General features: G+C 38.4%; 246 protein-coding genes, 1 other RNA gene, 2 pseudogenes, 1 riboswitch and 4 other annotated features (2 of these 254 only partly in view). Of the genes and pseudogenes, 208 read left to right on the top strand and 41 right to left on the bottom strand.

The window, feature by feature from the left end; all coding sequences use genetic code 11:
* The 34 genes from FS608_RS03360 to pheA all read left to right on the top strand — a co-directional run.
* Nucleotides 1-2,221: the 3' portion of a valine--tRNA ligase gene (locus FS608_RS03360; RefSeq protein WP_144547837.1), read on the top strand. 422 nt of this gene lie to the left of the window's left edge; 2,221 of the gene's 2,643 nt are visible here — the last part of the coding sequence; the start codon falls outside the window, past its left edge; its stop codon occupies nt 2,219-2,221.
* A gap of 74 nt (nt 2,222-2,295) precedes the next feature.
* The gene (locus tag FS608_RS03355) at nt 2,296-3,618 is read left to right on the top strand and encodes a bifunctional folylpolyglutamate synthase/dihydrofolate synthase (protein WP_144547974.1); all 1,323 of its coding nucleotides are present in this window, start codon (nt 2,296-2,298) and stop codon (nt 3,616-3,618) included.
* 61 nt (nt 3,619-3,679) lie between these two features.
* Entirely contained in the window at nt 3,680-5,401 is a 1,722-nt protein-coding gene (locus FS608_RS03350) for a sensor domain-containing diguanylate cyclase (protein ID WP_144547836.1), read from the top strand.
* A 240-nt stretch (nt 5,402-5,641) separates the two neighbouring features.
* Nucleotides 5,642-6,127, top strand: coding sequence for a prepilin-type N-terminal cleavage/methylation domain-containing protein (locus FS608_RS03345; RefSeq protein ID WP_144547835.1), 486 nt, complete (start codon nt 5,642-5,644; stop codon nt 6,125-6,127).
* Nucleotides 6,128-6,141: 14 nt separating this feature from the next.
* Nucleotides 6,142-6,582, top strand: a complete 441-nt coding sequence (locus FS608_RS03340) for a prepilin-type N-terminal cleavage/methylation domain-containing protein (protein ID WP_144547834.1) — start codon at nt 6,142-6,144, stop codon at nt 6,580-6,582.
* Between the two features lie 8 nt (nt 6,583-6,590).
* Nucleotides 6,591-7,946, top strand: a complete 1,356-nt coding sequence (locus FS608_RS03335) for a pilus assembly PilX N-terminal domain-containing protein (protein ID WP_144547833.1) — start codon at nt 6,591-6,593, stop codon at nt 7,944-7,946.
* 240 nt (nt 7,947-8,186) lie between these two features.
* Nucleotides 8,187-8,969, top strand: coding sequence for a MerC domain-containing protein (locus FS608_RS03330; RefSeq protein WP_144547832.1), 783 nt, complete (start codon nt 8,187-8,189; stop codon nt 8,967-8,969).
* A gap of 75 nt (nt 8,970-9,044) precedes the next feature.
* Entirely contained in the window at nt 9,045-10,373 is a 1,329-nt protein-coding gene (locus tag FS608_RS03325) for a G5 domain-containing protein (RefSeq protein WP_144547831.1), read from the top strand.
* Between the two features lie 15 nt (nt 10,374-10,388).
* On the top strand, nt 10,389-12,050 hold the full coding sequence (locus tag FS608_RS03320) for a GspE/PulE family protein (RefSeq protein WP_144547830.1): 1,662 nt from the start codon (nt 10,389-10,391) through the stop codon (nt 12,048-12,050).
* 12 nt (nt 12,051-12,062) lie between these two features.
* On the top strand, nt 12,063-13,112 hold the full coding sequence (locus tag FS608_RS03315; RefSeq protein WP_144547829.1) for a type IV pilus twitching motility protein PilT: 1,050 nt from the start codon (nt 12,063-12,065) through the stop codon (nt 13,110-13,112).
* The gene (locus FS608_RS03310; protein ID WP_144547828.1) at nt 13,105-14,322 is read left to right on the top strand and encodes a type II secretion system F family protein; all 1,218 of its coding nucleotides are present in this window, start codon (nt 13,105-13,107) and stop codon (nt 14,320-14,322) included. The genes FS608_RS03315 and FS608_RS03310 overlap by 8 nt, the downstream gene beginning before the upstream one ends.
* 134 nt (nt 14,323-14,456) lie before the next feature.
* Nucleotides 14,457-14,924: a type II secretion system protein gene (locus FS608_RS03305; RefSeq protein WP_144547827.1), complete on the top strand. Its 468-nt coding sequence runs from the start codon at nt 14,457-14,459 to the stop codon at nt 14,922-14,924.
* A gap of 35 nt (nt 14,925-14,959) precedes the next feature.
* Complete coding sequence (locus FS608_RS03300; protein WP_144547826.1) at nt 14,960-15,721, top strand: prepilin peptidase; 762 nt, start codon at nt 14,960-14,962, stop codon at nt 15,719-15,721.
* Between the two features lie 16 nt (nt 15,722-15,737).
* Nucleotides 15,738-16,733 (top strand): type IV pilus biogenesis protein PilM, encoded by a 996-nt coding sequence (gene pilM / locus FS608_RS03295; protein ID WP_144547825.1) that lies wholly within the window; start codon nt 15,738-15,740, stop codon nt 16,731-16,733.
* Complete coding sequence (locus FS608_RS03290) at nt 16,733-17,608, top strand: PilN domain-containing protein (RefSeq protein WP_144547824.1); 876 nt, start codon at nt 16,733-16,735, stop codon at nt 17,606-17,608. Before pilM ends, FS608_RS03290 begins: the two co-directional genes overlap by 1 nt.
* On the top strand, nt 17,605-18,384 hold the full coding sequence (locus FS608_RS03285; RefSeq protein WP_144547823.1) for a pilus assembly protein PilO: 780 nt from the start codon (nt 17,605-17,607) through the stop codon (nt 18,382-18,384). Before FS608_RS03290 ends, FS608_RS03285 begins: the two co-directional genes overlap by 4 nt.
* A 102-nt stretch (nt 18,385-18,486) precedes the next feature.
* Entirely contained in the window at nt 18,487-19,602 is a 1,116-nt protein-coding gene (locus tag FS608_RS03280; RefSeq protein ID WP_144547822.1) for an SPOR domain-containing protein, read from the top strand.
* 207 nt (nt 19,603-19,809) lie between these two features.
* Entirely contained in the window at nt 19,810-20,382 is a 573-nt protein-coding gene (locus FS608_RS03275) for a Maf family protein (RefSeq protein WP_144547821.1), read from the top strand.
* A 42-nt stretch (nt 20,383-20,424) separates the two neighbouring features.
* Nucleotides 20,425-21,114, top strand: a complete 690-nt coding sequence (gene radC, locus FS608_RS03270; protein ID WP_144547820.1) for a RadC family protein — start codon at nt 20,425-20,427, stop codon at nt 21,112-21,114.
* A gap of 162 nt (nt 21,115-21,276) precedes the next feature.
* Nucleotides 21,277-22,299 (top strand): rod shape-determining protein, encoded by a 1,023-nt coding sequence (locus FS608_RS03265; RefSeq protein ID WP_144547819.1) that lies wholly within the window; start codon nt 21,277-21,279, stop codon nt 22,297-22,299.
* 85 nt (nt 22,300-22,384) lie between these two features.
* Nucleotides 22,385-23,266, top strand: coding sequence for a rod shape-determining protein MreC (gene mreC / locus FS608_RS03260; RefSeq protein WP_144547818.1), 882 nt, complete (start codon nt 22,385-22,387; stop codon nt 23,264-23,266).
* Complete coding sequence (gene mreD, locus FS608_RS03255; RefSeq protein WP_144547817.1) at nt 23,263-23,781, top strand: rod shape-determining protein MreD; 519 nt, start codon at nt 23,263-23,265, stop codon at nt 23,779-23,781. Before mreC ends, mreD begins: the two co-directional genes overlap by 4 nt.
* Before the next feature lie 153 nt (nt 23,782-23,934).
* Entirely contained in the window at nt 23,935-24,615 is a 681-nt protein-coding gene (minC, locus tag FS608_RS03250; RefSeq protein ID WP_144547816.1) for a septum site-determining protein MinC, read from the top strand.
* Nucleotide 24,616: 1 nt separating this feature from the next.
* Nucleotides 24,617-25,420: a septum site-determining protein MinD gene (gene minD, locus FS608_RS03245; protein WP_144547815.1), complete on the top strand. Its 804-nt coding sequence runs from the start codon at nt 24,617-24,619 to the stop codon at nt 25,418-25,420.
* Nucleotides 25,421-25,542: 122 nt separating this feature from the next.
* Complete coding sequence (locus FS608_RS03240) at nt 25,543-26,325, top strand: M23 family metallopeptidase (protein ID WP_144547814.1); 783 nt, start codon at nt 25,543-25,545, stop codon at nt 26,323-26,325.
* Nucleotides 26,318-27,187: a M50 family metallopeptidase gene (locus FS608_RS03235; protein WP_144547813.1), complete on the top strand. Its 870-nt coding sequence runs from the start codon at nt 26,318-26,320 to the stop codon at nt 27,185-27,187. The genes FS608_RS03240 and FS608_RS03235 overlap by 8 nt, the downstream gene beginning before the upstream one ends.
* 34 nt (nt 27,188-27,221) lie before the next feature.
* Nucleotides 27,222-28,685 (top strand): Rne/Rng family ribonuclease, encoded by a 1,464-nt coding sequence (locus tag FS608_RS03230; RefSeq protein WP_144547812.1) that lies wholly within the window; start codon nt 27,222-27,224, stop codon nt 28,683-28,685.
* Nucleotides 28,686-28,754: 69 nt separating this feature from the next.
* Nucleotides 28,755-28,837, top strand: a sequence feature (ribosomal protein L21 leader region).
* A gap of 13 nt (nt 28,838-28,850) precedes the next feature.
* Nucleotides 28,851-29,159, top strand: coding sequence for a 50S ribosomal protein L21 (gene rplU, locus FS608_RS03225; protein WP_026563440.1), 309 nt, complete (start codon nt 28,851-28,853; stop codon nt 29,157-29,159).
* Between the two features lie 15 nt (nt 29,160-29,174).
* Nucleotides 29,175-29,519: a ribosomal-processing cysteine protease Prp gene (locus FS608_RS03220; RefSeq protein WP_144547811.1), complete on the top strand. Its 345-nt coding sequence runs from the start codon at nt 29,175-29,177 to the stop codon at nt 29,517-29,519.
* A complete protein-coding gene (gene rpmA, locus FS608_RS03215) occupies nt 29,520-29,813 on the top strand; it encodes a 50S ribosomal protein L27 (protein ID WP_026563442.1) in 294 nt (97 codons plus the stop codon).
* Nucleotides 29,814-30,020: 207 nt separating this feature from the next.
* The gene (locus FS608_RS03210; protein WP_144547810.1) at nt 30,021-30,563 is read left to right on the top strand and encodes a Spo0B C-terminal domain-containing protein; all 543 of its coding nucleotides are present in this window, start codon (nt 30,021-30,023) and stop codon (nt 30,561-30,563) included.
* 60 nt (nt 30,564-30,623) lie between these two features.
* Nucleotides 30,624-31,919: a GTPase ObgE gene (gene obgE, locus FS608_RS03205; RefSeq protein ID WP_144547809.1), complete on the top strand. Its 1,296-nt coding sequence runs from the start codon at nt 30,624-30,626 to the stop codon at nt 31,917-31,919.
* 41 nt (nt 31,920-31,960) lie between these two features.
* Entirely contained in the window at nt 31,961-32,401 is a 441-nt protein-coding gene (locus tag FS608_RS03200) for an ACT domain-containing protein (RefSeq protein WP_144547808.1), read from the top strand.
* A 56-nt stretch (nt 32,402-32,457) separates the two neighbouring features.
* Nucleotides 32,458-33,312, top strand: coding sequence for a prephenate dehydratase (pheA, locus tag FS608_RS03195; protein ID WP_144547807.1), 855 nt, complete (start codon nt 32,458-32,460; stop codon nt 33,310-33,312).
* Nucleotides 33,313-33,355: 43 nt separating this feature from the next.
* Here the strand turns inward: pheA and FS608_RS03190 are convergent, their stop codons facing one another.
* Entirely contained in the window at nt 33,356-33,895 is a 540-nt protein-coding gene (locus FS608_RS03190; RefSeq protein ID WP_144547806.1) for a transcription repressor NadR, read from the bottom strand.
* Nucleotides 33,896-33,950: 55 nt separating this feature from the next.
* Nucleotides 33,951-35,102, bottom strand: a complete 1,152-nt coding sequence (locus FS608_RS03185) for an IscS subfamily cysteine desulfurase (protein ID WP_144547805.1) — start codon at nt 35,100-35,102, stop codon at nt 33,951-33,953.
* A gap of 124 nt (nt 35,103-35,226) precedes the next feature.
* Between FS608_RS03185 and nadB the strand changes: the two genes are divergently transcribed.
* The 4 genes and pseudogenes from nadB to safA all read left to right on the top strand — a co-directional run.
* The gene (gene nadB / locus FS608_RS03180) at nt 35,227-36,810 is read left to right on the top strand and encodes an L-aspartate oxidase (protein WP_144547804.1); all 1,584 of its coding nucleotides are present in this window, start codon (nt 35,227-35,229) and stop codon (nt 36,808-36,810) included.
* Nucleotides 36,779-37,627, top strand: a complete 849-nt coding sequence (gene nadC / locus FS608_RS03175; protein WP_144547803.1) for a carboxylating nicotinate-nucleotide diphosphorylase — start codon at nt 36,779-36,781, stop codon at nt 37,625-37,627. The genes nadB and nadC overlap by 32 nt, the downstream gene beginning before the upstream one ends.
* A gap of 1 nt (nt 37,628) precedes the next feature.
* Entirely contained in the window at nt 37,629-38,723 is a 1,095-nt protein-coding gene (gene nadA / locus FS608_RS03170) for a quinolinate synthase NadA (protein ID WP_144547802.1), read from the top strand.
* Nucleotides 38,724-38,885: 162 nt separating this feature from the next.
* A pseudogene (gene safA, locus FS608_RS31730) lies at nt 38,886-39,063 on the top strand (SafA/ExsA family spore coat assembly protein); the annotation flags it as partial.
* Nucleotides 39,064-39,205: 142 nt separating this feature from the next.
* Here safA and FS608_RS31725 read toward each other — a convergent pair.
* Nucleotides 39,206-39,259 (bottom strand): annotated as a pseudogene (locus FS608_RS31725) (hypothetical protein); the annotation flags it as partial.
* 1,814 nt (nt 39,260-41,073) lie between these two features.
* On the opposite strand from FS608_RS31725, the gene FS608_RS03155 reads away from it, so the two are divergent.
* From FS608_RS03155 to yajC, 8 genes are all read left to right on the top strand, one after another.
* Nucleotides 41,074-42,063 carry a phosphotransferase gene (locus tag FS608_RS03155; RefSeq protein ID WP_144547801.1) on the top strand — a complete coding sequence of 330 codons (990 nt, stop codon included), beginning with the start codon at nt 41,074-41,076 and terminating at the stop codon, nt 42,061-42,063.
* Between the two features lie 106 nt (nt 42,064-42,169).
* A complete protein-coding gene (locus tag FS608_RS03150; protein ID WP_144547800.1) occupies nt 42,170-42,865 on the top strand; it encodes a YhcN/YlaJ family sporulation lipoprotein in 696 nt (231 codons plus the stop codon).
* A gap of 130 nt (nt 42,866-42,995) precedes the next feature.
* The gene (locus tag FS608_RS03145) at nt 42,996-43,550 is read left to right on the top strand and encodes an intercompartmental signaling factor BofC (protein WP_144547799.1); all 555 of its coding nucleotides are present in this window, start codon (nt 42,996-42,998) and stop codon (nt 43,548-43,550) included.
* Nucleotides 43,551-43,837: 287 nt separating this feature from the next.
* A complete protein-coding gene (gene ruvA, locus FS608_RS03140) occupies nt 43,838-44,449 on the top strand; it encodes a Holliday junction branch migration protein RuvA (RefSeq protein WP_144547798.1) in 612 nt (203 codons plus the stop codon).
* A gap of 10 nt (nt 44,450-44,459) precedes the next feature.
* Nucleotides 44,460-45,464 carry a Holliday junction branch migration DNA helicase RuvB gene (gene ruvB / locus FS608_RS03135; RefSeq protein ID WP_144547797.1) on the top strand — a complete coding sequence of 335 codons (1,005 nt, stop codon included), beginning with the start codon at nt 44,460-44,462 and terminating at the stop codon, nt 45,462-45,464.
* 69 nt (nt 45,465-45,533) lie between these two features.
* Complete coding sequence (gene queA, locus FS608_RS03130; RefSeq protein WP_144547796.1) at nt 45,534-46,562, top strand: tRNA preQ1(34) S-adenosylmethionine ribosyltransferase-isomerase QueA; 1,029 nt, start codon at nt 45,534-45,536, stop codon at nt 46,560-46,562.
* A 27-nt stretch (nt 46,563-46,589) separates the two neighbouring features.
* Nucleotides 46,590-47,729 (top strand): tRNA guanosine(34) transglycosylase Tgt, encoded by a 1,140-nt coding sequence (gene tgt, locus FS608_RS03125; RefSeq protein ID WP_144547795.1) that lies wholly within the window; start codon nt 46,590-46,592, stop codon nt 47,727-47,729.
* Between the two features lie 29 nt (nt 47,730-47,758).
* A complete protein-coding gene (gene yajC / locus FS608_RS03120) occupies nt 47,759-48,049 on the top strand; it encodes a preprotein translocase subunit YajC (protein ID WP_144547794.1) in 291 nt (96 codons plus the stop codon).
* A 48-nt stretch (nt 48,050-48,097) separates the two neighbouring features.
* Here the strand turns inward: yajC and FS608_RS03110 are convergent, their stop codons facing one another.
* A complete protein-coding gene (locus FS608_RS03110) occupies nt 48,098-48,460 on the bottom strand; it encodes a TIGR04086 family membrane protein (RefSeq protein WP_144547972.1) in 363 nt (120 codons plus the stop codon).
* Between the two features lie 259 nt (nt 48,461-48,719).
* Between FS608_RS03110 and FS608_RS03105 the strand changes: the two genes are divergently transcribed.
* Entirely contained in the window at nt 48,720-49,379 is a 660-nt protein-coding gene (locus FS608_RS03105) for a DUF421 domain-containing protein (protein ID WP_144547971.1), read from the top strand.
* Between the two features lie 32 nt (nt 49,380-49,411).
* Here FS608_RS03105 and spoVB read toward each other — a convergent pair whose 3' ends face one another.
* The gene (gene spoVB, locus FS608_RS03100) at nt 49,412-50,959 is read right to left on the bottom strand and encodes a stage V sporulation protein B (RefSeq protein WP_144547792.1); all 1,548 of its coding nucleotides are present in this window, start codon (nt 50,957-50,959) and stop codon (nt 49,412-49,414) included.
* Nucleotides 50,960-51,097: 138 nt separating this feature from the next.
* On the opposite strand from spoVB, the gene FS608_RS03095 reads away from it, so the two are divergent.
* From FS608_RS03095 to dtd, 6 genes are all read left to right on the top strand, one after another.
* Entirely contained in the window at nt 51,098-51,394 is a 297-nt protein-coding gene (locus tag FS608_RS03095; protein ID WP_144547791.1) for a post-transcriptional regulator, read from the top strand.
* Between the two features lie 147 nt (nt 51,395-51,541).
* Nucleotides 51,542-53,806, top strand: a complete 2,265-nt coding sequence (secDF, locus tag FS608_RS03090; RefSeq protein ID WP_144547790.1) for a protein translocase subunit SecDF — start codon at nt 51,542-51,544, stop codon at nt 53,804-53,806.
* A gap of 99 nt (nt 53,807-53,905) precedes the next feature.
* Nucleotides 53,906-56,269 (top strand): single-stranded-DNA-specific exonuclease RecJ, encoded by a 2,364-nt coding sequence (gene recJ / locus FS608_RS03085; protein ID WP_144547789.1) that lies wholly within the window; start codon nt 53,906-53,908, stop codon nt 56,267-56,269.
* Nucleotides 56,260-56,772, top strand: coding sequence for an adenine phosphoribosyltransferase (locus tag FS608_RS03080; protein ID WP_026563464.1), 513 nt, complete (start codon nt 56,260-56,262; stop codon nt 56,770-56,772). The genes recJ and FS608_RS03080 overlap by 10 nt, the downstream gene beginning before the upstream one ends.
* A gap of 359 nt (nt 56,773-57,131) precedes the next feature.
* Nucleotides 57,132-59,330: a RelA/SpoT family protein gene (locus FS608_RS03070; RefSeq protein ID WP_144547788.1), complete on the top strand. Its 2,199-nt coding sequence runs from the start codon at nt 57,132-57,134 to the stop codon at nt 59,328-59,330.
* 11 nt (nt 59,331-59,341) lie between these two features.
* Complete coding sequence (gene dtd, locus FS608_RS03065; RefSeq protein WP_144547787.1) at nt 59,342-59,785, top strand: D-aminoacyl-tRNA deacylase; 444 nt, start codon at nt 59,342-59,344, stop codon at nt 59,783-59,785.
* A 40-nt stretch (nt 59,786-59,825) separates the two neighbouring features.
* On the opposite strand, the gene FS608_RS03060 is transcribed toward dtd, so the two are convergent.
* Complete coding sequence (locus FS608_RS03060; RefSeq protein ID WP_144547786.1) at nt 59,826-61,364, bottom strand: N-acetylmuramoyl-L-alanine amidase family protein; 1,539 nt, start codon at nt 61,362-61,364, stop codon at nt 59,826-59,828.
* A 167-nt stretch (nt 61,365-61,531) separates the two neighbouring features.
* On the opposite strand from FS608_RS03060, the gene FS608_RS30050 reads away from it, so the two are divergent.
* The 7 genes from FS608_RS30050 to FS608_RS03030 all read left to right on the top strand — a co-directional run bounded on the left by FS608_RS30050 (nt 61,532) and on the right by FS608_RS03030 (nt 68,342).
* On the top strand, nt 61,532-61,708 hold the full coding sequence (locus tag FS608_RS30050; RefSeq protein ID WP_186328577.1) for a hypothetical protein: 177 nt from the start codon (nt 61,532-61,534) through the stop codon (nt 61,706-61,708).
* Nucleotides 61,709-61,768: 60 nt separating this feature from the next.
* Nucleotides 61,769-62,009: a binding site (T-box leader), on the top strand.
* A 94-nt stretch (nt 62,010-62,103) separates the two neighbouring features.
* The gene (gene hisS, locus FS608_RS03055) at nt 62,104-63,375 is read left to right on the top strand and encodes a histidine--tRNA ligase (protein WP_144547785.1); all 1,272 of its coding nucleotides are present in this window, start codon (nt 62,104-62,106) and stop codon (nt 63,373-63,375) included.
* Nucleotides 63,376-63,388: 13 nt separating this feature from the next.
* Entirely contained in the window at nt 63,389-65,158 is a 1,770-nt protein-coding gene (gene aspS, locus FS608_RS03050) for an aspartate--tRNA ligase (protein WP_144547784.1), read from the top strand.
* Nucleotides 65,159-65,224: 66 nt separating this feature from the next.
* Nucleotides 65,225-65,423, top strand: a non-coding RNA gene (ssrS, locus tag FS608_RS03045) — 6S RNA.
* A gap of 161 nt (nt 65,424-65,584) precedes the next feature.
* Nucleotides 65,585-66,352, top strand: coding sequence for a tRNA threonylcarbamoyladenosine dehydratase (locus FS608_RS03040; protein WP_144547783.1), 768 nt, complete (start codon nt 65,585-65,587; stop codon nt 66,350-66,352).
* Nucleotides 66,353-66,475: 123 nt separating this feature from the next.
* Complete coding sequence (locus tag FS608_RS03035) at nt 66,476-67,405, top strand: ABC transporter ATP-binding protein (protein WP_144547782.1); 930 nt, start codon at nt 66,476-66,478, stop codon at nt 67,403-67,405.
* Nucleotides 67,398-68,342, top strand: coding sequence for an ABC transporter permease (locus FS608_RS03030; RefSeq protein WP_144547781.1), 945 nt, complete (start codon nt 67,398-67,400; stop codon nt 68,340-68,342). The genes FS608_RS03035 and FS608_RS03030 overlap by 8 nt, the downstream gene beginning before the upstream one ends.
* Before the next feature lie 53 nt (nt 68,343-68,395).
* On the opposite strand, the gene FS608_RS03025 is transcribed toward FS608_RS03030, so the two are convergent.
* Nucleotides 68,396-69,667, bottom strand: coding sequence for a replication-associated recombination protein A (locus tag FS608_RS03025; RefSeq protein ID WP_144547780.1), 1,272 nt, complete (start codon nt 69,665-69,667; stop codon nt 68,396-68,398).
* Between the two features lie 162 nt (nt 69,668-69,829).
* On the opposite strand from FS608_RS03025, the gene cymR reads away from it, so the two are divergent.
* From cymR to FS608_RS02920, 21 genes are all read left to right on the top strand, one after another.
* Nucleotides 69,830-70,249 (top strand): cysteine metabolism transcriptional regulator CymR, encoded by a 420-nt coding sequence (gene cymR, locus FS608_RS03020; protein ID WP_026563476.1) that lies wholly within the window; start codon nt 69,830-69,832, stop codon nt 70,247-70,249.
* 44 nt (nt 70,250-70,293) lie between these two features.
* A complete protein-coding gene (locus FS608_RS03015) occupies nt 70,294-71,436 on the top strand; it encodes a cysteine desulfurase family protein (RefSeq protein WP_144547779.1) in 1,143 nt (380 codons plus the stop codon).
* A 39-nt stretch (nt 71,437-71,475) separates the two neighbouring features.
* Nucleotides 71,476-72,594: a tRNA 2-thiouridine(34) synthase MnmA gene (gene mnmA, locus FS608_RS03010; protein WP_144547778.1), complete on the top strand. Its 1,119-nt coding sequence runs from the start codon at nt 71,476-71,478 to the stop codon at nt 72,592-72,594.
* A 266-nt stretch (nt 72,595-72,860) separates the two neighbouring features.
* On the top strand, nt 72,861-73,514 hold the full coding sequence (locus FS608_RS03005) for a tetratricopeptide repeat protein (protein ID WP_144547777.1): 654 nt from the start codon (nt 72,861-72,863) through the stop codon (nt 73,512-73,514).
* Nucleotides 73,515-73,547: 33 nt separating this feature from the next.
* Nucleotides 73,548-75,998, top strand: a complete 2,451-nt coding sequence (gene recD2, locus FS608_RS03000) for an SF1B family DNA helicase RecD2 (RefSeq protein WP_144547776.1) — start codon at nt 73,548-73,550, stop codon at nt 75,996-75,998.
* Between the two features lie 33 nt (nt 75,999-76,031).
* Nucleotides 76,032-76,505 (top strand): PRC-barrel domain-containing protein, encoded by a 474-nt coding sequence (locus tag FS608_RS02995; RefSeq protein ID WP_144547775.1) that lies wholly within the window; start codon nt 76,032-76,034, stop codon nt 76,503-76,505.
* An 11-nt stretch (nt 76,506-76,516) separates the two neighbouring features.
* Complete coding sequence (locus FS608_RS02990; RefSeq protein ID WP_026563482.1) at nt 76,517-76,708, top strand: hypothetical protein; 192 nt, start codon at nt 76,517-76,519, stop codon at nt 76,706-76,708.
* A gap of 84 nt (nt 76,709-76,792) precedes the next feature.
* Nucleotides 76,793-76,927, top strand: a complete 135-nt coding sequence (locus FS608_RS02985) for a YrzQ family protein (RefSeq protein ID WP_144547774.1) — start codon at nt 76,793-76,795, stop codon at nt 76,925-76,927.
* 86 nt (nt 76,928-77,013) lie between these two features.
* Nucleotides 77,014-78,093, top strand: coding sequence for an AI-2E family transporter (locus FS608_RS02980; protein ID WP_144547773.1), 1,080 nt, complete (start codon nt 77,014-77,016; stop codon nt 78,091-78,093).
* 63 nt (nt 78,094-78,156) lie between these two features.
* Nucleotides 78,157-78,385: a binding site (T-box leader), on the top strand.
* A gap of 53 nt (nt 78,386-78,438) precedes the next feature.
* Nucleotides 78,439-81,075 (top strand): alanine--tRNA ligase, encoded by a 2,637-nt coding sequence (gene alaS / locus FS608_RS02975; RefSeq protein ID WP_144547772.1) that lies wholly within the window; start codon nt 78,439-78,441, stop codon nt 81,073-81,075.
* Between the two features lie 73 nt (nt 81,076-81,148).
* A complete protein-coding gene (locus FS608_RS02970; protein WP_026563485.1) occupies nt 81,149-81,415 on the top strand; it encodes an IreB family regulatory phosphoprotein in 267 nt (88 codons plus the stop codon).
* A gap of 2 nt (nt 81,416-81,417) precedes the next feature.
* Entirely contained in the window at nt 81,418-81,834 is a 417-nt protein-coding gene (ruvX, locus tag FS608_RS02965) for a Holliday junction resolvase RuvX (protein WP_144547771.1), read from the top strand.
* A gap of 12 nt (nt 81,835-81,846) precedes the next feature.
* Nucleotides 81,847-82,158 carry a DUF1292 domain-containing protein gene (locus tag FS608_RS02960; protein WP_144547770.1) on the top strand — a complete coding sequence of 104 codons (312 nt, stop codon included), beginning with the start codon at nt 81,847-81,849 and terminating at the stop codon, nt 82,156-82,158.
* A 166-nt stretch (nt 82,159-82,324) separates the two neighbouring features.
* Nucleotides 82,325-83,461, top strand: a complete 1,137-nt coding sequence (gene mltG / locus FS608_RS02955) for an endolytic transglycosylase MltG (RefSeq protein ID WP_144547769.1) — start codon at nt 82,325-82,327, stop codon at nt 83,459-83,461.
* A gap of 303 nt (nt 83,462-83,764) precedes the next feature.
* Complete coding sequence (locus tag FS608_RS02950; protein WP_144547970.1) at nt 83,765-84,415, top strand: O-methyltransferase; 651 nt, start codon at nt 83,765-83,767, stop codon at nt 84,413-84,415.
* Nucleotides 84,412-85,341, top strand: coding sequence for a peptidase U32 family protein (locus FS608_RS02945; protein ID WP_144547768.1), 930 nt, complete (start codon nt 84,412-84,414; stop codon nt 85,339-85,341). The genes FS608_RS02950 and FS608_RS02945 overlap by 4 nt, the downstream gene beginning before the upstream one ends.
* Before the next feature lie 14 nt (nt 85,342-85,355).
* A complete protein-coding gene (locus tag FS608_RS02940) occupies nt 85,356-86,627 on the top strand; it encodes a peptidase U32 family protein (protein ID WP_144547767.1) in 1,272 nt (423 codons plus the stop codon).
* Between the two features lies 1 nt (nt 86,628).
* A complete protein-coding gene (gene udk, locus FS608_RS02935; protein WP_144547766.1) occupies nt 86,629-87,264 on the top strand; it encodes a uridine kinase in 636 nt (211 codons plus the stop codon).
* Between the two features lie 162 nt (nt 87,265-87,426).
* Nucleotides 87,427-87,903 (top strand): transcription elongation factor GreA, encoded by a 477-nt coding sequence (gene greA / locus FS608_RS02930; RefSeq protein WP_026563493.1) that lies wholly within the window; start codon nt 87,427-87,429, stop codon nt 87,901-87,903.
* Between the two features lie 87 nt (nt 87,904-87,990).
* Nucleotides 87,991-89,751: a peptidoglycan D,D-transpeptidase FtsI family protein gene (locus FS608_RS02925; RefSeq protein ID WP_144547765.1), complete on the top strand. Its 1,761-nt coding sequence runs from the start codon at nt 87,991-87,993 to the stop codon at nt 89,749-89,751.
* A gap of 115 nt (nt 89,752-89,866) precedes the next feature.
* Nucleotides 89,867-90,568, top strand: a complete 702-nt coding sequence (locus tag FS608_RS02920; protein WP_144547764.1) for a YrrS family protein — start codon at nt 89,867-89,869, stop codon at nt 90,566-90,568.
* 40 nt (nt 90,569-90,608) lie between these two features.
* Here the strand turns inward: FS608_RS02920 and FS608_RS02915 are convergent, their stop codons facing one another.
* Nucleotides 90,609-90,812 carry a DUF2536 family protein gene (locus tag FS608_RS02915; protein ID WP_144547763.1) on the bottom strand — a complete coding sequence of 68 codons (204 nt, stop codon included), beginning with the start codon at nt 90,810-90,812 and terminating at the stop codon, nt 90,609-90,611.
* A gap of 324 nt (nt 90,813-91,136) precedes the next feature.
* Between FS608_RS02915 and mtnN the strand changes: the two genes are divergently transcribed.
* The 5 genes from mtnN to FS608_RS02890 all read left to right on the top strand — a co-directional run bounded on the left by mtnN (nt 91,137) and on the right by FS608_RS02890 (nt 94,720).
* Nucleotides 91,137-91,832 carry a 5'-methylthioadenosine/S-adenosylhomocysteine nucleosidase gene (gene mtnN, locus FS608_RS02910; protein ID WP_144547762.1) on the top strand — a complete coding sequence of 232 codons (696 nt, stop codon included), beginning with the start codon at nt 91,137-91,139 and terminating at the stop codon, nt 91,830-91,832.
* 13 nt (nt 91,833-91,845) lie between these two features.
* Complete coding sequence (locus tag FS608_RS02905) at nt 91,846-92,769, top strand: PLP-dependent cysteine synthase family protein (RefSeq protein ID WP_144547761.1); 924 nt, start codon at nt 91,846-91,848, stop codon at nt 92,767-92,769.
* A gap of 1 nt (nt 92,770) precedes the next feature.
* Complete coding sequence (locus tag FS608_RS02900; RefSeq protein WP_144547760.1) at nt 92,771-93,907, top strand: bifunctional cystathionine gamma-lyase/homocysteine desulfhydrase; 1,137 nt, start codon at nt 92,771-92,773, stop codon at nt 93,905-93,907.
* Nucleotides 93,908-94,393: 486 nt separating this feature from the next.
* On the top strand, nt 94,394-94,534 hold the full coding sequence (locus tag FS608_RS02895; RefSeq protein ID WP_144547759.1) for a YrzI family small protein: 141 nt from the start codon (nt 94,394-94,396) through the stop codon (nt 94,532-94,534).
* 45 nt (nt 94,535-94,579) lie between these two features.
* Nucleotides 94,580-94,720 (top strand): YrzI family small protein, encoded by a 141-nt coding sequence (locus FS608_RS02890; protein ID WP_144547758.1) that lies wholly within the window; start codon nt 94,580-94,582, stop codon nt 94,718-94,720.
* A gap of 449 nt (nt 94,721-95,169) precedes the next feature.
* On the opposite strand, the gene FS608_RS02885 is transcribed toward FS608_RS02890, so the two are convergent.
* On the bottom strand, nt 95,170-96,966 hold the full coding sequence (locus tag FS608_RS02885; RefSeq protein WP_144547757.1) for a M3 family oligoendopeptidase: 1,797 nt from the start codon (nt 96,964-96,966) through the stop codon (nt 95,170-95,172).
* A gap of 181 nt (nt 96,967-97,147) precedes the next feature.
* Between FS608_RS02885 and FS608_RS02880 the strand changes: the two genes are divergently transcribed.
* Nucleotides 97,148-97,831 (top strand): response regulator transcription factor, encoded by a 684-nt coding sequence (locus FS608_RS02880; protein ID WP_144547756.1) that lies wholly within the window; start codon nt 97,148-97,150, stop codon nt 97,829-97,831.
* A 35-nt stretch (nt 97,832-97,866) separates the two neighbouring features.
* Nucleotides 97,867-98,844, top strand: coding sequence for a F510_1955 family glycosylhydrolase (locus FS608_RS02875; RefSeq protein ID WP_144547755.1), 978 nt, complete (start codon nt 97,867-97,869; stop codon nt 98,842-98,844).
* Between the two features lie 21 nt (nt 98,845-98,865).
* On the opposite strand, the gene sigK is transcribed toward FS608_RS02875, so the two are convergent.
* Nucleotides 98,866-99,579 carry an RNA polymerase sporulation sigma factor SigK gene (gene sigK, locus FS608_RS02870; RefSeq protein ID WP_026563502.1) on the bottom strand — a complete coding sequence of 238 codons (714 nt, stop codon included), beginning with the start codon at nt 99,577-99,579 and terminating at the stop codon, nt 98,866-98,868.
* A gap of 161 nt (nt 99,580-99,740) precedes the next feature.
* Nucleotides 99,741-100,280, bottom strand: coding sequence for a CDP-diacylglycerol--serine O-phosphatidyltransferase (gene pssA, locus FS608_RS02865; RefSeq protein ID WP_144547754.1), 540 nt, complete (start codon nt 100,278-100,280; stop codon nt 99,741-99,743).
* Between the two features lie 127 nt (nt 100,281-100,407).
* Here pssA and FS608_RS02860 point away from each other — a divergent pair, with 127 nt between their 5' ends.
* The gene (locus FS608_RS02860; RefSeq protein ID WP_144547753.1) at nt 100,408-101,187 is read left to right on the top strand and encodes a phosphatidylserine decarboxylase; all 780 of its coding nucleotides are present in this window, start codon (nt 100,408-100,410) and stop codon (nt 101,185-101,187) included.
* Between the two features lie 44 nt (nt 101,188-101,231).
* Here FS608_RS02860 and FS608_RS02855 read toward each other — a convergent pair whose 3' ends face one another.
* Nucleotides 101,232-101,372, bottom strand: a complete 141-nt coding sequence (locus FS608_RS02855) for a sporulation histidine kinase inhibitor Sda (protein WP_098259603.1) — start codon at nt 101,370-101,372, stop codon at nt 101,232-101,234.
* A gap of 473 nt (nt 101,373-101,845) precedes the next feature.
* Between FS608_RS02855 and FS608_RS02850 the strand changes: the two genes are divergently transcribed.
* From FS608_RS02850 to FS608_RS02815, 8 genes are read left to right on the top strand one after another with little or no spacing between them, the layout of a single operon-like run.
* Complete coding sequence (locus FS608_RS02850) at nt 101,846-102,361, top strand: YqeG family HAD IIIA-type phosphatase (RefSeq protein ID WP_144547752.1); 516 nt, start codon at nt 101,846-101,848, stop codon at nt 102,359-102,361.
* A 3-nt stretch (nt 102,362-102,364) separates the two neighbouring features.
* Nucleotides 102,365-103,471 carry a ribosome biogenesis GTPase YqeH gene (yqeH, locus tag FS608_RS02845; RefSeq protein ID WP_144547751.1) on the top strand — a complete coding sequence of 369 codons (1,107 nt, stop codon included), beginning with the start codon at nt 102,365-102,367 and terminating at the stop codon, nt 103,469-103,471.
* Nucleotides 103,472-103,503: 32 nt separating this feature from the next.
* Entirely contained in the window at nt 103,504-104,343 is an 840-nt protein-coding gene (gene aroE, locus FS608_RS02840) for a shikimate dehydrogenase (protein WP_144547750.1), read from the top strand.
* A complete protein-coding gene (yhbY, locus tag FS608_RS02835; protein WP_026563509.1) occupies nt 104,337-104,627 on the top strand; it encodes a ribosome assembly RNA-binding protein YhbY in 291 nt (96 codons plus the stop codon). The genes aroE and yhbY overlap by 7 nt, the downstream gene beginning before the upstream one ends.
* Before the next feature lie 24 nt (nt 104,628-104,651).
* Complete coding sequence (locus FS608_RS02830; protein ID WP_144547749.1) at nt 104,652-105,221, top strand: nicotinate-nucleotide adenylyltransferase; 570 nt, start codon at nt 104,652-104,654, stop codon at nt 105,219-105,221.
* Nucleotides 105,211-105,777, top strand: a complete 567-nt coding sequence (gene yqeK, locus FS608_RS02825; RefSeq protein ID WP_144547748.1) for a bis(5'-nucleosyl)-tetraphosphatase (symmetrical) YqeK — start codon at nt 105,211-105,213, stop codon at nt 105,775-105,777. The genes FS608_RS02830 and yqeK overlap by 11 nt, the downstream gene beginning before the upstream one ends.
* 3 nt (nt 105,778-105,780) lie before the next feature.
* Nucleotides 105,781-106,137 (top strand): ribosome silencing factor, encoded by a 357-nt coding sequence (rsfS, locus tag FS608_RS02820; RefSeq protein WP_144547747.1) that lies wholly within the window; start codon nt 105,781-105,783, stop codon nt 106,135-106,137.
* Nucleotides 106,134-106,895, top strand: a complete 762-nt coding sequence (locus FS608_RS02815) for a class I SAM-dependent DNA methyltransferase (RefSeq protein WP_144547746.1) — start codon at nt 106,134-106,136, stop codon at nt 106,893-106,895. The genes rsfS and FS608_RS02815 overlap by 4 nt, the downstream gene beginning before the upstream one ends.
* 56 nt (nt 106,896-106,951) lie before the next feature.
* Here FS608_RS02815 and comER read toward each other — a convergent pair whose 3' ends face one another.
* The gene (gene comER / locus FS608_RS02810; protein WP_144547745.1) at nt 106,952-107,776 is read right to left on the bottom strand and encodes a late competence protein ComER; all 825 of its coding nucleotides are present in this window, start codon (nt 107,774-107,776) and stop codon (nt 106,952-106,954) included.
* An 87-nt stretch (nt 107,777-107,863) separates the two neighbouring features.
* Here comER and FS608_RS02805 point away from each other — a divergent pair, with 87 nt between their 5' ends.
* From FS608_RS02805 to FS608_RS02795, 3 genes are all read left to right on the top strand, one after another.
* Nucleotides 107,864-108,505, top strand: coding sequence for a helix-hairpin-helix domain-containing protein (locus tag FS608_RS02805; RefSeq protein ID WP_144547744.1), 642 nt, complete (start codon nt 107,864-107,866; stop codon nt 108,503-108,505).
* 74 nt (nt 108,506-108,579) lie between these two features.
* The gene (locus FS608_RS02800; protein ID WP_144547743.1) at nt 108,580-109,038 is read left to right on the top strand and encodes a ComE operon protein 2; all 459 of its coding nucleotides are present in this window, start codon (nt 108,580-108,582) and stop codon (nt 109,036-109,038) included.
* 80 nt (nt 109,039-109,118) lie between these two features.
* Entirely contained in the window at nt 109,119-111,446 is a 2,328-nt protein-coding gene (locus tag FS608_RS02795) for a DNA internalization-related competence protein ComEC/Rec2 (protein ID WP_144547742.1), read from the top strand.
* 72 nt (nt 111,447-111,518) lie between these two features.
* On the opposite strand, the gene FS608_RS02790 is transcribed toward FS608_RS02795, so the two are convergent.
* Nucleotides 111,519-111,653, bottom strand: a complete 135-nt coding sequence (locus FS608_RS02790; protein ID WP_026563518.1) for a YqzM family protein — start codon at nt 111,651-111,653, stop codon at nt 111,519-111,521.
* 304 nt (nt 111,654-111,957) lie between these two features.
* Here FS608_RS02790 and holA point away from each other — a divergent pair, with 304 nt between their 5' ends.
* The gene (gene holA, locus FS608_RS02785) at nt 111,958-112,974 is read left to right on the top strand and encodes a DNA polymerase III subunit delta (RefSeq protein ID WP_144547741.1); all 1,017 of its coding nucleotides are present in this window, start codon (nt 111,958-111,960) and stop codon (nt 112,972-112,974) included.
* Nucleotides 112,975-113,019: 45 nt separating this feature from the next.
* On the opposite strand, the gene rpsT is transcribed toward holA, so the two are convergent.
* Entirely contained in the window at nt 113,020-113,280 is a 261-nt protein-coding gene (gene rpsT / locus FS608_RS02780) for a 30S ribosomal protein S20 (RefSeq protein ID WP_144547740.1), read from the bottom strand.
* A gap of 214 nt (nt 113,281-113,494) precedes the next feature.
* Here rpsT and gpr point away from each other — a divergent pair, with 214 nt between their 5' ends.
* The 13 genes from gpr to deoC all read left to right on the top strand — a co-directional run bounded on the left by gpr (nt 113,495) and on the right by deoC (nt 128,559).
* A complete protein-coding gene (gene gpr, locus FS608_RS02775) occupies nt 113,495-114,619 on the top strand; it encodes a GPR endopeptidase (RefSeq protein WP_144547739.1) in 1,125 nt (374 codons plus the stop codon).
* A 126-nt stretch (nt 114,620-114,745) separates the two neighbouring features.
* Complete coding sequence (gene spoIIP, locus FS608_RS02770; protein WP_144547738.1) at nt 114,746-115,948, top strand: stage II sporulation protein P; 1,203 nt, start codon at nt 114,746-114,748, stop codon at nt 115,946-115,948.
* 19 nt (nt 115,949-115,967) lie between these two features.
* Entirely contained in the window at nt 115,968-116,294 is a 327-nt protein-coding gene (locus FS608_RS02765; protein WP_144547737.1) for a DUF3679 domain-containing protein, read from the top strand.
* 140 nt (nt 116,295-116,434) lie between these two features.
* Nucleotides 116,435-118,270 carry a translation elongation factor 4 gene (lepA, locus tag FS608_RS02760; protein WP_144547736.1) on the top strand — a complete coding sequence of 612 codons (1,836 nt, stop codon included), beginning with the start codon at nt 116,435-116,437 and terminating at the stop codon, nt 118,268-118,270.
* Nucleotides 118,271-118,348: 78 nt separating this feature from the next.
* Nucleotides 118,349-119,482: a radical SAM family heme chaperone HemW gene (gene hemW / locus FS608_RS02755; RefSeq protein ID WP_144547969.1), complete on the top strand. Its 1,134-nt coding sequence runs from the start codon at nt 118,349-118,351 to the stop codon at nt 119,480-119,482.
* Between the two features lie 132 nt (nt 119,483-119,614).
* Nucleotides 119,615-120,646 carry a heat-inducible transcriptional repressor HrcA gene (gene hrcA, locus FS608_RS02750; protein ID WP_144547735.1) on the top strand — a complete coding sequence of 344 codons (1,032 nt, stop codon included), beginning with the start codon at nt 119,615-119,617 and terminating at the stop codon, nt 120,644-120,646.
* A 104-nt stretch (nt 120,647-120,750) separates the two neighbouring features.
* A complete protein-coding gene (gene grpE / locus FS608_RS02745) occupies nt 120,751-121,350 on the top strand; it encodes a nucleotide exchange factor GrpE (RefSeq protein ID WP_313958691.1) in 600 nt (199 codons plus the stop codon).
* A gap of 32 nt (nt 121,351-121,382) precedes the next feature.
* On the top strand, nt 121,383-123,218 hold the full coding sequence (dnaK, locus tag FS608_RS02740) for a molecular chaperone DnaK (protein ID WP_144547734.1): 1,836 nt from the start codon (nt 121,383-121,385) through the stop codon (nt 123,216-123,218).
* Between the two features lie 249 nt (nt 123,219-123,467).
* Nucleotides 123,468-124,595 (top strand): molecular chaperone DnaJ, encoded by a 1,128-nt coding sequence (dnaJ, locus tag FS608_RS02735; protein WP_144547733.1) that lies wholly within the window; start codon nt 123,468-123,470, stop codon nt 124,593-124,595.
* Between the two features lie 18 nt (nt 124,596-124,613).
* Nucleotides 124,614-125,555 (top strand): 50S ribosomal protein L11 methyltransferase, encoded by a 942-nt coding sequence (gene prmA, locus FS608_RS02730; protein WP_144547732.1) that lies wholly within the window; start codon nt 124,614-124,616, stop codon nt 125,553-125,555.
* Nucleotides 125,556-125,661: 106 nt separating this feature from the next.
* Entirely contained in the window at nt 125,662-126,411 is a 750-nt protein-coding gene (locus tag FS608_RS02725; protein ID WP_144547731.1) for a 16S rRNA (uracil(1498)-N(3))-methyltransferase, read from the top strand.
* Between the two features lie 6 nt (nt 126,412-126,417).
* Complete coding sequence (gene mtaB, locus FS608_RS02720; RefSeq protein WP_144547730.1) at nt 126,418-127,785, top strand: tRNA (N(6)-L-threonylcarbamoyladenosine(37)-C(2))-methylthiotransferase MtaB; 1,368 nt, start codon at nt 126,418-126,420, stop codon at nt 127,783-127,785.
* Between the two features lie 99 nt (nt 127,786-127,884).
* Entirely contained in the window at nt 127,885-128,559 is a 675-nt protein-coding gene (deoC, locus tag FS608_RS02715; RefSeq protein ID WP_144547729.1) for a deoxyribose-phosphate aldolase, read from the top strand.
* A gap of 24 nt (nt 128,560-128,583) precedes the next feature.
* Here deoC and FS608_RS02710 read toward each other — a convergent pair whose 3' ends face one another.
* Nucleotides 128,584-129,519, bottom strand: coding sequence for a Na/Pi symporter (locus FS608_RS02710; RefSeq protein WP_144547728.1), 936 nt, complete (start codon nt 129,517-129,519; stop codon nt 128,584-128,586).
* Between the two features lie 215 nt (nt 129,520-129,734).
* On the opposite strand from FS608_RS02710, the gene rpsU reads away from it, so the two are divergent.
* From rpsU to FS608_RS02595, 23 genes are all read left to right on the top strand, one after another.
* Complete coding sequence (gene rpsU / locus FS608_RS02705; protein ID WP_007087607.1) at nt 129,735-129,908, top strand: 30S ribosomal protein S21; 174 nt, start codon at nt 129,735-129,737, stop codon at nt 129,906-129,908.
* 15 nt (nt 129,909-129,923) lie between these two features.
* Nucleotides 129,924-130,370, top strand: coding sequence for a GatB/YqeY domain-containing protein (locus FS608_RS02700; protein WP_144547727.1), 447 nt, complete (start codon nt 129,924-129,926; stop codon nt 130,368-130,370).
* 122 nt (nt 130,371-130,492) lie between these two features.
* On the top strand, nt 130,493-131,128 hold the full coding sequence (locus tag FS608_RS02695) for an NfeD family protein (RefSeq protein ID WP_144547726.1): 636 nt from the start codon (nt 130,493-130,495) through the stop codon (nt 131,126-131,128).
* Nucleotides 131,129-131,143: 15 nt separating this feature from the next.
* Nucleotides 131,144-132,136 carry a flotillin-like protein FloA gene (gene floA / locus FS608_RS02690; RefSeq protein ID WP_186328576.1) on the top strand — a complete coding sequence of 331 codons (993 nt, stop codon included), beginning with the start codon at nt 131,144-131,146 and terminating at the stop codon, nt 132,134-132,136.
* 32 nt (nt 132,137-132,168) lie between these two features.
* Complete coding sequence (locus FS608_RS02685; RefSeq protein ID WP_144547725.1) at nt 132,169-132,615, top strand: hypothetical protein; 447 nt, start codon at nt 132,169-132,171, stop codon at nt 132,613-132,615.
* Nucleotides 132,616-132,702: 87 nt separating this feature from the next.
* Nucleotides 132,703-133,005, top strand: coding sequence for a sporulation protein YqfC (gene yqfC / locus FS608_RS02680; protein WP_144547724.1), 303 nt, complete (start codon nt 132,703-132,705; stop codon nt 133,003-133,005).
* Nucleotides 133,002-134,195 carry a sporulation protein YqfD gene (gene yqfD, locus FS608_RS02675; RefSeq protein ID WP_144547723.1) on the top strand — a complete coding sequence of 398 codons (1,194 nt, stop codon included), beginning with the start codon at nt 133,002-133,004 and terminating at the stop codon, nt 134,193-134,195. The genes yqfC and yqfD overlap by 4 nt, the downstream gene beginning before the upstream one ends.
* Nucleotides 134,192-135,160: a PhoH family protein gene (locus tag FS608_RS02670; RefSeq protein ID WP_144547722.1), complete on the top strand. Its 969-nt coding sequence runs from the start codon at nt 134,192-134,194 to the stop codon at nt 135,158-135,160. Before yqfD ends, FS608_RS02670 begins: the two co-directional genes overlap by 4 nt.
* A gap of 205 nt (nt 135,161-135,365) precedes the next feature.
* A complete protein-coding gene (locus FS608_RS02665) occupies nt 135,366-137,537 on the top strand; it encodes an HD family phosphohydrolase (RefSeq protein ID WP_144547721.1) in 2,172 nt (723 codons plus the stop codon).
* Nucleotides 137,534-138,004, top strand: coding sequence for an rRNA maturation RNase YbeY (gene ybeY, locus FS608_RS02660; protein ID WP_144547720.1), 471 nt, complete (start codon nt 137,534-137,536; stop codon nt 138,002-138,004). Before FS608_RS02665 ends, ybeY begins: the two co-directional genes overlap by 4 nt.
* Nucleotides 137,988-138,368, top strand: coding sequence for a diacylglycerol kinase family protein (locus tag FS608_RS02655; RefSeq protein ID WP_144547719.1), 381 nt, complete (start codon nt 137,988-137,990; stop codon nt 138,366-138,368). The genes ybeY and FS608_RS02655 overlap by 17 nt, the downstream gene beginning before the upstream one ends.
* 265 nt (nt 138,369-138,633) lie before the next feature.
* The gene (era, locus tag FS608_RS02650) at nt 138,634-139,557 is read left to right on the top strand and encodes a GTPase Era (protein ID WP_144547718.1); all 924 of its coding nucleotides are present in this window, start codon (nt 138,634-138,636) and stop codon (nt 139,555-139,557) included.
* A 159-nt stretch (nt 139,558-139,716) separates the two neighbouring features.
* On the top strand, nt 139,717-139,860 hold the full coding sequence (locus FS608_RS02645) for a YqzL family protein (protein WP_066257674.1): 144 nt from the start codon (nt 139,717-139,719) through the stop codon (nt 139,858-139,860).
* A 34-nt stretch (nt 139,861-139,894) separates the two neighbouring features.
* Nucleotides 139,895-140,647 carry a DNA repair protein RecO gene (recO, locus tag FS608_RS02640; RefSeq protein ID WP_144547717.1) on the top strand — a complete coding sequence of 251 codons (753 nt, stop codon included), beginning with the start codon at nt 139,895-139,897 and terminating at the stop codon, nt 140,645-140,647.
* Between the two features lie 50 nt (nt 140,648-140,697).
* Nucleotides 140,698-140,883 (top strand) — a binding site (T-box leader).
* Nucleotides 140,884-140,951: 68 nt separating this feature from the next.
* Nucleotides 140,952-142,334, top strand: coding sequence for a glycine--tRNA ligase (locus FS608_RS02635; RefSeq protein ID WP_144547716.1), 1,383 nt, complete (start codon nt 140,952-140,954; stop codon nt 142,332-142,334).
* Nucleotides 142,335-142,451: 117 nt separating this feature from the next.
* Nucleotides 142,452-143,072, top strand: coding sequence for a transcriptional regulator CcpN (gene ccpN, locus FS608_RS02630; RefSeq protein WP_144547715.1), 621 nt, complete (start codon nt 142,452-142,454; stop codon nt 143,070-143,072).
* A gap of 33 nt (nt 143,073-143,105) precedes the next feature.
* Entirely contained in the window at nt 143,106-143,915 is an 810-nt protein-coding gene (locus FS608_RS02625; RefSeq protein WP_144547714.1) for a pyruvate, water dikinase regulatory protein, read from the top strand.
* A gap of 573 nt (nt 143,916-144,488) precedes the next feature.
* Nucleotides 144,489-146,297 carry a DNA primase gene (gene dnaG / locus FS608_RS02620; RefSeq protein ID WP_144547713.1) on the top strand — a complete coding sequence of 603 codons (1,809 nt, stop codon included), beginning with the start codon at nt 144,489-144,491 and terminating at the stop codon, nt 146,295-146,297.
* A gap of 42 nt (nt 146,298-146,339) precedes the next feature.
* Nucleotides 146,340-147,470: an RNA polymerase sigma factor RpoD gene (rpoD, locus tag FS608_RS02615; RefSeq protein ID WP_026563551.1), complete on the top strand. Its 1,131-nt coding sequence runs from the start codon at nt 146,340-146,342 to the stop codon at nt 147,468-147,470.
* A 390-nt stretch (nt 147,471-147,860) separates the two neighbouring features.
* Complete coding sequence (locus FS608_RS02610; RefSeq protein ID WP_144547712.1) at nt 147,861-149,000, top strand: acyl-CoA dehydrogenase family protein; 1,140 nt, start codon at nt 147,861-147,863, stop codon at nt 148,998-149,000.
* Between the two features lie 197 nt (nt 149,001-149,197).
* Nucleotides 149,198-149,563, top strand: a complete 366-nt coding sequence (gene cccA, locus FS608_RS02605; protein ID WP_144547711.1) for a cytochrome c550 — start codon at nt 149,198-149,200, stop codon at nt 149,561-149,563.
* A 74-nt stretch (nt 149,564-149,637) separates the two neighbouring features.
* Nucleotides 149,638-150,357, top strand: coding sequence for a tRNA (adenine(22)-N(1))-methyltransferase (locus FS608_RS02600; protein WP_144547710.1), 720 nt, complete (start codon nt 149,638-149,640; stop codon nt 150,355-150,357).
* Nucleotides 150,344-151,459, top strand: a complete 1,116-nt coding sequence (locus tag FS608_RS02595) for a Nif3-like dinuclear metal center hexameric protein (RefSeq protein ID WP_144547709.1) — start codon at nt 150,344-150,346, stop codon at nt 151,457-151,459. The genes FS608_RS02600 and FS608_RS02595 overlap by 14 nt, the downstream gene beginning before the upstream one ends.
* 48 nt (nt 151,460-151,507) lie before the next feature.
* On the opposite strand, the gene FS608_RS02590 is transcribed toward FS608_RS02595, so the two are convergent.
* Complete coding sequence (locus FS608_RS02590; RefSeq protein WP_144547708.1) at nt 151,508-152,449, bottom strand: 4-hydroxy-3-methylbut-2-enyl diphosphate reductase; 942 nt, start codon at nt 152,447-152,449, stop codon at nt 151,508-151,510.
* A 135-nt stretch (nt 152,450-152,584) separates the two neighbouring features.
* Nucleotides 152,585-153,244, bottom strand: coding sequence for a VrrA/YqfQ family protein (gene vrrA / locus FS608_RS02585; RefSeq protein ID WP_144547707.1), 660 nt, complete (start codon nt 153,242-153,244; stop codon nt 152,585-152,587).
* Nucleotides 153,245-153,494: 250 nt separating this feature from the next.
* Between vrrA and FS608_RS02580 the strand changes: the two genes are divergently transcribed.
* Both FS608_RS02580 and FS608_RS02575 read left to right on the top strand, forming a co-directional pair.
* Nucleotides 153,495-154,811 (top strand): DEAD/DEAH box helicase, encoded by a 1,317-nt coding sequence (locus FS608_RS02580; protein ID WP_144547706.1) that lies wholly within the window; start codon nt 153,495-153,497, stop codon nt 154,809-154,811.
* A gap of 22 nt (nt 154,812-154,833) precedes the next feature.
* A complete protein-coding gene (locus tag FS608_RS02575) occupies nt 154,834-155,727 on the top strand; it encodes a deoxyribonuclease IV (RefSeq protein ID WP_144547705.1) in 894 nt (297 codons plus the stop codon).
* Nucleotides 155,728-155,756: 29 nt separating this feature from the next.
* Here the strand turns inward: FS608_RS02575 and FS608_RS02570 are convergent, their stop codons facing one another.
* The gene (locus FS608_RS02570; protein WP_144547704.1) at nt 155,757-156,014 is read right to left on the bottom strand and encodes a DUF2624 domain-containing protein; all 258 of its coding nucleotides are present in this window, start codon (nt 156,012-156,014) and stop codon (nt 155,757-155,759) included.
* A gap of 169 nt (nt 156,015-156,183) precedes the next feature.
* Between FS608_RS02570 and FS608_RS02565 the strand changes: the two genes are divergently transcribed.
* The 3 genes from FS608_RS02565 to zur are packed head-to-tail and all read left to right on the top strand — an operon-like array spanning nt 156,184 to nt 158,211.
* Nucleotides 156,184-156,957, top strand: coding sequence for a metal ABC transporter ATP-binding protein (locus tag FS608_RS02565; protein WP_144547703.1), 774 nt, complete (start codon nt 156,184-156,186; stop codon nt 156,955-156,957).
* Nucleotides 156,954-157,811 (top strand): metal ABC transporter permease, encoded by an 858-nt coding sequence (locus FS608_RS02560; RefSeq protein ID WP_144547702.1) that lies wholly within the window; start codon nt 156,954-156,956, stop codon nt 157,809-157,811. Before FS608_RS02565 ends, FS608_RS02560 begins: the two co-directional genes overlap by 4 nt.
* Nucleotides 157,801-158,211, top strand: a complete 411-nt coding sequence (zur, locus tag FS608_RS02555; RefSeq protein WP_144547701.1) for a zinc uptake transcriptional repressor Zur — start codon at nt 157,801-157,803, stop codon at nt 158,209-158,211. The genes FS608_RS02560 and zur overlap by 11 nt, the downstream gene beginning before the upstream one ends.
* Before the next feature lie 44 nt (nt 158,212-158,255).
* Here the strand turns inward: zur and FS608_RS02550 are convergent, their stop codons facing one another.
* On the bottom strand, nt 158,256-158,849 hold the full coding sequence (locus FS608_RS02550) for a 5' nucleotidase, NT5C type (protein ID WP_144547700.1): 594 nt from the start codon (nt 158,847-158,849) through the stop codon (nt 158,256-158,258).
* 198 nt (nt 158,850-159,047) lie between these two features.
* Between FS608_RS02550 and FS608_RS31610 the strand changes: the two genes are divergently transcribed.
* On the top strand, nt 159,048-159,530 hold the full coding sequence (locus FS608_RS31610; protein ID WP_313958690.1) for a DUF4190 domain-containing protein: 483 nt from the start codon (nt 159,048-159,050) through the stop codon (nt 159,528-159,530).
* Nucleotides 159,531-159,589: 59 nt separating this feature from the next.
* Here FS608_RS31610 and ispG read toward each other — a convergent pair whose 3' ends face one another.
* The 3 genes from ispG to FS608_RS02530 all read right to left on the bottom strand — a co-directional run bounded on the left by ispG (nt 159,590) and on the right by FS608_RS02530 (nt 162,011).
* Entirely contained in the window at nt 159,590-160,690 is a 1,101-nt protein-coding gene (gene ispG, locus FS608_RS02540; protein ID WP_186328589.1) for a flavodoxin-dependent (E)-4-hydroxy-3-methylbut-2-enyl-diphosphate synthase, read from the bottom strand.
* Between the two features lie 117 nt (nt 160,691-160,807).
* Nucleotides 160,808-161,140, bottom strand: coding sequence for a hypothetical protein (locus FS608_RS02535; RefSeq protein WP_144547698.1), 333 nt, complete (start codon nt 161,138-161,140; stop codon nt 160,808-160,810).
* A gap of 97 nt (nt 161,141-161,237) precedes the next feature.
* On the bottom strand, nt 161,238-162,011 hold the full coding sequence (locus FS608_RS02530) for a DUF1189 domain-containing protein (RefSeq protein WP_144547697.1): 774 nt from the start codon (nt 162,009-162,011) through the stop codon (nt 161,238-161,240).
* 173 nt (nt 162,012-162,184) lie between these two features.
* Between FS608_RS02530 and FS608_RS02525 the strand changes: the two genes are divergently transcribed.
* A complete protein-coding gene (locus FS608_RS02525; protein ID WP_144547696.1) occupies nt 162,185-162,667 on the top strand; it encodes a DUF456 domain-containing protein in 483 nt (160 codons plus the stop codon).
* Nucleotides 162,668-162,699: 32 nt separating this feature from the next.
* Here FS608_RS02525 and FS608_RS02520 read toward each other — a convergent pair whose 3' ends face one another.
* A complete protein-coding gene (locus tag FS608_RS02520; RefSeq protein WP_144547695.1) occupies nt 162,700-163,395 on the bottom strand; it encodes a Crp/Fnr family transcriptional regulator in 696 nt (231 codons plus the stop codon).
* Nucleotides 163,396-163,728: 333 nt separating this feature from the next.
* On the opposite strand from FS608_RS02520, the gene FS608_RS02515 reads away from it, so the two are divergent.
* The 22 genes from FS608_RS02515 to FS608_RS02415 all read left to right on the top strand — a co-directional run bounded on the left by FS608_RS02515 (nt 163,729) and on the right by FS608_RS02415 (nt 182,498).
* Nucleotides 163,729-164,337, top strand: a complete 609-nt coding sequence (locus FS608_RS02515) for a superoxide dismutase (RefSeq protein ID WP_144547694.1) — start codon at nt 163,729-163,731, stop codon at nt 164,335-164,337.
* A 98-nt stretch (nt 164,338-164,435) separates the two neighbouring features.
* Nucleotides 164,436-165,665, top strand: a complete 1,230-nt coding sequence (locus FS608_RS02510; RefSeq protein ID WP_144547693.1) for an MFS transporter — start codon at nt 164,436-164,438, stop codon at nt 165,663-165,665.
* Nucleotides 165,666-165,855: 190 nt separating this feature from the next.
* Entirely contained in the window at nt 165,856-167,934 is a 2,079-nt protein-coding gene (locus tag FS608_RS02505; RefSeq protein ID WP_144547692.1) for a peptidoglycan D,D-transpeptidase FtsI family protein, read from the top strand.
* A 192-nt stretch (nt 167,935-168,126) separates the two neighbouring features.
* Nucleotides 168,127-169,044, top strand: a complete 918-nt coding sequence (locus tag FS608_RS02500) for a phosphate ABC transporter substrate-binding protein (RefSeq protein ID WP_144547691.1) — start codon at nt 168,127-168,129, stop codon at nt 169,042-169,044.
* 79 nt (nt 169,045-169,123) lie between these two features.
* A complete protein-coding gene (pstC, locus tag FS608_RS02495; RefSeq protein WP_144547690.1) occupies nt 169,124-170,044 on the top strand; it encodes a phosphate ABC transporter permease subunit PstC in 921 nt (306 codons plus the stop codon).
* Complete coding sequence (gene pstA, locus FS608_RS02490; protein WP_144547689.1) at nt 170,044-170,931, top strand: phosphate ABC transporter permease PstA; 888 nt, start codon at nt 170,044-170,046, stop codon at nt 170,929-170,931. The genes pstC and pstA overlap by 1 nt, the downstream gene beginning before the upstream one ends.
* Nucleotides 170,932-170,974: 43 nt before the next feature.
* Nucleotides 170,975-171,769 carry a phosphate ABC transporter ATP-binding protein PstB gene (pstB, locus tag FS608_RS02485; protein ID WP_144547966.1) on the top strand — a complete coding sequence of 265 codons (795 nt, stop codon included), beginning with the start codon at nt 170,975-170,977 and terminating at the stop codon, nt 171,767-171,769.
* Between the two features lie 12 nt (nt 171,770-171,781).
* Entirely contained in the window at nt 171,782-172,555 is a 774-nt protein-coding gene (pstB, locus tag FS608_RS02480) for a phosphate ABC transporter ATP-binding protein PstB (protein ID WP_260871560.1), read from the top strand.
* 13 nt (nt 172,556-172,568) lie between these two features.
* Nucleotides 172,569-173,228, top strand: a complete 660-nt coding sequence (phoU, locus tag FS608_RS02475; RefSeq protein WP_144547687.1) for a phosphate signaling complex protein PhoU — start codon at nt 172,569-172,571, stop codon at nt 173,226-173,228.
* 207 nt (nt 173,229-173,435) lie between these two features.
* Entirely contained in the window at nt 173,436-173,999 is a 564-nt protein-coding gene (locus tag FS608_RS02470; RefSeq protein WP_186328575.1) for a DUF4912 domain-containing protein, read from the top strand.
* A gap of 14 nt (nt 174,000-174,013) precedes the next feature.
* Complete coding sequence (locus FS608_RS02465) at nt 174,014-174,616, top strand: hypothetical protein (RefSeq protein ID WP_144547685.1); 603 nt, start codon at nt 174,014-174,016, stop codon at nt 174,614-174,616.
* A gap of 38 nt (nt 174,617-174,654) precedes the next feature.
* The gene (locus tag FS608_RS30045) at nt 174,655-174,795 is read left to right on the top strand and encodes a hypothetical protein (protein WP_186328574.1); all 141 of its coding nucleotides are present in this window, start codon (nt 174,655-174,657) and stop codon (nt 174,793-174,795) included.
* A 128-nt stretch (nt 174,796-174,923) separates the two neighbouring features.
* A complete protein-coding gene (gene rpmG, locus FS608_RS02460; protein ID WP_015594975.1) occupies nt 174,924-175,073 on the top strand; it encodes a 50S ribosomal protein L33 in 150 nt (49 codons plus the stop codon).
* A 60-nt stretch (nt 175,074-175,133) separates the two neighbouring features.
* Entirely contained in the window at nt 175,134-175,700 is a 567-nt protein-coding gene (locus tag FS608_RS02455) for a 5-formyltetrahydrofolate cyclo-ligase (protein ID WP_144547684.1), read from the top strand.
* Nucleotides 175,697-176,485, top strand: coding sequence for a DUF92 domain-containing protein (locus tag FS608_RS02450; RefSeq protein WP_144547683.1), 789 nt, complete (start codon nt 175,697-175,699; stop codon nt 176,483-176,485). The genes FS608_RS02455 and FS608_RS02450 overlap by 4 nt, the downstream gene beginning before the upstream one ends.
* Before the next feature lie 63 nt (nt 176,486-176,548).
* Nucleotides 176,549-177,505 carry an L-lactate dehydrogenase gene (locus FS608_RS02445; RefSeq protein WP_144547682.1) on the top strand — a complete coding sequence of 319 codons (957 nt, stop codon included), beginning with the start codon at nt 176,549-176,551 and terminating at the stop codon, nt 177,503-177,505.
* Nucleotides 177,506-177,575: 70 nt separating this feature from the next.
* Nucleotides 177,576-177,770, top strand: a complete 195-nt coding sequence (locus tag FS608_RS02440; protein WP_144547681.1) for a hypothetical protein — start codon at nt 177,576-177,578, stop codon at nt 177,768-177,770.
* 172 nt (nt 177,771-177,942) lie between these two features.
* On the top strand, nt 177,943-179,511 hold the full coding sequence (locus FS608_RS02435; protein WP_144547680.1) for a rhomboid family protein: 1,569 nt from the start codon (nt 177,943-177,945) through the stop codon (nt 179,509-179,511).
* A gap of 108 nt (nt 179,512-179,619) precedes the next feature.
* A complete protein-coding gene (locus FS608_RS02430) occupies nt 179,620-179,826 on the top strand; it encodes a YqgQ family protein (protein ID WP_144547679.1) in 207 nt (68 codons plus the stop codon).
* Between the two features lie 14 nt (nt 179,827-179,840).
* The gene (locus tag FS608_RS02425; RefSeq protein WP_144547678.1) at nt 179,841-180,812 is read left to right on the top strand and encodes an ROK family glucokinase; all 972 of its coding nucleotides are present in this window, start codon (nt 179,841-179,843) and stop codon (nt 180,810-180,812) included.
* Nucleotides 180,813-180,951: 139 nt separating this feature from the next.
* Nucleotides 180,952-182,088 (top strand): YqgU-like beta propeller domain-containing protein, encoded by a 1,137-nt coding sequence (locus FS608_RS02420; protein WP_395947422.1) that lies wholly within the window; start codon nt 180,952-180,954, stop codon nt 182,086-182,088.
* Nucleotides 182,089-182,180: 92 nt separating this feature from the next.
* Nucleotides 182,181-182,498: an MTH1187 family thiamine-binding protein gene (locus FS608_RS02415; RefSeq protein ID WP_144547676.1), complete on the top strand. Its 318-nt coding sequence runs from the start codon at nt 182,181-182,183 to the stop codon at nt 182,496-182,498.
* A 72-nt stretch (nt 182,499-182,570) separates the two neighbouring features.
* On the opposite strand, the gene FS608_RS02410 is transcribed toward FS608_RS02415, so the two are convergent.
* Nucleotides 182,571-182,747, bottom strand: a complete 177-nt coding sequence (locus tag FS608_RS02410; RefSeq protein ID WP_144547675.1) for a DUF2759 domain-containing protein — start codon at nt 182,745-182,747, stop codon at nt 182,571-182,573.
* 214 nt (nt 182,748-182,961) lie between these two features.
* Between FS608_RS02410 and FS608_RS02405 the strand changes: the two genes are divergently transcribed.
* A complete protein-coding gene (locus FS608_RS02405) occupies nt 182,962-183,597 on the top strand; it encodes an MBL fold metallo-hydrolase (protein WP_144547674.1) in 636 nt (211 codons plus the stop codon).
* A 163-nt stretch (nt 183,598-183,760) separates the two neighbouring features.
* A complete protein-coding gene (locus tag FS608_RS02400) occupies nt 183,761-184,852 on the top strand; it encodes a class I SAM-dependent methyltransferase (RefSeq protein ID WP_144547673.1) in 1,092 nt (363 codons plus the stop codon).
* Between the two features lie 44 nt (nt 184,853-184,896).
* On the opposite strand, the gene FS608_RS02395 is transcribed toward FS608_RS02400, so the two are convergent.
* The 12 genes from FS608_RS02395 to FS608_RS02340 form a co-directional block, all read right to left on the bottom strand.
* Nucleotides 184,897-185,139: a DUF2626 domain-containing protein gene (locus FS608_RS02395; RefSeq protein WP_144547672.1), complete on the bottom strand. Its 243-nt coding sequence runs from the start codon at nt 185,137-185,139 to the stop codon at nt 184,897-184,899.
* An 83-nt stretch (nt 185,140-185,222) separates the two neighbouring features.
* Entirely contained in the window at nt 185,223-185,921 is a 699-nt protein-coding gene (locus tag FS608_RS02390) for a helix-turn-helix transcriptional regulator (protein WP_144547671.1), read from the bottom strand.
* A gap of 219 nt (nt 185,922-186,140) precedes the next feature.
* Nucleotides 186,141-186,326 carry a YqzE family protein gene (locus tag FS608_RS02385; RefSeq protein ID WP_144547670.1) on the bottom strand — a complete coding sequence of 62 codons (186 nt, stop codon included), beginning with the start codon at nt 186,324-186,326 and terminating at the stop codon, nt 186,141-186,143.
* Between the two features lie 49 nt (nt 186,327-186,375).
* Nucleotides 186,376-186,762 (bottom strand): competence type IV pilus minor pilin ComGG, encoded by a 387-nt coding sequence (gene comGG, locus FS608_RS02380; protein ID WP_186328573.1) that lies wholly within the window; start codon nt 186,760-186,762, stop codon nt 186,376-186,378.
* Nucleotides 186,759-187,235, bottom strand: a complete 477-nt coding sequence (gene comGF, locus FS608_RS02375; protein WP_260871559.1) for a competence type IV pilus minor pilin ComGF — start codon at nt 187,233-187,235, stop codon at nt 186,759-186,761. The genes comGG and comGF overlap by 4 nt, the downstream gene beginning before the upstream one ends.
* Nucleotides 187,183-187,521 carry a hypothetical protein gene (locus FS608_RS02370; protein WP_144547668.1) on the bottom strand — a complete coding sequence of 113 codons (339 nt, stop codon included), beginning with the start codon at nt 187,519-187,521 and terminating at the stop codon, nt 187,183-187,185. Before FS608_RS02370 ends, comGF begins: the two co-directional genes overlap by 53 nt.
* Entirely contained in the window at nt 187,511-187,945 is a 435-nt protein-coding gene (gene comGD, locus FS608_RS02365) for a competence type IV pilus minor pilin ComGD (protein WP_144547667.1), read from the bottom strand. The genes FS608_RS02370 and comGD overlap by 11 nt, the downstream gene beginning before the upstream one ends.
* Nucleotides 187,945-188,262 carry a competence type IV pilus major pilin ComGC gene (gene comGC, locus FS608_RS02360; protein WP_144547964.1) on the bottom strand — a complete coding sequence of 106 codons (318 nt, stop codon included), beginning with the start codon at nt 188,260-188,262 and terminating at the stop codon, nt 187,945-187,947. The genes comGD and comGC overlap by 1 nt, the downstream gene beginning before the upstream one ends.
* 22 nt (nt 188,263-188,284) lie before the next feature.
* Complete coding sequence (gene comGB, locus FS608_RS02355; protein WP_144547666.1) at nt 188,285-189,316, bottom strand: competence type IV pilus assembly protein ComGB; 1,032 nt, start codon at nt 189,314-189,316, stop codon at nt 188,285-188,287.
* Entirely contained in the window at nt 189,303-190,385 is a 1,083-nt protein-coding gene (comGA, locus tag FS608_RS02350) for a competence type IV pilus ATPase ComGA (protein WP_144547665.1), read from the bottom strand. The genes comGB and comGA overlap by 14 nt, the downstream gene beginning before the upstream one ends.
* Nucleotides 190,386-190,535: 150 nt before the next feature.
* Nucleotides 190,536-191,327: a YqhG family protein gene (locus FS608_RS02345; RefSeq protein ID WP_144547664.1), complete on the bottom strand. Its 792-nt coding sequence runs from the start codon at nt 191,325-191,327 to the stop codon at nt 190,536-190,538.
* 120 nt (nt 191,328-191,447) lie between these two features.
* Nucleotides 191,448-193,118 carry a DEAD/DEAH box helicase gene (locus FS608_RS02340; RefSeq protein ID WP_144547663.1) on the bottom strand — a complete coding sequence of 557 codons (1,671 nt, stop codon included), beginning with the start codon at nt 193,116-193,118 and terminating at the stop codon, nt 191,448-191,450.
* Between the two features lie 176 nt (nt 193,119-193,294).
* Nucleotides 193,295-193,382, top strand: a riboswitch (glycine riboswitch).
* A 170-nt stretch (nt 193,383-193,552) separates the two neighbouring features.
* On the opposite strand from FS608_RS02340, the gene gcvT reads away from it, so the two are divergent.
* Genes gcvT through gcvPB form a run of 3 tightly spaced genes read left to right on the top strand, consistent with a single transcriptional unit; the run spans nt 193,553 to nt 197,477 of the window.
* A complete protein-coding gene (gene gcvT, locus FS608_RS02335; protein ID WP_144547662.1) occupies nt 193,553-194,659 on the top strand; it encodes a glycine cleavage system aminomethyltransferase GcvT in 1,107 nt (368 codons plus the stop codon).
* 18 nt (nt 194,660-194,677) lie between these two features.
* Nucleotides 194,678-196,024 (top strand): aminomethyl-transferring glycine dehydrogenase subunit GcvPA, encoded by a 1,347-nt coding sequence (gcvPA, locus tag FS608_RS02330; protein WP_144547661.1) that lies wholly within the window; start codon nt 194,678-194,680, stop codon nt 196,022-196,024.
* A complete protein-coding gene (gcvPB, locus tag FS608_RS02325) occupies nt 196,017-197,477 on the top strand; it encodes an aminomethyl-transferring glycine dehydrogenase subunit GcvPB (protein ID WP_144547660.1) in 1,461 nt (486 codons plus the stop codon). The genes gcvPA and gcvPB overlap by 8 nt, the downstream gene beginning before the upstream one ends.
* A gap of 98 nt (nt 197,478-197,575) precedes the next feature.
* On the opposite strand, the gene FS608_RS02320 is transcribed toward gcvPB, so the two are convergent.
* Nucleotides 197,576-197,959 (bottom strand): rhodanese-like domain-containing protein, encoded by a 384-nt coding sequence (locus tag FS608_RS02320; protein ID WP_098571143.1) that lies wholly within the window; start codon nt 197,957-197,959, stop codon nt 197,576-197,578.
* 193 nt (nt 197,960-198,152) lie between these two features.
* On the opposite strand from FS608_RS02320, the gene FS608_RS02315 reads away from it, so the two are divergent.
* The 4 genes from FS608_RS02315 (at nt 198,153) to FS608_RS02300 (ending at nt 203,588) form a co-directional block, all read left to right on the top strand.
* Nucleotides 198,153-198,989, top strand: coding sequence for a lipoate--protein ligase family protein (locus tag FS608_RS02315; RefSeq protein WP_144547659.1), 837 nt, complete (start codon nt 198,153-198,155; stop codon nt 198,987-198,989).
* 323 nt (nt 198,990-199,312) lie between these two features.
* A complete protein-coding gene (locus tag FS608_RS02310; protein WP_144547658.1) occupies nt 199,313-201,871 on the top strand; it encodes a vitamin B12-dependent ribonucleotide reductase in 2,559 nt (852 codons plus the stop codon).
* 224 nt (nt 201,872-202,095) lie between these two features.
* Nucleotides 202,096-202,545, top strand: a complete 450-nt coding sequence (locus FS608_RS02305) for a C40 family peptidase (RefSeq protein WP_144547657.1) — start codon at nt 202,096-202,098, stop codon at nt 202,543-202,545.
* A 158-nt stretch (nt 202,546-202,703) separates the two neighbouring features.
* Complete coding sequence (locus FS608_RS02300; RefSeq protein ID WP_144547963.1) at nt 202,704-203,588, top strand: patatin-like phospholipase family protein; 885 nt, start codon at nt 202,704-202,706, stop codon at nt 203,586-203,588.
* A gap of 48 nt (nt 203,589-203,636) precedes the next feature.
* Here the strand turns inward: FS608_RS02300 and FS608_RS02295 are convergent, their stop codons facing one another.
* Nucleotides 203,637-204,032 carry an SA1362 family protein gene (locus FS608_RS02295; RefSeq protein WP_306460572.1) on the bottom strand — a complete coding sequence of 132 codons (396 nt, stop codon included), beginning with the start codon at nt 204,030-204,032 and terminating at the stop codon, nt 203,637-203,639.
* A gap of 57 nt (nt 204,033-204,089) precedes the next feature.
* Complete coding sequence (locus FS608_RS02290) at nt 204,090-205,034, bottom strand: DUF1385 domain-containing protein (RefSeq protein ID WP_144547656.1); 945 nt, start codon at nt 205,032-205,034, stop codon at nt 204,090-204,092.
* Nucleotides 205,035-205,316: 282 nt separating this feature from the next.
* Here FS608_RS02290 and FS608_RS02285 point away from each other — a divergent pair, with 282 nt between their 5' ends.
* The 17 genes from FS608_RS02285 (at nt 205,317) to FS608_RS02200 (ending at nt 217,979) form a co-directional block, all read left to right on the top strand.
* Entirely contained in the window at nt 205,317-205,814 is a 498-nt protein-coding gene (locus tag FS608_RS02285; protein WP_144547655.1) for a YqhR family membrane protein, read from the top strand.
* A gap of 78 nt (nt 205,815-205,892) precedes the next feature.
* Entirely contained in the window at nt 205,893-206,954 is a 1,062-nt protein-coding gene (locus FS608_RS02280; RefSeq protein WP_144547654.1) for a M24 family metallopeptidase, read from the top strand.
* A gap of 21 nt (nt 206,955-206,975) precedes the next feature.
* Nucleotides 206,976-207,533, top strand: coding sequence for an elongation factor P (gene efp, locus FS608_RS02275; protein WP_144547653.1), 558 nt, complete (start codon nt 206,976-206,978; stop codon nt 207,531-207,533).
* A gap of 134 nt (nt 207,534-207,667) precedes the next feature.
* Nucleotides 207,668-208,165, top strand: coding sequence for a DUF6803 family protein (locus FS608_RS02270; protein WP_144547652.1), 498 nt, complete (start codon nt 207,668-207,670; stop codon nt 208,163-208,165).
* A gap of 150 nt (nt 208,166-208,315) precedes the next feature.
* The gene (locus FS608_RS02265) at nt 208,316-208,765 is read left to right on the top strand and encodes a PCYCGC motif-containing (lipo)protein (RefSeq protein WP_313958688.1); all 450 of its coding nucleotides are present in this window, start codon (nt 208,316-208,318) and stop codon (nt 208,763-208,765) included.
* 10 nt (nt 208,766-208,775) lie between these two features.
* Complete coding sequence (locus FS608_RS02255) at nt 208,776-209,426, top strand: c-type cytochrome (RefSeq protein WP_144547649.1); 651 nt, start codon at nt 208,776-208,778, stop codon at nt 209,424-209,426.
* 234 nt (nt 209,427-209,660) lie between these two features.
* A complete protein-coding gene (locus FS608_RS02250) occupies nt 209,661-210,713 on the top strand; it encodes a hypothetical protein (RefSeq protein ID WP_144547648.1) in 1,053 nt (350 codons plus the stop codon).
* Between the two features lie 16 nt (nt 210,714-210,729).
* On the top strand, nt 210,730-211,182 hold the full coding sequence (locus FS608_RS02245) for a cytochrome c maturation protein CcmE (protein ID WP_144547647.1): 453 nt from the start codon (nt 210,730-210,732) through the stop codon (nt 211,180-211,182).
* Nucleotides 211,183-211,207: 25 nt separating this feature from the next.
* Nucleotides 211,208-213,190: a heme lyase CcmF/NrfE family subunit gene (locus FS608_RS02240; RefSeq protein WP_144547646.1), complete on the top strand. Its 1,983-nt coding sequence runs from the start codon at nt 211,208-211,210 to the stop codon at nt 213,188-213,190.
* Between the two features lies 1 nt (nt 213,191).
* A complete protein-coding gene (locus FS608_RS02235; RefSeq protein ID WP_144547645.1) occupies nt 213,192-213,698 on the top strand; it encodes a cytochrome c-type biogenesis protein CcmH in 507 nt (168 codons plus the stop codon).
* A 12-nt stretch (nt 213,699-213,710) separates the two neighbouring features.
* Nucleotides 213,711-214,085 (top strand): hypothetical protein, encoded by a 375-nt coding sequence (locus FS608_RS02230; RefSeq protein ID WP_144547644.1) that lies wholly within the window; start codon nt 213,711-213,713, stop codon nt 214,083-214,085.
* Nucleotides 214,082-215,077 carry a hypothetical protein gene (locus FS608_RS02225; RefSeq protein ID WP_144547643.1) on the top strand — a complete coding sequence of 332 codons (996 nt, stop codon included), beginning with the start codon at nt 214,082-214,084 and terminating at the stop codon, nt 215,075-215,077. The genes FS608_RS02230 and FS608_RS02225 overlap by 4 nt, the downstream gene beginning before the upstream one ends.
* A 24-nt stretch (nt 215,078-215,101) precedes the next feature.
* A complete protein-coding gene (locus FS608_RS02220; protein ID WP_144547642.1) occupies nt 215,102-215,806 on the top strand; it encodes an ABC transporter ATP-binding protein in 705 nt (234 codons plus the stop codon).
* Nucleotides 215,803-216,483, top strand: coding sequence for a heme exporter protein CcmB (locus tag FS608_RS02215; RefSeq protein ID WP_144547641.1), 681 nt, complete (start codon nt 215,803-215,805; stop codon nt 216,481-216,483). The genes FS608_RS02220 and FS608_RS02215 overlap by 4 nt, the downstream gene beginning before the upstream one ends.
* Before the next feature lie 3 nt (nt 216,484-216,486).
* The gene (locus FS608_RS02210) at nt 216,487-217,248 is read left to right on the top strand and encodes a cytochrome c biogenesis protein (protein ID WP_144547640.1); all 762 of its coding nucleotides are present in this window, start codon (nt 216,487-216,489) and stop codon (nt 217,246-217,248) included.
* A 12-nt stretch (nt 217,249-217,260) separates the two neighbouring features.
* The gene (locus FS608_RS02205) at nt 217,261-217,392 is read left to right on the top strand and encodes a CcmD family protein (RefSeq protein WP_144547639.1); all 132 of its coding nucleotides are present in this window, start codon (nt 217,261-217,263) and stop codon (nt 217,390-217,392) included.
* A 77-nt stretch (nt 217,393-217,469) separates the two neighbouring features.
* Nucleotides 217,470-217,979, top strand: a complete 510-nt coding sequence (locus FS608_RS02200; protein ID WP_144547638.1) for a TlpA family protein disulfide reductase — start codon at nt 217,470-217,472, stop codon at nt 217,977-217,979.
* A gap of 43 nt (nt 217,980-218,022) precedes the next feature.
* Here FS608_RS02200 and FS608_RS02195 read toward each other — a convergent pair whose 3' ends face one another.
* A complete protein-coding gene (locus FS608_RS02195; RefSeq protein WP_144547637.1) occupies nt 218,023-218,700 on the bottom strand; it encodes an SIMPL domain-containing protein in 678 nt (225 codons plus the stop codon).
* Nucleotides 218,701-218,911: 211 nt separating this feature from the next.
* Between FS608_RS02195 and spoIIIAA the strand changes: the two genes are divergently transcribed.
* The 16 genes from spoIIIAA to FS608_RS02115 all read left to right on the top strand — a co-directional run.
* Entirely contained in the window at nt 218,912-219,835 is a 924-nt protein-coding gene (gene spoIIIAA / locus FS608_RS02190) for a stage III sporulation protein AA (protein WP_144547636.1), read from the top strand.
* Entirely contained in the window at nt 219,836-220,351 is a 516-nt protein-coding gene (gene spoIIIAB / locus FS608_RS02185; RefSeq protein ID WP_144547635.1) for a stage III sporulation protein SpoIIIAB, read from the top strand.
* Nucleotides 220,352-220,362: 11 nt separating this feature from the next.
* Nucleotides 220,363-220,566 carry a stage III sporulation protein AC gene (gene spoIIIAC, locus FS608_RS02180; protein ID WP_007084610.1) on the top strand — a complete coding sequence of 68 codons (204 nt, stop codon included), beginning with the start codon at nt 220,363-220,365 and terminating at the stop codon, nt 220,564-220,566.
* 25 nt (nt 220,567-220,591) lie between these two features.
* Nucleotides 220,592-220,972: a stage III sporulation protein AD gene (spoIIIAD, locus tag FS608_RS02175; RefSeq protein ID WP_144547634.1), complete on the top strand. Its 381-nt coding sequence runs from the start codon at nt 220,592-220,594 to the stop codon at nt 220,970-220,972.
* Nucleotides 220,973-221,003: 31 nt separating this feature from the next.
* Nucleotides 221,004-222,203, top strand: coding sequence for a stage III sporulation protein AE (gene spoIIIAE, locus FS608_RS02170; RefSeq protein WP_144547633.1), 1,200 nt, complete (start codon nt 221,004-221,006; stop codon nt 222,201-222,203).
* Nucleotides 222,204-222,214: 11 nt separating this feature from the next.
* On the top strand, nt 222,215-222,844 hold the full coding sequence (spoIIIAF, locus tag FS608_RS02165; RefSeq protein WP_144547632.1) for a stage III sporulation protein AF: 630 nt from the start codon (nt 222,215-222,217) through the stop codon (nt 222,842-222,844).
* Nucleotides 222,837-223,490: a stage III sporulation protein AG gene (gene spoIIIAG, locus FS608_RS02160; protein WP_144547631.1), complete on the top strand. Its 654-nt coding sequence runs from the start codon at nt 222,837-222,839 to the stop codon at nt 223,488-223,490. Before spoIIIAF ends, spoIIIAG begins: the two co-directional genes overlap by 8 nt.
* A 15-nt stretch (nt 223,491-223,505) precedes the next feature.
* The gene (locus tag FS608_RS02155; RefSeq protein ID WP_144547630.1) at nt 223,506-224,075 is read left to right on the top strand and encodes a SpoIIIAH-like family protein; all 570 of its coding nucleotides are present in this window, start codon (nt 223,506-223,508) and stop codon (nt 224,073-224,075) included.
* Between the two features lie 252 nt (nt 224,076-224,327).
* A complete protein-coding gene (gene accB, locus FS608_RS02150) occupies nt 224,328-224,840 on the top strand; it encodes an acetyl-CoA carboxylase biotin carboxyl carrier protein (RefSeq protein WP_144547629.1) in 513 nt (170 codons plus the stop codon).
* An 18-nt stretch (nt 224,841-224,858) separates the two neighbouring features.
* Nucleotides 224,859-226,214 (top strand): acetyl-CoA carboxylase biotin carboxylase subunit, encoded by a 1,356-nt coding sequence (gene accC, locus FS608_RS02145; RefSeq protein WP_144547628.1) that lies wholly within the window; start codon nt 224,859-224,861, stop codon nt 226,212-226,214.
* Between the two features lie 18 nt (nt 226,215-226,232).
* Complete coding sequence (locus tag FS608_RS02140) at nt 226,233-226,643, top strand: Asp23/Gls24 family envelope stress response protein (protein ID WP_144547627.1); 411 nt, start codon at nt 226,233-226,235, stop codon at nt 226,641-226,643.
* Between the two features lie 223 nt (nt 226,644-226,866).
* Nucleotides 226,867-227,265: a transcription antitermination factor NusB gene (gene nusB / locus FS608_RS02135; protein ID WP_144547626.1), complete on the top strand. Its 399-nt coding sequence runs from the start codon at nt 226,867-226,869 to the stop codon at nt 227,263-227,265.
* A 37-nt stretch (nt 227,266-227,302) separates the two neighbouring features.
* On the top strand, nt 227,303-228,160 hold the full coding sequence (folD, locus tag FS608_RS02130; protein ID WP_144547625.1) for a bifunctional methylenetetrahydrofolate dehydrogenase/methenyltetrahydrofolate cyclohydrolase FolD: 858 nt from the start codon (nt 227,303-227,305) through the stop codon (nt 228,158-228,160).
* A 93-nt stretch (nt 228,161-228,253) separates the two neighbouring features.
* The gene (gene xseA / locus FS608_RS02125) at nt 228,254-229,612 is read left to right on the top strand and encodes an exodeoxyribonuclease VII large subunit (RefSeq protein WP_144547624.1); all 1,359 of its coding nucleotides are present in this window, start codon (nt 228,254-228,256) and stop codon (nt 229,610-229,612) included.
* A complete protein-coding gene (locus tag FS608_RS02120; RefSeq protein WP_144547623.1) occupies nt 229,554-229,835 on the top strand; it encodes an exodeoxyribonuclease VII small subunit in 282 nt (93 codons plus the stop codon). The genes xseA and FS608_RS02120 overlap by 59 nt, the downstream gene beginning before the upstream one ends.
* A 3-nt stretch (nt 229,836-229,838) precedes the next feature.
* A protein-coding gene (locus FS608_RS02115) for a polyprenyl synthetase family protein (RefSeq protein WP_144547622.1) crosses the window boundary here: on the top strand, nt 229,839-230,686 show its 5' portion. The gene runs 46 nt beyond the window's last position; the window shows 848 of its 894 coding nt (coding positions 1-848); the start codon lies at nt 229,839-229,841; its stop codon lies off the right edge, out of view.

Below are 230,686 nucleotides of genomic sequence, written 5' to 3'. Positions count from 1 at the left end.
CTTAGATTACAGCCGTGAACGGTTCACACTTGATGAAGGCTTATCAGATGCCGTTAAAGAAGTGTTTGTTACTCTTTATAAAAAAGGTCTCATTTACCGCGGAGAATATATTATTAACTGGGATCCATCCACTAAAACAGCTCTATCAGATATCGAAGTTATTTATAAAGATGTTCAAGGTGCATTTTATCATATGAGCTATCCGCTTGCTGATGGTTCAGGACATATCGAGGTAGCGACAACCCGTCCAGAAACGATGCTTGGCGATACTGCTGTTGCCGTTCATCCTGAAGATGACCGTTACAAGCACCTTATTGGTAAAAACGTCATTCTGCCAATCGTTGGCCGCGAAATTCCAATTGTTGCTGATGATTATGTCGATATGGAATTCGGATCTGGAGCGGTTAAAATTACACCTGCCCATGACCCGAATGACTTTGAACTTGGTAATCGTCATAACTTAGAACGTATTCTTGTTATGAATGAAGATGGCTCGATGAATGATAAAGCCGGTAAATATAAAGGTTTAGATCGTTTCGAATGCCGCAAGCAAATCGTGAAAGACCTGCAGGAACAAGGTGTTCTTTTCAAAATTGAAGAGCATCCGCATTCCGTGGGTCACTCCGAGCGAAGCGGTGCTGTGGTTGAACCATATCTTTCTACACAATGGTTTGTTAAAATGCAGCCACTCGCAGATGAAGCGATTGCCCTGCAAGATAAAGAAGCGAAAGTAAACTTTGTTCCAGACCGCTTCGAAAAAACTTACCTGCGCTGGATGGAAAATATCCGTGACTGGTGTATTTCAAGACAGCTTTGGTGGGGTCACCGAATCCCGGCTTGGTACCATAAGCAAACAGGTGAAGTTTATGTTGGAACCGAAGCACCTGCAGATGCGGAGAACTGGGAACAGGATAAAGACGTTCTAGATACTTGGTTCAGTTCGGCATTATGGCCGTTCTCTACAATGGGCTGGCCGAATACTGAATCAGCCGATTTCAAGCGTTACTTCCCAACCGATGTGTTAGTGACTGGCTATGATATTATCTTCTTCTGGGTATCCCGAATGATTTTCCAAAGCATCGAGTTTACTGGGGAGCGTCCATTTAAAGATGTACTCATCCATGGTCTCGTTCGTGATGAGCAAGGTCGTAAAATGAGTAAATCACTTGGAAACGGCGTAGACCCAATGGATGTGATTGAAAAATACGGTGCTGATGCGCTAAGATATTTCCTTTCAACAGGAAGTTCTCCAGGGCAGGATTTACGCTTCAGCTTCGAAAAAGTAGAGTCCACTTGGAACTTTGCCAATAAAATTTGGAATGCTTCCCGCTTTGCGTTAATGAATATGGATGGCATGACCTATGATGAAATTGATTTCAGCGGCGAAAAATCTGTTGCCGACAAGTGGATCTTAACACGCTTAAATGAAACGATTGAACATGTGACACGACTTTCTGACCGCTATGAATTCGGGGAAGTTGGCCGTGCTCTATACAACTTCATTTGGGATGACTTCTGTGATTGGTATATTGAAATGGCGAAATTGCCATTATATGGTGAAGATGAAACGGCAAAGAAAACAACTCGTTCGATTCTAGCTCATGTATTGGATCAAACGATGCGTTTGTTACATCCATTCATGCCATTTATCACCGAGGAAATTTGGCAAAACCTTCCACATCAAGGAGAGTCAATTACGACAGCGAAGTGGCCTGAAGTAAATCCAGCTCTTTCTGATGACCAAGCAGCACAAGAAATGAAATTGCTCATGGAAATGATTCGTTCTGTACGGAATATTCGTGCTGAAGTTAACACGCCTATGAGTAAGAAAATCAAAATGCTTGTAAAAGCGAAGGATGAAACAGTTCTTAAATCGCTTGAGAATAACCGCAGTTATATTGAACGTTTCTGTAATCCTGAAGAATTGCAAATGGGTGTGGAGCTTGAAACACCAGAAAAAGCCATGACAGCTGTTATTACTGGCGTTGAAATCATCCTGCCACTGGCAGGCTTGATCAACATTGACGAAGAAATTGCTCGTCTCGAAAAAGAATACGACCGCTTAAATAAAGAAGTAGAACGAGTTCAGAAGAAACTAAGCAATGAAGGTTTCATGAAAAAAGCCCCTGAAAGTGTTGTAGCTGAAGAGAGGGCAAAAGAAAGTGATTATCGTGAGAAGAGAGCGATTGTGGAAGCTCGAATTAAAGAATTAAGAGGGTAAACTAAATGGTGAGGCGAGTCCAGCAATGGAGTCGTCTCATCTTATTACACATACAAAAAGATGGGGTGTCACGGATGTTTACTACATATAAAGAAGCCCTAGAATGGATCCATGCAAGGTTAAGACTGGGCATCAAACCAGGTTTAAAGCGGATGGAATGGATGATGGACAGACTTGGCCATCCGGAAACAAAAATGAAGACCATTCATATTGGCGGTACCAATGGAAAAGGGTCTACAGTTACCTATCTTCGTTCAATTCTTGAAGCAGGGGGATATACGGTCGGTACCTTTACCTCGCCCTATATTGAACAGTTTAACGAACGAATTAGTGTTAACGGCAAAGCAATTAGCGATGCGGAATTGCTTCAGCTAACAAATATCATCCGCCCGTTAGCGGACGAATTAGAAGCAACGGACCTAGGCGGCCCAACGGAGTTTGAAGTGATTACCGCCATGGCGTTTCATTATTTCGCAAGCTTGAACAAGGTTGACATCGTTATTTTTGAAGTGGGGTTAGGCGGTCGCTTTGATTCAACCAACATTATTCAACCGTTAGCTTCCATCATTACCAACATCGGTCTAGATCACACCAATATCCTTGGGTCTACATACGAGGAAATTGCTTTTGAAAAAGCGGGAATTATTAAAAATAATACAGCCCTTTTTACAGCTGTTAAACACTCCGGCGCGCTCAAGGTCATCGAGGAACAAGCTCAAAAGAAAGAAGCACCAGTTTATCGCCTAGATCAAGAATTTACGATTAACGGCCATAAATCCTTAGTTAAGGGAGAAGTCTTTAACGTTGTTACACCATTTCAAGCCCTCGATCAGCTGGAAATCAGTATGATGGGCCAGCATCAAACGGAAAATGCCGTACTTGCTGTGATAGCCGCCCAATTTTTACATCAAAAGGGCGAGTTTATCCTAACTGAACAAGCGATTCGAGGAGGATTAAAGAAGGCGTATTGGCCAGGCAGATTTGAAATGCTGTCAGAAAGTCCATTAGTCATCATTGACGGGGCCCATAATGAAGAAGGGATTACGGCTCTTACACACGAACTATCAACTCGATATCCAAATCGCAATATCCAGATTGTCTTTGCTGCGTTAACGGATAAAAAGCTGGACGAGATGATTGGGAAACTAGATAGCATTGCTACACAAATTACTTTTGTTAGCTTTGATTTTCCGCGTGCGGCGAAAGCAGAGGAATTACTGAAAATCAGCCATTCAGCCAACAAACTTGCCGTAGATGACTGGGGTTCGTATCTTTCAGAGGAAATAAAATCACCTGATAACAATAGCATATTAGTCATAACAGGATCACTTTATTTTATTTCAGAAGTAAAACCATTTTTATGTCAGTTTTTGAAAAATAAGAAAATTTCTTTATGACAAGAAATTTTTCCGATGGTAAAATAATTTTATCAATATAAAACAAGAGAGGAGGATAAGCATGAAGGTTAAACCATACATCAAGAATTCGATTTTTCTGACTTGGATTTTAATGGTCCCTGCTGGAACTTGGTTCACCTATCAGACTTATCCTCCACATATCTCCGGGCACTGGTTGGATGTCTTTGCCTTTTTGCTGTTAACCTGTGTGGTTGCAACGATGCCCATTGTCATAAATAATATGTTTATTTTCTTAATTCAATGGGTGGCGCTTGCTACCTTTTTAAGATTTGGCTTATTTGTTGAAATCATTTTTGCTCAAATAGCCGTTCTTGTTTTACTACTAAAGTTACGGATCCTCCGCAAAGGTGAATTATTCCGATTACCGCTTAACTTGAATATGTTTTTCCTCGTTTCCTTGACCAGCGGCCTGGTCTACCACTGGCTTGGTGGAGAGATAGGCCCGAATTTTACAGAAAACTCTAATTACTTATGGATAGCCATGTTATATGCGGTAGTAAGTTATGCTATGAATCAAATCATTGTCTCTTTCAATCTTTATTTTATTTACAAAAGCAAAGAATCCTATTTTGGAAAAGATTTCATTGTAGAGACTATAACTACTTTCATTACCTTCCCGATTGGGTTTGTGCTGTATATCCTTTATAATCAAGTCGGCAGTTTAGCTCTGTTGTTTGTGGGGATTCCTTTTGTCAGTTTATCTATGATTTTCAGACTTTATTATTCTAGTGAAAAAATCAATGAATATTTACAAAAGACTGCGGAGATTGGTCATCAGCTGGCCGAGCGTTTAAAGGTTGATGATGTGGTTGATTTGTTGATTCAAAAGGTTAGTGAAATGCTGCCCGTTGATTATGCCTATATCTTGGAAGTAACCAAGAATGATGAACTTCAAGTGGTTCGCGGGGTCAAAGAGGGCATGTCTAATCATTTCCCGCCTGTCAAGAAAAACCAAGGAATAATCGGAATGGTGTGGGCCGAGCAGAAAACATTCTTATTTAAAGCAAGGAAAGAATGGCGGAACTATTCGAACGGTCATCTACCCGATGATGCCGAAAGTGTTCTAGGTGTACCAATCGTTCGAAGCAAAAAAGTTCTTGGGGTTTTAGTACTTGCTTCCAAGCGAAAGCGGGCATTTGAAAAATTCCAGTTGATGATCATCGATATCCTTTGTTCCCACTTTGCGGTTGCCATTGAAAATGCTAAGCATTATGAGATGACAAAAATGCAAAGTGAACGCTGCTCGTTAACGAAATTGTATAATTATCGTTATTTTGAGAACCTTCTAACTGAAGAATTTGAAAAATTAACCCAGTTCGAACGTCGGAAATTATCGCTAATAATTCTTGATATTGACCATTTTAAACAAGTCAATGATACGTATGGCCACCAAAGCGGAAATGAAATTCTGTTTGAGCTTGCCAGCAGACTAACAAAGCTTATTGGGCATACACGTGGAACCGTCGCTCGTTATGGAGGAGAGGAATTTGTCGTCCTTTTACCTGATACATCAAAGGAAGAGGCCTACCTAATTGCAGAACAAATAAGGCAAATGATCGCCAATTGGCCATTTACACTCAAACAGTCCTTGGATTTAGACAAAATGCAGCAGAAGGTAATGATAACCGCCTCGATTGGAGTGGCAACAGCGCCAGAGGATGCGGAAGATTCTCTAGCGTTGATTCGGCATGCTGATCGAGCACTTTATGTTGGGGCGAAGCGGGCAGGGCGGAATCGGGTTGCGGAGTATTCGACGTGTTGATTTTGAATTTTGTAATAAGAATGAAGTGACCCTTGAGTTAATTTCTTGAAAAAGGGGGTCACTTTTTTATATTTAAATAATTTAATACTGGTCTTCATTTCTATTGAAAAGTAGATTTCTTACTGATAAACTAAAATTGCATTAAATTGTATTAAATTGTAAAACCTATACAAAAAATGTCGTTTATTGATAAATTAATAGAATTCTACATTCGGTAACATTTAAAGGGTGATTTAATACATGAAGAAAGTTTCTTCCTATTTCTCTTCTCAAAGAGGGATGACTCTGATAGAAATTTTAGTTTCAATTATAATTCTTTCCATTATTATAGTGACATTATTAACTATGCTTATTCAATCTTCTCGAACAAATAATACTTCAAAGAATATTGTAAATACAACGTATTTAGCTGAAAATAGTATGGAAGAAATCAGGAATTTTGTGGTTTCTACAACTTTTTCATCTTCCACAACTTTTATGAGCAATTTAACTATAAGTGGTTATGATAAATTAACAATAACTGATCTCGATAAAATAACTGATTACGATAAATCGTCTGGATACTTTTATAAAAAAATTAATAACACAAAGGGTCATTTTATTTTGGTAAAGTTAGTACCTAAAGAGGCTCCCCTGGTTAAAGTAACTGTAAAAGTATACAACAATGAGACTAGTTCAAAAAGACTAGAAGCCCAAATGGAAATGTTAATATCTTGGAAACAATAACAGGTGGATTATTAATGACTAAATATAATAAAGGTGTTACATTAATCGAATTATTGGCAGTCCTCTCACTATTATCAATTGTAATCTTACTTGTTGCATCAGTACAATTATTTGGGCAGAATCAATCAAGGAATCAAAAAATTGAGATTCAGAGCCAATCTGATATTAGACTTGCTCTCAATATGATTACAAAAGACATTAGAAGTGCAAAAAGTGGTCCTGAGAATGTAATTGTTACTATACCAAACACTGAATTTCAAATAAAAACAGAAAATAATACTACGATCGTTTACAAATTTGATGGCAATAAAACTCTGTTAAAAGATAGTCAACCCTTGGTAGCTAACATTAAAGAATTTATCTTAGATAAAAATGCGGAAAAAATATCATTGACACTCACTTCAAATGATGCAGGCCCAATATCTCTTTCAACAACAATTTATTTTAGAAAATAGGTGGGACGATGGAAGGCAACAAGGAAGGTCTTTTGAATACTATTAAAAATGAAAAAGGGATGGCGTTAATTTCAGTTTTAATAGTCTTTGTGGTAATCACCATACTAGGCGTTGGTATCATTACTCTTGCAGCATCTAATATGAAAATGAGTACTGGAGAAAGAGACAATCAATCAGCCTATTATATTGCTGAATCTGGAATAACCAATGAGATGAAAGTTATTAATAGTTTAATTCCTGATATGTATAAAAGTTCCACAATTTTGTCGGACTTTTTTTTGAAATTTGATAATGAATTTGTTTTGAAAGAAATACCAGTCTATGATAATTTTGAGGAATCTTTTGGACAAAAACCTTACGCAAAAATTAAAATTGAACCTGTTTCTAATATTAACGTATTAAATCCATTTACTAGAGATTATAAAATTACCTCTACGGGTACTATAAATAATCGTTCTAGGTCTGTTGTTAAAATAATTCATCTTACTTGGAACCCAAAAAGCAATATAAAAATTGCATCCGATACAGTTTTGTTTTTAGGAACGGATTTGGATTGGCATAATACTCCTGCTGAGATTATTGGGACAGTAGGATTGGGGAAAGATGCGTATACTAAATTTACAGGTAGTAAAACACCTCAAATAAAAGAGTATGCAGATGTAACAATAAATGAGCCTGAATTTCCTGTATATACAATACCGCCTAACTCAAGAATCTTTACAGATAGCAAATTAATAATGGATAATGATATGTATTTCAGTCGAATTACTGTTAATAGTAATAGCACCCTGGAAATAAATGTTGGTGATAAAAATAGAAGTATAATTGTCGACAGGCTTGAGTTTTTAACAAACGGTAAACTAAAAATAAGTGGAACAGGGAATCTAACAATCTATGTAAAGACTTTAAGTATGAGTAGTGGGACTATTATTAATACTGACGGCGAAGCTAGTATTAGTAAGCTTAATATATTCTTAGAGGGCTCAGGGTCTCAAATAAATAATGGTGTAATCTATGGGTCAATGTTTACAAAAAATACTCCTGAAATAAACACTAGTTTTTCTATAAATGATACTACTGGAGTACAAGGCAGTTTTATAACAGGTGGTAGAGGTACTATAACTTTAAATAGTAACAGAACCCTCGCAGAACAAAAGGCAAAAATGATATTCGCCCCGTTAGCAAATATTGATGCACAGTTAAATTTTAAAGGAACAATAGTAGCCAAGACTTTCACTTCTAATGGTAATAACCATGGTTTCGTTTTTACACAACCAGTTAATCCACCATTCTATATTGATAATGGGACAGTAAATATATCTGTTAATAATTTGATAACATCTGAACCAATAATGGAAAAATAATTTAGTCATTATTATATGGAATATTGAATGTTTAACCTTAGCACACTTAAAATCCCATTCTTTGGTATTTGATATTGGGAAACATCAGATGCCAAGAGAAGGGTTTTTTTTATTAAGAATAAAGTATTTTACAATATTTAGTATGGGAATCTTTTATTTTTTTTTGTGTAAATAGGCGAAAAGTAATATAAAATTAGAAAAGATGCTACCTAATGGAATAAATAGAAGGGGGTTGGATAGATGGTGCCAATAATATGGGCCTTTGGTTCTATGCTTATTGTAATGATCGTTTTATCCTTTATACCGATTGGATTCACAGTGAAAGGAAAGGTACTCATTGTTTTAGTAAGTTTTGTACTTGCTCTAGGAGGAATTGCTGCAGCTTTAGTTGTCCCGTTATGGGAAACTGCCTTAATGCTAATTGCACTCATTTTCTTTGCATCGTACATTATGGAGAAAAGAATTGGCGGCGCTTTGAGATTTAAAGAAGTTGTAGAAGATTTGAATGATGAATATGAAGCTCCAGTCTCCATTTCAACTGTTGAAATGGCAAATGATAAAGAGTCTTTGGAATTACAAGTCCTAGAAGTAGTTGATCCATTTACAATGAACTTATCTGAAACAAGTAAATTAGTGGAACAACCAATTTTGGAAATAGATAATCAAAACGAAAATAATATACTAGATTCTGAGATTTCGTTTTTATTAGAACGAAAACCAGAAGAAGAAGTGGACAAACCTACTAAAGAATCACATCAAGAAATTGGCTATTTATCCGATATTGAGAGTTTACTAGCTCTCGAGGCAGAAAAAAGGGTGGAAGATGTTGAGGATTTGCATGTGGAAATCAGAGATTTTTCAAAAAGTGACCAACAGAATCTAACTGATCAACTCAATGACGAGGCAGATCCTCTAGACGACTCATTATTTGATTTTCTGCTTGCGGAGAGAGAAGTAGCTTCTGAGAAAGAGGATATCTTAGAAGAAATTAAACCAAAAGAAAAACTCATTTTACAAAAGTAATTTTATTAATTTGAAAATATAATACCCATTTTTCAAACAGAACAAATAGAAAGAGTTTGAAGGGAGGCAAGAAAAGTGCACAAAAGTCAACAAATGGTCAAATTGTTTATTGTACTCTTCTTAAGTACTGCATTTATATTTAGTTTTTCCCATTATGGGGCGAAAGCATTTGAAAAAATTACAAGTGCAGATGGGAAGTTCTCCGATGGTACCACGATCGGTGCTTTAGATGTTTCAGGAAAGACAAAAGAGGAAGCTAAAAGTCTATTAGAGGCAAGATATGTTGAATGGGTTAAACAGACAGCGATCCAACTACAATATGGGGAAAAAACAGCTTCATTTGACCTAAATCAATTCCATTTAGATTCTCAGCAAACAATTAATTCAATTAAGGATGGGCAGAAAAATCCTGCTTTTATTACTGTCGATAAGTTACAAGTTGAAGAGCAATTAGAAATATTATTTTCACAAATAAAAACAAGTGATTTTGATATAGCTAAGCTCACAACGAGCTTAAATACAATAGCTTCATTATTCGAATCCGGTTCACAGACCTTAGACCTTCATAAAGAGTTCTTATTGGCTGGAAAAATTAAAAAGGATGCTATCATAAATTCTGCGGTAATTTCAATGGATGAAGTGCCGTTTGCCTTGCAAACGGTCATTGAGGCAAACCCTGAAATAGAAATATCTGAGGGCGCGACTTTCTCGTTGTTAGATTTTGCTAAAAAGCAAAAAATTGATGATGTTGATTCTCTAAACGTAATCGCCACTGGTATTTATCAAGCGATCTTACCTTCAAACTTTACAATTGTAGAAAGAAATATTGGCAGCACTTTACCTGCATACTCAAAGTTAGGTTACGAAGCGATGGTAATCCTAACGAAAAAGGCCGACTTGGTGATTGAAAATCCTAATGAATCAAAGTATAAACTAAAACTCATCTTAGAAAACAAGCAACTGAAGGTTACATTAACGGGTGAAGAGTTAGTGTACAAATATCAAATTAAAACGAAAGAGAATCAAAAGTTAGCATTCAAAACAATCATACAATATAGTCCGCTTCTTCTCCCAGGAAAATCAAAGATTCAAACAAAGGGGAAAAAGGGTCAAATTATTAAAGTTTATCGGGAAGTTTATCAAGGTGAAGAAATTCTTAAAAGTGAATTGATTTCAGAGGATTATTATCCTCCTTCATACCAGATTGAAGTTCATGGACTTGCTGGCAGTGTACAAGCAGGTACCCAAACGACTGATACAACTAATAATTCAGATGGCAGCAGTAACCAAACTACCGATGCATCAATTCCTGATGGAAATCAAACAACAACTACAACAGATAATACCCAACAAGATTCTAATAATGATAACCTATGGGGAAAGCCAAATGAACAACCAAAATAAAAGCAGGGATGTAAAATGAGGCAATCAAGAAAACGACTAGGAGATTTGTTAATTGAAGAAGGCTTAATTACTCCTGAGCAACTTCAAGCTACATTAGATGAAAAAGATGCTTCTCAAAAACTAGGAGATGCCCTTCTACAAAGAGGATATTTAACAGAACAGCAATTAGTTGAAGTACTTGAATATCAACTCGGAATTCCACATGTCAGTCTGTTTCAATATCCATTTGATACAAATCTTTTTTCACTAATTACAAAAGAAACGGCAAAAAGAAATCTAATCATCCCGTTAAAAAGGGATGGGAATAAGCTTTTTGTCGCAATGGCAAATCCAATGGATTTTATTGTTATTGATGATTTGCGTCTGTCGACCGGTTTTCATATTGAGCCGGCCATTTCGACGAAGGATGATATTCTCCGTACTATCAATAAATATTATGATGTCGATGATGGACTTGATGAATTACTTGATGAACTTCCATTAAACGATCGTGACAGAAATGAAGACGTAACCGATCAAAATTCTCCGATTGTTCGTTTAGTGAATCAGATTTTGACAAATGCAGTGATCAATCGAGCAAGTGATATTCATATCGATCCACAAGAAACAAAAGTGGTTGTCCGATACCGAGTTGATGGTGTTCTACGGAACGAACGCGTTCTCCCACGAAATATGCAAAGTGTATTAACAGCTAGAATAAAGATTATGTCTAACCTTGATATTACTGAGCATAGAGTACCGCAGGATGGTCGAATTAAGCTGAATCTCGACTTTCATCCTGTCGACCTTCGTGTCTCAACGTTGCCAACGGTTTATGGTGAGAAGATAGTAATGCGTCTGCTAGACATGGGTTCCACTTTAAATGATTTAAACAAGCTGGGTTTCAATTCCTTAAATTTGAAGAGATTCAGTGAAATGATTGAAAAGCCTACAGGCATTGTCCTTATTACCGGGCCAACAGGATCAGGAAAGTCCTCGACCCTTTATGCTGCACTTAATAAGCTTAACAGTGAAGCAGTTAACATTATTACCGTTGAGGATCCCGTTGAATACCAATTAGAAGGAATCAATCAAATACAAGTCAACCCGAATGTTGGCATGACCTTTGCCGCAGGACTTCGCTCGATTCTTCGACAAGACCCCAATATTATAATGGTCGGGGAAATTCGTGATAAAGAAACAGCAGAAGTGGCAATCCGTGCTTCGTTAACGGGACACTTAGTATTAAGTACCCTCCATACCAATGATTCCATCGGGACTGTTACCCGGCTGATTGACATGGGGGTAGAACCTTTTTTACTAGCCTCTTCATTAAGCGGAATTGTTGCTCAGCGCCTAGTTCGAAAAGTGTGCAGAGATTGTGCGGAAGTTCAAGAACCATCAAAGCGGGAGGTAGACATCTTTGCCAAGCGTGGAATGAAGATTGACAAAATCACTAGAGGAAAAGGATGTTCATCTTGTAGCATGACTGGCTATAAAGGCAGGTTAGCTCTTCATGAAGTGCTGGTCATAAATGATGAAATGACCCGGGCGATGATGAACGGCGAATCTTTTCAAAAGATGAAGGAATTGGCTAATAAAAATAGGACCATCTTTTTATTAGATGATGGATTATTAAAAATAAAACAAGGGTTAACGACAACTGAAGAAGTATTAAAGGTTGCAATTCTGGAGTAGGAGAGCATGAAAATGAAAGAAAAAATTGACGCGATTTTACGTGCAGCTATCGAATATAAAGCTTCGGATATTCATTTAACGGTTGGTGTTCCCCCGGTGATGCGAATAAATGGTGACTTAAGAAGATATGGAACAGAGAAAATTATGCCAGATGATACTGAAGGTATGGCTAAGGCGATAATTCCTGAAGGCTTGTGGGAAATATTTAAGGAAAAAGGTGAACTGGATTTTTCTTATGGTGTTCCTGGGATTTCACGATTTCGTGTCAATGCCTATCATCAGAGGAAAAGTGTTTCAATTGCCTTAAGAACAGTCGCCTCAAAAACACCAACAATTGAAGAATTAGATTTACCAGATATCATTTCTAAATTGGTTGAGAAGCCACAGGGGCTAATCCTCGTAACAGGACCAACAGGGAGTGGGAAATCAACTACACTAGCATCGATGATTGATTATATGAACCGTACGATGCGTAAGCATATTATTACCTTAGAAGATCCTATTGAATATCTACATCGACATGGGACTTCGATTATAGATCAGCGGGAAGTTGGCTTTGACACCAATAACTATGCGAGTGGTTTAAAGGCAGCACTCCGTCAAGATCCAGACGTTATTCTTGTTGGGGAGATGCGTGACATCGAGACCATGTCAATCGCGATAACAGCCGCTGAAACCGGTCACCTTGTTTTAGGGACGCTTCATACATCAAGCGCACCGACCACTATTAACCGGATCATTGATGTATTCCCATCGGGACAACAGCCACAAATACGAGTACAGTTAGCTTCTGTATTAGTTGGGGTTATTTCTCAGCGTTTATTTCCGACTACGGATAAAAAAGGGCGGAAAGCTGCTACTGAAATATTGGTAAATAATGCTGCAATCGCCAACCTTATTAGAAATGAAAAAATTCATCAAATCCAAAGTACGATGCAAACGTCCCGAGCTCTAGGAATGCATACACTTGAAATGAGTATAAGAGACCTTTTAGATCGAAACTTGATTCAAAAGGAAGCTGCATCCCAATACTTGCATGAAAAGATGATGATGAATGGCTAGATATAAATATACTGGACGTGACAGAAAAGGAAAACGGCAAGGCACTGTAAATGCAGGTTCTAAGCGGGAAGCGATGGAGAAGTTGAAAGAAGAGGGAATCAGGGTTATTGAAATCACCCAGGTACCTGAGACCCTTATGACTAAGGATTTAACGTTCGGGACCCCGGTGAAACTGCAGGATTTTGTCATTTATTTAAGACAATTCTCGACTTTAATAAAAGCAGGGGTAACCGTTGTCGAAGCAACGTCAATATTAGCCTACCAAACTGAAAGTAAAGCCTTAAAAAAGGCTTTACTAGATGTGGAACAAGAGATGCGGGAAGGTAATCCTCTTTCAGAAGCTGTTGCCAAACACAAGAAAATCTTTAATCAAATGTTTATTAACCTCGTTAAAGCTGGGGAAGTCAGTGGTAATTTAGATGAAACACTAGATCGCTTGGCTGAACATTTTGAAAAACAACATTACACTCGGCAAAAGATAGTTTCTGCTCTTTCTTACCCAATAGCGGTAGGAATTATCGCTATTATTGTTGTTATTTTCTTACTTGTTGCGGTTGTTCCAACATTTGTATCGATGTTTGATGATATGGGCGGGGAACTACCTGCAATCACAAAGTTTGTTCTTTCTGCAAGTGACTTTATGCAGTCATTTTGGTGGATTGTTGGACTTTTAATTTTTGCGATGGTCTTCTTGGTCGCCTATTTTAAGAAAAATAATAAAACTAAATACTATTTTGATTATTATTTGTTGAAAATTCCTGTTTTTGGGAATTTGTTGCAAAAAGCAGCACTTGCGCGGATGATGCGAACACTTAGCTCATTATTCTCAAGTTCAGTTCCCATTCTACAAGCGATGTCCATTGTAGAAAAAGTCGTTGAAAATGAAGTTCTAGCAAAGGTAATTCGAAAGTCGCGGGATTCACTAGAGAAGGGTCGTTCTATGACAGAACCCATGCAAAACCACTGGGCTTTTCCACCATTAGTTACTCAGATGATTGTAATTGGTGAGGAAACTGGGGCTTTAGATGCAATGCTATCAAAAATTGCTGAATTCTATGAAAAAGAAGTAGAAAATGGAACAGATCGGTTAAAATCATTAATTGAACCATTAATGATAGTCTTTTTGGCAGGTTTAGTAGGGACTATAGTCATGTCTATCATGGTTCCAATGTTTACTATGTTCGACCAATTTCAACAGATGAATCAATAATAGACAAAAAAACAATAAATTGTGAGGAAATGAGACAAAATACCAAAAATCTCTTTTCATTCCTTTGTCAATTAATGTATACTACAAGAGACAATATTACTAGGTTCATAGAACCATAAAGGGAGATGAAATTAATGCTTCAAAAGTTAAAAAATAAGCTAAAAGATCAAAAAGGTTTTACATTAATTGAATTACTTGCAGTAATTGTTATTTTAGGGATTATCGCGGCAATTGCAGTACCATCAATTCTTGGATTAATTGATAACTCTAAGAAAGATGCACATGTTGCTAATGCTCAACAAATGGTAAGTGCTGCGAAGATGGTAGTGGCTTCTAATAGTAGTTATCAAACTGGAGATGTATATTTGAGTTTGACAGACCTAGAGACAATGAAGTATCTTGATACTGTTGATAGCCCTGATACGGACTATACAAAGGATAAACCTAGCACTGGCACCAACTATTCTTATGTTAAACTTTCAGCAGGAAAAGTAGTAGAAGTAAAGTTAGTCGCAGGTGATAGAGTACTAAGTGAAACAGCTGCAGATGCTAACAAAGGACTTTCAACTAAAGAAATAGATAGACAAAGTTTAAACAAATAAGATTATTAGTAATATTGGGAGAATCTATTAATGGTATGAAGATATTATTGTTATTAATATTTGTATATGGTTGTATCTTCGGTTCATTCTTTAATGTAATTGGCTTACGCGTGCCATTAAAGAAATCAATTATTATACCCAGGTCTGCTTGTCCTGTATGTGGCCATCAGCTAAAAGTTTATGAACTTATTCCTGTGGTATCATATCTAGTTCAAAGAGGAAAATGCCGCGGCTGTCAGTCGCGGATTTCTCCTATCTATCCAACTTTTGAATTACTCACTGGATTACTTTTTATGACAGCACCACTTGTTATTGGCTGGTCTGGAGAATTAGTAGTTGCTCTAACACTAATTTCAATGTTTATGATTATCATTGTTTCAGATATTCACTATATGCTTATCCCTGATAAAATTCTAATCTGGTTTGCAGGGATTTTTTTATTGGAGCGGATATTTTGGCCGCTAAGCCCTTGGTGGGACAGTATTCTTGGTGCATTAACTGGTTTTGTCCTCCTTCTAATCATTGCCATTGTCAGCAAAGGTGGAATGGGCGGCGGGGATGTAAAACTTTATGCCTTAATTGGATTGGTATTAGGTTTTAAACTAGTACTTTTATCCTTCTTTTTTTCAACATTATACGGAGCAGTTATTGGCGGATTGGCATTACTTTTTAAAATTGTAAATCGACGTCAGCCAATTCCATTCGGACCCTTCATTGCAGCTGGAACCTTAACAGCTTATTATCGGGGAACGGATTTAATTAATTTGTATATACACTTCCTTGATCAAGGATTTTAACTAAGGGGTTTTTTATATGGCTTTTTCCCTTTTTACACCTAAAAACCGAATAATTAATTTAGTTTTGAATGATCATTCCATTCGTTTTCTTGAGCTAAAGCAGGTGAATCCTCCTTCTGCTCAAAGATGGTGTGAACGATTTCTCCCTCCAGGTATTATAAGAGATGGGAAAATTACCGATATTGATTCATTGTCAAACATTTTGGAAGAGTGTATTGAAGAATGGAAAATTCAAAGACGTCAAGTTCGCTTTATTGTCCCTGACCAGCTTGTAATTATTCGGAAAGTGTCGATTCCAGCTGAAATTCAGGATGATGAAATTCAGGGATATCTGTATTTAGAACTTGGTTCTAGTATCCACTTACCATTTGAAGAACCAGTCTTTGACTTTTATCCATTAAAAAATGATGGAAAAACAAGGGATTTACTTTTATTTGTGGCGCCGGAACAGCAGGTAATGGAATATGCAAACTTACTCTCTAAACTAAAGCTAAACCCGATTGCTGCAGATATATCTCCGCTTGCATTGTACCGTTTATATCATCAACTTGATGATTCAAGCGTTAATGAAGTAATATTCTCTGTCCAATTTGACTTGACCAGTGTTAATTTATGTATTTTTGAAGAAAATGTACCGCTGGTTATGCGTCAATTTCCTTTACCATTTAATGTAGATATTTGGGAGGTAAAGTCGGACATGGCGGGCAAATTGGTATTTAAGTATATCGGCGAGTCAGAGGAGTTAGTGATTCAGTTTGAAGATATTTTTAGAGAGATTAATAAATTAAGTGACTTCTACCGTTATACACTTAACAATGAAAAAAGTGATATTACGAAATTTTTACTGAACGGTGATCATCCGATGCTTCAAGCTATCTATGATGAAATGATTGAGAGATTGGATGTACCTGTTGAAATGATTTCTCTTGAATCTGACTCTAAAGGAAAAAAAGAAAATCTACCTCCTAGTCAATTACTGTCCTTAGGTTTGGCATTAAAAGGGGTGCAATAATGTTAGTAGAAATTAACCTGCTTCCCCAAAAGGAACCGAAAAAAATTGGCTTTATTATCACTTTGTCTAGTTTAGTTGTTTTATTGTTACTTATTGGTACATTTTACTACTTGCAAACCAATACTGCTAAAAACGAAATCGCATCATTAGATAGACAAATCACAATGACCAAAAAAATTGCTGATAATGAAAATAAAAGTACAGAAACTGCTGCAGCTACTAGCTCTGTTAGTCAATTAAAGAGTGCTATTGAATGGGCTAATGAATATCCAATTCAGACGCTTCCTGTCATGCGTCATCTGACCTCATTGTTGCCTGAGCGCGGCTTTATTCAGAGCTTTGCCTATACAGAAGCGGGGACTATTTCACTTACAGTTCAATTTGATAGTGCTAGAGAAGCTGCGTACTTTTTAGATAATCTTAATAATTCAAAATGGATCGAAGAATCAAGTTTGAGTTCATTATCGGCTGCAGCAACTGCAGATTCGACTACTGATAACTCTACTAATGCAACAACTAGTCAATCAAGCACAACGAATTCTTCAAATGATTCAACAACTCAAACAACAACCCAGACGAATCAAGCAGATTCAAGTCAAAGTGGGACAAACCAGGATTCAACTACTAATATTGGTAGTCAAACGAATTCAACATCAGGAACAACAAGTGAGCAAGCAAGTACCAATACCTCGACATCAAATACAAATTCGACCAATAACTCAATGACTGCATCCAGCAGTAAAACAAGTAAGAAAGAGAAGGATAATATCCTTCCACGCTATACCGGTCAATTTGAAATAAAGTTGAATAAAGAAGTTGTTAAGAAGAATATCAAAAAGAGCAAGGACAATGAGGAAGGAGTGACTGCTTCATGAAGCTCCGTTTCTCAAAAAAACAAGGACTAATCATTGCTGGTGTCGCTCTTTTAGTCGTATTATATATCGTTTATGCTCAATTCTTTAAACTGGCTCCTTTAAAATCAGATTTAGAAATGAAGCAGCAGTCACTTGAGTCTGAACAAAAGTTATTGGAAATCGTCAGTCAAAAAAACGCTGAGGAAACCCAAAAAACTTCCGAAGATACGAAGGAATTACAGAAAAAGTTACCTGTTAAGCCTTTACAGGAACAGTTAATTCTGGACTTAGAAAAAGCAGAAAATATCTCTGATAGTAAGATTAGTTCCATGAGTTTTTCAAAAGACGTGGATGTAACGACCACTGACCAAACAAATGCTGAAAATGCTAATGGTCAACAAACTACAACAAATCAAACTGAAACTGCTCAAACATCAGCTACTCAAGACCCGGCGGCACAACAAGCGGGTACCACCCAAACTACAGGCATGAAGAAACTGACCGTTTCATTGAGCGTAGAATCACCTAGCTATGAAAAGCTAGAAAAGTTCATTGAAACACTTGAATCTTTAAAACGGATTATCGTGGTTGAATCGATCAGTTATTCAGGCGGTCAAGAGATCACAAGTTTAGATCAAGAAGATCAGCCTTTAACCTACAGTCTGACAATTTCTGCATTTTATATGCCAACTCTAGATGACTTAGCGGGAGAGTTGCCAAAGATTGATGCACCTAAACCAGCTGGTAAAGACAACCCACTAAGCCAATTCTCTGCTACGACGGACACACAGCCATAATTATCACCATAACAAACTAGTAAATAATTTGGCGAAAGTCTACGATAACAAGACGACAAAAGTCTTGTTATTTTTTTTTGCCTTTGTGATAGGATGAAGCCAATGACCCATCGGAAGAGAGAGGAGTACGGTTTTGTGGACAAGCCTAACAAAGGCAATACAATTAAGATCAAATTAAATGCAGAAAACCCGCCCATTCAAGAAGTTCCTCCCAAAGAAGAGGTTGAAACTAATATCGATCCCGTTCCAAGAATAATAAAAATTAATACGGAACTTACAGAATCAGATGTTACTAGTGAAACGGCAGCAGCACAGGAATCAGTTGACGAAAGTTTTGACTGGATTATTCCTGAGTCCTCCGATAATGAAATTGAGGAGTTCAAAATTATACCGAGTCAAACGAGCAAAAAAACGTCTCTACCCAAAATAACAACATTCACATCGAATATCAAAAAGAAAAATAGCCGGCCCTTAGGTTCCATCTTAATTTCTGCTGCATTCGCTATTTTAATCGGAACAACAATTGGAATAGTGATGCTGAAGTTAGTCATCACATCTCCATCTGACAAAACGGTGACAACAGTACCAACTGAGGTCACGGACAAGCCTGCCAGCAGTACTGAAACGAAAACAGCAGAAGCCAAAAATACTTCAGCTGCTTCCATTTCCCAGTTAACGACCTATGTCATTCAAGGCGGGGTTTTTTCGTCAGATTCTGGAGCTAAGGAAACTTCGGATAATCTATCCGCGAAAAATGTTCCATCCGAAACAGTAGAAATGGATGGCAAGTATTATTTATTTCTAGGTGTGGCTGACTCCATTGAAGGTGCTAAAGCATTAGGAGCCCAATATAAAGAAAATGGTATTGAAGATGTATTTGCAAAACCCTTGTTATTAGAGGAAAAAAAGTTTTCTAATATTACAGATAAAGAAAAGACCTTCTTAAAAGCAGTACCGACTATCTATCAAACGCTCTCACTTACCACCTCAAATGCGGTCGTGACAAAGGATCTTTCGGAGGAAGCAAGTAAAGTACTTAAAGACATCGAATCACCATTAAAAACTAGTGTAAAAAATGAAAAGATTAAAGATCTAAAAGCAGAATTGGTCAGTGCAAACGAAAAAGTAAATGCATTTCAAGAATCAAAAGACGAGAAAAATCTTAGAGACGCCCAAGAGCATTTACTAAACTTTTTGTCGATATATTTCTCAAATTAATTTATATCGACACTCATCGATATTTTCCGGGAAATAAGGCCTATCAAATTCTTGGTAGGCTTTTCGTCTTTTCAAAAAATGAAAAACCTCTGCATAATTTTACAAATTCCATCAAAATTTAATTATATAAAAATTGTTTGCTACTGTAATTTCTGATAGGATTGAATTGTATCTCCCTAATACGTACCCTAAAGGTAAGGTGATCGAATGCAGAACCTCATTTTAGCCTCTTCTTCTCCACGGCGAAAAGAACTTCTAGAAACTCTCCGTTTAACATTCGCGATCTCAAGCAGTGAAGTTGATGAAAGTTTTGACCCAGCTCTCGCTCCTAAAGATGTAGTGATGGAGTTAGCCGACCGAAAGGCACAAACCGTTTTTAAAGAAAACCAGGATGCCTTTGTAATTGGCTCGGACACCATTGTTGTTGCGAATAATCAAATTTTAGGAAAGCCCGCAGATGAAGCAGAAGCGTTTACCATGTTAAAAAGCTTGTCAGGTCGTCAGCATGAAGTATTTACAGGTGTTTCAATTGTGTCGAAAGCAGGGACAACAAAGTTTTATGAAAGAACAGAAGTTTGGTTTTGGGAGTTAACGGACGACTCAATACGGGCGTATGTAAAAAGTGGTGAACCGCTTGATAAAGCAGGTGCATATGGCATTCAGCAGCTCGGAAGCATGCTTGTCAAAAAAATAAATGGAGACTATTTTGCGGTTGTCGGACTGCCTGTTTCACGTTTGGTTAGAGAATTGAAAAAGGCAGGCTACCAGTTGCCGTATTAAACTTTTTTGTTCATTAACTCCCTTAATAAGGGAGGAAAAAAAGTGTCCACCAATACATTAATGATCCGTGATTTCCCTCAAGATGAAAGACCCAGAGAACGGTTTGTTCAGCATGGCCCACAAAGCTTATCGAATCATGAACTGATCGCTATTTTGCTGCGAACCGGAACAAAAGACGAGTCGGTCCTGCAATTATCCAACCGGCTGTTAACTCATTTTGAAGGGTTACGTCTATTAAAAGCAGCGACATTAGAAGAGATGACCGAAATCAAAGGGATTGGTTCTGCCAAGGCCATCCAAATCCTCGCCGCAGTCGAAATTGGCAGAAGGATTACCAACCTCGACTATAAGGACCGCTATGTCATCCGCTCCCCGGAAGACGGAGCAAAGTATGTCATGAATGATATGCGCTTTTTATCACAAGAGCATTTTGTTTGTTTGTACCTAAACACAAAGAACCAAGTTATTCATAAACAAACCATTTTCATCGGAAGCTTAAACGCCTCGATCGTCCACCCAAGAGAGGTGTTTCGCGAGGCGTTAAAGCGGTCTGCCGCCTCAATTATTGCAGCCCATAACCATCCTAGTGGCGATCCGGCTCCAAGCCGCGAAGACATTGAGGTCACGAAGCGGCTTGTCGAATGCGGAAAGATTATTGGCATTGATCTCCTCGATCATTTAATCATCGGCGAGAATAAGTTTGTGAGTTTGAAGGAAAAAGGTTATTTATAAACTATGATTTTATTTGACGTTGAGTTATAATAATGGTTATGATTTTTTAGGACTTCTTAAAGATTAAACTAGATAAATATTAGGAAAAAAGACATGATAGTAAAGTGATTATCTATCTATTGGAGTTTTTGCATTACGGTTCAGAAAGGGAGATACAAAACTATGTTTGGAATTAGAGCAAGAGATCTTGGGATTGACTTGGGGACTGCAAATACCCTTGTATATGTAAAAGGAAAAGGAATTGTTCTGCGCGAGCCATCCGTTGTGGCAATGCAGACTGATACAAAAAACATTGTCGCCGTTGGTAATGACGCGAAAAATATGATTGGACGGACACCGGGGAATATTGTCGCAATGAGACCGATGAAGGATGGCGTCATCGCTGATTTTGAAACAACTGCTGCCATGATGAAGTACCATATTCGTCAAGCACAAAAAAGTAAAAACGTGTTTACTGGGAATCCTTATGTTATGGTTTGTGTGCCTTCTGGGATTACCGCAGTTGAAGAACGAGCAGTCATCGATGCAACGAAACAAGCTGGGGCTAAGGATGCGTATACGATTGAAGAGCCATTCGCAGCAGCAATTGGTGCAAATTTACCAGTCTGGGAACCAACCGGCAGCATGGTCGTTGATATTGGCGGTGGAACCACCGAAGTGGCGATCATTTCATTAGGTGGAATCGTTACAAGCATATCCATTCGAGTGGCTGGCGATGAAATGGACGATTCGATTATTACTTATATTAGAAAAAACTATAATTTGATGATCGGGGACCGTACGGCAGAAACGATTAAAATGGAAATTGGCTCGGCTGGGGACGCTGAAGGCGTCGACAATATGGAAATTCGCGGCCGAGATTTATTAACAGGCCTACCAAAGACGATTGAAATCACGGCCAAAGAAATTGCTGGTGCATTAAAAGATACCGTAACTGCGATTGTCGAAGCAGTCAAGAATACATTAGAAAAAACACCACCTGAACTTGCGGCAGATATTATGGACCGTGGGATTGTTCTAACCGGCGGCGGTGCACTGCTCCGAAATTTGGACAGGGTTATAAGTGAAGAAACGAAAATGCCGGTGCTGATTGCAGAGAATCCGCTTGATTGCGTGGCCATTGGGACAGGAAAAGCATTGGATCATATTCATTTATTTAAAAATAAATCAAGAGATTCGCGTTAGATTAGATTGTGCTATTCGGCACATAAGGCATATTTAAAATTAAAAAAACGATACTTTTTATCTAGAAAAATAGAGGTGTATAATCATGCCACAGTTCTTTCTGAATAAACGTCTGATTATTTTGCTTGTCAGCATCATTGTTCTCGTGGCATTGATTGGGTTTTCTTTAAGGGAGAGAAGTAAACTATCCTGGCCGGAGCAATTTCTAAAAGATACCACCGGCTGGGTTCAATCCCTGGTTTCAAAGCCTACTCATTTTGTGACAGGCTTTTTTGAAAATCTCCAGGATTTGCAAAATACATACGATGAGAATAAGGAATTAAAATCGCGGGTTGAAAAAATTGTCAATCTTGAAGCACAAGTACAAGAGCTGAAACAAGACAATGAAGAATTACGTGACATTCTCGGTGAAAAAAGAACCCTGAGAGACTTCAAACCATTACCAGCTACCGTAATTGGCAGAAACCCTGATCGTTGGCATGAAATGATTATTATCGACAAAGGCAAATTAAATGGCATCAAAAAAAATATGGCTGTTGTTACGGCAACCGGCTTGGTAGGTAAAGTCAAAAATGTAACACAATTTAGTTCAACCATTCAACTGTTAAGTGCTATGGATCCAAAAAATCGTATCTCAGCTGTTGTGCAGGGCAAGAAAGATGTATATGGATTTGTCCAAGGGTTTGATGACAAACGAAAACTACTTTTAGTTAAAGCCATACCATCCGGGGAAAAAATTGAAAAAGGGCAAAAAGTGATCACATCTGGCCTAGGCGGAGTTTTTCCGAAAGGACTGCTGATTGGGAAAGTGGTTGATGTAAAGCCCGATCAGTATGGATTAAATCAAACGGCTTTAGTGCAGCCTGGTGCAGACTTTTATGATATTGAAAATGTTATTGTTATTAAAAGGTTAATGACCCAGCCAGTAGATATGCAATCAACAGATGGGAAGGAGAAAGATTTGTGAGAAAATTCCTTCTTCCTCTTTTATTTTTGTTGCTTTTTATTGTAGAAAGTCTTTTTGTGGAGTATTTACCCGAGAAGGTTTTCGGGTTTGAACGAATATTTGTCCCTCACTTTCTTTTTATTGCTATTTTGTTTTTAACGATTTTTGTCGGAAGAAAACATGGAATTATTTATGCGGCCATTTTTGGACTTTTATTTGATGTCGTATATGTTGAAATTATCGGGATCTACTTTTTCTTATTTCCATTTATCTCTTATCTGATTTATAAGCTATTGCAGGTTTTACAATCTAATATTATTACGGCATTTCTTGCGGCCGTTCTTGGTGTTTCACTATTAGAGATTGGTGTTTATGAAATGAACTATTTAATTCATGTAACAGACCTTGATTTTATCAGTTATATGAACTTGCGTTTTTACCCAAGCCTTATCTTAAATGCAGTTGTTACGCTCATTGCTGCCTACCCATTAAAGTGGCTTTTTGAAAAACATTCGGAAGCAATAAGAGCCGAATGATTTTTCATTAAAAAAGAGGAGAATGGACGCATCGTGTCGAAATTTTATTAGGATAGTATGACTATTGATTCGAAATAGGCTAGAGGATCCATATTCCTCTCGAACTGGCTTGTTTTCGAAATTGCTTTCTTATTATGAGGTGAAAAATTCTCCATGAAAAAACGGCAAAATGTTACAATAAAGGGGACAAAGGAAGGACTTGTCCTTCATCTTGATGATAGTTGTTCCTACGAAGAACTAAAAAGGGAACTTGATCATAAACTTTCAGCCAACTCCAGTACACAGGATGAGCGTCATTTAACCTCTGTCAAAGTGGAAATTGGTAACCGCTATTTAACGGAACCGCAGCGGGAAGAACTAAAAGAATTGATTCGCCAAAAAAAGAATTTTGTTGTGGATGAAATTGAATCGAATGTAATCACGAAGGATGAAGCTGAGGAATTATTGGCCGAAACGGAGGTAATGACTGTTTCTAGAATTATTCGTTCGGGACAAGTCCTCGAAGTCCCAGGAGACCTGTTGTTAATTGGCGATGTCAATCCAGGTGGAACGGTCATTGCAGGTGGAAACATCTTTATCATGGGAACGTTAAAGGGGATAGCTCATGCAGGTTGCTATGGGAATGATGACGCAGTCATTGCCGCATCCAGCATGAAGCCATCTCAGCTTCGAATTAGTGATTGCTTAAATAGAGCACCAGACAGCTTTCAAAGCAATGAAAAACGGGAAATGGAATGTGCATACATCGATGAAAGCCGTCAAATCATTGTTGATAGATTACAAGTGTTAATCCAATTAAGACCAAATTTAACGAGATTAGAAGGGGGACATTAAAGTGGGAGAGGCAATCGTAATTACATCCGGTAAGGGTGGCGTAGGAAAAACAACAACTTCTGCTAATATCGGCACATCCTTAGCCCTTCAAGGTAAAAAAGTATGTTTAGTAGATACTGACATCGGTCTTCGTAACTTGGATGTAGTCATGGGACTTGAAAACAGAATTATTTATGATCTTGTCGATGTTGTTGAAAAAAGATGCAAAATCCATCAAGCCCTTGTGAAGGATAAACGTTTTGATGGGTTATTATACTTATTGCCAGCAGCACAAACCGTTGATAAATCAGCCGTGAAGCCAGAGCAAATGAAAGAATTAATCGTCGAACTAAAGCAGGACTACGATTATATTATTATTGATTGCCCAGCGGGTATTGAGCAAGGGTTCCAAAATGCGATTGCTGGGGCTGACAAGGCGATCGTCGTGACAACACCAGAGGCTTCTGCCGTCCGTGATGCGGACCGGATCATTGGTCTGCTTGAGAAACAACCGAATATGGAGTCGCCAAAATTAGTCATCAACCGGATCCGAAATCATATGGTCAAAAATGGGGATATGCTCGAGATTGATGAGGTTACACAGCATCTTTCCATCGAACTCATCGGCATTGTCGCTGATGATGATGAAGTGATTAAAGCTTCTAATCACGGGGAACCAATTGCCCTCAATCCGAATAACAAAGCATCAATTGCGTACCGAAATATTGCGAGAAGAATCCTTGGTGAATCAATCCCGCTGCAGTCACTTGAAAATGCAGACAAGGGAATGTTTACCAAAATTAAGAAATTTTTTGGTGTCCGTTAAAAAAGTGCCGCTATATGTCAGCCTGTCCACTCACTTGTGGACAGGTTGTTTTATTTTCAAGACATACTCTTTCATTCCTCTTCATAGACTTGTACAAATTAGTGTGAAAAGGGTGGATGGAAATGGCGCGGTCTACACCGGAAGAAATTCGGCGACGAATCGCAAAGCGAAAAAATGATAAAGGAACAACATCTGTAAAAAGTCCCGACCGCCAAATTGCTTGGCCAAGTGACGATGAAAAATATGGCTTTCATCAGTACACTCCTCCAGAGGGGAGTGATAGCGAGGATGGGCATCCATTATTTAAAAAGGAAGTTTTCTTTTTTAAAATATTGTCCTCTATCCTCCTATTTCTAGTGGTTGCGATATTATTTCGGAACCATTCCACTGCCTTTGACCCAGCGAGAGACATGGTGACTAAAACAATGGACCAGGATTTTAAGTTTGCGACCGTATCAAACTGGTACGAAAGCAAGTTTGGAAAACCTTTAGCCCTTTTACCTTTTTCGGATAAAGATCAAACGGAGAAAAAAGAGGTGGTTGAAACTGAGTTTTCCGTCCCAGCGATGGGGAAAATCCTCGAAAACTTCGAAAAGAACGGGCAGGGAATTATGATTGAAACGGGAAAAGGGGCATCCGTCCAAACGATTAATGAGGGCTTTGTTATGTCTGCAGGTGTAAAAGAAGGCCTTGGGAAAACAGTCGTCGTTCAACATGCCGATAAAACGGAAACATGGTATGGGAATTTAGATGAAATCGACGTTAAGTTATATGAGTATGTCGAAAAACGACAAGTAGTTGGCACCGTCTCTGGATCCACTGGTGATGATAAAGGTAAATATTACTTTGCTATAAAAAAAGACGATAAATTTATCGACCCAATTCAGGTGATACGCTTTGAATAAAGCTATTAATTTATTTCGATTGATCAGCATCCATCCATTACTATGGATTGTCATTGCACTTTCCGTTGCCACAGCTCATTTCCTCGAGGTTTGCTTACTACTAGGAATCATTTTCATCCATGAATTGGGGCATGCGGCTGCGGCTTCTTTTTTTTCATGGAGAATCAAAAAAATCACCCTGCTGCCGTTTGGCGGGGTTGCCGAAATGGATGAGCATGGCAATCGCCCGTTAAAAGAAGAGATGATTGTCGTTCTAGCCGGGCCGCTCCAGCATGTGTGGATGGTAGCTTTAGCCTATGGATTGGTTAGTATGGACCTGATATCTGTGGACCTTTTTCACCTGTTTTTTAGCTATAATATGATGATACTCATATTCAATCTCTTTCCTGTTTGGCCGCTTGATGGCGGGAAACTGGTATTCTTACTGCTTTCATTAAAAAGTTCCTTCCCCAGCGCCCATCGCTTAACGCTTATCCTTTCCTTGGTTAGTTTATCGATCTTTTCGCTGGTTATTGTTGTAGCAGCCCCAACACATATCAATGTCTGGGTCATCATCGCCTTCCTTTATTTTTCGCTATACCATGAGTGGAAGCAGCGCCGCTTTATCTTTATGAGATTTTTATTGGAGCGCTATTATGGCAAGAAATCAAGTCTGCAAACATTGAAACCAATTGAGGCCAATGAAGAAGATTTACTTATTCATGTCTTAGAAAAGTTCCAACGCGGCTGCAAACATCCAATCATCGTCGAGGCTGATGGCAAGGAAAAGGGAATGCTAGATGAAAACGAACTCTTACACGCCTACTTTACCGAAAAACGCCTGACCGACAAAATCAGCGACCTTCTCTTTTCTTATTACTGAGGTATAATAAAAAGAAAAAAGTGAGGTCGCTTGTTTGGAAACATTAATAGTTAACTACAACTCACGGGAAAAGCGATTGGCTTATATAAAAGATAACCGTGTGGAAAATATCGTATTTGACCGGCCAGAACATCGATCACTGGTCGGTAATATTTATTTTGGGACTGTGACGAAAGTATTACCCGGCATGAATGCCGTGTTTATTGATATAGGCGAGGATAAAAATGCGTATTTACACCGGGATGTGCTTCCTTCGTATCTCTTATCACAAGATAAACAAAAAAACGTCAGCTCGTTCGTCCATCAAGGAGAAAAAATGCTTGTTCAAGTTGACAAGGATGCGACCGGCACGAAAGGTGCCCGAGCAACGGGGATTATTGAAATCTCGGGGCCTAATCTGATTTACATGCCCAAGGGTCGTTATGTGGCCGTTTCAAAAAAAATTGCTGATGATAGGCAGCAAGCAGCACTACGCCGAATCGGCAGTCACTTAAAAACCGACGAAGAAGGGATGATTTTTCGAACTTCCTCCCCTACTAGTAGCGAAGAAGAAATACATTCTGAACTAACAAACCTGCGCGAGCAGTATCAACAACTGTTGCAGAAAACGGCAGGCCTTAAAAAGCCAGGGATTATTTTTCAAAAAGATACTTTCATCGAAATAATCTTGGACAATGTGGGGAGAATGAAAGACGGAGAAGTAATCGTCGATGACTTATCACTAAAAAAGCTGGCTGAAGAGCGAAATAATCAGGTTAAACATAGTTATTACAATGGAAAAGAGAATATTTTTTCAGTACATAATATCGAGCATGAAATTGATAAAGCCCTCAAACGGATTGTCTGGCTTGAACATGGTGCCTACCTAATTTTTGATGAAACGGAAGCGCTGACGATTATTGATGTGAACACAGGCAAATTTTCTGGGAAGACGGATTATCAGGAAACGGTGTTAAAAACAAACCAGTTGGCTGCGAAGGAAGTTGTGCGCCAGCTGCGTCTGCGTGATATTGGCGGAATCGTCCTCATCGATTTTATCGATATGAAGCGTGAAAAGGACAAGCAGGCTATTCATGCTCTTATCGAATCGGAATTAGCCAAGGATCAAAAAAGAACAAAGATTATTGGCTTTACCCCGTTAGGCATTCTGCAACTAACTCGAAAGAAAACAAAGGTTACTCTTTCAGAGGCACTCGAAGTGAAATGTCCTGTCTGTGATGGGACAGGCCGGATTCTCAGTCCAGAAACGGTTGGCTTTCGGCTTGAACGAGAGCTATTAGAGCACCGCTATACTGAATTTGAGGCTGTCCTGGTGGAAACGACCGCTGAGGTGAAAGAACAGCTACTAGGCCCAAATCAAGCCCACCGGGAAGCCTTAGAAGAGCTCTTACATCTTAAGTTGTTTTTTTCGATTCAGCCGTCTAACCGCCATTATTATGTGATAAAACAGTTTGGCAGTGCTGATGAGATTGCGCAAAAAAGTTTGAATGAAAAATGATCTTCCTAAAATTCTATTGACACTTTTGCCTAGAATATGTTAGGATTTTAATGTTATGTTTGTAGCGCACCCGTGCTACAACCGCACAGAACAGGTCCTAAGTCTTTAACGTAAGTTTAAAGCGCCTGTGTATGGCGAGTCTGAGTTTATAAGGAGGTGCAGTTCATGTACGCAATTATCGAAACTGGCGGTAAGCAATTGAAAGTTGAAGAAGGCCAAGCTATCTACATCGAAAAATTAGATGTTGAAGCTGGTGAAACAGTTACTTTTGACAAGGTTCTTTTCGTTGGCGGTGAAAACGTAAAAGTAGGTTCTCCTGTTGTTGCAGGTGCTACAGTTACAGCTAAAGTTGAAAAACAAGGCCGTCAAAAGAAAATCATTGTTTTCAAGTACAAGGCGAAGAAAAACAACCGTAAGAAGCAAGGTCATCGTCAACCTTACACTAAAGTAGTCATCGAAAAAATCAACGCGTAAGGTGTTGAATCATAGATGATAAACATTACGATTTATCGTAAACAGTCCGGAACGATTCAATCATTCGAAATGAGCGGACATGCATTGTTTGCAGATCGTGGGAAAGACATTGTTTGTGCAGGCGTATCAGCCGTATCTGTTGGTGCGATTAATGCGGTGCATGAACTAACCGGTGTCACTCCTGATCTTGAACATCGAGCAGATGGTTTTCTCCGCTGTGTGATTCCTGAAGATCTTCCAGAAAACACACAAGAGAAAGTGCAAATTCTTCTCGAAGGAATGGCTGTTTCATTACGGTCGATTGAAGAAGAATACGGAAAGCACATAAAGATTACCTTCAAAAAGCAGGAGGTGGAATAAATGTTATTAAAATTAGATCTTCAGTTGTTTGCATCTAAAAAGGGTGTAGGTTCTACAAAAAACGGACGTGACTCTATCGCAAAGCGCCTTGGTGCTAAGCGTGCAGACGGACAATTCGTAACTGGTGGTTCAATCCTTTACCGTCAACGCGGTACAAAGATTTACCCAGGTGAAAACGTTGGCCGTGGAGGCGACGATACACTTTTTGCAAAAGTTGACGGCGTTGTGAAATTTGAACGTGTCGGCCGTGATCGCAAAAAAGTGAGCGTTTATCCAGTAGCTCAAGAAGCTTAAGGATTCTTTGAAAACTCTAACCTGATTGGTTAGAGTTTTCTTTTTGCCAGCGAATTTTTCCTTCCATAATATACTTCGGGAAACGCTACGTAGATGCTTCTTTTTGCCTCTAACTAACTTTCATCACAAAATAAGCTTACTCATGGTTCATTTTTTGATATACTATCAGCAAACTAGTGTTGTGACACTTAATGTGGGAGTGTACGTATGGAGAAAGATTGGGATATTGTTGAAGTGCTGCGGCATGCTCGGCATGATTGGTTAAATAGGCTTCAACTAATAAAGGGGAACTTAGATTTAAACCGAATCGACCGGGCAAAAGCGGTCATCGATGAAATAATTATTGAAGCGCAGCATGAGTCAAAGCTTTCAAATTTGAAAATGCCTTTGTTTGCCTCACTATTGTTAAAATCAAATTGGGAGAATCCTTCTTTTAAACTTGAATATGAGGTCCTTCATGATACCAAAGTTGATCCAATCAATGAGAACCTGTTAACAAAGTGGACATCTCATTTATTTACCTGTTTAAATGAGACGATTGAAGCGTTTCAAGAAAATCATTTATCCGTAACAATTGACCCGGAATCAAAGGGGATTCGTTTCTTTTTTGATTTTAGCGGGATAATAATAAAAAGCGAAGTTATCAATGAATTCCTTTCAGAACCATATAGTCTACTCGACATCGTGGTCAAGGACTTCACAGAAAGCGAATTCGCATTAGAAGTGTATATACCTTATCAAAAAAAATAGGAAAAGCTAAGACTCTTTTCGTGACATTTTTTGATTTGAAATGCAGACTGGAGGAATAAGATGTTTGTTGATCAAACGAAGATTTATGTAAAAGGCGGAGACGGCGGTAATGGTATGGTCGCGTTCCGTAAAGAAAAATATATACCAAAAGGCGGTCCAGCAGGCGGGGATGGCGGGAAAGGTGCCAATGTTGTTTTTGAAGTAAATGAAGGCTTGCGCACATTAATGGATTTCCGTTATCAGCGTCATTTTAAAGCACCGCGCGGGGAGCATGGCATGTCCAAAAACCAGCATGGTGCCGGTGCAAAGGATATGATTGTCAAGGTACCGCCTGGAACAGTGGTGATTGATGCAGATACGAAAGAAGTAATTGCTGATTTAGTTGAAAATGGACAACAAGCAATCATCGCCAGAGGCGGCCGTGGCGGGCGCGGAAATTCACGATTTGCCACCCCTGCAAACCCTGCACCAGAGCTTTCTGAAAATGGGGAACCAGGTCAAGAGCGGGAAGTAATCCTTGAATTAAAACTGCTTGCTGATGTCGGCCTTGTTGGATTTCCAAGTGTCGGGAAGTCAACGCTTTTATCCGTTGTATCTTCGGCAAAACCGAAAATTGCTGAGTATCATTTTACAACGATTGTTCCGAATCTTGGGATGGTCGAAACGGAAGATGGGCGCAGCTTTGTTATGGCAGACCTTCCAGGTTTAATTGAAGGGGCAAGTGAAGGTGTGGGCTTAGGACATCAATTCCTGCGGCATATTGAACGGACAAGGGTGATTGTTCATGTGATAGATATGTCTGCGATGGAAGGCAGAGATCCATTTGAGGATTATCAGACCATCAATCGCGAATTAAGTGAATATAATTTGCGATTGACCGAGCGTCCGCAAATTATCGTTGCCAATAAGATGGATATGCCGGAAGCTGAGGAAAATTTGAAAAAGTTTAAAGAGCAGCTCGAAGAGGATTATCCAATCTTCCCGATTTCAGCCGTAACAAGAAAAGGTCTTCGTGAATTATTGTATGCTGTTGCAGATAAGATTGAGGAAACACCTGAATTTCCACTTGAGCACGAGGATGAAGAGGAAACAACGGGTGTGCACCGTGTTCTTTATAAGCACGAGGCAGAACCGGAAGCATTTAAAATTACAAGAGAACCGAATGGCACATTTGTCGTCTCTGGTGAAAAGACAGATAAACTCTTTAAAATGACAGACTTCTCGAGAGAAGAGTCCGTTCGCCGTTTTGCACGTCAACTTCGTGGTCTTGGTGTAGATGAAGCCTTGAGGGAAAGAGGAGCAAAAGACGGGGATATTGTGAAATTAATGGAGTTTGAATTTGAGTTTATTGAGTAGAAGGGAACGTGTCCAAAAGAGAGTAAGGTAGAGTGATAAAAATGGATAAAAAATTTTACTTAGTGCGTGAAGATGTTTTGCCGGAAGCAATGAAGAAAACGCTTGATGTAAAAGAGATGCTGGAAAGAGGTAAGGCAGAATCTGTTGCGGATGCTGTTCAAAAAGTAGATTTAAGCAGAAGCGCCTTTTATAAATACCGAGATACTGTTTTTCCTTTTTCAACCATAAAAAAAGAAAAGATTATCTCGCTTTTCTTTCATTTAGAAGATCGCTCTGGTACACTGTCCCACTTGCTCAGTGTCGTTGCAAACTCAGGCTGCAATATTGTTACCCTTCACCAAACGATTCCGTTGCAAAGCAGGGCAAATGTAACACTCTCATTAAACACTTCAAACATCACGATGGAAATAGATGAGTTACTTGAGGAACTTAGGAAGCTCGAGTTTGTAGAGAAGGTAGAAGTGCTGGGAACAGGTGTGTAGAACAAACTACACCTGTTCTCAGCTCTCTTTTTATAAAAATAAGGAGTGGGGAAACAGTGAAAGTTGGATACTTAGGACCAAAAGCTACATTCACAGAATTAGCCGTAAAAAAGGTATTTCAAGGATATGAACATGAGCCCTATCAAACAATTCCTGCAAGCATGGATGCCATAGTTGATAAAGAAGTTGAATTGGCTGTTGTTCCAATTGAAAATGCGCTAGAAGGATCTGTGAATATTACACTCGATTATTTAACACAGGAAGTCCAAATTCCAATAATTGGTGAAATAACCTTGCCGATCAAGCAGCACTTGATGGTACATCCCGATAATCAGGAAAATTGGCAGAACGTCAGTAAGGTGTACAGCCACTCCCATGCGATTGCCCAATGCCATAAATTTCTACATAACCATTTAAAAGGTGTCCCATTTCAAAGCGTCTCATCAACAGCGGCAGCCGCATTAATGGTAATGGAACACCCTGATTTGAAAATTGCAGCAATTGCCAATGAACTGGCTGCTCAGGAGTACGGGTTATCGATTGTCAAAAGAAATGTACATGATTTTGATTATAACCATACGCGGTTTGTTGTTCTCTCTAAGAAAGAACTTGATTTTCAGGCGATTAGCGGATCAACCAATTATAAGACAACACTGATGGTTACACTCCCATCGGATCGCGCTGGGACTCTTCATCAGGTGTTATCCGCCTTTGCTTGGAGAAAATTGAACTTATCTAAGATTGAATCAAGACCGATGAAAACCGGAATTGGCAATTACTTTTTCATTATTGATCTCGAAATGAAAGTGGATGAAGTGTTGATTCCCGGAGCAATAGCAGAAATAGAAGCATTAGGCTGCGGTGTTACAATACTAGGCAGTTATCCATCTGTTATGGTGAGTTTAGACTAAACTAAAAGGGACCCGATCGGGTCCTTTTTATGTGGGGTTTTACTTATGATTCAATTAAAAAGCCTTCTGCTTTTAAAGCTTTTTCAGCTTCATCTAAGACTTGGATGCTTGATGCTGAGATCGTATGAAGGTGGATTCCCTCGGTTAGTTCCGATAATAAAGAGGCTCTGGTCTTTTGCATGTTTGCCATGAATTGTTTCACCTCTTGGCGATTAGAAACCATAATTGATGCCGTCAAATCTCCATAAACCTTGTGTTCAATTTTGACATCCTTCACAAAAACTCCATGGTCAACGAGCAAATTCAGCTCTTTTTCGGTGTCATTAGGTGAATGCCTGCAGGCAATTGTCCTTTCAAAGGAATAAGTGCTGTTGTTTTGCTTTAAATAAATATAACCTTGGCTCGTTGCAATAATGGGTTCATTCTTTGCTTTAAGGAGCGTGATATCACCGACTATCACCTGCCTGCTTACATTGGTTCGATTGGCTAATTCACTTCCGGTCACTGGAACGGGACTGTCTTTTAGCAGTTGTAAAATGAAAGACCTCCTTTCTTCTCCCAATATTTTTTTTTGCTCTACCATATAATTCCTCCTATTTTCTATTGCTGTTTCCCTATTTTAGCATAGTTTAATTTTTTTATATAACCGTAGTTGCCTTGAAGGCATGAACGATATTCACGATCCTCTCACCCAGTTCGACTACATCTTCCAAGCGCGTCGATTGACCAAAAGAAATACGGATAAATTCTTTTGCTTCATCAGAGGTTAAACCTAGTGCATGGGCCACTTTTGCCGGGGATTGCATACCCACCTGACAGGCACTGCCGGTTGAAATGGCAAATCCTAGCCGATTGCATTCAAGCATCATCCATTGACCCTGAATACCAGAAATCCGGAGCCCGATGATATTTGCAAGCTGCTGAGAGGCATCGGCTGCTTGATATATTTTCACCTTATCTTTAATGGGCTCAAGTGTCTCAATAAAAGCTTTCCGCAGTAATCCATATCTATTTATATCCTCTGGCAATTTTCCGATTATTTTCTGTGCGGCAACTGTCAGCGCAGCAATGGCCGGAACATTGACTGTACCTGGACGAAATCCGCGTTCATGAGAACTTCCTGGAAAAAAAGGCTCCCATTTGAGTTGAGGATCGACATATACTCCGCCAATACCTTTTGGGCCATAGATTTTATGACCTGAAAAAGTAAAACTGCTGACAAGTTGAGCTAGTCTTTTTACATCTATTTTTCCAAACGACTGAACAAAATCACTGTGGAAATGGATTTCGTTGGCCTTGCAAATCTTTGCGATTTTATCGATTGGCTGGATGGTGCCAATTTCAGAATTCACATGCTGCAGGGTGAGTAGAATGGTTTCTTGCTTAATTGAATGGACCAGCTGCTCTTGATCAATCAGGCCGTTTTCATTAAGCGGGAGCAGGGTGATTTCATATCCAGCTTCCTTTAATCTCGAAAGGACTCCATGGATGGATGAATGCTCCGCAATGCCTGCGATTATATGCTTACCCTCTTTTTTAGTGGAGGACAATAAGGCTTCGATTGCTAAAAAATTCCCCTCTGTTCCGCCACTTGTAAAGAACAGCCCATTTTTATCTATACCCATTAGACTGGCCAATTCTTCTCGGCAATTTTCCAGTAAGGCAGCTGATTGTCCACCAATATCGTGGAGACTGCTGGAGTTACCAAAGTATTCTGTTGCCACTTTTAAATACACCTCAGCTGCTTCAGGGTCTAGTGGAGTGGTCGCTGCATAGTCAAAATATTTCATGATTCTTCTCCCATTCAATTTTTTTTAGGACGGGCGATTCTACTTTTCTATAAAAATACTTGTTTTTAGTTTAATTCTATGTAAATATATATGTCAAGACACCTGTTATGTCAGGAGGGTCAACATGGCAAATGATGATGTATTAATAATTGGAAGTGGAATAGCCGCTTTACAGCTGGCTGTTCAATTATCTAGCAATTTAAATGTGAGGATACTCACAAAGGAAAAATTAAGGACAGCCAATTCTTATCTAGCTCAAGGCGGGATCGCGGCAGCACTGGGGGAGAACGACCACCCCTCTAAGCATGTGGTCGATACACTTGAAGCGGGAAGATTTCACAACAATCAAGAGGTGGTTCAGGAAATTATTACTGCGGCGCCGGAACTTATCAAGAACCTGGCACGACAAGGCGAGATCTTTGATAAAAATCAACATGGCGAATTGTCTCTTGGGATGGAAGGGGCACACAGTGAGAAGAGAATTGTTCATGGCGGCGGTGATGCTACGGGTAAGAACGTAATGGAGTATCTGATCACTGAGCTCAAGCAAAAGCGAAATATCAATGTCGAAGAGAATGTCTTCGCTTATGAATTACTCCTTAATAGAGAACAGAACATTTGTATTGGTGTTAAAGCGAAAACAGCCACTGGGTCCATCCTAAGATTTTATGGACATCATGTAATTATTGCAACGGGGGGCTGTGGTCAGCTATATACTTACACTTCTAACGCCAAAACCGTCTCGGGTGATGGGATTGCAATGGCTTATTTAGCCGGCGCGGACATCGTCGATATGGAATTTAATCAATTTCATCCGACGCTCTTATATATAAACGGAGAAACAAACGGCTTAATTTCTGAAGCCGTAAGGGGAGAAGGTGCCATTCTCGTTACAGAAGATGGGACCCGAATCATGGAGGGGGTTCACCCGTTAAAGGATCTCGGACCGAGGCATGTCGTCTCCCAACGAATCTATGAATACTTGAAAAAAGGAAAACAGATCTATTTAGATATAAGCAACATTGAAGATTTTAGGGTGCGATTTCCTTCGATTACATTCCTATGTGAGGAGCAAGGGATCCAGATTGCGGATGGGAAAATCCCTGTAGCTCCAGGCAGCCACTTTTTAATGGGCGGAATTAAAACCGATTTAATCGGACGATCTTCCCTAAATGGACTATATGCGATCGGCGAATCCTCCTGTACAGGTTTACATGGTGCCAATCGCCTGGCAAGTAATTCCTTGTTAGAGGGATTATTTCAAGGGGAACAGTTATCGAAGTGGATAAATGAAGGATGGAAAAGTCCCCAAATAAAAACAAAACATCAGGATTGTCAACCTAAAGGGGAGAAACCAGTTCATTTACCGCGTGTCCAACAAATTAAGGATTCGATGATGGAACGGGTGGGAATTGTTCGTAATGAAGTGAATTTGAAAAAACAGCAAGCTTGGTTACAGCAATTCAAGGCCGAAACGATCCATTTAGATACGTGTACCACTCAACAGATAACAAAGATTTTTATGCTGGTCACAGCCAAGCTAATGACAGATGCAGCGTTAAAACGGACAGAAAGCAGGGGCGGGCATTTTCGAAGTGATTGCCCAAAAGAAGATGATCACCATTGGTTAAGGAAATCAATCATTCATAACTATAAGCAAGGAAGGGAAAAGTCCAATGAACACATTGAAACTGCGCTCGCAACTTGAGAAGTTTTTTATTGAAGATATTGGGGAACAGGATATGACCACTGATTTAATTTTTGCAGATGAAACAGAAGGCGAAATTGTTTTTCTTGCAAAAGACAAAGGGATTTTTTGTGGAGAAGAAATTATTAAGACAGGGTTCCAGTTGCTAAATAATGAGATTTCCACGCGTGTGTTTGTGAAGGATGGCCAAGCAATTAACTATGGTGACAAGTTAGCCCAAGTTTCTGGGAAAATAGCTGACTTATTAAAAGGGGAAAGAGTGATCCTGAACCTGATCCAACGAATGAGCGGGATTGCCACGCTCACACGAAAAACGGTCGAAACCCTTGATAGCGGCCATACGAAAATATGTGATACCCGGAAAACTACTCCAGGGCTTCGCATGCTTGAAAAGTATGCCGTTCGCTGTGGAGGCGGATTTAATCATCGCTTCGGTTTATATGATGGGGTCATGATTAAGGATAACCATATTTCATTTGCTGGTTCTATTACGAAAGCAGTGGAAGCGGTTCGGAAAAAGGCAGGTCATATGGTGAAAGTGGAAGTCGAAGTGGAATCGAAAGATCAGGTGTTAGAAGCGGTAAATGCAGGGGCAGATGTGATCATGTTTGATAACCGGACTCCGGATGAAATTAAAGAATTAATTCAAATGGTTCCAGCGACGATTGTTACTGAGGCATCCGGCGGAATCCAATTGGCTAATATAGCTGATTATCGCGACACGGGTGTCGATTATATTTCCCTTGGGTACTTAACTCATTCTTACAAAGCACTAGATATCAGTGTAAAAGTGCAGTGGAATAAAGGAGATGAGTAGCATGAATCTAATAGCCACGTTACAAAAAAATATGATTCCTGAAAAATACAAACAAATGTCGAGAGAAGAGCTCGAAAATCGGGTTATAGAGGTGAAAAAGGAACTTGGTCCTCGTCTGTATATTCCTTGCCATCATTATCAAAAAGACGAGGTTGTACAGTTTGCAGATGCCACCGGTGATTCCTTACAACTTGCACAATTATCAGCAAAAAATACAGACGCCGAATTTATTGTTTTCTGTGGTGTTCATTTTATGGCAGAGACAGCCGATATTTTAACGAATCAAAATCAAAAGGTTATCCTGCCAGATATGCGCGCGGGCTGTTCGATGGCTGATATGGCTGATCTTCAGCAAACAGAAAGAGCATGGGAAAAGCTCCAGGAATTGTTTGGAGATACGATTCTTCCATTAACCTATGTTAACTCAACAGCAGCCATTAAATCGTTTGTGGGTGCACATGGCGGGGCAACGGTTACTTCTTCTAATGCCGAGACGATGGTTAAGTGGGCATTTGAAATGAAGGAACGAATTTTATTCTTACCCGATCAGCATCTTGGACGAAATACAGCCGTTGAATTGGGGGTAGGATTAGACGAAATGGCGATTTGGAACCCAATTACCAATGAACTGGAGTTTGAAGGTGACACTTCAGATATTAAGGTCATCCTCTGGAAAGGTCATTGTTCGGTTCATGAAAATTTTACGGTACAAAATGTGATTGATACTCGCTATAAATATCCTAATATGCAAATCATTGTTCATCCTGAATGCCGCCGCGAAGTAGTAGAATTATCCGATATGGCAGGGTCAACGAGTTATATTATTAATGCTATCGAAAAGGCGGAGCCTGGAACAGCTTGGGCAATCGGTACAGAAATGAATCTTGTCAACCGCTTAATTCAAAACCATCCTGATAAAAATATCATTTCGTTAAATCCGCATATGTGTCCATGTTTAACGATGAACAGGATTGACTTGCCGCATTTGGTTTGGAGCCTTGATACACTTGAAGAGACAAATAATATTATTAAAGTTAGTTCTGAGGTTGCCGAGAATGCAAAGTTAGCGCTTGAGCGGATGTTGACAAATTCATAATATCAGTTGAAAAGATGCAATTTTCCATAATTGCATCTTTTTATATTTTATGCGGGATTCATATTCTTTTGAGAAAATGCATAAGTTTTTGTGAAGAAGGATAGCACTTTGCCCATTTTCACATAGACTATATGGACTTATGCCATAGGAGGGGAAATCAGAGTGAAGATCCATATCGTACAGAAAGGGGATACTCTTTGGAAGATTGCCAAGAAGTACGGCGTGAATTTTGAAGAGCTGAAAAAAATGAATTCACAGCTCAGCAACCCTGATATGATTATGCCCGGTATGAAAATAAAGGTCCCAACTTCAGGTGGAACTATAAAAAAAGAAGCACCAATGGGATCTAAACCAGGTACAAAAATCAATTTAGGATCCAAGAAAGAACAGCCGCTTGCTGAGCAGCCGTTAGTCAAAGAGAAACCCATAAAAGAAGCACCAATCAAAGAAGCGCCGATTAAACAAGCACCAATTAAGGAAGCACCGATTAAAGAAGCGCCAATTAAGGCGGCGCCAATTAAAGAGGCTCCAATCAAGGAAGCACCAATAATCAAAGAAGCACCAATAGCACCTTATACTCCAAAAATGCCCATACAAATCGTCCCAGAAATAGATATTAACAATTATTACATGATGAACATGCAAAATATGACAGTACAACAACCACAATTGCCGCCTAAACCTGCAAATATTCTGCCAGAGATCAAAGAAGTACCAAAGAAAGAAATGCCAATTAAGGAAATGCCAATTAAGGAAATGCCAATTAAGGAAATGCCAATTAAGGAAATGCCAATTAAAGAAATGCCAATTAAGGAAATGCCAATCAAAGAAGCACCAATCAAAGAAACACCTGTTGTTCCTGCACCGCCTCCAGTGATGGAAGCACCTGCAGCGGTGGCGCCGTTACCGGATAATTGTGTTCCAGTTACTCCAATTATGCCAGGACCTGGATTCTGTCCTCCATTTGGCGGATTCCCGATGCCTATGAACCCATTCATGGCCTACCCACAAGGACAAGGAGGAATGATTCCGATGCCGCCTGTCATGCCTAGTGGGTTCCCAGGAAATCCTGGGGCAGCGCCATCTGTTGCAGGAACATCATTTGTTGCACCGCAATTCGATGATGAATCATCCTTTATGCCACAATTGCCTGTTATGAACCCGGCCTATAATCAGGGGGCTGTAATGGGGGCTCAATCACCACAGGCACCAATGGGTTACCCTTACATGGATCCGTCAGCATTCGGCCAAATGCCACAAGGATTTGGCCAGCAGATGCCGGCAGGCTTCGACCAAATGCCACAAGGATTTGGCCAGCAAATGCCAGGAGGTTTCGACCAAATGCCACAAGGATTTGGCCAGCAAATGCCAGGAGGTTTCGACCAAATGCCGCAAGGATTTGGCCAGCAAATGCCAGGAGGCTTCGACCAAATGCCGCAAGGATTTGGCCAGCAAATGCCAGGAAGCTTCGACCAAATGCCGCAAGGATTTGGCCAGCAAATGCCAGGAGGCTTCGATCAAATGCCACAAGGATTTGGCCAGCAAATGCCAGGAGGCTTCGATCAAATGCCACAAGGATTTGGCCAGCAAATGCCAGGAAGCTTCGACCAAATGCCGCAAGGATTTGGCCAGCAAATGCCGGCAGGTTTTGATCAAATGCCACAAGGATTTGGTCAGCAAATGCCGGCGGGCTTTGATCAAATGCCACAAGGATTTGGCCAGCAAATGCCAGGGGGCTTCGGTCAAATGCCACAAGGATTTGGTCAGCAAATGCCAGGAGGCTTCGGCCAAATGCCAACAGGTTTCCCAATGGAAAGTCCTTCAGGGTTTGAGACAGCACAAAATCCAGCTGGCTTTGCACCATCTCAGGTAATGCCTGGAAGCATGTATGGAAATCCTGCGATGGGAAATCCGTATGGAATGGGTGTACCGTATGGCCAAATGCCATTTGGATACCCGCAAATGAGTGGTCCAGTGGGTGTACCTGCTCATTTCGAATCTCCAGAAATGACTGGACCTGGTTCGTTCATGCAGCCACCACAAGGTTTTCCCATAGGTGGTGGAGGTGATTGCGGCTGTGGAGGAACACCGGCAGGAATGCCAGCGGGAATGCCGGCACCAATGGCGATGCCGCAGCAAGCACCAATGGCGATGCCGCAACAAGCACCAATGCAACAACAGGCACAAATGCTTCAGCGTGAACCAATGACTCCAAACTTTGAGCCGCCAACCCCGCCAATATACAGTGCACCATATACAGGGCCTGTTAATGCAGCACAGCCTCCTTATATGAATCCATATGGTATGGGTCCGGTAGGAACAAGTCCTTATGGGATGCCGGGTTACCAAGATGAGAGCCTTTAAAACACCAAATCATAAAAAGGGAGACGATGATTATTTTGATCGTCTCCTCTCTTATTTTCAATCACAGTTCTATGAGCGAATCCTTCAGATGGTTCCGATTCGAAAATCTGTTATTTATTTAAGAACAGATAGAAATACTTACGTTTTAAAAGGGTATCATACCAACAATAGGCTAAGACTCCAAGAAGCCTTTACAGCCACCCTGAAAAAAGAAGGATTTACAAAGACCTATTTATTTTTGACCTCTCCTGTGAGAGAACAGCTGTTTTTTGAAGGAACCTACTTTGGATGTATGGAATACATACCTCCAAATAAATCGGTATTTTCGTTCCACTCACATAAAAATCGTCAAGAAGGAATTGAGTTATTAGAACAATTTCACCAAACCACGGCATCGTTTGAAGCACGCTATCGAACCTTGCTTCCAAAAGGACATCTCATCGAAAAATGGTCGGAACGATTAAATGTATTTTCCAATAATCTTCCCTATCTTGGCTATTTTATCAATGAGACAGTGATCAAGGAAATGCTCGATTGGGCAAACTGGTCACTGGAAGGCATGGAAAATAACCGGAGTTTCTTTCAAAAAGAACCCCCTCTCATTCTCCATGGGGACGTAGCCCATCATAATTTCTTAAGGGATACAGGGGGACAATTAAATCTTATTGATTTTGATTTAATTAGCATTGGTCCTGCTTCCTTTGATTATTTACAATATGCTAACCGGATTTTACCTTATCTTGATTGGTCGTTCGAAAAACTTTCAAGTCTGAAACAAATAAAGAAATATTTACACGAAGCCGCTTTTTTATATGCATTAGCCTATCCAGCTGATATTTTTCGGGAATGGAATCGAATGATTCGTGAAAAATCGTATATGGACCATATGAAATATAAGCAAGTAATGGATTTAACGATCAATCAGTTTTATGCAAGAAAAAAATTTATTGATCATATAAAGGGGTTAGTGGACTAACCGGAGTTGGAATTTTCCGTCTGAATGAAATCCCCTCAAAAATAACACCCTATTAATGAGCATGGGTTTTACATGCTCAGGATGTTAATGGAGGGGGTTTTTTCGCTTGAACAAGAAACAGTGGATGATTCCTCTTTCAGCCACATTATTGTTGGGGCTGGCTGGATGTGCAAGTAATAATGATCGTGCAGGGGTTAACGATAACAATAAAAATTCTTTAAATCCAGTCGGATATTACTCCAATGAAAACCACCCAACCACAAATAATGATCTTTTTAGAGATGACGACGGGGCAATTACGGAAATGATGGATCATTCTCTAGGCGATGAGGATCTAGTTACGAATGAAAACAGAAGAAGGCAGCTTCAAACTAGGGATGGAAATGGGAATCCAACGAATCCAACAAAACCTTTAGCTTCTCATGACCGTAATTTCCTCCAACGAGATAATCGCTTTAGTACGAGTGATATGAATTATCACGGTCATCTGAATGTTAATACCAGAAATACTGGAGTGGCTACCGACCCCGACTTTCAAAATAATGTTACGAATAAAATCAGAAACAAAGTAGGTGCGGTTCCGAATGTACAGGCCGTTCGATCCGTTGCCTATGGAAATACGATCATTGTTTCTGTGAATTTAAATAACCATGGTAAGGCTGCGGCTACCAAAAGAGCAATTCAGAAAGCAGTACAGCCATACGCAAATGGAAGAACGGTAAAGGTCATCATTGATGAGGGAACCCTTAGCCGTGACCGTAACTTTTATAATGATAGTCAGCAGGAAAAGGGTGGAAGATAATTCCTTCCAGGTTGAGGGTAAAGCATTAAGCTTTACCCTTTTTAACATGTAATGGAGGATAAAAAGGCAAAATAAGGCTAAACTAGTACTGTATAGAATGTTCAATTTTTAACAATAAGAGGTGAGTAGCATGAGGTTTCATTGGATGGCATGGTGTAGGTATATGTTCGCCGGAATCGCTGTTCTTCTCTTCATGTTTATTTTTAATGCCGAGGAAATGACCATTATTGGCTCGGCCGCTCCCATGGATAACCATCAGAAAGAGGAAAAAACTGAACCTCTAAATATGAAGGTTATTTTGGAAAGGGTTTATTTGGATGGGGAAATAAGTCAAGAAGTGGTCAATGAGACATGCTGGTCTTTGGAAAACTTTTGGGCTAAGTATGATCAATGGCAGCTGATTGACATTGACGGAACGACATTGGTTTTTCAAAAGCAAGTCAATGACATATCCCCCTTGCTAAAGGCAAATGGCTTTTTTGGAATTACCGAAGATGGTGTTTTGAGCATTTTTAATGGAAAACCTGGCCAATTAAGAATTATACAATCATTTTTTCAAATAGATATTAAGAAGCTGGAAAGCACAAAGCAAGAAGAATTGATTCAAGGCATTCCAATCAAAAATAAGGATCGATATGTAGAAGTTTTAGAGACATTTAAGCCATATACTTTAAAAAAAGAATAGAAATACCTATCAATCAGACTGATGCCGCCCATTCAGCCTGGTTTTTTTTTGAAAATAGAGGTCGATTAGGGTGTTTCTTTAGTTCTATGAGCGAATTTCATAGTTTAATGAGCGAATTCCGGACTTCAATGAGTGAATCACAAACTTCAATCAGCGAATATCGCAAATCAATCAGCGAATCCATATTCCGAATAGTTTGATGTTTCTCCCAATAGTTATTTTCTATAACTAACTCAAAATTGTATGGTAGAATGAAATACAGTGCAAAACTAGGGGAGAGAATTCAAGTGTACGAATTTATTAAAGGGACCGTCGAATTTGTCGGGCCAGAATATATAGTGATTGAGAACAACGGAATCGGTTATCAAATTGCAACGCCCAATCCGTTTATCTATGCAGGTAAAATGGAAACATTGGTAACAGTGTTTACCTACCATTATGTTCGTGAGGACATCTTCGCGCTCTACGGTTTTGAAACAAGAGAAGAGAAAAAGCTTTTTACAAAATTATTAAATGTTTCAGGAATTGGTCCCAAAGGGGCACTGGCCATCCTTGCTTCAGGTGAAGTGCAGCAGGTGGTTACGGCTGTTGAAAATGAAGACGAGAGTTTCCTTGTCAAATTCCCGGGAGTTGGGAAAAAAACGGCTCGTCAAATGATCCTGGACCTAAAAGGAAAATTACAGGACATTGTTCCAGACTATTTCCCCAATTTATTTAATGCCGACCAACTTGAGCTACCTACACAAAAGGGAAATTCAAATTTAGAAGAAGCCATTCTTGCCTTGAAAGCATTAGGTTATTCCGAGAAAGAAATCAATAAGATAACACCTGAGTTAAGAAAAGAACAAATGTCTACAGACCAATACATTAAAAAAGCCCTGCAGCGGCTTTTAAAATAGGTGATGATTCATGGAAGACCGGATTATATCTAGTGAAGTTAACGAGAGCGAGATGAGCATAGAACAAAGCCTAAGGCCGCAAGTTCTCAGTCAATATATAGGACAAGATCAAGTTAAGGAAAATCTCGATATTTATATAAAGGCTGCAAAAATGCGGAAGGAAACGTTAGATCATGTGCTGCTTTATGGTCCGCCCGGATTGGGGAAAACGACACTTGCCGTCATTATCGCCAATGAAATGGGCGTAAATATCCGAACCACTTCAGGACCGGCAATCGAAAGACCCGGTGATTTAGCAGCGATTCTTACTGCACTTGAGCCTGGAGATGTATTATTTATTGATGAAATCCATCGCTTGCAACGGACAATTGAAGAAGTTCTTTATCCGGCGATGGAGGATTTTTGTCTTGATATTGTTATCGGGAAGGGACCAAGTGCGAGGTCTGTCCGCCTTGATCTCCCACCGTTTACTCTGGTTGGTGCGACAACGAGGGCAGGTTCCTTATCGGCCCCATTACGCGACCGGTTTGGAGTTTTAAGTCGTCTCGAGTATTATAAAGAAGACCAATTGAAAAATATTGTCCTGCGAACAGCCGAAGTGTTCGGGACCGAAATTGATGGCCTATCAGCAGCAGAAATTGCTCGGAGATCACGGGGGACCCCGAGGATTGCGAACCGCCTCCTCCGCCGGGTGAGAGATTTTGCCCAGGTAAGAGGGGATGGAACAATTGATCTTGCTCTTGCACGAGAAGCGCTGGAACTCCTTCAAGTCGATAAACTCGGCTTAGACCATATCGACCATAAATTGCTAAAGGGCATTATCGAAAAATTCCGAGGTGGACCCGTCGGCCTGGATACCATTGCAGCTTCAATTGGAGAAGAATCTGAAACGATCGAAGATGTCTATGAACCATACTTATTACAAATTGGCTTTTTACAAAGAACTCCACGTGGCAGAGTGGTAACCCCATTGGTTTATCACCATTTTGGTATGGAGGTTCCTCCCCCGAGATAACATACGTTAGGCTCTGTCCGGTGGAAGGTTTCGCATTTCTTATTAAAAAATAGATTAGGGTGTCATAATATGAAGGTAGATTTATTTGATTTTCATTTACCGGAGGAATTAATTGCGCAGGTACCATTGCACAATCGGACCGACAGCCGCTTAATGGTGCTTGATAAACAATCCGGTGAAATAAAGCATGAAGTATTTAAAGATGTGATTGAATATTTGCGTGAAGGAGACTGCCTTGTCTTGAATGATACAAAGGTACTTCCTGCACGTCTTTTTGGTGTCAAAAAAGATACGGGTGCCAAAATTGAAGTGTTACTCTTGAAACAGCTGGAAGGAGATAGTTGGGAGACACTAGTCAAGCCAGCAAAAAGAATAAAAGAAGGAACCGAAATCGATTTCGGCGATGGATTACTTACGGCCGTTTGCACTGGAACTTCGGACCATGGCGGGCGTGTCTTAGAATTCAAATATGAAGGCATTTTTTATGAGGTGCTTGACCAGTTAGGTGAAATGCCGCTCCCACCATATATAAAAGAGCAGCTAGAGGACCGGGATCGGTATCAGACAGTGTATGCGCGTGAACCTGGTTCAGCCGCAGCGCCAACAGCAGGTCTTCATTTTACAGACAGCTTATTAGAAGAGATTAAAGCAAAAGGTGTCCATATTGCCTTTATTACCCTCCATGTCGGACTAGGGACTTTCCGTCCTGTGAGTGTAGACGATGTCTTAGAGCATGATATGCACTCTGAATTTTATATGATGACAGAGGGGACAGCACGGCTGCTAAATGAGGTTAGGAGTAATGGGGGCAGAATAATTTCAGTAGGGACAACCTCCACACGCACCCTTGAAACCATTGCCTCAGCAAATGATGGACATTTTATAGAAGGTAGCGGCTGGACAAGTATTTTTATTTATCCCGGCTATGAATTTAAAGCTATTGATGGTATGATTACGAATTTTCATTTGCCAAAATCAACCTTGATTATGCTTGTCAGTGCGTTAGCAGGCAGAGAACATGTTCTACATGCTTATGAAACTGCGGTTACTGAGCGGTATCGTTTTTTTAGTTTTGGTGATGCGATGTTGATCATCTAAGGATTGCATTAGGAAGGAGACAAAATATTGACTGCTATTCGTTATGAATTAATTAAGACATGTAAACAAACGGGGGCCCGGCTAGGCAGAGTCCATACCCCGCACGGATCATTTGATACTCCTGCATTTATGCCTGTTGGTACACTTGCTACTGTAAAAACAATGTCACCTGAAGATTTAAAGGAAATGGGTGCGGGAATCATCTTAAGTAATACCTATCATCTATGGCTCCGACCTGGACACGAAATCATCAAGGAAGCGGGCGGATTACATAAGTTTATGAACTGGGACCGAGCAATCCTTACCGATTCAGGTGGGTTTCAGGTATTTAGTTTAAGTGAATTCCGTAAAATTGAAGAAGAAGGAGTCCATTTCCGCAACCATATGAGTGGTGAAAAATTATTTTTATCACCAGAAAAGGCGATGGAAATTCAAAATGCCCTTGGCTCCGATATTATGATGGCCTTTGATGAGTGCCCGCCATTTCCTGCCACTTACGAGTATATGCAAAAGTCTGTGGAGCGAACATCACGCTGGGCGGAGCGTTGTTTAACCGCGCATAGCCGACCAAATGACCAAGGCTTATTTGGAATTGTTCAAGGTGGAGAATATGCGGAACTTCGCAAACAGAGTGCGAGAGACCTTGTTTCCTTAGACTTTCCAGGCTATGCTGTTGGAGGTTTGTCAGTTGGTGAACCGAAAGATGTCATGAACCGTGTCCTTGAGTTTACGACACCATTGTTACCAACGAATAAACCACGTTATTTAATGGGAGTGGGATCACCAGACTCGTTAATTGACGGCTCGATTCGTGGAATTGATATGTTTGACTGCGTATTACCAACACGAATTGCCAGAAATGGAACATTAATGACCAGCACAGGCCGTCTTGTCGTGAAAAATGCACAATTTGCGCGTGATTTTGGCCCGCTTGATGAAAATTGTGATTGCTACACTTGTAGAAATTACAGCCGTGCATATATCCGCCACTTAATAAAATGCGATGAAACGTTTGGAATTCGCTTAACGTCTTACCATAATCTCTATTTTCTGTTAAGATTAATGGAGAAAGTCAGACAAGCTATTATGGAAGACCGGCTTGGTGATTTCAGAGAAGAATTTTTTGAACGTTATGGTTTTAACAAACCGAACGCGAAAAATTTCTAATAGATGTTTATTGAAAGGAGGGAAACAGGATGTCTGGAGGAATTGGTACAATCATTCCATTAATATTAATGTTTGTGTTATTTTATTTCCTATTAATTCGCCCGCAACAAAAGCGCCAAAAAGCGGTTCAGAAAATGCAAAACGATTTAAAAAAGGGTGATAAAATCGTTACGATTGGTGGACTACATGGTTTTATAGATTCAATTGATGATAATAAAGCCGTTATTAAATGTGGAGACGGAAGCCGTCTTACATTTGACCGTAATGCTATTCGTGAAGTCACTGCTGATGCAGGCGAAAGCGTTAACCTTTCAAAATAATAACAAACAAAAAAGGAAGCCGCGTGTCGGCTTCCTTTATTTTTTAGATTATGCAGATCTTCGAGAATTGTTTGTAGAAATATTTACCCCTAAAATACCACCCATCATCGCAATTAAAGTGTAGCAAGTATGATAAACTACTTGTTCGGCATTAAACAAGCGATCATATCCTAGGTACTGGAACAAAAAGACTATGACGGAGTAGATTATTCCAGTCACTCCCCCAATAAGCCAGCCCTTTTCTTTTCTTTTTCCTCCAGATAAAAAACCGCCTCCGAAAAGACCGATAAATGATAATGCTGTAATTACGTATTGGAGTGATACCTCACGTGCAGACGTGAACCTAAGGATAAACGCAAATATTAGGCTGCTAATTACAGCAAAAACGAGAATAAAAATTAATCCGTACAGAATGGAAGTGCCAAAGCTTTTCGATTCGATTTTAACTCTCCCCCTTCAATTGCCCTCTAGGCTGGCATTTATATAAACGCTTTAGTGCCGGCCCCTTAATAAGTTTCTTCCTAGTACAAGCGTATTCGTACAAGAGGAAAAGTAGAATTAAAATTTAGTTCCTTTTTCACGATTGAGATATTATTGGCAGTTTATTCCGCTCATTTTTTATCTAATATTGCAAACAATACAATGGAATGTAAATAAAGGGGCGACAGTTGTGGATAATTATGTAACGATCGGTTTACGAACGCTATTATTCTATGCCTTAATCCTAATCATTTTTCGTGTGATGGGGAAACGGGAAATTGGGGAATTAAGTATATTAGATCTTGTGGTTTTCATTATGATTGGTGAGTTGGCTGTCGTGGCAATTGAAAAACCAGAAACAACATTATTTCATACGATACTCCCCATGGTAGTATTGATGATAATTCAAATATTGTTTGCCATTATTTCTTTAAAAAGTAAAAAATTTCGTAATCTCATTGATGGACAGCCAAGCATTATTATTAACCGGGGGAAAATTGATGAGAAGGCGATGCGGAAGCAACGGTACAATTTTGATGATTTAATGACACAGCTCCGTGAAAAGGACATTCGCAGTATTGCTGACGTTGAGTTTGCAATTCTTGAATCCTCCGGTAGTTTGTCCGTCATTGAAAAGTTAAAGAATGATAACGCAGAATCTCAGCAAGGTGATATTACAATCCCTTTAATACTAGATGGAAATATTGATGATGAAAATTTAATTAGAATAAATAAAACAAATCTCTGGCTGCGCCAGGAGTTGAAAAAACAGGGTTATCGGGATGTTAAGAAGATCTCATTTTGCAGCTATGAAAATGGAAAGTTCTTTATCGATTTAAAGGATGAATGAACAAAAGACACGCGCGTGCGTGTCTTATTTCTTTAAGCAAATAAGTTTCCAATCCAAGGAATCCGTTTTAATTCATCCCTTTTAATTAGACCTAAAATAAGTACCAAAGCGATATAGGAAATGGCCATGGCTAGCAATGATAATAGGACTCTTATAGTTAACGCTTCATTTAGAAATAGGTGGGCAAATATCCAATAACCAAGCCATCCAGACCCGCCCATAACTAGGAATCCCTTTATATAATCGCGAACATAAAAGGAAAAGGAAATCTTTTTTAGTACAGTGGCAAAGTGAAGAACAGTCACTAAAACAAAGCCGACGAGAATCCCTATTGCTACCCCATTAATACCAAAGGAGGCTTGGGATGCTAGTAAAAAGATGACTGCTGTTTTAACTATAGCACCAATCAAGCTATTAATCATAGCTGCCCGGGCAAGATTCAATGCCTGCAATACTGCCTGTAATGGTCCTTGATAGTAATAGAATAGGAAGAAAGGAGCCATTAAACGGATGAAATAAGAGCCCTTTGCTGAGCCGTACATAAGTTGCATTAACGGGTCAGCCAATACGTAGAGAACAACAACGGCCAATCCACCGGATAAGAAGGCAAACCTTAAAGCCTGCTGTAATCGGTATTCAATTAATTTTTTGTTGTTTTGGGTATTGGCTTCACTAATCGCAGGGACGAGTGAAGTGGCTAATGAAAAAGTGATGAAAGACGGTAACATCAATAGCGGCATGGCAAAACCGGTTAAGGCACCATATTGTTTGGTGGCTTCGACGGTAACGACACCTGCAAGGGCTAAGCTATGAACCACAACAATTGGTTCAAAAAACCATGCCACTGACCCAATCATCCGGCTTCCCATGGTCGGCAGGGCAATATCCATTAATTCTTTAAATGTTTGTTTCCCACTATGAACAAATTGAAAGAATTTTTTTCGGAGTCTAAAACGTTTTTTTAATTTAAAGGTAGTCATTAAATAAATAAGTGAGACAAGTTCACCGATCACCGAAGCAATCATGGCAGCAGCGGCTGCATATTCAATTCCATATGGTAGAAACGCTTTTGTCATCACGGCTATCAAGGAAATACGTACGAATTGTTCTAAAATTTGTGAGATTGCAGATGGACGCATCTGTTGTCTTCCTTGAAAGTACCCTCTTAGCACTGAGGAAATAGCAATCACGGGAACGACTGGAGCTATGGCAATTAAAGGATAAAAGGTCCGTGGGTCCGTAAACAATGTTTTCGATAGCAGTGGTGCAAGTAATAATAGTGCTGGGGTAAAAATAAGGGATAGTGAAATCGTTATCGCCAAGGAAACAACAAGAATTTTTTTAATCTCTGCAAAATTTCCTTTCGCTTCTGCCTCAGCTACATTTTTTGAAATAGCCACAGGCAGTCCCATCTGAGTAAGCGTCACTACAAGGATAAAAGTAGGAAACGCCATCATGTAAAGGCCCACGCCTTCTTCTCCTATACTTCGAGCTATAACAATTCGATTTATGAAACCAAGGACTCTTGTGATAAGGCCTGCGATTAATAGGATAAAGGTCCCTTTTAAAAACTTCGACATGCGGATTCCCACCTTCTCAAATAAGAAGAATTCATATACAATTAACTATATGCGTAAGGGTGGACAAAGCATGACAAGTTGTAACAGCTTTTTGGCAAGGTTCAATTAAAGGGGAGATTTTCCAAGGAGGCAGTCGTAATGGATGAAAGTCACAGATTCGAACATTTTCGCCCCCAGGTCCAGCCGGCCGTAGCGAGTAAACTTTTAGAGTTTCAGCTGCTAGGGCTTGATTCGGTATCAGAGCAGGAACTTTGGGATTTTTTAATTAAGAAAAAGTGGAAAAAAATCAAGGAAGATATGAAACTGTACGAAATAATCCAAGAAATACTGTCTGTTAAAGCAAGTGATTATCTCAATTTCGCGACAATAGAGGCCTATAAAGCTTCTGAGTTCTCCATTCATGATGAGGATGAATTAAAGGAACTGTTAAAATAGAAATACTATATATTTTTGATATTATTGTAAATTGACAGCCAATCCATCTTCTTTCATAATGAAGGAAGTGACTTTTTTCTTATTTTTACATAAGGATGAGACGGGGTACAGTGCTGATGCACATGCATTAAGGAGGAACAATACATAATGGTAAAGCGTAGTAGAATCGTTGCTTTCTTGCTTGTGGTCCTAATTATCGGAAGCACAATGGGAGCAACTACCAAGAACATATTAAACAATATTAAACTCGGTCTAGACCTGCAAGGTGGATTTGAGGTCTTGTACGATGTTAAACCAGCGAAAAAAGGACAAAAAATTGATAAAGAAGTAATGGCTAGCACAGCTGAAGCACTTGACAGACGGATCAATGTCCTTGGTGTAAGCGAACCGAATATTCAAATTGAAGGGAATAACCGGATTCGTGTTCAACTAGCTGGGGTTACCGATCAAAATCAAGCACGTGAGATTTTATCTACCCAGGCAAATCTAACTTTCCGAGATGCTAATGATAAATTGATGATGGATGGCTCTGACTTAAAACAAGGCGGTGCTAAGCAAACCTTTGATGAAAATGGAGCCCCAAGCGTTTCCCTTACATTAAAGAGTGCAGATAAATTCCGTAAGGTGTCCGAACAAATTATGAATATGGCACCAAATAATGTCCTTGTTATTTGGCTTGATTTTCAAGAAGGAAAAGACTCTTTTAAAGAGGAAGTAACAAAAGAAAACCCAAAATACTTATCAGCACCAACAGTAAAACAAATTTTTAATCAAAACACCGTTTCGATCGTTGGTAGTTTCACAACTGAAGAATCACAAACTTTGGCTTCGCTCTTAAATGCTGGGTCGTTACCAGTTAAGCTTGATGAGGTATACTCCACTTCTGTTGGGGCTAAGTTCGGGGAACAGGCATTAAATGAAACGGTTATAGCTGGAATCATTGGTGTCATTATTATTTATCTGTTTATGATTTTCTATTATCGTTTTCCAGGACTTATTGCAACCGTTACATTAACTATTTTTACTTATCTAGTTTTATTAATTTTCGATTGGATGAATGGTGTTCTTACTTTGCCGGGAATTGCCGCGATTATTCTAGGAATCGGTATGGCAGTTGATGCCAATATTATTACTTATGAACGGATTAGAGAAGAACTAAAGGTAGGCAGAAGCATTAAATCTGCATTCCAAGCTGGTGAGCAACATGCATTTACAGCCATTTTTGACGCAAACTTAACGACAATGTTAACAGCGGGTGTTTTATTCTTTTACGGGACAAGTTCTGTAAAAGGCTTTGCAACTATGTTACTTGTGAGTGTACTTATGAGCTTTCTTACCAATGTTTATGGTGCAAGGCTGTTACTAGGGTTATGCGTCCACAGTGGTTTATTAAATAACAAACCAGGATGGTTTGCTGTACGCAAGTCCCAAATTAGATCTATTAATGAAAATGTAGATACAACCGAACTGCCGACTAGATTTGATAAAATTGATTTTGTTAAACTTAGGAATAAAGTATTCATCCTATCGGGAGTTCTCATTGTTGCGGGAATTATTGCTATTTCTATTTTCCGTATGAATTTGGGAATTGATTTTTCAAGTGGTACACGTGTAGAGGTTCAATCAAAAACACCTTTAACAACTGCTCAAGTTGAAAATGCTTTTACTAAACTAAATTTAACACCAGATGATGTTGTCATTTCTGGTGATAAAAAGGAAATTGGGGCAGTCCGAATGATTGGGGTACTGTCAAAAAATGAAATTGCCACTTTAAAAGCAGATTTTAAAAAGCAATTTGGCTATGAGCCGAATGTTAGCACTGTTTCTCCTACTGTTGGAAAAGAATTAGCGAAAAATGCCTTTTTTGCTGTCTTGTTTGCATCAATCGGTATTATTCTCTACGTTTCGATTCGATTTGAAGCATATATGGCAATCGCAGCGATTGCGGCCATCCTTCACGATGCCTTCTTTATGATTGCTATTTTTAGTATTACAAGACTAGAAGTAGATTTAAACTTTATCGCAGCGATTTTAACTATTATTGGGTACTCAAACCATGATACGATTGTTACTTTCGATAGAGTTCGTGAGAATATGCAAAAGAAAAAACGGCTTAAAACAGTTCAGGATATTGCTGATGTGGTAAATGTAAGTATTCGTCAAACATTAACTCGGTCATTTAATACTGTTTTAACCGTCCTTATTACGGTAGTATGCTTAATGATTTTTGGAAGCCCGTCGATTTTTAACTTCTCCATCGCTTTATTTGTTGGATTAATTGTTGGTGTGTACTCTTCCGTCTTTGTCGCAGGTTCTTTATGGTATGTTATGAAATGTAAAGAACTGAAGAAGAAGGGCGTTATTAAAACGGTAAAAGAAAAAAGAAAATATTCTGATCAACCACAAGTGTAAGTTTTCGAAACAAACCGCAGACCCTCTGCGGTTTTTCTTTTGATTGAATCCTGTTCTGCAGTCCTGTATAATGAGAAAGTCTGAGGGGTGAACATACACATGTTAAGTTCGAAAACTAGATGGATTGTTCGGAAATCCGATGAGCAACTTATTAAAAAGCTTGAAACTGAATTAAAAATTACGCCTCTTGTCGCTTCACTGCTTGTTAACCGTGGCTTTGATACCGTTGAATCAGCGCGGTATTTTTTATTTGGAAAGGAAGAGTTTCACGATCCTTTTCTTTTAAAAGGGATGGACATAGCAGTTAATAGAATTCGTCAAGCCATTGAACAACAAGAGCCGATTCTTATTTTCGGTGATTATGATGCGGATGGAGTAAGCAGTACATCTGTATTAATGATTACGCTTCGAGACCTTGGTGCCAATGTTCAATTTTATATCCCTAACCGTTTCACGGAAGGATATGGTCCGAATGAGACTGCATTCCGGCATGCTGCGGAAAATGGAATAAAATTGATTATTACTGTGGATACTGGAATATCGGCTGTCCATGAGGCAGCCATTGCCGAAGAGATTGGATTGGATTTAATTATTACTGATCACCATGAGCCAGGTCCGGTATTACCAACGGCACTTGCAATAATTCATCCAAAGCTCCCTGATAGTACTTATCCGTTTCGTGAGCTGGCTGGAGTAGGTGTAGCCTTTAAATTAGCCCATGCCCTCTATGGAGAAGTACCAGAGCATTTGTTAGAAATTGCTGTGATAGGAACGATTGCTGATTTAGTCTCTCTAAAAGATGAGAATCGACTGATTGCAAAAAAAGGACTTGAAAAGTTAAAAACAACCAAAAATATTGGCCTGAAAGCCATTTTAAAACTGGCAGGGGTCGATCCTCTGTCAATAAATGAAGAAACGATTGGTTTTACTCTTGCTCCAAGGATTAACGCTGTAGGCCGTTTAGAAGATGCTGACCTTGCCGTCCAGCTAATCTTAACGGATGACCCAATTGAGGCAGAGACCTTGGCAGCGGAAATGGATGACCTAAATAAGTCAAGACAGTCAATTGTTAATGCAATTACGACAGAGGCGATGGACGAGGTTGAAACACACTTCCCAATTGATACCAATAAGGTTCTTGTCATTGGAAAGGAAGGCTGGAATGCTGGTGTCATAGGTATTGTTGCCTCCAGACTGGTTGAAAAGTATTACCGGCCGGTGATTGTTTTAAATTTTGACCCGGAAAAGGGAGTAGCTAAGGGTTCTGCCCGTAGTATTGCTGGATTTGATCTCTTTAAGAATTTATCAACCTGCCGTGACATTCTGCCTCACTTTGGCGGGCATCCAATGGCAGCTGGAATGACCTTAAAACTAGAAGATGTTGCTGAACTTCGCAGACGGTTAAATACACTGGCAGAAGAGCAGCTTACCGATGAAGATTTTATTCCGGTGACCTATCTTGATGAGGAAATTCAACTTGAGCATGTTAGTTTATCATCATTAGATGAGATGAGTCTTTTAGCTCCTTTTGGTATGGACAACCCAAAGCCAAAGGTTTTAATAAATAATGTTGATATTACAAGTATCAGAAAAATTGGCAGTGATCAAAACCATTTAAAGCTCCTTGTAAAAGAAAAGGATGCAAATCTGGATGGGGTCGGGTTTGGGTTAGGCCACTTGGTGGACCATATCTCACCTGCATCAAAAATTTCATTAATTGGAGAATTATCTGTCAACGAATGGAACAATATACGTAAACCACAAATTTTTATCCATGATATCGCAGTAGAGTCCTGGCAATTATTTGATTATCGAGGACAAAAGCGAATCAACAGTCTTTCAAATACAGTCCCAGCAGAAAACCGGAAATTTATTATCTTTAATGAAGAGCATCTTGGAAAAATAAACCCCAATTTGATGGCCGAGACCATCCTAATTCAGGATATAGAGGCAGCAAAGTCTTTGGATGCGAAAAAGGCGAATATTGTTCTGGTTGATTTTCCATCATCGAAAGAGATTCTCAAGGTTTTATTTAAAGGAAAACAGCCTGCGAGGATTTATGCTTATTTTTATAAAGAATCTAGTGATTTCTTCAGCACGGTTCCGACGCGTGATCATTTTAAATGGTTCTATGCTTTCCTCTTAAAGAAGGGGCCGATTGATCTTAAACGTAATGGTGATGACCTTGCTAAACACCGCGGTTGGTCACAGGAAACCATTAACTTTATGTCAAAGGTGTTTTCTGACCTAGATTTTGTTACAATAAACAATGGATTTATCACTTTAAAAACTGGAGCGCAAAAGCGTGACTTAACGGACTCTCGAACCTATCAGTTAAAACAAGCACAATATGAACTTGAAAGAGAGTTATTGTTTTCGTCCTTTCAAGAATTAAAAGGCTGGTTCGACCAAGCAATTCAAGAGTCGGTTGAATTTGAGGAGGCAATTACAGAATGGACTTAAAGGAATTTATTACAATTGTGCCTGACTGGCCAAAAGAAGGAATTAAATTTAAAGATATTACTCCTTTAATGAATAATGGTGAAGCATATAAATATGCAACTGACCAAATCGTTGCTTATGCCAAAGAACGTAAGATAGATATTATCGTTGGACCTGAAGCCCGTGGTTTCATTATTGGCTGTCCTGTGGCTTATGCCTTAGGTATTGGCTTTGCCCCTGTTCGTAAAGAAGGAAAGCTTCCTAGAGAAACCATTAAGGTAGGTTATGGTCTTGAATATGGGAAAGATATTCTAACCATCCATAAAGATGCGATTAAGCCTGGGCAACGCGTCCTTATCACGGATGATTTGTTAGCCACTGGTGGAACAATTGATGCTACGATTCAATTAGTGGAGCAGCTTGGCGGTGTAGTTGCCGGTATCGCTTTCCTAGTTGAGTTAAGCTATTTAGAAGGCAGACAAAAACTTGATGGTTATGATGTTTTAACATTAATGCATTATTAAACCATTAGTGAGGGCACTCGAAGCGCGAGTGCTCTCTTTATATAATTAAAGACTATGTTAGAGGATATTATTTATTTTGGCACCCTGTTGATTGGAGTGGAAGGCGCGAAGACTCCTGCGGGAGTACGGGGCAGGGGAGACCCCGCAGGCGCTAAAAGCGCCGAGGAGGCTCCCCGCAACGCCCGCGGAAAGCGAAGCGCCTGGAACGGAAATCAACAGAGCAGAATAAAAAAACTTCTCAATCCCTTTACATCTTGGCTATTTTTTTCGATAATAGTAACAATCATTCATATTCAAGGTACTAATTTTAGCGAATGACATTTATATAAATAAAATGAGACGAAAATAAAGGTGATTTCATGGCGAATGATTTAGTGTTGACTGCCGACCAAGTCATCGACAAGACTCGGAACTACTTAAATGAGGAACATGTTGAATTAGTAAAAAATGCATACGAATTCGCAAAACATGCTCATCGTGAACAATATCGAAAATCAGGCGAACCCTACATCATCCACCCAATCCAGGTTGCGGGCATATTAGCTGACTTGGAGATGGATCCTGCTACGGTTGCTGCTGGTTTTCTTCACGACGTCGTTGAAGATACGAGTGTATCCTTAAAAGATATAGAAACAGCTTTTAATGACGAAGTGGCGATGCTTGTCGACGGGGTAACAAAATTAGGGAAAATTAAATATAAATCTCACGAGGAACAGCAAGCAGAAAACCACAGAAAAATGTTTGTGGCCATGGCTCAGGATATCCGGGTTATTCTGATTAAGCTTGCCGACCGTTTGCATAATATGCGGACACTTAAACATCTTCCTTTAGAAAAGCAACGTCGGATTTCAAATGAAACACTTGAAATTTTTGCACCTTTGGCACATCGTCTGGGGATCTCTAAGATTAAATGGGAACTCGAAGATACCGCATTAAGATACTTAAATCCGCAGCAATACTATCGAATTGTAAACTTAATGAAAAAGAAGCGAGCCGAACGCGAGCAATATTTAGAGGATGTCATTGAGGAAGTAAAAAGCCGAATGGGAGAAGTGGCTATTAAAGCAGAGCTTTCTGGCCGTCCTAAGCATATTTATAGTATTTACCGTAAAATGGCTTTGCAAAATAAGCAGTTCAGTGAAATTTATGATTTACTAGCCGTACGCATCGTCGTGAACAGTATTAAAGATTGCTATGCTGTCTTAGGGATCATTCACACCTGCTGGAAGCCAATGCCTGGCCGTTTTAAGGATTATATTGCGATGCCGAAGCCGAATATGTATCAATCGTTGCATACCACGGTAATCGGGCCAAAGGGAGATCCACTTGAGGTTCAGATTAGGACAAAAGAGATGCACCGGATTGCGGAATTCGGGGTTGCGGCTCACTGGGCATATAAAGAGGGCAAAGAAGCACTCAACGATAGCACTACTTTTGAACAAAAATTAACCTGGTTTAGAGAAATTCTTGAATTTCAAAATGATACTGCCAATGCGGAAGAGTTTATGGAGTCATTGAAAATCGACTTATTTTCCGATATGGTGTTTATTTTTACGCCAAAAGGCGATGTGATCGAGTTGCCATCTGGTTCTGTCCCTATTGATTTTGCTTATCGAATTCACTCTGAAATTGGCAATAAGACGATAGGTGCAAAAGTGAATGGCAAAATGGTTACCCTTGACTATCGACTTAAAACCGGCGATATTATTGAAATCCTTACATCGAAACATTCATACGGCCCAAGTCAGGATTGGTTGAAGCTCGCACAAACATCGCAAGCGAAAAACAAAATTCGTGCCTTCTTTAAGAAACAGCGCCGAGATGAAAATGTTGATAAAGGTAAAGAGTTAGTTGAAAAAGAAATTCGTAATATGGAATTTGATATTAAAGAAATATTAACCACAGACAATCTGAAAAAAGTTGCTGAGAAGTTTAATTTTTCCAATGAAGAAGATATGTATGCAGCCGTTGGCTACAATGGAGTAACAGCCTTACAGGTGGCAAACCGTCTGACGGAGAAATGGCGTAAAAAGAGAGATCAAGAACAGAGCTCAAATATTACCAACGCCATAACGGATTTAAAAACCTTCCCAGCAGCCAAAAAACGTGAATCCGGTGTCCGTGTTTCTGGTATCGATAATTTACTGATCCGATTATCTAGATGTTGTAACCCTGTACCTGGCGATGAAATTGTCGGTTTTATTACTAAAGGGCGCGGGGTATCTGTTCATCGTTCGGACTGCACGAATATCGATTCCAATGATGCCCAGTCAAGGTTGATCCCGGTTGAATGGGAATCTTCTTTAAATGACCGGAAAGAATATAATGTTGACATCGAAATTAGCGGCTATGACCGCAGAGGGCTTCTGAATGAGGTGCTTCAAGCAGTAAATGAAACGAAAACCAATATCTCTGCTGTTTCTGGTAAAACAGATCGAAATAAAATGGCTACAATTAACATGTCGATTGCAATCCATAATGTGGCGCACTTACAAAAAGTGGTCGAGCGCATAAAACAGATCCCAGATATCTATTCAGTACGTCGAATGATGAATTAAGGAGTTTCAAAATGCGTGTAGTTGTTCAACGAAGTAAAAATGCCAGTGTAACCGTTGCCGGGGAAGTAACGGGGCAAATAACCAAAGGGCTTGTCTTACTTGTCGGTATTACCCATGATGATAAGGAAGAGGACGCCGCCTATCTAGCTGATAAAATTGCCAATCTCCGTATTTTTGAAGATGAAGATGGAAAGATGAATTTCTCTTTAGTGGATGTTGGTGGTGAAATTCTCTCAGTATCGCAATTTACCCTTTACGGTGATTGTCGAAAGGGAAGAAGGCCCAATTTCATGGGAGCGGCACGTCCAGAACAGGCTGTTGAACTTTATGAGGTTTTTAATAGCATGCTCCGTGAAAAGGGAATTCGTGTTGAAACCGGCATATTTGGTGCCATGATGGATGTCGAATTAATCAATGACGGTCCCGTGACGTTGATTATTGAAAGTAAAGCATAAAAAAGGCTTAGCACTTAAATATAGTGCTAAGCCTTTTTGGTTATGGATTTTCTTTAAAATATCTGGCCAATCCATCAAATAAACCTGAAGCCGCATTTTCTTGGAATCCAGAAGACCTTATCATCATTTCTTCAGCCGGGTTGCTTAAATAACCTAGTTCCATTAAAACAGCTTTTTGACTATTTTCACGGATGACATGGAAATCACCAAATCGAACCCCACGACTTGTCATTTTTGTATGGCCGACGGTTGATGCAAAAATGGATTCAGCAAGGGGTTGTTGATAGGAATGATAATAATAGCCAGTCATACCATGGGTACTTGCATCTATATTGCTATCGTAATGGATACTGATAAAGGCATCGGCATTGTAGGTACGGGCCATATTCACGCGGGAGGCAAGTTGTAAATAAGAATCATTTTTTCTCGTTATGTAGACATTAGCCCCTGCTGCCATTAATTTATCTGACAAAAGCTGTGCCGTCCGAAGTGTGAGGTCTTTTTCATATGTACCACTGACCCCCGTTGCCCCTTTATCCGTACCGCCATGCCCTGGATCAAGGACAATCGTTTTATTTTTAAGATAGCCTTCAGAGCCTGGTTTTTTAATCTGTGCTTTGGTCCCGTTGATGGAGACCAGCCAGCCAGCAATATAACCAATTCTTCCATCCTCTAATTCAATTTCATACCAGTCATTGATGATATTTTTTACGGAATACGTTGCGCCTGTATTGGTCCGTTCGATAACATCTGATTGTACATCTGGTCCTTTGCGGATATTTGTTCCGTCATTTATTATCGTAATGATATTTTTCTTCGTGGCTTGTCCAGTTTGAGATCTGGAGGTCTCTATCTCAAGAAACCAACCGGCAACCCATCCAAAACTACCAGACTTATATTCTATTTTTGCCCAATTATTCATTTCTTCTACGATCGTAAAACTTTGCCCCATAGTTACAGTCCCAATGGCGTTGGAATTTAATGAGGCGCTGGAGCGGACACTAAGGCTGTCGGCTGTTACTGTTCCAATCATGCCACTCTTTTGTGCAGTTTCTGTTGTTGAGGAAACTGTCGCTTCGTCGTTAATAAATTCAGAATTTACCCATCCTTTTAAATTAGAAAAACCAATCTCCAGCCAATTATCTTGTTTCGAATAAATGGTTACGTTTGTCCCATAGGTAAGTTTCCCAACAACTGGGCTGAATGCGGAAGGTTCCTGGCGCATATTTAAGGTATCAGCATTCACGTTACCGTAATTAGTTTTTATAGCCGTATTTGCTGTGACACCAGTGTTATTTGAACTTGTTTCTTTGGTGACGAGCCAATTAACGAGCCAGCCCGTTTGACCATTGGCAAGTTCAATTTCAATCCAATCGTCCTGTTCTGTCACGATTGGATACGTTTCGCCCCGATTTACTATTTTAATTAGCGGGTAACTCAGACCCGGGCCTCCACGGACATTGACAAAATCGGTAGAAATCGTAATGGACTCTGTTGCTGCCACACTTTTACTATGAGGAAGAAAGGCTCCAATAATAAGAATAATAGATAATAGCAATAAACTACTTTTTTTGACCATAACACCCTCCTTTTCTATGTATTTTATTTTAGCGTATAAAAAGCTGAAAATCATTCCTAAATTGCTAATATTGACCAATTTGATGAGAAATCCCTATCAAGGATGCAAGTTTTTCACGAATGGTGGAGATAATATCAATAATGAAGAAAAGGCTGAGGTGATTAGTAATGAGAGCAAGTGAAAAAGGAATGAACATCCAATCGATGGATGGACGGCTTTTCGGTGTTGATTTTCATGATTTTATTCAAAAGGAACAGCATGCAACCTCGTTTGAACTTGCATCAGAATTCGGAATAACAATGGGTGATGTCAGAAAGTTAAAAAAACATTTAGAAAGATCATAAATGGCTATTGACAATACCTGCGATGCTCCGTAATATTAATTAAATAAAATGACATATTGTGATATACCAATGATGGAGCATAGTAATTAAGCAAACTCATGAATAGAGAGGAAATGTCCTGGGCTGAAAGCATTTCTACATGGAACTTAATGAAGGAACACTCCGTAGGCTTCTCTCTGAAAAAGGGCACCCTCTAGTAGGAGAAGAACGTAGCAGGCGTTAACTGTTAAAGAGGAAGGCATGTTTTTTATGCCTTCAACTAGGGTGGCACCGCGGGATTAATCAAACTCTCGTCCCTTGTATTCATACAAGGGATGGGAGTTTTTTGTTTTTTAATGGAAACAAGGGAGGCGTCCTGTCTACTTACATAAGAAAAAATAAGGAGGTTTTCCACTATGTCCATAAGCATTCCTCGAGGAACGCAAGACATTCTACCCGGTGAGGTAGAAAAGTGGCAACTGATTGAAGCTAAAGCCCGTGAACTTTGTGAGAAATATCAATATAAAGAGATTCGGACCCCAATATTCGAACATACAGATCTTTTTTCAAGAGGCGTTGGCGATAGCACGGATATTGTTCAGAAAGAAATGTACACTTTTGAAGACCGCGGCAAACGAAGTCTTACACTTAGACCAGAAGGTACCGCAGCTGTTGTCCGCTCTTTTGTGGAGAAAAAAATGTTTGGTCTGGCTAATCAGCCAGTTAAGCTTTACTATATGGGACCAATGTTCCGATATGAACGTCCACAAGCAGGACGCTTTCGCCAGTTTGTCCAATTCGGAATTGAAGCATTAGGCAGTAATGACCCTGCCATTGATGCTGAAGTCATTTCCCTAGCAATGAACTTGTATAAAGAAATGGGTTTAAAAAAGCTGAAGCTGATTATTAACAGCCTTGGTGATAAGGAAAGTCGCAGTGCTCACCGCAATGCACTTGTTGATCACTTCAAACCAAGAATCGGCGAGTTTTGTCATGACTGTCAAAATCGCCTTGAAAAAAATCCGCTCCGAATCTTGGATTGTAAGCAGGACCGCGAGCATGAATTAATGTTAACAGCACCGTCGATCCTTGAATTCCTAAATGATTTTTCTAAGGATTATTTTGAAAAATTACAGAAGTATTTAACCCAATTGGATATTCCTTTCGAAGTTGATGCCAACTTAGTTCGTGGACTCGATTATTACAACCACACGGCATTTGAAATTATGAGTAATGCCGAAGGGTTTGGTGCGATCACCACGTTATGCGGAGGCGGCCGTTATAATGGTTTAGCTGAAGAAATTGGCGGGCCTGAAACACCAGGTATCGGCTTTGCATTAAGTATTGAACGCTTTATTGCGGCTCTTGAAGCAGAAGGGATTGAACTTGCGGTCAACGAAGGCATTGATTGTTACCTTGCCGCACTCGGCGAAGAAGCTAAAGATTATACTGTTGGATTGTTACAGCAACTGCGGCGGGCAGGCTTTTCAGCAGAAAGAGATTACTTGGATCGAAAAATTAAAGCTCAATTTAAAGCAGCTGACCGTCTAAAAGCTAAGTTTGTAGCGGTTTTAGGCGATGAAGAGCTTAAAAATAATAAAATCAATGTAAAAAATATGGCTACAGGTGAGCAAGTAGAAATTGATTTAGCAACTTTTATTAAGCAATTCCAAGAGTTGCAGGATTAAGAGGGGGATAATTATGTTTGGCAGAACATATTTTTGTGGGGAAGTACCAGAATCAGCAGTCGGTGAAAAAATAACCTTGAAGGGTTGGGTCCAAAAAAGACGCGACCTTGGCGGATTAATTTTTATTGATCTTCGCGATCGTTCAGGGATTGTTCAAGTAGTTTTTAATCCAGATTTATCACAAGAAGCATTGCAAATTGCTGAAAAAATCCGTAACGAGTTTGTTTTAGATATAGTTGGAACTGTTGTGGCTCGCGAGGCAGCAACCTTCAACGATAACCTGAAAACTGGAAAAATTGAAGTGCAGGCAGAAAAAGTAACAATCATTAATGAAGCAAAGACACCGCCATTTATGATCTCTGATAAAACGGATGCGTCTGAAGATGTCCGTTTAAAATACCGCTACCTTGATTTCCGTCGTCCGGTTATTTTTGAAACCCTTAAGATGCGTCATCAAGTGACCAAGCAAATCAGAGATTTTCTTGATGGAGAAGGCTTCTTAGATATTGAAACACCTATTTTAACAAAAAGTACTCCTGAGGGAGCACGCGATTATTTAGTGCCAAGCCGTGTTCATCCTGGCGAGTTTTATGCCCTGCCACAGTCACCACAGCTTTTTAAACAATTGCTTATGGTGGGCGGCATTGAACGCTATTATCAAATTGCTCGCTGCTTCCGCGATGAGGATTTACGAGCAGACCGTCAGCCAGAATTTACCCAAGTCGATATCGAAACAAGCTTTTTAAGCCAAGAAGATATCATGGGCATGATGGAAAAAATGATGACAAAGTTAATGAAAGAAGTAAAAGGTGTAGACCTGCCTGAGGAATTCCCGCGGATGACCTATGACGAGGCAATGAGCCGCTACGGATCGGATAAACCTGATACTCGTTTTGGATTAGAGCTAGTGGATCTTTCCGAAATCGTTAAAGACTCAGGCTTTAAAGTGTTTGCATCGGCTGTGGCAAATGGCGGACAAGTAAAAGCAATCAATGTGAAAGGTGCAGCTGACAACTACTCACGTAAAGACATTGATGCCTTAACAGAGTTCGTTGCTGTATATGGCGCGAAGGGGCTTGCATGGCTTAAAGTTGATTCTGAAGGGCTAAAGGGTCCGATTGCTAAATTCTTCTCAGAAGATGACGCTCAAGCGCTTAAAGCGACCCTTGAAGCGGGAGAAGGAGATTTACTTCTATTTGTTGCCGACAAGAAAAAGGTTGTGGCCGATGCTCTAGGGGCCCTTCGTCAAAAGTTGGCTAGAGATTTAAATTTAATTGACCCAAGTTTATTCAATTTCTTATGGGTAACGGACTGGCCGCTCCTTGAGTACGATGAGGAAGAAGGCCGTTATTACGCCGCACATCATCCATTTACAATGCCGTTTAGGGAAGACCTTGAATATTTAGATTCTGATCCTTCCAAAGTGCGTGCTCAAGCATACGATATTGTCTTAAATGGATATGAGCTTGGCGGCGGATCACTCCGTATATTCGAACGTCCGATCCAAGAAAAAATGTTTAACATTCTTGGATTTACACCCGAACAGGCAAATGAGCAATTCGGTTTCTTATTAAATGCGTTTGATTATGGAACACCGCCACACGGCGGGGTCGCGCTTGGATTGGACCGTTTGGTTATGCTTCTTGCAGGAAGCACAAACCTAAGAGATACCATTGCATTTCCTAAGACCGCTAGCGCAAGCTGCTTGTTAACGGACGCTCCGGGTGAAGTTTCTGAGGCCCAATTGAAGGAATTATATTTGTCACTAAATGTTAAAAAATAGCGGGAATTCGCTTTCATGAAACCTTGAATCAGCTTTTTCAATATGCTATTATAAAAGCAACAAAGAAGAGTCCTGAGATGTACGTTGCGTTGCCTGAAGTTTTGACCGAACATTAATTATCCGGGAGTCTAGAGTTTCCTGATTGCGTAAATGCCCCACTCTTATACGGGTAAGGGGACTTACAATTTCGGGAACAGGGCACCCCCCTGCTGAATGCGGGATCAAAACTAAGGATGTTAAAAGTGACGGCATAATTGGGACTCTTTTCTATTTGCAAAAATGATCAACCTCCTGGACAATTCGGGAGGTTTTATTTTGCTTTTTACTTCATTATTCCTATCAAGATACTTGTTTTTGATGCAGTGTATGATATATTTTTAATCGGGAAAAAGAAACATAACGAATTTAATAATTGGAGTGAACATTATGCTGCATCAATTTTCACGTAACGAACTTGCCATCGGTAAAGAAGGCCTAGAAATTATGAAAAACAGTACGGTCGCCGTTTTAGGTATCGGCGGTGTCGGTTCTTTTGCTGCCGAAGCTTTAGCCCGTTCAGGCGTTGGACGGTTAATTTTAATAGATAAAGACGATGTAGATATTACCAATATCAATCGCCAGTTGATCGCTTTGCTTTCCACTGTTGGAAGGCCGAAAGTGGAAATTATGGAGGAGCGGATTAGAGATATTAATCCTGACTGCGAAGTAATTTCCTTAAAAATGTTTTATACAGAGGAGACATATGAGCAAATTTTTAGCCACAATTTAGACTTTGTGGTTGATGCCTCAGATACGATTATTTATAAAATTCATTTAATGAAGGAATGTTTAAAAAGAAATATTCCCATCATTTCAAGTATGGGAGCAGCAAATAAAATGGACCCAACCCGTTTTAGGATTGCAGATATTTCAAAGACCCATACGGATCCGATTGCCAAAGTCATTCGTACAAAACTGCGTAAGGAACGAATCCACAAAGGAATTCCGGTCGTATTCTCTGATGAAAGTCCTATTGTGATTCGTGAAGATATTAAAAAAGAAGTAGGAAATGAAAATGCACCAATCCGCAAAGCGCAAATGCCGCCTGCATCAAATGCCTTTGTTCCATCAGCCGCTGGTTTGATTATGGCGAGTTATGTGGTGCAACAATTATTAAGCAGCATTAAGATTCAACGTGTATCCGATGAAAAATAAGTGTTTTTGTTGGCCCTGAACTTTTATTGGTTTGGGGCTTTTCTTTTGTTAAGCAGTTTTTGGAGGAAAATTTTTCTATAATAAGATAAACTAGTGTGAGAATACATAGAGAGGAGAGAGAATTTGGAAAAAATTGTCGAGTTGAAGAACGTAACGAAAGTCATTAAAGGACGAACGATCATAGATAATATTAGCTTTCAGGTAAATAAAGGAGAGGTATTTGGCTTTTTAGGTCCAAATGGCGCCGGAAAAACAACAACGATTCGAATGATTGTAGGATTAATGGCGATTACATCCGGAGACATCGAGGTTGGCGGTTCCAGCATAAAGACTAATTTTGAAGAGGCTGTTCGTCATATCGGTGCAATTGTGGAGAATCCGGAAATGTATAAATTCTTGACAGGGTACCAAAATTTAATTCACTATGCAAGAATGGCAAATGGTATTTCCAAAGAGAAGATTGCTGAAATAGTAGAACTAGTAGGATTAACTGATCGGATCCACGATAAGGTAAAAACCTATTCTCTTGGAATGCGCCAAAGACTAGGATTGGCTCAGTGTCTCTTACATGATCCGAAAGTCTTGATTTTGGACGAACCAACAAATGGATTAGATCCTGCTGGCATCCGAGAAATCCGCGACTATGTCCGTCTCTTAGCGCGTGAAAAAAATCTCGCTGTGATTGTTTCAAGCCATCTGCTTTCGGAAATGGAAATGATGTGTGACCGGATTGGCATTATCCAAAATGGCCGCTTAATTGATGTGCAGCTTGTCCAGGAACTTGTCCACGGCGCTTCTGAAACGACCTATGAACTAGAAGTAGTCCCGGCGGATAAAGCCTTGAACCTGATTGAAGCTCATTATCCCGATGTTCGAGCAAATCTTTCAAGGAATGGAATAACTGTTGAACTTCCAAAATCAAAAATTCCGATTCTAATTAAACAATTCGTATCAGAAGATATTCAAGTTTTTGCGGTCAAAGAAATTGCGAAGACGTTAGAAGATCGTTTCCTTGAATTGACAACTGAAAAGGGGGTGCCAAGCCGTGGTTAACTTAATTAAAAATGAATGGATGAAAATTTTTAAACGACCTGGGACCTATGTAATGATTGCCATCCTTGTAGTTATTACCGCTATCTTTGGCATCTTTCACAAATATCAAGAAAAGGATTTCAACCTCGATAAAAATTGGGAACAGACTTTAGTACAGGAGAATGAAGCCCTAAAGAAGCAGATGAAACAAAGCACTTCAAAGCTGGAGAAGCAATTTTATAAAGAGGAAATCGCAATAAATGATTACCGCATTAAGCATCATATCCCATTTAATGAAAAATATAATGTCTGGACATTTGTAAAAGATGCGTCCCAACTGATTATCCTGCCTGGATTATTTACAATTATCATTTCAGCAGGAATTGTCGCCAGTGAATTCAACTGGGGAACCATCAAATTGTTATTAATACGACCGATCAATCGCAGCAAGATATTGATCTCGAAATATTTGACTGTATTATTGTTCGCATTATTAATGCTAGGCATTTTATTTGTTTTCTCGGCTTTGCTAGGGGCACTTCTTTTTGGAATGCCAGACCATGCTGTACCATATCTGAATTATTCTAATGGTCAAGTAACTGAACAACCGATTGTCATCTACTTGTTAATTTATTACGGATTAAGTTCGATTGATACGATTATGTTAGCGACTATGGCATTTATGATTTCATCTGTATTCAGAAATAGTTCCTTAGCTATCGGCTTATCATTGTTTTTATTGTTCACCGGGGCTCAATTTACTGTCCTATTGTCCCTTAAATTTAGCTGGGCAAAATACATCTTGTTTGCGAACACAAACCTTATGCAATATGTGGAAGGGACACCAATGGTCGAAGGGATGTCGATGACATTCTCAATCACCATGCTGCTCATCTACTTTGCCGTATTCCAACTCTTAGCCTTCACAGTCTTCAAGAAACGAGATGTGGCCTCATAAAAAAGAGAAGGGTGTCAGGCACCATGTTTAGAATTCACATGGCGCCTGACACCCTATTTTTTTCTTGTTAACTTTTCGTATACGATGGCGAGGGCCTGTTCGAATTTTCCAGTTTTCTTTGGTTGGTAGTATTGTTTGTGTTTTAACCTGTCGGGTAGATATTGCTGAGGGACCCAGCCGTTCTCATAGTCATGTGGGTACTTGTAGTCGATTCCTCTGCCAAGTTCCTTTGCTCCTTTATAATGAGCATCCTTTAGATGGTCAGGTACTTCGCCAACGATGCCTTTTTGGATATCTTCGAGTGCAGCCTGAATAGCCAAAACTGCCGAGTTCGATTTTGGTGACAGACATAATTCAATCACCGCATTTGCAAGTGGGATTCTTGCCTCAGGAAAGCCAATTCGCTCAGCCGTTTCAATCGCAGCTAATGTTCGTGCACCAACTGGTGGATTTGCTAATCCGACATCTTCATAGGCAATCACAATTAATCTTCGGCTGATACTTGGCATGTCCCCTGCTTCGATTAATCGGCCGAGATAATGGAGTGCAGCGTTAACGTCGCTTCCGCGGATCGACTTTTGAAACGCTGATAGGACATCATAATGCCCATCCCCGTCTTTATCGGCAACAAGGCTCTTTTTTTGCAAACATTCTTCTGCTGTTTCTACATCGATATGAATGATGCCATTTTCATCTGTATCTGTTGACAGTACAGCTAATTCTAAGGCGTTTAGTGAACTTCTTACGTCCCCATTGGATCCTTGAGCAAAATGCAGCAAGGCTTCATCCGCTATTTCTACCTTTATCTTTCCGAACCCGCGTTCCTCATCCTCGAGGGCACGATTTAATGCCAGTTTTACTTCATCTGGTGTGGGTGGTTTTAACTCGAAGATCTGACAGCGGCTCCGGATGGCAGGGTTAATGGCATGATAAGGATTACTCGTGGTAGCACCAATTAAAACGATCATCCCGTTTTCTAAGTAGGGTAATAAAAAATCCTGCTTCCCTTTATCTAACCGATGGACCTCATCAAGAAGCAAAATAACTTTTCCCGACATTTTTGCCTCTGCGGCAACAATTTCCATATCTTTTTTATTATTCGTGACAGCATTAAGTGTGCGGAAGGCATATTTGGTGCTTCCGGCAATCGCACTGGCAATGGATGTTTTGCCTATACCGGGCGGACCATATAATATCATCGAGGTCAGTTGTTTCGCTTTCACCATTCTTGATATGATTTTTCCATCGCCAACCAAATGCTGCTGCCCGACAACTTCTTCAATCGTTTTAGGCCGCATCCTAAATGCTAAGGGTTTTTGCTGCATGGTACATCTCTCCAAAATTTAATACAATCTAACTATATATAGCCTTACTTTACCATTTTCCATTGAAAAAGCATATTAAAGTAGAATATGATATAATTTTAATGCCTATCAAATTACTAAGGATTTTAATTGATATTTTATAGATACGAATAGAGGTGCGATATGAAAATTTCAACAAAAGGTCGCTATGGTTTAACGATTATGATAGAGCTTGCCAAAAAGCACGGCGAGGGTCCAACATCATTAAAAACAATTGCACAAGCGAATGATTTATCCGAACATTATTTAGAACAATTAATAGCCCCATTGCGGAATGCAGGTTTAGTAAAAAGTATTCGTGGTGCATACGGCGGCTATATCCTAACTAACATCCCATCTAAAATTACTGCTGGTGATGTGATTCGTGTCCTAGAAGGACCGATTGCACCGGTTGAAGGGATTGAAGATGAAGAACCTGCTAAGCGGGAATTGTGGATTCGAATTCGGGATGCCATAAAGGACGTTTTGGACAATACTACCTTAGAAGATTTAGCGAATCATAGTAATGACGAAACTCCAGAAGGATATATGTTTTATATTTAGGGTAAAAAAGTAACATTGAGAACTATTTGATAGAAGGTGTAAATGTGGAACGAATCTATCTCGACCATGCGGCAACATCGCCTATGCATCCCATGGTAATTGAAAAAATGCTTGAGGTGATGCAAGCAACTTTCGGAAATCCTTCAAGTATCCATTCTTATGGGAGGGAAGCTCGTCACCTGATTGATCAGGCACGTTCGGTGCTAGCAGGCAGCATTGGCGCAAAGGAAACCGAGATTATTTTTACAAGTGGCGGAACAGAAGCAGATAATATGGCGTTATTTGGAGTCGCTGAAACGTATCAGCATAAGGGCAAACATATTATTACCACTGAAATTGAGCACCATGCGGTTCTTCATGCATGTCATAAGTTAGAAAAAATGGGCTTTGACATTACTTATTTATCAGTGGACCAAAATGGGCAAATTTCGCTGGCTGAGCTGCGAGCAGCCTTAAGAGAAGATACCATATTGGTGTCGATTATGTACGGTAACAACGAAGTGGGTACACTTCAACCAATTTCGGAAATTGGACTTTTATTAAAAGATCATCAAACAATCTTCCATACAGATGCTGTTCAAGCATATGGCGTTGAAGAAATTGATGTCAATCATAGTTTCATTGATTTATTATCTGTCTCTGGCCATAAAATCAATGGACCAAAAGGAGTAGGCTTCCTTTATTCAAGATCAAATATAAAGCTTTCTCCACGTTCCTTCGGCGGTGAGCAGGAGAGAAAAAGACGTGCAGGGACTGAAAATATTGCCGCGATTGTTGGTTTTCATGAAGCTGTTTTAATATCAAATGAAAATCGAGAGGCTAAGCGCAAACAATTCCTTGAATTGAAAAGTACATTGATCGATAAGCTGCGAGAGCTGGATGTAAAATTTGACATAAACGGATTACTTGAAAGTTCTTTACCTCATGTATTAAACTTAAGCTTTCCTGGGACAAGTGTGGAAGCAATGCTGGTCAATCTTGATTTAGCTGGAATTGCTGTATCGAGCGGTTCAGCATGTACAGCAGGCTCAATTGAACCTTCCCACGTGCTTGTTGCCATGTTTGGTAAAAACTCAGAACGATTAACTAATTCGATTCGTTTCAGCTTTGGCTATAATACAACCGTTGAAGACGTTGTTAAGGCAGCAGAAGAAACAGCAAGAATTGTTAAACGTTTGAAAAAATAAATTTAGTAAAAGCTTTTGGCAATAGAGGGGTGAAGATCATTGGAAACAAAAGATCCGAAAAACACAAGAGTGGTAGTCGGAATGTCTGGTGGGGTAGATTCTTCTGTAGCAGCACTTTTGTTGAAGCAGCAAGGCTACGATGTCATCGGAATTTTTATGAAAAACTGGGATGACACAGATGATACCGGTTTTTGTACAGCAACAGAAGACTATGAAGATGTTATACGTGTTTGTAATCAAATCGGCATTCCGTATTATGCGGTTAATTTTGAAAAACAATATTGGGATAAGGTATTTACCTATTTCCTTGAAGAATATAAAGCAGGACGGACCCCTAATCCAGATGTAATGTGCAATAAGGAAATTAAATTTAAAGCTTTCCTTGAACATGCAATGAATTTAGGGGCGGACTATTTAGCTACCGGTCACTATGCTCAAGTTGAGTATCGGGATGGAGAATATAAAATGCTTCGCGGTCTGGATGAAAATAAGGATCAAACGTATTTCTTGAACCAACTGACCCAGGATCAATTAAGTAAGGTAATGTTCCCTATTGGAAATCTGGAAAAACCAAGAGTCCGGGAAATTGCTAGGGAAGCAAACCTTGCTACCGCTACGAAAAAAGATAGCACGGGGATTTGTTTTATTGGTGAACGGAATTTTAAAGAGTTCTTAGGTCAATATTTGCCGGCTCAGCCAGGGAACATGGAGACATTCGACGGTGAAGTAAAAGGTAAACACGAAGGCTTAATGTATCACACAATTGGCCAACGTCATGGCCTAGGGATTGGCGGTTCTGGTGAACCATGGTTTGCAATTGGTAAGGATTTAGAAAGAAATGTCCTTTACGTCGGCCAAGGTTTTCATAATGAAAAACTCTATTCAGACTCGATTACGGCTGTAGGTGTCAGCTGGGTATCTGACCGGGAAAAACCAACTGAATTCAAATGTACTGCAAAATTCCGCTATCGCCAGGAAGACAATCACGTAACCGTTCGTCTCTTGGAAGATAATAAAGTGGAAGTTATTTTCGACGAACCAATTCGCGCGATCACGCCAGGACAAGCGGTTGTGTTTTACAATGGTGATGAATGTCTCGGCGGTGGGACCATTGATCAAGTATTTAAAAATGGTGAACGTTTAACCTATGTTGGTTAATAAAAGACCTGATTCCTCAATTGGAATCAGGTTTTTTTGTGAGTAATTCAAGAGTTTGGCGAAATAATAGTGAAAGTTAGCGAGATTCCTCCAGGGTTGGGCGAAATAATCATCAAACTTAGCGAAATTAAATCTCCAATTGGCGAAATCCCTACGAAAATCCGCGAAATCCTCAATAAAACACTCAAACATAACCCCTCTTACAACTCTTGAAATTATTTTTTTATAAAATATGATATACTTTCTCTTAGATTGGAGTGGTAATAATGGATAAAAACCAATTAGGTGTTCAATACATGCAGGAAGGCAACCTGGAAGAGGCGGCAAAGGCCTTTAATGAAGCCATTCAAGAAAACCCAAACGACCCAGTTGCCTATATTAATTTCGGGAATGTACTTTCAGCGGTTGGAGACGACGAAAAGGCTCTTAACTTTTATCAAAAAGCAATTGAAATAGATGAAAACGCTGCGGCGGCTTATTATAGTATTGGAACTTTGTTATTTAGCAAAGACCTATTCAACGAAGCTAAAAATATGTTTGAGACGGCCATGAAAAAAGGTCTGCAATCCAGTGACAATTATTTCATGTTAGGGCTGACGCTTGTTCAGTTGGATCAGGGGAAATTTGCACTCCCTTACTTACAAAGAAGTGTCGAGTTAAATGAGAACGATGCAGAAGCTCGTTTTCAATACGGATTATGCCTGGCACAGCTAGAATTAATTGCTGAGGCTGTCATTCAATTTGAAAAATGTATCGAATTGGATCCAACTCATTCCGATGCTTTTTATAATTTAGGTGTCTCCTACGCTTTTCAAGACAATCCTACCAAAGCATTAGAAATGTTAAATAAAGCACTCGACATTCAACCAGGCCATCTGCTGGCAGGTCACGCGAAAAAGTTATTAGAAAGTAACCAATAACAATCAATTTTTTTAGAGAAGGGAGGGAGCTAAATGGAAAAGCAGGACACGTTGGATTTATTTGCTGATCAGGGGAAATTTGTAAAGGGCAGACCGATTGTCACCATTTTTCACAATGAACAAAACCTTTATACGGTTTTGCGAATAAGAGTCGATGAAACAAATCATCCATATGAGGACAAAGAAGCTGTGGTCACCGGTTATTTTCCAAAAATCCATGAACAGGAGACCTATATCTTTTTCGGTGAATTTAAGGATCATCCCAAGTTTGGTCTGCAATTTCATACTAATCATTTCCGCAAAGACATGCCCCAATCAAAACAAGGGGTCATTAATTATTTATCGGGAGAGATGTTTAAAGGTATTGGGAAAAAAACTGCTGAAAACATTGTTGAAATCTTAGGAGAAGATGCCATCTCAAAGATTCTCAACCAGCCGTCCTTGCTTGATTCCATTCCAAAACTCCCTCCTGAAAAAGCAAAAATGCTCTATGATACATTAATGGAGCATCAAGGATTAGAGCAAGTCATGGTGGCTTTAAACCAATATGGCTTTGGACCTCAGATCTCCATGCGGATTTATCAAGCCTATAAAGATCAGACGCTTGAGATTATGCAAAAGAATCCCTACAAACTTGTGGAAGATATTGAAGGAATCGGTTTTGGCCGAGCTGATGAACTGGGTTACCAACTAGGCATAACTGGAAATCATCCTGATCGAATTAAAGCAGCCTGCCTCTACATCCTTGAAAATGAAAGCATGCAGACGGGTCATGTATACATACATGCTGAGGATTTATTAGAACAAGTAAAAGCACTTTTAGAAGAGAACAAACGTGATCAAATTGAATACATAGATATTTCAAATGAAGTCATCAAGCTGCAAGAAGAGGGTAAATTAATTGGTGAAGAGAAACGTGTGTACTTGCCATCCTTGTATTTTGCCGAAAAAGGGCTGGTAACGAACATCCAGCGGATCCTTGCACAAACAGAATATAAGGACCAATTTCCGGAGTCTGAATTCCTCCTCTCATTAGGAAGTTTAGAGGAACGACTGGGGGTGCAATATGCACCAACACAGCGTGAGGCCATCCAAACGGCGTTAATGTCCCCAATGTTGATTCTAACTGGAGGACCAGGGACAGGAAAAACCACTGTTATTAAAGGAATTGTAGAACTTTATGCAGAATTGCATGGCTGTTCCTTGGAGCTTAAGGATTACCAGAAAAAAGACGAACCCTTTCCGTTCTTATTAGCAGCCCCAACAGGAAGAGCCGCAAAAAGGATGAGTGAATCCACCGGCCTGCCAGCGGTAACCATTCATCGGCTCCTTGGATTTAATGGTCAAGAAGGATTTGACCGTGACGATGCAAGCCCGCTCGAAGGAAAAATTATCATCGTAGATGAAACCTCCATGCTTGATATATGGCTTGCTAATCAATTGTTTAAAGCACTTCCGGAGAATATACAAGTCATCATGGTAGGTGATGAAGATCAATTGCCATCGGTTGGACCGGGACAGGTCTTAAAAGATTTGCTGACATCTGAACGGATACCAACCGTTCGTTTAACAGATATTTATCGCCAGGCAGAGGGCTCTTCGATTATTGAACTTGCCCATGAAATTAAAAAAGGCTACTTGCCCGCGGATATTACGGTAAAGCAAGCGGATCGTTCGTTTATTAGATGCTCAACAACACAGGTTGCACAAGTGGTTGAGAAAGTAGCCTTTAATGCCAAAAATAAAGGCTATTCGGCCAAGGATATTCAAGTGTTAGCGCCCATGTATCGGGGACCGGCTGGGATCGACCGCTTAAATGTTTTATTGCAAGAAATTTTTAATCCTAATCCTGATGGAAAGAGAAAGGAAATTGCTTTTGGTGAGGTAAAATATCGGATTGGTGATAAGGTACTCCAACTGGTTAATCAACCCGAAAGCAATGTCTTTAACGGAGATATTGGGGAAATTATCTCGATTATCTATGCCAAGGAAAACACCGAAAAACAGGATATGATTTACATTTCCTTTGAAGGCAATGAAGTCGAGTATACAAGACAAGATTTAACTCAAATTACCCATGCTTATTGTTGTTCCGTCCATAAATCGCAGGGTAGTGAATTCCCGATTGTCATTTTGCCAGTGACAAGAAGTTATTATCGGATGTTACGTAGAAATTTAATTTATACAGCTATCACTCGAAGTAAACAATCCTTGATTCTTTGCGGCGAAGTCGATGCTCTTAAAATGGGTGTAGAAAGAGCGGATGAACTTTCTCGCCAAACCACCTTGTGCCAAAAGCTGCAAGAGTCAATTACAGCTACTCCACTTGTTGGTAAAAAGAATGAACCCAATTCCGCTAAAGACAATAATGACCTAGATGAAAAGATAGGCACTGTATTGTCCTACGAAGAAGAATTCATGCAGGCTAATCCAATGGTCGGTATGGAAAACGTTTCACCTTATGATTTCATGGTAAATGACTAACACTATGAATGTTCACAGGAGGTGGGACACTCTTTGCGGACATTCTCTTTATTGAAAGGACAGCCTGTTTTTGAGACAAACAGCGGTCAAAAAATTGGCGAGGTAAGTGATTTATGTATCTCGAGCACCGGTAAGGTAGACGGTTTATTGGTAAAAAAAGGCGTCTTTTTCAAACAATCCTTTTTTTTAGATATCCAAAAAGTGGCTTCCTTCGGTGCAGATGGGGTAATGATTAAGGATAACGCCTCATTGGTAAAGCTGAAAGATCCTCAATATACACTTACACATCAACAGCCATTAGACGGAATGATGATGCTTTCAAAAAGCGGAGAATCTCTTGGTTTGTTAAAAGATGTATATTTTCAGGAGGAATTGGGCACAATCATAGGGTACGAAATCACGGATGGCTTCTTTTCGGATCTTACGGAAGGCAAACAAGTCATTCAATCCGAGAAGCCCTTAGCAATCGGAAAGGATGCCATTATCGTTGACGTAAATAATACGTGAGGTGTCTTTTCATGTTAAAGTGTCCCAATTGTCAAAGCAAGGATATCGGTAAGATTGGTATTAACCAATATTATTGTTGGAATTGCTTTATTGAACTTTCAGTAAACAAAGGCCTAATCAATACCCATCAAGTCGAAGAAGACGGGTCACTTAGTTCCTTGGACGATTTGTTTGAAGAAGAAGAGCGTCGTTACACCCTTTAAGAGAGAAAAGCGAAAACGCTAAGCTAGACCGTTATCAAAGTGAGCAGAAACTTGTTTTTAACGTCTATTGAAGAGGTGAAACGTATGAATAAAATGATGACGACAATGATTGTGTTTGGTGCGGGGATGGCGGCCTATAATGTTGCCCAAAGAAATAATATGATGTCCGCCCGCAATATGAAAAGAATGACAAAAAAAGTAAAACGAGCGATATTCTAGAACGAATCCCCCTCAAACCAGAGGGGGATTTTATATGCATATTTCACCCACGTGTCTCTAACACTAACCTGAAGGAGGCTTGGAACGTGGAAATTCGAATGAAGTGGTATTACCGCATCGGTTTTTTACTCCTTTTATTAATTGCCATTTATGTTTTTCTAAAAATTCGCTTTGTTTGGCTGCCGATTCTAAGAGTCGCTGCCATTATTATTCTTCCGTTTGCGATTGGAGGATTTATCACCTATTTGCTCCATCCGATTGTAGAAAAACTACATCAAAAGGGACTTCACCGAGGACTTGCTATTTTTCTTATATATATTCTATTTTTTGGTGGACTCGGCATTTGTGTTTATAAAGGAGTTCCCGCGATCATCGACCAAATAAAAGATCTCTCTGAAAGTGCACCAGTATTAGCCGAACAATACAGAGAATGGATTACTATGCTTCAATCCCACACACGAGAATGGCCAGATGGTCTGCAAACTAGAATGGATGAAGGTATTGATGCGTTTGAAAAAAAGTTGGATTCCTTATTAACGGTCATCGTCAATATATTAATTAAGTTTCTTAATTCGGCATTAATTATGATGATCATTCCTTTTATTGCTTTTTATATGTTGAAGGATTTTCCATTGATAAAACGGGCACTATGGTATGTAACACCTAAACCATGGCGGAGAAAAGGAACACTATTCCTTAAAGATGTGGATGAATCACTTGGCAGCTATATTAGGGGACAACTCTTGGTATGTATCATTATAGGCAGTGTCTCTGCCCTATTGTTCTGGGTGTTCCATTTAAAATACCCGTTAATATTAGGTTTAATAGTTGGAATTACAAACGTCATTCCCTATTTTGGACCCATCATCGGGGCAGTTCCAGCCGTAATTATCGCTGCCACAACTTCCGTAAAATTGGTTTTAATTACATTAGTTATCGTGTTTGGTCTGCAATTTTTAGAAGGAAACATCTTATCTCCCATGATTGTTGGAAAAAGTCTTCATATGCACCCCTTAATCATTATGGTGGCATTGACAGCTGGGGGAGAAATCGGCGGGATTTTGGGATTAATATTGGCCGTTCCGGTCCTAGTTGTGATTAAAGTGGCCATTATTCACGCGAAAAATCATTTTATCCGAAGGAATGCAAAAGAACCTTCCATTTAAGCAGAAAGATTGATTTGACAAACTTTTTTCGGGTGTCTATAATTCGTGTTATAGAATCATTGTATGAAAATGTTGAAGGATAAAGTATGTTGTAGACCATCTGTATCGCATTTGCGAAGAAGAGAGGAGCTTCCCTAGCTGAAAGAAGCTCTAGATGAAGGACGACAGAAAGCTAATCTGGAGTGCAGCTAATCACTGCCGTATGCCTGCGTTAAGGGATTTTTGAGAGATGGATACGTTTAATTGTATTCATAATCAGGGTGGTACCGCGAGATAAGCTCTCGTCCCTGTTTTTGGGGGATGAGGGCTTTTTTGTATGCTTATTTATAAAAAGGAGGACTACATATGAAGAATTTAACAGGTTCACAAATTCGTTCCATGTTTTTAGAGTTTTTTAGTAAAGAAAAAGGTCACACCATCGAACCAAGTGCATCACTAGTGCCTCATGATGATCCATCACTTTTATGGATTAACAGTGGTGTCGCAACCTTAAAGAAATATTTTGATGGACGGGTTGTTCCTGAAAATCCAAGAATTACAAATGCACAGAAATCAATCAGAACCAATGACATTGAGAATGTAGGGAAAACGGCTCGACACCATACATTTTTTGAGATGCTCGGTAACTTTTCCATTGGTGAATACTTTAAGGTGGAAGCGATTGAATGGGCATGGGAATTCTTAACATCAGAAAAATGGATTGGCTGGGATCCAGAACTGTTATCAGTTACGATCCATCCTGAGGACAACGAGGCATATGACATCTGGCGTAACACCATTGGTCTGCCAGAAGAACGTATTATTCGTTTGGAAGGGAATTTCTGGGATATTGGTGAAGGTCCAAGCGGCCCGAATACTGAAATCTTTTATGACCGCGGTCCAGAGTATGGAAATGATCCATCAGACCCTGAGCTTTATCCCGGCGGTGAAAATGACCGTTATCTTGAAGTCTGGAATCTAGTGTTTTCACAATTTAACCATAATCCTGATGGCACCTATACACCACTGCCAAAGAAAAATATTGATACCGGGATGGGATTAGAAAGAATGGCTTCAGTGGTTCAAAACGTCCCTACCAACTTCGATACAGATTTATTTATCCCAATTATTCGGGCAACAGAAGAGATATCTGGTGAAAAGTACGGGTTAAACAAAGAAACCGATGTTGCTTTTAAAGTAATTGCGGACCATATTCGTACAGTTGCTTTTGCTGTCGGAGATGGAGCATTACCATCAAACGAAGGCCGTGGCTATGTTCTTCGCCGCCTTCTTCGCCGTGCTGTTCGGTATGCAAAACAAATCAACATAAATCGTCCATTTATGTATGAACTCGTCCCAGTTGTTGGCGAAATCATGGATGACTTTTATCCAGAAGTGAAGGATAAAACAGATTTCATTCAAAAGGTAATCAAGAGTGAGGAAGAACGCTTCCATGAGACCCTTCATGAAGGCTTAGCGATTCTGGCTACTGTTATTAAGAAGGAAAAAGAAAAAGGCAGTGATACTATCACAGGTGCTGATATTTTCCGACTTTACGATACCTATGGATTCCCTGTTGAATTAACAGAGGAATATGCAGAGGAAGAGGGTATGAGAGTAGACCATGCCGGCTTCGAGGTCGAAATGGAGCAACAGCGTGAACGTGCACGGGCAGCAAGACAAGATGTTGATTCGATGCAGGTACAAGGTGGAGTCCTTCGTGATGTAAAGGTCGAGAGTAAATTTGTTGGCTACGATGAACTAAAAACAAATTCCACTGTGGCGGCGATTATTAAAAATGGTGAACTTGTTGATAGTGCTGCAAGTGGTGAGGAAGTACAATTAATTCTTGATGTGACACCATTCTATGCCGAGAGCGGTGGTCAAATTGCGGACCGTGGAGTGATCGAAGGTAAAGGCAGCAGTGTTGCTGTTAAGGACGTACAAAAAGCACCTAATGGTCAAAACCTACACCAAGTCATTGTTACAGCTGGAACTTTAAAAACGAATGACAAGGTGAAAGCTGAAGTGGATGCCGAAAATCGTGTCAAAATTATTAAAAACCATACAGCGACACATTTGTTACACCAAGCCTTAAAAGACGTTCTTGGCGAGCATGTTAATCAAGCTGGTTCCCTTGTAGAACCAGATCGTCTCCGCTTTGATTTTTCACATTTCGGTCAAATTAAGCCAGAAGAACTTGAACAGGTTGAACAAATTGTCAATGAAAAAATCTGGAGAAATATCGAACTGGACATCAGTTTAAAACCGATTGCTGAAGCAAAAGCAATGGGAGCGATGGCTCTTTTTGGCGAAAAATATGGTGATATTGTCCGTGTAGTAAGGGTGGGCGATTACAGCCTTGAGCTTTGCGGCGGATGCCATGTGCCAAATACTTCTGTGATTGGATTATTTAAGATTGTTTCTGAGGGTGGAATTGGTGCTGGAACCAGAAGGATTGAAGCAGTAACCGGTGAATCTGCATACAAGTCACTAAATGAGCAGGTTGGTTTGTTAAAGGATGCAGCTGAGAAACTTAAAACCAATCCAAAAGAAATCGCTAACCGAATTGAAAGTTTGATGCTTGAAATCAAACAACTTCACAGAGAAAACGAATCTCTAGCAACCAAGCTTGGAAATATTGAAGCTGGAAACCTCGTATCAAAAGCAAAAGAAATTGATGGGGTCACCGTATTAACCGCAAATGTTCAAGGTGCAGATATGAACAACCTTAGAAATATGGCGGATGATTTAAAGCAAAAGCTAGGCTCTGTTGTGATTGTTTTGGGTTGTGCACAGGAAGGAAAGGTAAACTTGATTGCAGCGGTAACGAAGGATCTTATTGAAAAAGGTTACCATGCAGGTAAGTTAATTAAAGAAGTTGCTTCCCGCTGCGGCGGTGGCGGCGGTGGTCGTCCTGACATGGCTCAAGCTGGTGGTAAAGATCCAGAAAAGCTTGATGCAGCGCTTCAATTCGTAGAGGAATGGGTAAAATCCATTTGATATTGAAATAAAGTAGTGTAAAATGTAGTTAATATAGAATAATTTTCCTCTAATAAAAAGCGAGGTGCATGCAATGAGCTCATTTGACAAAACGATGCGATTCAATTTTCCTGAAGAACCATTTGAACATGATATCAATGATGTTCTTAATCAAGTGTATGAAGCTTTGCAGGAAAAAGGCTATAACCCGATCAACCAAATTGTTGGTTATCTATTATCAGGAGATCCTGCCTATATTCCACGTCATCGTGATGCCCGCAATATAATTCGCAAGCTTGAACGTGATGAAATTATTGAGGAATTAGTAAAATCCTATCTTAAACAGCAGCGAGAGGGTTAATAATGCGTGTATTGGGTTTAGATGTAGGCACGAAGACAGTCGGTGTTGCGTTAAGCGATGAATTTGGCTGGACTGCCCAGGGCCTCACCACTCTCAAAATCAATGAAGAAAGAAATGAGTTTGGTTTTGAGGATATTGGTCAATTAATAAAAGAGTATCAAGTAGAGAAGGTTGTCATCGGTCTGCCTAAAAATATGAACGGGACTATCGGACCTCGTGCAGAAGCGAGTATGCAATATGCCACTGAAATTGAAAAACAATTTGCAGTCCAAACAATTCTTTGGGACGAGCGTCTTACAACAATGGCAGCGGAGCGCGTGTTACTTGAAGCCGACGTAAGTCGAAAAAAACGGAAGAAAGTTATCGATAAGATGGCAGCGGTAATGATCCTGCAAGGCTATCTAGATAGTAAAAATTAATGAGGTGAAGAAATGGTAAACGAACACGATCACGAACATGAAGAAGAACAATATATTACCTTAGTAGACGAAAATGGTAATGAACAATTACATGAGGTACTTTTTACTTTTGATTCTGATGAATTCGAAAAATCTTATGTATTCTTTTATCCAGTAGGATCTTTTGATGATGATGAAGAGGATGTCGACATTCATGTCTATGCCTACATTCCAACAGAAGACGGCGGATACGGTCCGTTAATGCAAATTGAAACGGATGAAGAATGGGACATGGTTGAAGAAGTTTTCAATACATTTAACGAAGACCAAGAAGACGAAGAATAGAAAAGAGAAAAACCGGCCATTTCCATGGCCGGTTTTTTTATGGAGGACGTTTTAAAATCCGACAAATTTATTGTTAAATTGACATTTTTCTTACTATATGCTGAAATAATTAAGATGGTCTATTTTTTAATGCGCCGTTCTATGAGTCAAAGGAAAGGGGAGGCAAATGGCAACAGACAAAACAGATACAAAAAAAGAAGTTATTCGTAAAAAAATGTTAGAACATCAAAAAGAAGCAAAAGTTGTCAGAAAGATAGTTTTAATTATTTCCATTTTATTGCTATTATTTATACTCTTAATTAGTGGTGGAGGATATTTGTACATAGAATCAGCACTTAAACCTATTGACGCAGGCAGTAAAAAGTTTAAACAGGTTGATATTCCGTTGGGTTCCTCAGTAACAGGTATTGCTGAAACGTTAGAATCAAATGGCATTATAAAGAGTGCTAAAGTATTCAAATATTATGTGAAGTTAAAAAATGAAGGCGGGTTTATGGCAGGCGAATATCAACTAAGTCCGTCTATGGATGTCCCTGAAATCGTCAACCGCCTTAAGACGGGAAAAGTACTGGCACAAGCCAGTTTCAAAATTACGATACCTGAAGGAAAACAACTAAAAGAAATTGCTGCTATAATGGCGAAAGCTACTAAACAGAAGGAAAATGATGTTTTTAATAAATTAAACGATCAGGAATTTATTAAAACATTAATGGCAAAATATCCTGATATACTAACAGAAGAAATCTTAAATTCTTCCGTGAAATATCCTCTTGAGGGGTATTTATACCCTGCAACCTATCCGTTTTACAAAAATAATCCGTCAGTAGAGGAAATGGTTGCTGCTATGCTTACGAAAACACGGACGGTATTATCGGATTATGCAGAACAAAGTGAGAAGAAAAAGCTTTCTGTTCATCAACTTTTGACAATGGCCTCCTTAGTCGAAGAGGAAGCAACTGAAAAGGCAGACCGCAAAACAATTGCAAGTGTTTTTTATAATCGCATAAAAAAGGGAATGATGCTCCAAACCGATCCAACCGTTCTCTATGCACAAGGGAAACACAAGGCAAGAGTTTTATATAAGGATCTAGAAGTGGATTCTCCCTATAACACTTATCAGAATACTGGTTTACCTCCTGGACCAATTGCGAATGCCGGAAAGTCTTCGATTGAAGCATCACTTGATCCTGCGGAAACAGATTATTATTACTTCATAGCAACGGCAGATGGAGAAGTTATTTTTACAAAAACACTCGAAGAACATAATAAAGAAAAAGCAAAACATATTACTAGTAAAAAATAATGGATTCAACGAGGGAAACAATCGTCTTCCCTCGTTTTTGTATTGAAATTTATGATTGGTTTATGATAAAATGGTTCAAGTGTTTTAAATAAAGGATCCATAGCGTAACTCACAGTAAAGGTACCTAAGCAACAACTGCTTGGACGCATGAAGACGGATTTTTACCGTTAAATGCTTAAGATTACTGTGAACGCTATTTTTTCATGTCTAAAGAGCATTATGGATAGAGATAATAAAAGTATTTTACTTAGAGAATTGCTACCCATTGTGCAATTCTTATTTAAGGATAGAGGTGAGGGCAGCTTGTTAAATGAAAAGCTGCATTCTTATATAGATGGTCTTATTTCAGAACGAAATCCGTTATTAACCGAAATGGAAAACTATGCAAGTGTTCATAATGTTCCTATTATGGAACTTTCGGGTATAGAAACCATGCTTCAATTATTACGAATTCACCGTACGGAAAGAATTCTTGAGGTAGGCACAGCAATAGGTTATTCTGCTTTACGAATGGCTGATGCGCTGCCAAAAGCCCATATAGTAACAATCGAGCGTGATGTGGAACGGCTTCAATTAGCAGAAGAATTTATTCAACGTTCGGAACATCGCAATCAAATTACCTTGATCAAAGGTGATGCACTAGAGGTTGAGGATGTGGTGAAAGAACATGCCTCATTTGACGCCATTTTTATTGATGCAGCGAAAGGTCAATATAAAAAGTTCTTCGAGATGTATTCTAAATATTTAAGTGATGATGGAATGATCATTACTGACAATGTTTTATTTAAAGGACTGGTCGCAGAACCAGAAATTGAAACAAAAAGAATCCGTAATCTCGTCAAAAAAATTGATGAATTTAACCACTGGTTAATGAGCCATCCAGGTTATCATTCGGTCATTCTACCTGTAGGGGATGGGGTTGCGATAAGTAAAAGAAGAGGTGAGAGTATATGAAAAAACCGGAATTACTTGTAACTCCACTAACAGTTGATGATATCTTGCCACTAATTGAAGCAGGTGCAGATGCGTTTGTAATTGGTGAACAACGATATGGGCTGCGGCTGGCTGGTGAATTTACCCGTGAAGATGTACAAAAAACAATTGAATTAGCACATTCAAACGGTAAAAAAGTCTATGTGGCCATGAATGCGATTTTTCATAATGAAAAAATTGATGAATTAGATGATTATATTAAATTTGTATCAGATGCGAAGGCTGATGCGATTATTTTCGGTGACCCAGCCGTTTTAATGGCTGTCAGAGAGGTTGCACCTAATATGAAACTTCATTGGAGTACGGAAACCACTGGAACAAACTGGTTTACTTGCAACTACTGGGGAAGAAAAGGTGCGAAAAGAGCTGTCCTTGCAAGAGAAATTAATATGGACGCCATTGTGGAAACAAAAGAAAATGCGGAAGTGGAGATCGAAGTCCAAGTTCATGGGATGAGTTGCATGTTCCAATCGAAACGCTCCTTGTTGGGGAATTATTATGAGTACCAAGGGAAAGTATTGGAAGTCGAAAACCGCAAAATGGAAAAGAATATGTTTCTTCATGATAAAGAGCGTGAAAATAAATATCCCATTTTTGAAGACGAAAATGGAACACATATTATGAGTCCAAATGATATTTGTATCATTGATGAACTGCAAGAGATGTTAGAAGCGGGTGTAGACTCGTTTAAAATAGATGGAATCTTAAAAAGCTCTGAATATATTCTTGCAGTAACAAAGGCTTACCGTGAAGCAATTGATTTGTTTAGTGAAGATCCAGACGCGTATGAAGATAAAAAGGACGAGCTATTAGCTGCAATTGAAGAAATTCAGCCAGAAAATCGTTCATTAGATACAGGGTTCTTTTTCAAAGAGACAGTTTATTAAGGAGGGGTTCAACTATGAATACAGTTAAAGATAAGATTTCTGAAATTATCGATGGAAAACGTGTCATTGTTAAGAAGCCGGAACTCCTTGCTCCAGCTGGAAATCTTGAAAAATTAAAAATTGCTGTCCATTATGGTGCCGATGCCGTGTTTATCGGCGGTCAAGAGTATGGACTTCGTTCAAATGCAGACAACTTTACCTTCGAAGAAATGAAAGAGGGTGTAGAGTTTGCTAAGAACTACGGAGCAAAGATCTATGTAACCACCAACATTTTTGCTCATAATGAAAATTTGAATGGATTAGAAGAATATATCTTAGGCTTGAAGGAAACTGGAATTGCGGGAATTATTGTCGCAGACCCGTTAATTATCGAAACTTGCCGTCGTCTTGCGCCGGAAATTGAAATCCATATTAGCACACAGCAATCACTTTCTAACTGGAAGGCAGCCCAGTTTTGGAAGGAAGCCGGAGCAGAGCGGGTCGTTTTAGCACGTGAGGTAAGTGCTGAAGAAATTAAAGAAATGAAAGATAAGGTTGATGTTGAAATTGAGACCTTTATTCATGGTGCAATGTGTATTGCTTATTCTGGACGTTGTACATTGAGCAACCATATGACTGCAAGAGATTCAAATCGTGGTGGCTGCTGTCAATCATGCCGATGGGATTATGATCTTTACCAACTGGAAGGAAGAAATACAGAAGTGGCTCTCTATGAAGAGGGGAACGCTCCGTTTGCAATGAGCCCGAAAGATCTAAACTTAATTCAAGCAATCCCGCAAATGATTGAACTGGGAATCGATAGTTTAAAAATTGAAGGTCGAATGAAATCTATTCACTATATTGCAACAGTCGTTAGTGTATATCGTAAAGTAATCGATGCCTATTGCGCCGATCCTGAGAATTTTGTCATACAAAAGGAATGGTTAGCAGAGCTAGACAAGTGTGCTAATCGGGAAACAGCACCAGCATTTTTTGAAGGTGTTCCTGGGTATAAAGAGCAAATGTTTGGTAATCATAGCAAGAAGACAAATTTTGAATTTGTAGGTCTGGTTTTGGACTATAATCCAGAAACACAAATGGTTACGCTTCAGCAGCGCAACCATTTTAAACCAGGTGAAGAAGTGGAATTTTTTGGACCTGAAATTCAAAACTTTACACATGTAATTGATAAAATATGGGATGAAAAAGGTAATGAATTGGATGCAGCAAGACATCCGCTTCAAATTGTACAATTTAAATTGAACAAACCGGTCTACCCTAACAACATGATGCGAAAGGAGAACTAGCATGATGCGCAAACCGGTTGTTATTGGTGTAACCGGCGGCTCCGGCTCCGGAAAAACCAGTGTAACAAAATCCATTTATGAAACGTTGAAAGATCATTCCATTTTAGTGCTAGAACAGGATTATTATTATAAGGATCAGAGTAATTTACCATTTGAAGAGCGTTTGAAAACAAATTATGATCACCCGCTTGCCTTTGATAATGACTTACTGATTGAACATATCGAAAAACTTTTACGGTATGAAATCATCGAAAAACCTGTTTATGACTATTCAATCCATACACGTTCTGAAAAGGTTATCCCTGTCGAACCAAAAGATGTTATCATTTTAGAGGGGATCTTAGTACTTGAAGACGAACGGCTCCGAAATTTAATGGACATTAAATTGTACGTAGATACGGATGCAGATTTACGTATTATCCGCCGTTTGACTCGTGATATTAGAGAGCGTGGAAGGACCTTTGATTCCGTTATTGACCAGTATTTAAATGTTGTTCGCCCAATGCATAATCAATTTATTGAACCTACCAAGCGATATGCAGATATCATTATCCCTGAAGGCGGCCACAACCATGTGGCGATTGATTTAATGGTCACAAAAATTCAAACAATTCTTGAACAAAAGTCATTTTTATGAAACAATAGCAAGGAATAGTCTAAATATAAAATTTCAGACTGAAAAAATATTTTCTGTCGCGCGCCCTTTTAAAAGAGGACGCGCTACTATCTATTATGCTGATAGGCATAGATTTACATAAAGTACATACACAGTTCTTAAGGACTAGAAGGAGTGAGGGTTTTGGCTACAGAGAAAGTATTTCCGATGACACAAGCAGGTAAAGAAAAACTGATCCAAGAACTTGAATATTTAAAAGCTGTAAAGCGTAAAGAAGTGGTGGAAAGAATTAAAATTGCAAGAAGTTTTGGTGATTTATCAGAAAACTCTGAGTATGATTCTGCGAAAGAAGAACAGGCTTTTGTTGAAGGACGAATTACTACATTAGAAAATATGATTCGTAATGCCAAGATTATTGCAGAGGCTGCTATGGCAAGTGACTCTGTAACATTAGGTAGTTCTGTTACTTTTGTTGAGCTTCCAGATGGCGATGAAGAAACATATTCGATTGTCGGCAGCGCTGAGGCTGATCCATTTGAAGGGAAAATCTCAAATGATTCCCCAATCGCCAAAAGCCTATTAGGTAAAAAAGTAGGCGATCAAGTATCAGTTCAAACTCCTGGCGGAGAAATGAGCGTTCGCATCGTTAGTATAAAATAATCGTAATTATAACTATTTTTGGTCTTTCATTTGAATAATTGATTGAAAAAAGAAAACCTCGTCAAAACTTTTGACGAGGTGTTTTTTATGTGGCGAAAACGAGCGATCGGATGGCTTATTATTTCTATAATCGGTTTGCTATTACTTCTAGCACGTTTAATGCAAATACAGTTAATTGAGACGGAGACTTTTTCGAAACATAATGTAAATTTACTAGAAGAAAGTGTAAAACAGCGAACACAGGAACTAGTTATTGATAATGGCAGAGGGAATTTTCTAGACCGAAATGGTACCATGCTCACGCATAAAAAAGTGTCCGTTCTAGTCCTTTTCCCATTTTTAAAAAAAATGGATTGGGATGCTGGCAGGGTATCAGACATCTCAGGTATACCTGTGCAGGTTCTTAAAATGGCTGTAGAAGGAGCGAAAAAGCCATTTGCCTATGGCGATCCTGAACCAGTAGAACTTACGACTTCACAAAGGGATAGAATCAATTCTTTGAAAATCCCAGGAGTATTTGCGATTGAGAAAAAGTTCGAGCGATCAGAAGTACCGGCAGAACAATTAATTGGACTTACAGGAGAAAATGCAGCCGAATTACAAAAGCGTTACCCTGATAAAGAACTAGCGGAGAAAACATTGATTGGTGTATCAGGGCTGGAAGAGAGCTTTGATGAATTCCTCCTTCCAGAAGGAAAGTCCAAGCTGGTTTATCATGTCGATGGAGGCGGGGCCCCCTTGTTCGGAATTAATGTGAAATATGTGGATCCGGCCAATCCGTTTTATCCTGTTAATGTTCGGACAACTCTGGATAAGGATCTGCAGCAAAAAGCGGAGAATTTAGTGGATCAATATCAAATTAAAAAAGGAGGACTGGTTCTCCTTAATATTGAGGATAATAGCATCCTTTCCCTTGTTTCACGGCCAACCATCAATAAAAATGACCCCTACAAGGGTGCAGGAATGACAAATACCATGCTAAAACAACAGATCATGGGCTCTGTTTTTAAAACGGTTGTTGCAGCTGCGGCAATTGATCATAATCTTGATAATGCGCAGCGACTGTTTGATTGTAGTAAAAAAATCAATGGTAAACCAGAGCTAAGATATAATTACGGAATGTTGGATTTTTCCACTAGTTTTGCGAGAAGCTGTAATCGGACGTTTGGAGAATTAGCAAAGGAATTGCAAAATATAAACCCACACCTTTTAGAAGATTATGCAGATAAACTATCACTTACAGGTTCTGTTGGCTGGCATGGTGATATTTTTCATACAAATGAATTTAAGCAAATGGCTGATGAAGACAAAGGAAGAGTGTTTCTATCGGATGATGCAAGAAAGGATGCAAATATCGCTGCCATGTCTGGCATTGGACAGCATGAGGTACGGGCAACTCCTTTAGCTGTCGCTAATATGATGGCAACGATCGCAAGAGGCGGAGAAAAGGAGATGGTAAGAGCCGTCTCAAAAATTGAGTATAAGAACGGGACAACAATGGCTGATTTCCCAAAGCAAAACCTAAAAGGTGATAAGATCTCGCCATATACCGCAATGAAACTTCAGAGATTACTACGGGAAGTTGTAGTAAATCCAAACGGAACGGGAAGATGGTTCAAGGACTTGCCTTACGAAGTCGCAGGGAAATCCGGGACGGCAGAGACTGGAAAATTCCAAGCTGGGATGCAGCTGCATAATAAATGGTTTGCAGGTTATTTCCCTTACGAACATCCAAAATATGTCCTTGTTGCCGTGAATTTAGATGTGCTCGATTCGGAGGGCGGAGTAAATACTTTATTTGCTGAGATGGTAAAAATGCTGTATCAAAAAGATCATGGAATGCAATAGGAAATGGTTTTTCCTTCAAGTTCTCTTAAAATCATGTTAGAATATTGAGAGTCTATAAATGTCTGGCTCCAGTTTGAAAAGGAGCTTCTGTATTTTTATTTAGGAGGGAATAATATTGACTAATGACATTAATTCTAAATCACGTTCAGGTTATCGTGCAAAAAGAAAAAAGACAAATATCGTCTTAAATAGTTTAATCGTCGTCGTGCTCTTACTCATAATTTTTGTCGCATACAATATTTTTGCAACAGGTAATGATAATGCTTCACCAAAAAAGGAAAAGACTACAACAGAGCAAAAAGAAACAGCACAAAAGGATACGGAGCAAACAGAGGCAGGAGATGTCACCTCAACAGAGGACGACAGTGTTACTGATACTGCGGCTGATGAAGACCAACTAAGTGAAGAGACTTCCACAACGGATGAATCTGCTGCTACAGAAGATGCGTCTGCTTCGGAGGAAGGAGATGAATCACAGGAAGTGGTAACAGAGGGTGATGGGAATGGAGTAAAGGAGACTCAAGATTCATCATGGCAGCCTGTTGGTACAACTCAAACAGGCGAGCACATCGCTAATTATGATAAATCTTCCGCTGACTGGCAAGAAATGTTGAATGCCATTTCCTATGCTACTGGCTTAGACCAAGCCAACATGACAGTATATTGGCTTGGAAGAGATAAATCTACCACTAATGGCTCGATTAGCACAGTCGCTTCAAAAGATAATAAGCAGAAGTACAATGTCTACCTTCAGTGGGTGGATGGCCAAGGTTGGAAACCTACCAAGGTAGAAGATTTATCTGAGAATGACCATTAAAAATAGATAGTAAAAAACCTCTCAAATCCGAGAGGTTTTTTTATTTCTTTTTAAAATGGACAACGGCAGTAAAATATGTTTGACCATTTTCACTAACATGCATTTGGTGGGAAACGGAATGGACAGAAAGTAAAATTGCACGATTTTCGTCAATTTGGGATTCTATCTTTTTTTGTAAGGTTTTTAAATTATCTGCCTCAAAAAATTCCACTTTATCCTCAATAAGTTCAAATTGAAAATTCATATGATCACCTTCCTATTGTTTGTATTTTAGCTTTTTCCACGAATTCGCACAACGAAATTGTGAAGAACCTGATAAATATAATTAGTTGGGAACAGGTTTTTCCCTAACCCATATTATACTTATAGGATTGGTGCTAAATTTAATCGCGGGAAAAATAGGAGAAGTACTAGCTGTTTTATTAGCATGCTTTTTTCAAAAACGGTAGAATAGTGTTTGCGGATACGATGAATGAATCCGAGGAAGATTAAAAGCAGAAAAGTTACGACCTTTAAACAAAGCAAAAGAGCTATTAGAGGCGTAAAAAAATGAGAAAGAGGTCCAAGTATGAAAATCGCAATCATCGGAGCAATGGAAGAAGAAGTTACCTTACTTAGAGACAATATCGACAATCAAACACAAGAAACCGTCGCAGGATGTGAGTTTACTTTTGGACAAATGCATGGGGCAGATGTCATCTTGCTTCGCTCTGGCATTGGAAAAGTAAATGCAGCTATGTCTACAACTATCCTGCTAGAAAAATATAAGCCTGATTATATCATTAACACAGGTTCTGCAGGTGGATTTAACCCATCACTTAATGTTGGAGATGCGGTTATTTCAACAGAAGTCCGACACCATGATGTCGATGTAACGGCATTTGGATATGAATATGGTCAAGTACCACAGTTACCTGCTGCATTTTTGGCTGATGAAAAATTAATTACAGTCGCTGAAACTGCCGCACAAGAGCTTGATAATTTCCAAATCGTTAAGGGCTTAATTGTCACTGGTGACTCATTTATGGAAGACCCTGTCCGAGTTGATTTTGTCCGTTCCAAATTTAATGACTTGCAAGCTGTTGAAATGGAAGCGGCTGCCATTGCGCAAGTGGCCCATCGATTTGGTGTTCCTTTCGTAATTATTCGCTCGCTTTCAGATATTGCTGGAAAAGAATCCGAACTTTCGTTTGATCAATTTATTGATAAAGCGGCGACCAATTCTGCAACTCTTGTAATGAAAATGGTGGCAGCTTTACGATAGTAGAGGTGAAAACATGAAGGTTTACAAAAATGTTCATGAACTTATCGGGCATACACCGATTGTTGAAATTTCACAGTTTCCTTTGCCTGAAGGAGTTCGTATTTTTGCAAAGCTAGAATTTATGAATCCAGGCGGCAGTGTAAAAGACCGCCTCGGGATCGAGCTATTACAGGAAGCGTTTACTTCTGGAAAATTACAGACCGGTGGTACCGTGATTGAACCAACGGCCGGAAATACCGGGATTGGCTTAGCGCTTGCGGCTATTAACAAAGGAGTACAGGTGATACTATGTGTTCCTGAAAAGTTTAGCATGGAGAAGCAAGACTTAATGAAAGCGCTAGGGGCTAAAATTGTTCATACCCCAACTGAGAAAGGGATGAAAGGGGCAATTGCCAAGGCTGAGCAGCTTTTGAAGGAAATACCTGGTTCGTATTGTCCGCAGCAATTTGGTAACCCTGCGAACCCTGAAACCTATTATAAAACACTTGGACCGGAACTTTGGGATCAAATGGACGGTCAAATTGATATCTTTGTTGCGGGAGCAGGCACCGGCGGAACATTTATGGGAACCTCACGGTATTTAAAAGATCAAAAGAAAGCCGTTAAAACGGTTATTGTTGAGCCAGAGGGGTCGATCCTAAACGGTGGAGAATCAGGTCCTCATAAGACCGAAGGGATTGGAATGGAATTTTTGCCTGGCTATATGGATCCAGATTACTTTGATGCGATTCATACGGTTCCGGATCAAGCCTCTTTTTCCTTGGTCAAGGAATTAGCTATGAAAGAAGGCTTACTGGTGGGCAGCTCTTCAGGTGCAGCCTTTCATGCTGCATTGAAAGAGGCAGCGGAAGCGGAGCCTGGCACAAATATTGTGGTTATCTTCCCTGACGGAAGTGAACGTTATTTAAGCAAGAGGATCTTCGAAGGAGGTATTTAGATTGAAAAGGAAAACACAATTGATTCATGGCGGAATAAGTAATGACCCTGCAACTGGGGCGGTTACCTTTCCTATTTATCAAGTGAGTACGTATAAGCAAGAAGGTGTCGGAGGACATAAGGGGTATGAATACTCACGCACCGGAAATCCAACAAGATTTGCGCTAGAGGAATTGATTAAGGAGCTTGAAGGAGGCAAAGCAGGATTTGCTTTTGGCTCTGGGATGGCGGCCATGACAGCAGTAATGATGCTGTTTAATAGTGGTGATCATGTCATTCTGACAGATGATGTTTATGGCGGCTCGTTTCGTGTTATGACTAAAGTCTTGAATCGATTAGGAATTGACTCTACGTTTGTTGATACAAGTAAAGCCGAAAATATTTTAAGTGCAATTAAACCAAATACGAAAGCGATCCATTTAGAAACACCTACCAACCCGCTTTTGAAGATTACTGATATTGAGGCAGTGGCAAAGCTTGCTAAAGAACATAATCTGTTAACCATTGTCGATAACACATTTTCGACACCATATTGGCAAAATCCAATCGAACTTGGTGCAGATATTGTTGTGCATAGTGCCACCAAATACCTTGGCGGGCACAGCGATGTTGTAGCAGGTTTAGCTGTTGTTAACAGTGAAAAGCTAGCGGAAGATCTCCATTTTGTGCAAAATTCAACAGGAGGAATCTTAGGTCCGCAAGATTCCTATTTGTTAATTCGGGGGATTCGTACTTTAGGGGTTCGCTTGGAAGAGATGGAAGCCAATACAAAAGCTATTGTAGAATTTCTACAAGGACACGAGAATGTGAAAAGAGTTTATTACCCTGGGATTGAATCACATCCAAATCATCAAATTGCTAAAAAGCAAACCAGAGGTTTTGGTGGGATGGTTTCATTTGATGTTGGAAGTGCCGAGAATGCTGACAAATTACTTAGTAAGGTGAAATATTTTACATTAGCAGAAAGCCTTGGAGCAGTAGAGAGCTTGATTTCAGTACCAGCAAGAATGACCCATGCATCAATTCCCGCAGAACGCAGAGCAGAACTTGGAATCACAGACGGCCTCGTAAGAATATCAGTGGGCTTAGAAGACGCAGAAGACCTCATCGAGGACCTAGACAATGCATTAAAATCGTAAAACCATTGGGTGTCAGGCACCAAACCATTGGATGCCTGACACCCTTTTTTAAAATTAGGCTTTTGAATTAATTTAAAAAATTTTCACTAAAAAGGTTTACAAAGTGTTTACACGTGGATATAATTACCGTATAAAGTAAATTATTCCAAAAGGAGGTCGAAGAAAATGATGTTAACTTTAACTGGCAAGACAGTAGCAACAATTGGCATGACTGCAGCATCTACAAGTGTATATTTGAATATCAAACATTCGACCCGACTGGAATGGATTGCTTAATATTACGTTAAGTTACCATACATATCCATGCCGCAGGGAGAGTGACCCCTTGCGGTATTTTTGTGCCTACAAATAACCGGGCCGCAGGGGATAATCTTCTGCGGCCTTTTTGTGCCCTTTTTGAGAGCATTTTGGATATGTACAGCATAGTTTAAATTTGTTGAGACTGGAACTGGATTACAAAAAATTATTTAAAGGAGGTGGTTTTCCATGACACTTAATATTTTCTTCTTCTCAATTACATTTAAAAAACGTGAGATCAGTCTTCAAGAGGCTGCCAACCAGGAAATGGTTGAAAAGCTTTATGAGCAAAACAAGGATAAGCAAATTTCCATGTACCGCTATATGTAATGGAAATACTTAAAATAACAGAATGAAACAAGGAAGTGAACAAAAATGACTCTAAATATCATCTTCTTTTCAATCACAATTAAGAAAAGAAAAGTAAGCATAGAAGAAGCTAATCATCAAGAAATGGTTGAGAAGCTTTATGAACAAAACAAAGACCGTCAAGCATCCATTTTCCGGAGCATGTAATTAGTTGAAAATTTGAAAAAAAGAAAGGTGGTTTTATATATGAGGTTTTTATTAATACAAGGTCGGGGTGCAAGTTTCTGGATTATGAAGGATACCACCTAGCTGAGAATAAAAATTAGGAGGTAACGAGATGCCGCTGCATATCTTATTATTGTCGCTATTCTTTAAATCAAAGAAAAAAGTTCATAATGATATCATAGATAAATATAATTGCTAATGGCTTAAAGTTTTTGTTAACAAAACGTTCAAATATCCCTCCGATAGATACTGTGAAAATATGATAAATTCAAATTAGAAAGAACAGGATCTATCTAAGGGGTGGAGAGTATGTTCATGGTTGTGATGGCTATCGTCATTACTGCGGCAATCGGCTGCGTAATTTCAGCTGAACTTAGTGTAGAATAAAAAGTAAGCATCGACCACCAATCGGTCGATGCTTTTATTTTTCCTTACTTATCTGTCAACATTAAGAATTCATCAATATCATCAAGACAAATTCGAACGGCTTTCTCCCAGAAATCTGGTTGGGTTAAATCAACTTGTAAATGTTTCTTTGCAAGGTCTTCGACTGACATTGACGCTGTATCCCTCAACAAGGCAATGTACTTTTCTTCATAACCTTTGCCTTCCCCTAGCGCCTGTGCATAAATGCCTAGTGAGAAAAGAAAACCAAATGTATACGGGAAATTATAGAACGGAACACCAGTAATAAAGAAGTGTAGTTTCGAAGCCCAAAATAATGGATGATACTCTTCTAATGCATCGTTATAGGCCTCTTTTTGAGCTTCAAGCATTAACTCATTTAAACGTTCTACCGCGACAGGACCTTGTTTTCTTTCCTCATAAAAGCGGGTTTCAAACAAAAAGCGCGCATGAATATTCATCAATAAAGCAACCGTTCTTTGGATTTTATCATCAAGAAGAACCAGCTTTTCCTCTTCATTCTTTGCATTTTTTACTGCTGCATCCGCAACAATCATTTCAGCAAAGGTTGAAGCCGTTTCAGCAACATTCATCGCATAATTCCGGTTAAGATGATGGACACCCTTCATAGCAAATGTGTGGAAGCCATGACCAAGTTCATGAGCTAATGTTGAAACATTTGATGGTGTTCCAGAGTAAGTCATGAAAATGCGGGACTGATTACTTTCCGGAAAGAAAGTACAAAAGCCGCCAGGTGCTTTCCCAGGACGATCTTCCCCCTCAATCCATCGCTCCTCAAATGCTTTTCGAGAGAAAGAAGCCATTTTCTCACCGAAAATCGCGAAGTTCTGTTCGATAAATTCAGCTCCTTCTTGATAAGTAACCTTTGAAGCCTTCTTTCCATATGGGGCATCTAAATCGTACCAACTCATTTTTTCAATTCCTAAGAGCGAGGCTTTCCGCTCTAAATACTTAACGAGTTTTTGTTTATTATTCGAAATGACCTCCCACATGGTTTCCAACGTTCCCTTTTCCATACGGTTAATACTGAGAGGCTCTTTCAATATATCCTGCCAGCCTCTTTTCTGGTAAACGCTTAAGCGAAAGCCAGAAAGATGATTAAGGGTTTTGGCTAGAAAGTCAGCCTGTTCACCCCAAGCCTTCTCCCAATTTGCAAAAATTGCTGAGCGAATACCCCTGTCAGGGCTTGAAAATTTGTTAAAAGCCTGACCGACTGACAGCTGTTTCTCTTCTCCGTTTTCGTTAAAAGGGATTTTTATTTTTCCAACGATTAAATCATACAACTGACCCCAGCTATGATAACCATCCACACCAAGGGCACTAATTAATGCTTCCTCTTCTTTAGAGAGTTTGTCTTTTGCACGTTCACGCCGTTCCGTTAATATGTAAGAAAGTACATTTAATTGTTCATCTGTTAATAGCTTCGTCCAAACATCATCAGTGATCGATGTTAATGAACTGTCAAACTTACTAAGGGCTGTTTGGAAGGCAGCACTTAAGCTGGTTACTTTCGCGTCCAGGTTATAAGCCTTTTTATCGTCCGTATTTTGTGCCTGTAAACATCCAACAAAGGCACCTGCTTGACGCAGCTTTTTAGCCGCATGTTCAAAGTCTTCAAGTAATTCTTTCAAGAGTTTTGCGTCCTCAGTGGAATTGAGTGGCGACCAGTTATTCACTTTTGTTTGGAATTGCTCTATTAATTCTGAAGTGAGGATTAAGTGGTTTGCAAATTCTGCGGACTCACTGCCGCCTTTAAAAATTATGTCCAGATCCCAAACATCCAAATATGGAGTGACTGTCATTCTATATACCCCCTTTATGTATTTACAACCTAATTATATAAATATTTTTCAAAAAGTTCTATACACTACGCTTTCCGAAGGATAGAACGAAGCGGTGGAAATTACTATTATCTTCATATTTGTATTAGTTTGTATATAGTATAATTTAATTCTAGATTTCTATTTAAGGGAGTGGAAGTTCGTGAAAAAAATACTTCTCGTAGACGATGAACCAAGAATGTTAGATTTACTTTCCCTTTATCTAACTCCCAAGGGATATAACTGCATAAAAATGACAACTGCTCGGCAGGCAATTCATTATTTGCAAGAAGAGACGAAAGCGGAAATCATTTTGTTAGATGTAATGATGCCTGAAATGGATGGCTGGGAAGCATGCCAGGAAATTCGAAAAAACTGGGACATCCCAATCATCATGCTGACTGCACGAAGTGAAAAAAATGATATTGTAAAGGGTCTAAACATGGGGGCGGATGACTATATTTCAAAACCCTTTGATGAAGAAGAATTACTTGCACGTATTGATGCCGTTTTAAGAAGAAAAACAGGTTATACAGGAATAATTGGGTTTAAGGGGCTTGAATTGAACGAAGACTCTTTCAGTGTTTCTTTCAATAATCAGCAAATCCCTGTGACACCAAAAGAATTTGCTTTATTAGCTCTTTTACTTAAAAATCAGAATAAAGTGTTTACACGGGAACACCTTTTAACAACAATTTGGGGTTATGCTGCTCAGGCAGAGGACCGGACGATTGATTCCCATGTTCGGAATTTACGAGATAAATTACGAAAAACAGGGTTTCCAGTTGATGAATATTTGACAACCGTATGGGGACTGGGGTATAAGTGGATGGATAAGGATTCATAAATGAATACCTCATAGTTTAGTATGGAGGGAAAAAAGTGAAGAAAACAATGAAAGTCTTTCTTGGAATGTTGACTGGAATCATGCTGCTAGCTGCCTCAGGTTGTCAAGGCACAAGCCAAGATCAAAAGCAGCAGCCACAACCAGAAAAGAAAGAAAAAGTAACCTATGATATTATTCAAGCGAAATCATTAAAGGTAGGTCAGATTCTTGGTATTGGTTATCCAGGAAATGATTTTGCTTTGTACGTTGCGACAGATAAGGGCTTAAAAATGTTTAACGGCTCAAATTGGTTTGAAGCAACAACGAACCAACATGAATACTATAGTTTTCAAGCTGTAAGTACTGGTTTTATTGCAAGCGGACACCCGCAAAAAGGTTCGGGATTAAAGGACCCGCTTGGTATCATTCAAAGTGTCAATAAAGGACAAACTATCAGTAAATTATCCTTCTACGGTCAGTCGCTTTTTCATTTCATGGGCGCAAGTTATTCAGGAAAAGGTCTCTATGTGATTAAAGAAGACCCAAATACAAAAACCTTAGGTCAAGGTCTGAACTATTCTAAGGATAATGGGACCACGTGGAAAAATAGTACATTAAAGAATTTTAATGCGGATTCCTATGGAAGGATTGCCGTTCATCCGAAAAATGGGGATATCATCGCGATGCCGACACGGTCTGGTATTTATTATTCGACCGATAACGGAAATACGATGAAACAGATCACAAATCCATTTATGGTAACGTCTCTTACATTTAGCGGAGATACAGTTTTATTTTCAAGTGTGGAAAACAAGAAAATATTATTAAAAACGATTAATCCTGCAACTGGTGAACAAAAAAATATTGAGATTCCATTTCTAGATTATGAAAATCCAATTACTTACTTAGCAGTCAATCCTCAAGATCCAAACCAAATAGCCTTCACCACCATAAATAATGATATATATGAATCGATAGATGGTGGAGTTAAATGGAATAATCCGATGCAGAATGGAAAAACAGAGCTGAAATAAACTTTCGGCTCTGTTTTTTTGTTACTTTTTCTTTTTTTCTTTCTCAGCCCGATAGAATTCATGGAACATTTTCATTAAGGCGCGTTTTTCAATCCTTGAGACGTAGCTTCGTGATATGCCCAATTCTTTCGCAATTTCTCGTTGTGTTTTTTCCTTTTGCAGGTCTAGACCGAAGCGCCCGACAATTACTTCTTTTTCTCGGTCATCCAGAACTTCAATGTATTTCTTTACCTTCTCAAGTTCCATGTTCAACTGAATCGTATCGATTACATCTTCAGATTCTGACTTTAGTACATCAATTAATGATATTTCGTTTCCTTCCTTATCTTGACCAATCGGATCGTGTAAGGAAACATCCTTTTTTGTTTTTTTAAGGGCCCTTAAATGCATCAAAATTTCGTTCTCAATACAGCGTGCGGCATAGGTTGCTAGCTTTGTCCCTTTCCCTTCTGAGTAGCTCTCGATCGCCTTAATTAAACCAATCGTTCCAATCGAAATTAAATCTTCCGAGTCTTCCCCTGTGTTTTCGAATTTCTTTACTATATGCGCGACCAATCTCAAATTGTGTTCAATTAGCATATTACGCGCATGTGAATCCCCTTCTGCCATTAAGCGAAGATATTTTCTTTCTTCTGCAGCAGATAGGGGTTGAGGAAAAGCATTATTTTTTACATAGGAGACAAGGAATAAAAATTCTTTCATTAAATATCCGAGAGCTGTTAAGATTCCAGACATCCATATCTACCCCCGTCTTTTTTGGCTATTTCGCCTATTATTAATTCCTATGAAGGAAAAGGGAAATTGTGTCTGTCCATAAACTTTTTTATTTGAGAGACATTTTTTTTGAAAATAAAAAGCATCCATCGTCGGCGTGATGGATGCCTTAAGTTCAATAATTAGACTTTTTTCAGTTTAAATGGACTTACCATAAGGAATGATAGAATGATGGTAATAAATAGGAATGATTGCGATGGAATATAAGGTATGGCCAAGAAGCTAAGAGTGGCCAAGCAACCTGCTGCGGTAATGGGTAAACCTGTAAAATATCCATTGCTCTCTGATATATTGAAGCGTGCTAATCTAAAGGCACCACATCCAATGTAGAAAACGGTGAAAAATGAACCTGGTCCGCCAAATTCATGTAAAATTCCTTGATATAGTAATAGTGCAGGTGCTACACCAAATGATATAATATCACTCATGGAATCCAACTGTTTGCCTAATTCCGATTCGATGTTAAATTTTCTTGCAATCATGCCATCAAAACGATCCGCCAATGCCGCAATAAAAATTAACAGCAAGCTTAATCTTAGATTTCCATGGAGCCCGAATATTATTGCAAATCCGCCAAGCGATAAATTTGTTAAGGTGAGTACATTTGCTGTTTGCGATTTAAGTTTTTTTATTGTTTGATCAAGTACGTCCAACAAAAACATGCTCCACATCACTCCTTTTTTAAGCCAAAAGGGAATTCAAATTCGTTAATTTATTCTATAATATTTAATTTTAAGCGTTTTATGTCTTTTCGTAAAGAGTATTTTTACACTATTTGGGGGTAGTTCGATGATTCAAGGTCTTTATCGTTTCATGATTGAGTTAACAAATGGCAGGTGGACATCAGTTATTTTAAGAAGATTTGCCCGTTCTTCTGTTAGTCGTTTTATGATTCCTTCCTTCGCCAAGATTTATCACTTAAACCAAGAAGAAATGGAGAAGGAGTTGTCAGATTACCCTACTCTTCATGATTTATTTGTTAGGACATTGAAAAGGGAAGCAAGAATAATTGATAAAAGTGAAGAAACAGTTGTCAGCCCTGTGGATGCTGTTATTGAAGATGTTGGTCAAATTAGAGAGACTAGTGATATTCTGGTCAAAGGGAAGATGTATTCCATTGAAGAAATGCTCGGTGACCAAGAGTTATTAGCCAAGTATATACATGGTACATATATGATTCTTTATTTAAGCCCAAGTCATTATCATCGCATACATAGCCCTGTAAATGGGATTGTCACCAAACAATGGACACTTGGCTCTAAATCATATCCTGTCAATAAGTTGGGATTAAAATATGGGGTTCGAACGCTTGCAAAGAATTATCGGGTGATTACTGAAGCCAAAACAGATTACGGGTATGTAGCAATTGTTAAGGTTGGGGCAATGTTTGTTAATTCGATTGAAACCACACACAAAGGATCCGAATTAGAAAAGGGCAGTGAAATGGCTTACTTTAGTTTCGGTTCAACAGTTGTCTTGTTATTCGAAAAAGATATTTTTCAAATCGATTCAACCATTCATACCCCGAAAGAAATAAAAGTCGGAGAGAAAATTGGGGTTTTTAGATAGTACGAATAAAAATGGGCAAAAAGAAAAGCCCAATTAGGGCCAAGTTATGAAGACATTTTTATTTTATGGTATAAGGAACGGCGGAGCATTTCTGACTCAATTAGTCCAATAAAATCAGGACTTAGGTTTAATTCTCGTGCTTTAAAATATGATTCAATTAGTAATTCATCTGATAGTTTTCTCACGGCAAATTCCACCTCCGATTTGCAAATAAAGTGTTCTATTATAGGAATGATAAACATAAAATGGTATGTTCAATTGGTGTACCCTAAATCTACCAAATTTATTCCTATAGAACAATCGTTCCATTTATCCACATAATCTGGTGGATAACTTGTGATTACTTTGTTTATAAAATGATGAAAAGTGTATGATTCAATGGGTATAATGTTAATAACTTTATCCACAATATTTGGAAATGACGAAATTTGTCGAAAATTATTTTTGATGTTTTTTATCCTGTGTTGGATTACTACTCCTAACAAATGATTCTGCCAAAGAACATAGAGAGAAAAAGTATTAATCATGTATTATCATGTTTTGATGAATAATAAGTTTAAAACATCTTTTAATCTTTGAAACAAAGGTTAAAATTGGTTATGATGGTACATGTGAAAAAATAATGAACGAATTTAGATGTCAATGAGGTGTAAGCTTAGTGTTAAAACAATTTTTACCGAATGAGCATGTCAAAAGCATTCTTGATATATCTCCTGAGCAGTTAAGTGCCAAGGGAGTTAAAGGGATCATTACGGATTTAGATAATACGTTAGTAGAGTGGGACCGCCCCTTTGCTACTCCTCAATTAATTAAATGGTTTGAGGAAATGAAAAGACACAATATCCTCGTAACAATTGTATCTAATAATAATGAAGAACGAGTCAAAGCTTTTTCTGATCCTTTGAAAATTCCGTTCATTTTTAGAGCGAGGAAGCCGTTTGCAGTTGCTTTTCATAAAGCAATTTCACAGATGGGAATAAAAAAAGAAGAAGCTGTAGTGATTGGAGATCAGTTACTGACGGATGTACTTGGCGGAAACCGGGGTGGATTTCATACTATCCTGGTTGTACCTGTTGCGCAAACGGATGGCTTTTGGACAAAATTTAACCGTTTTGCTGAAAGAAGGATTTTAAATTGGTTTCGAAAAAAAGGTATGCTTCAATGGGAGGATTAATGTGTGAGTGAACATCAATATATATGTATGGGTTGTGGGGTAAAAGTTCAAACTGAAAACCCAGAGGAACTAGGATATGCCCCAACATCGGCTTTGGAAAAGGAAATGATTATCTGCCAGCGATGTTTTCGTCTTAAGCATTACAATGAAGTTCAGGATGTCAGCTTAACGGACGATGATTTCTTGAAAATATTAAATGAAATGGGTAAGTCAGATGCTTTGATTGTCATGATCGTCGATATTTTTGATTTTAATGGCAGCTGGCTGCCTGGATTACACCGTTTTGTTGGTAGTAATAAAGTGCTCCTTGTCGGAAACAAGGTTGATTTGTTACCTAAGTCTGTGAAGCATAGCAAATTAATTCATTGGATGAAACACGAGGCAAAAGAACTCGGATTAAAACCGGAAGATGTATTCCTTGTCAGTGCAGCCAAAGGGATGTATGTTCGGGAAACTGCGGCGGCCATTGATGAATACCGGAACGGTAAAAACGTCTATGTCGTGGGTTGTACAAATGTTGGGAAATCTACGTTTATCAATCGAATTATTAAAGAGGTAACAGGTGAAACGGATGTGATCACCACCTCCCATTTTCCAGGAACGACATTGGATATTATCAAAATTCCGCTCGATGATGAAAAGTCATTAATTGATTCTCCTGGTATTATTAACCATCATCAAATGGCTCATTTTGTAGATAAGCAGGATTTAAAAATTATTACCCCTAAAAAGGAAATCAAGCCCAAGGTATTTCAATTAAATGAAGGGCAGACCTTGTTCTTCGGCGGATTAGCTCGCTTTGATTATATTAGCGGAGGGCGTAGATCATTTGTTTGTTATGTCTCCAATGAATTAAATATTCATAGAACAAAAATGGAGAATGCCGATGAGCTTTATGAAAAACATGTGGGGGAATTGTTAACTCCCCCTCGTATGAATCAAATCGATTCTTTTCCGGAACTAGTGAAACAGGAATTTATCATCAAAGAAGCAAAAACAGACATTGTTTTCTCTGGTCTTGGCTGGATTACTGTCAATGAGGCTGGTGCAAAGGTAGCTGCTTACGTTCCTAAAGGAGTACAAGCATTAATTCGGAAATCATTAATATAAATAGATAATGCTTAATGGGTGGGGGAATACTGGTGAAAAAATTATATGCTGTTTTGGGGGATCCAATCGGACATTCAATGTCTCCGTTTATGATTAATGATTTATTTTCCTTTTATAACATGGATTCCGTTTATTTACCATTTCATGTGAAGGGGGAGAATTTACATGATGCTGTCAAGGGTTTAAAAGCGGTGGGTGTCGGTGGATTTAATGTAACGGTACCACATAAAAGCAGCATTATTCCCTTTCTGGATGGTATAGATGAATTAGCCTTAAATATCGGAGCGGTTAATACTGTAGTGAATGAGAATGGTCAACTAATTGGCTATAACACAGATGGTCCTGGTTTTTTAAAAGGGTTAAATGCTATATTCCCTAATTTAACAGGTCAAAAAGTTTTGATTATTGGAGCAGGCGGTGCAGCGAGAGCCATCTATTTTACGTTGGCTAAGGAAAACACTCAGAGATTAGACATTGCCAATCGTACAATGGATCGGGCTATTGGATTGATCAATGATTGCCCTTATTCCGTTGATTCTAGAGCGTGTTCCTTTGAAGAATCAATTGAATCACTAGGGGAATATGATTTAATTATTCAAACAACATTGATCGGCATGTCTCCCAAAATTTATGAGCAGCCAATCGCAGTAAATAATTTAAGGAATCAGTCAGTCTTTTGTGATATCATATACAATCCACTTGAAACACAATTTTTAAAAGACGCACGTCAAAATGGAGCAAGAATCCAAAACGGAATAGATATGTTTGTTTATCAAGGAGCCCTTGCTTTTGAAAAATGGACAGGTATATTCCCAGATGTAGAAAGAATGAGAGATAATGTGTTAAAACAACTAGGAGGAAGAACATGTTAACAGGAAAGCAAAAAAGATTCTTACGTTCAAAGGCTCACCACTTAGATCCTATTTTTCAAGTAGGTAAAGGGGGAGTAAACGAAAATATGATTAAGCAAATTGCTGATGCACTTGAAGCAAGGGAGCTTTTTAAAATCAGCGTTTTGCAAAATTGTGAAGATGATAAAACGGTCGTGGCTGAGCAATTGGCAGAGGGTACAGGAGCTGAAATTGTCCAACTTATTGGGAATACGATCGTCCTCTATAAAGAGTCTGTAGAAAAGAAAACAATCAAGCTTCCATAATCGAATGTATAAGGAGACGAGCGCATGAAAAAGGTGGGAATATTGGGAGGAACCTTTGATCCTCCGCATTACGGACATCTTTTAATTGCAAATGAGGTTCTTTCTAGCCTAGAACTAGATGAAATTTGGTTTATGCCAAATCAAGAGCCTCCACATAAGAAAAAATCGGAATCGATAACAAATGAAGACCGCCTGCAAATGCTTGAATTAGCCATCCAAGGAAATGATGCTTTTCGAGTCGAAACGATTGAACTTCATAGAAAAGGCCCTTCTTATACAGTCGATACGATGAAAATGATCAATGCCCAGTATTCCGACCATCAATTTTTCTTTATTATTGGCGCGGATATGATAGAATACCTGCCAAAATGGCATAAAATTGACGAATTGATTAGACTTGTCCAATTTGTTGGTGTTGAAAGACCTGCCTATAGCAGTCAAACCGATTACCCTGTCCTTTACGTAGATGTGCCTGCAATGGATGTATCATCAAGTATGATTAGGGCTAGGGTAAAAAACAAACAGACCATTCGGTATTTATTGCCGGATTCGGTCATTCAATTTATCGAGGAGAAGCAATTGTATGGAACGTGAAGCGGCATTAAAGCTTGTTAAGAAACAATTAACCGACCATCGCTATCAACATACCCTAGGAGTAATGGAGACAGCAATCGTCCTTGCACAGCAATATGGCGGGGATGAACAGAAAGCTGAATTAGCAGCCATTTTCCATGATTATGCAAAATTTCGGCCAAAAGAAGAAATGAAGGAAATTATCGCTAGTCAAGGATTCCCAGAGGATTTACTTCATTTTAATTCAGAATTGTGGCATGCACCTGCGGGTATGTACTTGGTGGAAAAGGAAGCGGGCATAAAAGATCCTGAAGTGTTAGATGCCATTCGCTATCATACATCAGGAAGACCGGCAATGACGCTTTTAGAAAAAATAATCTATTTGGCCGATTACATTGAACCAGGCCGTCATTTTCCTGGCGTGGATGAAGTAAGAGAAATGGCCAAAGAAAATTTAGATAAAGCATTAATTATGGCAATTAAAAATACAATTAGCTTTTTATTAAAAAAGAATCAAACGGTTTACCCTGATACATTCTATACGTACAATGACCTAATCGCGAAACTGGAGGATTGATTCATGAATAATCATGAACTACTAAAAATTGCAGTTAAAGCTGCAGATGATAAACGAGCAGAAGACATCCTTGCTTTAAATATGCAGGGGATTTCCCTCATTGCGGATTACTTCATCATTTGTCATGGTAATTCCGATAAACAAGTTCAGGCAATTGCAAGGGAAATAAAAGAAAAAGCGCAAGAACATGGATGTGAAGTAAAAAGAATAGAAGGCTTTGATGAAGCAAGATGGGTATTAATTGACCTAGGCGATGTCGTAGCCCATGTATTTCACCGTGACGAAAGAAGCTATTATAAGTTAGAACGCTTATGGGGCGATGCACCGATTGAAGATATCCTTAGTGAGTTAAATACATGAGTTATCAACAATTCGCTTATCTTTATGATGAATTAATGAAGGATGCACCCTATGAGGAGTGGGTCGAGTTCGTTAAAGATAGGTGCGTAAAATATCATGTTAAGGGCACTCGTTTACTTGACTTGGCATGTGGCACGGGTGAATTATCCGTCCGCTTAGCACAAGATGGTTTTCAAGTAACGGGTGTCGATTTATCTGAGGATATGCTAGCCGTAGCCCAGGCAAAAGCTGAGGAAAAAGGGCTAAGAATTCCATTCTTTCAGCAGAATATGGCAGATTTGGAAGGTCAGGCGGAATTTGATGTCATTGGTATTTTATGTGACTCATTAAATTATCTGCAAACTGAGGAAGAAGTTAGGGCAACATTTTCAAACGTTTTTCAGCATTTGAGCAATAAGGGAATTTTCCTCTTTGATGTCCATTCGATTTATAAAATAGCGCATCTATTCATAAATCAAACTTATGCTTCAAGTGAGGAAAATGTTTCCTTTATTTGGAATAGCTTTGCTGGAGAAAGTTTAAATAGCGTTGAGCATGAGCTAAGCTTCTTTGTGTTGGACGAACAGACCGATAAGTATGACCGTTTTGATGAACTTCATTTTCAACGTACATATACAGTACAGCAATATTCAAACTGGTTGGTCGAGGCCGGTTTTGAAGTGCTGGAAGTCAGTGCTGATTTTGAAAACTCAGCCCCTCACTCACAATCAGAACGCATCTTTTTTGTAGCAAGAAAACATAAAGAAAGCCATCTATAAAAAAAGATGGCTTTTTATCTTAATAAAAAAAGGAATATTGTCAGTTCTTGGCGAAATTAATAATTAGAGAATTGTGATTCCACTTTATCAAGGTCGTCTTTAAATTTTGCATGTGTTGCCTGGAAGATATGTTCAAAAACATCCCCGAGTTCATTATCCAATACCTTTATTCCTTCACCTGTAATTCCGCCCTTAACACATACCTTATCTTGTAGTGACGGCAAGGTGTAATGCCCTTGCTTCAATAATTCACCTAGTCCGACAATCATTTCACTAGCCATCGTAGTTGCATCGTTTTCATCAATTTCAGTCTCTTTAACTGCTGCTTTAATGAAACTTTGGAGTAAATAACTGAAGAAAGCGGGACCACAACTAACGATATCCGAGGCAGCCCTCGTAATTTTTTCATTGATATGGACTGGCACTCCAATTTTAGTGATTAATTCCTCAATCTTCGTCTTCCATCGCGCGCTGCAATTTTCTCCATAAGTAATCAGCGTTACCCCAGATAGGGCTCGATTTGTAATACTTGGAATTACCCTTGCGACTGAACAGGAGACCTTTTTTTCAATTTGGCTTGTACTGATAGGACTCGTTATCGTAATTACACATTTTTTTGGAGTTAATTGTGGTTTAATTTCATGTAAAATTTTATATACATCTAACGGTTTGACACAAACAAATACCAAGTCGGACTCAGCAGCTACTTCTCCTGGATTTGCCCCAACCTTTATTTCCTTATATTTATCTTTAAGCAACAAGGCTTTTGATTTTGTTCTGTTTGTAATCATCATAGAAGCAGGGGAAATGGCTTTTCCTTCAATCATAGCTTCTACCAACATGCTCCCCATATTACCAGTACCGATAATGCCTATATTCATTGTTCCGACCCTCCTCGCATGCAATTATTCTTTTATAACCATATGAAATCAGGAAGTGAAATATACCTTTAGAAAGGAAGGATCAAAGTGAAAGACTGGTTGATTGAACACAAGATTTCTGTTTTGCTGGGGGCTTTATTAGTATTAGGCGGTATTTATTATTTTTATGTTAGTGATTCTGCAACCTCTACCCCCGTTAACACACTTAGTTTGGAAGAAAAGTTCCAAGAGGATGAGAAAGAAACAGGAAGTATTCAATCCGACAAACAACCTGACTTACCAGAAAAAATTATGGTGGATGTGAAAGGACAAATTAAACAGCCTGGAGTATATCAAGCAAATACGGGTGAACGAGTGATTGATGTTATTAGCCGGGCTGGGGGATTAACGGACAAAGCAGACCAAGGCTTGGTGAATTTTGCTGAACATGTCAAGGATGAAATGATTATTTACATACCCGCAAAAGGAGAGGCGGGAATTTCATCATCTATCACCTCTTCAGGTAACCCTGGCTTGTCAGTTGGCAGTCAAAAGGAAGCAAAAATTAATATTAATAAGGCAGATGAAACAGAGTTGCAGAATCTTCCCGGCATTGGACCTGCTAAGGCAGCGGCCATCATCGAATATAGGAATACTAGTGGCCCCTTTAAAGCGGTCGAAGATTTAAAAAGTATCAGCGGGATTGGGGATAAAACATTTGAAAAATTAAAGGATTTGATTGCTATTTAAAAAATCTTTATTTGACCAAAAAGGACAAGCGCTATTACACTTATAGAGAACGATCAAAAAAGGGAGTGGGAGAAGTGGAGAGAATTTCTTGGGATCAATATTTTATGGCACAAAGCCATTTGCTCGCACTTAGAAGCACATGTACCAGGTTGACAGTGGGTGCAACCATCGTTAGAGATAAACGAATTATTGCCGGGGGCTACAATGGTTCCATAGCGGGCGGTGACCATTGTATTGATAAGGGGTGTTATGTGATTGACAATCATTGTGTCAGGACAGTCCATGCTGAAATGAATGCATTACTCCAGTGTGCTAAATTTGGAGTTCCAACCGCTGACTCTGAAATTTATGTCACTCATTTTCCGTGTCTTCAATGCTGTAAAGCAATTATTCAAGCAGGGATTAAAACAGTTTATTACGCCGAGGATTATAAAAATCATCCATATGCAATCGACCTTTTCAAACAGGCAAATGTTACAATTGAAAAGGTTGCTCTAAACGAGTCAGTGATTGATTTACGAATGGTTAAATAATAATTTTTCAAATGGGCGCCGGTTATGTACCGGCTCCCCTAAATATTTTATAAAAAGACATTATATATGGAGAAAATCGAATGAATGGAAAATATCTTTATTATGCAATTGCCGCTTTATTTGGTGTACTATCAGCACTTAATAAGTTCCTTCCTTTTTTTTTATTACAAGTTCTTGCTCTTTATCTTCTATATAAATACAAACGTTTTTCCGCTTTACAACTAACAAGTATAAATGTATGTTTTTTGATATTCTTTTTTATAGGACTTCATTCTAATTCAATAAATAAATCAGTTATCCCCGCTGCTACAACGACCTTTTCTCTTCAATTTACTCAAGACCCCAAAATCGATGGCGATTTATTACAAGTACAAGCATTAGAACAACGCTACAAGGAGAGTATTTTAATCCGATACAATATTCGATCTGAACAGGAAAAAGTGAATTTAAAAACAGAAATATTTTATCAAAGATTATGCACCGTATCCGGTACCTTGGAAAAACCGGCGATTGCCAAAAACCCTAATGCGTTTAATTACAGAACCTATTTAGCAAGGAAGAATATGTATTGGATAATAGAAGTACAAGAAAACCCGCTTAAACATTGCACTCCGCTGAAACCTTCTCCGTTAGTGGTAATCAAACAACTGCGTTACACAGGAATTAAATATCTCGAGTCTCATTTTCCAATGGAAATTGCTTCCCTTTCAGCTGCTTTAATTTTTGGTGATAGAAATTTATTTGACCCGGCTGTATTATCTGCTTATCAAAAAACGGGTATTGTCCATTTGCTTGCGATTTCTGGTCTCCATGTCTCATTATTAATCGCGATGGTTTTTTATCTTGGGATCCGCTTCGGACTTACGAGACAGTTCATGACTAATTTTCTTCTCATTCTTCTTCCAATCTATGTGATATTGACTGGTAGTTCGCCCTCCGTTATTCGCTCAGGCCTAATGATATTTCTTGTCTTACTTACTATGAAGTGGCGCACCCGCCTAAAGCTATTTCCGCATGATGCCATTAGTATGGCTTTTATTGCTTATTTGATAGGTAGTCCAATGGTGGTTTTTGATGCTGGCTTTCAACTCTCTTTTTCAGTGAGTCTTGTCATCATTTTATCTGCCAATAGTATTCTTACAGATTATACAAGGAATGTTACACGGATGCTTGCAACCTCAATGGTTGCACAATTAGGGGCACTGCCATTCTTGCTGTATCATTATTTTGAGCTTTCATTAATCGGCATTATTGCCAATATGGTCTATATTCCGCTTTTTTCATTTCTATATCTTCCGGGATTATATCTATTGTTTTTTATTCAGTTAATTTTCGGAAAAACTCCACTATTACTTACTAAATTCTTTTTAACTATTATTACTGTCGCTAATCACCTTATTGAATATCTCGCCGATTTTACTTTCTTTCATATTATCCCCGGAAGACCAAGTTTGATTTTCCTCATCGCTTATATTTTACTGCTGCTTGCTATATTTTATCTTTGGGAGTCAAAAATGTATCCCAATAGAATAGTTTACCTGATTTTTTTAAGTATCATGCTGATAATTTTACAAAAAAGTTGGAACTGGTTAACTCCATATGGGGAAGTAACAATGATTGATGTGGGTCAAGGGGATAGTATCTTAATCCATTTTCCACATTCAAAAGGGACCTATCTCATTGATACAGGTGGAACCATACGCTTTGCTGAAGAAAAATGGAGAGAACCTGCTGAAGCCTTTGAGGTGGGAAGGGATGTAGTTGTTCCATTTTTAAAAGGAAAGGGAATTACGCAAATTGATAAACTAATTTTAACACATGGGGATATGGATCATATTGGGGGGGCATTTTCAATTATTAAAGAGCTTAACGTCAAACAAATTATAATGCCAGCTGTTGTTGAACCCTCTAGTACAGAACTTGACATTATTAAAGAGGCCAAAAAACTAAATATTCCTGTCATAAGAGTGTCGGCAGGCGATCAGTGGACAAATGAAGAAAATCACTTTTATATTGTTTCCCCAGAAAAGAATTATTCGGGAGAAAGAAACGGCGGGTCCATTGCTTTTATTGCTCAATTAGGAGGTATAAGTTGGTTTTTCGGAGGGGATCTAGACCAAGCAGGGGAAGAGAAAATCATACATCAATATCCCCATTTGCGTATTGATGTATTAAAAGCGGGTCACCATGGCAGTAAAACTTCAAGTGCAATTTCTTTTATTAATCAAATAAAACCTAAAGTCGCACTCGTTTCAGCAGGTGAAAATAACCGCTTTGGTCATCCCCACCAAGAGGTGCTTGAGCGGTTAGAAAAAACAAATACGATTATCCTTCGAACCGATCAACAGGGGGCAATTACCTATAAATTTTATCATCAGAAAGGAACCTTTTTCCCGTATTTACCATAGGATAGAACATCTTAAGAATTAAAAAAGACTGCATCAATGCAGCCTTCTACCTTACACATATGTAGCCAATCATTACGAACCGATTACCTTAATGACTGTTGCAACAATAAACATTATGGCAAAAAAACCAAAAGAAACCCCAAATCCTACCCCTGAATCAATTGCGTCGTTTCGTTTACTTTGCACATCTTTCTCAAATTCATTCACAGTCTACCCCTCCTATTTCACAATATAGTATAAGTCATTCTCGAAAAAAAATCCAGCATACTTCAAATTGCTTTCCACAACTGACAAGAGTTGTCAAAATAGTGAGACTGATAAAAGGCTAAACTATATTTACTTAAGGAACTCCGCCAGACAATAGAATATCCTAGGGCTTCTATTGCAGGCGTTCATTATAGATAGGGAATTAGCACTTTTAAAATAGGAGCTAATTCCCTTTAAAATGCTTGTCAAAATGGCCAAGCTTCTTTACCATAGGTATGAATGGAAAGAAGGGGAGCGCTGAAACATGGTAATGGATAGTTGGAAAAAAATTAAGCAAAAGGAATTTGCTCCTATTTATTTATTATTTGGAACTGAGTCTTTTTTAATTAATGAAACAAAGCAATTACTACTCAATCATATTTTGACCGAAGAAGAGAAGGATTTTAATTTTGCTAGTTATGATCTAGAGGAAACACCCATTGAGGTGGCCATCGAAGATGCAGAAACCTTTCCTTTTTTAGGGGAAAAAAAAGTTATCTTTTTACATAATCCTGTTTTTTTAACAGCAGAAAAATCCAAGGATAAGGCGGTACACAACTTATCCAGGTTCGAAATGTATTTAAAAGAGCCCTCACCTTATTCAGTGTTAGTAATTTCCGCTCCATATGAAAAGTTGGATGAACGGAAGAAAATAACGAAGGAATTAAAAAGACATGCTGAAGTCGTTGAAGCAAAAAAGTTAAATGAACATGACTTAAGGAACTGGGTTAAGGGCAGGGCCAAGAACAGTGGAATAGAATTCGAACCAGATGCGATCGACCAACTATTGGCACTAGTTGGAACAAATATGTTTATGATTACCAGTGAAGTAGATAAATTGGCATTATATGCATCCGGTGAAAAAAGAATAGACATAGGTCTAGTAGAGAAATTAGTGGCACGATCACTTGAGCAGAATATCTTTACGCTAATCGAAAAAGTAGTTCAGCGAAAACTTGATGAAGCGTTAAGGATTTATTACGATTTGTTAAAACAAAATGAAGAACCGATAAAGATTTTGGCTTTACTTGCAGGACAGTTTAGGTTAATTTACCAAGTAAAGGAACTGTCGAGGAGAGGATATGGGCAGCAGCAAATTGCTGGTTACCTAAGAACGCATCCTTTCCGTGTTAAGTTGGCACTCGGACAAGCAAATAAATTTACGGATGAAGAACTAGCCCATTTAATTGACCTCCTCGCTGAAGCAGATTATCAAATGAAAACTGGCGGCATGAATAAATCATTATTGATTGAAATGTTCCTATTTCATTTAAAGAAATAAAAAAAACGATTCCTTTAAAAGGGAATCGTTTTTTTCTTCTCTAAATTAAAGAGCGTTAGTCTTTTTCATTAGACGAGATTTTTTACGAGCAGCAGCATTTTTGTGGATAAGACCTTTTGCAGCAGCCTTGTCTAATTTACTAGCAGCAGTTACTAATGCTTCCTTTGCAGCTGTAGCATCGTTAAGTGTAATCGCAGCTTCGACTTTCTTAACAGCAGTACGAGTTGCAGATTTAACGGTTGTATTTTGAGCATTACGAGCTTCGCTTGTTTTCACACGTTTAATAGCAGATTTAATATTAGGCATTACTTTCACCTCCTACAAAGAAATCGAGACACTATATGAACTCGACTTAACATTCCTAAAAAATAATTCAGAACATGAAATATTTTATCAAATGGAAGGCTATAATGCAATACTGTTTTCACAGAAGAATATCATTTGCATGATTTAAGATGGTAAGGGCAAAAATAGGAAATAGTTGCTAGACTATTGAAAGATTTGATGGGAGTGAATATTAATGGATGAGTCAATTGACTTAAGTCAATATTCTGTTCGAACGGATTTGGCGATTGAAGCAAGAGAGATGGTTCTTACACAGCAAAAAGGGTCTGTTGGGCAAGAGAAAGATCTTTCGCAAATTGAAGGCGTGATTATTAAGGAAAAAGATGTTGATGACATAAAGGTTTCTTTGGTCGAAGTAACCGAACAAGGGGCCGACCAGCTAGGGAAAAAAGCTGGTCGATATTTAACTGTTGAAGTACAAGGGATTCGCCAGCAAAACACAGAGGTACAGCAAAAGGTGGAGGAGATTTTTGCTAGAGAGTTCTCCTACTTTTTGGAAGGGTCTGGGATACAAAAAACGGATTCATGTCTTGTGGTAGGTCTAGGCAATTGGAATGTGACCCCAGATGCCTTAGGACCGATGGTGTGTGAAAATTTACTGGTCACCCGCCACTTGTTTCAGTTGCAGCCGGAAAATGTAGAGGAAGGCTTCAGGTCCGTAAGTGCCCTTTCACCTGGTGTTATGGGATTAACGGGGATTGAAACAAGCGATATTATTTTTGGTGTAGTGGAAAAAACAAAACCTGATTTTGTTATTGCTATTGACGCACTTGCATCTCGTTCGATTGAACGGGTTAATTCAACCATTCAAATATCCGATACAGGTATACATCCTGGTTCGGGGGTAGGTAATAAAAGAAAAGAATTGAGTAAAGAAACCTTAGGAATACCTGTCATTGCAATTGGGGTTCCGACTGTGGTAGATGCTGTGTCCATTACTAGTGATACGATCGATTTTATCCTGAAACACTTTGGAAAAGAGCTAAAGGAGGGTAATCGTCCTTCAAGAGCACTTGCACCAGCAGGGATGAGTTTCGGTGAAAAGCGAAAGTTGACTGAAGATGACTTACCGGAAGAACAGCACCGGAAAACCTTTCTTGGAATGATTGGGACATTGGAAGAGGAAGAGAAAAGAAAATTAATTTATGAAGTTTTATCACCAATTGGTCATAATTTAATGGTTACTCCTAAGGAAGTTGATGTTTTTATTGAAGATATGGCTAATCTAATTGCCAACGGTTTAAATTCTGCGCTTCATGGTGCTGTTGACCAAGGGAATGCTGGCTACTACACCAAATAAAGGAATAGTAAGAGGCATCTTTCAAATCTATTTATTTAAAAGGATGCCTCTTAAGTTAAATTTTGGGTTCTACCAATTCTAGTAGCTTCATATCATTTACTAGAATCAGTTTTGCGAGGTGGAACCATGAAAGCTAGAAATTCAGGAACTTTTGTTATGGTGCAAGGGACAAGTCTACTTAAAGCCACTGGAATATTGTTACTATTTATACTATTGATTTTCTCTATTAGTGGGTTATTAACCTCGTTAAAGCCACAGTATCGACCTATGTCGTCTTCGGTTAATCAGGCAGCAACAAATGTGAATGGGGAATTGCTCTATCAGTTAATGGGTTGGGAAAATCATCATTTTTTATCGGTTGAAAAAGATTGGACGTCAGCTCCTACATTAACGAACTTTGTATTTAAGCTATCAAGCAATATTAATTTAAATGATCCCCGTAGTCTCTTAGGTAGAGAACTCCCAGGTTTTTATGAATTTGATGGAAAAATACTAGTGGCAGGTGAGGGGACGAACTACACAAATATGCCAATTGAATCTGCCCCGCCGCTCGAAATAATGAAAGCGGAGCGAGAGGCAGCCTTGACAGATTTAGAAATTACTGAAAATCCATCTAGTGAAAATACACCGTCTATACCAGGTCAAACCACTGGTAAACGGAAGGTAGTATATCTATACTTCTCGCATAATCGGGAATCCTATCTGCCATATTTAAAAGGGGTAACAAATCCCAACCTTGCATATCATTCGAAAATCAATGTTATGAAAATTGGTGATCATTTAAAAACAAGTCTCGAGGATAGAGGAATCGGAACGAGTGTTAATAAAACAGACATTCAGGCGAGCTTAAATAAGAAGGGAAGGAAATTTTGGCAATCCTACGATGAATCCCGTCCGGTGGTTCAAGCAGCCATGTCTTCAAATAAAGATATAAACTATTTGATTGATATTCACAGGGACTCTCAACGAAAAGCACAAACAACCGTAGATATTAAAGGTAAATCCTATGCGAGACTGGCCTTTATTATCGGGGGGAAGAATCCAAATTATGAAAAGAATGCAAAACTTGCAAAAGCTCTCCACGAACTTCTTCAAAAGAAATATAAAGGCTTAAGCAGGGGTGTAATTATTAAAAATGCAGCCGGATCAAATAGTATCTATAATCAAAACCTCTCTGAAAATGCCATGTTGATTGAATTTGGCGGTGTCGACAATACGTTTGAAGAATTAAATCGTTCAGCAGATGCACTTGCCGATGTGTTTAGTGAATATTACTGGGATGCTGAAAAAGTTAACAAGGATGTTGAACAATCAACAAAAGAACAATAGATGTAAGGGAGCATTTTTTATGAAGATGTTCATGTTAAAGAGTGTATGCTTGGCTGCTCTCATGTTAATCTCTGTTTTAGTTGGTATGCAATTGGCTAATGATGGTATTCATAAAATGAAAGGCTATGATGATCCAAACTTTCAAAATGCTGTTAGTTTAAATGGGACAGACAGTAACTTGCAAGCTACCTTTTTGGGAAACGAAATCTCAAGTCATGATCTTGAGGCAAAGCAAAAAAAACTAGAAGAAATAAGTGCATATAATTTTTTCTCTACAATGGGGAAGAAGATGTCTGAGGGGATATCAGGCGCTTCTGAAAAGTTAGTTCATCTTATTGCTGATTAAAATAATCGAAGTGGCACCAGTTTGGTGCCGCTATTTTATTTCAGGAAATAATCTTATGCGACTTTTGATTGAATCTTGTTAATCGTATTGATATAATTCAAAATAGTGTATATGTGCGAGTATAGTAGGAGTGAAAGACCATGAACAATAATGAAAGACTCAAACGACAATCAAAAATTAGAAATTTCTCAATTATAGCCCATATTGATCATGGGAAATCAACATTAGCTGACCGGATCTTGGAGAAAACCAATGCATTGACCTCTCGGGAAATGAAAGATCAGCTCCTTGATTCAATGGACCTTGAAAGAGAACGCGGAATTACCATTAAATTAAATGCCGTCCAGTTAAAATACAAAGCAAAAGATGGAGAAGAATATATTTTCCATTTAATTGATACACCGGGACATGTCGATTTTACGTATGAGGTATCAAGGAGTCTTGCAGCATGTGAAGGGGCTGTTTTAGTCGTTGACGCTGCACAAGGAATTGAAGCACAGACACTAGCCAACGTTTATCTTGCCCTTGATAACGACCTTGAAATTTTACCAGTCATTAACAAAATTGACTTGCCTAGTGCAGATCCAGAGCGTGTTCGAGGAGAAATCGAGGATGTCATCGGTTTGGACGCTTCGGAAGCCGTGTTAGCTTCAGCAAAGGCAGGGATTGGAATTGAAGAAATCCTTGAACAAGTCGTTCAGAAAGTCCCTGCACCACAGGGAGATCCAGAAGCACCATTAAAGGCCCTTATTTTTGATTCTCTGTATGATGCCTATCGTGGTGTTGTAGCGTACATTCGTGTGGTCGAAGGAACCGTTAAGGTGGGCGATAAAGTCCGGATGATGGCTACTGGTAAAGAATTTGAAGTAAATGAGATAGGCGTTTTTACACCAAAAGCAACCATGCGTGATGAGTTAACCGTTGGTGATGTTGGCTTTTTATCTGCATCAATAAAAAATGTCGGGGATACTCGTGTGGGTGATACAATTACAAATGCAAAAAATGGGGCAACAGAGCCACTTCCAGGTTACCGGAAACTAAACCCAATGGTTTACTGTGGACTTTACCCAATTGATACAGCGAAGTTTAATGATCTGCGTGAAGCACTTGAAAAGCTTCAGTTAAATGATTCTTCACTTCAATTTGAACCAGAAACTTCACAAGCACTTGGATTTGGATTCCGTTGTGGATTCTTAGGATTGCTTCACATGGAGATTATTCAAGAACGGATTGAACGTGAATTTAAAATTGATTTAATAACGACAGCACCGAGTGTTATCTATCATGTTCATATGACAGATGGCTCCGAAATAAGGGTGGACAATCCTTCTGATTTACCGGATCCACAAAAAATTGACCGTGTAGAAGAGCCTTATGTGAAATCAACGATGATGGCTCCAAATGATTATGTAGGAACCATTATGGAACTCTGCCAACAAAAACGGGGAATTTTTGTAACAATGGAATACCTGGCGGAAAATCGGGTAAGTATTATCTATGAAATGCCATTAGCAGAAATTGTCTATGATTTCTTTGATCAATTGAAATCAAGCACAAGAGGTTACGCATCCTTTGATTATGAGCTCATTGGTTATAAACCTTCCAGCCTTGTTAAAATGGACATATTGTTAAATGGTGAAAAAGTGGATGCATTAAGCTTTATTGTTCATAAAGACTTCGCCTATGAACGAGGGAAGATTATTGTTGAAAAACTGAAGGAGCTTATCCCTAGGCAGCAGTTTGAAGTTCCAATTCAGGCTGCAGTGGGTCAGAAGATTATTGCTCGTTCTACAATTAAGGCTATGCGTAAAAACGTTTTAGCCAAATGTTATGGCGGAGATATTTCCCGTAAACGAAAATTATTAGAAAAGCAAAAAGAAGGTAAAAAGCGGATGAAGCAAGTAGGATCCGTTGAAGTGCCACAAGAAGCATTTATGGCTGTCTTAAAAATGGACGATAGCAACACAAAAAAATAAACTAGCTGGGGGTTAGGACAAGCCATTTTCTGGGCGAATTCTAGCCTCTTTTTGTTGAAGAATGAGGAAGTGAACGAAATGATTAAATCAGCCTATCTCCATATCCCTTTTTGTGAGCATATTTGCCATTATTGTGATTTTAATAAAGTGTTTCTAAAGGGGCAGCCGGTTGATGATTACTTAAAAGCACTTGAACAAGAAATGAAAATGACTTTAACCCAATTTCCAACAAATGGCCTTGAGACGATCTTTGTAGGAGGGGGTACACCGACATCGTTAAATGAAAAGCAGCTTTATCAATTTTGTGAAAGTATTAACAGAAATTTACCAAAGAGTGAGCATATAGAATTTACCTTTGAGGCGAATCCTGGTGACTTAACGGCAGAAAAATTAGAAATATTAAAAGAGGCTGGAGTTAACCGGATTAGCCTTGGAGTTCAAACGTTTAATGAGGAGCTACTGAAAAAAATCGGCCGTGTCCACAAAGCGAAAGATGTCTACCAAACAATTGATAACGCAAAATCCTTGGGATTTGAAAATATCAGTATAGATCTTATCTTTAGTTTACCTTCACAAACTTTTTCAGATTTTAAAGAGACATTAAAAGAGGCTTTATCACTTGATATCACACATTATTCTGCCTATTCCTTAATCATTGAACCAAAAACAGTTTTTTATAATTTACTGAAAAAAGGAAAACTGCCAACTCCTGGTGAGGATGTGGAAGCTGCGATGTACGAATTACTAATGGAAGAAATGGAAAAGCATGGATTCAACCAATATGAAATTAGTAATTTTTCTAAACCAGGGTATGAGAGCAGACATAACCTTACCTATTGGAATAATAATTCTTATTATGGGTTTGGGGCAGGTGCTCATAGCTATTTAAATCAGATAAGACGTTCGAATATTGGTCCCTTAAAAAGGTATATGGAGCAAATAAATAATGGGCTCATGCCGGTAATGGAAGAACATCAAACTTCAAAAATTGAGCAAATGGAAGAAGAAATGTTTTTGGGATTGAGAAAAACTGCAGGTGTCTTCATTCCTCATTTTATTGAAAAGTTTGCTAAAGACCCCCTTCAATTATTTGAAAAAGAGATTAATGAATTAACGGCAAAACAGTGGTTAGATGTGGAAAAAAATCATATATTTTTAACGAAAAAGGGGAGACTGCTAGGAAATGAAGTATTCCAGGCATTTTTAAGATAAGCAAGATTTTAATTATTGTCTTGATTAGAGTGGTTTACTGTTCTTTTTGATTGACACCATCCCCCTTCATTTGATAATTTATTAATATAATTAGCACTCGTTAACTAGGAGTGCTAACAGAGGTGATGAATGTTGTTAACAGATCGTCAATTGTTAATTCTTCAGGTTATTGTTGATGACTTTATTCGATCTGCCCAACCAGTCGGCTCAAGAAGTTTGTCGAAAAAGAAAGAGATTTCTTTCAGTTCGGCAACCATTCGTAATGAAATGTCCGACCTTGAAGAGTTGGGGTATATTGAAAAGACACATACCTCTTCAGGTCGTGTCCCATCGGAAAAAGGATATCGCTATTATGTGGATCATCTTTTGTCTCCACAGGTATTAAATCAACATGATACATCTATCATTCAGTCGATTTTTGCTGAGAAAATTTTCGAATTCGAAAAAATTATTCAAAGGTCTGCAAAAATATTATCGGACCTAACGAACTACACATCCATTGTTCTTGGCCCGGCTGTTAGTATTAATAAATTGAAAAAAATTCAAATTATCCCGTTAAACAAAGAGACAGCCGTAGCTATTTTTGTTACAGATACGGGCCATGTAGAAAATAGGACCTTTTCATTACCACCATCAGTAGATGCCAGTGATTTAGAAAAAACAGTGAATATTTTAAACGATCGTTTATCAGGCGTACCTCTCGAAGATCTAAATGATAAGATTTATAAAGAGGTAGCCATGCTTTTAAGACAGCATATCCATGATTATGACTTAATGCTGCATACTATCGCAGATTCATTAAAAATGCCAGTTAATGAAAAACTTTTCTTTGCTGGAAAGACCAATATGTTAAGCCAGCCGGAGTTTCATGATGTAACAAAACTTCGAAGCTTATTAACGATGATTGACCAGGAAGAATGGATTTATAATTTAATCAGAAATGATGCAGCTGGAATTCAGGTTAAAATTGGTACTGAAAATAAAAATAGTGTCATGGATAATTGCAGTTTAATTACAGCTACTTATTCGGCCGGTGTTGAGAATTTAGGGACGATCGCCATCCTAGGCCCTACAAGGATGGAATATTCCCGAGTCATTAGCTTATTACAATTTCTAAGTAAGGATTTAACTGCTGTCTGGACGAAATTGTATCAAAATAAATAGCTCGGGTAATATTGAGTAAGGGTGAAATACCTGTTTCACCCCCTTTTCCATGACAATGAATTATCCTATAAATGACAGCAAATGCTTTAAGGGAGGTGAGTAAGTTGACGAATGAGAATAATAAAACGCTAAATGAAGAAATGGAAGTTGAAAGTACTGAAAATGTTGAACTTACCGAAGAAAAAACGGTTGAGACTGTTTTTGACGAAGGTACAGCAACAGAACAGGCAGCGGATTCATTGGTTGATGAAAAGGACCAAGAAATTCAACTGTTGAAAGAAAAGTTAGAGGAAGCAGATAATCGATATCTACGCTTGCAAGCAGACTTTGATAATTTCCGGAGACGTACTAGATTAGATCAAGAAGCAAGCCAAAAATATAGAGCACAAAAACTTATTACTGATTTATTGCCTGCAATTGATAACTTTGAAAGAGCGATGAAAATTGAAGCAGATAATGAACAAACTAAGTCACTTCTACAAGGGATGGACATGGTTTACCGCAGTTTGCTTGATGCTCTGAAAAGTGAAGGTGTTGAACTGATTGAATCTGTAGGAAAAGAGTTTGATCCACATCAGCATCAAGCTGTAATGCAAGGTGAGGATGAGAACTATGGCTCAAACATTGTAACGGATGAATTTCAAAAAGGTTACTTATTAAAAGACCGTGTTATCCGACCTGCAATGGTGAAAGTAAATCAATAAAACTACATATTTTTTTCTAGGAGGAAAAGGAAATGAGTAAAATTATCGGTATCGACCTTGGTACAACCAACTCTTGTGTTGCTGTCCTTGAAGGTGGCGAACCAAAGGTTATTCCAAACCCAGAAGGTAATCGTACGGCTCCTTCCGTAATCGCATTTAAAAATGGAGAGCGCCAAGTTGGTGAAGTTGCTAAACGTCAAGCAATTACAAATCCAAACACGATCATGTCCATCAAACGTCATATGGGCACAAATTATAAAGTGGACATTGAAGGCAAAGAGTATACACCACAAGAATTATCTGCAATTATTCTTCAATACTTAAAGTCTTATGCTGAAGATTATCTAGGCGAGCCTGTTACAAAGGCAGTAATTACAGTACCTGCTTACTTTAATGATGCAGAACGTCAAGCAACAAAAGATGCAGGGAAAATTGCGGGTCTTGAAGTAGAACGTATTATTAACGAGCCAACTGCAGCTGCACTTGCATATGGATTAGACAAAACCGACGAAGATCAAACAATTCTTGTATATGACCTTGGCGGCGGTACATTTGACGTTTCAATTCTAGAATTAGGCGATGGTGTATTCCAAGTTAAATCAACCGCTGGTGATAATCGCCTTGGCGGAGATGATTTTGACCAAGTCGTTATTGATTACCTTGTAGACCAATTCAAAAAAGAAAATGGGATTGACCTTTCCCAAGATAAAATGGCATTACAACGCTTAAAGGATGCGGCTGAAAAAGCGAAAAAAGACTTATCAGGTGTAACTTCTACGCAAATTTCATTACCATTTATCACTGCTGGTGCCGCTGGTCCGCTTCACCTTGAAGTAACCATGACTAGAGCGAAGTTTGATGAATTATCTGCTCATCTTGTAGAGCGTACAATGGGCCCAACTCGCCAAGCATTAAGCGATGCTGGATTAACTCCTTCAGAAATTGATAAAGTAATCTTGGTTGGTGGTTCTACGCGTATTCCAGCTGTTCAAGAAGCGATTAAAAAAGCGACAGGACAAGAGCCGCACCGTGGGGTTAACCCTGATGAAGTGGTAGCGATGGGTGCTGCTATTCAAGGTGGAGTAATTACAGGGGATGTAAAAGATGTTGTATTGCTTGACGTTACACCACTTTCCCTTGGAATTGAAACAATGGGTGGTGTATTTACAAAGTTAATTGACCGTAATACGACAATACCTACATCTAAATCGCAAGTGTTCTCAACTGCTGCTGATAATCAGACTGCTGTTGATATCCATGTCCTTCAAGGTGAGCGTCCGATGGCGGCTAATAACAAGACTTTAGGACGGTTCCAATTATCTGATATTCCACCAGCACCACGTGGAATTCCACAAATTGAAGTAAACTTTGACATCGATAAGAACGGTATCGTTAATGTTCGTGCAAAGGACCTTGGCACAAATAAGGAACAACAAATCACGATTAAGTCTTCAACTGGACTTTCAGATGAAGAAATCCAAAACATGGTTAGAGAAGCTGAAGAAAACGCAGAAGCAGATAGACTACGTAAAGAGGAAGTTGAACTTCGTAACGAAGCAGATCAACTTGTCTTTACAACCGAAAAGACATTAAAAGACCTTGAAGGTAAGGTTGATGCTGGTGAAGTAGCTCAAGCTAATGAAGCTAAGGATGCGTTAAAAGCTGCGATTGAGAAAAACGAACTTGAAGACATCCGTGCGAAAAAGGATGCATTACAAGAAATCGTTCAAGCCCTAACAGTAAAACTTTATGAACAAGCAGCAGCTGCCCAGCAAGCACAACAGGGAGGCCCAGAAGCGGGAAACACTGCTGGTCCTAAAGATGATGTTGTTGATGCAGAATTTGAAGAAGTAAAAGACGATAAATAGAAAAGTGGAAGCGCCTTGTCCAGGGGCGACAGGCATAAGACGAGCTGGCGAGAAGGTTGCTTTTTACCTTCTTGACAGATTGGCTTGTGACCCCGAGCCCCTAGGCGCTGGAGCTAGACATTTATAAGAGTTTTCATAGCTCAGAAAAAAGTCAAAGTCAGAACTATGGGCTTTGGCTTTTTTTATTGCATTAACATTGTGATGAATGATACAATAACCTTTATGTGACAGATTCGGGAGTGGGTAATCATGAGTAAACGGGATTACTATGAAGTACTAGGTCTTAGTAAAAGTGCTTCAAAGGATGAAATAAAAAAAGCCTATCGAAAGCTTTCCAAACAATATCACCCAGATATAAATAAAGCAGAAGATGCGGCAGATAAATTTAAAGAAATAACAGAGGCATATGAAGTATTAAGTGATGATCAGAAAAAGGCCCATTATGATCAATTTGGCCATACAGATCCAAACCAAGGCTTTGGCGGCAGTGATTTCGGCGGAGGCTTTGGAGGATTTGAGGATATCTTCAATACTTTCTTTGGCGGCGGTGGAGGCGGTAGAAGACGTGATCCAAACGCACCAAGACAAGGAGCAGATCTTCAGTACACGATGACGGTTTCTTTTGAAGAAGCAGCCTTTGGGAAAGAAACAGATATTGAAATTCCTCGTGAAGAAACTTGTGGAACATGCAGTGGTTCTGGTGCAAAACCTGGAACAAAACCAGAAACATGCCAGCATTGTCATGGGACAGGACAGTTAAATGTGGAGCAGAATACTCCATTTGGAAGAATCGTCAATCGACGTACCTGCAATCACTGTAATGGGACTGGGAAAGAAATTAAACATAAATGTTCTACTTGCGGCGGTAAAGGAAAAGTACAAAAACGCAAGAAGATTCATGTTAAAATCCCTGCGGGTATTGATGATGGTCAACAACTCCGCATGTCAGGACAAGGTGAAGCAGGAATTAACGGTGGACCTCCAGGAGATCTTTATGTTGTATTCCATGTAAGGCAACATGAGTTTTTTGAAAGAGATGGCGATGATATTTATTGTGAAATGCCGATCACTTTCGTTCAAGCGTCATTAGGTGATGAGATTGAAGTACCTACCTTACACGGGAAAGTGAAATTGAAAATTCCTGCAGGTACTCAGACGGGGAAAAAATTCCGTTTAAAAGGAAAAGGTGTTCCTAATGTTCGTGGATACGGTGTTGGTGATCAATACATTATTGTTCGGATTATTACCCCAACAAAGTTATCAGATAAACAGAAGCAGCTTTTAAAAGAATTCGCAGAGCTTAGTGGCTCTTCTCCGATTGGTGAACACGAGGAAAGTTTTTTCTCAAAAGTAAAACGTGCCTTTAAAAGCGAGTAAGGATTGGAGTTGGTAGATGTGAAATGGTCTGAAATCAGTATTCACACAACAAATGAGGCGATTGAACCTATTTCTCATATTTTGCACGAAGCTGGGGCGAGTGGCGTAGTCATTGAAGATCCATTTGAACTGACAAAAGAAAGACAAGATCAATTTGGAGAAATCTATCAACTCAATCCCGATGATTATCCGGATGAAGGTGTGATTTTAAAGGCGTACCTTCCGGTAAATAGCTTTTTAGGTGAAACGGTGGATGCAATTAAAGAATCCATTAATAATTTGATTATTCATAATATCGATATCGGTAAAAATAAAGTGACAATAAGTGAAGTAAATGAAGAAGAATGGGCAACTGCATGGAAAAAATATTATCATCCTGTGAAAATTTCAGAAAAATTTACAATTGTACCGACTTGGGAGATTTATACTCCGGTCAGCAGTGATGAATTAATCATTGAATTAGATCCAGGAATGGCGTTTGGAACAGGAACACACCCGACTACTGTCTTGTGTATTCAGGCTCTTGAAAGAACTGTTCGTCCTGGTGACCGGGTTATCGATGTTGGAACAGGATCGGGGGTATTAAGCATTGCCGCAGCTATGCTGGGTGCCGAAGATGTTCGTGCATTTGATCTTGATGAGGTAGCAGTAACAACAGCAAGAGTGAATATTAAACTTAATAAAGTAAGTGATCGAGCAGTTACTGCCCAAAATAATCTACTGGATGGTGTAGAGGAAAATTCTGCTGATGTTGTTGTAGCTAATATTTTGGCCGAGGTTATTTTACGATTTACTGAGGATGCTGCAAGAGTTGTCAAACCTGGCGGAGCGTTCATTGCCTCTGGGATTATCCAGCAGAAAAAAGATCAAGTCAAAGATGCATTAATTGCTGTTGGCTTTGAGATATCCGAAACAATTTTGATGGAAGATTGGGTTGCTATTGTTGCCAAACGGATATAATGGTTGAATAAGAGGGGTAACATACCCCTTTTTTTCGTGCCATGCTTTTAGAACAGACTTTTCTTTAGTAAAATTAAGTGTATGGTTTAAGAAAGGGTGCAAAAGTGTGCAACGATACTTTGTTAAACAACGAGCAAACGATGGGCGCTATTTGATTAATGACGAAGACCGCCATCATATCGAAAAAGTTATGCGCATGCAAATTGGCGACAAAATTATTTGCGTTGATCTAGATGGGAAGCAAGCAGTATGTTCCCTTGCAGAAATTACCGATACAAGTGTTGTTGCAGACGTTGTACAATGGATAGATGGGGTTTCCGAGCTGCCCATTACAATTACGATTGCTAGTGGACTGCCTAAAGGGGACAAGTTGGAATGGATTATCCAAAAAGGAACAGAACTAGGTGCGCATCAATTCCTTCCATTTTCAGCAGCTCGTTCAGTCGTTAAATGGGATGAAAAAAAAGCAACGAAAAAAGTAGATAGATGGCAAAAGATAGCTAAAGAAGCTGCGGAGCAATCCCATCGTGCCTTTTTACCGGATGTCATGAGTGCGATTAGCTTTAAAGATTTGCTATTAAAGAGCAAAGATTTTCATTATAAATTAGTTGCTTTTGAGGAAGAGAGTAGAAATGGTGAAACTTCCATTTTTGCTGATACGCTAAAAAAAATCAATAAAGGCGATACACTCCTAATCGTATTTGGTCCAGAAGGCGGCTTAACTGATGAAGAAGTTAGGCAATTAAAGGATTATGAATTTGCAGTTTGTGGGTTAGGCCCGAGAATATTACGAACCGAAACAGCTCCTTTATATGCATTATCAGCAATTTCCTATCATTTTGAATTAATGAGGTGAAAAATAATGGCAACAGTTGCGTTTCATACTTTAGGTTGTAAAGTAAATCATTATGAAACTGAAGCTATTTGGCAGTTATTCAAACAAGAAGGTTACGATCGAGTTGATTTTGAATCAATATCGGACGTCTATATTATTAATACTTGTACCGTAACAAATACAGGCGACAAAAAAAGCCGCCAAGTGATCCGTCGTGCCGTTAGGAAAAATCCAGATGCGGTTATTTGTGTAACTGGATGCTATGCACAAACATCTCCTGCAGAAATTATGGCTATTCCTGGTGTTGATGTTGTTGTGGGAACACAGGACCGGATAAAAATGCTTGAATATATTGAGCAATACAAACGTGAGCGTCAGCCAATTAATGGGGTTGGCAATATCATGAAAAGCCGTGTCTATGAAGAACTGGATGTTCCTTCCTTTACAGACAGGACTCGTGCTTCTTTAAAGATCCAAGAAGGTTGTAATAATTTCTGTACTTTCTGTATTATTCCTTGGGCCCGAGGCTTAATGAGATCACGTGATCCGAAGGAAGTAATTCGGCAAGCACAGCAATTAGTTAATGCAGGTTATCAGGAAATTGTTCTTACAGGTATTCACACAGGCGGATATGGCGAAGACATGAAGGATTACAATCTTGCCCAATTACTTCGTGATTTGGAAGCAGTAAAAGGACTAAAACGTCTGCGCATATCATCCATAGAAGCAAGTCAGATTACTGATGAAGTAATTGAAGTGATTAAACATTCTCCTATTGTGGTCCGCCATTTGCATATTCCGTTACAATCTGGTTCGAATTCTGTCTTAAAAAGAATGCGCCGTAAATATACAATGGAGTTCTTCGGAGAAAGATTAGATCGACTAAAAGAAGTTCTTCCAGGCCTTGCTGTCACGTCGGACGTCATTGTCGGTTTCCCAGGTGAATCTGAGGAAGAGTTTATGGAAACGTATAATTTTATTAATGAGCATAAATTTTCTGAGCTCCATGTGTTTCCTTATTCTAAACGAACAGGAACACCCGCTGCTCGGATGGAAGACCAAGTCGATGAAGAAATTAAAAATGAACGAGTCCATCGTCTCATCACGCTTTCTGATCAATTGGCAAAAGAATACGCTTCAAGATTTGAAGGTGAAGTCCTAGAATTGATTCCTGAAGAAGTATCAAAAGAAGAAGCTGATTCGGGATATCTGATCGGATACACTGATAATTACATGAAGGTTATTTTCTCTGCCCCAGAAGATTTGATTGGTAAAATAGTTAAAGTTAAAATTAACCAAGCGGGATATCCATACAATCGTGGACAATTTGTTAAGGTAGTTGAGGATTCAATATCCAAGAAAGAATTGTTTATTGAAGAAGAAGCTGTCATTTAAGGACCATTTAGGTCCTTTTTTTTTATAGTGTTTAGGTTAAACTATTTACAGCAGCAAATTACTTCTAAAATTCATATGGAATTCGAAGGGAGTATGTACATGGCTACTAAAAATATTGCTGCAATGATTGACCACACCCTACTAAAGCCGGAAGCAACAAAACAGCAAATTGAGGCCCTTTGCAAGGAAGCAAAGGAATATAAATTTGCTTCGGTCTGTGTAAACCCTACATGGGTAAGCACCGCAAAAGAATTGTTGCAAGGCAGTGGAGTGATGGTTTGTACAGTAATTGGATTTCCATTAGGGGCGACTACTTCTGAAACAAAAGCATTTGAAACTAAGAACGCCATTGAGAATGGCGCAGAAGAAGTGGATATGGTCATTAATATTGGAGCCCTAAAAGATCATAACGATGAATTAGTTGAAAATGATATTAGAGCCGTTGTTGAGGCTGCAAAGGGTAAGGCTCATACGAAGGTGATTATAGAAACTAGTCTGTTATCCAAAGAAGAAAAAATTCGAGCCTGTGAGCTAGCCTTAAAGGCTGGTGCAGATTTTGTTAAAACTTCTACAGGATTCTCAACAGGTGGAGCGACAGCAGAAGACATTGCCTTAATGAGGAAAACAGTCGGTCCGGACATGGGTGTAAAAGCGTCTGGTGGAGTTAGAAGTACAGAAGATGTCCAAAAAATGATTGGGGCCGGCGCAACTAGAATCGGGGCAAGTTCAAGTATCGCGATCGTCAATGGTCTTACAGTCACTTCCAATTATTAAAAAAGACGGCTAATGCCGTCTTTTTTAGGTGATTTTAGATGGTCTATCATGTAAAAATAAAATCATCTTCCCAAATCTCGTTGCAAAAGGTAAAACAATGATTGAAGACACAACATTAAAAATGACACTGATGTGTGCTAATTGTACATTTTTTGTATCGGCAAGAAGTGGAGCATTTTCAGTAAGTGTTGGGATTAGTGGGATAAAAAGCAAGACCCCGAAAACATTGAGCCAAACATGCGCAAATGCAGCTAATCTCGATTCCTTCCCCCCGCCAATCGAAGCAATAAGAGCGGTAATACATGTACCAATATTCGCACCAAGGACAATAGCTATACCCGCATCTAGCTGCAAGAGTCCAGTTAATAAAAAACTCATTGCAATGCCAGTCATTGCAGTACTCGATTGAATAATAGCTGTTATAATTGTGCCGGTTAACAGGCTTAAAAGAATATGATCATTAATGGAAAGGATGAAATTATTAATATAATCCATTGATGTTAACGGGACAGCTAGCATCTCGAAGCCTTTCATAGCTGCGAAAACAGAGGATATTCCGAATAGCAGCATCCCGATACTTCTCGCTTTTTTATTTTTTAATAAAATAAGCAGTGCTCCACAAATGGCGAGAGGAACGAGGACTTTATCAATATTAAACGTAATTAATTCTGTTTTAAAGGTTGTACCAATATTTGTGCCAAGAATGATTCCAATTGACTGGGGGAACGTCATAATTCTTGCTGAAATTAATCCAATTGTAATCACCATTACGGCGGTACTACTTTGTAAAAGTGCTGTTATAAATGTCCCTGTTAGCATCCCTTTTAAAGGAGTGCTAGTCAATTTAATCAGCCAACCCTTTAATTTGTTAGCTGATAAATTAAACAGTGCAAATCGCATAATGGTCATCCCAAATATAAATAATAAAATGCAAAGAACAAATAATAATATGTATAGCATTATATGCCCCCCTCGCTTCATTGTATGGTTGTACTAAGAGGGACATGCCAGTTTTTAAGGGAAATATAGACAAGTCTACATTTATTTGAATAAAAAAATAAAAAGCTTGTTTTATCAATACGAATTTCAGTTGACCTTGTATCAAGGTTATATTATAATTGCAAGGTACATGGATTGAATGTTAGTGTGTTGTGTTTCGGAGGGAGGGAAAGAGAATGTCTAAAACCGTCGTTCGTAAAAACGAATCGCTTGAAGATGCTCTTCGCCGCTTCAAACGTACAGTATCAAAAACTGGTACTTTGCAAGAGGCAAGAAAGCGCGAATTTTATGAAAAGCCAAGTGTAAAACGTAAGAAAAAGTCTGAAGCAGCTAGAAAACGTAAGTTTTAAGAGAGGGTGTAATACATGAGTCTTCTCGAGCGTTTGAATAATGATATGAAACAAGCGATGAGAAACAAGGAAAAAGACAAACTCTCAGTCATTCGGATGGTTAAGGCTTCATTGCAAAATGAAGCTATTAAGCTCGGCACGAAAGAGCTCTCCGATGATGTTGAGTTAACAGTCCTTTCTCGCGAAGTGAAACAACGCAAAGACTCCCTCCATGAATTTGGTAAAGCTGGTCGTGAAGACCTAGTTGATAAGTTGCGCACGGAGTTGGCTATTGTTGAATTATATATGCCAAAACAGCTTTCTGAAGAGGAACTGGCAGAGGTCGTTAAAGAAACGATTTCTGAAGTCGGCGCAAAATCAAAAGCAGAAATGGGAAAAGTGATGTCTGCTATTATGCCTAAAGTAAAGGGTAAGGCAGATGGGGCACTTGTAAATAAACTTGTACAACAACACCTTTCATAGTATTCTGACATAAAGACTGCAGGTCACTGGCCTGCAGTCTTTTTATTTTTAATAATGAAACTTAATTCATCTACATACGTAATAAGTATAGTCGAGACTAAAGAAAGAAAGGGGGCTCTCGAATGACGCAATTTCTTACTGACCCGATTGTTGTAACCATCCTTTTATCGATTGCGGGAATCGGAATTGTATTGGAGTTATTTTCAACAAAATTTGGTGTGGCAGGATTTATCGGTGTGTTAGCGCTCACTTTATTCTTTTATGGCCATTTCCAGGCAGGTCTTGCAGGCTATGGCACGTTATTTTTATTTGTGGCAGGTTTAATCCTTATATTCCTTGAGTTCTTTTTACCCGGAGCGATTGCCGGCACTCTAGGGGTCGCTGCATTAATATTAAGTCTTTTTTTAGCAGGAGAGGATACAATTCAAATCGGTGTATCCATCTTAATAGCTATTTTCTTATCCGTATTAGTTTTCTTTATGATGATTAAGATTTTTAATAAAAAACTTGTCCTATTTAATAAAATGGTCCTATTTGATTCAGCTAGGAAAGAAGATGGATATGTCTCCAACATTAACAGGACCGATTTGTTGGGAAAGGAAGGTCTCGCTCTAACGATACTGCGGCCTGCTGGAACTGTTATTATTAATAATGAGCGAGTTGATGTAGTTAGTGAAGGTGGCTTTATCGAGCAGAACGCTCTCGTTAAAGTGATAAAAGTCGAAGGGGCACGTATTGTTGTAAGAGAGGTAAATTAAGAAGGGGGTTTAGATATGATAGCAAGTAACGGAACAATTTTTATCATTGCGGTTGTAGTCGTTGCCTTAATATTATTTGGGATCTTATTATCATTTGTGCCGGTTATGCTGTGGATTTCTGCTTTGGCAGCGGGTGTACGTATCAGTATCTTTACATTAGTTGGTATGAGGCTTAGGAGGGTAACGCCAAGCAGAGTGGTTAATCCCCTTATAAAGGCCCATAAAGCGGGTTTAAACGTTACTACTAATCAACTGGAGAGTCATTACCTTGCCGGTGGTAATGTTGACAGAGTCGTAAATGCTCTAATTGCTGCTCATCGGGCGAATATTGAATTATCCTTTGAACGATGTGCGGCTATTGATTTAGCTGGTCGTGACGTTTTAGAAGCGGTTCAGATGAGTGTTAACCCAAAGGTCATTGAGACACCATTTATCGCTGGTGTAGCTATGAATGGGATTGAAGTAAAGGCAAAGGCAAGAATTACTGTTCGTGCCAACATCGAACGACTTGTTGGTGGTGCGGGGGAAGAAACGGTTGTTGCTCGTGTCGGTGAAGGTGTTGTCTCCACCATTGGATCGTCAGATAGTCATAGTAAGGTGCTCGAGAATCCAGATTTAATTTCCCAAACTGTCCTTTCAAAAGGTCTAGATGCTGGTACAGCCTTTGAAATTCTCTCCATCGATATAGCGGATGTAGATATCGGTAAAAATATAGGAGCTGAATTACAAACGGAGCAAGCAGAAGCAGATAAGAAAATTGCTCAAGCCAAAGCAGAAGAGCGCAGAGCGATGGCAGTAGCTCTCGAACAAGAAATGAAAGCAAAGGTTCAAGAAATGAGGGCTAAGGTTGTAGAATCTGAAGCAGAGGTTCCGCTGGCAATGGCTCAAGCGCTTAAATCGGGAAATATAGGTGTAATGGATTATATGAACTATAAAAATATTTCCGCAGACACTGATATGAGAGGTTCTATCGGTAAGATGACTGGGGACAAAAAAGACGGTCAATAATCCACTTTGGGATATGAAAGGGGTGGAGATTATTGGAAAGTATCCTGTTTATGATTATCATCGGAATTGTTTCTATCGTTTTCCGTAATGCAAAAGGAAAAAAAGGAGAATCTAGAAACAAAACATTTTCAAAGGGAACTTTTGAGGAAATTCGAAACTTAGTAAAAAAACAACTGGATTTTGAGGAATCTCGAACAAATGGCCCGTTAAAAGCGAAAAATATTCCAACTGTCCCAAAAGATAATCTTGGACATCTTGAGAATAAATACTATCAACTAAAACAAGAGCCTGAGGTTAAACGGATCGGAATGTCAGTTGCCCAACAAAAGTCTGATAAAGTAAAAGTAAATCACAGACACGAAGATGGAAGAGAAATCTCCCTGAATCCAGATGAAGAAACTCTTATTAACGGTATTATTTGGGCTGAGATTCTTGGGGAACCACGGTCAAAAAAGCCATTTCGTCCAAGAAACAGTTAGTAGTAAATCAACTTAGTTAATACGAAAAAGGTGTGCTAGAACGTCCTTTCATTTCATAAATATGAGATGAAAGGGGGTTCTTTTTTTATGGCAAAAAACTGGGCCGGGCGGGTTCGTAACTGGATGGCTGAAAAAATGGATCTTCCTCAAGATGTCATGATGGATTTACCAAGGATAACCATGATTGGGCAAATTCATGTCTATATTGAGAATCATCGCGGGTTGTTGGTATTTACTGATAAAGAACTCCGCTTGCTGTTAAAGCAAGGGCAGTTATTAATAAAAGGTAAATCTTTTGTAATTAAAACAATCTTACCTGAAGAAATTTTGCTTGAAGGGAAAATTGATCAGGTCATTTATATAAATGAAAATCCGGGAGGAAAAAAATGAATAACCAGTGGATCGAATTTTTTAATGGCAGGGTTACTGTTAAAGTATCTGGCAAGGGCACTGAACGATTTATTAATGTCCTGACAAGAAATGATCTTCCAATCTGGAATATCAAAAGACATGGAACCGAGACAATTACGTTTAATATGAGGCTTAAAGATGCCAAGAATATCAGGAAATATGCTAGGAAAAGTGATTGCTCCATATCCTTCTTACGAAGGAACGGGGGCCCTTTTTTAATCCGGAGAATGCTGAAGAATAGTGGTTTTTTGGCAGGTGCAGGACTTTTCTTGTTGCTTTTAATGTTTTTATCCAATGTTATCTGGGGGATTGAAATAAAAGGAGCAAAACCAGCAACAGAGTATCAGATCCGTAAAGAATTGGACAAGATGGGCGTGAAAATTGGAAAGTTACAATTTTTTGTAGATAATGTGGAGGGTATCCAGAGGAAACTGACTAATAATATCGGGGACTTAACGTGGGTTGGTGTGGAGTTAAAAGGGACAACCTTTCACCTCCAAGTAGTTGAAAAGAATGAGCCAAAAAAACCGGAGCATTTATCACCTCGGAATCTAATTGCGAAAAAGAAAGCAATAATTGTTAATATGTATATTGAAAATGGTCAAAAAATGGTGGATATTCATGATCACGTTGACAAGGGACAACTCCTTGTCTCAGGTGTATTTGGACAAGAAGAAAAACCAGAATTGGTAGCTGCTAAAGGTGAAGTTTGGGGAGAAACATGGTATAAGAGTCACGTTGAACTCCCGTTAGAAACCAACTTTAAAGTTTATAACGGTAAAGAAATGGAAAAACATTTTATTTTACTTGGCAATTTTGAGCTCCCTGTTTGGGGGTTCGGTAAGCCAGAATTCAGTAATTATGTAACAGAGGAGAATGTTCATAAAATTCATTTCTTAAAGTGGGAATTGCCAGTTTCTTATCTCAATAAGACCCTTCGTCAGCGAGAAGAGGTCCAGCGTACCTATACTATTAAAGAGGCACAACAAATAGCCATTGAACTTGCAAAAAAACAAATAAAAGGGCGGCTAGATGAGGATGCTATCATAAAAGATGAAAAAATTTTACACAAAGCAAATAAAAATGGTAAAGTTATACTGGATATTCATTTTAAGGTAATAGAAAATATTGCGGTTGGACAACCGATTTCCAAGGAGACTAGTGAATGACAGAAAAGTTAACTACCATAAGTGTACAGCTTGAAAATCCTGCAGAGGCAATTAGTTTGCTAGGGAATTCTGATTCCAATTTAAAAATCATTGAACAGGAACTTGGAGTCACAGTTATTACTCGTGGTGAAGCTGTTAGTTTGTCAGGGGATGAAGAAAAGGTCTTACTGGCTGGACAGATTTTAAATAAATTAATGATTGTGATCCGTAAAGGGATAAACATTAGTCAAAGAGACGTCCTATATGCAGTGCAAATGGCGAATGCTGGGACATTAGAATATTTTGTGAATTTATATGAAGAAGAAATTGGCAAAAATGTAAAAGGAAAAACTATTCGAATTAAAACACTTGGTCAAAGACAATATGTGATGGCTATCAAAAAAAATGACCTTGTATTTGGGATTGGGCCTGCTGGAACAGGTAAAACCTATTTAGCTGTTGTCATGGCTGTCAACGCCCTTAAAAATGGACAGGTAAATAAAATAATCTTAACCAGACCAGCGGTAGAAGCGGGGGAAAGTCTTGGCTTTTTACCAGGGGACCTAAAGGAAAAAGTGGATCCATATTTACGGCCTTTGTATGATGCGCTTCATGATGTGTTAGGGGCAGAGCATACACAAAGATTAATGGAAAGAGGAACAATTGAGATTGCCCCACTTGCCTATATGAGAGGGCGTACATTGGATGATGCATTTGTCATCTTAGATGAAGCCCAAAATACAACACATGCACAAATGAAAATGTTTTTAACTCGACTTGGCTTTGGGTCCAAAATGGTTATCACTGGGGATCAAACCCAAATTGATTTACCAAAAGGGGCAAAATCTGGCTTAGTTGCAGCAGAAGCAATATTAAAAAATGTCAACGGAATCTCGTTTATCTTTTTAGAACAAACAGATGTCGTTCGTCATCCGCTCGTTGGCAGAATTATTGAAGCATACGAGAAGAAAACAGTCCAACAATAACAAGAGGGGTAGACCTATTTCAGGTTTACCTCTTTTTTTCTGAAATATGGACCTAAAACAAATCTTCTTCAAAGAAGGTGAAACTTGTACGAAAAACTGTTATCATTTTACATGAAGCAAAAACAGTGAAAATATGACAATTATTGAGAATTGATTTATGAACAAAATGAATCTTTTTTCAAGGGCAGTGGTTGGAGGGATATAGTTGGGTAAACTTCAGCAATACTTCATACGGATACGTAAGCTGCTGGATATAACTTTCTTTCTAGTACTATTCTTTATAATGTTAGGTACCGTATTATTTGCAGCGATGTATAGTAATGTAAAACCTGAGAAATTAGATTTAAGCCTATTTTCAGTTGCGGAAAAAACAATTCGTTCACCAGGAACAGTGGAGGATCGGAAAAGTACAGAAAATAAGCGTAAAGACGCACTAGATCAGGTGCAGGATGTCTATACATTAAAAAAAGAATACACACAAAATCGAGTGGATTTAATTAGCTCTATTTTTCAAGCCACGGTTGAAATGAATGATGAAATACAAGAAGAAATTAACAAGCATGCTGAGTTAGCAACGGAAGAAAAACCTGAACAACCTGAACCAAGTGATTCAGAAAAAATGGACCGATTAAAAGCAAAATTAACACCGAATGTCTCCAAAGGTCTGTCTGATCAAGTCTTTGCTGCTTTAGTCCAAGCAAGTCATGATGAATTATCGATTGCTAAGGATTTAACTGTAACAGCGATTAATAATGTCATGGCTCAGCGTATTTCAGCTGATGATGTTGAAAATGCCAAAAAAAGGGTTGAGGAAGAATTAAAATATACAACTTTAAATGATGATTTAAGAAGTGGTGTCATTGAATTGGGCAGGTATGCTATTATTCAAAATGAATTTTATGACCCAAATGCAACCGAAGAACTAAGGCAGCAAGCTGTAGAAAGTGTGGAACCAGCTAAAATCCTACAGGGGCAAATTATTGTTGAAGAAGGAGAATTAATTAACCAGGATATTTATCGACAATTAAAATTAGTCGGCCTCCTTGATAATGAACGATCGTTCAAACCTTTTATTGGCTTAATAGTTCTTATAACGATCATTCTATCAGCTCTCTATTTTTATTTTTCTCAAATAAAGTCTATACCAGGAAAAAGGCAAACGGACTTGTTATTATTTGGGATAATATTCATCCTTACGTTACTTATTATGAAAATCATCAGCATGCTGCAAATTTTTAATTATGCTGGAATCGGCTATTTATTTCCTGCTGCTCTAGGCGGGATGTTAATTAAAATATTAATTGATGAAAAGTTAGCCACGCTAATGTCGATTATCATGGCGGTTTGCGGAAGTATATTATTTAATGAAGGGGTTACAGGGACTTTAAACTTTTCAGAGGGGATCTATATCCTATTTAGTTCCTTAACGGGTATCCTATTTTTAAGTAAACTCAATCAACGGTCGAAAATTTTTCAGGCAGGCTCCTTTGCGGCACTTGTAAACCTGTTGACAATCTTAGCGTTAATGTATCTGCCGAATGGACAATTTACTGGAATTGAGTATGGATATTATCTTATTACAGCCCTTGTTTCAGGGATAGGTTCAGCAGTCCTAACGATTGGACTCCTTCCTTTTTTTGAGGCGAGTTTTGGGATTTTATCAACGATGAGGCTAATAGAACTTTCTAATCCCAACCATCCATTACTTAGAAAAATTTTAATGGAAGCACCAGGTACATATCATCATAGTGTGATGGTCGCTAATTTAGCGGAATCTGCCTGTGAAGCAATTGGAGCGAATGGGCTTTTAGCAAGAGTAGGAAGTTATTATCATGATATTGGAAAAACAAAGCGCCCTAATTTTTATATTGAAAACCAGATGCATCTTGAGAATCCACATGATCGTCTCCCGCCAGATAAAAGCGCGAATATTATTATTGCACATGTAACAGATGGATCTTCTATTTTGAAAAAATACAATATGCCCAAGGAAATTATTGATATTACGGAGCAGCATCATGGAACTACCTTGCTAAAATTCTTTTACCACAAAGCGGTCCAAGCTGATACGGAAGTTAAGGAAGAGGATTATCGGTATCCTGGACCTAAGGCACAAACAAAAGAGTCTGCAGTAGTTGGGATTGCTGATAGTGTCGAAGCAGCAGTTCGATCTTTATCCCAGCCTACGCCTGAATTAATTGAATCACTAGTTAAGAAAATTGTTGCAGATCGTCTTCAAGATGGACAATTAAACGAATGTGATATCACAATGAGAGAAATCGAAACGGTTTCTGAAGCGTTATGTGAAACTTTAAAAGGAATTTTTCACTCTAGAATTGAGTATCCAGAAATGATAAAGAAGGTGAAGCAAGCATGACATTACTAATTGATTGTATCGACGAAACGGAAACACTTACTGAAGAACAAATGCTTGAAATCGAAAGGGTAATTAACTTTGCCGCAAAAAAACAGGATGTGGAAGAGCACAGTGAGGTATCTGTCACATTTGTCTCAAATGAAAGAATTCAGGAAATTAATCGAGAATACCGCGATAAAGACAAACCAACCGATGTTATATCGTTTGCAATGGAAGAACTAGGGGAAGGTGAAATGGAACTAGTAGGATCTGATATGCCGCGGGTTTTGGGTGATATCATTATTTCTGTTCCTAAAGCTATTGAGCAGGCAGAAGAATATGGGCATCCTTTCTTACGTGAACTTGGTTTCTTAGCTGTACATGGATTCTTGCATCTCCTGGGTTATGATCACATGACTGAAGAAGAAGAAAAAGAAATGTTTACCTTGCAGAAGGACATTTTAGACGAATATGGACTCAAACGCTAAACCGGCACAGTTTGGAATTCTAAGGTCATTTTCATATGCATTCGCGGGAATTGCAACTGCCCTGAGGGCCGAGAGAAATATGCGCTTCCATTTTTTTAGTTCGATTGTTGTTTTACTTATTTCGTATTATTTTTCAATTACTAAAACTGAATGGTTATTTATCCTTGTGTTAATAGGAGGAATGTTTGCTCTCGAAATGGTGAACACTGCGATCGAACGAGTAGTAGATCTCGTTACAGATGAATATCATTTCTTGGCAAAACAGGCGAAAGATTTAGCGGCTGGTGCTGTCTTTGTATATGCCATTCTTTCTGTTGTCATTGGGATTGCGATCTTTTTACCTTATTTTTTAGAGTTATTTTAGACGATTAGAAATAGGGATTTGACTGCAATTTGAAATGGAATGATGAATTCGGTAAAATGACTTAACAGCGAAAAAGTAGACTTGCTGATTTATGAGAAAATTCTAATTTTTTAATTTTTTCCGGCTTTAAGTAATGATTTTCAATGGATTTTGAGGTAAAATAAAGGAACAGCAGACTTCTGCTGGAAGGGAAGAACACTAGTGAATATCGAATACCTAAATGAAGAAGCAAAAGTATGTGTATTTGTTGCATCGGAGGATCTCTATGCTAAATAATGAGTCCTCAAGCAAAGGTTATAAGTCAGGTTTTATTTCTATAATAGGCCGGCCCAATGTCGGGAAATCCACGTTTCTAAATCGCGTGATTGGCCAAAAAATTGCCATCATGAGTGATAAAGCGCAAACCACTCGAAACAAAATCCAAGGTGTGTTAACAGTAAATGATGCACAGATGATATTTATTGATACGCCAGGAATTCATAAACCAAAGCATAAATTAGGCGATTTTATGATGAAGGTAGCAGTAAATACGCTTAAAGAAGTAGATTTGATTTTGTTTATGGTGAATGCTGAAGAAGGGTTTGGCCGTGGTGAAGAATTTATCCTTGAAAAATTTCAAACCGTAAATACGCCAATCTTTCTTGTCATTAATAAAATTGATCAAGTTCATCCTGACAAATTATTACCAATTATTGAATCATATCAAGAAAAATATCCATTTAAAGAAATCGTACCAATCTCTGCGCTTGAAGGTAATAATGTGGAACGATTGCTCGAACAGATTAAGTCTTTCTTGCCAGAGGGACCACAATACTATCCAGCAGACCAAGTAACAGATCACCCGGAACGATTTATTATTACAGAGCTGATCAGGGAAAAAGCTCTTCACTTAACAAGAGAAGAAATTCCACACTCGCTCGCTGTTGTTCTCGACAAAATGGAACGACGAGAAGGTAAAGACATGATTGATGTCATGGCGACCGTAATTGTTGAACGTGATTCTCAAAAAGGAATCATTATCGGAAAGCAAGGAAGTATGTTAAAAGAAATTGGTAAACGTGCACGTGCTGATATTGAAAATCTTTTAGGATCTAAAGTGTATTTAGAGTTATGGGTAAAAGTTCAAAAAGACTGGCGTAATAAGATGTCCCAGCTGCGAGATTACGGTTTTAACGAAGATGAATACTAATAAATAAGCCCTAACTAAAATATTACCTTTTATTTTAAATTATGCATGGACACAATTAACAAATATTTCGTCTTATGATTTTTGCGCTGGCAGGCTATGATAAATGTAAGGTTTGGGACCGAATGAAAGCTAGTCTAAATATGAAAGGTGGGGTTTTCAATGATGGATTTTACGTGGAAAGTATTCCTCCAAACAGGTAATATTGACACATATCTTCTCATTAAGGAACTAGAGAAGGAAAACCAGGAAATACCCGGAAATCTGAATGATGAGCTAGCACAAATCGATTTTCCCGTTTCATAAGTTTGTCTTCGTGCTACTTTAGAAGGTGACAATAATGCTTCAGAAGTGTGAAGGCATCGTTATTAGAACAACTGATTATGGTGAAACAAATAAAATAGTGACTATATATACTAGGGAATGGGGAAAGGTTGGCGTAATGGCTCGTGGGGCAAAAAAGCCTAACAGCCGCCTTTCCTCCATTACACAACTGTTTACACATGGTTATTTTCTCATTACGAGAGGAACTGGTTTAGGTGGCTTGCAGCAAGGAGAAACTGCTACTTCATTAAGATCGATTGGTGAAGACATTTTTTTGACTGCATATGCTAGTTATATTGTCGAATTAACGGATAAATGTACGGATGAAAAGAAACCAAATCCTTTTCATTTTGAATTGCTTTTTCAAACATTAAATTACTTAAATGAAGGTTATGACCCAGATATCCTTGTGAATATTTATGAGATGAAAATGCTAAATGTTATGGGATTGAACCCAATCTTAAATCAATGTTCCGTTTGCGGCAGTACAGACGGACATTTTTCTTTTTCTATTCGTGAAGGTGGATTTATCTGTCATCGATGTTTAGATAAAGATCCGTACCATCTTAAATTATCAGCTGCCGCGGTTAAATTATTAAGGGTATTTTATTATTTTGATCTATCCAGGCTAGGAAATGTTTCTGTGAAAGAAGAAACGAAAGCAGAACTTAAGAAGGTGATTACTGCCTACTATGATGAGTATTCTGGTTTGCACTTAAAATCCAAAAAGTTTCTAAATTCCATGGATAAATTTCGCAATCTCTTATAATTGCCTTGTTGACAATGTTTGGAGTTTTCGCTATTATTTTCATTAATAAAATAATTGCAGTGACGGAGAAGAGTACTTAGTCATCCTCTATAAAAGCGAACCTAGGATAGTGTAAGCTAGGGTATAGGGAACTAACGAAGGCGTTCCTGAGCAATCTTTGTGTTTAGTAACACGATAAAAGAGGCTGCTTCTTTGCAGCAAATAGGGTGGAACCGCGGGTAACTCTCGTCCCTATGCTAGTCTAGCATAGGAACGGGAGTTTTTTTGTTTGTTTGAATAAAATTTACTTAAAGGAGCAATTTCTATGAATGTAACAATGGACCAAATCGTTTCACATGCAAAACACAGAGGATTTATTTTTCCTGGTTCTGAGATTTACGGGGGCCTTGCAAATACTTGGGATTACGGCCCGTTAGGCGTTGAATTTAAAAACAATATTAAGCAGGCCTGGTGGAAAAAATTCGTCCAAGAGTCCCCGTATAATGTCGGATTAGATGCAAGTATTTTAATGAACCCGCGTACGTGGGAAGCATCTGGCCATATTGGGAACTTCAATGATCCGATGATAGATTGTAAAAATTGTAAAGCACGTCATCGTGCCGATAAATTAATTGAAAATGCTCTTGATGAAAAAGGCATTGAAATGGTCGTCGATGGCTTACCATTTGCAAAAATGGAAGAGTTGGTGAAAGAACACAATATCGCTTGTCCAGATTGCGGCAGTCATGACTTTACTGGAATTCGCCAGTTCAACCTAATGTTTAAAACCTTCCAAGGAGTAACAGAATCTAGTACAAATGAAATTTTCCTTCGTCCTGAAACAGCCCAAGGTATCTTCGTTAATTTTAAAAATGTCCAGCGGACGATGAGAAAGAAAATGCCTTTTGGTATTGCTCAAATTGGTAAAAGTTTTAGAAATGAAATTACTCCAGGGAACTTCACGTTCCGAACAAGAGAGTTCGAACAAATGGAACTTGAATTTTTCTGTAAGCCTGGTGAGGAGTTGAAATGGTTTGATTATTGGAAGCAATTTGCAGAACAATGGTTATTGTCATTAGGCCTTTCAAAGGAAAATTTAAGACTTCGCGACCACTCAGAGGATGAATTGTCTCATTACAGTAATGCAACAACTGATTTTGAATTTAAATTTCCGTTTGGCTGGGGTGAACTTTGGGGGGTTGCTTCAAGAACAGACTATGATTTGAAGCAGCATATGGAATATTCTGGTGAGGACTTCCATTATCTCGATCCGGAAACAAATGAAAAGTATGTACCTTATTGTATTGAACCATCTTTAGGGGCAGACCGCGTTACGTTAGCGTTTTTAATTGATGCTTATGATGAAGAACAGCTTGAAGATGGTACATCTAGAACGGTTATGCATTTCCACCCTGCATTAGCTCCATTTAAAGCAGCGGTTCTTCCGTTATCGAAGAAATTGTCAGAAGAAGCACGTGAAGTTTTTGCCACTCTGGCTAAACATTTTTCAGTAGATTATGACGAATCAGGATCGATTGGAAAACGCTATCGCCGTCATGATGAAATTGGTACTCCGTTTTGTATTACCTATGACTTCGACTCTAAAGAGGATAATATGGTTACAGTTCGCGATCGTGATACAATGGAGCAAACGCGTATCTCGATACATGAACTAGTTAGCTTCTTGCAAGAAAAAATGATGTTTTAAGAAAAAACTCGCCGATTGGCGAGTTTTCTTAATAGATTCAATAGTATATAATATTCCTAATAAAGTAAGCTTTTTGAGATAACCGTTTCTAAATGGGAAACAAAGGTGGTGTGAACAATCGAACTGACCAAACGGCAAGAACATATTTTGCAAATTGTAAAAGAAAATGGGCCGATCACGGGAGAACATATTGCAGAACAATTGAACTTGACTAGGGCGACACTTAGACCGGATCTTGCCATTCTGACTATGGCTGGTTATTTAGATGCGAGGCCCCGTGTAGGGTATTTTTACACTGGTAAATCGGGGACACAACTTTTAACTGAAAATTTACAAAAAATATACGTGAAAGATTATCAGTCCATTCCTGTTGTAGTGAATGAAAATATCTCCGTGTATGATGCAATCTGTACAATGTTCCTCGAAGATGTAGGAACCTTGTTTGTAGTTGATCAAAACACGATCCTTGTTGGAGTTTTATCCAGAAAGGACTTGCTCCGAGCAAGTATAGGTAAGCAAGAACTGACTACTATACCTGTAAATATTATTATGACAAGAATGCCTAATATCACCATGTGTGAACGGGAAGATTTATTAATTGATATCGCTAAGAAATTAATTGAAAAACAAATCGATGCACTTCCAGTGGTTCGGGAAACAGAAAATGGATTTGAGGTTATCGGAAGAATAACCAAAACAAATATTACCAAAGCGTTCGTTGCGTTGGGTGATGAGTAACAAGATAACATGATGAGGGGTTGTTGAGGGAGAATGAGATCGTCAATTATTTATGTAGTATCCGATTCAGTGGGAGAAACCGCTGAATTAGTTACAAAAGCAGCAATAAGCCAATTCAATGGCTCCGGAATGACATTAAAGAGATTCCCTTATGTGGAGGATAAGGAACATATTGATGAGGTTCTTTCACTAGTTTTATTAGATAAAGCAATGGTGGCATTTACACTGGTAAAACCTGAAATGCGTACATATATTAAGAATCGAACTGAACAGGAAGGGATTATAGCTGTCGATTTGATTGGTCCAATTATGGATCAGATTCAACAGTTTAGTGGTAAAACACCATTATGTGAACCAGGACTTGTTCGAAAATTAGATGAAGATTATTTCAAAAAAGTGGAAGCAATCGAATTTGCCGTAAAATATGATGATGGCCGTGACCCAAGAGGAATATTAAAAGCAGATATTGTATTAATAGGGGTTTCAAGGACTTCAAAGACTCCACTTTCACAGTACTTAGCTCATAAACGATTAAAGGTAGCGAATGTCCCGCTTGTACCGGAAGTAGATCCTCCAGAAGAACTCTATAGAGTTCCAATCGAGAAATGTTTTGGTTTGAAAATAAGCCCTGAAAAGTTAAACAATATCAGACGGGAACGGTTAATTTCTTTGGGTTTAAATGATAAGGCAAGTTATGCCACGCTCGGCAGGATAAAAGCGGAGCTAATCTTTTTTGAAAAAGTAGTTCAGAAAATAAATTGCCCTGTTATTGATGTTACCAATAAAGCGGTAGAAGAGACGGCAAATGTTATCTTAAATTATTTTCATAAAGGGAGAGGCTAACACATAATCATTTGATTATGTGTTTTCTGCTGATAGAAAGTGGAATAATAACAAAAAAAATTATGGTAAAATGATAATAAATGTACTATAATAAAAAATTGTGATAAAAATATATCTTTTTAGGTTTAGACTTGCTTATGAACGAATAAACTATTTATTGTTAGATGTCAAGGGGACCCCCTAAAAAGAATTCGACATAACTCCTTTTACAAAAGTTATTTGTTAAAGAAGGAATATGCGGAGTAATGTAGAATTAATACTTATGTAAAAGGCAATCCGACTATTTATGCCGATGTAGATTCATGCCCGGTTAAAGCGGAGATTGTCGAAATAGTGTTGAAGTATAGCGCCCATGTTCTTTTTGTTGCTTTCTACGTTCAACATATCAAAGAAGAAAACTCTACATACAGACTGGAAATATGTTGATACGCACAGGCAAGAAAAAAGGGGAGTTTATGGAAAGGACTAAAACCTATTTAACATGAAAAATTTAAGACAAGATTAACGAAAATTTTGTCGAAATTTGCAGGAATTTAAAAGGTTCCTGCCGAATACCAAATGGAGTTGTTTTACATGGCAGAACGTATTGCCGAAGAAAAGATTAATCAAATTCGTCAGTCTGTTGATATTGTCGAAGTAATTAGCGATTATGTTCAACTGAAAAAACAGGGGCGAAATTACTTCGGATTATGTCCATTCCATGGAGAAAGCACCCCATCATTTTCTGTATCTATTGATAAACAAATTTTCCATTGCTTTGGCTGCGGCGCTGGTGGTAATGTTTTTTCATTTCTAATGGAGCTTGAAGGTATCTCCTTCCAAGAAGCAGCCATTAAACTAGCGGCAAAGGCTAATATTGACCTTGAAATCAACTTATCTGGCGGACATGGTGAGAAAAAGTTTTCAGAAGAGCACCAAGCATTCCTAGGTGCTCATGAGCTGTTACAGAAATTTTACCATCATTTGCTAGTAAATACAAAGGAAGGTCAACATGCTTTGGAATATTTGCTACAGAGGGGATTTACTCGAGAAGCAATAGATAAATTCCAAATTGGGTATTCTTTAAATTCATGGGATTATGTTTTTAAATTTCTTTCAAAAAGAGATTTTCCTCCTGAATGGATGGAGAAAGCCGGATTAATTATCAAACGTGAAAGAGATGGGACGTACTTCGATCGATTTAGAGATCGAATTATGTTTCCAATTTTTGACCGAAACGGCAATACGATTGCTTTTTCAGGAAGAACACTTGGGGCCGACGAGCCCAAATATTTAAATAGTCCTGAAACGCCAATCTTTAATAAAAGTAAGATTTTATACAATTACCATAATGCGAAGCCAAGCTTAAAAAAATCACAATTTGCTGTTTTATTTGAAGGATTTGCTGATGTCATTTCTGCAGATCGCGCTGGTGTGGAAAATGGTATAGCCACGATGGGGACTTCCTTGACAGATGAACATATAGCCCTCTTACGGCAAAATGTCCAATCCGTAACCATTTGCTACGATTCTGATAAACCCGGGATTGAGGCAGCATATCGTGCTGGAAACCACCTTAGCGATGGTGGATTCCAGGTAAAGGTTGCGATGATGCCAGATGGAATGGACCCAGATGAATATATTAAGAAGAATGGTCCCGAAAAATTCCGAAATGAAGTTATCGGTGCAAGTCTAACGTGGATGGCGTTCAAATTTCTTTACTTTCGCAGGGGGAAAAATCTGCAACATGAAGGAGATAGACTTGCATATATCGAAGTGATAATTAAGGAAATCAGCACTTTGAATAAAGCTGTTGAAAGGGATCATTATTTACGCCAATTGGCGGCTGAATTTTCACTCTCACTAGATGCATTAAAACAGCAGCAAAAGGAAATATTCTTTGCAGAAAAAAGAAAATCAACTGGAAATAAGCAACCTGTAAATAAGCCTATTTTAGTCCAAAAGCATGACAATAAACTTAAGCCAAAGCATTATACTGCAGAAAGACGGCTAATTGCTCACATGTTAAAGGATCGCGATGTAGCTTATAAAGTGCAGGATTTATTACAAGGTAATACGTTTAATATTGATGAACATCAGGCAATAATAACCTATCTGTTATCTTTTTATGAAGAACATTTCCAGTCTGATTCAAGTGCGTTTTTGTCCTATATTCAAGATGATAATCTCAGAAGAATGGTTGCAAACATTGAAATGATGCCCATTAACGATGAGTTAACCAATCATGAATTAAGTGATTATATCAAACAGGTGTTGAATTATCAAAAATTGTTAAAGATAAAAGAAAAAGAAGTGGAACAAAAAGAAGCAGAGCGACAAAGTGATTTTACTAAAGCTGCAGCAATTGCAATGGAAATCCTTCAATTGCGTAAATCTCTATAGATTCCATTTTTACTGTCTTTGATTCTGGAAGGAGTGGGACATATGGCTGCTGAAAAATCAGCCCGTTCAAAAGAAGTGGAAAATGAATTCACTTTTGAACAAGTGAAAGACCAGTTAACGGCACTGGGGAAAAAAACCGGCGTCCTTGCCTATGATGATATTGCCGAGAAATTGGCTAACTATGAATTAGATTCCCACCAAATGGAAGAATTCTTTGAGTTCCTCGGTGACCAAGGTATTGAACTAGTTGGCGATAGCGAAGAAGAAGATCCAAATCCTAAGCAATTAGCAAAAGGTGATGATGATGAATTTGACCTAAACGATCTTAGCGTTCCTCCTGGAGTTAAGATAAATGATCCGGTTCGTATGTATCTAAAAGAAATTGGCCGGGTTGACCTGCTTTCTGCTGATGAAGAAAAAAAATTGGCGCTCCGTATTGAACAAGGCGATGAAGAAGCAAAGCGACGCCTCGCAGAGGCAAACCTAAGGCTTGTCGTAAGTATAGCAAAGCGGTATGTCGGCCGTGGTATGTTATTCCTTGATCTTATCCAAGAAGGAAATATGGGATTAATTAAGGCCGTTGAAAAATTTGATTATCAAAAAGGTTTTAAGTTCAGTACGTATGCAACTTGGTGGATTCGCCAAGCAATTACACGTGCAATTGCTGACCAAGCTAGGACAATTCGTATTCCTGTGCATATGGTTGAAACGATTAATAAATTAATCCGTGTTCAGCGTCAATTACTTCAGGACCTTGGCCGTGAACCAACACCAGAAGAAATTGGTGAAGATATGGATCTTACACCTGATAAGGTAAGGGAGATTTTAAAAATCGCCCAAGAGCCTGTATCTCTTGAAACACCTATTGGTGAAGAAGATGATTCCCATTTAGGTGATTTTATTGAAGACCAGGATGCCACCTCACCTTCAGAACATGCTGCTTATGAATTATTAAAGGAGCAGTTGGAAGATGTGCTAGATACTCTTACTGACAGGGAAGAAAATGTACTTCGCCTTCGTTTTGGACTGGATGATGGCCGGACTCGTACACTTGAAGAGGTTGGTAAAGTCTTCGGTGTTACCCGGGAACGTATCCGTCAAATTGAAGCTAAGGCATTAAGGAAATTACGTCATCCTAGCCGCAGTAAACGCCTAAAAGATTTCTTAGAATAAAATAACATTAATAAATAGTTTACTTCATTACATGAAGTAGGCTATTTTTTTTGTATCAATCTTAAGTAACTGGATAATACCGTGATGGAAATGTAAGCACTTTCTGTATTTGAATCCATTTTACTGAATTGTCTCTCATTTTGCAAATTGACATGAGAATTTCCTGACATGGTTTTTCATCATTTATTTTTGTAAAAAAGGGATAAAACTTGTTTTTCCATTATTAGGATAGTGAAATATTTTAAGTATAAGATATAATTGATAGAATTTTTGTTATATCCATATAATAGAATATTTTTAAAAATTTTTAAGTATTGTGAAATAAAGATAATTCCTCTTATAATAATAAAGAAAGCGCATTCATTTGGTTTCGGATAAGGGGGATTGAATATGAATTTTGACTTAACTTCTGAGCAGGAAATGATAAAAAGAACAATGCGGGAATTTGCGGATGAGGAAGTCGCACCAAGTGCGATTGAGCGCGACCGAAAAAAACAATTTCCAGTAGAAATATTTAAAAAATTAGCCGAAATGGGAATTATGGGACTGCCTTTTCCAGAGGAATATGGTGGCGGCGGTGCAGATACGGTTAGTTTTGCAATTGTAACTGAAGAGTTAAGCAGGGCATGCGGTTCGACAGGGATTACCTATTCTGCGCATATATCTTTAGGAGGGGCACCACTAAATTTATTTGGCACCAAGGAGCAAAAGTTAAAATATCTAACGCCGATTTGTACAGGTGAATCATTTGGTGCGTTTGGTCTTACTGAGCCTAACGCTGGATCAGATGCTGGCGGGACTAGAACATCTGCACGTGAAGAAGATGGTATGTTTGTCATAAACGGAAATAAATGTTTCATTACAAATGCTAGTTATGCCAAGCACCTTTCATTGACTGCTATAACAGGAGAGAAGGAAGGAAAAAAAGAAATAAGTGCAATTATTGTTCCAACTAGTACAGATGGCTTCACTATTATTGATAATTATGAAAAAATGGGTCTACATTCATCAAATACAACTGAATTAGTGTTAGAGGATGTGCGAGTGCCAGTTGAGAACCTTTTAGGGAAGCGTGGAGAGGGTTTTAAACAGTTTTTAATGACATTAGACGGCGGACGTATAGGGATTGGTGCGATGGCTGTAGGAATTGCTCAGGGGGCCTATGAAAAAGCCTTAGCCTATGCAAAGGAAAGAAAACAGTTTGGAAAGTCTATTTCCTCTTTCCAAGCGATCCAGTTTAAACTTGCTGATATGGCAATGAAAATTGAATTGGCCCGGAATATGGTGTATAAGGCAGCTTGGTTAAAGGATCAGGGAAGACCATTTTCAAAGGAGTCAGCGATGTGTAAACTTTATGCATCAGAAATTTGCATGGAAGTGACTGATCAAGCTGTTCAAATACATGGCGGTTATGGTTATATGAAAGAATACCATGTGGAGCGAATGATGAGGGATGCAAAGTTGCTTGAAATTGGTGAAGGTACATCTGAGGTCCAAAGAATGGTCATTTCAAGGTTAATTGGATGTTAAAAAAATAAAATACCGAAAAAAAAGAACAGGCTAAGTTAGATATTTTCACTAATTTAGCCTGTTTTCTTTTTTTTATTAAGATTATAGTGATAAAATAAGTTTAGGGCTTTTCCTTCGGTTCTTTTTCGAGTAAAATAGTAGTTGTTTGTAGACTATTTTCATATTTACTGACGTTCGTACATAAGGGAGGTTATATCATGAAGCGAAATCCGGTTATTCCTTACGTTCTTATCATGGCTTTTGGAATTGTGCTGATGCTCATTTTGTCTTTCAAAGGTCTTGGTGATAGTAAAGAAATTGCGAAGGATAAAGGAGAAGGCACTGAGAAAACTGAGGTTGCCGCATCAAAGCCTGAGGACATTTACAAGCAATCTTGTATTGGCTGTCATGGCGATCAGTACCAAGGGGTTGTAGGACCATCACTTAAAGGTGTTGGCAGCAAGTATTCTAAAGAAGAAATAATGACCATTGTAACAAAAGGTAAGGGTACAGGCATGCCAGCAGGACTTGTTAAAGAAGAACAAGCAGCTGCAATGGCAGATTGGTTAGCAACAATTAAATAAGTAAAAAGGGTCCTTTGCATCTGTGAAGGACTTTTTTTATACTATAATAATTACATAAAAAAGTGGTGGTATGATTGAATACAGATAAATTGTCGGCTAGGCTGGCATCGGTTGCTAAATATGTTCCAAGTGGAGCCAGGGTTGCAGATATTGGCTCTGACCATGCATATTTACCTTGTTACCTAGCGAAAAACAAAGGGTTATCATTTGGGATAGCTGGTGAAGTTGCAGTAGGTCCATTTCAATTAGCTGAAAGAAATGTTTTAGCAGAAGGATTGACTAATATCATTTCGGTGCGAATGGGTGATGGTCTAGAGGTTATAGAAGATGGTGAAGTCGATTGTATTACTATCGCTGGAATGGGCGGAGCTTTAATTGCAAGTATTTTAGAAAATGGTCGAAGTAAATTATCGTCAGTCAAACGCCTTGTGTTACAACCGAATATTAGTGCGATTTCGATTAGGAAATGGTTTATTGATAATAATTGGGAACTAATTGCTGAAGAAATACTTGAAGAAGATGGGAAAATATACGAAATTTTAATCGGAGAAAAGGGCGACCCGAATAAGCCGTATAATAAAAATCAAGATCTAGGATTGTTAGTAGGCCCATTCCTTGTTCAAAAGCAGGATGATACTTTTAAAAAGAAATGGACAGCAGAATTGAAGAACTGGGAACGTATATATGAGGCTCTTGAAAATGCTGCTCAATCACCTGAAACATTAGAAAAAAAACAAGAAATCATCGATAAAATTAAGCTTGTAAAGGAGGCTTTAACCAATGAAAATTCCTAATGGACACGAAGTCATTCAATTGTTTGAACAGTTCTCTCCCAAAGGCTTGGCGATGGAGGGAGATAAGATAGGATTACAAATCGGCCGTTTAAATAAAAAAGTTGAGCGAATCATGATTGCACTCGATGTCCTTGAAAATGTGATCGATGAGGCAATTGAAAAAAATGTTCATCTCATTATTGCCCATCATCCGATTATTTATCGCCCCCTTAAGAATTTGTTAACGGATTCCGTTCAGGGGAAAATCATTGAAAAATTATTGAAGCACGATATTGCTGTTTACGCAGCGCATACGAATCTTGACGTAGCAACGGGGGGAGTAAATGACCTTCTTGCAGAAGCACTAGAACTGGAAAATACAGAGGTTCTAGTACCTACATTTGAAACTAAATTAAAGAAATTAGTTGTTTTTGTTCCAGTCAGCCATGCTGAGGAAATCAGGAGGGTCCTTGGAAATGCAGGTGCTGGATTTATTGGAAACTACAGTCATTGTTCATTTTCAGGCAGTGGTACAGGTCGATTCTTACCAGGAGAAAATACTAATCCATTTGTTGGTGAAGCAGGCCGATTAGAAGAAGTGGAGGAAGTGAGGCTTGAGACGATTGTCCCAGAATCCATTCTCAAAAAGACGCTCACGGCAATGATCAAGGCTCATCCATATGAAGAAGTGGCCTATGATGTTTATCCACTTGAAAACAAAGGAGAAGTGCTCGGTCTGGGCCGTATCGGTAAAGTTCCAGAAATGACATTAGAAGAATTTGCGGAAAAAGTGAAGAAGACATTAGAAGTTTCCCATGTCCGAGTGGTTGGCGATTTGTCTGCAAAAGTTAAAAAGGTTGCCGTGTTAGGCGGCGATGGCAATAAATACTTCATGAATGCCAAATATCAAGGGGCAGATGTATATGTTACGGGGGATATTTATTATCACACCGCACATGACGCAATGATGCAGGGCTTGAATATGATTGATCCAGGTCATAATGTTGAAAAAGTAATGAAAAAAGGGTTAACAACAGTTCTACAGAAAATGTGCCATGATTCAGGTTTTGAAGTGGAGATTTTTCCTTCTGCTGAAAATACCGATCCCTTCCAATTTATATAAAAGAAAAGAACCGGTCATTAAGACTCGGTTCTTTCGTTTATTTTAAATCTATAATTTTTTTACCTTTGGTAAAATTCTGCTTAACTGAACTTTTTTGCGACGGTCCCATGTAGCTTCATTATTTGGATCAAATTGCTCGAGAAACGTAATAACTTCTTTGGTTATTGGTGTTGGGGTGGAAGCGCCAGATGTGACTGCAACGTTTTTGGCATCTTTAATCCAATCAATTTCTAACTCGGTAATATCAGCAATGCGATATGCTTTTGTCCCAGCAATTTCCTCTGAAACTTGTGCGAGTCGATTAGAATTATTACTTTTTGGATCACCGACAACAATAGTTACATCCGCTTCTGTTGCTTGTTCGGCAACTGCTTCTTGGCGAATTTGTGTTGCATGGCAAATTTCATTATAGACTTCAACATGTGGATATTTTTCCTGAACTTTTTTCATCGTTTCGGATACATCCCATTGACTCATCGTTGTTTGATTAGTGACCAGCAATTTGTCACTATCAATTGGTAATGCCTCTACATCTTGTGGAGTTTCAACCAAGTGCACCATTTCAGGTGCGACACCCACTGCTCCCTCAGGCTCTGGATGGCCTTTTTTCCCTATATAAATGACTTGATATCCTTGTTGTGTTTTTTCTTCAATTAGATCATGGGTTCTAGTCACATCAGGACAAGTAGCGTCGATCGTAACTAGACCTTTCTTTTTGGCTAACTCTCTTACTTCTGGCGATATTCCATGGGCAGTAAATATAACGGTTCCTGTATCTACTTTATCGAGAATATCCTTGCGATTTTTTCCATCTAGGGTAATAATCCCTTCTTCCTCGAACGCATCTGTAACATGTTTATTATGAACGATCATCCCTAATATGTAGATAGGGCGAGGTAATGTTTTATCTAAAGCCGCATTTCGAGCAATAACCATTGCATCAACAACACCGTAGCAATAGCCTCGTGGTGAAATTTTGATGATTTGCATCGTTAAGTCCCCCTAAAAAAGACATTGATTCATAGTTTTATTTATTTATTATATAAAACTAATAGATATAATACAAAGATACATTTTTCCTTAACATTTATAGGAAAAAAGAATGCTGTCACCAGCATTCTTCATTTAGATATACATTTTAGGAATAGAAGATCCCTTTTGGCGAGAAGTTTTTTGTGAAGAAACTGGTTGTTGATTGTTCTTGCTTTGCACTTTCTTTTTAGTACTTTTATTTTCAGATACTTCATGAGAAGATGATTCCACTGAGGCTGTTTCGGTTTTTTGGCTAGTTTCGTCTGAGGCTGTATCCGTATTTTTTGTGGCATTTTTAAATCCTTTATAAATCTTCCACATGGCGGGTATATTTTTTATCATTGGGCCATATTGTTGGACCATTGGACCGATTTGCTGAGCTGTTTTTAGTACCTGTTGGGTATTGTTTAACATGCTTGTTAGTCCCCCAGGGTTACTTAACGATTGGAGCAGGCCTCCACCTCCAGATGCTGCTCTACCTGCTGATTGCATCCCCATAAATCCGCCTGCTTGGTTACCTCTTCCGAATAATTTCGAAAGGATTCCTCCGCCCCCTGTATTCATCTGATTAGGTCTTCCAATCATTTGCCCCATCATCGGGTTATTTCCTCCTCCAAATGGGTTGGATGTGGGACCCATCATAGGGTTCCTGCTGCCAAAAGGGTTAAATCTGGGATTCATCATCTGATTATTCCGCCCAAATGGCCCAGGCCCCATTCCCCCCTGCATAGGCATTCTAGGTCTTGGTTGCATATTTTAGCCTCCTTTCAAATTGCCTCATGCTTTAAATTATGCATTTTTCCTAAATTGGTTTAGGTTATTATACACAGGACAAAGACTAAAATTAGTTGTTTAAAAGTTGGCAGAAGGTAGAAAATGATATTAAAACGAAAGAAACTGGAGTTTTGAAGGAATATTGACTATAATTGCATGATGGAATAAAAAGTGTTAATCATGCTGAATAAGAAAACTAATTAAAAGTTTTAATATAAGGAGAAAAAATATGAGAGAAAACCGTTTTGCTCGATTTACGTTTCAACCATTTATTATAGAAGCTATTAAAGGATTCGGTTTTAGCGAACCGACTGAAATTCAAGAACGTATGATTCCAGTTATTTTAAAAGGAGAAAGTGCAATTGGCCAATCCCAAACAGGGACGGGGAAAACCCTCGCCTTTGTTCTTCCTATTCTCGAAAAAATTGACCCGAAACGTTCGGAAGTACAGGCTGTCATTACGGCACCTACTAGAGAACTTGCCTCACAAATTTACCATCAAATTCTAAAAATAACGGAACACTGCAACCCAGAGGAAGCGATAATGACTAGATGCTACATTGGGGGAACGGACAAGCAGCGGACAATTGAAAAATTAAAAGTCCAACCACATATTGTTGTCGGGACTCCAGGAAGAATCAAGGACTTGATGAGTGATAAAGCGTTATTTGTTCATACTGCGGAAATACTAGTCGTCGATGAAGCAGATATGATGTTAGACATGGGATTTATTGAGGATTTGGACAGAGTAGCTGGAAAAATGCCAGAAAATCTGCAAATGCTTGTTTTCTCAGCAACCATCCCAGAAAAATTAAAACCTTTCCTTAAAAAGTATATGGAAAATCCAAAGACAATTCAAATTGAACCAAAAAGAAGGTCAGCAGAAAATTTAGAACACTACCTCCTGCCTTCAAGACATCGGAGTAAGAAGCAGCTGGTTCATGATGCACTTGTTGCGTACAATCCCTATTTAGCGATCGTTTTTACGAATACCAAAAAAATGGCTGAAGAGGTGGCTTACTTTTTAAATGAAAAAGGGTTAAAAGTCGGCCGAGTTCATGGTGATTTAAACCCGCGTGAACGAAAACAAATGATGAAGCAAATTCAGGATCTAGAGTACCAATATATAGTTGCCACGGACCTTGCTTCACGAGGAATAGATATTGAAGGTGTCAGCCATATCATCAACTATGAACTTCCTACCGACTTAGATTTTTATATTCATCGCGTTGGAAGAACTGCTCGCGCCGGATATTCTGGGATTGCACTTACAATCTATGAAGCATCTGATGAGGATGCGTTAAATCGATTAGAAAAAATGGGGATTCAATTTAATTACGTCGACCTTAAAAATAACGAACTAGTGAAAATTGATGAGCGTAATAAGCGGAAGACCCGTGTAAGACAAGAGGATAAGGCAGACCAAAAGGCCAAATCAATGGTAAAAAAACCAACTAAAGTTAAGCCTGGGTATAAAAAGAAAATGCAGTGGGAAATGGATAAAATAAAAAAACGAGAACGAAGAATCGAACAAAGAAAAAAATAATGAAAGCAGGGAGAGAAAAGGCATGCTGAAATTAGGATCACATGTATCAATGAGTGGAAAAGGCATGCTTCTTGCAGCAAGTGAAGAAGCAGTTTCCTATGGTGCAAACACGTTTATGGTATATACGGGAGCACCGCAAAATACAAGAAGAAAAAAAATTGAAGACCTTAATATTGAAGCAGGTCGCAGACATATGGAGCAGAACGGTATTTCTGAAATTATTGTCCATGCTCCATATATCATCAATATCGGAAATACAACAAATCCAGATACATTTGAACTAGGTGTTAGGTTTCTTCGATCAGAAATTGAACGAACTGAGGCGATAGGAGCAAAGCAAATTGTCCTCCATCCAGGAGCACATGTTAGTGCTGGAACAGAAGCGGGCATTAAAAAAATTATTGAAGGTTTAAACGAAGTTCTAACTGGGAAAGAGCAAGTACAAATTGCTTTGGAAACTATGGCAGGGAAGGGTTCTGAATGCGGTAAATCGTTCGAGGAAATAGCTATGATTATGGACGGTGTCAACTATAGTGATAAGCTATCCGTTTGCTTTGATACCTGTCATACCCATGATGCAGGTTATAATATTGTCGAGGATTTCGATGGTGTATTAAATGAATTTGACAAAATGATAGGGTTGGACAAATTAAAGGTCTTGCATATTAATGATAGTAAAAATGCAGTAGGGATGAGAAAAGACAGACATGAAAATATCGGTTTTGGCCATATCGGCTTTAAGGCACTTAATTATATCGTCCACCATCCACAACTTACAGATGTTCCTAAGATTTTAGAAACTCCATTTGTAGGTGAAGATAAGAATAATAAAAAAGCACCCTATAAGTTTGAAATCAATATGCTTCTCGAGCAAAAGTTCAATGAGAACCTGCTGGATTTAATCATGGAGTCATAAGGAAAAAAGCTGTGAAGATTCACAGCTTTTTACTTTTTGGTCAGTTGCGTAAATAATTTATTGACTTCTCGTGCGGTTGTTGGACCCGCAGTTTTTGCAATTTCTTTTACTAATTGAGCCCGTTGTGAATCATCAAAAATATTAACATTTTTCCCTCTTAAGTATTCCGCAATTTTCCCTGCTTGCTGCCTAGTCACAGAGATATTAAACTGTTCTGCGTATTTTAGCAGCTCTTCAGCGGTTATCGTATTGATTTTATGATTAATGATGCTCTGAAAAATTGTCACATTCACCACTCCTCACCTTAATGTATGATGGAGTTCACGGAGTGTGATAACAGATTTTCTGAAACAATTGTCTAATACAGTGTAGTTGCTTTACAATCCATCTGACCTATTGTATACTACTTGAGGTAAATCGGAATGATTCTTATAATTAAAAGGTGATGTGCAGATTATGCAATCAATTATTGAAATAAAAAAACTTTTTTATCGTTATGAAAAAGATGCGGTTCTAGAGGATATCAATATTACTGTTCCTCATGGTTCTTTTTTGGCGATTGTCGGACCTAATGGTTCTGGGAAATCAACACTGTTGAAGTTGATTTTAGGTTTACTAAAGCCGCAAAAAGGGGAAATCTATTTATTTGGTCAGGAAATAAATAAATTTAAGGATTGGCATAAAATTGGTTATGTTTCTCAAAAAGCTAATTCCTTTAACACTGGTTTTCCGGCAACTGTATTTGAAGTGGTCGAAAGTGGTTTGACGAAAAAGCTAGGAATGTTTAAATTTTTTAAAAACGAACATGCACAAAAAGTTCATGAAGCCTTGGATGCAGTGGGAATGACAAAGTTCAGGAATAGAAATATTGGCGAACTCTCTGGAGGTCAACAACAAAGAGTTTTTATTGCCCGTGCCCTAGTTAGTGAACCGAGTCTTCTTATTCTCGATGAACCAACTGTTGGTGTAGATGCCGAGAATGTAAGTAATTTTTATCAAATGCTTGGTGAATTGAATAAAAGTCGAGAAATTACGCTTTTATTGGTTACACATGATATTGGGACGATCTCCGATAAAGTCTCACATGTTGCCTGCTTAAACAAACATTTGCATTTTCATGGGGAAACAAAGGAATTTGAACAACTCCGAGCTGATGATATGTCAAAAGCCTATGGGCACGATGTTCACCTGCTTGCCCACCATCACGAGCACGGAGGCGTTATTAGATGATTCAGGGAATATTTCATTATGAATTTTTACAAAATGCCTTTTTAACTGGGATGATGATCGGCATTATTGCTCCGTTATTAGGAGTGTTTGTGGTTGTCAGGAGATTATCATTAATAGCAGATGCTCTAAGCCATGTGACTTTAGCTGGAATAGCAGCGAGTTTGCTTCTAGAAAGAAATGTGGCCATGATGGCAGGTATGAATCCACTATATATAGGAATGGTTTTTTCGGTTGGAGGATCCCTATTCATCGAGAAACTTAGAAGTGTCTACAAGCACTACCAAGAACTTGCGATTCCAATTATCCTTTCGAGCGGGATTGGCTTAAGTGTTATATTTATTTCACTCGCCAATGGCTTTAATACAGACTTGTTCAGTTATTTGTTCGGCAGTGTCTCCGCTGTTAGCAGAACAGATTTATGGGTCGTGTTTATTATTGGAATTTTAGTGCTTCTGGTAATTATTTTATTATATAAAGAACTGTTTTTACTATCTTTTGATGAGGAACATGCGAAGGCCTCCGGCATTGCAGCGAAAAGTATTCACTTCATATTTATTGTCATGGTAGCCTTGGTGATTGCGGCATCGATGAGAATTGTTGGGATTTTATTGGTGTCATCATTAATGACATTACCTGTTGCTGCCAGTATTCGGATAGCCAGAGGATTTAAGCAAACCATCTTCTTATCTGTTTTATTTGGGGAAGTTTCAGTTCTTGGCGGCTTGTTTACAGCTTACTACTTAGATTTGGCCCCCGGTGGAACGATTGTGATGATTGCCGTTCTTATCCTAATTATCTCCATCTTTTATAAAAAATTTTTAATCCATAAGGGGGGGCAGCCTGGTGAACGTTGATGAAGCGATTCAATATTTAAAGGAAAAAGGATTTAAACAAACTGGCAAAAGAGAAGATATGCTGCAATTATTTGCAGATAGTGATAAATATTTAACGGCTAAGGACGTATTGGATCACCTCAAAGATGATTACCCTGGTCTGAGTTTTGATACGATATATCGAAATCTCTCTTTATTTGTTAATATGGGAATTCTAGAGATGACTGAATTATCAGGGGAAAAGCATTTCCGTTTTTCATGCTCTAGACAACACCATCATCATCATTTTATCTGTTTGACATGTGGAAAAACAAAAGAAATTGACACCTGCCCGATGAAAGATCTAAGTGAAAATTTAAAAGGATACGATATTTCCGGACATAAATTTGAAATTTATGGTCTTTGCCCTGATTGTCATTAAAAAACAGCTTGTGGAGGCACAAGCTGTTTTTTAATAGGTAGTTGTTAGAACGTTTGTACCAATGGACGACTTTCCTTCATCCACTGTTCTACCCACCTCTTTGCTTCACTCCAGTTATTAACACGAATTACCCCATTTGGAATTGGATCTTGATTATATGGTGTATCAAATAAAATGACTGGAATCTGACACTCTTCATGTATCATTACCGCATTATCATGCTTATCCTCAAAAAAGATATCCAAACTGTGTTTTTTAACGGATGCGACTTTGTCATGTGAACCGATTAATTCGATGTGATCAAAGGTTAAGCCATTATCAATAAACCATTTAATTGTAATATCAAGTAGATGAGAACTACGAGCACTGATAAAAAACAATTCATGCTCATTTTCCCATTTTTTAAGGACATGTTCTGCTCCATTTGCAAGAGGGGAGTTGGCATAGATGGTCGGTTCGTTTTCTGTGAACCATTCAGCAAAAACTTTTTCAGAGACATTTACATATGGAGTATATTCATATTGGGTAACGTCCTCATACGATATGCTCAGGCCAAATGCTTTATTAATAAAAGGTAGGATGGATGATTTTGGACATGTTACAGTTCCATCGATATCGATGCCAAATCTTTTTTTCATGTGTAGACTCACTTTCTTATTTCTTTTTCCGTATCTCTTTATATTTTACCAAAGTATTGGGTTCAATAAAGTAACTATTTACAATTAATTTTTTGAAAATAGAAATAAAAAACTATTTTAGGCAAACATTGACATACTAAAATACATTCTGATGCAAACAATAATTAATGCTCCTATTACTGAAAGTGAGGGATTAGGATGGCAGACGAAAGAGACACGAAAGTGCAAGAGGCTCTTCAAAGCTCGACTATTGGTCAAGATATACCCAATTCTCCTACATCATTTAGGGAGGAAACCGCATCAGAATTTGCTGAACCCATTAAGGCTCACTACACTCTGAAAAAAGAAGAGTCTACACCACGGATTGGTGCTTCGGTTCCGATACGCTCTTCTGAATATAGGGAAGAGACAGCTGCAGAGATTGCTGCACCTGCTCCTCTTATTCGTAGGAGGGAAACCGAAGGGGGAAGAGAAAAAGCTGCTGGTGGTACAGGTGTTGGGACACTTGCGTTAGTGCTTTCGATTTTATCACTATTTGTTATGCCAATACTTTTTGGTGCTGCAGGGATTGTGTTAGGCTTCGTTGCCAGAAGAAGAGGGGCCAATGGTTTAGGTGCTTGGGCAATTGGTATCGGTGCAATTTCAATTGTAATCGGTATCTTTATTCTTCCGTTCTTTTAACGTAAACCTGCATAGGAGCAAAAAGAAACCCGGTGATTTCACCGGGTTTCTTAGATTTTTTATTGAGTGATTTTTTCTTCCTCTGCTTTTTTCTGAAAGTATTCTTCAGCAATTTGATCGATTTCCTTTTTCAATTCCTCAACTAATTGCGCTTCAGGAACCTTGCGGACAATCTCACCCTTCCTGAATAATAACCCTTCACCACGAGCACCGGCAATCCCAATATCAGCTTCACGAGCCTCTCCAGGACCGTTAACAGCACAGCCTAATACTGCTACTTTAATCGGTGCTTTAATTTTTTCAATATATTCTTCTACCTCATTCGCAATACTGATTAAATCAATTTCAATCCGGCCGCAAGTCGGGCATGAGATCAAAGTGGCAGCATTTGATGATAGGCCGAAAACCTTTAATAGCTCTCTCGCTACCTTTACTTCTTGAACAGGGTCAGCACTTAGGGAAACGCGTAGAGTGTTCCCGATTCCCTTGTGTAAAATAGTCCCTAAACCAGCCGCACTTTTTATGCTTCCAGCAAAAAGAGTACCTGATTCAGTAATCCCAAGATGGAGAGGATAATCAAATGCCATAGATGCTTTCTCATAGGCTTCAATCGCTAGGTTAACATCAGATGCCTTCATAGAGACAATAATGTCATGAAAGTCCAAATCCTCAAGTATTTTAATATGATGAAGAGCACTCTCAACCATGCCATCAGCTGTTGGATAACCATATTTTTCTAAAATTCTCTTTTCAAGCGAACCTGCATTTACGCCAATTCTGATCGGAATACCACGTTCTTTAGCAGCTTTAACGACAGCTTCGACTTTTTCGCGTTTTCCGATATTTCCTGGATTAATTCTAATTTTATCTGCTCCGCCTTCGATGGCTTTAAGAGCCAATTTATAATCAAAATGGATATCGACAACAAGTGGAATGTTGATTCTTTTCTTTATTTCAGGAATAGCATTTGCGGCACGTTCATCGGGACAAGCCACACGAACAATCTGACAGCCAGCTTCCTCAAGTCGTTTTATTTCAGCAACAGTTGCTTCCACATCATGTGTTTTTGTTGTGGTCATACTTTGGATAAATAATTCGTTACTCCCGCCAATTGTTAAGTTACCTACTTTAATTGGACGGGTCTTAGTGCGATGTATTATTTCACTCACGTGTAATTCGCTCCTTCAAAATGGGATTCGAATAAGGTTTATATAAACAATCCGCCTTTTATTTTATCAGCCTTTCACTATTTTTGACAAGAATAAGCATTATCCTCTTTATTTTGAGTAATCAGGGAAATGATATGTAGACCCAATTTGAATTTTTTCTGGCGTTTCCCCAGGGTTTAGTTTTCGAAAGTCTTGAATCAAGTCCGTAATCGAGACAGGAAGGGGTTTATCCAGTTGATGTTCAACAATTGATATCACGGTTTCTCCAGGTTCCACCTTTGCTTCAAACGAAGGGAGGTCAGATTGCTGTTGTAGTTTTGGTACTTCAATTTTGGCATCGACCTGCTGTGTTAGTGAAGTTGGGAGAGTACCGACAGTTAAGTCAATATATATGACATATATAATTAAAACGGCTAATAAGAAACCAAATAATTTTTTCATCGGACAAGCCTCCAAAATGACAGTTTGTACATAGGTATGCTTGTCCAATAATAAAAAGAACGAGTTTATAAAAAAAAGCGCCCGCAATGGGCGCAGTTTAGTTTACTTTTTTGGGTTTCGGTATTTCCTTTATCGCTAAAGATAATACGACAATTACGACAAACCAATTAATCATAAAGCTGCTAGGGACCGTTGTTTTAATGGCAGCCATGATGGTGAAAAAGAGGGTAGGCAATGTTTCGCTGTAAGCGGCCATTCTCCATAATTGCCGGTAATTTAAGTTTCTTCCAATAAGATTTTTAAGTAACAATCCAATCAAAGCCAATACTGTGACTTCAATAAAACTGCCAGCACTTGCAAATAAGTAAATAAATAATGCTCCTACAGGGATTATGATCCACTTCATACCGCCAATTCCGTTAATAAAATCCACGAAGTCACCCTTTGTGATGGCTAAACCTTCTAACATTGAATAGGGGTATGTTTCAACTCTGCCCCCAGCTGCAAATACAAATTGATCCTCCAATAATGCAAAAGCATTGCCTTCATCCGCTACATCATCGTCAGTAACAGCACCTGTTGGGTCGAGAAGGATTGTAAAGTCATTCCTATTAATGGTAATTGGAACTTTGGTATCCGCCGTTAAATGTCCGTCTTCAATAGAAAAATCAGGTAATTTATCATTAATAATTGTCTCTGCACTTTCCAGTCCAGAGGTAAGAGCAGTGCTTAAATAAATAACGGACGGGAGAATCGAAATGAAGGTTAAGAAAAAGACATATAAGATTGTCTTTCCGATTCCTTGAAACCGAAACAATGCAATATCCTTTGGAGAATAGATACTTTTATAAAGTTGTTTAAAAATATTCATAATGACCACCTCTACACAAATACAATAAATGCTTCCGCATCTATTGTATCTTTAGTAAAGGGTTTATACAAGAATGACACCGTCTATTTAATATTTGAAACCAAATATAAGTTTAATCGTATGAAGGAATGTGTACATTTAATAATAACAATAAGTTATGAGGGATGAGTAGAATGGAAATGATTTATTGGAGTATCATCATCGTATTATTTATTGTCGCATTTGTTGGTCTGATTTACCCGATTATTCCAAGTGTATTGTTTTTATTAGCTGGGTTTTTATTATATGGAGTCTTTTTTAGTTTTGAACCCTTTCAATGGTATTTTTGGTTGATACAAGGTTTGTTTATCGTCCTTCTTTTTATTGCTGACTATATTGCTAATATGATTGGAATTAAAAAATATGGCGGGTCTAAGGCTGGTGTCTGGGGGAGTACGATTGGTATTTTGGTGGGGCCTTTTGTAATTCCTTTTTTCGGAATTCTCATTGGTCCATTTATTGGGGCAATTGCAGCGGAATTAATCTTTAACAAAAGAAGTTTCATGGAAAGCATAAAAGTTGGATTTGGGTCAGTGATTGGATTCATAAGTAGTGTTGTCACGAAAACTATTATTCAAATCATCATGGTCATCTTCTTTTTCATCGTCGTACTTTAATAGAAAAAAGCCACCTGGGTGGCTTTTTTCAATTAATTCAGTCCACAAATTTCAAAGGAGCAGTTTTGGCAGTCGACTTCTTCTTTTAAATAGTTCAGTTTTTTTATCGTAAACTTCTGATTATCATAGGAGATAATCTTCTTTTCGCGGAGGTCTTTTAAAGCTCGTTGAATAACCTCACGGGTTCCGAATGTTAAATTAGCCAGTTCCTGATGTGTTAACGGAAGGTCAATTAAAATACCATCTTCTGTTTTTATTCCATATGAATTGCATAGACGGATGAGGATTGAATATAAACCGCCTTTTTTTCCATTCATAATAAGATCCTGGCATTTCATTTGTGCCTTTAAATAACCTGTACTTAACCATGTAACCAGAGCATTCATTGCCTCAGGGTCTGTAAAAATGAAATCTTCAAATTGCTCTTTTTTTATTAGAATCATTTCACAATCAGTCAATGTTTTTGCATAAAATTGATAATGAGGATTGTCTTTAAAAAGTTGGTATTCAACAATTAATTCTTGATCGTTTAAGATTTTTAAGATAAAATCCTTCCCTCGTAAATGAACTCTTCCAAGGGAAATACTCCCTTTAATTAATAAGTATACATACTTGGCAGCATCCTTTTCTTGAAAAAGAACTGAACCAGCTTTTATTTTTTGAATGGGTTCTTTTTTTTGAAAAAAAGCAGCTAATAAATTATATATAGAAGTACGGTTTAATTGCATAGTAAATCACTCCTTAAGTACCACTTCCCTTTGATTTAAATAAATAATTAATTAGGTGTCAATATAGCTATTACAATATTTGGGAGTGACAAAAGTCGGATATGACAAAAATCGTTGACAGATTGCCCTTTAGGAAAAGATGACAATTTTTCGAAAAATTACGAATGGCTATATTTTGTATAATATCCTACAAAACGGGAATGGTAACTATGTTAAGTACCTAAGCATTTTATTTGATACAAATAACCAACTTTGGTATCTTAAGGAGGAAAGCTTTAGAAATATTCGAAATTCTAAGGCCCATAAAATCATTTATACATAGGAGGAATTAAAATGGCATTTGAATTACCACAATTACCTTATGCAGAGAACGCACTTGAACCACATATCGACAAAGAAACTATGAATATTCACCACACAAGACACCATAACACATATGTAACAAATTTAAATAACGCTTTAGCTGGAAATGAAGAATTACTTTCTAAATCAGTTGAAGAAGTTATTGCTAATTTGGATGCGGTTCCAGAGGCTGCTCGTACGGCAGTTCGTAACAATGGCGGCGGTCACGCTAACCATTCTTTATTCTGGCAAATCCTTTCACCAAATGGCGGAGGTGCACCAACAGGCGAATTAGCTGACGCAATCAGCAGCAAATTTGGCAGCTTCGAAAGCTTTAAAGAAGAGTTTGCTAAAGCAGCAACTACTCGTTTCGGATCTGGCTGGGCATGGTTATCTGTAAACAATGGTGAGTTAGAAGTTTCTAGTACACCAAACCAAGATTCTCCACTAATGGAAGGCAAAACGCCAATTCTTGGTCTTGATGTTTGGGAGCATGCTTACTACTTAAACTATCAAAACAAGCGCCCTGACTATATTTCCGCTTTCTGGAATGTAGTGAATTGGGAAGAAGTGTCAAATCGCTACAACCAAGCAAAATAATGATAATGATAAAAGGCAGCCCTTGGGTTGTCTTTTTTTTTGTGAATAAGAAAAACTAGCTTGATAAAGACTACCCATAAGATAAAGGGGAGTTTTTGATGGCAAAAAAATTTAAGATTCTGGGTGATGTTAAACTAACGAAAGATTTATCACTATTACTGATTATCGGAGGGCTATACTCATTAAGCATTGCTTTGTCTAACACCTTTGTAAATATTTATCTTTGGAAGCAAACGGGAAAGTACTCAGATATCGCCCTCTACAACCTATCGATAGTGATTCTACAATTGCTTACATTTATCTTAGCGGGGCGATGGGCGAAAAAAATCGACAGGGTGATTGTGCTCAGAATTGGGGTCATTTTTTTAGCTTTATTTTATGTAATGGTTTTAGTATTTGGCACTAATGCTTCAACCTATTTACTTCTCTTAGGAAGTTTTTTAGGAGTAGGGTATGGTTTTTATTGGCTAGCCTACAATGTGTTAACATTTGAAATTACCGAACCAGACACGAGAGATTTTTTTAATGGATTTTTAGGGATATTATCATCTGCCGGGGGAATGATTGGCCCCATCGCGGCAGGTATCATCATTACAAGATTTGAAAAGTATACTGGTTACACGATTGTTTTTGGGCTCTCACTCGCATTATTCGCTCTAGCGGTTTTTATGAGCTTTTCTTTGAAACCACGTCCATCATCAGGCAGCTATTGCTTTATGCAAATTCTACATGAAAGAAAACAAAATGAAAATTGGCGTTTAATTACAAATGCTAACTTCTTTCAAGGTTTGAGGGAGGGTACCTTTGCATTTGTTATCTCTGTTTTTGTTTACCTTTCGACGGGAAGTGAATTGTCTCTAGGTACATTTGGTCTCCTTAATTCAGGCGTATCATTTGTAGCCTATTATTTTGCTTCACGATTAATTAAACAAAAAAATCGAAAAAAAGCGATTCTAATCGGTGGGATTCTTTTATATGCAGCTGTTCTGATAATTGTTTGGGACGTTAATTTCATCAAATTGCTAATCTATGGCGGGATGATTGCAATCGCTTATCCGCTTTTACTCGTCCCGTATATGTCAACTACATACGATGTTATTGGAACCGGATGGAAGGCTGCAGAAATGAGGATTGAATATATTGTCGTCAGAGAAATATACTTAAATCTCGGCAGGATTGTATCTATATTATCCTTTTTAGCAGCTATCACTTGGTTTAAAGCTGAAAACAGTATTCCCATTCTCCTTCTCTTTTTGGGTGCTGGGCATACATGCATCTATTTTTTTCTTAAAAGGGTACACCTACCAGTCCCGGAATGCGTTGAGTAAATTAATTACTCAGCGCCTTTTTTTCTTTGGTATTTCTACCTTAGAAATTGGTAAGGGTTTTTCATAGAAAAAAGCAGACTTATCCTATAAAATAGAGAAAGTTAAGCTTAAGCCGTGAAAAAGGAAGTGTTTTTATCCCTTGAATAATAAAAAGAAAAAAAAGAAGGAACATGTGCCATTTCGTTTAAACATGTTATTCTTTGTGGTATTCATGCTATTTTCTGTTCTCATTCTTAGACTTGGTGAATTACAAATTGTTTTTGGTGATGATTTTAAACGTGAAATTGAGCGGACAGAAGATGTTACAGTAAATAACCCTGTACCAAGAGGGAAAATGTTTGACCGTAATGGGAAAATTATTGTTGATAATACGCCATTAAACGCAATTACTTACACGAAATATCAACAAACAACCCAAGAGGAAATGTTGGAAAGTGCAGCGAAATTGGCAAAAATCATTGACAAAACTGAAGATGCAAAAAAAGTTCCTATTCGGGATAGAAAGGATTATTGGATTTTAAAACATCCCGAAGAAGCAAAAGCAAAAATTACTGAAAAAGAATGGGCACTCTATAAACAAGAAAAGTTAGACGATAAGCAAATTTATAAACTTCAGATCGATCGAATAACTGATAAAGAAGTAAAAAGTATTGTTGGCGAAGAGCTTGAAACTCTTGCAATCTATAGAGTTTTTAACAGTGGTTATGCTTTAACACCACAAATTGTAAAAAACAAAGATGTTACACCTGAAGAATTTGCGGTAGTCAGTGAAAACCTAGAAAATTTACCTGGGGTTGATACAACAACGGATTGGACACGAAAGTATGTATTTGGGAAGACGTTGAAATCAATATTGGGCGATGTTACTACCTCCGAAGCGGGGATTCCCAAAGAGCAATTAGAAAAATATATGGCACGTGACTACAGCAGAAATGACCGAGTCGGAAAAAGTTATCTAGAATTGAAATACGAGGATGTCCTGCATGGTCAAAAGGCAAAAGTGAAAAATGTAACAGATAAGACAGGAAAAATCCTTTCAACAGAAGTCGTTTCAGAAGGCAAAAGAGGTAAAGACCTTGTTTTAACGATTGATATGGATCTTCAGAAGAAGGTAGAAAATATCATCGAAGAAGAAATGTGGAGTGCAAAGCAAAAACCAAATACTGCCCTACTCGATCGTGCTTTCGTCGTTCTGATGGATCCCCATACCGGTGAAGTCTTATCATTGGCTGGAAAACAAATTAGTAAAGATAAAAAAGGAAAAACAGTCATGAATGACTTTGCTGGAGGAAATATTACAACTTCCTACAACGTTGGGTCTGCAGTAAAAGGGGCAACGATTTTAACTGGTTATAAAACGGGGGCAATTCAACCAGGTTCTACCCAATTAGACGAGCCATTAAGAATTGCAAGTTCACCAGTAATGTCATCATGGAGAACATTTGGCCGAATCAATGATTTAAGGGCACTACAGGTTTCTTCCAACGTATATATGTGGAAAACTGTCATTGCGATGGCGGGTGGACAGTATCGACCAAATCAACCATTGCCGCTCGATTATTCAGCCTTTGATACGATGCGGCAATCATTTAGTCAGTTTGGTTTAGGTACTCGTACAGGGATAGACCTGCCTAATGAGATGAGCGGCTTTCCAGGTCCTGAAAGAACTCCTGGTTTACTTCTTTTCCTATCGATTGGTCAGTATGATACGTATACACCAATCCAACTCGCTCAGTATGTCTCCACGATAGCAAATGGCGGGAATCGTATCCAGCCTCATCTAGTGAAGGAAATTCGTGAGCCAGTAATGGAAAATAATGAGTTAGGCCCGATTGTCGAGGAAATCCAACCGAAAGTATTAAACCGATTAGATATGAAGGAATCATGGATTAAGCGGGTTCAAGAAGGTTTTCGAATGGTCATGCAGGTGGGTGACGGTACTGCAGTAAGTTACTTTAAGAGTGCAGATTATTCCCCTGCAGGAAAAACAGGAACAGCACAGGCCTTTTATGATGGTTCTGATAAATCAAAGCGTGGCACAGAAGTAATGAACCTCAGTCTCGTCAGCTTTGCACCAGCAAATGATCCAGAGGTAGCCATGGCAGTTGTCGTACCATGGGCATATCAAGGAAACAGCGGTCCAAGTATTAATAACCTAATAGGGCGAAGAGTCTTGGATGCTTATTTTGATTTAAAGAAAGAGCGTCAAGAAAAAGATAAAAAATCAACATCTGAACAAAAGGAAGAAACCACAAGTAATAACGAGTAAATTCAACAACCCAAACACCTGTCTCTCAAGTCGGAGGCAGGTGTTTTTTTATGCATATTTACAAAAACTCAACATTCATTTACAAAACCTTTACACAAGATTAAAACTCAGTTAACAGTTTAGCTTTATTCTTATACATGTAAGGCGGAGCAAATAAAAAACAAACCTAAATTCACAGGGGGAATTAAACCAATGAAAAGTTATAAGAAACTTAGTCTAGCACTTACTCTAGCAGCGTTAATGGTATTTGTTGCTGCATGTGGTGGAGGAGCTTCTACTGATAAAAATGAAGGATCTTCAAATAAAGATAACAAAACCGCTGAACTTTCTGGCTCGTTAACTGTTTCAGGTTCCTCTGCGATGCAGCCATTAGTTGCAGCTGCTGCTGAAGAGTTTATGGCTGAAAATCCGAATGTCGATGTTCAGGTAAATGCGGGTGGATCTGGTACAGGCTTATCGCAAGTTGCTGAAGGATCAGTACAGATTGGTAACTCCGACGTCTTCGCTGAAGAAAAAGAAGGTATCCCAGCGGATCAGCTTGTTGACCATAAAGTAGCTGTTGTAGGTATGACTGCAGCTGTTAACCCTAAAGTTGGTATTAAAGATATCAAAAAAGCAGATTTAATTAAAGTTTTCACTGGAAAAATTACTAACTGGAAAGAACTTGGCGGTGCTGATCAAAAGATCGTTCTAGTAAACCGTCCTGACTCTTCAGGAACTCGTGCAGTATTCAATAAATTCGCACTTGATGGCGCAACACCTGCTGAAGGTATTACGGAAGACTCATCAAACACAGTTAAAAAGATTATTAACGAAACTGAAGGTGCTGTTGGTTACCTTGCATTCTCATACTTTACTGATGAATCTGTCACTCCACTTGCTATTGATGGAGTAGAACCAACTGAAGAAAATGTACAATCTGGTAAATTCCCAGTTTGGGCTTACCAACACTCATATACAAAGGGTGAGGCAACTGACCTTGCTAAAGCGTTCCTTGACTATTTAATGTCTGATGATATCCAAAACACTTTGTTAAAAGAACAAGGATATCTTCCTGTCACAAAAATGAAAGTAGAACGCGATGCTGAAGGGAATCAAAAAGACCTATAACAACAGGTTGAATATAAAAGGGTAAATGTTAGTAGGCATTTACCCTATTATGACGTATTTTAGGGGTGTTTGGTGCATTATGGAAAAATTAGAACCTGCAAAAGATAGATTGTTAAAGTCTAAGAAAAATTGGCTGGATGGGGAAATACGCGGGAAAATTCTCGTTATCTTATGTGCTGTCATAATGATATCAGCAACCATCTCAATCACCATTTTCTTGGGGTCAAAAGGGTTACAATCCTTTATAAAAAATGGTGTAAGTCTTATTGAGTTCATAACCAGTACGCACTGGAATCCTACAAATCAAGCAAAACCTGAATATGGGGCGTTACCGTTTATTTTTGGATCCTTTGCGGTAACCTTTCTATCAGCCATAGTTGCAGCACCATTAGGTATTGGCGGAGCGATTTTTATGACGGAAATTGCACCCTCATGGGGGAGAAAAATTTTACAGCCTGTCATAGAGCTTTTGGTTGGAATTCCATCGGTTGTTTATGGTTTCATCGGGCTTACAGTATTAGTCCCCTTTATTCGGGAGCATGTGGGCGGACTGGGTTTTAGCTTGCTATCAGGTACGATCGTTTTATCAATCATGATATTGCCGACAGTAACAACAATTGCTACGGATGCGATGAGTTCATTGCCTAAAAATCTTCGAGAAGGTTCGTATGCTCTGGGCGCCACTCGCTGGCAAACGATACGAAAAGTATTAATTCCTGCTGCATTGCCTACGCTCTTAACTGCTATCGTTCTAGGTATGGCAAGAGCATTTGGAGAGGCCCTTGCAGTTCAAATGGTCATTGGTAACGTAAGGGACTTACCAACAAGCTTACTAGATGCGTCAGCAACCTTAACAACCATTATTACTCTAAACATGGGCCATACAACCTATGGTAGCGTAGAAAATAATACGCTTTGGTCAATGGGCTTAATTTTATTAATCATGTCGTTTGCGTTTATTCTCCTCATTCGCTACCTATCTTCAAGGAGGAAAATGTAATGAACAGTAAGACTGCAGATCGAATTGCTACAGGCGTATTTATTACCATTGCAATCATAATCATTTCTATTTTAGTTGGTTTATTTTATTATATTTTGGTTAATGGACTTAAACATATTTCTCTTGAATTTTTAACCACTCCATCAAGTAATGTACGTGCCGGTGGGGGCATTCGCGACCAATTATTCAATTCGTTCTATATATTATTTATTACTATGTTAATCGCCCTTCCGTTAGGTATAGGCGGAGGGATCTATATGGCGGAATATGCTAAGCCAGGAAAAATTACAGACATAATCCGTTCTTGTATAGAAGTTTTAGCTTCGCTGCCATCTATTGTTATTGGGATGTTTGGTTTATTAATGTTCGTTAATTTAACAGGCTGGGGCTATACCATTTTAGGAGGGGCCTTAGCATTAACTGTTTTCAACTTGCCGGTAATTGTTCGTGTCAGTGAGGATGCTATTCGTGCAGTCCCAAGAGATTTGAAAGAGGCAAGTCTTGCGTTAGGGATTACCAAGTGGCATACGATAAAAACTGTTTTATTACCTAGTGCTTTTCCATCAATTTTAACGGGAGCGATTCTTGCTGCAGGGCGTGTATTTGGGGAAGCAGCTGCGCTATTATTTACTGCAGGTCTTTCAACACCAAGACTTGATTACGCAAACTGGAATCCATTTTCCCCTCAATCACCATTAAATATCTTTCGTCCGGCAGAAACGCTTGCTGTTCACATTTGGTCCGTAAACACACAAGGGTTAATACCTGATGTTGAAGAAGTTTCCAATGGGTCGGCTGCTGTTTTGGTACTATCGGTATTAGTATTTAACTTACTTGCAAGATGGATTGGAAGTATGATTCATAAGAAAGTTACTGCATCTAAATAAAAGGAGGGGAGATAGGATGGTTACAGCTTTTGAGGAAAAGGAAATGGTAAACCAAGCTGTTCGATCAAACAGCCAATTACAAAATGATCTTGTGTTAAAGGTAAATAATTTAGAAATATTCTATGGAGAAAAACGTGCAGTAAATGGAATTTCAATGGATATAGAAAAAAATTCTGTTACTGCCCTAATCGGTCCATCAGGTTGTGGTAAGTCGACTTTTTTAAGAAGTATCAATCGAATGAATGATCTCATTCCAGGTGCAAGGGCAGAGGGAGAAATCATTTATGAAGATCTTAATATCTTGTCGGAGCAAATAGATGTTGTTGCTCTCCGTAAGGAAATTGGGATGGTTTTTCAAAAACCCAACCCTTTTCCAAAATCTATTTATGAAAATATTACGCATGCCCTTAAGTTTGCAGGAATCAAGAAGAAAAACAAGTTGGATGAAATTGTGGAAGAGAGTTTGAAAAAAGCTGCATTATGGGAAGAGGTAAAGGACAGGCTTCATAAATCTGCACTATCTCTTTCAGGCGGGCAGCAGCAGCGACTTTGCATTGCTAGGACGATTGCTATGAAACCTACGGTCATGCTTCTTGATGAGCCATCATCGGCGCTAGATCCAATATCCAATGCAAAAGTGGAGGATTTAATCGTTGATTTAAAAAAGGAATATTCAATAATCATCGTTACCCATAATATGCAACAGGCATCTCGTATTTCTGATAAAACAGCTTTCTTTTTGAGCGGTGATATCATTGAATATGATAATACTGAAAAGATTTTTACCAATCCATCTGTTAAGAAGACCGAGGAATATATCTCTGGAAGGTTTGGATAAGGGGGAAAAATTGTGGCAAATTCAACATTAACCAGACAGGTTTTTGATATAAAAGATCTGAATTTATGGTATGGTGAGCATCATGCATTAAAAAACATCAATTTTCCGATAAACAAAAAAGAGGTTACCGCTATCATCGGCCCTTCCGGATGTGGTAAATCTACATTTATTAAAACCCTAAACTTAATGATTAATATGGTCCCAAATGTAAAAATGACGGGCGAAATTAATATTAATGACCAAAATATATTAGACAAGAAAGTGGATCTCGTTGATCTACGTAAACATGTTGGCATGGTTTTCCAGAAGGGAAATCCTTTTCCACAATCTATTTTTGATAATGTTGCCTATGGACCAAGAGTCCATGGGATCACAAAAAAGAAGCATCTTGATGAAATTGTCATTAAATCACTAATGGATGTGGCGCTATGGGAGGAAGTCAAGGACCGTTTACACGCACCTGCCTTAGGACTATCAGGGGGACAACAGCAAAGGTTATGTATTGCAAGAGCACTGGCAACCAAACCAGAAGTGTTATTAATGGATGAACCAACTTCTGCACTAGACCCAATTTCTACGCTAAAGATTGAAGAGATGATTTTAGAATTAAAAGAAAAATATACGATTGTTATTGTAACCCACAACATGCAGCAGGCATCAAGGGTTTCTGATAAGACTGCATTCTTTTTAATGGGTGAATTGATCGAACTAGATTCAACATCGACAATTTTTTCAAATCCAAGAGACGAACGGACTGAAGGATACATTACAGGAAGATTCGGATGATGAGGTGTCTACTATGAGTACAAGGACAATTTTTGATAATAATTTAAAAGAGTTAAAAGATTTGCTTCTAACAATGGCTGAGAAATCGGAGCATGCAATCAAAGAAGCGATGATTGCCCTTATTAATCAGGATATGGAAAAGGCCAAGCAGGTCATCGATAGTGATAATGAAATCGATGAGTTAGAGTATGAAATTAATGATAAGGCATTATTATTAATTGCAAGACAATCACCTGTAGCGACTGATCTTCGGAAAATAAATGTAGCTTTAAAAGTTTCATCTGAGGTTGAGCGATTTGCGGATATTGCAGTAAATATTGCTAAATCAGCCTTGCATATCGGAAATGAAAAGCATTTTAAAGAAATAATTGATATCCCAAAAATGATGGAAATGGCCTTGGAGATGGTTTCGGATTCCATACAGGCCTATTATTCAGAGGATATTACGGTTGCAAAAAAATGTGCAGAAAAAGATGATGAAGTGGATAAAATGTTTGGAAGTTTAATACAAGAATTGTTGAGTCATATTCCACAAAATCCACATGCAACCAACCAAATTATTCAATTGGCATTTGTTTGCAGATATATCGAGAGAATAGCAGACCATTCAACGAATATTGCCGAACATGTCATTTACCTAGTAACAGGAAACCGAGTAAATTTAAATGCCTAATGAATCATAGCGTTGTAAAAGATAAGGAGTTTTCTGCCTTATCTTTTTTTTCTTTATGGGAAATTACGAATCCCAAAGTCTTCCAAGAAACGACAATTTGCGTTTATTGTGCGCGGTCGCAACTGGTGGTACGATTAAATTATCATCTATTAAGAATAATTAGAGAATTCGTGCATATATTATTCAGTTGCAGAAATGGAGGACAAAATGGTTGATGAAACTACTAAGTTAAAAGGAGATGGCAGAAATATAACAAACCATCCATCTACAGACTTTTTTCCTCTTAAGGGGGAAATGGTCGCTAAACTAGTTACTCCCCGTAAAATGCTTCTCTTCTGGGAAGTTTCTAACATACCCCAAACAATTATGGATCGCTATTTTCATCTAAGTTTTGATCGTCTGACAACAGTTGTCCGAATTTATGATGTTACAGATTTGGATTTTACCGGTAAAAACGCTCACCATTTTTTTGAAATCAAGGTTCCGTATCAAAATGGACATTGGTTCATTAAAGGGTTAGTCGCAAATCGTAACTACGCAGCTGAATTAGGGATTAATATTTCGGATAAGGAATTTTTTCCACTGTTTCGCTCCAATATCATTTACACTCCAATGATGGAAATACCAAATCGAACTGACATCAATTATGATCTAATTCAACTGAAGCAATATGAAGAGCATCTGCCAAAATGGCTGGATCATAGTAGTATGTATCAATTAAACAAATGTGTATCTTCTAATAAAACAAATGAAACACTAAATAATGAATAAAAAGGTGTAATTCGATGAATATAATTGAGCAGCTACAACAAATGAAACCTAGTCCCCAACTTCCACAGGAAACACTTCAGTTTATTCCCGGTTTATGGGTTAACGGAAAATACTTTTGGCTCCAAGATTGTAAGGAAAAGGTCTTACATAATGAAGGAATTGTTATCAAAGTGAAACAGGAGCAACCCCACTCCAAAATACAATATTCAAGTGTCTATATTAGTAATCACAGCAAGGAAACGAAAGAAATTAAAGTTTTGGCCATGCATTACTATCCAATGGTTATTCAAGATAATCTTGTCTTTGTATCACCGACAGATAAAAGAATCTTTCATCATGCAAATAATAATATTTACTTGGTTAATGGAGAACATAATGGAGTTGGAATGAAGGAATACACGGCCATGCCGCAATGGAAGGTTTTTACTGATCAAATATGGAGTTCTCTTCAAATAGGGAGCCTAAATTACCTGCCAATGGCTAAAACGCCTGCTTCTAGTATTTTTTCAATAAAAATGTCGTTAGGTCCGCATGAGATTGGAAAAATGAACACGTGGACGATATCAGGTTCCAATAAAAACGAATTACTCTCAATGGAGCAAGCCCTTTTAAAATAAGCCTATGTTAAAGCTTATTGTATTTTTTGGGCACCATTTTGATTGGAGTGGAAGGCACGAAGACTCCTGCGGGAGAACGGGGCAGGGGAGACCCCGCAGGAGCGCAGCGACGAGGAGGCTCCCCGGGCCACCCGCGGAAAGCGAAGTGCCTGGAGCGGAAATCAACAGGGCACGTTTAACAGAGCTAAAATAAACAAAATCAATCCAATAATTATCTAAAAAAAACATACTAGCATTTCCTTTTAAAAAATGATATTATGGATAAGTCGTATGAATGAAATGCTTAATTGTTTGGAGGGAAATAAACATGCGCGTGAATATTACATTAGCTTGCACTGAATGTGGAGATCGTAACTATATTTCAACAAAAAATAAACGTAATAATCCAGATCGTCTTGAGCTTAAGAAATATTGCCCAAGAGAAAAACGTACAACAGCACATCGTGAAACAAAATAAGCAGTAGGGCTTCCTGCTGCTTTTTTTGTTGTCCAAAAATATAATGTGAGGTTATCTGTGATGAATAATAAAGTGTCTATTCGTAAAGATATGAAAGAGCAACTTTCCAGTCTTACAAAACCTATATATGAAGATCATTCAAATAAAATTGCGTGCAGACTTTATGAGGATTCAGATTGGAAGCAAGCACAAGTGATTGGAGTAACGATATCGAAAAAGCCAGAAGTTGATACATATCAAATTATTGAGAGAGCATGGGAATTAGGGAAACAAGTGGTTGTTCCAAAATGTGACCCCAAGGAAAAGAAAATGACTTTTAGAAGAATCACTGATTTTTCACAACTCGAAACAGTATATTATGGTCTATTAGAGCCAATTGAGGCATTAACTAATCAAATGAGCGCTGATAGCATTGACTTAATCATTGTTCCAGGTTTGGCCTATACCCGTGAAGGCTACCGTTTGGGTTTTGGAGGGGGTTTTTATGATCGATATTTACAAAATTATAGTGGTAAAACCCTTTCACTTGCCTTTGCTGAACAGCTGGTCCCACAGTTTCATGTGGAGGACCATGATATTCCTGTTTCGAAAATTATTACAAACGATGAGGTTATCAAAATAAGATGATTGAAGCCATTATTATCTTCATTTTTATCCTGTTAGGAGCTGCTTCAGGTTATCACTCTAAATCCTTGACCCGATCGGGTGCCTTGGCAGCAAGTATTGTTGGACTAGCCGTTTATTTAGGATTCGGTATAAATGGTCTTTACCTGCTTGGTGCTTTTTTTGCCTCATCAACTTTTTGGTCAAAATATAAGAGTAGTTCAAAGTACATAATAGAAGAAAAGTTGGCAAAAGGCGGTACAAGAGACTGGCGTCAAGTTGCTGCGAATGGAGGTGCTGCGGGGCTTTTCAGTATCATTTATTATTTTAATCATGATACGATTTGGTTAATTGGTTTTTTAGTCTGTCTCGCAAGTGCAAATTCTGATACATGGGCTTCGGAAATTGGCAGTTTAAGTAAACAGGCCCCCTTATACATACGTACCTTTAAGCGAGTCGAAAAGGGGACATCTGGAGCGATTAGTTTTTTAGGAAGTGCGGCTTCACTTGCAGGCTCTTTACTCATTTCGATTATTGGATTTTGGCTTTTTGATTTAGGTCTATTTTTAACTTGTCTGGTCTTTTTATTTGGTTATCTCGGGAATGTTATTGATACGTTGATTGGTGCCTTTTATCAGCAGGTATATGTATGTGGACAATGTGGTATTGAAACTGAGAAGAAGAGTCATTGTACGTTACCGACCACTAAAATAAAAGGGATGGTCTATGTAGATAATGATATGGTGAATTTTATTTCTGGCTTTATTGCTGCGCTGCTTGCAATCGTCATCACGTATTTAAATAAATAACTCAGCCTATCAAAATGAACTTTTAATACTATTATTATCATACTTTTACATGGAGGAATGGTCATGGTAAATCGCCGCGTAAATAGAGTTGCCCTTATAGGAACTGGATTTGTTGGATCAAGCTATGCTTTTGCACTTTTAAATCAGGGGATCACCGAAGAACTAGTTTTAATTGATTTAAATAAGGAAAAGGCAGAAGGAGACGCAATGGATTTAAATCATGGATTACCATTCTCTCCATCGCGAACAAAAATATGGTTTGGGAGTTATCAGGATTGCGGGCAGGCTGACCTTGTCGTGATCACAGCAGGTGCAAACCAAAAGCCAGGGGAGACAAGGCTAGACTTGGTAGAAAAGAATACAAGAATTTTTAAAGGAATCGTGGACGAAATTATGGCAAGTGGTTTCGACGGTATTTTCCTTGTGGCCACAAATCCAGTGGATATTTTAACATATGCGGTTTGGAAATTCTCAGGTTTACCAAAAGAACGGGTAATTGGTTCAGGGACGATTTTAGATACAGCACGATTTCGGTTTTTATTGGGTGATTATTTTGATGTGGACACCCGCAACGTGCATGCCTATATAATTGGAGAACATGGAGATACAGAATTGCCTGTGTGGAGCAATGCAGATATTGCTGGAACTTCCATCAGTGATTGGTCAAAAAACAAAACAGGTTTTAAACAAAAGGACCTTGATCAAATCTTTCTAAATGTTCGGGATGCTGCTTACCAAATCATTGAACGAAAAGGTGCAACCTATTATGGAATTGCTATGGGCCTGGTCAGATTGACCAAAGCGATTCTCCGTGATGAAAATTCAGTCCTCACTGTCTCCACTTATCTAGATGGAGAATACGGACAAAATGATATTTATATTGGCGTTCCGGCTGTAGTTAATCGTGAGGGAGTTAGACAAGTAGTTGAACTGAATTTAAATCAAGAAGAGCAAGCAAAATTCGAGAATTCAGTGAATGTATTAAAGAAAACAATGGAGCCTGTTTTTAAAAATTATTAATCAGAATTCAATCATTTTTATTGGATAATTTAATCGTTATCATCACAAAATAGATACAGGAGGGATGATGATGTCTCGCATATTAACATCCATATTAATGATTGGTTCTATAGGGTATTTGGTTTATAAGTACAAATTCCGACTTATTAATGTCCTGCTCGGGTCTAGTTGGATGCGCAGAATTGCAGTAGGCTCAGTTATGAGTTTTCCAGGAGTAAAGCAAAAAATGATGCAATCGATGTTTGGAAGACCATCTGAATGGTGAAAACCACAGATGGTTTTTTTGTTTTAATTTTGAGAGGTGGCAGCAAAAATAATCAACTTGTTTAATTATTGTAACGAGAGATTTCGTTTATAATGAAAGAGAAGCGGGAAAGGCGAATAAAATGAAAGCAGGTTTACCTGAAGCTTATTCTTACATAGGAAGTTGGGGGGAAATGAGTAATAGAGAAGGATTCATCTTTTGGAAGTTGGCCAATTTATTGATATCTAGTCATGGTTATCGTATTATTCAATTATTTGAAAATCAAAAAGAATTATGGCTCGAAAAGCTTGAAAATAAAAAAGCACCGATCATTCGTATACTGCATCATAATTTGGATTGGAGTAATGCCATGCAGCGGGATATTGAGTTTACTGCTGCCAATGGGGAAAGAGTCCGAAAACAAATTGGCCGTCATGAGTTGAATGTTGTTAACATCTACGTCAGTGAATTTCCGCCTGTTGATGAATACGAATTTCGTCTTACGAAGCCTTTTGTCCATTCGGATGGAAATAAGACCATGGTTACTTCAATTCTAATTGCACAGGGGCAATACGAGGAAGGGTTCAGACGTTTATCAGAGAGGCTTTCGCATGATTTTTCTTTTTCTATAAAAGAAGACTATTCAGAAGAAGATGTTGAGTTAATGAAGAAAGCCTCATTGGATTATGCGATAAAAAAAGTAAAGACGGAAAGAGAAATTCTATTAAGTGGTAAACCATTCTTTACTTATGTATTCATTGCGATACAGCTTGCTGTTTTTTTCTGGCTTCAAGTTCATGGTGGGAGCACCAATACTTCCACTTTGATAAAATATGGAGCAAAAGTCAATCAATTGATTATTGATGGGGAATGGTGGAGATTTATAACACCGGTTTTTCTTCATATTGGTTTTGTCCATCTAGCCATGAATACATTAGCATTATACTTTCTTGGTATAGAAGTAGAAAGAATTTTTGGCAGCCTTCGGTTTTTAGTGATTTACTTATTTGCCGGAGTTACAGGCTTTATTGCCAGTTTCATCTTTAGTACGAACTTATCAGCGGGGGCCAGTGGGGCAATTTTTGGCTGTTTTGGTGCGTTACTTTATTTTGGAGTTATTTACCCGAGATTATTTTTCCGAACAATGGGAGTAAATTTACTTGTTGTGCTCGGAATAAATTTGATGATTGGGTTCTCTGCATCCGGAATAGATAATGCTGGACATCTAGGCGGATTGGTTGGGGGATTCCTCGCCGCGGGTGTTGTCCACTTGCCGAAAAAGAAAAAATTACTGCTGCAATTTTTATTTTTAATGGCGTCCGCCGCACTGTTGTGGGGTTCTTTAACATACGGTTACAGTGCGTCTGGAAAATCTCATGATGAAAACTCCAGTTTGTTAATGGCCCAGGAATATATAAAACAAAACAATTATGATAAGGCATATAAGGTATTAAAGGAATCTGAAAAAAATGCTGTGAATGTATCGGAGAAAACTTATTTTCTCTTATCCTTTGTAGAAATTAAGAAGGATATGCTCTCTGAAGCCAAGACACATCTAGAAAAGGCAATAAAACTTGACCCAAGTTTTGATGAGGCGTTCTTTAATTTAGCACTTATTAACCTCGAACAAAAAGAATTGGAAGAAGCTAAAGAAAATGTACAACAGGCTATGAAGCTTAATCCGAATCAACAGAATTATGCTGATTTACTACAAGAGATTAATCGCCAACTCCAATCTTCTAATAATGGACCGCAGGAGTGAAGTTTCTCTAAAACTAAGATTATATTTTCTTGAGGATAGATGACTGGTTGGGTTATACTTTTTCTTGGATAATATTTTTTTCTCCATTAAATAATTAGGAGATATAGTATGAAAACAATTTATGATATTCAACAATTTTTAAAGAGATTTGGAACATTAATTTATATTGGCGATAGAGTAGCCGACCTTGAATTGATGGAAATGGAATTAAAGGAATTGTATCAGTCACAACTAATAGAACCAAGAGAATTTCAAACAGCTTTATTAATTTTGAGGCATGAAATTCAATTTCAAAAAGAAAAAAGTCAAAAATAAGATAGGTGATTTTATTGTCGAAACAATGGATTGTTGGTGTTGATCTTGGTGGTACAACGACTAAATTAGCTTTTATAACAATGGATGGCGAGATCGTTCATAAGTGGGAAATACCAACGGATAATACGGATGAAGGAAAAAACATAACCACTAATATCTCAATTGCAATTGATGAAAAACTAAAGGAACATGGTCAAACAAAAGATCATTTACTAGGAATTGGTATGGGGGCACCCGGTCCGGTTAACTATGAAGAGGGAATACTTTTAAATGTTGTAAATTTAGGCTGGCCTAATAATTATCCTCTAAAGAATAGTCTTGAGACTGCAACATCGCTCCCAGCTGCGATTGAAAATGACGCGAATTGTGCAGCGTTGGGTGAAATGTGGATGGGTGCAGGCAATGGAGCGAAGGATCTTGTTTGTGTTACCCTTGGAACAGGTGTCGGCGGAGGTGTTATTGCTGGTGGAAAAGTTGTTCAAGGTATTAATGGTGCAGCTGGTGAAATCGGTCATATTACTGCTATTCCGTTTGATGGAGCACAATGTAACTGTGGGAAAACGGGGTGTCTTGAAACAGTGGCTTCTGCAACAGGAATTGTACGCCTAGCCCGAACGGAACTTGCTAAGGGGATACAAAGTGAATTAACTTCAAAAATGGTTGAGAATAACACGATTACAGCTAAAGATGTCTTTGATGCAGCGCGCAACAATGATCGCTTGGCTCAGACCGTATTGAATGAGGTATCCTTTCACTTAGGTTTTGCGTTAGCTAGTATTGCCAATACACTAAATCCGGAAAAAATTGTTCTAGGTGGCGGTGTTTCTAAAGCTGGCGATATTTTATTAAATCCAGTAATAAGTAATTTTGAGAAGTTTGCTTTTTCAGCAGTTCGTGACTCAACAAAACTCGCATTAGCTACCCTTGGAAATGATGCAGGTGTACTTGGTGCTGCATGGCTTATCAAAAATAAATTGAATCAATAGTCTAATAAAGGAAAATCCGCATTGATACGGTTTTTCCTTTATTACTTTCCGCAAAATTTGCTATAATATTGAAATATTATAGTTCAAAAAACGTACTTATTTATGAGAGAGAATAAGAGAGGAGGAAATATTGATTAATGTGAAAAGGAATAGTAACCTAAATCCCATGTTTCTGGTCCTCTATTTATTTATATTAATCCTCATCTTAGGTGCATGCTCTCAAAACGAGCAAGTAAAACAAAAAGTGCCTGTTAAAAATGAAAAGCCTAAACCTCCAGTTACCACAACTTCTGGAGATAAGTGGAAATTACCGATTGCAATTCCAGAAGGTGAATTTTCCAAACTCGCCGGCTGGCTTTCTGAGAAACAAGTCCTCTATATTACGAATCTAGAACAAACTTCAAGTATATACCGCTACAATCTCTTTACAGGTAAAAGTGAATTAATATATAAAAGTGAATATCCCGTCATCAACGTACAAATTAGTCCTTCCCAAAAAAGCATTCTTATCCATGCTTCGCAATCACCATCTGAAGGATTGGTTACAATAATTGATACGAATGGGAGCGTACTCCTTCAAAAGGATTTTCCATCCTATGAATTAGCCTTTGAATGGAACCCATATAATGAATCTCAGATTTTAGTAACTAAATTTGCAGAGGATTGGAGTTTTCAAGTGTTTTTACTAGACTTGGGACAATCTACCACATCTGAACTTAATGTGCCTCAGCCTTTTATGAAGTGGATAACTGTTAATCAGATAGCTTGGATTAATTGGATTGAAGATCAGCCAACCTTATTAGCACCACTTACTGGTAGAAATTTAGAAACTGGGATCGAGAAGAATTTGTTTCCATCAGTAATAAATTTTTCTGCCTTTCCTGACTTACTCATGACAATCACCATAAATGAAAAAAAACAATCCATGTCTAGTTATTCATTTTTTGATAACAAATTACGTAAACTATTTACTTTTTCCATGCCGCAGTTAACAAAGTATTCTGATTGGTTAGTTCCTTTTTATGATTATAATGAAGAAAAAAGCCTATTTACTACCTTAAAGCCTCTATCAGGTGGAGAATCGGATACTTATTCAGAGGGTTTCCAACTTTTTACTTATAATCTTAAGAATGGGCGCAGCAACCTAATCATGGATGGTTTAGAAAACGAGCCAATGATACTATCACCAACTGGTGAGGCTCTCTTGTATGGGAATCGATATGAAAAAATTATCGATCTTGATGGAAAGAAATTATATGAATTGATAAAGGAATGACACTAGTATGGACAGTGTCATTTTTTTATTTTATTCTTCAGTTATGATAAAATCACGTTGAATCAAAAACTTAAAGAGGAAGGTATTCAGTCATGGCTATAGTAGATGTAACTGTAATTCCAATTGGAACAGAAACTCCTAGTGTTAGTAAATATGTAGCAAGTATTCAAAAGGTTTTGAAAAAAAATCAAGAGGAAGGGAAAATACGTTTTCAATTAACACCCATGAATACCATTATCGAAGGTGAACTTTCCGTTTTATTTGAAGTTATCCAAGAAATGCACGAAGTACCCTTTTCTGAAGGTATCCAGCGGGTCGCTACAACGATTCGTATTGATGACAGGAGAGATGTTCAGCGGAGTATGGAGTATAAAGTAGAGAGGGTAACCAACCTTTTAAATGAGGATTAATATATGGGTGTAGCTGGACACTCCAATCCATTCAAAATAAAAAGACTGCCGGTTGGCAGTCTTTTAAAACTCTTAGTGAGTTCCTGTTGGAAATCCAGAATTGATGATGGTCATAACTGTAAACCAACCAAAAACCACAAATGAAGCTACACCCCAAAATGCAGCTAAGAAATTTTTATTCTTTAGTGCTGATAATCCACCGAAAGCTGCAAGTATGGTTACGAGAGCAAAAATAATTACTAAACCCATGGAAATCCCCCCTTTTATTATTATAAGCAGGCATACATCAAACAAATTTAAGAAAATTATGTACCTATATTATTTACATTCGATTCTTATTTTATATTTTTTTCTTTCATTTGTCGAGAGCAAAAAAGAACTCGGGTGAATTTGTATTCTTTCTCTCTGCTTAATACATAGTGTAAAATAATGATATCGCAAATTCAATTGGAGGTACAAAAATATGAAATGGCAGCAAATCCCATTGGGAGCACTTCAAACTAACTGTTACATCGTAGAAAATTCAGACCGTTCATGTTTAATTTTTGATCCCGGCAGTGAAGGGAAAAAGCTAATTCAGTTGTTGAATAATAGAAAACTGAAACCTCTTGCCATTATCCTTACTCATGCACACTTTGATCATATCGGGGGTGTCGATGAAGTAAGGGACTTTTATAAAATTCCAGTCTATCTTCACAAAAAGGAAGAAAACTGGCTTGGTGACCCCGCACTAAATGGTTCACAATTCTTTATGATTCAAGATTCATTAAGAGTCAATCCTGCTGATCAAATCATTAAAAATGAAGGCGTTATGAAAATTGGTGATTTTGAATTTAGTATTTTTCATACCCCTGGTCATTCACCAGGAAGTATCTCTTGTTATTTTGAGGAGCAAGGATTTGTTATCTCTGGAGATGCCCTTTTTCAAGGTAGCATTGGCCGTACAGACCTGAGGGAAGGGAACGCATCACTGTTATTAAAAAGTATACACGATAAGCTGCTTGTATTACCTGAGGAAACGTATGTATTATCTGGTCATGGACCTGTGACAACCATTGGTGCAGAAATGGACAGTAATCCGTTTTTAAATGGATTTTAGCAATTAGGGGAGACAATATAGAAAAACCCTTCTCCGAAATGAGAAGGGTTTTTCTGGGGGATATTCTATTCTAATATGGGAGGGGATAAAGTTTAAGCTACTATCCTAACAATATTATAAAGTTTTCACTGTGTCAATAGTGTTTATTTGAAAAGGAGCATATATGAACACATTTTTTAATACATTATTTTCAAATTCACCCAATGAGTTAATCACCTACGAAAAATATATTGGTGCAGCATTGTATCATCCTGAATTTGGCTATTATATGAGGGATAAACAAAAAATTGGACGGCAAGGAGACTTCATAACGACAAGTAATATTTCTGATATATACGGAAGAATGATAGCAAAGTGGTTTTCTCAAATATGTAATCGGGCACAACTTAACCCCGTTTTTTGTGAAATAGGTGCTGGAAATGGACGTTTTGCCAAAGCATTTTTACAGGAATGGAAGGAAACGATTCAAACCCCATTAACCTATATAATAGTTGAAAGCAGTCCTTTTCATCGCAAACTGCAACAAGATTTGTTAATGGACGATTTTCCCATTGTCCAAGTAGAGAACATTAACGAAGTTACCGCATTTGAAGGAATGATTTTTTCTAACGAACTCTTTGATGCATTACCTGTTCATGTCATTGAAAAAGAAAACGAGGAACTTCATGAAGTTATGATAGGCATTCGAAACAATCAACTGTATGAGCAAAAGGTTCCTTTAACCAATGCAGATATCAAAATGTTTTTAAAGGAAAGCCAGATTGAATTAAAGGAAAAGCAGCGGTTGGAGGTCCCGTTAGCCATGGTGGAGATGATAAAGGGAATCTCCCGTACATTGTTAAAAGGGATTGTAGTAACAGCTGATTATGGTTATACAAATGAAGAGTGGATGGACCCTAGAAGAGTAAAGGGGAGTTTGAGAGGTTATTATCAGCATCAGATGATTGATGATATCTTGCAAAATCCTGGCGAAATGGATATCACAACACATATCCATTTTGATTATCTTATTCAAAAGGGTGAAAAGGAAAACTTAGAATTTATTTCAAAGCTGAGGCAGGATGAGTTTTTATTACAAGCAGGCATTCTGAAAGAATTAGCTAACCATTATGATCCCAATCCCTTTTCGGAGGTAAGCAAACGGAATAGAGCGATTCGCAGTTTGATTATGCCCTCAGGGATGAGTTCCTATTTTCATGTGGTTATCCAGCAAAAAGAGGTTAAATTAAAATTGAGTGATATTTTCATCGAATAAAGAAAAAACGCCGGAGTTTTCCGGCGTTTTTTTCTAATTGTTACTTAGTGTCCTGCACCAGGCACCATCATGAACGTTGTCCAATAAGTGAAGCCTGCGAAGAAAACTGTTAAATATGCTCCGAATACCCACAAATACATGCGCTCGGATAGTTTTAGATAGCTAAGCAGAACGAAAAAACCTGTTTGGGCTAAGAATAACATTGCCGTCTTATCCAGATCACCTAGATAAAACATTACTGTAAAAATGCCCGTCCAGAAACCACAAACTCTGAACATGCGATCCATATGTATCCCTCCTTTTACCCTGCGATCCCATCATTACAATATTATAAAGTAAAAGGAGGTACAATGTAAATAATGGTTTCGAATTAGTTTGTTACAAGCGCTTGATATGAACAAGTTTCACATCCAGAAATAATATTATCTTTTTCAATTAACTCAACTGATTCAAAAAGTGCTCCAAACATCCCCTTCAAAAATTCATGGTGCATACTACAAACTGTTTCCGAATGATCTTCTGCCACTTCTTTAAATGGACAATTGAAAATTTGGAAATAAATTTTTGTTTTATCGCCATTTGCTTCAAATTCAGGATAAAAACCTGCAAGAGTTGCGGCACTTTTTAATATTGTTAGCTTTTGGTCAAATTCTAATTCCTCTCCAAACGCTCTTTTTGCCTTTTCTTGTTCAATCAGCTCTGCACCAAAACGTTTTCCAGTAAGGAAAAGTGCTTTTCTTCCAACCTCTCCAAGAGAAATCATGGTTTGGATTGCGACTTTAGATAAGAGCATGTAGTCACGAAATGGAAAATGCAGCTGTATTACATCATCTGATAGACGATACAGTCTACTCGGTCTGCCGCCTTTACCAGTTTTCTTCGTTTCAGACACTAACATATTCACATCTTCAAGTTTTGATAAATGCAATCGTGCAACATTTGGATGAATATTAAAGTTTTCTGCCACTTCTTGTACGGTTACTTCTTGATGCCGTTTGGTAATGTATTGATAAATATAGTACCGTGTTGGATCTGATAAAACATTTGTTATCTTTAATGTTTGTTCCATCATTGTTCACCTCGGACCCCCATAATTTATTCCATTATAATACAGCCCTTGAATCATGGGAATGAGGTTAACAATGTTAACACAGTATGTTTAGAAAATGTTCACAATTAGCGACTTTATATTGTAACAATATATTAACAGACAACAAAGTTCGGTAATAAAGTCATTTGTCAACAGTAAAAGTATAATTATTTTAGGAAAATAAGGAATTTTGAGAAGTTACATTTTTCGTCTCTTTTTAACTTCAAAATAGAGGATGTATGGAAGAATACCGAACCAACGATACCAGAAAGAGGCTTTTGTTTCTTTTCGTTCGATACGAAGACGTTTCCTTTCATCCTTTGGTTGATCTGCATATTTTACGATCGTTTGAGTCATGTATTTTACATAGTCATTGGTTTTCATGGACACGCACCTGCCTTTAATTTTCATGTACAAGTATGCCCATATTTAATTATTTCAATTCAAGCCATTTGGATAATCGTTTGGTTCGTGAATCAAAATATCCCCTGCCGTTAGCTGTTATACCATCAATATTGAGGTGCAATGTGAAATTGACCTTTTGAATATACCCAATGGGTGTTTCAGTTTGGTAATCCATGGTTCCCTTTACAAACGTAATCGTGCCTTTGGCAGGCAGGTTGCCAGTCTTTTGATATATTGCTTCAACTTTTTTTACTGACGAGAGGAAATAATACTCCTCGAGCATGATTGTATTCGTTTCGTGTGCCATTTTTCTTTCGGATAACAATACTTCAATTCGGCCCGAAAGAAATAATAAAAAAATGATTAGAAGGCATAAGGTAAGTGGGTAGGTAAAGCCTTTCTCATTATTTATCATGGGATATTCAGCCAATTTCCCATTGAGAATGCAGTAACTGAATATTTTCTTCCCCATAGGTCAGTTACATCGATTTTAACAGCATTATTTATGAGTGTGAACGAATACTGTGAAACATTTTGTAGGAGTATTTCGTGACCAGTTGAATTCACACGGCGCCTAAGGTTCGTTCCGTACTTTTCATACTGAATGGTTTCTGCTTCTTTTGTTAGAATTAACCGATTCGAGATGACCTCTGCACGGCTGGAAAGCCGGATCTCCTTTTTTATTTGGCTCGAAAATACATCCCACTCCATTGTCTGTAAAGCTGCCTCCGTATCCTTATTATTAAGAATTATTTGGAATAATGGTGTCATAAAAAAAATAATTGTTGTGAAAATAGAAAAAGAAATAAGCACTTCAATGAGTGTAAAGGCATCTTCATTCAAGCAGCCCACAGACTTCGACTTCCGGAAGGAACGAATTTTTTTCAACTCTCACACACACCTCCTTTTGTCCCGCCAACTCACTTTCTTTCCAAATGATTTGATATTCAATTCCGTTTTGAATAGTAGTGGAAAATGATGTTCCCCAATTACTGACTAAATTCGCTTGTAATTCTTCGTACATCAACTGTCGGGCCTTATATTCTAATTCCAATTGTCGGGATTGTTCTCTTAGTTCGGTCAATAATGGCAGTAAAAACAAACTAAGTAAAAACAAGGCTGATAAGGAAAGTAGAAGCTCAAGCAGAAAATAGCCTTTAGAACTACTTAACATAAAACCGTCCCTTTCCAATTAACACGGTCATTTGATAGGTATTATTATTGGTTTGGATGAGTAAAGTACCAAACTGGTTCACATTTCCATCGTTTAGGAATTTGAAATATAAGGGTAGAGTACTTGTAGCAAGAATAATATTTTTTGAGTAATTTCGAATAACGATTGGCGGCAGTTCGGGTCTCAATAGCATGTAATACTTATACTGCGATGGAAGAATAACAACGGATACTTCATGTTGATGAGATATAGCATATTGTTGTGAATAATATAGGTCTGCTTTAAATTGGGTTAAAAAGGCCTCATCCTCCAGGACTGAGCGCTGTGGTTTTAAGGAGAAAACTGTAATTGAGGAGATAATCATGAAGATGGAGAGAACTAACAAGGACTCAATTAAAGTGAAGCCGTTTTGATCGTTTTTCATTAGGGATTAGTTACTTTTGCAATTGAGGTTACATTACCTTCAGCATCTATTGCAACTGTATTACCATTAGGACAACCCGTAGCATCTGGCTTTAAATATCCTTCTGCTTTTAGTTCTTCAATTGTAGGGACTTTGTTCTTATCCATTTCATATGCTTGAACTTGAGCTTGGACCATTTTAACGTAGGCCTCACAACCTTTCTTGTTGATATTTGAATTATGTTTGGCAACGTTTGGGATTGTAATAATTAACAGCACTGAGATTACCAGCATAACAATCATCATTTCTATTAATGTAAAACCCTTTTCATTTTTCATCATTCTAACAACCTCCATTTTTTTAAATACCATCAAGTAGGTGAAACATGGGTAAAAGAATAGCTAAATACATCGATACCACAAGGAATCCAATAATAATATAAAGAATAGGCTGAATGGTTGATAATCGTTTTTGAATCATTTCTTCCATGATTGTAATACAGTGCCTGCTGAAAAATAGCAGCTCCTGCTCCAACTTTCCATTTTCTTGTCCATGTTTTACAATCATCGGAAATTCTTTTTCGAAGAATAACATCGTTGCCAAAATTGACTCCAATCTTTCTCCGGTAATAAGTTTGCTTTTAATTGCGGTAGCTAAGTGACTGTAAAAAGGATGTCTGAGATTCTGTTCAAAGAGTAGTAGTGCTTCGGAAACAGATAACCCACCCGAAAGTAAGAAGCTTAGTTGAATAGAAAAGTAGTGAGTAAACAATAATTTGAGGATTCTGCCAACAATAGGAATGCGAACTAGATGGACCCTTTGTTTTAGGATGGAGAGCTTTCGAAATATAAGCAAGTAATAAATTGCTCCCAAAAGTAGGATAAAAAGCAAGATGCTGATCACAATCGGAAAATAACGATCAAAAGTGTAAATGACATTCATGAAAAAATTTGCTTCTAGACCAAGGGACGAAAAAAGACTTGTGAACCTTGGCAGTAATGTATTTTCTACGAAAATAAATAGAAAGCCTGTAATGATGATAAGCACTGCAGGATACTGAAGCAGTTTTAGAAGCTTGTGTAAATCTTTATCCTTAAGTAATGCAAGTTCACTTCCCTCCAGCAGAGCATCCGCAAAGCAGCCATGTTGTTCGGCAAAATAGACATAACCGACTAAGTCTTTTTGGAAGCCCAGATTGTTTAAGGCAACATGAAATGGTTGACCTTTTTTCAATTCTTCTAAACAATCATTAAGTTCCTCCTTTCGTTTTGAGGGTAATTGTAATGCTATGGACTCAATTGCAAGTGCAATTGGATATCCTCTTGCCAAAAGTTCACCAATTCTTCTCAAGAAATTCGCCTGTTCGTTCACTTTCCATTTATGACGATTCATCATCATACACCAATCGCTCGTATTCAGATTCTTGAATATAACCAAGGGCAATCCCTTTGTTTATTACATCTTTTAAGGTGCGGTAACGGGAATTTATTTTATCGCCTTGGGCAGTCTTCATTACACCGTGTAAATTTCTTCCTGATAATAGTTCAAACACACTTGCACGTTTCCATCGGCCATAGGAATAGCAACTAGGAGTGCAGTCCCCTTCACAAAAAGGGCAGGAGAGTTCAACCAATCTTTGTGCTGTTATGGCAATCAGCGTTTGTTCAACTTCTAACCAATTCACACCAAACTCTCGCAGGCGATAAACAGCTCCCTTCGCATCGCGAGTATGCATCGTGGAGAGGACGAGATGGCCTGTTAAGGCAGCTCTTACCGCAATTTTCGCCGTCTCAGCATCGCGAATTTCACCGACCATAATAATGTCAGGGTCATGACGAAGAATAGCCTTTAGACCAGCTGCATATGTTACGCCTGCTTTTTCATTGACTTGTATTTGCAGGACGGAGTCATAGTTTTTTTCAATGGGATCTTCGAGTGTGATGACATTTCGGTGAAATAGGTGGGCTGTTTCATTTAAAAGGGAATAAAGGGTAGTTGTTTTGCCGCTGCCAGTGGGCCCGGTGAAAATGATTAGTCCATGAGCATGTTTGAGAAGGGCGAGTAGTTTTCGTGTCATTGACGGGAATAGTGAGAGTTGGTGAAAAGGGATTTGTTCTTGCTGTGGCAGGAGCCGGATGACGAGGCTCTCTCTGTTATTCGAAGGAAGTGTGGATAGTCTTAAGCCCATTAATTGTCCGTCAACCTCACAGAAAAATGCTCCACTTTGAGGCCGTCTTCTTTCGCCGATATCCATATTGGCTGTGAATTTAAAATGTGAAATTAATCTGTCGCATTCATCTTTTGGAAGGGATAGTCGGGGAATGAGTTTGTTGGTTAATCGTATTTGAATGAGTGTGTCATTCTTCCTTGGTATAATGTGAATGTCTGTTGCCTGGTTCCGTGCCGCATCTGCAATAATTCGATTTGCTAAGATTTCTATCGAGCTAACAATAGGTACCACCGCCTTTATTATTTTTCATTTGATAATATTCGACAGCGTTCCTGCTTATCCTTCTTTATTTTCAAAAATATTTTTTATTTTTTCGGCAAAGTAATTTTAAGGTGTCAGGCACCATGTGAAGTATTCAAATGGTACTAGACACCCTTAGCTTTATATAGCTTTGTCGGTTAGATAGAAAAGGCCTCCGTTTATGAAGGAGATGGATATTTTTGGTTCGTATTGTTCTTTTAAGGCGAGTTTTTCCGTTTCATAGTTTTCGTTTTCTTCTTCGACATCTTCATAAAAATGGTTTAAGAGTCGTAAGTCCTGCTCCCAGCGTTTTCTTGCATCCTCTGCCCAGGTGTGATCATCTTTCTCAATTACGGAAGTTAGGTATGTTTCTATCCTTGACATCCCACTCTGCGGCCTCACTAATGGTGATAGGGTAAAGGAATAATCTGGTATTTTTGGTGTTAACGGTATTTGTAGAAGCTTGTCATGGAAATCTTCGACCATTGTTCCGTTTATGAGCTGTAAGCCAATTGACTTGAAAATATCACGTTTTCGGTCACATTGGTAGGAGATTTTAACATTCATACAAAGCCACGGCAGCAAAGGCGTCTGCCTGTTCTGGTGGCGATGATTCTCGTAAAGCCGCATATAGCAGGCTAGTTTCTTTGTCGAAGCAAAAATTTGATGTAGACGAGGAGAACCAAAATGAATGATTTCACCCTTCATGTTTTCAGGAGCGGCATCCTGATTCGTGATAAAGGTTAGCCTCATTGGATTTGGAATTCCGCCTGTTTTTTCTAAATAGTGCCAGTAAAATGGCCGGTTCATTAATTCCTTGTCAAGTTCCACTGTTAACTGAACAATTAAATATCCAGGGCCATTCTCCACAATTTCACAATCATTGGCCTGAAAATAGTTCAATAGAAAGTTATGAATTTCCTGCTGCTGCATGGGAATCTCCTTTCTTCATGTCTAGCTCCAGCGCCTAGGGGCTCGGGGTCATAAGCCAATCCGTCCTGAAGGTTAAAAAGCAACCTTCAAGTTGGCTCGTCTTATGCCTGTCGCCCCTGGTCAAGGCGCTTCCGCTTTTCTAATCTCTTGAGCAAATTCAATCATTGATGATAAATTTTCCATTTTTATACGCATTTCCCCTTCAGAAGAGGATTGTCCGAATATATCTATTAAATGTTCTTCGATATTGCCAAATTCCAACTTTGTTAAAATATCGTCAAGTTCGCCGATTACTTTTTCAAATAAATGGATCTTTTCGTAAAGTAGCTTTAAAATATGCTCCTCGACGGTGTTTTTAATTGCAAAGTTATAAATCATGACATCTTTTTCCTGACCGAGACGATGAATACGACCAATCCGCTGTTCGAGCCTCATTGGATTCCAGGGCAAATCAAAATTAATAATATGGTTGCAAAATTGAAGATTGATTCCTTCGCCGCCCGCTTCTGTCGCAATCAGAACTTGAGCATGCTTTTGAAATAATTCCCTCATCCAGTCCTTTTTTCCGCGCTTAAACCCGCCGCGAAATGGGACAGATGTTATTCCGTGCTGTTTTAAATACCATTGTAAGTACATTTGGGTGGCCCGATATTCGGTGAAAATAATCACCTTATCATTTACCTTTTGAATTAACTCTAATGCTTTTTCCGCTTTGGAATTTTTCTGAACGGCTTCGACCTTTTTCATTAAATACTGAATTTGTTCTTCGAAAGCTGGTGTAGGATCTTCCTTTTTTTGGAGCATATTCTTTAATGTATAAAAAACGGCCTCTCTGCTGCTGCATGCCTCGCGCTGTAATGTCATGACTGAGAAGGAACTAGTTTGGACCCAATTCCCTTCGCTTTTTAAGTTAGTAATTGACTCGTAGAGATCTTTCTCCTCTGGGCTGCATTCAATTGGAATCGTTTCGACATGCCGTTTTGTCCATTCGATTCCTGTATCCGCCCGCCGGTTCCGAATCATGACCTTGTTTACTAATTCTTTTAAATGCTCATCATCATTTAAGGATCGTGCATCACGCTTGTATTTTTCATAGAATGCAGTTTCGCTCCCTAAATGTCCTGGTTTTAATAAAGAAACCAGATTAAAAATTTCCTCGACTCGATTCTGAATCGGTGTTGCCGTCAATAATAAACAAAATTTCTTTTTCAGATTTTGAACAAATTCGTAATTCTTTGTTTTGTTATTTTTTAGTTTATGTGCTTCATCAATGATGATGAGATCATAGTCCTGTTGGTTGATGATGTCTCGATGCGGATTGCGTTTAGCCGTATCAATCGACGATACAACGACATCACACTGTTCCCACACATAGCTTTTTCTTTGTGATATGGCAGGAATGAAAAATTTGCTATTTAGCTCGATAGACCATTGTGTAACTAAGGAAGCGGGGACTAGAATTAATACCTTTTTCACCAATCCGCGTATCATATATTCTTTTAGAATTAATCCAGCCTCAATCGTTTTTCCAAGCCCAACTTCATCAGCAAGTATAGCTTTTCCGTTCATATTTTCAATCACTTGTTTCGCTGTTTCGAGTTGGTGTGGAAGCGGGGTTAAATTAGATAAATGACTTGGTGCCAATAAACCGTTGAAATCAGGAACAACGAGATGTTTCTCTACTCCAATTGCAAGTTTAAAAAGGTCCCAATTCCCCCATGGACCATCGTTATCGATTCTATGTAAAAAATCATCCTTCCAAGAGGAATCAAATTCAATTTCGATCGACATGGTGTCAACTCCTTTTTTACAATTTCCAGCTATATTCTTTTCTAATAAAGTTATTGCCCAATGTATAATTTTAATGGTAGGATGATAATAGTCTTGAATGTTTTAAATATTTTAATAAAGTAATTTATTTTATAAGTATAATTAGTATGACCAATTTGGATAATATTATAATGCGAATGATAACAAGGGGAGAGACTACCTATGTAGCGCCGAAGGAGCAAGCAGAAATGTGAATCTCTCAGGCAAAAGAACTCTTGTTTGACGCAGCTCTGGAGAGTGCTGATTAGACTTTTCAGCCACCAAAGGGGAAAGCCTTTAAAGGTAAACTTTCAGGTGCAAGGACAGAGACCTTCTTACGTTACATGGGAGGTTTCTGTCCTTTTTTATGGTTATCCTAAGAATAATATGTGCCAAAGATTGAAGGGGGATTAAGAATGTCTGAATTAAAACGAACTCCGCTTTTTGATGTGTATAAAGAATGGGGAGGAAAAACCATTGATTTCGGAGGTTGGGAGCTGCCAGTCCAATTTTCTAGCATTAAAGATGAGCATGAAGCTGTTCGCACACGTGCAGGATTATTTGATGTTTCCCATATGGGTGAAGTGGAAGTAAAAGGCACTAATAGCTTGGATTTTTTACAAAAAATGATGACGAATGACATCTCAAAAATTAAAAATGGAGGTGCCCAGTACACTGCCATGTGTTATGAAAATGGCGGTACTGTCGATGACCTCCTTGTGTATAAAATTGAGGACAATCATTACCTTCTAGTAGTTAACGCATCAAATATTGAAAAAGATTATAAGTGGCTTGAAGATCATCTATCTGGCGATGTCAGCTTAGAAAACTTATCAGATAAAACAGCACAACTCGCCCTTCAGGGACCACTTGCAGAAAAAGTATTGCAAAAGCTTGCTGGGAATACAGATTTGAGCGGGATTGGCTTTTTCAAATTCCAGCAAGAAGTAATCTTAAATGGAAAAAAAGCTTTAGTTTCAAGAACGGGTTATACCGGTGAAGATGGCTTTGAAGTATATTGTGATGCAGAGGATGTAATTGACCTTTGGAGAGATATCTTAGCTGCAGGTAAGGAAGACGGAGTAATTCCTGTTGGGTTAGGTGCCCGCGATACACTGCGTTTTGAAGCAGTATTAGCACTTTATGGCCAAGAACTTTCTTCAGAAATTTCACCACTAGAAGCAGGGATTGGCTTCGCTGTGAAATTATCAAAGGAAGCTGATTTCATCGGGAAAGAAGCGTTAATCCAACAAAAAGAACAGGGTTTAACTAGAAAATTGGTAGGAATTGAAATGATTGATCGTGGGATTCCTCGCCATGGATACCCTGTTTATAGTGGTGACAATTTAATTGGTGAGGTTACAACAGGCACTCAATCACCAACTTTAAAGAAAAATATTGGTCTTGCTCTAATTAATTCGGAATTTACAGGCCTTGAATCCGTTGTTGAAGTGGAGATTCGCGGCAAACGCTTAAAGGCTACTGTCGTTCCAACACCTTTTTATAAAAGAGAAAAGAGATAACAGAAGGGAGTTATGTTTATGAAACATCGCTATTTACCTATGACTGAACAAGATAAGAAGGCTATGCTCGAGGCAATTGGTGTTTCCTCTATTGATGAACTGTTTAGCGATATCCCTGAAAAAGTAAGATTTAAGGGTGAATACAATATCAAAGCAGCTAAGTCTGAAACAGACTTAATGAAAGAACTGTTTAAGATGGCTAGCCGGAACGCTGACCTAAAAAGAAATGTTTCTTTTATAGGTGCAGGTGTATATGACCATTACATGCCTGTTATTGTCGACCATGTTATTTCTAGATCAGAATTTTATACAGCTTATACACCATATCAACCAGAAATATCTCAAGGTGAACTTCAAGCAATCTTTGAATTTCAAACAATGATTTGTGAATTAACTGGCATGGATGTGGCCAATTCCTCCATGTACGATGGCGGAACCGCACTTGCTGAAGCAGCGATGCTTAGTGCTGGCCATACAAAAAGAAAAACAATCGTAGTCTCTAGTGCTGTACATCCTGAAGCACGCGATGTCCTTAAAACCTATGCAAAGGGACAGTACCTTAATGTGGTCGAAGTACCTGTAAAAGATGGAGTTACGGATCTAGATAAATTAAAAGGGCTTGTAAATGAGGATGTTGCAGCCGTTATTGTCCAATATCCAAACTTTTTTGGCCGAATCGAGCCTTTAAAAGAGCTTGAAGAAATTATCCACGCCAACAAGTCTATGTTTGTAGTTTCAAGCAATCCATTATCCCTTGGGGTGTTAACGCCACCAGGCAAATTTGGTGCCGACATAGTGATTGGTGATGCCCAGCCGTTTGGTATTCCAACAGCATTTGGCGGACCTCACTGCGGCTATTTCGCAGTTACTACTAAGTTAATGAGAAAAGTTCCTGGACGTCTTGTTGGACAGACAACAGATGACCAAGGCCGCCGTGGGTTTGTTTTAACCTTGCAAGCTCGTGAACAGCATATCCGTCGTGATAAGGCGACATCAAATATTTGTTCAAACCAAGCATTAAATGCCCTTGCAGCATCTGTTGCAATGACAGCTCTAGGTAAAAAAGGTGTACGTGAGATGGCAGCCGCCAACTTGCAAAAAGCGCATTATGCAAAAAATGCATTTAAAGAAGCCGGCTTTAAAGTGATTTATGACGGTCATTCATTTAACGAATTCGTTGTAAAATTAAATAAACCTGTCAAGGAAATTAATCAACAGCTTTTACAAAAAGGAATTATTGGCGGCTATGATTTGGGTCGTGATTATCCAGAACTTGTTAACCATATGCTGATTGCTGTAACTGAACAACGCTCGAAGGAAGAAATTGATACTCTAGTGAAAGAATTGGGGGATTTCCATGCATAATCAAGACCAGGCACTCATTTTTGAACTTAGCACACCAGGCCGCATCGGCTATAGTCTGCCAGAAATGGATGTACCAGAACTAGATCTCAATGGGCTTCTTCCTGATGGTTATATTCGCACTGAAGAGCCAGAACTTCCTGAGGTTTCGGAACTTGATATCATGCGCCACTACACGGCACTTTCAAGAAGAAATCATGGTGTCGATTCAGGATTTTATCCACTTGGCTCTTGTACAATGAAATATAATCCGAAAATCAATGAAAATGTAGCCCGCTTTAACGGCTTTGCACATGTCCATCCGCTGCAAGATGAAAGTTCTGTACAAGGTGCTCTTGAACTTTTATATGATTTGCAGGAGCATTTAATTGAAATTACCGGGATGGATGAAGTAACCCTCCAGCCAGCAGCTGGAGCGCATGGGGAATGGACGGGGTTAATGATGATCCGTGCTTACCATGAAGCGAACGGTGATATGAAACGTACAAAAGTTATTGTTCCTGATTCCGCACACGGGACGAATCCAGCATCAGCAACAATTGCAGGTCTAGAAACCATTACCGTTAAATCAAATGAACATGGTCTAGTTGATCTTGAAGATTTAAGAAGAGTGGTTGGAGAAGATACTGCAGCACTAATGCTAACCAATCCAAATACGCTTGGTTTATTTGAAGAAAACATTCTTGAATTAGCTGAAATTGTTCATGAAGCAGGTGGAAAGCTTTATTATGATGGAGCTAACTTAAATGCGGTTCTTTCAAAAGCAAGACCAGGAGATATGGGATTTGATGTTGTTCACTTAAACCTTCATAAAACGTTCACTGGCCCACACGGTGGCGGCGGTCCTGGTTCTGGACCAGTCGGTGTCAAAGCAGATTTGATTCCGTTCCTGCCAAAACCAATTATCACAAAACAAGGCGAAGAGTTTGTTCTTGATTATGATCGTCCACTGTCTATTGGCCGTGTGAAGCCGTATTACGGAAACTTCGGCATTAATGTTCGTGCTTACACTTATATCCGTTCGATGGGTCCAGATGGCTTAAAAGCAGTAACAGAGTATGCTGTATTGAACGCGAACTACATGATGAGAAGGCTTGCTGAATATTATGATCTACCGTTTGATCGTCATTGTAAGCATGAATTTGTCCTAAGTGGTAGACGTCAGAAGAAATTAGGTGTCCGTACGTTAGACATCGCGAAACGTCTGCTTGATTTTGGCTACCATCCGCCAACCATCTACTTCCCGTTGAATGTTGAAGAATGTATCATGATTGAACCGACAGAAACGGAATCAAAAGAGACATTGGATTCGTTTATCGATATTATGATTCAAATAGCTAAAGAGGCAGAAGAAAATCCAGAAATTGTTCAAGAAGCACCACATACAACTGTGGTCGGCCGCATGGATGAAACAAAAGCTGCTCGTAAGCCAGTCTTAAAATATCAACAGGCTTAATGGGATAGAAAGGTCAGATTCGAAAATGGAATCTGGCCTTTTGTTTTTTCAAAACAAAAAAGGCTTCGGAATGGGTTCCGAAACCTAATGCTTTTTGCTTATTTCTTCGTTTTTACTTTACCAGACCATTTTTTGAACCCGCCTTGAAGTTGGGTTAGGTCTCGGTAGCCTTTTCGATGTAAGAATTGTGCTGCACGGGCACTGCGCATCCCGCTTTGGCAGTATAAGTATACCGGCATATCTGGTCGAATTTCTTTCATGCGCATTTTCATTTGTGACATTGGGATATTACGTGATCCTAAAATATGGCCGCCTTCGAATTCGTTTGCTTCACGAACATCTATTAGTTGTGCCTTTCTGTATCCCGCACGGAATTCTTCTTCTGTTACCGTTTTAACAATCCTTTTCTGATAGAAATAGGTGAAAACGGAATAGATGATAACTGCTGCAATGATAATTAATAAGGGATAAAGTGAACTCAATTTCTTTTTGCTCCTTTCAAGCTTTCCTGCACTAGTTTATTATATAAGCCAATCTCATAAAGATAAAGATGAATGCTAAAAAATCTTTTCAAAACTGCCTAAATTAATTATAGCAGAAACATCTTATTTTGAATCTATATCAGATTTTGGTAGACTTAATTTCGAAATAATATAAAAAAATGAGGTATTTATAATGAAAAAAGAAGTTTGGCGTTTTATTGATACCGGAAATAGTTCACCATCTTTTAATATGGCTTTAGATGAGGCGCTGCTCGATTGGCATAGTGAGGGGAAAATTCCTCCAGTGATTCGATTCTATGGCTGGAACCCGGCAACCCTGTCAGTAGGATATTTCCAAAAAGTGGAAAAAGAAATTGATATGGAAGCAGTTAAAGCACACCAACTAGGTTTTGTCAGGAGACCTACAGGCGGGCGTGGAGTGCTACATGAGCACGAGCTTACCTACAGTGTAATCGTTTCTGAGGACCATCCAGAAATGCCAAATTCAGTGACAGAAGCCTATCGTGTGATTTCTGAAGGTATTTTAAAAGGATTTCACCATTTAGGACTTGAGGCATATTTTGCAGTCCCAAAAACAGCGGAAGAAAGGGATGCCTTGAAAAACCCTCGCTCAGCTGTATGCTTTGATGCCCCGAGTTGGTATGAACTTGTGGTCGAAGGCAGAAAAGTAGCCGGCAGTGCACAAACGAGACAAAAAGGAGTCATCCTTCAGCACGGTTCCATATTGTTGGATTTAGATGAGGATAAATTATTTAGTTTATTTAAATATCCTAGTGAAAGAGTCAAGGAACGAATGAGAAAAGCCTTTAAGGACAAAGCGGTTGCTATCAACGCGATTAGTCCAAGGAGAATTTCTCTTGTGGAAGCAAAGGAAGCTTTTTATAAGGGTTTTGCGGAAGGACTAAATATTGATCTTGAACCTTATCAATTAACTGAGGAAGAACTTGCGTACGTTGATAAAATTGCTAAAGAGCGCTATGAGAATGATGAATGGAATTATAAAAGATAAATCGCGACGATTGCGTCGCTTTTTTGTTTTCTAAAAGAAGCAACCTGCGAAATTTGTTAAATTTTCCTGATTTCTGACGAAAATCGACGAAAAGCTTTTGATTTCTATTAAATATATTATTTCTTGAGTTTGACAAAATAGTTGTTGTTCGTTCCGTATACAATATGTAGTGGTGTCGAAAATATTTTCGGTACTATATATTGATATTTAGTTGATTTATTCTGGGCGGCTATGATAACCTTAAAATACAAACCAACTAGATATAGCGTAATACTGCTAGATTTAGCACAATAGGTAGATATTTACATGAAGGAGTTGTTCTCATGTCTGTAGTTTTTAGACAAACAATGAATATTGATTTTGATAGGTTGAATGAGGATATCCGCTTATTCCCCCAGGTGCATCCAGTTACCCCAGATATGAAAATAACTCACAAAGGTGTTTCTCGTTTGGTAATGTTGGACCGCTATACCTTTAAAGACACTGCAAAAATTACCCTTACTAACGACGACTTCGTTGTTTTAACTATTAAAGAGGATCCGAAATTTCCAGCACGCGGCCTTGGATATATCCAGGAAATCGACTGGGAAAAGAAAAAAGCAAAAGTTCTAGTCGAAGAGGAATTTAGAGGAGTACTCGATGATCCTGAAGAAGCTAGCACAGGTGTGATTGTCAGGTCATTAGATGTGATTGAAAAGCCGTTAGAGCTCTTCTATGAGCAAATTGCGAAGCGTAATGCTACGGGGCTTGCTTCTGTAGAAGAAACGGTAGAGAAGCGAAGAGAATGGACAGAACGGTTTTATCAAGAACTTGTTAACATGAACTTCATTCCTGCTGGGCGAGTCCTTTACGGTGCTGGGGCAGATACCGATGTTACGTACTTCAATTGCTATGTTATGCCTTTCGTCCCAGACTCACGTGAAGGGATCTCTGACCATCGTAAACAGGTAATGGAGATTATGAGCCGCGGCGGCGGAGTTGGTACAAATGGTTCAACATTGAGACCGCGTAATACACTAGCAAGAGGCGTAAATGGTAAATCATCTGGTTCGGTTTCATGGTTGGATGATATTGCGAAATTGACACATTTGGTTGAGCAGGGCGGTTCTAGACGCGGAGCTCAAATGATCATGCTAGCTGACTGGCATCCAGACATTATTGAATTTATTATTTCTAAGATGCAAAATCCTAGAATCCTACGATTCTTAATTGAAAATACAAATGATGAAACGATTAAAAAACTTGCTAAAGATAAGTTAAAGTTTACTCCTCTAACTCTAAGAGAAACTGCAATGTATCAAGGAATTGTAAATTATAAAAACATTCAAGGCTTCGGTGGATTTGATGAAAACATCATTGCTGATGCAGAAGAGAAATTATTAACCGGTGGTAACTACACAGTACACAATTCTGAGTTCCTTACTGGGGCAAATATTTCTGTGTGTTTAACAAAGGAATTTATGGAAGCTGTTGAAAACGATAGTGAATATGAACTGCGCTTCCCATATGTTGAACAGTATGATCAAGAAGAAATGAAAATTTACAATGAAGAATGGCATAAAGTAGGTGACGTTCGCGAGTGGGAAAAACTTGGACATAAGGTACGGGTCTACAAAAGGTTCAAAGCGAAAGAACTATGGAACCTAATCAATATTTGCGCGACCTACTCAGCAGAACCTGGAATATTTTTTATCGACAACGCAAATGACATGACCAATGCAAAAGCATATGGCCAACAAGTCGTTGCAACAAACCCATGTGGGGAACAACCACTTGCACCATTTTCTGTCTGTAACCTTGCAGCAGTCAACTTGGCGGAAATGGCTGATAAAGAAACAAAAACTGTTGATTTTGAAAAACTTAAGAAAACAGTAGCCGTAGGAGTACGGATGCAGGATAATGTCATCAACGCAACACCATACTTCCTTGAAGAAAACAAAAAGCAGGCACTTGGTGAACGACGTGTAGGGCTTGGAGTAATGGGCTTACATGACATGCTGATTTATTGTGAAACTAAGTACGGCTCGCCTGAAGGAAACGAACTAGTCGATCAAGTTTTTGAAGTAATTGCAACTACTGCATACAGAACTTCGATAGAATTGGCAAAAGAGAAAGGAAGTTTTCCATTCTTAACTGGTGATACACAAACTGAAACCAATCGATTACGTCAAGCATTCATCGAAACTGGATATATGAAGAAAATGCCTGATGATATCCGCCAATCTATTTTAGACAGTGGAATTAGAAACTCTCATTTATTAACTGTTGCTCCAACGGGATCCACTGGAACAATGGTTGGAGTTTCAACCGGATTAGAGCCTTATTTCTCATTCTCTTACTTCCGCAGCGGACGTCTTGGTAAATTTATTGAGGTAAAAGCGGATATCGTGAAAGAATACCTAGATAAGCACCCTGAAGCAGATGAAAACAATCTTCCACACTGGTTTGTTACAGCGATGGAACTAACGACAGAAGCACATGCGGATGTTCAATGTGTCATCCAGCGCTGGATCGACAGCTCCATCAGTAAAACAGTCAATGCACCCAAAGGGTATAGCGTTGAACAGGTTGAAAAAGTATACCAGCGTTTATACCGCGGCGGAGCAAAAGGTGGAACTGTTTATGTTGATGGCTCACGTGATTCACAGGTATTAACACTGAAAGCAGAAGAAAACACCAATGAACAATTATCCATTTTTAATGAAAAACCAAAACAGCATGTGGTCCTTGTTGATACAATCAGCGAACTTCGTTCAACAAGTGTTACAATTGGATCTGAAGTAGGAAACACATGCCCGGTGTGCCGTACCGGTAAAGTAAAAGAAATGGGCGGCTGCAATACGTGTACCAACTGTGGAGCCCAATTAAAATGTGGATTATAAGTTTGTAAGTAATTAATGGGGGAAGAATTTCCCCCATTTTTTGCGTGATAAATGTCGATAAAACTGATAAATATTTTAAAATACTACAAAATAAATGAATTTAACTACTTGAATTTTTAGAATAAAGTCGAAATTTGTAATATAACTGTAATCTACCTGTTACTTCGGTGTTACTCTATTTTTGTATATTAATGATATCGAAGCACACAGGGGGATTAAACAAGATGTTGAAAAAAATCATTGCAGCCATAGCTATGACAATTATTCTTAGTTCATTGTTTACCACTATGGGTGATAAAGCGGAAGCAGCCTCTTATCATACAAAAGCAATCAAAGTTGCAAAAGCAAATCTCGGAGTTCCATATCGATGGGGCGGGTTATCACCAAGAGGATTTGACTGCTCAGGTTTGGTTAAATATTCTTATGGTAAGGCTGGCAAAGTATTGCCAAGAACGGCAGCTGAAATGTTCTACAAAAAAGGATACCGTGTTAAATCTTTAAAGGTTGGAGACTTAATGTTCTTTGCCCAAAATAAGGCAAGCAAACCAAGTCATGTGGCGATTTACATAGGTGGCGGTCAAATGATTCAATCTTCATCTTCAAAGGGAGTTTCCATTGCTTCTACAAATAATAGTTATTGGAAGCCAAGATTTATTGGAGCAAAAAGATTTTAATACAAAGTTAAGCGGTTTCAATATCGATAATAAACCAAGAACATTGTGCAAAAACAATGTTCTTTTTTATTTATAAATTTTTTACTTGTCTACCGTACTATTTATTAATGCAACTGCTTAAAGATGTAAAAATAACTTCATCTTTAGGAGTGGCTGCCATGTATATAGACGGCGTGTTTTCTGGAGGAGGTATTAAGGGGTTTGCACTAATTGGGGCCTGCGATGAAATAGAAGAAAAGGGAATGAGATTTGCCAGGTTGGCAGGAACAAGTGCAGGGTCAATCGTTGCCGCATTAATTGCTGCCGGTTATACAAGTAAAGAAATTTTCCAATTAGTTGACGAGTTAGACCTTTCAAAACTACTGGATGCCCGCAAAACACTAATTCCCTTCCCATTTGCAAAATGGCTGTTTGTCTATTGGAAGCTAGGACTTTATAAAGGAAACGAGCTGGAAAAATGGCTTTGTGAAAAACTTGAGGCAAAAGGGTTAAAAACATTCTCAGATTTGCCCCCTCAGGCACTTAGGGTCATCGCTTCAGACCTTTCAAATGGGCAAATGATTGTTTTACCCGATGACTTACAGAAATATGGCATTTCACCAGCCTCATTCCCCATTGCTAAAGCGATAAGAATCAGCTGCAGTATCCCTTACTTCTTTGAGCCAGTAAAAATGCGATCAATGGACGGAATGAATGTATTAGTTGACGGAGGGGTTCTGAGCAACTTTCCAATGTGGCTCTTTGATAAGGAAAATGTACAAAAAGTAAGACCAGTGCTTGGAATTAAATTAAACTCTAGTGAGTATGAGCATGAAAAACATAAGATTAAAAATGCGGTACAATTATTTGCTGCTTTATTTGAAACAATGAAAGATGCCCACGATTCCAGATATATTTCCAAAAAACACGTAAAGAATATAATCTTTATCCCTACGGAGGGTGTTTTATCTACTGAATTTTCTTTAACAGAGGAAAAGAAACGCGAATTATTTAATTTAGGAAAAGAAAAAGCGAAACAATTTTTGAAAACATGGGGATATTGATTTAGAATTGTCTTATGCCTATGCATAAAAATAAAAAAAATCGAGCGCTTATAGAGACGCTCGATTTTTCTTTTTCCCCTTTTTGCCGTCGATTACGGTCAAATGTGCAGGTGATTTCTTTTTTGTCTTGTTGCTTTTCTTTAATGATGCCAACGTCCCGAGAGAGGAGGTCTTAACAGTTCCTTCCCCACTCTTTTGTTGTAATCGTTTTTTTGATTTTTTTGCTGCTTTTAGAAATGCCCGCTGCTCTTTTTTCTGAGGGCTTGAGCCGGTAAACTTTCGAACTAGGAAATAAACGACTAAAACAACCAGTGCCATGACAGCTATACTTTGAATAAAACCGGCTGGATTAGCTGTAAATGTACCAATAACACCAAGTAATGCTAGAATGATAAGTCCCCCAATAACCACATTAACAAATGTCCGATTTTTCAAGAAAGCCACCTCCCTAAGAGCATCTTAAGCATTTTTATAATCTTTTAAACACGATCAAACAAAGATTTAGACAATTTCTTCACTTTCTATGGAGAACTCAGTTTCCTTCTCCATTTTTAATAACCGGTTAAAAGAAAGAATCGCTACTTCCACTTGGTCATCTTGTGGTTCCTTCGTTGTTATTAATTGAAGCCAAAGACCAGGTAACCCAAGATATTTTAAGACAGGAACATCTCTGAGTTTGTTAGTCACTTGAAGGATTTCAAAAGCGATTCCTAGAACAACCGGGATTAAAAGGAGTCGGTCGACAACCCTTAACCAAAGCGGAGTAGTCGGTACAAACATGTAAACAAACACACCTACAATTACAGTAAATAAGATGAAACTACTGCCACAGCGGTAATGGAGTCGAGAATGAGCCTGCACATTTTCAACAGTTAACTCTGCCCCTGCTTCGAACGTATTAATTACTTTATGTTCAGCACCGTGATATTGAAACACTCTTTTTATCAATGGTGTAAGGGAGACAAAATAAATATAGGATATTAGTAAGATCAGTTTAAAAAAGCCTTCCACTAGCACTTGAGCAAAATCTGAAGGGAAAATTGGTTTTGTTAAAACGGCAAGGAACACCGGAATTAATGTAAAAGCGAATTTACCAAATAAAAATGAGATGACACCGATTGCTGCTACACCAAGATACATGGTTAATTTTGAGACTTCTTTTTCTTTTATCATTTCATCTTCTTTTGGGTCAACATCAAATCTTTCCGTTGAGAAGTTTAAATGTTTAGATCCATTTGCACTAGACTCTATAATGGCAATAATCCCACGAAGAAAAGGGATTTTTTTTAACATTGTAAAATAAGGATTTGCTTTACGCGGCAAATGAAAATATTCTACAGATTGATCCTTCCTGCGAACCGCAGTTACATAATGATGTTTTCCACCAAACATTACACCTTCGACAACCGCTTGGCCGCCATAAACAGGTTTTTGAGAACTAGACATATACATAACACCAACCTAATCAAAAGTTGCACAACAGCAGAAGTAGAAAAAATCTGTATGTACTTAATTCTATTCTACTAGAAAAATGAAAAAACCTCTAGGAATGACATAATATTTCCAATTAAAAAGTTTTTTTTTATGCAAGGGATTGTATACCTAAGGACATAATAAAAAATGGAATTTATTATGGCCTTTGTTGACCCTGTTTTTTTAGGGGCAGTATCACAAGAATGACGGCAAATAAGGCAGCGAAGAAGCAGAAAGTTAATGGAGGTTGTTATAATGTCAAATGAGCAAAAAATAGGTAATTATCCTAAACCCATGTCCTTTCCGGTAATGGTCTTTTGGACAGGGTTATTTGGAGGCTTGTTCTGGGGAACAATTGGCTGGTTAGCTTCCTATTTAAGTTTTACAGAAATTCGCCCCACTGTCATCCTGGAGCCTTGGGCTCTAGGCGATTGGAAGCATGAATGGCTTGGTACAATCATTTCCATCATTTTAATTGGAATTTGTTCAGTGGTAGCCGCGTTTATTTACTATGCTGCCTTGAAGAAGTTTAAAGGTTTTTGGTTTGGTCTTGGGTACGGTCTGGTCTTGTTTGCAGTGGTATTCTTTATTCTCAATCCACTGTTTCCTGGAATAAAACCATTCTTTGATTTAAACCGAGATACAATCATTACTTCCATTTGTATATATATCGTATATGGAATTTTTATTGGATATTCCATAAATTATGAGTATCAAAATAATAAAGTTCAAGAGAAAGAGGAGTCAGCCTAAGTTTCGATTAGTCGGATTTGGTAGGTTGTGATAAAATATTTTTGTCCTCATTTGATTTGAAAAGGAGAGTGGAGAGTCATGGATAAAATAGAAAAATTAAGATCGAATTTTTCAACAAAGGGAATTGATGGGATTCTGATTACAAGCCCATTTAATCGACGCTATATATCTAACTTTACTGGCACAGCCGGTGTTGTGTTAATCAGTGCAGATAAAGCGCAGTTTCTAACAGATTTCCGCTATATTGAACAAGCAACTAAACAATGTCAGGGATTCGAAATTATTAAGACTACAGGATCTATCCCTGAGGAGGTAGCGGTACAAGCAAAGAAACTTGGCATTCAAAAACTTGGATTTGAAGAAGATTTTCTAACCTATTCCTCTTTTAAATTATATGATAAGGAAATTGAAGCTGAACTTGTTCCGATTTCTGGAGTAATTGAAAAGTTACGCTTGATAAAGACGGATTCAGAGCTTAAGATATTAAAGGTGGCAGCTGATATTGCTGATGCTGCATTTAAACACATCTTAGACTTTATTAGTCCAGGAAAGACGGAATTAGAAGTATCGAATGAGTTAGAGTTTTTTATGAGAAGAGTTGGTGCTACATCTTCTTCATTTGATACGATTGTTGCTTCAGGTCATCGCTCTGCACTTCCTCATGGTGTGGCAAGTGACAAAGTTATTGAGGCTGGAGATATTGTAACAATGGATTATGGATGTTATTACAATGGTTATGTATCTGATATTACAAGAACCGTGGCAGTTGGCGAGCCGGATGCCAAGCTTAAAGAGATTTATGAAATTGTTCTTGAAGCCCAATTACGTGGGATGGCGGGAATCAAACCAGGATTGACCGGTAAGGAAGCAGATGCAATCACACGAGATTACATAACAGAAAAAGGTTATGGTGAATACTTTGGCCATTCAACTGGACATGGGATTGGACTTGAGATCCATGAGGGTCCGGGATTGTCGCTGAAATCAGATGTCGTTTTAGAACCTGGAATGGTGGTAACATGTGAACCTGGCATTTATATCCCAGGTCTCGGCGGTGTTCGAATTGAAGATGACACGTTGATTACAAAGGACCATAACGAAGCACTTACACATTCTACAAAAGAACTAATCATACTGTAACGATTTTAGGAGGATTTTAACATGATATCTGTAAATGATTTTAAAACAGGATTAACGATTGAAGTCGATGGAGGCCTATGGCGTGTTTTGGATTTCCAACACGTAAAGCCAGGTAAGGGTGCGGCGTTTGTTCGTTCCAAACTTCGTAATCTGCGAAATGGTGCTATTCAAGAAAAAACGTTTCGTGCAGGTGAAAAGGTAGAGAAAGCACAAATTGATAATCGTAAAATGCAATATCTGTATGCAAGCGGCGATAATCACGTGTTTATGGATATGGAATCTTATGAGCAGGTAGAATTACCAGCAGCAAACATTGAATATGAATTAAAGTTCTTAAAAGAAAACATGGAAGTACACATTATGATGTTTAACTATGAGACCCTAGGGGTTGAATTACCAAACAACGTTACTTTAGAAGTAACTGAAACAGAGCCAGGGATTAAAGGTGATACATCTTCCGGCGGTACCAAAAACGCTACTCTTGAAACCGGACTTAATGTTCAAGTGCCTTTCTTTATCAATCAAGGTGATAAATTAATTATTAACACTTCTGATGGTTCATACGTTTCTCGTGCATAATTGTTATAAAGCCTTAGTCCGATATTTGTCGGATTAAGGCTTTTTTTTAACAATTTCTCCATAGTTTCTCCTAAGTTTCTGCACACTTTTTCACTACATTAAGGGTGTAGAAAAAACTAGAGGAGAAGATGAATATGAATATGACGCATTATATGGGATTGTTAGCAGACAATCAACCTTGGAATTTATTAATTTTTATGGCGGTTCCAGTCATTTGTGCAGAAATCCTTGCGATCTCGGAAATAGCTATATTGTTTACAAGGAAATTAGATGGTGCACTAAAAAAATTGAATAAAGTAACAGGTATCTTTGCAGGTTTTTATTTTACTGGAATCTTTATTTACCTTATGAGAACAGCATACATTCCATTAACTGTTAACGGAGAATGGAAAGGTTGGATTGACGTTGTTGCTGTTACTTTCTATTTACTAGGAATTATCCCATTCCTTGGCATGGCACTGCTTGATTTAGGAATTATTTTTAGAAATAAATCGGAGGAAGAAAAGCTGAAAATTCATGCTATCTTTGTAAGTATTTTTCTGGTAGTTGCACACATCGCAATGATATTTGGGATGATTGATCCATCACTTGGTACCGGTTCAACTTCTAGCCATGAAATGATGAATATGTGATAAAGAATGAATAAGCGATGAGGAAAAAGTTAATAACTTAAACTACTTAAAAAACTTCACGAAATAGTAAGATTTAGTTACTTTTTGACTAATTTCTTTTTGTTAAACTAAAAGAGTATTTAATACTATAGGGAAGGGGGGCAACAGATAATGAAACGAATTACATCTCTCTTGTTCCTTGGGATTTTGTTTGCCATTGTTGCAGCTGGCTGTAGTTCCAAACTAAGTGATGAAACTTGGAAACTTGATAAAAAACATTCGCCATTACCAGATTTTGTTCTGAATACATCTGAAAAAATCCAAGAAACATATGTTATGGCAGCAACATATCCAGAAGTGGTAGCCCAAGTTCCGTGCTATTGTGGATGTGTAAATGATGGTCATAAAAGTAACCTTGATTGCTTCATTAAAGGTATGGGGCCAGAAAATGCTGTAGAAGAATGGGATTCGCATGGTATAGCTTGAGACACTTGTGTCAATATCGCCCGGGAGGCGGTAGAAATGCATTTAAATGGTAAAAGCCCTGCGAAAATTTACGATTTATTAACAAGAAAATATGAAGATATTGGGGAGCCAACCCCAACACCCGAGCCTAAGTAAGGGGTAACCCATGAAAAAAATATTAATCGGATTTTATATTTTGATTATTATTGGTATTATTGTCTGTATAAGTAATAGTGGCATATTCAATAGCAAGAAGTCAGAGGCTATTGCCGCAGGTGAGATAATATACAAAAAAAATTGTATCTCTTGTCACGGTGAGACAGGAAAAGGAGAAGGCTCAAAAACTGGGACAACCTTAAATAGCCAGAATTTTTTAAGCAATGTATCCGATAAAGATCTTTATAATTATGTAAAGTATGGAAGAGATGGCACAGTTATGCCTGCCTATGGTCCAAGACTATCAAACAAGGAATTAAACAATCTTGTTGCTTTTATAAGAGACTGGCAAACAAAGGAAATAGAATTTGATGCCCCAAAAACAATTTCTGGTGATCCTGAGCGTGGGAAGGCACAATTTAACTTATATTGCCTTAACTGCCATGGTGAAGCTGGTGTTGGTAAGGAGAAAATGGGAACGGCACTTTCTAATCCACAATATTTGAAATACACTACTGATAAACAAATTTGGATTGATGCAGCGTATGGTCGTGAAGAAACACGGATGGGACCTTCATTAAAAGGTTTAGAAGGTGCACGTCAACTGAAAGAAAAGGATATTACTGATATTGTTACTTATATCCGATCATTGGAGAAGTAATAAATGAAATATAGTTGTAAGACCTGAATCTATCAAGTGGATTCAGGTCTTTTTTTGCATCATATGCTAAATGTGAACATTTTGTTGTGGATTTTTGACGAAAACGCAACGATTTATATCCTTTAACAAAATGTTCAAGAGTGATTCAACAAATAAGTTCGGATAAAGATTATATTTATTTCAAAGAGGACTATAGTAAAAAATAGTATTTTCTTCAAGTCAAGGAGGATTAAGATGCTAAAGAAAAAGTGGTTGGCATTATTCGTAATCGCATCATTTTTAACGAATTTCATTTTGCCAGAGGCTAGTGCTGAAACAGCCTTTCATGCAGAAAAATTTCCTTTTAAGGAAATGCAGATTCAAGTAATGCCAGAGTTTGATTATCCCGAAGGTTGGTCGCGTGATACTCCGTCCTTATTAGTTGGCCAGTACGGAACCATTACCAATAAAAGTGGTCAAGATTATGATGGCAAGATAGAGATTGCCGTTCCAGCAATGGATAAAGGCTTTGAAGCCTTCTTGGTAGCAGAATTCCCTGAAAAAGATAAGCCTGAAGTACAACGTCCGTATGATGTTGATAAAGAAAAAGGACTTATTACTTGGAAGCCAGCTAAGGCGATTAAGAATAATGAAACTTACGAATTTGTTATTGAGTACTATACTAAGTCGATCAATGTGAAGGACAACAAGACTTTTACATATGAGCTTAAAAATAAAGCTAATATCGATCTTTTAGATGTGATTTTTTATGCTCCCATGGATGCTAAGGAAATTGAAATTGAGCCAAAAGCAGAGAACAATTCGAAAAATGAATATGGAGAAGAGCTCTATTACTACCAATACCAAAATGTAAAAGCTGATGCAGGCTTAAAATACTCCTTCTCGTATAAAAAGGATGGTACTGAATCTACGATGGAGGCTATAAACAAAAAGCAGCCGCCAAATGATGAAAACCATAGTGGTGTAACTGCAACAGATCAAGTTGTTAAAAATGGTGGAGCATCCAATACTTCCAAACGTCCTATTATCGGACTCGGTGGTGCAGCAATCATTGGAATTGCGATAGTTATAGCAGGTCTCTTTGTGTTCCTAGGCTTAAAAGGAAATTCGCACTCAGCGTCTAAGGTTAACAAAAAAACTAAAACACAACCCAGGAACCAAACTCAATCGGCAAAAAAGGACAACAAAATAGCAAATTCTGAGGAAAAGAAAGAATTACGCAAAAAGTTGTTAACAGGAAAGATTGACCAGGAAATGTACGAAGAGGAAATGAAAAAATTAATCTAATGAGGTGATGAGTAAAATGAAAAAAAATACGATTGTAATGCTAGGTGGGTTTATTATTGCGGGTGCCATTGTTTTCCTTTTGATGGCAGCAACTCCTGGATCAAGTGGTGTTGAGTTAACAATGAAGGAGCTTTTGGCTACTCAAGAACAACATAAAAATGATTTTGTTACAGTTGAGGGTTTACTAATAGAAGACTCGATTAAATGGGATGCAAACAAAATTGAATTGAAATTTGATGTGAAAGATAACGACGGTAATGTTATGCACGTCATTCACAACGGAACTAAGCCAGATAATTTCTCAGAAGGTGTGATCACGATCCTCCAAGGGGCACCAACTAAAAAGAACACATTCGTTGCTGAGACAGTTAAAACAAGGTGCCCATCTAAATACGAGGGAAAAGACATCAAAGATTACGATCCAGAAACACATAAAGATAAGTTAAATAAAACACCGAAAGAAAAATAACAGGCTAACTTAAGAAGGTGACGAAATGTATTTATTTGCCAACGCAACAATTTATATAGGCTTAGCCATTGCGATTTATTCTCTCCTTATTATGACGTTGGGAATTAGCACAAAAAATCAAAAGTTCGTTAACAGTGGTAAAGGTGGATTAATTGCATTATTGGTTTGTTCATCACTTGCAATGCTATCATTATTTTACCTTTTAGCAACATCTCAATTTCAATATGAATATGTTCATGATTACACAAGCAGTGAACTCCCTATCATCTATAAACTCACCGCACTATGGGCTGGAAATGCCGGTTCGTTGTTATTGTGGACGTTTTTCCTAACTCTTTACACCTTTATGATTGCTTTCTCACGGAAGTTAAAAGGAAACCCAATGGTTCCATACATTTCTGCCATCTTACTTGCAAATGCGGTTTTCTTCTTCTTTATTCTAGGCTTTGTAGCAAAACCTTTCATTCTATTAGATGAGATTCCAATCGAAGGTAAAGGCTTAAATCCAATGCTTCAAAACCCTGGTATGATTATTCATCCAGTCACACTTTACTTAGGATATGTTGGTCTTGCCATCCCATTTGCCTTTGCGATGGCTGCACTAATCTTAAAAAACGTTGATGATTTCTGGATTAAAATGACAAGACGCTGGACGATTATTGCTTGGTTATTTTTAAGTCTAGGTAATATCTTTGGCGGGCAATGGGCTTATGTTGAACTTGGATGGGGCGGATACTGGGCGTGGGATCCAGTTGAAAATGCTTCCTTTATGCCGTGGTTAACGGCTACTGCATTCCTGCACTCTGTTATGATTCAGGAACGAAAAAACATGTTAAAGATATGGAATATTAGCTTAATCATTGTTTCCTATGCACTTACTTTATTTGGTACATTCCTTGTACGAAGCGGGGTACTGACATCTGTCCATGCCTTCGCCAATTCAAACCTAGGATTATACTTCTTAATCTTTATGGGCGTGGCGGTCATAGGAGCGCTTTATGTATTGATGAGCCGATACAACCTCCTTAAAAGGAGTGCAGGTGAATTTAACTCCTTTGTCTCTAAAGAAAGCAGCTTCTTAATCAATAATTTATTACTTGTTGGTGCCGCCTTTGCTGTATTTTGGGGAACCATTTTCCCTTTAGTATCGGAAGCTGTACGTGGTACAAAAGTTACGGTAGGACTTCCATTCTTTAATAAGGTTGAGGCACCGATTCTATTATCAATGATGTTCATCATGGCGGTTTGTCCGTTGCTTGCTTGGCAAAAATCTACCGTAAAAAATCTTAGGAAAAACTTTATGATTCCAGCTATCCTTGCGATCCTAGCAATGATTTTAATGGTAGTTTTAGGAATTCAAAAGGCCTGGGCAGTCATTGGTTATGGAGTTATCAGTCTATTATTAATTACCCATTTCTTAGAGTTTTATAGAGGTGTGAAAGCTAGAAGAAAGATGACCAAGGAATCTCCACTAGTGGCCCTCTATCGTTTAATGATTCGAAATCGGCGCAGATATGGCGGATATATCGTTCACCTTGGAATTGCCTTTATTACGATGGGGATTATAGGTTCACAGAATTATGATTTACAAACTATGAAAACAGTCGATTTAGGAAAGTCAATTGAATTAAAAGATTATCGAATCAACTATGATCGGCTAGATCAGAAAAAAGAAGGAATTAATGACATCGTTTATGCCGATGTAACTGTATTTAAAAATGGTAAAAAGCTGGGCACATATCAGCCTGAAAAGGTGTTTTATGGGAACTGGGAACAGCCATCTTCTGAAGTTGCCATTATTTCCTCACTTAAGGAGGACTTATACATCGTCTTGAGTGCATGGGAAGACGATGGAAAAGCTACCTTTGTTGTAAAAGTTAATCCAATGATGAATTGGTTATGGATCGGATCTTTCATGATAGTTATTGGTGCACTGTTTGCCGTTTGGAATGGAAAATATGGAAATGTTACTCCGAGATACACAGGAGTTCGCAAAGAGGTGTCTTAATATGAAAAATAAAATTTATATTGGGCTTCTCCTCATCTTGGTCGTTTTTCAAGGATCATTCCTTCGTGTGGAAGCTGCAAAACAGATTGACTATAAATCTGCCGAGTTCAAAGCAGTTGCTCAGCAGTTCGCCTGTACATGTGGCTGCGGCCAGGATCATTATGAATGTGATCCCAATACATGTAATCTAACAACTGAGTTTAAAGCAGACCTAGTTGAGATGATGAATAAGGGCTGGGATAAGGATAAAATACGTGAATATTACATCAATATTTATGGTGAAGAGATATTAACCTCACCGGAGAAAAGTGGCTTTAGTCTAACCGCTTGGGTCCTGCCGTTTGTTGTAATCGGAGCTGCTGGAATTGCTGTGTTTTTCATCATCCGTAAATGGGTGAAGAAAAAAGGAACAGAAGAAGGTGTAGCGGAATACGAAAGTCCCGAGGATGAAGTAGAAGGAGAAATCCTTTCATCTATCATTGATGAAGAACGCAAAAAGTATCTTTAGGATGTGAACAATATGCAAGATATCACCGTCATTTCGATGATTTTTACAACCATTTTAGCGCTTGCTTGTCTATTTCTAATCTTATCACCTTTATTTAAGTGGGATTCTTATATACAGGTTTCTTCCAAAGGAAAAGATATCAATGCTACAAAAGAAGCACTTTTGACAACTCTTAATGAAATAGAATTTGAGTTCAAGATGGATAAAATCTCACATGCTGATTATAAGCATTTAAAGAAACAATATGAGACAGAAGTGGCTAGTATTATGAAGGAAGAAGAAGAATTAATGCAAACGAATATCGACAGAGATTTAATGGATGAAGTGGAAAAAGAAATTGAAGCTCAGATGAAGACCTATAAGAACAAAAAGGGGGAAGGAAAGTGATCAAAAAAATCACCATTTTCTTCCTCGGGCTGATGCTGTTAGTCCCATTACATAGTTTAGCGGCATCAGATACAAAAGTTTCGATTGATATGCATTATATCGTGATTAGTCCTACAGAAGACGGTGGGACGAATATGATGAATATGGTTAACTATACAAATACCACTGGCCAAGAATTTAAAGGTGACGGAAAAAGTGAAGCAGTCTTAAATGTAACCCTCCCTGAAGGAGCTGAGGATCTTAACTTTTTAGATAATCAAATTGCTTTTAAAGAGATAGAAAAGGGTTTCATTACAACAACACCCATTCCAGCCAATCAAACGATGGTATTGCCGTACAGCTATAGAATGGCAAAGGGGAAAGAAATAGGTTTAATAAATGACTATCCCGTACAAATGATGCAGATTCTCGTTCCAGAAGGACGAGGAAGTATTGAAGTGAAGGGCGCTGAAGCGACAAGTCAAGGCAGCTTCAAATTTGATGACCAGAATTACTTTGGCTATAGTATTGAAGGACTTAAGGCTAACCAGACGTTTACTCTGGTTTATAACAAAGATGTTCAGCCGCCAGCAGATGAGACCAAAAAGGCGGAAACAACTAGCGAAGGTGGAAATAATAGCTCAGTCACACATACAGCTCCTGCTTTCCATAATCCTGGCCATTTAAGAATTTGGGCGCAGTCTTCATTACACCGTTTTAACCCGCACGTGTTCTTGATTATTTTAGTGGCGATTGTCATTGCAGGAATCTCTTATTATATCTATTTTAGAAGGAAAGCAAGAATACTAGACGAACGCCTTGGAGCAGATAAGGAAGAGAAGGCATTTAAACTATTAATGACCAAGCAAAAAGCAATTATGGATAAGATCATTGAATTGGAAGAATCCTTCGGTGATGGGAAGCTTTCAGAGGATGAATATCACGCAAAGCTTGAAGCTTATAAACAACATCTTGTCCAAGTAAAATTAAATCTGCGTAATTTTGTAGAGTAGCAGCTGGGATGGGAGAGACTGCAAATGATAGAAATAAAAAAGCTAACCAAGCAAGCCGATAATAAACTTATCTTGCGAGGTGTAGACCTTTTAATAAATAAAGGAGAAACCGTTGCTATACTCGGACCCAATGGTGCAGGGAAAAGCACACTTCTTAAAGTCCTGGCAACCTTAATAAAACCTACATCAGGACTGATAAAGGTTAATGGTTTGGATTTGAAAAAAAATCATATAAAAATAAAAAAAATAATGGGTTATTTACCCCATTCCAGTTTGCTTTATGATCATTACACACCGTTAGAAAATATTGTATTCTTCGGAAATATTTATGGTGTTAAAAATGTTGAACAACGAGCAACGGAGCTTGTTAAAGAGGTAGGATTATCATTCTTTTTGAATGAACCTGTAAAGAACTTCTCACGCGGGATGATTCAAAGGATTGCTATCGCAAGGGCAATCGTTCATGAACCAGAAATACTCTTATTGGACGAACCGCACACCGGGTTGGACCAAGGGGCGATTGGAATTCTGAACAACGTGATTCTGTCTATGAAAGCAAAAGGGACGACTACCTTGATGGTAACGCATGATTTTAAACAAGCGGCTGAAATCTGCGACAGGATTATTATTGTTAAAAATGGAAAGATTGTCGATGATTTTAACATTGAAAATCAAAACTTAGGATATGTTTCTGAAAAATATGAACAATTAGTGGAGGGAGTATCATGAACCTTTTTCGAACAGCCCTCTTACTAGCTAAAAAGGATCTATATTCCGAGCTTAAAACAAAGCAGATAATGGTCACACAAATGATATTTGCTGGTCTGGTGATTGTGGTTTTTAGCTTTGCCTTTGACCCTGCTAATAATACTACCAAAGCAGTTATTCCTGGAGTCATCTGGGTAATTATCGTTTTTGCAGGAATATTAGGTCTGAACCGGTCATTTATATCAGAGCAGCGGAATGATACGATGCAAGGATTATTGGTGGCACCAATGGAGGCAGCCGGCATTTATTTAGGAAAGTTTTTCTCAAATTTTACGATGATGCTGATCGTAGAACTTGTTTCGATCCCGTTTTTGTTCCTATTATTTGATTTCAAATTCTATGGAAGCATTCCATATTTTATCTTAGTAGTTTTCCTGGGAAGTTTTGGATTTATCGCCATCGGTACCTTCCTAGCTGCATTGGCAGCGAATTCTAAAAGCAGTGAAATGCTGCTTCCGCTATTGCTGTTTCCGATTACAACACCTATCTTAATCGGTGTGGTTCAAGCAACAAGAATCATCCTAACCAACATGGAGAAATTTTCAAGTGCCGTGGCGTGGATTCAGTTGGTTACAGCGTACGATGTTATCTTCTTTGTTGTTTGTTTCTTATTAATAGATTATGTGCTGGAGGTTTAAGTGATGAGTATGAATCTCGAACGGGAGAAGGCAGTGCTTTCTGGAACCGAATTAACTGTTAAAAAGAGCCTGGATCTGTCAAAGATTTTATTTGTTGCGACAGTTATATCTATGCTGGTTGCCCTGTATTTTATCTTTATCTTTGCTGCTGAGGAAGTAACGATGGGTGCTGCCCAAAAAATCTTTTATTTTCATGTAAGCTCTGCATGGCTTGCATTCATGGCATTCTTTGTAACATTTGTATTTAGTATTTTGTTTTTAATCAAGCGGAAAAGAATATTTGACACCTATGCCTATATTTCTGCGGAAATTGGTGTTGTGTTTACAATTATCGTTTTAACGACAGGTCCGATTTGGGCTAAATCTTCCTGGAATACTTGGTGGGTGTGGGAACCGCGGTTAATTACAACGTTGATTCTATTTTTCATCTATATTGCCTACATTATGATACGACAAATGGATGGAGTTTGGGATAAAAAAGCTAGGCTGGCTGCTGTATTCGGAATTATCGGGTTTGCTGACGTTCCAATTGTATTCTTCGCAATTCGCTGGTGGCAAACAAAGTTTCACCCAATTGTATTTGGTGAGGGACCTTCCCAAAAAGGTGGAGGTATTGAAGGTACCATGTTAATAGCCCTGTTTGTTTCACTTGCAGCATTTACCATTCTTTATTCTTACCTTCTTCATAAAGGTGTTTCTTTTGAAAAAATGAAACTTAAAGTTGAGCGGTATAAAGAAAAATTACGAGAAGACATGGAAAAATAGGAGGAATTAATCATGGGATTTGAATTTATGTATAGTGCGTATTCAGTGGCGTGGGTTGTTATTTTTTCATATATGCTAATTCTTGGTAAGAGACATACAAAATTGAAGAAAGAAATTGAATTCTTAAAACAACTGGAAAAATAGTTAGGATTTAAATTAGGGCCTGTGTAGAATTTGCAGGCCTTTTGCATAGAACCTTAGTGGTGTCAGGAGGAAATACGATGAACAAGCGGGTCATTAAATTACTCGTATTGATTCTTATTGTAGGTATGTTCGGTTTCTTTGGTTATAGTTTAGTAACAAAAGGAAAACATACAGATGTAGGGGATAAAGCTTATAATTTTTCACTGCCAAATTTGGATGGAAGTACAACCAAACTCAGTGATTTTAAGGGAGAAGTTGTAATCTTGAACTATTTTGCATCATGGTGCGCTCCGTGTAAGGAAGAGTTACCGGAATTAGAATCGTTTCAAAAAGAATATGGGGAAAAGTATAATTTTCTTATGATTAATCGCGGCGAGACCATGGATAAGATTAATAAAGTAACAGAGAAAAATAAAGCAGGAATGAATTACTTATTCGATTATAATGCCAAGGTCTCCAAAATGTATAATGTGACAGGGCAGCCTGAAACCTTTGTGATTGATAAGCAAGGAGTCATTAGAGAGCATTTTAATGGTCCAGTGACAGAAATGCAATTATATAATTGGGCAAAGAAATACGACAATTAACCACATAAAAGGATTGAACCATAAAAATTGGTTCAATCCTTTTTTAATGTGAAGGGGTAAATTTAAAATCTGCGATTACATCTGCTCTGACTTTTATTTGTCCTGGCTCTAATGGTGTGGAAGCCATTCCTTTCACGAAGGTTGCAGACTGATTAAATACAGGCTGGACCGTACTTCCTCCTTCAACGATTAGAATTGGTGTAGGTATTAACGCTACCTTTATAGTGCTTGCAATGGTTTTAGCTTTTTCAGTGGCATTATTTACTGCAAGAACTAAGGCCTGCTGATAAAATAAATCTTTGTTTTTTGCAGTAAATTGAACATTAGAGACGTAGTTTACCCCGTTTTGAACAGCAGTGTCTACCACATTTCCGATTATGGATAAATCATCTATTATTACCTTCAAAATATGAGTTATTTTATAGCCGCGAAAAATTTGTTTTCCTTGATCAAAATCATACTCGGATTCAATTCGATAATCGAAGGTTTGAATATGATTTTTTGGTATGCCCAGTGCAATAAGTGAGTTGATTACCTTAGTTGCTTCGGCAGAGTTCTGCTGTTGCGCTGTGATTAATTGTTTACTTTCAGTAATTATCCCCAAGTTCACTGAAGCCGAGTCAGGCTGTACGTCTATTTCTCCCTCACCCAATACTTTAATTAAGTTGCCCTTGTGTGGGTGTCCATTACGGTCAAGGGAAGGTGAATTGAAATTGTACACTTTTTAGCGCCTCCTTCATGAATATACATTCCTAATGAATACGGTTTACCTTATGATACGTTCCGAATATTAATTCCTGTTAACTTATCAAACTTTGTTCTAGCAATAACTAGGATATTGAAAAAGAATTGACAGATTTGAAAGTCATAATGTGACCAAGCAGGCATACATTTTAAATAATGAGAAATGTAAATTTGAGGAGGTTGCACACGTGGAAAAAATCCTAAATTTCTTACCAAAAAAAATAGCAGACATAATCAGCAAAATCCCTCCCAACCAAAAAGAAGAATTAGAAGAAATTCGTATTCGCATCAATCGCCCAATTGAAATAACAATGAAAGGGAAACCCAGATTTTTATCCTATATTATCCAACCAGAAGATGCTATTCATCTAATGAATAAAATCAGTCATTTCTCCATCTATACACTTGAAGAGGAGCTTAAACAGGGGTTTATAACTGTATCTGGAGGACATCGGATTGGGCTTGCTGGCAAGGTAATCCTTGAGGGTGGCAAGGTGAAGGCGATTAGGGATATCTCCTCTTTTAATATACGGATTGCCAGGGAGAAGGTAGGGATAGCAGAACCGCTTATACCATACATCTTTCAAGGCAGTTGGATGCATACCATGGTGATTGGACCGCCCCAAACAGGTAAAACGACATTACTGCGTGATATTGCAAGAATTGCTTCCTCAGGATTCAGTGTAAGGGGGATAGAGTCAAGTAAGGTCGGAATTGTAGATGAACGAAGTGAAATTGCCGGTTGTGTTAATGGGATCCCGCAATTGACCTTTGGTGACCGTTTGGATGTATTAGATGCCTGTCCGAAAGCTGAAGGAATGATGATGATGATCCGTTCTATGAGTCCAGATATATTGGTAGTGGATGAAATCGGCCGGAAAGAAGATAGTGAGGCGATCCAAGAGGCTGTTCATGCAGGAATCACTTTGATGATGACCACTCATGGGACGAGCATTGAAGAAGTAAAGAACAGACCATCTCTACGATATATTCTCGAACAAAAAATCTTTCAACGCTTTATTGTTCTAAATAGGTCATCGGGCCCGGGGACAATTGCACATATTTTAGATGCAAATGGTAATGAAATGAATCAAAAAGTGAGAGTGACATAAATGATTAAGCTAATAGGAGCGGTTTTCATCATTGTCGCGACAACCTGGATTGGATTTGAGATTTCCAGACGCTTTAGTGAACGGCCAAGACAACTCAGAGCGTTAAGGTCTGCACTTCAATCACTTGAAGCAGAAATTATGTACGGTCATACACCGTTACATGAAGCTGCCCGAAGGTTAGCCGACCAATTATCCAAACCACTTTCGACCTTTTTTGAAGCTTTTTCCAAAAAATTAACGGACACTGAGACAACGGTTAAAGAAGCCTGGGAAACAAGTTTAAGAGATATATGGAGTTCTACAGCTTTAAAACAAGGAGAATTTGAGATTATGAAGCAATTTGGGGAAACCCTAGGCCGGCATGATCGTATCTCCCAGCAAAAACACATTATGCTGACACTGACACATCTTGAAAGAGAAGAGGCAGAAGCGATTCAAGCACAAGCAACATACGAAAAAATGGTAAAGAGCCTGGGATTCTTGTCAGGATTATTACTGATTATTTTATTATTTTAGGGGGAAAAGCAATGGGGTTAGAAGTGGATATCATATTTAAAATTGCAGGTGTGGGAATCGTGGTAGCCTTTTTGCATACTGTTTTGGACCAAGTGGGGAAAAAGGAATACGCTCAGTGGGTCACGTTATTTGGGTTCATTTATATATTATTTCAGGTAGCTTCCATTGTAGACGATCTCTTTCAAAAAATTAAATCAGTATTTTTATTTCAATGAAAGGAGGGGCCCTAAGATTGAAATCATAAAAATCGTCGGCATAGCACTCGTAGCAACTTTTCTCGCTTTAATTGTGAAGGAACAAAAGCCAAATTTTGCTTTTCTCTTAGTCGTCTTTGTAGGCTGTGTTATTTTTCTCTTTTTAGTAGATAAAATATATGAAATTATTCATATGCTTGAAAAACTGGCAGTGAATGCAAATGTGAATATGGTTTATATTGAAACGATTCTTAAAATCATAGGAATTGCGTATATTGCCGAATTTGCGGCCCAGATTACCAAGGATGCAGGTCAGGGAGCACTCTCCTCTAAAATTGAGATAGCTGGAAAAATTATTATACTTGCAATGGCTATTCCGATATTAACTGTATTGATCGAAACAATCATCAAGCTGATTCCGAGTTAATGACATACCCGAAAAAGAGGTGTAGAAAAAGTTGAAGCAGCGATTGCAGTTTATTCCTATTATCATTCTCCTATTCTTTTTTTTATTGATTCCAAGTGTACAAGCTGCTGAAGAGGGTAAAGACCAATCCAATCCACTTTCCCCTCAGGAGTTGGTTGATGAACAGCTCAAATCGCTCGATATCACAGAACTTAAACAATTTTGGGAGGACATCAAGTATAAGTACGGGGGCTTCCTTCCAGAAAGTCAGAAAGGCAGTTTGTATGACTTTATTAGTGGTGAGAAAAAATTTTCTTTAAAACAATGGGGATTGGGAATAGTAAAATTTGCCTTTCATGAATTTGTTGCAAACGGTAAATTACTAGGGTCATTGATTATGTTAACCATTTTTAGTATGTTCCTTCAGTCGATGCAAAATGCTTTTGAGAAAAGCGCCATTAGCAAAGTTGCCTATTCGATCGTTTATATGGTGTTAGTCATTATTGCACTAAATAGCTTTCATATCGCAATCAGTTATACAAATGAGGCAATCGGTTCGATGATCTCGTTTGTGCTTGCTCTTGTCCCACTTTTACTTGCATTAATTGCAGCATCAGGAGGCCTGATTTCAGCAGCCTTTTTTCATCCGGTGGTATTATTTCTAATGAATATGAGCGGATTATTTATGCAGTATATCATTCTGCCACTCCTTTTTCTAGCTACACTTTTGAGTATTGTGAGTACAATGTCCGACCAATATAAAGTGTCACAATTAGCAGCGCTGCTAAGAAACTGGAGTATTGGGTTAATGGGACTCTTTTTAACTGTGTTCCTGGGTGTTGTCTCAGTACAGGGAGCTTCAGCTGCTGTTTCAGATGGAATAACAATCAGGACAGCGAAGTTTGTGACAGGAAATTTTATTCCTGTCATCGGCAGGATGTTTACAGATGCTACGGATACGATCGTTAGTGCATCAGTCCTGTTAAAAAATACGGTAGGTATTGCTGGGGTAGGAATCTTACTTATTATCGTAGCCTTTCCGGCTATTAAAATATTAATGATTGCCTTTATTTATAAATTTGCAGCTGCAATTTTACAGCCGTTAGGCGGCGGTCCCATTATTACCTGTCTAGACATTATTAGTAAAAGTGTCATATATGTTTTCGCTGCATTGGGAATTGTGTCACTTATGTTCTTTTTATGTGTAACAGTTATTGTAGCAGCTGGAAATCTGACGATGATGATCAGATAGGGGGGAGAAAAATGGATTTTTTAATAGAGTGGGTAACGAATATTATTCTCTTTATCTTACTAGCAACGGTAATTGATATGCTCCTCCCAAATTCAAGTATGCAAAAATATACGAAAATGGTGACAGGGCTCCTCTTAATTGCGATTATTCTAACCCCAATCTTTAAATTGATCTCCAAGGATTTTGAAACTGCACTTGGATCTATCCCTTCATATCAAGCCCCTGGAGAAAAAAATATGAAAAATTCAATAGATTTGAAGAAAAAAGAAATACAAGCATTACAACATGCATATATTTTAGAAGAAATGGCTGTCCAACTGGAAAAGGACGTGAAAGAGGAGTTGATGGAACAATACGGATTGGAGATAGCGAAAATTGACCTAGCTACAAATGAAGAAAGCGACCAAGCATTCCCTGAAAACCTCCAAAAGGTTATGGTTCTTCTGAAACAACCAGAAAACGAAGTGAAGACAGTCGAAGCAATTAAACAAGTTGAAATTAACACAGAAACACCTCTTCCATCTAAAAGCTCAACAGAAGAAACTGAAAAAATAGCCGCTTTTCTTTCGCAAAAATGGAATGTGACCGAAAAAACAGTTGAAGTTTCGATTGAAGGGGGGATTAATAACAAAAATGGATAATAAAAACCAGGGGCCATTTTCATGGCTTAAAAAGGTGCTGAAAATCGAAGGCAATTCTGAAAAAAAGCCAGGAAAATACCAATATATGATTGTTGTTTTATGCATTGGTGCAGCCTTTATGCTTGTTGGCAATATTGTTTTCAAAAAAAACCCGAGTTCAGCAGATATCCCGGTTACAGCCAGTGATAAGGTCGATGCCGAAGACGTACCTGCCTTTGGTCTAAACAAGAGTTCAGGCAATAAGGCCGTGTCCGAATATGAAGAAAAATATGAAAGTCAACTAAAAAAAGCCCTCCAGCAAATGTTAGGGGTAAATGATGTTACAGTTGTCGTCAATATCGATTCAACAGATAAAAAGGTCCTAGAAAAAAATAGGGTTTCCAAATCACAAACGACAGAAGAAACAGATCGAGAAGGCGGAGAACGTAAAGTTCAAGAGGCCTCAACAGATGAGCAGCTAGTCATCATCCGTGATGGCGAAAAAGAGGTTCCTATTGTGGTAGAAACAAAAAAGCCAGAAATTCGAGGAGTCCTTGTCGTAGCGAAAGGCGCTGAGAATATTCAAGTTAAAAAGTGGATTGTAGAAGCCGTTACACGCGCCTTAGATGTACCAAGCCATCGGGTAGCAGTAATGCCTAAAAAATAAAAGGGGTGTTTTTATATGTTATTGAAAAAACAAACAGTTTGGTTATTAACGATGTTAAGTCTAGTTGTAGTATTATCAGTTTATTACATTACTTCACCAGAGCAGAAGAGTAATGATCTTGCAGCTATACAGCAAGATGCCAAGGAGCAAAATAAAGGAAAAACAACTACAAAAACAACAACAAAAACAGAAGCTAAGGATGACAAAACAATTGTATCAACTGTAGCCGGTGATCAAGAATTTGAAGAACTTCGTATGAAGTTAGATGACCTAAGGAGTCAACAGCAAGAGGATTTAACGACGGAGCTTGCCTCGACTGACCTACCAGCAGTCGAACGCAGCAAAGTAAAGGACCAAATGGATAAATTGAATCAAACAGCACAAAAAGAAGAAATTCTTGAAACCCTAATTAAAACAATGGGCTATGAAGATGCATTAGTCAGAGCAGATGGTGAGGAAGTAAGAGTTACCGTTAAATCTAAGAATAAGCCTTCTGCAACTGAAGCAAATAAAATCATCCTACAGGTGAAAAAAGAAATTGGTGAAACCAATTATGTAGCAGTTGAATTTCAGCCAACTAAATAAGTTACGATCAAAAGGAAAGTCACCGACTTTCCTTTTTTTTTGCTAGAGGTCCAGTAAATAGGGTAAAATGATATGCTGTGAGACATCCACTGTCCAAAATTTCCTTTTGTTCATAAAAAATATTAAGATAGAGGTATAAGACAGAGGATGGGATATTCTATGGTGAAAATATACATCATTGAACTTTCACTAGATATTATCGTATAGTTATAGTAGTTAGTCATAATTTTTTTGTATGAGGGGTGTAACGCAATGTTAAAAGTTCAAGAAATTCGCGAATTAATAAAATTGGTGGACCAATCTAGTATTGATGAGTTCGTATATGAAAACGAAGGTTCAAAAATTAAAATGAAAAAAAATGTTTCGGCTACATATGTTTCACAAGTTAGTGCTGCTCCATCTGTCATTGAAGCTGTACCAACTCCAGTAGCACCAATTGTTCAAACTGCGACACCATCCGTTGCAGTTCAGGAAGTAAGCCAGGAAGTTCTAAAGCAAGAAACTGTGAAGGAAGCAGATACAACAAATCTTCATAAAATTGTATCTCCTATGGTTGGAACTTTCTATGCTTCACCAACTCCAGATGCTGACGTCTATGTGAAACAAGGATCGACTGTAACAAAAGATTCTATTGTATGCATTGTTGAAGCAATGAAATTATTCAATGAGATTGAGGCAGAAATTGACGGAGAAATCGTTGAAATCCTTGTTAAAAATGGTCAATTAGTAGAATACGGACAGCCTTTATTTTTAGTAAAACCTTAAGTTAGGAGCGATAACAGGATGATAAAAAAACTGTTAATTGCAAACAGAGGGGAAATTGCAGTTAGAATTATTCGTGCATGCCGTGAAATGGGAATTGAATCGGTAGCTGTTTTTTCTGAAGCAGACCGAGAAGCATTACATGTTCAGCTTGCAGACGAGGCCTACTGCATAGGACCAACTTCATCAAAAGACAGTTATTTAAATGTAACAAATATTATTAGTGTAGCGAGGTTAACAGCTTGTGATGCTATCCACCCAGGTTATGGGTTCTTAGCAGAAAATGCTGATTTCGCCGAGCTTTGCCGGGAATGCAATATTACATTCGTCGGTCCAAGCCCTGAAGCGATTACAAAAATGGGTACAAAGGATATTGCAAGGGAAACCATGCGAGAAGCCGGTGTTCCAATTGTCCCAGGATCAACTGGGATTATTAACGACATCGATGAGGCGCTTGAACTTGTGAAAAAAATCCAATATCCAGTAATTATTAAAGCAACAGCGGGCGGAGGCGGCAAAGGGATTCGCGTTGCCAAGAACGAACAGGAATTAGTAAAAGGCATTAGTATCACACAGCAAGAAGCGATGACAGCCTTTGGAAATCCTGGTGTCTACATTGAAAAATATATTGAGGATTTTCGTCATGTTGAAATCCAAGTCCTTGCAGACTCCTATGGTAACACCATTCATTTAGGAGAAAGAGACTGTTCCATTCAACGGAGACTCCAAAAGCTTCTTGAAGAAACGCCTTCTCCAGCATTAGATGGGGAAATACGAGAAGAAATGGGAACTGCGGCTGTAAAAGCTGCAAAAGCAGTTGATTATTCTGGTGCCGGCACGGTAGAATTTATATATGACTACCGCAATCGTAAATTTTATTTTATGGAAATGAACACACGCATCCAGGTGGAACATCCTGTAACGGAAATGGTCACTGGAATAGACCTCATCAAAGAACAAATCCGCGTGGCTTCTGGAGAAAAATTAAAGTTAAAACAGAAGGATGTAACTTTTACTGGCTGGGCAATCGAGTGTCGGATTAATGCCGAAAACCCGGAAAAGAATTTTCTCCCGTCCGCTGGAAAAATCAACATGTATCTTCCACCAGGTGGATTTGGTGTACGTATTGACTCAGCAGCATATCCGGGGTATACCATTCCGCCATATTACGATTCCATGATTGCGAAAGTCATTGCATATGGCGCAAGCAGGGAAGAGGCAATTTCAAGAATGAAACGTGCTTTAAGTGAATTTGTTGTAGAAGGTATCCATACAACTATTCCATTCCATTTAAAACTGCTCGATCATGAAAAATTTGTAGAAGGCGGCTTTAATACAAAATTCTTGGAATTGTATGATGTGATGAAGACTAATTAATATCTGGAGGTGTTTTTGATGAGTGAATTTAGTGTCTTGGAAATGGATCAAGGCAATAACGGACTCGGGAAAGTTGAAATTGCTCCTGAAGTGATTGAAGTTATTGCGGGCATTGCTGCTTCTGAAGTGGAAGGTGTCGCTGCGATGCGTGGGAATTTCGCAACTGGTGTGGTTGAACGTTTAGGGAAAAAAAACCACGGAAAAGGCGTTAAAGTAGAACTAACCGAGTCAGGAATAAAAGTTGATGTTTATTGTATGATGAAGTTTGGAATATCCATTCCATCTGTTGCAAGTAAAGTTCAAGATAATATTCGGCAAGCATTGCTGAATATGACTGCTCTAGATGCTGAGGAAGTAAACATTCATGTGGTGGGCATACAATTTGAAAACCAAAAGAATGAACCAGAGATTATTGACACAGAAGTCTAAATTTTGGAAACCAAAGGAGTTTATTCCTTTGGTTTTTCTATTTTTGGAATATAGTTTTAAATAAAAGTGCTTACATATTGGAAAAATAACAAGGTTAGAGTGCGAATCATTTTTAGTTATGCTATTATCGTTAATGTGAAAACTATTCCATGACTTATTACTATTGATGTGTATGAAAAATAGACAAAATTTAATTAATTTCTCTAAAGGAGTTAAAGGTATAATGAAAAGAAGAACAGCAAGGGAAAAGGCACTGCAGGCACTTTTTCAAATTGATATAAGTAATACAGAGCCTTCAGACGCAATTGAACATGTATTGGAAGGAGAGGCGGGTGACGAATATCTAACTAGACTTGTTCTAGGGGTAATCGAGCAAAAAGCCGAAATTGACAATTTAATCAGTGAAAATCTAGAAAAATGGTCGATGGACCGCTTAGCAACAGTTGATCGAAATTTATTAAGAATAGCTGCCTATGAAATGAAGTTCTTCCGAACGGAAATTCCAGAAAATGTCATTATGGATGAAGCCATTGAAATAGCAAAAATTTATGGAGATGACCAATCAAGTAAGTTTATTAATGGTGTACTATCAAAGGTTAAACATAAGCTTCTAAACAATTAAGGATTGAGAATTAACAATAGCAAAGGGTGAAGAGAAAATGACTGCTTTAATTATAAATGGAAAAGAAATTGCAGAAAAGAAAAGAATGGAAATAGCTGAAGAAGTTAGCAGGATAAAAAATCTTGGGGTTACTCCTGGACTTGCCGTGATCCTTGTCGGAAATAACCACGCTTCTCGGACATATGTAACAAATAAAGAAAAGGCCTGTAAAGAACTTGGAATGAATTCTGTTTTAATTGAATTGCCAGAGGAAATTTCCGAAGAGGAATTACTATCTAAAATTGATGAGTTAAATAGGGATACTAATATTCACGGAATCTTAGTTCAGTTACCTATTCCTAAACATATTGATGAGAAAAAAGTGATTGAATCGATTTCTCCATTTAAAGATGTTGATGGATTCCACCCAATAAATATTGGCAGAATGATGACAGGCCAGAATGCCTTCCTACCATGTACTCCTTATGGAATTATGGTCCTACTAGAAGAGACAGGTATTTCAATAGCAGGGAAGCATGTTGTAGTGGTAGGGAGAAGTAATATTGTCGGCAAGCCGGTTGGACAATTATTTCTTAATCAGCATGCGACTGTTACATATTGTCATTCGAAAACAAAAGATCTAAAGTTCCATACGAATCAAGCGGATATCCTGATTGCTGCTGTTGGGATAGCTAACTTTATCAAAGCTGAGCATGTAAAAGATGGTGCTGTCGTCATTGATGTAGGTATTAACCGTAATGAAGCCGGAAAGCTTTGTGGTGATGTTGATTTTGCTGAAGTCTCCGAAAAAGCCGGATACATTACACCTGTTCCTAAAGGTGTGGGGCCGATGACAATAACGATGCTTATGTATAACACCCTAAAATCTGCTGCAGAAAGCCTTGATCGCAATTAGAGGTAGGAATTGTCCTTATCTGATTTTTTAGATAAGGACTGTTTTTCGCTAATAGAAGTATTTTTTAATTATTGGGTAAAAAAGGAGTTACATATGCAGGAACAAAGATATTTAACTGTGAATGCTCTAACCAAGTACATAAAAAGAAAATTTGATGCAGACCCGCATTTACGAGATGTGCATGTAAGAGGTGAAATTTCAAATTTTAAACAGCATTCGAGTGGACATATGTATTTTACCTTAAAGGATGAAAAAGCCCGTATACTTGCCGTGATGTTTTCGAGTCACTCCCGGACGATGAAATTCACCCCAGAAAATGGAATGAAAGTGATCGTAAAAGGTGAAATTTCGGTTTATGAACCAAGTGGTCAATATCAAATTTATATAAAAGAAATGCTTCCAGATGGAATTGGGGAATTGTTTTTAGCATATGAACAGCTAAAACAAAAACTTGAATTAGAAGGATTATTTGCGCTTCAGGCAAAAAAGACAATACCAATGTATCCAAAAACAATTGGTGTGATTACTTCCCCAACAGGGGCTGCTATAAGAGATGTCATTACAACCATTAAAAGGCGATATCCTATTGCAAAAATCCTTGTCTTCCCTGCCCTCGTACAGGGGGAAAATGCGGCACCTTCCATTGCTAAAGCTATCTCTAAAGCAAATAGTATGACTGGAATTGATGTGCTAATTGTGGGACGGGGCGGAGGTTCCATTGAGGAATTGTGGGCTTTTAATGAAGAACTCGTTGCACGTACAATATTTTCTTCAGACATTCCTATCATTTCAGCCGTTGGACATGAAACTGATTTTACTATTGCAGACTTTGTTGCAGATTTACGTGCACCGACTCCAACTGGTGCAGCTGAACTTGCAGTTCCGCATATTGATGAGTTAATGGAAAGAGTCTTGCAACGGCAAACTCGCCTTCTTCGTACAATGAAAGGGAAATTTCAGTTAGAAAAAGAACGGTTAACACGTGTCCAAAAATCATATGCCTTTCGTTATCCGCATCGTCTATATGAACAAAAACTAGAACAGGTTGATAAACTAACTGAATTGCTTGTCCGCGGGGCGTCTAGGTTGTCCCAAATTAAAAAAGGGCAACACGAAATTCTTCATAAACGCCTGCAGAGGAACCATCCGAACCAATCTTTACAGGAAGCAAATAAGCGATTAGATCTTACTAATAAAGAAATGAAACGTGCCATGCTCCAAGTATTTTCAAAAAAACAAACTGAATTTGAACGAATTCTTTCCACCCTTGGGGCATTAAGCCCTTTAAAAATTATGGAACGTGGCTATAGTTTAGCATATTCGGAAGAGAACAGACTGATAAAAAGTATTCATCAAGTGAATATGAACGAACAAGTTCAGATTCAATTAACAGATGGCAGTCTATTTTGTAAAGTTGAGAATATTAAGGAGAGCGAAAAACGTGAAGACTGAAAATAAACTATCCTTTGAAGAAGCAATGACTAAATTAGAGCAAATTGTGGATAAGCTCGAAGAAGGTGATGTACCTCTAGAAGAAGCAATTATCTTCTATAAAGAAGGTATGGAGTTGTCCAAACTTTGCCATGATAAATTAAAAAGTGTTGAAGACCAATTAACACAGATTATTACGGAGGACGGTCGGACAGAGAGTTTTACCATTGACGAGGAGGTATAAGACTTGGGAACCGGGTTATTAGATGTATTTGCACAAGAACATAAACTTCTGCTTGATTCGGAGCTTAGGACTCTGGTTAATAAGCTTGATGCCCCTCCTATCATTAAGGAATCGATGATTTATTCCCTTGAAGCAGGTGGCAAACGTATACGGCCGCTATTACTATTCGCTACTTTAGACGCATTTGGAGTAGAGCCGCAAAAGGGGCTTCTTGCTGCTTCGGCTATAGAGATGATCCATACATATTCTCTCATACATGACGATTTGCCAAGCATGGATAATGATGATCTAAGAAGAGGAAAACCGACAAATCATAAAGTTTTTGGTGATGCAATAGCTATATTAGCTGGAGATGCATTATTAACTTATAGTTTTGAGGTAATAGGGAAAATTCCGCCTGAGATTGCATCGGATGCAACGAAACTAAAATTAGTGATTGAAATAGCAAAGGCTGCAGGAACAGAAGGAATGGTTGGCGGCCAAGTGGCTGATATGGAAGGAGAAGGGAAATCCTTAACCTTAGAAGAACTTGAGTATATACACATCCATAAAACAGGAAAGTTGCTAAGGTTCAGTGTTCTTGCAGGAGCGATTATGGCAGGTGCATCTCAAGATCAATTAGAAAACCTCTCAGCGTTTGCGCATCACCTAGGTCTCGCTTTTCAAATTCAGGATGATATTCTTGATTTAGTTGGGAATCAACAATTAATGGGGAAGCCTGTAGGCAGCGATACCAACAATCATAAAAGTACTTATCCGCAGTTGTTAACACTAGAAGGGGCAACTGCAGCATTGCATAAACAAATCAATCTGTCAAAGAAATATTTAGGCATGACAGGATTGAATACAAA

This window comes from Bacillus sp. X1(2014), assembly GCF_007678255.1.
Note: the sequence above shows the minus strand (reverse complement) of the source record. Positions and strands in the feature narration are given on the sequence as shown.

Excerpts from the sequence above, each read along its gene's own strand:
- FS608_RS03300 (WP_144547826.1), top strand. The coding sequence starts at position 14,960 with ATGAAGATATTATTGTTATTAATATTTGTATATGGTTGTATCTTCGGT.
- FS608_RS02815 (WP_144547746.1), top strand. The coding sequence starts at position 106,134 with ATGAGTTATCAACAATTCGCTTATCTTTATGATGAATTAATGAAGGAT.
- FS608_RS02905 (WP_144547761.1), top strand. The coding sequence starts at position 91,846 with ATGAAGGTTTACAAAAATGTTCATGAACTTATCGGGCATACACCGATT.
- FS608_RS03040 (WP_144547783.1), top strand. The coding sequence starts at position 65,585 with ATGCTGCATCAATTTTCACGTAACGAACTTGCCATCGGTAAAGAAGGC.
- mtaB (WP_144547730.1), top strand. The coding sequence starts at position 126,418 with ATGGCAACAGTTGCGTTTCATACTTTAGGTTGTAAAGTAAATCATTAT.
- rplU (WP_026563440.1), top strand. The coding sequence starts at position 28,851 with ATGTACGCAATTATCGAAACTGGCGGTAAGCAATTGAAAGTTGAAGAA.
- FS608_RS02205 (WP_144547639.1), top strand. The coding sequence starts at position 217,261 with ATGGGATTTGAATTTATGTATAGTGCGTATTCAGTGGCGTGGGTTGTT.
- FS608_RS03305 (WP_144547827.1), top strand. The coding sequence starts at position 14,457 with ATGCTTCAAAAGTTAAAAAATAAGCTAAAAGATCAAAAAGGTTTTACA.
- alaS (WP_144547772.1), top strand. The coding sequence starts at position 78,439 with ATGAAGAATTTAACAGGTTCACAAATTCGTTCCATGTTTTTAGAGTTT.
- cymR (WP_026563476.1), top strand. The coding sequence starts at position 69,830 with ATGAAAATTTCAACAAAAGGTCGCTATGGTTTAACGATTATGATAGAG.
- comER (WP_144547745.1), bottom strand. The coding sequence starts at position 107,776 with ATGAATATAGGCATTATCGGTACTGGTAATATGGGGAGCATGTTGGTA.
- FS608_RS03220 (WP_144547811.1), top strand. The coding sequence starts at position 29,175 with ATGATAAACATTACGATTTATCGTAAACAGTCCGGAACGATTCAATCA.
- FS608_RS02625 (WP_144547714.1), top strand. The coding sequence starts at position 143,106 with ATGAGATCGTCAATTATTTATGTAGTATCCGATTCAGTGGGAGAAACC.
- FS608_RS03005 (WP_144547777.1), top strand. The coding sequence starts at position 72,861 with ATGGATAAAAACCAATTAGGTGTTCAATACATGCAGGAAGGCAACCTG.
- FS608_RS02515 (WP_144547694.1), top strand. The coding sequence starts at position 163,729 with ATGGCATTTGAATTACCACAATTACCTTATGCAGAGAACGCACTTGAA.
- FS608_RS03310 (WP_144547828.1), top strand. The coding sequence starts at position 13,105 with ATGGCTAGATATAAATATACTGGACGTGACAGAAAAGGAAAACGGCAA.
- dnaJ (WP_144547733.1), top strand. The coding sequence starts at position 123,468 with ATGAGTAAACGGGATTACTATGAAGTACTAGGTCTTAGTAAAAGTGCT.
- FS608_RS02700 (WP_144547727.1), top strand. The coding sequence starts at position 129,924 with ATGAGTCTTCTCGAGCGTTTGAATAATGATATGAAACAAGCGATGAGA.
- phoU (WP_144547687.1), top strand. The coding sequence starts at position 172,569 with ATGAGTACAAGGACAATTTTTGATAATAATTTAAAAGAGTTAAAAGAT.
- era (WP_144547718.1), top strand. The coding sequence starts at position 138,634 with ATGCTAAATAATGAGTCCTCAAGCAAAGGTTATAAGTCAGGTTTTATT.
- nadA (WP_144547802.1), top strand. The coding sequence starts at position 37,629 with ATGAATCTAATAGCCACGTTACAAAAAAATATGATTCCTGAAAAATAC.
- FS608_RS03240 (WP_144547814.1), top strand. The coding sequence starts at position 25,543 with ATGGCGCGGTCTACACCGGAAGAAATTCGGCGACGAATCGCAAAGCGA.
- yqfC (WP_144547724.1), top strand. The coding sequence starts at position 132,703 with ATGGCAAAAAACTGGGCCGGGCGGGTTCGTAACTGGATGGCTGAAAAA.
- udk (WP_144547766.1), top strand. The coding sequence starts at position 86,629 with ATGATGCGCAAACCGGTTGTTATTGGTGTAACCGGCGGCTCCGGCTCC.
- yqeK (WP_144547748.1), top strand. The coding sequence starts at position 105,211 with ATGGAACGTGAAGCGGCATTAAAGCTTGTTAAGAAACAATTAACCGAC.
- recJ (WP_144547789.1), top strand. The coding sequence starts at position 53,906 with ATGTTAAGTTCGAAAACTAGATGGATTGTTCGGAAATCCGATGAGCAA.
- FS608_RS02120 (WP_144547623.1), top strand. The coding sequence starts at position 229,554 with ATGGCAGTCTATTTTGTAAAGTTGAGAATATTAAGGAGAGCGAAAAAC.
- FS608_RS02535 (WP_144547698.1), bottom strand. The coding sequence starts at position 161,140 with ATGAAAAAATTATTTGGTTTCTTATTAGCCGTTTTAATTATATATGTC.
- FS608_RS02445 (WP_144547682.1), top strand. The coding sequence starts at position 176,549 with ATGGTAAATCGCCGCGTAAATAGAGTTGCCCTTATAGGAACTGGATTT.
- rsfS (WP_144547747.1), top strand. The coding sequence starts at position 105,781 with ATGAATAATCATGAACTACTAAAAATTGCAGTTAAAGCTGCAGATGAT.
- FS608_RS02310 (WP_144547658.1), top strand. The coding sequence starts at position 199,313 with ATGTCTGTAGTTTTTAGACAAACAATGAATATTGATTTTGATAGGTTG.
- FS608_RS02415 (WP_144547676.1), top strand. The coding sequence starts at position 182,181 with ATGGCTATAGTAGATGTAACTGTAATTCCAATTGGAACAGAAACTCCT.
- rpoD (WP_026563551.1), top strand. The coding sequence starts at position 146,340 with ATGGCTGCTGAAAAATCAGCCCGTTCAAAAGAAGTGGAAAATGAATTC.
- secDF (WP_144547790.1), top strand. The coding sequence starts at position 51,542 with ATGGTAAAGCGTAGTAGAATCGTTGCTTTCTTGCTTGTGGTCCTAATT.
- FS608_RS02925 (WP_144547765.1), top strand. The coding sequence starts at position 87,991 with ATGTGGCGAAAACGAGCGATCGGATGGCTTATTATTTCTATAATCGGT.
- FS608_RS02440 (WP_144547681.1), top strand. The coding sequence starts at position 177,576 with ATGTCTCGCATATTAACATCCATATTAATGATTGGTTCTATAGGGTAT.
- FS608_RS03155 (WP_144547801.1), top strand. The coding sequence starts at position 41,074 with ATGAGAGCCTTTAAAACACCAAATCATAAAAAGGGAGACGATGATTAT.
- xseA (WP_144547624.1), top strand. The coding sequence starts at position 228,254 with ATGCAGGAACAAAGATATTTAACTGTGAATGCTCTAACCAAGTACATA.
- FS608_RS02430 (WP_144547679.1), top strand. The coding sequence starts at position 179,620 with ATGAAAACAATTTATGATATTCAACAATTTTTAAAGAGATTTGGAACA.
- FS608_RS03080 (WP_026563464.1), top strand. The coding sequence starts at position 56,260 with ATGGACTTAAAGGAATTTATTACAATTGTGCCTGACTGGCCAAAAGAA.
- gpr (WP_144547739.1), top strand. The coding sequence starts at position 113,495 with ATGGATGAGTCAATTGACTTAAGTCAATATTCTGTTCGAACGGATTTG.
- dnaG (WP_144547713.1), top strand. The coding sequence starts at position 144,489 with ATGGCAGAACGTATTGCCGAAGAAAAGATTAATCAAATTCGTCAGTCT.
- comGB (WP_144547666.1), bottom strand. The coding sequence starts at position 189,316 with ATGAATCGTCATAAATGGAAAGTGAACGAACAGGCGAATTTCTTGAGA.
- holA (WP_144547741.1), top strand. The coding sequence starts at position 111,958 with ATGGTAATGGATAGTTGGAAAAAAATTAAGCAAAAGGAATTTGCTCCT.
- lepA (WP_144547736.1), top strand. The coding sequence starts at position 116,435 with ATGAACAATAATGAAAGACTCAAACGACAATCAAAAATTAGAAATTTC.
- FS608_RS02385 (WP_144547670.1), bottom strand. The coding sequence starts at position 186,326 with ATGAAAACCAATGACTATGTAAAATACATGACTCAAACGATCGTAAAA.
- FS608_RS02670 (WP_144547722.1), top strand. The coding sequence starts at position 134,192 with ATGACAGAAAAGTTAACTACCATAAGTGTACAGCTTGAAAATCCTGCA.
- efp (WP_144547653.1), top strand. The coding sequence starts at position 206,976 with ATGATATCTGTAAATGATTTTAAAACAGGATTAACGATTGAAGTCGAT.
- FS608_RS03330 (WP_144547832.1), top strand. The coding sequence starts at position 8,187 with ATGGTGCCAATAATATGGGCCTTTGGTTCTATGCTTATTGTAATGATC.
- yqfD (WP_144547723.1), top strand. The coding sequence starts at position 133,002 with ATGAATAACCAGTGGATCGAATTTTTTAATGGCAGGGTTACTGTTAAA.
- FS608_RS03345 (WP_144547835.1), top strand. The coding sequence starts at position 5,642 with ATGAAGAAAGTTTCTTCCTATTTCTCTTCTCAAAGAGGGATGACTCTG.
- FS608_RS02240 (WP_144547646.1), top strand. The coding sequence starts at position 211,208 with ATGTATTTATTTGCCAACGCAACAATTTATATAGGCTTAGCCATTGCG.
- cccA (WP_144547711.1), top strand. The coding sequence starts at position 149,198 with ATGAAGCGAAATCCGGTTATTCCTTACGTTCTTATCATGGCTTTTGGA.
- yajC (WP_144547794.1), top strand. The coding sequence starts at position 47,759 with ATGTCTGGAGGAATTGGTACAATCATTCCATTAATATTAATGTTTGTG.
- comGD (WP_144547667.1), bottom strand. The coding sequence starts at position 187,945 with ATGAAAAACGATCAAAACGGCTTCACTTTAATTGAGTCCTTGTTAGTT.
- FS608_RS03290 (WP_144547824.1), top strand. The coding sequence starts at position 16,733 with ATGTTAGTAGAAATTAACCTGCTTCCCCAAAAGGAACCGAAAAAAATT.
- FS608_RS03060 (WP_144547786.1), bottom strand. The coding sequence starts at position 61,364 with ATGGTCAAAAAAAGTAGTTTATTGCTATTATCTATTATTCTTATTATT.
- accB (WP_144547629.1), top strand. The coding sequence starts at position 224,328 with ATGTTAAAAGTTCAAGAAATTCGCGAATTAATAAAATTGGTGGACCAA.
- FS608_RS03320 (WP_144547830.1), top strand. The coding sequence starts at position 10,389 with ATGAGGCAATCAAGAAAACGACTAGGAGATTTGTTAATTGAAGAAGGC.
- FS608_RS03355 (WP_144547974.1), top strand. The coding sequence starts at position 2,296 with ATGTTTACTACATATAAAGAAGCCCTAGAATGGATCCATGCAAGGTTA.
- FS608_RS03095 (WP_144547791.1), top strand. The coding sequence starts at position 51,098 with ATGGATGAAAGTCACAGATTCGAACATTTTCGCCCCCAGGTCCAGCCG.
- mtnN (WP_144547762.1), top strand. The coding sequence starts at position 91,137 with ATGAAAATCGCAATCATCGGAGCAATGGAAGAAGAAGTTACCTTACTT.
- pstC (WP_144547690.1), top strand. The coding sequence starts at position 169,124 with ATGGAAAAATTAGAACCTGCAAAAGATAGATTGTTAAAGTCTAAGAAA.
- FS608_RS02465 (WP_144547685.1), top strand. The coding sequence starts at position 174,014 with ATGAATATAATTGAGCAGCTACAACAAATGAAACCTAGTCCCCAACTT.
- FS608_RS02830 (WP_144547749.1), top strand. The coding sequence starts at position 104,652 with ATGAAAAAGGTGGGAATATTGGGAGGAACCTTTGATCCTCCGCATTAC.
- spoIIIAB (WP_144547635.1), top strand. The coding sequence starts at position 219,836 with ATGATTAAGCTAATAGGAGCGGTTTTCATCATTGTCGCGACAACCTGG.
- FS608_RS02285 (WP_144547655.1), top strand. The coding sequence starts at position 205,317 with ATGTCAAATGAGCAAAAAATAGGTAATTATCCTAAACCCATGTCCTTT.
- FS608_RS02210 (WP_144547640.1), top strand. The coding sequence starts at position 216,487 with ATGAGTATGAATCTCGAACGGGAGAAGGCAGTGCTTTCTGGAACCGAA.
- FS608_RS02405 (WP_144547674.1), top strand. The coding sequence starts at position 182,962 with ATGAAATGGCAGCAAATCCCATTGGGAGCACTTCAAACTAACTGTTAC.
- FS608_RS02250 (WP_144547648.1), top strand. The coding sequence starts at position 209,661 with ATGCTAAAGAAAAAGTGGTTGGCATTATTCGTAATCGCATCATTTTTA.
- FS608_RS02945 (WP_144547768.1), top strand. The coding sequence starts at position 84,412 with ATGAAAAAACCGGAATTACTTGTAACTCCACTAACAGTTGATGATATC.
- rpsT (WP_144547740.1), bottom strand. The coding sequence starts at position 113,280 with ATGCCTAATATTAAATCTGCTATTAAACGTGTGAAAACAAGCGAAGCT.
- sigK (WP_026563502.1), bottom strand. The coding sequence starts at position 99,579 with ATGTCTGGAATCTTAACAGCTCTCGGATATTTAATGAAAGAATTTTTA.
- FS608_RS02595 (WP_144547709.1), top strand. The coding sequence starts at position 150,344 with ATGAAAATTCCTAATGGACACGAAGTCATTCAATTGTTTGAACAGTTC.
- floA (WP_186328576.1), top strand. The coding sequence starts at position 131,144 with ATGATAGCAAGTAACGGAACAATTTTTATCATTGCGGTTGTAGTCGTT.
- recD2 (WP_144547776.1), top strand. The coding sequence starts at position 73,548 with ATGGAAAAGCAGGACACGTTGGATTTATTTGCTGATCAGGGGAAATTT.
- FS608_RS02655 (WP_144547719.1), top strand. The coding sequence starts at position 137,988 with ATGGACTCAAACGCTAAACCGGCACAGTTTGGAATTCTAAGGTCATTT.
- FS608_RS03145 (WP_144547799.1), top strand. The coding sequence starts at position 42,996 with ATGAGGTTTCATTGGATGGCATGGTGTAGGTATATGTTCGCCGGAATC.
- FS608_RS02985 (WP_144547774.1), top strand. The coding sequence starts at position 76,793 with ATGAATAAAATGATGACGACAATGATTGTGTTTGGTGCGGGGATGGCG.
- FS608_RS02280 (WP_144547654.1), top strand. The coding sequence starts at position 205,893 with ATGGATAAAATAGAAAAATTAAGATCGAATTTTTCAACAAAGGGAATT.
- FS608_RS02940 (WP_144547767.1), top strand. The coding sequence starts at position 85,356 with ATGAATACAGTTAAAGATAAGATTTCTGAAATTATCGATGGAAAACGT.
- FS608_RS02560 (WP_144547702.1), top strand. The coding sequence starts at position 156,954 with ATGATTCAGGGAATATTTCATTATGAATTTTTACAAAATGCCTTTTTA.
- mreC (WP_144547818.1), top strand. The coding sequence starts at position 22,385 with ATGCCACAGTTCTTTCTGAATAAACGTCTGATTATTTTGCTTGTCAGC.
- FS608_RS02970 (WP_026563485.1), top strand. The coding sequence starts at position 81,149 with ATGAGCTCATTTGACAAAACGATGCGATTCAATTTTCCTGAAGAACCA.
- FS608_RS02300 (WP_144547963.1), top strand. The coding sequence starts at position 202,704 with ATGTATATAGACGGCGTGTTTTCTGGAGGAGGTATTAAGGGGTTTGCA.
- FS608_RS02315 (WP_144547659.1), top strand. The coding sequence starts at position 198,153 with ATGAAAAAAGAAGTTTGGCGTTTTATTGATACCGGAAATAGTTCACCA.
- accC (WP_144547628.1), top strand. The coding sequence starts at position 224,859 with ATGATAAAAAAACTGTTAATTGCAAACAGAGGGGAAATTGCAGTTAGA.
- FS608_RS03210 (WP_144547810.1), top strand. The coding sequence starts at position 30,021 with ATGGAGAAAGATTGGGATATTGTTGAAGTGCTGCGGCATGCTCGGCAT.
- FS608_RS02795 (WP_144547742.1), top strand. The coding sequence starts at position 109,119 with ATGAATGGAAAATATCTTTATTATGCAATTGCCGCTTTATTTGGTGTA.
- ruvB (WP_144547797.1), top strand. The coding sequence starts at position 44,460 with ATGGAAGACCGGATTATATCTAGTGAAGTTAACGAGAGCGAGATGAGC.
- FS608_RS02520 (WP_144547695.1), bottom strand. The coding sequence starts at position 163,395 with ATGCAATTAAACCGTACTTCTATATATAATTTATTAGCTGCTTTTTTT.
- FS608_RS02575 (WP_144547705.1), top strand. The coding sequence starts at position 154,834 with ATGCTGAAATTAGGATCACATGTATCAATGAGTGGAAAAGGCATGCTT.
- hemW (WP_144547969.1), top strand. The coding sequence starts at position 118,349 with ATGATTAAATCAGCCTATCTCCATATCCCTTTTTGTGAGCATATTTGC.
- FS608_RS02255 (WP_144547649.1), top strand. The coding sequence starts at position 208,776 with ATGAAAAAAATATTAATCGGATTTTATATTTTGATTATTATTGGTATT.
- FS608_RS02290 (WP_144547656.1), bottom strand. The coding sequence starts at position 205,034 with ATGTCTAGTTCTCAAAAACCTGTTTATGGCGGCCAAGCGGTTGTCGAA.
- minC (WP_144547816.1), top strand. The coding sequence starts at position 23,935 with ATGAAAAAACGGCAAAATGTTACAATAAAGGGGACAAAGGAAGGACTT.
- FS608_RS02960 (WP_144547770.1), top strand. The coding sequence starts at position 81,847 with ATGGTAAACGAACACGATCACGAACATGAAGAAGAACAATATATTACC.
- rpsU (WP_007087607.1), top strand. The coding sequence starts at position 129,735 with ATGTCTAAAACCGTCGTTCGTAAAAACGAATCGCTTGAAGATGCTCTT.
- dnaK (WP_144547734.1), top strand. The coding sequence starts at position 121,383 with ATGAGTAAAATTATCGGTATCGACCTTGGTACAACCAACTCTTGTGTT.
- FS608_RS02340 (WP_144547663.1), bottom strand. The coding sequence starts at position 193,118 with ATGTCGATCGAAATTGAATTTGATTCCTCTTGGAAGGATGATTTTTTA.
- FS608_RS03315 (WP_144547829.1), top strand. The coding sequence starts at position 12,063 with ATGAAAGAAAAAATTGACGCGATTTTACGTGCAGCTATCGAATATAAA.
- FS608_RS02895 (WP_144547759.1), top strand. The coding sequence starts at position 94,394 with ATGACACTTAATATTTTCTTCTTCTCAATTACATTTAAAAAACGTGAG.
- folD (WP_144547625.1), top strand. The coding sequence starts at position 227,303 with ATGACTGCTTTAATTATAAATGGAAAAGAAATTGCAGAAAAGAAAAGA.
- FS608_RS03200 (WP_144547808.1), top strand. The coding sequence starts at position 31,961 with ATGGATAAAAAATTTTACTTAGTGCGTGAAGATGTTTTGCCGGAAGCA.
- FS608_RS03340 (WP_144547834.1), top strand. The coding sequence starts at position 6,142 with ATGACTAAATATAATAAAGGTGTTACATTAATCGAATTATTGGCAGTC.
- pssA (WP_144547754.1), bottom strand. The coding sequence starts at position 100,280 with ATGTTTTTGTTGGACGTACTTGATCAAACAATAAAAAAACTTAAATCG.
- recO (WP_144547717.1), top strand. The coding sequence starts at position 139,895 with ATGCTTCAGAAGTGTGAAGGCATCGTTATTAGAACAACTGATTATGGT.
- FS608_RS02395 (WP_144547672.1), bottom strand. The coding sequence starts at position 185,139 with ATGGATCGCATGTTCAGAGTTTGTGGTTTCTGGACGGGCATTTTTACA.
- FS608_RS02220 (WP_144547642.1), top strand. The coding sequence starts at position 215,102 with ATGATAGAAATAAAAAAGCTAACCAAGCAAGCCGATAATAAACTTATC.
- spoIIIAG (WP_144547631.1), top strand. The coding sequence starts at position 222,837 with ATGGATAATAAAAACCAGGGGCCATTTTCATGGCTTAAAAAGGTGCTG.
- FS608_RS02610 (WP_144547712.1), top strand. The coding sequence starts at position 147,861 with ATGAATTTTGACTTAACTTCTGAGCAGGAAATGATAAAAAGAACAATG.
- FS608_RS02635 (WP_144547716.1), top strand. The coding sequence starts at position 140,952 with ATGAATGTAACAATGGACCAAATCGTTTCACATGCAAAACACAGAGGA.
- FS608_RS02510 (WP_144547693.1), top strand. The coding sequence starts at position 164,436 with ATGGCAAAAAAATTTAAGATTCTGGGTGATGTTAAACTAACGAAAGAT.
- FS608_RS03185 (WP_144547805.1), bottom strand. The coding sequence starts at position 35,102 with ATGAAATATTTTGACTATGCAGCGACCACTCCACTAGACCCTGAAGCA.
- comGG (WP_186328573.1), bottom strand. The coding sequence starts at position 186,762 with ATGATAAATAATGAGAAAGGCTTTACCTACCCACTTACCTTATGCCTT.
- gcvPB (WP_144547660.1), top strand. The coding sequence starts at position 196,017 with ATGCATAATCAAGACCAGGCACTCATTTTTGAACTTAGCACACCAGGC.
- FS608_RS02765 (WP_144547737.1), top strand. The coding sequence starts at position 115,968 with ATGAAGATGTTCATGTTAAAGAGTGTATGCTTGGCTGCTCTCATGTTA.
- FS608_RS02695 (WP_144547726.1), top strand. The coding sequence starts at position 130,493 with ATGACGCAATTTCTTACTGACCCGATTGTTGTAACCATCCTTTTATCG.
- FS608_RS02550 (WP_144547700.1), bottom strand. The coding sequence starts at position 158,849 with ATGAAAAAAAGATTTGGCATCGATATCGATGGAACTGTAACATGTCCA.
- FS608_RS03025 (WP_144547780.1), bottom strand. The coding sequence starts at position 69,667 with ATGCAGCAAAAACCCTTAGCATTTAGGATGCGGCCTAAAACGATTGAA.
- FS608_RS31610 (WP_313958690.1), top strand. The coding sequence starts at position 159,048 with ATGGCAGACGAAAGAGACACGAAAGTGCAAGAGGCTCTTCAAAGCTCG.
- nadB (WP_144547804.1), top strand. The coding sequence starts at position 35,227 with ATGGCAAATGATGATGTATTAATAATTGGAAGTGGAATAGCCGCTTTA.
- FS608_RS03265 (WP_144547819.1), top strand. The coding sequence starts at position 21,277 with ATGTTTGGAATTAGAGCAAGAGATCTTGGGATTGACTTGGGGACTGCA.
- FS608_RS02890 (WP_144547758.1), top strand. The coding sequence starts at position 94,580 with ATGACTCTAAATATCATCTTCTTTTCAATCACAATTAAGAAAAGAAAA.
- FS608_RS03190 (WP_144547806.1), bottom strand. The coding sequence starts at position 33,895 with ATGGTAGAGCAAAAAAAAATATTGGGAGAAGAAAGGAGGTCTTTCATT.
- FS608_RS03275 (WP_144547821.1), top strand. The coding sequence starts at position 19,810 with ATGCAGAACCTCATTTTAGCCTCTTCTTCTCCACGGCGAAAAGAACTT.
- FS608_RS02885 (WP_144547757.1), bottom strand. The coding sequence starts at position 96,966 with ATGACAGTCACTCCATATTTGGATGTTTGGGATCTGGACATAATTTTT.
- FS608_RS02305 (WP_144547657.1), top strand. The coding sequence starts at position 202,096 with ATGTTGAAAAAAATCATTGCAGCCATAGCTATGACAATTATTCTTAGT.
- FS608_RS02215 (WP_144547641.1), top strand. The coding sequence starts at position 215,803 with ATGAACCTTTTTCGAACAGCCCTCTTACTAGCTAAAAAGGATCTATAT.
- FS608_RS03335 (WP_144547833.1), top strand. The coding sequence starts at position 6,591 with ATGGAAGGCAACAAGGAAGGTCTTTTGAATACTATTAAAAATGAAAAA.
- FS608_RS02470 (WP_186328575.1), top strand. The coding sequence starts at position 173,436 with ATGGTTGATGAAACTACTAAGTTAAAAGGAGATGGCAGAAATATAACA.
- FS608_RS02435 (WP_144547680.1), top strand. The coding sequence starts at position 177,943 with ATGAGTAATAGAGAAGGATTCATCTTTTGGAAGTTGGCCAATTTATTG.
- dtd (WP_144547787.1), top strand. The coding sequence starts at position 59,342 with ATGCGTGTAGTTGTTCAACGAAGTAAAAATGCCAGTGTAACCGTTGCC.
- pilM (WP_144547825.1), top strand. The coding sequence starts at position 15,738 with ATGGCTTTTTCCCTTTTTACACCTAAAAACCGAATAATTAATTTAGTT.
- comGC (WP_144547964.1), bottom strand. The coding sequence starts at position 188,262 with ATGAAAAATGAAAAGGGTTTTACATTAATAGAAATGATGATTGTTATG.
- FS608_RS02245 (WP_144547647.1), top strand. The coding sequence starts at position 210,730 with ATGAAAAAAAATACGATTGTAATGCTAGGTGGGTTTATTATTGCGGGT.
- deoC (WP_144547729.1), top strand. The coding sequence starts at position 127,885 with ATGGCTACTAAAAATATTGCTGCAATGATTGACCACACCCTACTAAAG.
- FS608_RS02450 (WP_144547683.1), top strand. The coding sequence starts at position 175,697 with ATGATTGAAGCCATTATTATCTTCATTTTTATCCTGTTAGGAGCTGCT.
- FS608_RS03350 (WP_144547836.1), top strand. The coding sequence starts at position 3,680 with ATGAAGGTTAAACCATACATCAAGAATTCGATTTTTCTGACTTGGATT.
- FS608_RS02390 (WP_144547671.1), bottom strand. The coding sequence starts at position 185,921 with ATGGAACAAACATTAAAGATAACAAATGTTTTATCAGATCCAACACGG.
- FS608_RS02645 (WP_066257674.1), top strand. The coding sequence starts at position 139,717 with ATGATGGATTTTACGTGGAAAGTATTCCTCCAAACAGGTAATATTGAC.
- FS608_RS02525 (WP_144547696.1), top strand. The coding sequence starts at position 162,185 with ATGGAAATGATTTATTGGAGTATCATCATCGTATTATTTATTGTCGCA.
- FS608_RS02410 (WP_144547675.1), bottom strand. The coding sequence starts at position 182,747 with ATGGGTTTAGTAATTATTTTTGCTCTCGTAACCATACTTGCAGCTTTC.
- FS608_RS30050 (WP_186328577.1), top strand. The coding sequence starts at position 61,532 with ATGAGAGCAAGTGAAAAAGGAATGAACATCCAATCGATGGATGGACGG.
- FS608_RS02235 (WP_144547645.1), top strand. The coding sequence starts at position 213,192 with ATGAAAAATAAAATTTATATTGGGCTTCTCCTCATCTTGGTCGTTTTT.
- vrrA (WP_144547707.1), bottom strand. The coding sequence starts at position 153,244 with ATGCAACCAAGACCTAGAATGCCTATGCAGGGGGGAATGGGGCCTGGG.
- gcvPA (WP_144547661.1), top strand. The coding sequence starts at position 194,678 with ATGAAACATCGCTATTTACCTATGACTGAACAAGATAAGAAGGCTATG.
- FS608_RS02990 (WP_026563482.1), top strand. The coding sequence starts at position 76,517 with ATGTTAAAGTGTCCCAATTGTCAAAGCAAGGATATCGGTAAGATTGGT.
- FS608_RS02140 (WP_144547627.1), top strand. The coding sequence starts at position 226,233 with ATGAGTGAATTTAGTGTCTTGGAAATGGATCAAGGCAATAACGGACTC.
- ybeY (WP_144547720.1), top strand. The coding sequence starts at position 137,534 with ATGACATTACTAATTGATTGTATCGACGAAACGGAAACACTTACTGAA.
- rpmA (WP_026563442.1), top strand. The coding sequence starts at position 29,520 with ATGTTATTAAAATTAGATCTTCAGTTGTTTGCATCTAAAAAGGGTGTA.
- FS608_RS02400 (WP_144547673.1), top strand. The coding sequence starts at position 183,761 with ATGAACACATTTTTTAATACATTATTTTCAAATTCACCCAATGAGTTA.
- FS608_RS02455 (WP_144547684.1), top strand. The coding sequence starts at position 175,134 with ATGAATAATAAAGTGTCTATTCGTAAAGATATGAAAGAGCAACTTTCC.
- spoVB (WP_144547792.1), bottom strand. The coding sequence starts at position 50,959 with ATGTCGAAGTTTTTAAAAGGGACCTTTATCCTATTAATCGCAGGCCTT.
- yhbY (WP_026563509.1), top strand. The coding sequence starts at position 104,337 with ATGTTAACAGGAAAGCAAAAAAGATTCTTACGTTCAAAGGCTCACCAC.
- FS608_RS02345 (WP_144547664.1), bottom strand. The coding sequence starts at position 191,327 with ATGCAGCAGCAGGAAATTCATAACTTTCTATTGAACTATTTTCAGGCC.
- FS608_RS02530 (WP_144547697.1), bottom strand. The coding sequence starts at position 162,011 with ATGAATATTTTTAAACAACTTTATAAAAGTATCTATTCTCCAAAGGAT.
- FS608_RS02270 (WP_144547652.1), top strand. The coding sequence starts at position 207,668 with ATGAATATGACGCATTATATGGGATTGTTAGCAGACAATCAACCTTGG.
- FS608_RS02710 (WP_144547728.1), bottom strand. The coding sequence starts at position 129,519 with ATGCTATACATATTATTATTTGTTCTTTGCATTTTATTATTTATATTT.
- spoIIIAC (WP_007084610.1), top strand. The coding sequence starts at position 220,363 with ATGGGGTTAGAAGTGGATATCATATTTAAAATTGCAGGTGTGGGAATC.
- FS608_RS02500 (WP_144547691.1), top strand. The coding sequence starts at position 168,127 with ATGAAAAGTTATAAGAAACTTAGTCTAGCACTTACTCTAGCAGCGTTA.
- FS608_RS02860 (WP_144547753.1), top strand. The coding sequence starts at position 100,408 with ATGATTCAAGGTCTTTATCGTTTCATGATTGAGTTAACAAATGGCAGG.
- FS608_RS02915 (WP_144547763.1), bottom strand. The coding sequence starts at position 90,812 with ATGAATTTTCAATTTGAACTTATTGAGGATAAAGTGGAATTTTTTGAG.
- FS608_RS02230 (WP_144547644.1), top strand. The coding sequence starts at position 213,711 with ATGCAAGATATCACCGTCATTTCGATGATTTTTACAACCATTTTAGCG.
- ruvX (WP_144547771.1), top strand. The coding sequence starts at position 81,418 with ATGCGTGTATTGGGTTTAGATGTAGGCACGAAGACAGTCGGTGTTGCG.
- nadC (WP_144547803.1), top strand. The coding sequence starts at position 36,779 with ATGAACACATTGAAACTGCGCTCGCAACTTGAGAAGTTTTTTATTGAA.
- mltG (WP_144547769.1), top strand. The coding sequence starts at position 82,325 with ATGGCAACAGACAAAACAGATACAAAAAAAGAAGTTATTCGTAAAAAA.
- spoIIIAF (WP_144547632.1), top strand. The coding sequence starts at position 222,215 with ATGGATTTTTTAATAGAGTGGGTAACGAATATTATTCTCTTTATCTTA.
- queA (WP_144547796.1), top strand. The coding sequence starts at position 45,534 with ATGAAGGTAGATTTATTTGATTTTCATTTACCGGAGGAATTAATTGCG.
- FS608_RS02590 (WP_144547708.1), bottom strand. The coding sequence starts at position 152,449 with ATGCAAATCATCAAAATTTCACCACGAGGCTATTGCTACGGTGTTGTT.
- hisS (WP_144547785.1), top strand. The coding sequence starts at position 62,104 with ATGTCCATAAGCATTCCTCGAGGAACGCAAGACATTCTACCCGGTGAG.
- aspS (WP_144547784.1), top strand. The coding sequence starts at position 63,389 with ATGTTTGGCAGAACATATTTTTGTGGGGAAGTACCAGAATCAGCAGTC.
- gcvT (WP_144547662.1), top strand. The coding sequence starts at position 193,553 with ATGTCTGAATTAAAACGAACTCCGCTTTTTGATGTGTATAAAGAATGG.
- rpmG (WP_015594975.1), top strand. The coding sequence starts at position 174,924 with ATGCGCGTGAATATTACATTAGCTTGCACTGAATGTGGAGATCGTAAC.
- obgE (WP_144547809.1), top strand. The coding sequence starts at position 30,624 with ATGTTTGTTGATCAAACGAAGATTTATGTAAAAGGCGGAGACGGCGGT.
- FS608_RS03280 (WP_144547822.1), top strand. The coding sequence starts at position 18,487 with ATGACCCATCGGAAGAGAGAGGAGTACGGTTTTGTGGACAAGCCTAAC.
- FS608_RS02200 (WP_144547638.1), top strand. The coding sequence starts at position 217,470 with ATGAACAAGCGGGTCATTAAATTACTCGTATTGATTCTTATTGTAGGT.
- nusB (WP_144547626.1), top strand. The coding sequence starts at position 226,867 with ATGAAAAGAAGAACAGCAAGGGAAAAGGCACTGCAGGCACTTTTTCAA.
- FS608_RS02505 (WP_144547692.1), top strand. The coding sequence starts at position 165,856 with ATGTTATTCTTTGTGGTATTCATGCTATTTTCTGTTCTCATTCTTAGA.
- FS608_RS02155 (WP_144547630.1), top strand. The coding sequence starts at position 223,506 with ATGTTATTGAAAAAACAAACAGTTTGGTTATTAACGATGTTAAGTCTA.
- spoIIP (WP_144547738.1), top strand. The coding sequence starts at position 114,746 with ATGAAAGCTAGAAATTCAGGAACTTTTGTTATGGTGCAAGGGACAAGT.
- FS608_RS03070 (WP_144547788.1), top strand. The coding sequence starts at position 57,132 with ATGGCGAATGATTTAGTGTTGACTGCCGACCAAGTCATCGACAAGACT.
- FS608_RS02580 (WP_144547706.1), top strand. The coding sequence starts at position 153,495 with ATGAGAGAAAACCGTTTTGCTCGATTTACGTTTCAACCATTTATTATA.
- FS608_RS02565 (WP_144547703.1), top strand. The coding sequence starts at position 156,184 with ATGCAATCAATTATTGAAATAAAAAAACTTTTTTATCGTTATGAAAAA.
- FS608_RS03285 (WP_144547823.1), top strand. The coding sequence starts at position 17,605 with ATGAAGCTCCGTTTCTCAAAAAAACAAGGACTAATCATTGCTGGTGTC.
- pstA (WP_144547689.1), top strand. The coding sequence starts at position 170,044 with ATGAACAGTAAGACTGCAGATCGAATTGCTACAGGCGTATTTATTACC.
- pstB (WP_144547966.1), top strand. The coding sequence starts at position 170,975 with ATGGTAAACCAAGCTGTTCGATCAAACAGCCAATTACAAAATGATCTT.
- FS608_RS02370 (WP_144547668.1), bottom strand. The coding sequence starts at position 187,521 with ATGTTAAGTAGTTCTAAAGGCTATTTTCTGCTTGAGCTTCTACTTTCC.